The 230,686-nt window shown below is 35.6% G+C and carries 219 protein-coding genes, 3 tRNA genes and 1 pseudogene (1 of these 223 cut by a window edge); 117 read left to right on the top strand and 106 right to left on the bottom strand.

Going from position 1 to position 230,686, the window contains the following annotated elements; translation table 11 throughout:
* The 15 genes from BW932_RS06150 to BW932_RS06075 all read right to left on the bottom strand — a co-directional run.
* Positions 1–523, bottom strand: partial view of a helix-turn-helix domain-containing protein gene (locus tag BW932_RS06150; protein WP_076386461.1) — the start only. The gene continues 641 nt to the left of window position 1, outside the view; only the first 523 of its 1,164 coding nucleotides appear in the window; its start codon is at positions 521–523; the stop codon falls past the left edge of the window.
* 346 nt (positions 524–869) lie between these two features.
* Complete coding sequence (locus BW932_RS06145) at positions 870–3,245, bottom strand: T9SS type A sorting domain-containing protein (RefSeq protein WP_076386459.1); 2,376 nt, start codon at positions 3,243–3,245, stop codon at positions 870–872.
* Positions 3,246–3,431: 186 nt separating this feature from the next.
* On the bottom strand, positions 3,432–4,610 hold the full coding sequence (locus BW932_RS06140) for a serine hydrolase domain-containing protein (RefSeq protein ID WP_084566458.1): 1,179 nt from the start codon (positions 4,608–4,610) through the stop codon (positions 3,432–3,434).
* Between the two features lie 91 nt (positions 4,611–4,701).
* Positions 4,702–5,682, bottom strand: coding sequence for an NAD(P)-dependent alcohol dehydrogenase (locus BW932_RS06135; protein WP_076386455.1), 981 nt, complete (start codon positions 5,680–5,682; stop codon positions 4,702–4,704).
* A gap of 118 nt (positions 5,683–5,800) precedes the next feature.
* A complete protein-coding gene (locus BW932_RS06130; RefSeq protein ID WP_076386453.1) occupies positions 5,801–6,292 on the bottom strand; it encodes a hypothetical protein in 492 nt (163 codons plus the stop codon).
* A gap of 299 nt (positions 6,293–6,591) precedes the next feature.
* Positions 6,592–7,089, bottom strand: a complete 498-nt coding sequence (locus BW932_RS06125) for a hypothetical protein (protein WP_076386451.1) — start codon at positions 7,087–7,089, stop codon at positions 6,592–6,594.
* A 10-nt stretch (positions 7,090–7,099) separates the two neighbouring features.
* Entirely contained in the window at positions 7,100–7,498 is a 399-nt protein-coding gene (locus BW932_RS06120) for a hypothetical protein (RefSeq protein WP_076386449.1), read from the bottom strand.
* Between the two features lie 310 nt (positions 7,499–7,808).
* Positions 7,809–8,657, bottom strand: coding sequence for an alpha/beta hydrolase family esterase (locus tag BW932_RS06115; RefSeq protein WP_076386447.1), 849 nt, complete (start codon positions 8,655–8,657; stop codon positions 7,809–7,811).
* Positions 8,658–8,993: 336 nt separating this feature from the next.
* A complete protein-coding gene (locus tag BW932_RS06105; protein WP_076386443.1) occupies positions 8,994–9,356 on the bottom strand; it encodes an RNA polymerase sigma factor in 363 nt (120 codons plus the stop codon).
* 282 nt (positions 9,357–9,638) lie between these two features.
* The gene (locus tag BW932_RS06100) at positions 9,639–11,033 is read right to left on the bottom strand and encodes a SusD/RagB family nutrient-binding outer membrane lipoprotein (RefSeq protein ID WP_245820661.1); all 1,395 of its coding nucleotides are present in this window, start codon (positions 11,031–11,033) and stop codon (positions 9,639–9,641) included.
* A 49-nt stretch (positions 11,034–11,082) separates the two neighbouring features.
* Positions 11,083–14,109, bottom strand: a complete 3,027-nt coding sequence (locus BW932_RS06095) for a SusC/RagA family TonB-linked outer membrane protein (RefSeq protein WP_076386439.1) — start codon at positions 14,107–14,109, stop codon at positions 11,083–11,085.
* A 126-nt stretch (positions 14,110–14,235) separates the two neighbouring features.
* A complete protein-coding gene (locus BW932_RS06090; protein WP_076386437.1) occupies positions 14,236–14,931 on the bottom strand; it encodes a LytR/AlgR family response regulator transcription factor in 696 nt (231 codons plus the stop codon).
* Positions 14,932–14,933: 2 nt separating this feature from the next.
* Positions 14,934–15,977, bottom strand: a complete 1,044-nt coding sequence (locus tag BW932_RS06085) for a sensor histidine kinase (protein WP_076386435.1) — start codon at positions 15,975–15,977, stop codon at positions 14,934–14,936.
* Between the two features lie 64 nt (positions 15,978–16,041).
* Positions 16,042–16,443 carry a hypothetical protein gene (locus BW932_RS06080; RefSeq protein ID WP_076386433.1) on the bottom strand — a complete coding sequence of 134 codons (402 nt, stop codon included), beginning with the start codon at positions 16,441–16,443 and terminating at the stop codon, positions 16,042–16,044.
* Between the two features lie 404 nt (positions 16,444–16,847).
* A complete protein-coding gene (locus BW932_RS06075) occupies positions 16,848–19,073 on the bottom strand; it encodes a M1 family metallopeptidase (protein ID WP_076386431.1) in 2,226 nt (741 codons plus the stop codon).
* A 177-nt stretch (positions 19,074–19,250) separates the two neighbouring features.
* Between BW932_RS06075 and BW932_RS06070 the strand changes: the two genes are divergently transcribed.
* Positions 19,251–19,727 carry a hypothetical protein gene (locus tag BW932_RS06070; protein ID WP_076386429.1) on the top strand — a complete coding sequence of 159 codons (477 nt, stop codon included), beginning with the start codon at positions 19,251–19,253 and terminating at the stop codon, positions 19,725–19,727.
* Positions 19,728–19,796: 69 nt separating this feature from the next.
* On the opposite strand, the gene BW932_RS06065 is transcribed toward BW932_RS06070, so the two are convergent.
* The gene (locus BW932_RS06065) at positions 19,797–20,678 is read right to left on the bottom strand and encodes an SDR family oxidoreductase (protein ID WP_076386427.1); all 882 of its coding nucleotides are present in this window, start codon (positions 20,676–20,678) and stop codon (positions 19,797–19,799) included.
* Positions 20,679–21,725: 1,047 nt separating this feature from the next.
* On the opposite strand from BW932_RS06065, the gene BW932_RS06060 reads away from it, so the two are divergent.
* The 4 genes from BW932_RS06060 (at position 21,726) to BW932_RS06045 (ending at position 24,160) form a co-directional block, all read left to right on the top strand.
* Positions 21,726–22,037, top strand: coding sequence for a GIY-YIG nuclease family protein (locus BW932_RS06060; RefSeq protein WP_076386425.1), 312 nt, complete (start codon positions 21,726–21,728; stop codon positions 22,035–22,037).
* An 892-nt stretch (positions 22,038–22,929) separates the two neighbouring features.
* A complete protein-coding gene (locus BW932_RS06055) occupies positions 22,930–23,235 on the top strand; it encodes a hypothetical protein (protein ID WP_076386423.1) in 306 nt (101 codons plus the stop codon).
* 2 nt (positions 23,236–23,237) lie between these two features.
* Complete coding sequence (locus BW932_RS06050) at positions 23,238–23,801, top strand: hypothetical protein (RefSeq protein WP_076386420.1); 564 nt, start codon at positions 23,238–23,240, stop codon at positions 23,799–23,801.
* A gap of 38 nt (positions 23,802–23,839) precedes the next feature.
* Positions 23,840–24,160, top strand: a complete 321-nt coding sequence (locus BW932_RS06045; protein ID WP_076386418.1) for a hypothetical protein — start codon at positions 23,840–23,842, stop codon at positions 24,158–24,160.
* A 214-nt stretch (positions 24,161–24,374) separates the two neighbouring features.
* On the opposite strand, the gene BW932_RS06040 is transcribed toward BW932_RS06045, so the two are convergent.
* The 3 genes from BW932_RS06040 to BW932_RS06030 are packed head-to-tail and all read right to left on the bottom strand — an operon-like array spanning position 24,375 to position 29,328.
* A complete protein-coding gene (locus BW932_RS06040; RefSeq protein WP_076386417.1) occupies positions 24,375–27,302 on the bottom strand; it encodes a M16 family metallopeptidase in 2,928 nt (975 codons plus the stop codon).
* A 45-nt stretch (positions 27,303–27,347) separates the two neighbouring features.
* Entirely contained in the window at positions 27,348–27,983 is a 636-nt protein-coding gene (locus tag BW932_RS06035) for a lysoplasmalogenase (protein ID WP_076386562.1), read from the bottom strand.
* A gap of 7 nt (positions 27,984–27,990) precedes the next feature.
* Positions 27,991–29,328, bottom strand: a complete 1,338-nt coding sequence (locus BW932_RS06030; RefSeq protein ID WP_076386415.1) for a dihydroorotase — start codon at positions 29,326–29,328, stop codon at positions 27,991–27,993.
* 94 nt (positions 29,329–29,422) lie between these two features.
* Here BW932_RS06030 and BW932_RS06025 point away from each other — a divergent pair, with 94 nt between their 5' ends.
* The 9 genes from BW932_RS06025 to ribA all read left to right on the top strand — a co-directional run bounded on the left by BW932_RS06025 (position 29,423) and on the right by ribA (position 36,811).
* Complete coding sequence (locus BW932_RS06025) at positions 29,423–30,874, top strand: oligosaccharide flippase family protein (RefSeq protein ID WP_076386413.1); 1,452 nt, start codon at positions 29,423–29,425, stop codon at positions 30,872–30,874.
* A gap of 1 nt (position 30,875) precedes the next feature.
* Positions 30,876–31,313, top strand: coding sequence for a dUTP diphosphatase (dut, locus tag BW932_RS06020; protein WP_076386411.1), 438 nt, complete (start codon positions 30,876–30,878; stop codon positions 31,311–31,313).
* A 40-nt stretch (positions 31,314–31,353) separates the two neighbouring features.
* A complete protein-coding gene (locus BW932_RS06015) occupies positions 31,354–32,382 on the top strand; it encodes a sugar phosphate nucleotidyltransferase (protein WP_076386409.1) in 1,029 nt (342 codons plus the stop codon).
* 96 nt (positions 32,383–32,478) lie between these two features.
* Complete coding sequence (locus BW932_RS06010) at positions 32,479–33,273, top strand: DUF4292 domain-containing protein (RefSeq protein ID WP_076386407.1); 795 nt, start codon at positions 32,479–32,481, stop codon at positions 33,271–33,273.
* Positions 33,270–34,853, top strand: coding sequence for a peptidoglycan DD-metalloendopeptidase family protein (locus BW932_RS06005; protein WP_076386405.1), 1,584 nt, complete (start codon positions 33,270–33,272; stop codon positions 34,851–34,853). The genes BW932_RS06010 and BW932_RS06005 overlap by 4 nt, the downstream gene beginning before the upstream one ends.
* Before the next feature lie 33 nt (positions 34,854–34,886).
* Positions 34,887–35,114, top strand: coding sequence for a Sec-independent protein translocase subunit TatA/TatB (locus BW932_RS06000; protein ID WP_076386403.1), 228 nt, complete (start codon positions 34,887–34,889; stop codon positions 35,112–35,114).
* A gap of 11 nt (positions 35,115–35,125) precedes the next feature.
* Entirely contained in the window at positions 35,126–35,752 is a 627-nt protein-coding gene (locus tag BW932_RS05995) for a DUF4254 domain-containing protein (protein WP_076386401.1), read from the top strand.
* Positions 35,733–36,194, top strand: coding sequence for a hypothetical protein (locus BW932_RS05990; RefSeq protein ID WP_076386399.1), 462 nt, complete (start codon positions 35,733–35,735; stop codon positions 36,192–36,194). The genes BW932_RS05995 and BW932_RS05990 overlap by 20 nt, the downstream gene beginning before the upstream one ends.
* Positions 36,195–36,208: 14 nt before the next feature.
* Complete coding sequence (gene ribA / locus BW932_RS05985; protein ID WP_076386397.1) at positions 36,209–36,811, top strand: GTP cyclohydrolase II; 603 nt, start codon at positions 36,209–36,211, stop codon at positions 36,809–36,811.
* Positions 36,812–36,855: 44 nt separating this feature from the next.
* Here ribA and deoD read toward each other — a convergent pair whose 3' ends face one another.
* Together deoD and BW932_RS05975 are read right to left on the bottom strand one after the other, a co-directional pair.
* On the bottom strand, positions 36,856–37,563 hold the full coding sequence (deoD, locus tag BW932_RS05980) for a purine-nucleoside phosphorylase (protein ID WP_076386395.1): 708 nt from the start codon (positions 37,561–37,563) through the stop codon (positions 36,856–36,858).
* 147 nt (positions 37,564–37,710) lie between these two features.
* Positions 37,711–38,202: a hypothetical protein gene (locus tag BW932_RS05975; protein ID WP_076386393.1), complete on the bottom strand. Its 492-nt coding sequence runs from the start codon at positions 38,200–38,202 to the stop codon at positions 37,711–37,713.
* A gap of 113 nt (positions 38,203–38,315) precedes the next feature.
* Between BW932_RS05975 and BW932_RS05970 the strand changes: the two genes are divergently transcribed.
* From BW932_RS05970 to BW932_RS05955, 4 genes are all read left to right on the top strand, one after another.
* Positions 38,316–40,022 (top strand): glycoside hydrolase family 3 protein, encoded by a 1,707-nt coding sequence (locus BW932_RS05970; protein WP_076386391.1) that lies wholly within the window; start codon positions 38,316–38,318, stop codon positions 40,020–40,022.
* 276 nt (positions 40,023–40,298) lie between these two features.
* Positions 40,299–41,432, top strand: a complete 1,134-nt coding sequence (bshA, locus tag BW932_RS05965; protein WP_076386389.1) for an N-acetyl-alpha-D-glucosaminyl L-malate synthase BshA — start codon at positions 40,299–40,301, stop codon at positions 41,430–41,432.
* 61 nt (positions 41,433–41,493) lie between these two features.
* Complete coding sequence (locus BW932_RS05960) at positions 41,494–42,762, top strand: DUF2851 family protein (protein WP_076386387.1); 1,269 nt, start codon at positions 41,494–41,496, stop codon at positions 42,760–42,762.
* A gap of 88 nt (positions 42,763–42,850) precedes the next feature.
* Positions 42,851–44,539, top strand: a complete 1,689-nt coding sequence (locus BW932_RS05955; protein WP_076386385.1) for a putative transporter — start codon at positions 42,851–42,853, stop codon at positions 44,537–44,539.
* Between the two features lie 51 nt (positions 44,540–44,590).
* Here the strand turns inward: BW932_RS05955 and yajC are convergent, their stop codons facing one another.
* Genes yajC through nusB form a run of 3 tightly spaced genes read right to left on the bottom strand, consistent with a single transcriptional unit; the run spans position 44,591 to position 46,378 of the window.
* Positions 44,591–44,920, bottom strand: a complete 330-nt coding sequence (gene yajC / locus BW932_RS05950; RefSeq protein ID WP_076386384.1) for a preprotein translocase subunit YajC — start codon at positions 44,918–44,920, stop codon at positions 44,591–44,593.
* 23 nt (positions 44,921–44,943) lie between these two features.
* Positions 44,944–45,462, bottom strand: a complete 519-nt coding sequence (locus BW932_RS05945) for a DUF1573 domain-containing protein (protein WP_076386382.1) — start codon at positions 45,460–45,462, stop codon at positions 44,944–44,946.
* Between the two features lie 10 nt (positions 45,463–45,472).
* A complete protein-coding gene (gene nusB, locus BW932_RS05940; protein ID WP_076386380.1) occupies positions 45,473–46,378 on the bottom strand; it encodes a transcription antitermination factor NusB in 906 nt (301 codons plus the stop codon).
* 159 nt (positions 46,379–46,537) lie between these two features.
* Here nusB and BW932_RS05935 point away from each other — a divergent pair, with 159 nt between their 5' ends.
* Entirely contained in the window at positions 46,538–48,199 is a 1,662-nt protein-coding gene (locus tag BW932_RS05935) for an ABC transporter ATP-binding protein (RefSeq protein ID WP_076386378.1), read from the top strand.
* Positions 48,200–48,311: 112 nt separating this feature from the next.
* Positions 48,312–48,647 (top strand): DUF3276 family protein, encoded by a 336-nt coding sequence (locus tag BW932_RS05930; RefSeq protein ID WP_076386376.1) that lies wholly within the window; start codon positions 48,312–48,314, stop codon positions 48,645–48,647.
* A 120-nt stretch (positions 48,648–48,767) separates the two neighbouring features.
* Here BW932_RS05930 and BW932_RS05925 read toward each other — a convergent pair.
* The 19 genes from BW932_RS05925 to topA all read right to left on the bottom strand — a co-directional run bounded on the left by BW932_RS05925 (position 48,768) and on the right by topA (position 73,021).
* A tRNA-His gene (locus BW932_RS05925) sits at positions 48,768–48,841 on the bottom strand.
* A gap of 37 nt (positions 48,842–48,878) precedes the next feature.
* Complete coding sequence (bshB1, locus tag BW932_RS05920; RefSeq protein ID WP_076386374.1) at positions 48,879–49,598, bottom strand: bacillithiol biosynthesis deacetylase BshB1; 720 nt, start codon at positions 49,596–49,598, stop codon at positions 48,879–48,881.
* 204 nt (positions 49,599–49,802) lie between these two features.
* Positions 49,803–50,480 (bottom strand): hypothetical protein, encoded by a 678-nt coding sequence (locus tag BW932_RS05915; RefSeq protein WP_076386560.1) that lies wholly within the window; start codon positions 50,478–50,480, stop codon positions 49,803–49,805.
* Positions 50,477–51,340 carry a dTDP-4-dehydrorhamnose reductase gene (rfbD, locus tag BW932_RS05910; protein WP_076386372.1) on the bottom strand — a complete coding sequence of 288 codons (864 nt, stop codon included), beginning with the start codon at positions 51,338–51,340 and terminating at the stop codon, positions 50,477–50,479. The genes BW932_RS05915 and rfbD overlap by 4 nt, the downstream gene beginning before the upstream one ends.
* On the bottom strand, positions 51,340–51,828 hold the full coding sequence (locus BW932_RS05905) for an acyl-CoA thioesterase (RefSeq protein ID WP_076386370.1): 489 nt from the start codon (positions 51,826–51,828) through the stop codon (positions 51,340–51,342). The genes rfbD and BW932_RS05905 overlap by 1 nt, the downstream gene beginning before the upstream one ends.
* 62 nt (positions 51,829–51,890) lie before the next feature.
* Entirely contained in the window at positions 51,891–52,385 is a 495-nt protein-coding gene (locus tag BW932_RS05900; protein WP_076386368.1) for an OmpH family outer membrane protein, read from the bottom strand.
* Between the two features lie 33 nt (positions 52,386–52,418).
* Positions 52,419–53,063 (bottom strand): OmpH family outer membrane protein, encoded by a 645-nt coding sequence (locus BW932_RS05895; RefSeq protein WP_084566456.1) that lies wholly within the window; start codon positions 53,061–53,063, stop codon positions 52,419–52,421.
* 11 nt (positions 53,064–53,074) lie between these two features.
* Positions 53,075–55,612, bottom strand: coding sequence for a BamA/OMP85 family outer membrane protein (locus tag BW932_RS05890; protein ID WP_076386366.1), 2,538 nt, complete (start codon positions 55,610–55,612; stop codon positions 53,075–53,077).
* Positions 55,613–55,637: 25 nt separating this feature from the next.
* Positions 55,638–56,390, bottom strand: coding sequence for an isoprenyl transferase (locus BW932_RS05885; RefSeq protein WP_076386364.1), 753 nt, complete (start codon positions 56,388–56,390; stop codon positions 55,638–55,640).
* A 2-nt stretch (positions 56,391–56,392) separates the two neighbouring features.
* Positions 56,393–57,310, bottom strand: coding sequence for a type IX secretion system protein PorG (gene porG / locus BW932_RS05880; RefSeq protein ID WP_076386362.1), 918 nt, complete (start codon positions 57,308–57,310; stop codon positions 56,393–56,395).
* 157 nt (positions 57,311–57,467) lie between these two features.
* Positions 57,468–59,969 (bottom strand): exopolysaccharide transport family protein, encoded by a 2,502-nt coding sequence (locus BW932_RS05875; protein WP_076386360.1) that lies wholly within the window; start codon positions 59,967–59,969, stop codon positions 57,468–57,470.
* 1 nt (position 59,970) lies between these two features.
* Positions 59,971–60,822: a polysaccharide biosynthesis/export family protein gene (locus BW932_RS05870; protein ID WP_143745510.1), complete on the bottom strand. Its 852-nt coding sequence runs from the start codon at positions 60,820–60,822 to the stop codon at positions 59,971–59,973.
* A 37-nt stretch (positions 60,823–60,859) separates the two neighbouring features.
* Complete coding sequence (locus BW932_RS05865) at positions 60,860–61,978, bottom strand: glycosyltransferase family 4 protein (RefSeq protein WP_076386355.1); 1,119 nt, start codon at positions 61,976–61,978, stop codon at positions 60,860–60,862.
* A gap of 6 nt (positions 61,979–61,984) precedes the next feature.
* On the bottom strand, positions 61,985–63,115 hold the full coding sequence (locus BW932_RS05860; protein WP_076386353.1) for an EpsG family protein: 1,131 nt from the start codon (positions 63,113–63,115) through the stop codon (positions 61,985–61,987).
* A gap of 15 nt (positions 63,116–63,130) precedes the next feature.
* Positions 63,131–64,120 carry a glycosyltransferase family 2 protein gene (locus BW932_RS05855; protein WP_076386351.1) on the bottom strand — a complete coding sequence of 330 codons (990 nt, stop codon included), beginning with the start codon at positions 64,118–64,120 and terminating at the stop codon, positions 63,131–63,133.
* Between the two features lie 10 nt (positions 64,121–64,130).
* Positions 64,131–65,663, bottom strand: a complete 1,533-nt coding sequence (locus tag BW932_RS05850) for a hypothetical protein (RefSeq protein ID WP_076386349.1) — start codon at positions 65,661–65,663, stop codon at positions 64,131–64,133.
* 61 nt (positions 65,664–65,724) lie between these two features.
* Positions 65,725–66,801, bottom strand: a complete 1,077-nt coding sequence (locus tag BW932_RS05845) for an arginase family protein (RefSeq protein WP_076386347.1) — start codon at positions 66,799–66,801, stop codon at positions 65,725–65,727.
* Positions 66,802–66,901: 100 nt separating this feature from the next.
* A complete protein-coding gene (locus tag BW932_RS05840) occupies positions 66,902–70,018 on the bottom strand; it encodes a T9SS type A sorting domain-containing protein (protein ID WP_084566454.1) in 3,117 nt (1,038 codons plus the stop codon).
* Between the two features lie 444 nt (positions 70,019–70,462).
* Positions 70,463–73,021: a type I DNA topoisomerase gene (gene topA / locus BW932_RS05835; protein ID WP_076386343.1), complete on the bottom strand. Its 2,559-nt coding sequence runs from the start codon at positions 73,019–73,021 to the stop codon at positions 70,463–70,465.
* A 104-nt stretch (positions 73,022–73,125) separates the two neighbouring features.
* Between topA and BW932_RS05830 the strand changes: the two genes are divergently transcribed.
* The 7 genes from BW932_RS05830 (at position 73,126) to trpS (ending at position 79,887) form a co-directional block, all read left to right on the top strand.
* Positions 73,126–73,632 (top strand): DUF2062 domain-containing protein, encoded by a 507-nt coding sequence (locus BW932_RS05830; protein WP_076386341.1) that lies wholly within the window; start codon positions 73,126–73,128, stop codon positions 73,630–73,632.
* Positions 73,633–73,720: 88 nt separating this feature from the next.
* On the top strand, positions 73,721–77,215 hold the full coding sequence (gene ileS / locus BW932_RS05825; protein ID WP_076386339.1) for an isoleucine--tRNA ligase: 3,495 nt from the start codon (positions 73,721–73,723) through the stop codon (positions 77,213–77,215).
* A gap of 58 nt (positions 77,216–77,273) precedes the next feature.
* Positions 77,274–77,654, top strand: coding sequence for a TraR/DksA family transcriptional regulator (locus BW932_RS05820; protein ID WP_076386337.1), 381 nt, complete (start codon positions 77,274–77,276; stop codon positions 77,652–77,654).
* A 98-nt stretch (positions 77,655–77,752) separates the two neighbouring features.
* A complete protein-coding gene (locus BW932_RS05815; RefSeq protein WP_076386335.1) occupies positions 77,753–77,995 on the top strand; it encodes a DUF6576 domain-containing protein in 243 nt (80 codons plus the stop codon).
* A 5-nt stretch (positions 77,996–78,000) separates the two neighbouring features.
* Positions 78,001–78,198: a DUF2683 family protein gene (locus tag BW932_RS05810; RefSeq protein ID WP_076386333.1), complete on the top strand. Its 198-nt coding sequence runs from the start codon at positions 78,001–78,003 to the stop codon at positions 78,196–78,198.
* Positions 78,198–78,836: a lipoprotein signal peptidase gene (locus BW932_RS05805; protein WP_076386331.1), complete on the top strand. Its 639-nt coding sequence runs from the start codon at positions 78,198–78,200 to the stop codon at positions 78,834–78,836. Before BW932_RS05810 ends, BW932_RS05805 begins: the two co-directional genes overlap by 1 nt.
* Before the next feature lie 82 nt (positions 78,837–78,918).
* Entirely contained in the window at positions 78,919–79,887 is a 969-nt protein-coding gene (gene trpS / locus BW932_RS05800; RefSeq protein WP_076386329.1) for a tryptophan--tRNA ligase, read from the top strand.
* 187 nt (positions 79,888–80,074) lie between these two features.
* On the opposite strand, the gene BW932_RS05795 is transcribed toward trpS, so the two are convergent.
* The 6 genes from BW932_RS05795 to BW932_RS05775 all read right to left on the bottom strand — a co-directional run bounded on the left by BW932_RS05795 (position 80,075) and on the right by BW932_RS05775 (position 84,945).
* Positions 80,075–80,770 (bottom strand): YjjG family noncanonical pyrimidine nucleotidase, encoded by a 696-nt coding sequence (locus BW932_RS05795; protein ID WP_076386327.1) that lies wholly within the window; start codon positions 80,768–80,770, stop codon positions 80,075–80,077.
* A 26-nt stretch (positions 80,771–80,796) separates the two neighbouring features.
* The gene (locus tag BW932_RS14440) at positions 80,797–80,931 is read right to left on the bottom strand and encodes a hypothetical protein (protein WP_262493349.1); all 135 of its coding nucleotides are present in this window, start codon (positions 80,929–80,931) and stop codon (positions 80,797–80,799) included.
* Between the two features lie 45 nt (positions 80,932–80,976).
* Complete coding sequence (locus BW932_RS05790; protein WP_076386325.1) at positions 80,977–81,570, bottom strand: RNA polymerase sigma factor; 594 nt, start codon at positions 81,568–81,570, stop codon at positions 80,977–80,979.
* A gap of 179 nt (positions 81,571–81,749) precedes the next feature.
* Positions 81,750–82,238, bottom strand: a complete 489-nt coding sequence (locus tag BW932_RS05785) for a hypothetical protein (protein ID WP_076386323.1) — start codon at positions 82,236–82,238, stop codon at positions 81,750–81,752.
* An 81-nt stretch (positions 82,239–82,319) separates the two neighbouring features.
* Positions 82,320–83,600, bottom strand: a complete 1,281-nt coding sequence (gene metK, locus BW932_RS05780; RefSeq protein WP_076386321.1) for a methionine adenosyltransferase — start codon at positions 83,598–83,600, stop codon at positions 82,320–82,322.
* Between the two features lie 382 nt (positions 83,601–83,982).
* The gene (locus tag BW932_RS05775) at positions 83,983–84,945 is read right to left on the bottom strand and encodes a LysR substrate-binding domain-containing protein (protein ID WP_076386319.1); all 963 of its coding nucleotides are present in this window, start codon (positions 84,943–84,945) and stop codon (positions 83,983–83,985) included.
* 108 nt (positions 84,946–85,053) lie between these two features.
* Here BW932_RS05775 and BW932_RS05770 point away from each other — a divergent pair, with 108 nt between their 5' ends.
* The 6 genes from BW932_RS05770 to BW932_RS05745 all read left to right on the top strand — a co-directional run bounded on the left by BW932_RS05770 (position 85,054) and on the right by BW932_RS05745 (position 90,052).
* Complete coding sequence (locus BW932_RS05770) at positions 85,054–86,550, top strand: catalase (protein WP_076386317.1); 1,497 nt, start codon at positions 85,054–85,056, stop codon at positions 86,548–86,550.
* A 94-nt stretch (positions 86,551–86,644) separates the two neighbouring features.
* A complete protein-coding gene (locus BW932_RS05765; protein WP_076386315.1) occupies positions 86,645–87,412 on the top strand; it encodes an enoyl-CoA hydratase-related protein in 768 nt (255 codons plus the stop codon).
* 36 nt (positions 87,413–87,448) lie between these two features.
* Positions 87,449–87,874 (top strand): deoxycytidylate deaminase, encoded by a 426-nt coding sequence (locus BW932_RS05760; protein WP_076386313.1) that lies wholly within the window; start codon positions 87,449–87,451, stop codon positions 87,872–87,874.
* A 14-nt stretch (positions 87,875–87,888) separates the two neighbouring features.
* Positions 87,889–88,797 carry a site-specific tyrosine recombinase XerD gene (xerD, locus tag BW932_RS05755; protein WP_076386311.1) on the top strand — a complete coding sequence of 303 codons (909 nt, stop codon included), beginning with the start codon at positions 87,889–87,891 and terminating at the stop codon, positions 88,795–88,797.
* The gene (locus BW932_RS05750; RefSeq protein WP_076386309.1) at positions 88,794–89,306 is read left to right on the top strand and encodes an NUDIX hydrolase; all 513 of its coding nucleotides are present in this window, start codon (positions 88,794–88,796) and stop codon (positions 89,304–89,306) included. Before xerD ends, BW932_RS05750 begins: the two co-directional genes overlap by 4 nt.
* A 68-nt stretch (positions 89,307–89,374) precedes the next feature.
* Positions 89,375–90,052, top strand: coding sequence for an RluA family pseudouridine synthase (locus BW932_RS05745; protein ID WP_076386307.1), 678 nt, complete (start codon positions 89,375–89,377; stop codon positions 90,050–90,052).
* 77 nt (positions 90,053–90,129) lie between these two features.
* Here BW932_RS05745 and BW932_RS05740 read toward each other — a convergent pair whose 3' ends face one another.
* Positions 90,130–92,259: an outer membrane beta-barrel protein gene (locus BW932_RS05740; protein WP_076386305.1), complete on the bottom strand. Its 2,130-nt coding sequence runs from the start codon at positions 92,257–92,259 to the stop codon at positions 90,130–90,132.
* A gap of 109 nt (positions 92,260–92,368) precedes the next feature.
* Positions 92,369–94,645 (bottom strand): aconitate hydratase, encoded by a 2,277-nt coding sequence (locus BW932_RS05735; protein ID WP_076386303.1) that lies wholly within the window; start codon positions 94,643–94,645, stop codon positions 92,369–92,371.
* A gap of 139 nt (positions 94,646–94,784) precedes the next feature.
* Between BW932_RS05735 and BW932_RS05730 the strand changes: the two genes are divergently transcribed.
* The 11 genes from BW932_RS05730 (at position 94,785) to BW932_RS05680 (ending at position 105,280) form a co-directional block, all read left to right on the top strand.
* Positions 94,785–95,075, top strand: a complete 291-nt coding sequence (locus BW932_RS05730) for a CD225/dispanin family protein (RefSeq protein WP_076386301.1) — start codon at positions 94,785–94,787, stop codon at positions 95,073–95,075.
* Positions 95,075–95,455, top strand: a complete 381-nt coding sequence (locus BW932_RS05725; RefSeq protein ID WP_076386299.1) for a DUF2752 domain-containing protein — start codon at positions 95,075–95,077, stop codon at positions 95,453–95,455. The genes BW932_RS05730 and BW932_RS05725 overlap by 1 nt, the downstream gene beginning before the upstream one ends.
* A 118-nt stretch (positions 95,456–95,573) precedes the next feature.
* On the top strand, positions 95,574–96,251 hold the full coding sequence (locus tag BW932_RS05720) for a WG repeat-containing protein (RefSeq protein WP_143745508.1): 678 nt from the start codon (positions 95,574–95,576) through the stop codon (positions 96,249–96,251).
* Positions 96,252–96,474: 223 nt separating this feature from the next.
* Entirely contained in the window at positions 96,475–98,589 is a 2,115-nt protein-coding gene (locus tag BW932_RS05715) for a TonB-dependent receptor (RefSeq protein ID WP_076386295.1), read from the top strand.
* Between the two features lie 107 nt (positions 98,590–98,696).
* On the top strand, positions 98,697–99,368 hold the full coding sequence (locus BW932_RS05710; RefSeq protein WP_076386293.1) for a T9SS type A sorting domain-containing protein: 672 nt from the start codon (positions 98,697–98,699) through the stop codon (positions 99,366–99,368).
* 85 nt (positions 99,369–99,453) lie between these two features.
* Entirely contained in the window at positions 99,454–100,233 is a 780-nt protein-coding gene (locus BW932_RS05705; protein ID WP_076386291.1) for a hypothetical protein, read from the top strand.
* On the top strand, positions 100,200–100,715 hold the full coding sequence (locus BW932_RS05700) for an acyl-CoA thioesterase (RefSeq protein ID WP_076386289.1): 516 nt from the start codon (positions 100,200–100,202) through the stop codon (positions 100,713–100,715). The genes BW932_RS05705 and BW932_RS05700 overlap by 34 nt, the downstream gene beginning before the upstream one ends.
* A 92-nt stretch (positions 100,716–100,807) precedes the next feature.
* Positions 100,808–101,743 carry a 2-hydroxyacid dehydrogenase gene (locus tag BW932_RS05695; RefSeq protein ID WP_076386288.1) on the top strand — a complete coding sequence of 312 codons (936 nt, stop codon included), beginning with the start codon at positions 100,808–100,810 and terminating at the stop codon, positions 101,741–101,743.
* Between the two features lie 81 nt (positions 101,744–101,824).
* On the top strand, positions 101,825–103,105 hold the full coding sequence (locus BW932_RS05690) for a serine hydrolase domain-containing protein (protein WP_076386286.1): 1,281 nt from the start codon (positions 101,825–101,827) through the stop codon (positions 103,103–103,105).
* A gap of 28 nt (positions 103,106–103,133) precedes the next feature.
* Positions 103,134–104,825: an Ig-like domain-containing domain gene (locus BW932_RS05685; RefSeq protein ID WP_076386284.1), complete on the top strand. Its 1,692-nt coding sequence runs from the start codon at positions 103,134–103,136 to the stop codon at positions 104,823–104,825.
* Positions 104,822–105,280, top strand: coding sequence for a heme-binding domain-containing protein (locus tag BW932_RS05680; RefSeq protein ID WP_076386282.1), 459 nt, complete (start codon positions 104,822–104,824; stop codon positions 105,278–105,280). The genes BW932_RS05685 and BW932_RS05680 overlap by 4 nt, the downstream gene beginning before the upstream one ends.
* A gap of 66 nt (positions 105,281–105,346) precedes the next feature.
* On the opposite strand, the gene BW932_RS05675 is transcribed toward BW932_RS05680, so the two are convergent.
* The 4 genes from BW932_RS05675 to BW932_RS05660 all read right to left on the bottom strand — a co-directional run bounded on the left by BW932_RS05675 (position 105,347) and on the right by BW932_RS05660 (position 108,198).
* Positions 105,347–105,676 (bottom strand): hypothetical protein, encoded by a 330-nt coding sequence (locus BW932_RS05675; RefSeq protein WP_076386280.1) that lies wholly within the window; start codon positions 105,674–105,676, stop codon positions 105,347–105,349.
* A gap of 3 nt (positions 105,677–105,679) precedes the next feature.
* Positions 105,680–106,528 (bottom strand): carboxylesterase family protein, encoded by an 849-nt coding sequence (locus BW932_RS05670; protein ID WP_076386278.1) that lies wholly within the window; start codon positions 106,526–106,528, stop codon positions 105,680–105,682.
* Positions 106,509–107,324 (bottom strand): 3-methyl-2-oxobutanoate hydroxymethyltransferase, encoded by an 816-nt coding sequence (gene panB / locus BW932_RS05665; protein ID WP_076386276.1) that lies wholly within the window; start codon positions 107,322–107,324, stop codon positions 106,509–106,511. Before panB ends, BW932_RS05670 begins: the two co-directional genes overlap by 20 nt.
* A 160-nt stretch (positions 107,325–107,484) precedes the next feature.
* Complete coding sequence (locus BW932_RS05660; RefSeq protein WP_076386274.1) at positions 107,485–108,198, bottom strand: Crp/Fnr family transcriptional regulator; 714 nt, start codon at positions 108,196–108,198, stop codon at positions 107,485–107,487.
* A 90-nt stretch (positions 108,199–108,288) separates the two neighbouring features.
* On the opposite strand from BW932_RS05660, the gene BW932_RS05655 reads away from it, so the two are divergent.
* The 11 genes from BW932_RS05655 (at position 108,289) to BW932_RS05605 (ending at position 119,207) form a co-directional block, all read left to right on the top strand.
* Positions 108,289–110,679 carry a heavy metal translocating P-type ATPase gene (locus tag BW932_RS05655; protein ID WP_076386272.1) on the top strand — a complete coding sequence of 797 codons (2,391 nt, stop codon included), beginning with the start codon at positions 108,289–108,291 and terminating at the stop codon, positions 110,677–110,679.
* A gap of 114 nt (positions 110,680–110,793) precedes the next feature.
* Positions 110,794–110,997, top strand: a complete 204-nt coding sequence (gene ccoS, locus BW932_RS05650; protein WP_076386270.1) for a cbb3-type cytochrome oxidase assembly protein CcoS — start codon at positions 110,794–110,796, stop codon at positions 110,995–110,997.
* Positions 110,998–111,002: 5 nt separating this feature from the next.
* Positions 111,003–113,282 (top strand): cytochrome-c oxidase, cbb3-type subunit I, encoded by a 2,280-nt coding sequence (gene ccoN, locus BW932_RS05645; protein WP_076386268.1) that lies wholly within the window; start codon positions 111,003–111,005, stop codon positions 113,280–113,282.
* Between the two features lie 15 nt (positions 113,283–113,297).
* Positions 113,298–113,489: a cbb3-type cytochrome oxidase subunit 3 gene (locus tag BW932_RS05640; protein ID WP_076386266.1), complete on the top strand. Its 192-nt coding sequence runs from the start codon at positions 113,298–113,300 to the stop codon at positions 113,487–113,489.
* A gap of 21 nt (positions 113,490–113,510) precedes the next feature.
* Complete coding sequence (locus BW932_RS05635; RefSeq protein ID WP_076386264.1) at positions 113,511–114,389, top strand: c-type cytochrome; 879 nt, start codon at positions 113,511–113,513, stop codon at positions 114,387–114,389.
* Between the two features lie 94 nt (positions 114,390–114,483).
* The gene (ccoG, locus tag BW932_RS05630) at positions 114,484–115,935 is read left to right on the top strand and encodes a cytochrome c oxidase accessory protein CcoG (RefSeq protein WP_076386262.1); all 1,452 of its coding nucleotides are present in this window, start codon (positions 114,484–114,486) and stop codon (positions 115,933–115,935) included.
* A gap of 5 nt (positions 115,936–115,940) precedes the next feature.
* A complete protein-coding gene (locus BW932_RS05625; RefSeq protein WP_076386260.1) occupies positions 115,941–116,396 on the top strand; it encodes a FixH family protein in 456 nt (151 codons plus the stop codon).
* A complete protein-coding gene (locus BW932_RS05620; protein ID WP_076386255.1) occupies positions 116,387–117,130 on the top strand; it encodes a sulfite exporter TauE/SafE family protein in 744 nt (247 codons plus the stop codon). The genes BW932_RS05625 and BW932_RS05620 overlap by 10 nt, the downstream gene beginning before the upstream one ends.
* Before the next feature lie 25 nt (positions 117,131–117,155).
* A complete protein-coding gene (locus BW932_RS05615) occupies positions 117,156–117,770 on the top strand; it encodes a hypothetical protein (RefSeq protein WP_076386253.1) in 615 nt (204 codons plus the stop codon).
* Between the two features lie 107 nt (positions 117,771–117,877).
* A complete protein-coding gene (locus BW932_RS05610) occupies positions 117,878–118,666 on the top strand; it encodes a hypothetical protein (protein WP_076386251.1) in 789 nt (262 codons plus the stop codon).
* Positions 118,667–118,748: 82 nt separating this feature from the next.
* A complete protein-coding gene (locus BW932_RS05605) occupies positions 118,749–119,207 on the top strand; it encodes a hypothetical protein (protein WP_076386249.1) in 459 nt (152 codons plus the stop codon).
* A 58-nt stretch (positions 119,208–119,265) separates the two neighbouring features.
* Here BW932_RS05605 and serS read toward each other — a convergent pair whose 3' ends face one another.
* The 5 genes from serS to BW932_RS05580 form a co-directional block, all read right to left on the bottom strand.
* Positions 119,266–120,534, bottom strand: a complete 1,269-nt coding sequence (gene serS / locus BW932_RS05600; protein ID WP_076386247.1) for a serine--tRNA ligase — start codon at positions 120,532–120,534, stop codon at positions 119,266–119,268.
* A 76-nt stretch (positions 120,535–120,610) separates the two neighbouring features.
* A complete protein-coding gene (locus BW932_RS05595) occupies positions 120,611–121,108 on the bottom strand; it encodes a hypothetical protein (protein WP_076386245.1) in 498 nt (165 codons plus the stop codon).
* 15 nt (positions 121,109–121,123) lie between these two features.
* Positions 121,124–122,371, bottom strand: coding sequence for an oligosaccharide flippase family protein (locus BW932_RS05590; RefSeq protein ID WP_076386243.1), 1,248 nt, complete (start codon positions 122,369–122,371; stop codon positions 121,124–121,126).
* Between the two features lie 2 nt (positions 122,372–122,373).
* Complete coding sequence (locus BW932_RS05585) at positions 122,374–124,020, bottom strand: asparagine synthase-related protein (protein WP_076386241.1); 1,647 nt, start codon at positions 124,018–124,020, stop codon at positions 122,374–122,376.
* Entirely contained in the window at positions 124,017–125,141 is a 1,125-nt protein-coding gene (locus tag BW932_RS05580; RefSeq protein ID WP_076386239.1) for a glycosyltransferase, read from the bottom strand. Before BW932_RS05580 ends, BW932_RS05585 begins: the two co-directional genes overlap by 4 nt.
* 63 nt (positions 125,142–125,204) lie before the next feature.
* Here BW932_RS05580 and BW932_RS05575 point away from each other — a divergent pair, with 63 nt between their 5' ends.
* Positions 125,205–126,014, top strand: a complete 810-nt coding sequence (locus tag BW932_RS05575; RefSeq protein WP_076386237.1) for a class I SAM-dependent methyltransferase — start codon at positions 125,205–125,207, stop codon at positions 126,012–126,014.
* A 95-nt stretch (positions 126,015–126,109) separates the two neighbouring features.
* Here BW932_RS05575 and BW932_RS05570 read toward each other — a convergent pair whose 3' ends face one another.
* The 6 genes from BW932_RS05570 to BW932_RS05545 all read right to left on the bottom strand — a co-directional run bounded on the left by BW932_RS05570 (position 126,110) and on the right by BW932_RS05545 (position 132,636).
* Entirely contained in the window at positions 126,110–126,601 is a 492-nt protein-coding gene (locus BW932_RS05570; protein ID WP_076386235.1) for a hypothetical protein, read from the bottom strand.
* A 90-nt stretch (positions 126,602–126,691) separates the two neighbouring features.
* The gene (locus BW932_RS05565; protein WP_076386233.1) at positions 126,692–127,474 is read right to left on the bottom strand and encodes a (Fe-S)-binding protein; all 783 of its coding nucleotides are present in this window, start codon (positions 127,472–127,474) and stop codon (positions 126,692–126,694) included.
* 68 nt (positions 127,475–127,542) lie between these two features.
* Positions 127,543–128,001: a GNAT family N-acetyltransferase gene (locus BW932_RS05560; protein WP_076386230.1), complete on the bottom strand. Its 459-nt coding sequence runs from the start codon at positions 127,999–128,001 to the stop codon at positions 127,543–127,545.
* A 77-nt stretch (positions 128,002–128,078) separates the two neighbouring features.
* A complete protein-coding gene (locus tag BW932_RS05555) occupies positions 128,079–129,398 on the bottom strand; it encodes a (Fe-S)-binding protein (protein ID WP_076386228.1) in 1,320 nt (439 codons plus the stop codon).
* An 11-nt stretch (positions 129,399–129,409) separates the two neighbouring features.
* Positions 129,410–130,360, bottom strand: coding sequence for an MlaD family protein (locus BW932_RS05550; protein ID WP_076386227.1), 951 nt, complete (start codon positions 130,358–130,360; stop codon positions 129,410–129,412).
* Between the two features lie 122 nt (positions 130,361–130,482).
* On the bottom strand, positions 130,483–132,636 hold the full coding sequence (locus tag BW932_RS05545; RefSeq protein ID WP_076386225.1) for a SurA N-terminal domain-containing protein: 2,154 nt from the start codon (positions 132,634–132,636) through the stop codon (positions 130,483–130,485).
* A 236-nt stretch (positions 132,637–132,872) separates the two neighbouring features.
* Here BW932_RS05545 and lon point away from each other — a divergent pair, with 236 nt between their 5' ends.
* From lon to BW932_RS05530, 3 genes are all read left to right on the top strand, one after another.
* On the top strand, positions 132,873–135,278 hold the full coding sequence (lon, locus tag BW932_RS05540) for an endopeptidase La (protein WP_076386223.1): 2,406 nt from the start codon (positions 132,873–132,875) through the stop codon (positions 135,276–135,278).
* A gap of 69 nt (positions 135,279–135,347) precedes the next feature.
* Entirely contained in the window at positions 135,348–136,457 is a 1,110-nt protein-coding gene (locus BW932_RS05535; protein ID WP_076386221.1) for an AI-2E family transporter, read from the top strand.
* Between the two features lie 34 nt (positions 136,458–136,491).
* Positions 136,492–136,869: a DoxX family membrane protein gene (locus BW932_RS05530; protein WP_076386219.1), complete on the top strand. Its 378-nt coding sequence runs from the start codon at positions 136,492–136,494 to the stop codon at positions 136,867–136,869.
* 149 nt (positions 136,870–137,018) lie between these two features.
* On the opposite strand, the gene BW932_RS05525 is transcribed toward BW932_RS05530, so the two are convergent.
* The gene (locus tag BW932_RS05525) at positions 137,019–138,848 is read right to left on the bottom strand and encodes a DUF3857 domain-containing protein (RefSeq protein WP_084566453.1); all 1,830 of its coding nucleotides are present in this window, start codon (positions 138,846–138,848) and stop codon (positions 137,019–137,021) included.
* Between the two features lie 197 nt (positions 138,849–139,045).
* Here BW932_RS05525 and pgi point away from each other — a divergent pair, with 197 nt between their 5' ends.
* Genes pgi through BW932_RS05485 form a run of 7 tightly spaced genes read left to right on the top strand, consistent with a single transcriptional unit; the run spans position 139,046 to position 145,837 of the window.
* Positions 139,046–140,686, top strand: a complete 1,641-nt coding sequence (gene pgi / locus BW932_RS05515) for a glucose-6-phosphate isomerase (protein WP_076386195.1) — start codon at positions 139,046–139,048, stop codon at positions 140,684–140,686.
* A 19-nt stretch (positions 140,687–140,705) separates the two neighbouring features.
* Positions 140,706–141,590, top strand: a complete 885-nt coding sequence (locus BW932_RS05510; RefSeq protein WP_076386192.1) for a bifunctional 5,10-methylenetetrahydrofolate dehydrogenase/5,10-methenyltetrahydrofolate cyclohydrolase — start codon at positions 140,706–140,708, stop codon at positions 141,588–141,590.
* Positions 141,583–142,215, top strand: coding sequence for a 7-carboxy-7-deazaguanine synthase QueE (locus BW932_RS05505; protein WP_076386190.1), 633 nt, complete (start codon positions 141,583–141,585; stop codon positions 142,213–142,215). Before BW932_RS05510 ends, BW932_RS05505 begins: the two co-directional genes overlap by 8 nt.
* Positions 142,216–142,251: 36 nt before the next feature.
* Positions 142,252–143,619 (top strand): exopolysaccharide biosynthesis polyprenyl glycosylphosphotransferase, encoded by a 1,368-nt coding sequence (locus BW932_RS05500; RefSeq protein WP_076386188.1) that lies wholly within the window; start codon positions 142,252–142,254, stop codon positions 143,617–143,619.
* Positions 143,620–143,656: 37 nt separating this feature from the next.
* A complete protein-coding gene (locus BW932_RS05495) occupies positions 143,657–144,409 on the top strand; it encodes an MlaE family ABC transporter permease (protein ID WP_076386186.1) in 753 nt (250 codons plus the stop codon).
* On the top strand, positions 144,409–145,227 hold the full coding sequence (locus BW932_RS05490) for an ABC transporter ATP-binding protein (protein ID WP_076386184.1): 819 nt from the start codon (positions 144,409–144,411) through the stop codon (positions 145,225–145,227). Before BW932_RS05495 ends, BW932_RS05490 begins: the two co-directional genes overlap by 1 nt.
* Positions 145,211–145,837, top strand: coding sequence for an outer membrane beta-barrel protein (locus BW932_RS05485; protein ID WP_076386182.1), 627 nt, complete (start codon positions 145,211–145,213; stop codon positions 145,835–145,837). Before BW932_RS05490 ends, BW932_RS05485 begins: the two co-directional genes overlap by 17 nt.
* A 30-nt stretch (positions 145,838–145,867) precedes the next feature.
* Here the strand turns inward: BW932_RS05485 and BW932_RS05480 are convergent, their stop codons facing one another.
* The 3 genes from BW932_RS05480 to meaB all read right to left on the bottom strand — a co-directional run bounded on the left by BW932_RS05480 (position 145,868) and on the right by meaB (position 148,260).
* A complete protein-coding gene (locus tag BW932_RS05480) occupies positions 145,868–146,194 on the bottom strand; it encodes a LapA family protein (RefSeq protein ID WP_076386180.1) in 327 nt (108 codons plus the stop codon).
* A gap of 71 nt (positions 146,195–146,265) precedes the next feature.
* A complete protein-coding gene (locus BW932_RS05475) occupies positions 146,266–147,075 on the bottom strand; it encodes a M48 family metallopeptidase (protein ID WP_076386178.1) in 810 nt (269 codons plus the stop codon).
* Positions 147,076–147,276: 201 nt separating this feature from the next.
* A complete protein-coding gene (gene meaB / locus BW932_RS05470) occupies positions 147,277–148,260 on the bottom strand; it encodes a methylmalonyl Co-A mutase-associated GTPase MeaB (protein WP_076386176.1) in 984 nt (327 codons plus the stop codon).
* Between the two features lie 170 nt (positions 148,261–148,430).
* Here meaB and BW932_RS05465 point away from each other — a divergent pair, with 170 nt between their 5' ends.
* The 5 genes from BW932_RS05465 (at position 148,431) to BW932_RS05445 (ending at position 150,864) form a co-directional block, all read left to right on the top strand.
* The gene (locus BW932_RS05465) at positions 148,431–148,760 is read left to right on the top strand and encodes a cytochrome C (protein WP_245820654.1); all 330 of its coding nucleotides are present in this window, start codon (positions 148,431–148,433) and stop codon (positions 148,758–148,760) included.
* Between the two features lie 14 nt (positions 148,761–148,774).
* A complete protein-coding gene (locus tag BW932_RS05460) occupies positions 148,775–149,119 on the top strand; it encodes a tRNA-binding protein (RefSeq protein WP_076386174.1) in 345 nt (114 codons plus the stop codon).
* A 9-nt stretch (positions 149,120–149,128) separates the two neighbouring features.
* On the top strand, positions 149,129–149,677 hold the full coding sequence (locus tag BW932_RS05455) for a GNAT family N-acetyltransferase (protein ID WP_076386172.1): 549 nt from the start codon (positions 149,129–149,131) through the stop codon (positions 149,675–149,677).
* A 69-nt stretch (positions 149,678–149,746) separates the two neighbouring features.
* Positions 149,747–150,442, top strand: a complete 696-nt coding sequence (locus tag BW932_RS05450; RefSeq protein ID WP_076386170.1) for a ribonuclease H-like domain-containing protein — start codon at positions 149,747–149,749, stop codon at positions 150,440–150,442.
* Positions 150,443–150,537: 95 nt separating this feature from the next.
* Positions 150,538–150,864 carry an SUF system Fe-S cluster assembly protein gene (locus tag BW932_RS05445; protein ID WP_076386168.1) on the top strand — a complete coding sequence of 109 codons (327 nt, stop codon included), beginning with the start codon at positions 150,538–150,540 and terminating at the stop codon, positions 150,862–150,864.
* A gap of 47 nt (positions 150,865–150,911) precedes the next feature.
* Here the strand turns inward: BW932_RS05445 and BW932_RS05440 are convergent, their stop codons facing one another.
* Together BW932_RS05440 and BW932_RS05435 are read right to left on the bottom strand one after the other, a co-directional pair.
* Positions 150,912–151,316: an OsmC family protein gene (locus BW932_RS05440; protein ID WP_076386166.1), complete on the bottom strand. Its 405-nt coding sequence runs from the start codon at positions 151,314–151,316 to the stop codon at positions 150,912–150,914.
* Between the two features lie 143 nt (positions 151,317–151,459).
* A complete protein-coding gene (locus BW932_RS05435; protein ID WP_076386164.1) occupies positions 151,460–152,308 on the bottom strand; it encodes a hydroxymethylglutaryl-CoA lyase in 849 nt (282 codons plus the stop codon).
* A 173-nt stretch (positions 152,309–152,481) separates the two neighbouring features.
* Here BW932_RS05435 and pepT point away from each other — a divergent pair, with 173 nt between their 5' ends.
* Positions 152,482–153,741, top strand: a complete 1,260-nt coding sequence (gene pepT, locus BW932_RS05430) for a peptidase T (RefSeq protein ID WP_076386162.1) — start codon at positions 152,482–152,484, stop codon at positions 153,739–153,741.
* 281 nt (positions 153,742–154,022) lie between these two features.
* On the opposite strand, the gene BW932_RS05425 is transcribed toward pepT, so the two are convergent.
* The 3 genes from BW932_RS05425 to BW932_RS05415 form a co-directional block, all read right to left on the bottom strand.
* Positions 154,023–154,096: transfer RNA gene (locus BW932_RS05425), tRNA-Asn, on the bottom strand.
* Positions 154,097–154,184: 88 nt separating this feature from the next.
* On the bottom strand, positions 154,185–155,522 hold the full coding sequence (gene rseP / locus BW932_RS05420) for an RIP metalloprotease RseP (RefSeq protein WP_076386160.1): 1,338 nt from the start codon (positions 155,520–155,522) through the stop codon (positions 154,185–154,187).
* Positions 155,523–155,633: 111 nt separating this feature from the next.
* Positions 155,634–156,077, bottom strand: coding sequence for a DUF6646 family protein (locus BW932_RS05415; protein WP_076386158.1), 444 nt, complete (start codon positions 156,075–156,077; stop codon positions 155,634–155,636).
* Between the two features lie 126 nt (positions 156,078–156,203).
* Here BW932_RS05415 and BW932_RS05410 point away from each other — a divergent pair, with 126 nt between their 5' ends.
* Positions 156,204–156,962, top strand: coding sequence for an amidohydrolase (locus tag BW932_RS05410; RefSeq protein ID WP_076386156.1), 759 nt, complete (start codon positions 156,204–156,206; stop codon positions 156,960–156,962).
* 3 nt (positions 156,963–156,965) lie between these two features.
* On the opposite strand, the gene BW932_RS05405 is transcribed toward BW932_RS05410, so the two are convergent.
* From BW932_RS05405 to BW932_RS05360, 10 genes are all read right to left on the bottom strand, one after another.
* Positions 156,966–157,271 carry a thioredoxin family protein gene (locus BW932_RS05405; RefSeq protein ID WP_076386154.1) on the bottom strand — a complete coding sequence of 102 codons (306 nt, stop codon included), beginning with the start codon at positions 157,269–157,271 and terminating at the stop codon, positions 156,966–156,968.
* Positions 157,272–157,311: 40 nt separating this feature from the next.
* A complete protein-coding gene (locus BW932_RS05400) occupies positions 157,312–157,521 on the bottom strand; it encodes a hypothetical protein (RefSeq protein WP_076386152.1) in 210 nt (69 codons plus the stop codon).
* Positions 157,518–157,829 carry a rhodanese-like domain-containing protein gene (locus tag BW932_RS05395; RefSeq protein ID WP_076386150.1) on the bottom strand — a complete coding sequence of 104 codons (312 nt, stop codon included), beginning with the start codon at positions 157,827–157,829 and terminating at the stop codon, positions 157,518–157,520. The genes BW932_RS05400 and BW932_RS05395 overlap by 4 nt, the downstream gene beginning before the upstream one ends.
* An 8-nt stretch (positions 157,830–157,837) precedes the next feature.
* A complete protein-coding gene (locus tag BW932_RS05390) occupies positions 157,838–158,209 on the bottom strand; it encodes a rhodanese-like domain-containing protein (protein ID WP_084566452.1) in 372 nt (123 codons plus the stop codon).
* Positions 158,209–159,618: an MBL fold metallo-hydrolase gene (locus tag BW932_RS05385; RefSeq protein WP_076386148.1), complete on the bottom strand. Its 1,410-nt coding sequence runs from the start codon at positions 159,616–159,618 to the stop codon at positions 158,209–158,211. The genes BW932_RS05390 and BW932_RS05385 overlap by 1 nt, the downstream gene beginning before the upstream one ends.
* Positions 159,619–159,699: 81 nt before the next feature.
* Positions 159,700–160,065, bottom strand: coding sequence for a hypothetical protein (locus BW932_RS05380; RefSeq protein ID WP_076386146.1), 366 nt, complete (start codon positions 160,063–160,065; stop codon positions 159,700–159,702).
* A 215-nt stretch (positions 160,066–160,280) separates the two neighbouring features.
* Positions 160,281–160,724: a hypothetical protein gene (locus BW932_RS05375; protein ID WP_076386144.1), complete on the bottom strand. Its 444-nt coding sequence runs from the start codon at positions 160,722–160,724 to the stop codon at positions 160,281–160,283.
* 94 nt (positions 160,725–160,818) lie between these two features.
* Complete coding sequence (locus BW932_RS05370) at positions 160,819–162,810, bottom strand: TonB-dependent receptor plug domain-containing protein (RefSeq protein ID WP_076386554.1); 1,992 nt, start codon at positions 162,808–162,810, stop codon at positions 160,819–160,821.
* Between the two features lie 132 nt (positions 162,811–162,942).
* On the bottom strand, positions 162,943–163,809 hold the full coding sequence (locus BW932_RS05365; protein WP_076386142.1) for a hypothetical protein: 867 nt from the start codon (positions 163,807–163,809) through the stop codon (positions 162,943–162,945).
* 113 nt (positions 163,810–163,922) lie between these two features.
* Positions 163,923–164,339, bottom strand: a complete 417-nt coding sequence (locus BW932_RS05360; protein ID WP_076386140.1) for a hypothetical protein — start codon at positions 164,337–164,339, stop codon at positions 163,923–163,925.
* An 80-nt stretch (positions 164,340–164,419) separates the two neighbouring features.
* Between BW932_RS05360 and BW932_RS05355 the strand changes: the two genes are divergently transcribed.
* From BW932_RS05355 to BW932_RS05290, 14 genes are all read left to right on the top strand, one after another.
* Entirely contained in the window at positions 164,420–165,943 is a 1,524-nt protein-coding gene (locus tag BW932_RS05355; RefSeq protein ID WP_076386138.1) for a helicase HerA-like domain-containing protein, read from the top strand.
* Between the two features lie 52 nt (positions 165,944–165,995).
* Positions 165,996–167,222, top strand: a complete 1,227-nt coding sequence (locus tag BW932_RS05350) for a 3'-5' exonuclease (protein WP_076386136.1) — start codon at positions 165,996–165,998, stop codon at positions 167,220–167,222.
* A gap of 217 nt (positions 167,223–167,439) precedes the next feature.
* Positions 167,440–168,639, top strand: coding sequence for a diaminopimelate decarboxylase (lysA, locus tag BW932_RS05345; RefSeq protein ID WP_076386552.1), 1,200 nt, complete (start codon positions 167,440–167,442; stop codon positions 168,637–168,639).
* A 147-nt stretch (positions 168,640–168,786) separates the two neighbouring features.
* On the top strand, positions 168,787–169,269 hold the full coding sequence (locus BW932_RS05340; RefSeq protein WP_076386134.1) for a hypothetical protein: 483 nt from the start codon (positions 168,787–168,789) through the stop codon (positions 169,267–169,269).
* Positions 169,270–169,349: 80 nt separating this feature from the next.
* Positions 169,350–170,078 carry an energy transducer TonB gene (locus tag BW932_RS05335; protein WP_076386132.1) on the top strand — a complete coding sequence of 243 codons (729 nt, stop codon included), beginning with the start codon at positions 169,350–169,352 and terminating at the stop codon, positions 170,076–170,078.
* Positions 170,079–170,350: 272 nt separating this feature from the next.
* Positions 170,351–170,836, top strand: a complete 486-nt coding sequence (locus BW932_RS05330) for an energy transducer TonB (protein ID WP_159436420.1) — start codon at positions 170,351–170,353, stop codon at positions 170,834–170,836.
* A gap of 123 nt (positions 170,837–170,959) precedes the next feature.
* Complete coding sequence (gene miaB / locus BW932_RS05325; RefSeq protein WP_076386128.1) at positions 170,960–172,393, top strand: tRNA (N6-isopentenyl adenosine(37)-C2)-methylthiotransferase MiaB; 1,434 nt, start codon at positions 170,960–170,962, stop codon at positions 172,391–172,393.
* A 69-nt stretch (positions 172,394–172,462) separates the two neighbouring features.
* Positions 172,463–173,719: a S41 family peptidase gene (locus BW932_RS05320; RefSeq protein ID WP_143745507.1), complete on the top strand. Its 1,257-nt coding sequence runs from the start codon at positions 172,463–172,465 to the stop codon at positions 173,717–173,719.
* A gap of 1 nt (position 173,720) precedes the next feature.
* Positions 173,721–174,839, top strand: a complete 1,119-nt coding sequence (locus BW932_RS05315; RefSeq protein ID WP_076386124.1) for a PDDEXK nuclease domain-containing protein — start codon at positions 173,721–173,723, stop codon at positions 174,837–174,839.
* Between the two features lie 9 nt (positions 174,840–174,848).
* Entirely contained in the window at positions 174,849–175,352 is a 504-nt protein-coding gene (locus tag BW932_RS05310) for a hypothetical protein (protein ID WP_076386122.1), read from the top strand.
* On the top strand, positions 175,324–176,121 hold the full coding sequence (locus BW932_RS05305) for a tetratricopeptide repeat protein (RefSeq protein ID WP_076386120.1): 798 nt from the start codon (positions 175,324–175,326) through the stop codon (positions 176,119–176,121). The genes BW932_RS05310 and BW932_RS05305 overlap by 29 nt, the downstream gene beginning before the upstream one ends.
* Positions 176,122–176,367: 246 nt before the next feature.
* Complete coding sequence (locus BW932_RS05300) at positions 176,368–177,642, top strand: sigma-54 interaction domain-containing protein (protein ID WP_076386118.1); 1,275 nt, start codon at positions 176,368–176,370, stop codon at positions 177,640–177,642.
* Entirely contained in the window at positions 177,643–178,197 is a 555-nt protein-coding gene (locus BW932_RS05295; protein WP_084566451.1) for an LptE family protein, read from the top strand.
* A 1-nt stretch (position 178,198) separates the two neighbouring features.
* Positions 178,199–179,827 (top strand): hypothetical protein, encoded by a 1,629-nt coding sequence (locus BW932_RS05290; RefSeq protein ID WP_076386116.1) that lies wholly within the window; start codon positions 178,199–178,201, stop codon positions 179,825–179,827.
* Positions 179,828–179,844: 17 nt separating this feature from the next.
* Here BW932_RS05290 and BW932_RS05285 read toward each other — a convergent pair whose 3' ends face one another.
* The 4 genes from BW932_RS05285 to BW932_RS05270 all read right to left on the bottom strand — a co-directional run bounded on the left by BW932_RS05285 (position 179,845) and on the right by BW932_RS05270 (position 182,288).
* Positions 179,845–180,492, bottom strand: a complete 648-nt coding sequence (locus tag BW932_RS05285) for a DUF4126 domain-containing protein (protein WP_076386114.1) — start codon at positions 180,490–180,492, stop codon at positions 179,845–179,847.
* Between the two features lie 63 nt (positions 180,493–180,555).
* On the bottom strand, positions 180,556–180,936 hold the full coding sequence (rnpA, locus tag BW932_RS05280) for a ribonuclease P protein component (protein WP_076386112.1): 381 nt from the start codon (positions 180,934–180,936) through the stop codon (positions 180,556–180,558).
* Positions 180,929–181,657, bottom strand: coding sequence for a tRNA threonylcarbamoyladenosine dehydratase (locus BW932_RS05275; RefSeq protein ID WP_076386110.1), 729 nt, complete (start codon positions 181,655–181,657; stop codon positions 180,929–180,931). Before BW932_RS05275 ends, rnpA begins: the two co-directional genes overlap by 8 nt.
* A gap of 1 nt (position 181,658) precedes the next feature.
* On the bottom strand, positions 181,659–182,288 hold the full coding sequence (locus BW932_RS05270) for a TatD family hydrolase (RefSeq protein ID WP_076386108.1): 630 nt from the start codon (positions 182,286–182,288) through the stop codon (positions 181,659–181,661).
* A 91-nt stretch (positions 182,289–182,379) separates the two neighbouring features.
* Between BW932_RS05270 and BW932_RS05265 the strand changes: the two genes are divergently transcribed.
* The 6 genes from BW932_RS05265 (at position 182,380) to BW932_RS05240 (ending at position 188,519) form a co-directional block, all read left to right on the top strand.
* Entirely contained in the window at positions 182,380–183,006 is a 627-nt protein-coding gene (locus BW932_RS05265; protein ID WP_076386107.1) for a TetR/AcrR family transcriptional regulator, read from the top strand.
* A 147-nt stretch (positions 183,007–183,153) separates the two neighbouring features.
* Entirely contained in the window at positions 183,154–184,128 is a 975-nt protein-coding gene (locus BW932_RS05260; protein WP_076386105.1) for an outer membrane protein assembly factor BamD, read from the top strand.
* 41 nt (positions 184,129–184,169) lie between these two features.
* On the top strand, positions 184,170–184,493 hold the full coding sequence (locus tag BW932_RS05255; protein WP_076386103.1) for a DNA-directed RNA polymerase subunit omega: 324 nt from the start codon (positions 184,170–184,172) through the stop codon (positions 184,491–184,493).
* 151 nt (positions 184,494–184,644) lie between these two features.
* Positions 184,645–185,850, top strand: a complete 1,206-nt coding sequence (gene coaBC / locus BW932_RS05250; RefSeq protein ID WP_076386101.1) for a bifunctional phosphopantothenoylcysteine decarboxylase/phosphopantothenate--cysteine ligase CoaBC — start codon at positions 184,645–184,647, stop codon at positions 185,848–185,850.
* A 37-nt stretch (positions 185,851–185,887) separates the two neighbouring features.
* Positions 185,888–186,793: a type IX secretion system protein PorD gene (porD, locus tag BW932_RS05245; RefSeq protein WP_076386099.1), complete on the top strand. Its 906-nt coding sequence runs from the start codon at positions 185,888–185,890 to the stop codon at positions 186,791–186,793.
* 76 nt (positions 186,794–186,869) lie between these two features.
* The gene (locus tag BW932_RS05240; RefSeq protein ID WP_076386097.1) at positions 186,870–188,519 is read left to right on the top strand and encodes a DNA repair protein RecN; all 1,650 of its coding nucleotides are present in this window, start codon (positions 186,870–186,872) and stop codon (positions 188,517–188,519) included.
* A gap of 210 nt (positions 188,520–188,729) precedes the next feature.
* Here the strand turns inward: BW932_RS05240 and fumC are convergent, their stop codons facing one another.
* Positions 188,730–190,112 carry a class II fumarate hydratase gene (fumC, locus tag BW932_RS05235; protein WP_076386548.1) on the bottom strand — a complete coding sequence of 461 codons (1,383 nt, stop codon included), beginning with the start codon at positions 190,110–190,112 and terminating at the stop codon, positions 188,730–188,732.
* Positions 190,113–190,436: 324 nt separating this feature from the next.
* Here fumC and BW932_RS05230 point away from each other — a divergent pair, with 324 nt between their 5' ends.
* From BW932_RS05230 to BW932_RS05190, 8 genes are all read left to right on the top strand, one after another.
* Entirely contained in the window at positions 190,437–192,044 is a 1,608-nt protein-coding gene (locus BW932_RS05230) for a fumarate hydratase (RefSeq protein ID WP_076386095.1), read from the top strand.
* A 93-nt stretch (positions 192,045–192,137) separates the two neighbouring features.
* The gene (locus tag BW932_RS05225) at positions 192,138–192,422 is read left to right on the top strand and encodes a hypothetical protein (protein ID WP_185113911.1); all 285 of its coding nucleotides are present in this window, start codon (positions 192,138–192,140) and stop codon (positions 192,420–192,422) included.
* Between the two features lie 503 nt (positions 192,423–192,925).
* On the top strand, positions 192,926–194,011 hold the full coding sequence (gene prfA / locus BW932_RS05220) for a peptide chain release factor 1 (RefSeq protein WP_076386091.1): 1,086 nt from the start codon (positions 192,926–192,928) through the stop codon (positions 194,009–194,011).
* Positions 194,012–194,157: 146 nt separating this feature from the next.
* Positions 194,158–196,275, top strand: a complete 2,118-nt coding sequence (gene scpA / locus BW932_RS05215; RefSeq protein ID WP_076386089.1) for a methylmalonyl-CoA mutase — start codon at positions 194,158–194,160, stop codon at positions 196,273–196,275.
* A 6-nt stretch (positions 196,276–196,281) separates the two neighbouring features.
* Entirely contained in the window at positions 196,282–196,890 is a 609-nt protein-coding gene (locus BW932_RS05210) for a hypothetical protein (RefSeq protein ID WP_076386087.1), read from the top strand.
* Between the two features lie 592 nt (positions 196,891–197,482).
* The gene (locus BW932_RS05200; protein WP_076386083.1) at positions 197,483–198,874 is read left to right on the top strand and encodes an RtcB family protein; all 1,392 of its coding nucleotides are present in this window, start codon (positions 197,483–197,485) and stop codon (positions 198,872–198,874) included.
* Positions 198,875–198,956: 82 nt separating this feature from the next.
* Positions 198,957–199,655, top strand: coding sequence for a peptide chain release factor H (prfH, locus tag BW932_RS05195; protein ID WP_076386544.1), 699 nt, complete (start codon positions 198,957–198,959; stop codon positions 199,653–199,655).
* Positions 199,642–200,154 (top strand): tetratricopeptide repeat protein, encoded by a 513-nt coding sequence (locus BW932_RS05190; protein WP_076386546.1) that lies wholly within the window; start codon positions 199,642–199,644, stop codon positions 200,152–200,154. Before prfH ends, BW932_RS05190 begins: the two co-directional genes overlap by 14 nt.
* 12 nt (positions 200,155–200,166) lie before the next feature.
* Here BW932_RS05190 and BW932_RS05185 read toward each other — a convergent pair whose 3' ends face one another.
* The 8 genes from BW932_RS05185 to BW932_RS05150 all read right to left on the bottom strand — a co-directional run bounded on the left by BW932_RS05185 (position 200,167) and on the right by BW932_RS05150 (position 205,962).
* Positions 200,167–200,679, bottom strand: a complete 513-nt coding sequence (locus tag BW932_RS05185; protein WP_076386081.1) for a hypothetical protein — start codon at positions 200,677–200,679, stop codon at positions 200,167–200,169.
* Positions 200,680–200,923: 244 nt separating this feature from the next.
* A complete protein-coding gene (gene sufD, locus BW932_RS05180; protein ID WP_076386079.1) occupies positions 200,924–202,243 on the bottom strand; it encodes a Fe-S cluster assembly protein SufD in 1,320 nt (439 codons plus the stop codon).
* Positions 202,244–202,295: 52 nt separating this feature from the next.
* Entirely contained in the window at positions 202,296–202,700 is a 405-nt protein-coding gene (locus BW932_RS05175; RefSeq protein WP_076386077.1) for a four helix bundle protein, read from the bottom strand.
* Between the two features lie 30 nt (positions 202,701–202,730).
* Positions 202,731–203,474, bottom strand: a complete 744-nt coding sequence (gene sufC, locus BW932_RS05170) for a Fe-S cluster assembly ATPase SufC (RefSeq protein ID WP_076386075.1) — start codon at positions 203,472–203,474, stop codon at positions 202,731–202,733.
* A 46-nt stretch (positions 203,475–203,520) separates the two neighbouring features.
* Positions 203,521–203,910, bottom strand: coding sequence for a type II toxin-antitoxin system VapC family toxin (locus BW932_RS05165; protein WP_076386073.1), 390 nt, complete (start codon positions 203,908–203,910; stop codon positions 203,521–203,523).
* Complete coding sequence (locus BW932_RS05160; RefSeq protein WP_076386071.1) at positions 203,900–204,112, bottom strand: DUF2281 domain-containing protein; 213 nt, start codon at positions 204,110–204,112, stop codon at positions 203,900–203,902. The genes BW932_RS05165 and BW932_RS05160 overlap by 11 nt, the downstream gene beginning before the upstream one ends.
* A 30-nt stretch (positions 204,113–204,142) precedes the next feature.
* On the bottom strand, positions 204,143–205,600 hold the full coding sequence (gene sufB / locus BW932_RS05155; protein WP_076386069.1) for a Fe-S cluster assembly protein SufB: 1,458 nt from the start codon (positions 205,598–205,600) through the stop codon (positions 204,143–204,145).
* A 32-nt stretch (positions 205,601–205,632) separates the two neighbouring features.
* On the bottom strand, positions 205,633–205,962 hold the full coding sequence (locus tag BW932_RS05150; RefSeq protein ID WP_076386067.1) for a HesB/IscA family protein: 330 nt from the start codon (positions 205,960–205,962) through the stop codon (positions 205,633–205,635).
* A 147-nt stretch (positions 205,963–206,109) separates the two neighbouring features.
* Here BW932_RS05150 and BW932_RS05145 point away from each other — a divergent pair, with 147 nt between their 5' ends.
* A complete protein-coding gene (locus tag BW932_RS05145; protein ID WP_076386065.1) occupies positions 206,110–206,925 on the top strand; it encodes a GLPGLI family protein in 816 nt (271 codons plus the stop codon).
* 45 nt (positions 206,926–206,970) lie between these two features.
* Here the strand turns inward: BW932_RS05145 and BW932_RS05140 are convergent, their stop codons facing one another.
* Positions 206,971–207,732 (bottom strand): murein L,D-transpeptidase catalytic domain family protein, encoded by a 762-nt coding sequence (locus tag BW932_RS05140; RefSeq protein WP_076386063.1) that lies wholly within the window; start codon positions 207,730–207,732, stop codon positions 206,971–206,973.
* 583 nt (positions 207,733–208,315) lie between these two features.
* On the opposite strand from BW932_RS05140, the gene BW932_RS05130 reads away from it, so the two are divergent.
* Together BW932_RS05130 and BW932_RS05125 are read left to right on the top strand one after the other, a co-directional pair.
* Positions 208,316–210,982, top strand: a complete 2,667-nt coding sequence (locus tag BW932_RS05130; protein ID WP_084566449.1) for a TonB-dependent receptor domain-containing protein — start codon at positions 208,316–208,318, stop codon at positions 210,980–210,982.
* Between the two features lie 121 nt (positions 210,983–211,103).
* Positions 211,104–211,613: a hypothetical protein gene (locus tag BW932_RS05125; RefSeq protein ID WP_143745506.1), complete on the top strand. Its 510-nt coding sequence runs from the start codon at positions 211,104–211,106 to the stop codon at positions 211,611–211,613.
* 212 nt (positions 211,614–211,825) lie between these two features.
* On the opposite strand, the gene BW932_RS05115 is transcribed toward BW932_RS05125, so the two are convergent.
* Both BW932_RS05115 and msrB read right to left on the bottom strand, forming a co-directional pair.
* Positions 211,826–212,008 (bottom strand): CPXCG motif-containing cysteine-rich protein, encoded by a 183-nt coding sequence (locus BW932_RS05115; RefSeq protein ID WP_076386540.1) that lies wholly within the window; start codon positions 212,006–212,008, stop codon positions 211,826–211,828.
* A gap of 89 nt (positions 212,009–212,097) precedes the next feature.
* Positions 212,098–212,613, bottom strand: coding sequence for a peptide-methionine (R)-S-oxide reductase MsrB (msrB, locus tag BW932_RS05110; protein WP_076386538.1), 516 nt, complete (start codon positions 212,611–212,613; stop codon positions 212,098–212,100).
* Between the two features lie 234 nt (positions 212,614–212,847).
* On the opposite strand from msrB, the gene BW932_RS05105 reads away from it, so the two are divergent.
* Genes BW932_RS05105 through BW932_RS05095 form a run of 3 tightly spaced genes read left to right on the top strand, consistent with a single transcriptional unit; the run spans position 212,848 to position 214,689 of the window.
* Complete coding sequence (locus tag BW932_RS05105; protein ID WP_076386055.1) at positions 212,848–214,095, top strand: DUF445 domain-containing protein; 1,248 nt, start codon at positions 212,848–212,850, stop codon at positions 214,093–214,095.
* A gap of 50 nt (positions 214,096–214,145) precedes the next feature.
* Positions 214,146–214,388 carry a type II toxin-antitoxin system ParD family antitoxin gene (locus BW932_RS05100; protein ID WP_076386536.1) on the top strand — a complete coding sequence of 81 codons (243 nt, stop codon included), beginning with the start codon at positions 214,146–214,148 and terminating at the stop codon, positions 214,386–214,388.
* A gap of 1 nt (position 214,389) precedes the next feature.
* The gene (locus tag BW932_RS05095) at positions 214,390–214,689 is read left to right on the top strand and encodes a type II toxin-antitoxin system RelE/ParE family toxin (RefSeq protein ID WP_076386053.1); all 300 of its coding nucleotides are present in this window, start codon (positions 214,390–214,392) and stop codon (positions 214,687–214,689) included.
* A 7-nt stretch (positions 214,690–214,696) separates the two neighbouring features.
* Here BW932_RS05095 and BW932_RS05090 read toward each other — a convergent pair whose 3' ends face one another.
* Positions 214,697–215,704, bottom strand: a complete 1,008-nt coding sequence (locus BW932_RS05090; protein ID WP_076386051.1) for a quinone-dependent dihydroorotate dehydrogenase — start codon at positions 215,702–215,704, stop codon at positions 214,697–214,699.
* Positions 215,705–215,909: 205 nt separating this feature from the next.
* Between BW932_RS05090 and BW932_RS05085 the strand changes: the two genes are divergently transcribed.
* The 3 genes from BW932_RS05085 (at position 215,910) to BW932_RS05075 (ending at position 220,013) form a co-directional block, all read left to right on the top strand.
* Positions 215,910–217,451, top strand: a complete 1,542-nt coding sequence (locus BW932_RS05085) for a glycine--tRNA ligase (RefSeq protein ID WP_076386049.1) — start codon at positions 215,910–215,912, stop codon at positions 217,449–217,451.
* 104 nt (positions 217,452–217,555) lie between these two features.
* Positions 217,556–218,695: a serine hydrolase domain-containing protein gene (locus BW932_RS05080; protein WP_084566447.1), complete on the top strand. Its 1,140-nt coding sequence runs from the start codon at positions 217,556–217,558 to the stop codon at positions 218,693–218,695.
* Positions 218,696–218,792: 97 nt separating this feature from the next.
* A complete protein-coding gene (locus tag BW932_RS05075) occupies positions 218,793–220,013 on the top strand; it encodes an aminotransferase class V-fold PLP-dependent enzyme (RefSeq protein WP_076386047.1) in 1,221 nt (406 codons plus the stop codon).
* Between the two features lie 148 nt (positions 220,014–220,161).
* Here BW932_RS05075 and bcp read toward each other — a convergent pair.
* Positions 220,162–220,612: pseudogene (gene bcp, locus BW932_RS05070) on the bottom strand (thioredoxin-dependent thiol peroxidase).
* Positions 220,613–220,817: 205 nt separating this feature from the next.
* Between bcp and nth the strand changes: the two are divergent.
* Positions 220,818–221,435 (top strand): endonuclease III, encoded by a 618-nt coding sequence (gene nth / locus BW932_RS05065; protein ID WP_076386045.1) that lies wholly within the window; start codon positions 220,818–220,820, stop codon positions 221,433–221,435.
* Between the two features lie 34 nt (positions 221,436–221,469).
* Here the strand turns inward: nth and BW932_RS05060 are convergent, their stop codons facing one another.
* The 3 genes from BW932_RS05060 to BW932_RS05050 form a co-directional block, all read right to left on the bottom strand.
* Positions 221,470–221,823, bottom strand: coding sequence for a response regulator (locus BW932_RS05060; protein ID WP_076386043.1), 354 nt, complete (start codon positions 221,821–221,823; stop codon positions 221,470–221,472).
* A 2-nt stretch (positions 221,824–221,825) separates the two neighbouring features.
* A complete protein-coding gene (locus tag BW932_RS05055) occupies positions 221,826–224,078 on the bottom strand; it encodes a PAS domain-containing sensor histidine kinase (RefSeq protein WP_076386041.1) in 2,253 nt (750 codons plus the stop codon).
* A 212-nt stretch (positions 224,079–224,290) separates the two neighbouring features.
* Positions 224,291–226,084 carry a DUF885 domain-containing protein gene (locus tag BW932_RS05050; protein WP_076386039.1) on the bottom strand — a complete coding sequence of 598 codons (1,794 nt, stop codon included), beginning with the start codon at positions 226,082–226,084 and terminating at the stop codon, positions 224,291–224,293.
* A gap of 212 nt (positions 226,085–226,296) precedes the next feature.
* Here BW932_RS05050 and BW932_RS05045 point away from each other — a divergent pair, with 212 nt between their 5' ends.
* The 6 genes from BW932_RS05045 (at position 226,297) to BW932_RS05020 (ending at position 230,490) form a co-directional block, all read left to right on the top strand.
* Entirely contained in the window at positions 226,297–226,758 is a 462-nt protein-coding gene (locus BW932_RS05045) for a hypothetical protein (RefSeq protein WP_076386037.1), read from the top strand.
* Between the two features lie 93 nt (positions 226,759–226,851).
* The gene (locus tag BW932_RS05040; RefSeq protein ID WP_076386035.1) at positions 226,852–227,535 is read left to right on the top strand and encodes a MotA/TolQ/ExbB proton channel family protein; all 684 of its coding nucleotides are present in this window, start codon (positions 226,852–226,854) and stop codon (positions 227,533–227,535) included.
* Positions 227,536–227,633: 98 nt separating this feature from the next.
* On the top strand, positions 227,634–228,032 hold the full coding sequence (locus BW932_RS05035; protein WP_076386033.1) for an ExbD/TolR family protein: 399 nt from the start codon (positions 227,634–227,636) through the stop codon (positions 228,030–228,032).
* A 9-nt stretch (positions 228,033–228,041) separates the two neighbouring features.
* A complete protein-coding gene (locus BW932_RS05030; RefSeq protein WP_076386031.1) occupies positions 228,042–228,932 on the top strand; it encodes a ferric siderophore ABC transporter substrate-binding protein in 891 nt (296 codons plus the stop codon).
* Between the two features lie 192 nt (positions 228,933–229,124).
* A complete protein-coding gene (locus BW932_RS05025) occupies positions 229,125–230,363 on the top strand; it encodes a bifunctional folylpolyglutamate synthase/dihydrofolate synthase (protein WP_076386029.1) in 1,239 nt (412 codons plus the stop codon).
* Positions 230,364–230,415: 52 nt separating this feature from the next.
* Positions 230,416–230,490 (top strand) — tRNA-Val (locus tag BW932_RS05020).
* The last annotated feature ends 196 nt before the right edge of the window (positions 230,491–230,686 follow it).

The raw sequence follows: 230,686 nt of genomic DNA, 5'->3' as shown, positions 1-230,686 counted from the left end.
AATTAAAATTGATTCTTTCGGTATTTGAAAACTGATTGTTTATATTTTTTTTGTAGTCTAAAAGTTTTTTTGCCGACCACGGAATATAAACCATGCCCGAAATATAAATTGCCAGAAGTTTTATAAAGCCTTGCATCTCATATCCCCTTCCACCACTTCTGAGTATTTCGCTTCGGCTTTCAAAGGGTAAAAAATAAATATTGACAAAGAGGAAAAACACGATTGCAAAGGGAAAAACATGTAGTAAATCACTTTTTTTAAACGAATTAGTGGTGGTTTGATATTTTGTGTATAGAAGCAGAAGTGGTCCAATTAGCAGCGGAAAAGGCATCCCTAAAACAGTTAGAGACGGATAGATTAGGTGTTTATCCGAATAAACCAAGAAAAATGAAAACAAGGAAATGCCTGAAAAACAAAACCATAGAGCCAATACATAATCGGATAATCGCTTATCATTTTTCGAAAACAAGACAAATGAATGAAAAGCAGAAAGTATAATTCCAGTTAAAAAAAGATATTGCATGTTGCTGTTTTATGAAGTCAGGAGCTTTCGGTTGGTCTCCTTGCTATTTTTGATATCGGAGAAGATCCCAGGGTTATAAAATTTCTTACTGTTCGTCATGGTTTTTGGAATTTGATTTATTCAAAATCCTTCATATTTAGCAATTAACTGCTCATTCGTTTTTTTGCTGTTTGAAAGAGATTCTATGATCCGATCATTTTCAACTTTGGATTTATTCTGATTCAATTTTTTCTTTGCCCCGGTCTTTGTGACATGGATTTCAAATGCAATAATTCCCCTGATCGAATGCTGTGAATCTCTAAATAAATTTAATCAATCATCGTATTCTCAACTTTTACTTTTTATTTTATTTTTTAATTAAAGTAATGGTTTTCGCACCTTCTGAAGATTGCGTTTTTAAATGATAAACTCCTACCGCTAATTGGGATAGATCGATCGTCACATTTTTGGAATTTGTTTTAAAATCTTTAATTTTTTGCCCACTTGCATTGTACAAACTCATTTCATTAATTTTCATGGTCGCATTAATGAACACCAAGTCAGAACTTGGCACAGGGAAAAATTCTATCTGTTGCTTTTCAATCATACCAATTCCCAAGGTGATATTTACCGTCACCGTAACTGCAAAAACACCGCTGTAACATCCATTACTTAATGTTTTTGCGTAATAGCTTGCACCATCAGTTAATACTGTTCCTACCGGCAAAGCATTTGTGTTGGAATTGGCGTTTGCTAAGGATGCGTACCAAATAACATTTGTAGGATTTACAATAAGATCTTCTATCGTTGCATCATTACTGTTGGTAACATTAATAGTTTGATTACTTGCACCTGTTGGTGTTGGTGTAGAATTAACGGTAACTGTCAAGGTGGCTGTTTCTGCACATTGCCCAGTGGAAGGAGTAAAAGTATAGGTTTTAGTTTGCGTATTACTTAGAGCTGGAGCCCAGGTTCCGGTAATCCCATTATTTGATGTAGTGGGTAAAGATGCTAAAATCTCACCTGCACAAATTGGATTAACCGCGGTAAATGTCGGCGTTACTTTCGGAGTGATGTTTATGGTCACACTACCATTCATGGTAGAGGAACAACCACCGACCGTTCTGGTAGCAACTACGGTATAAGTTCCGGCGGCAGTTTGGTTTCCAAAGCCAATTGAAGCACCGTTTCCATTTAATGGAAAACCAACATTATTGGTGCCATTTTTTAACTGGTACATTACTCCAATTTCCGAGTTTAGCACATTGACTACGTGTCCGACACCGCCCGCGCAATAAGTCCCACCACCACTAAGGTTGTATGGAATAGGATTTATGCAGGGTACCTGATACTCATACGCGCCTAAATCCGGTTGACTGTCTCTTATATTTCCAACAATATCCAGAGTTGGAATCCCTGAACCTGTGATTCCACTATTTTTTGCCGGGCTTGAATTCTGTAATGTTAAACCATCATCGGCGGTTGCCCATTGATTATCTACTCCATCACCATCTGCTGCATTTACAAACAAAGGATTGCTATTCGAACTATTAACTAATACAGTATTTGTTATAGCTAAGGGATTTCCTGTCGCATCTCTAATGATACAGTTTATAAAAGTAGGTTGAAATCCAATTCTATTTTCCTGACTGTAAATTTCATCACGTCCAACTACAGGATTACTCGTCGGCGTATTGTTCCAAAACAAACAATTTTTAAATATTGCTTTAGAAAATCCCTGATAACCGACGCCCACAAATGATCCTGTATTATTTACAAAGCTACAATTGGTAACCGTTGATAAATTGGCATCACCTCCTCCAAATAATAAAGCCGCACCATTTTGAGCCGAATTGTTGTAAAAAACTGAATTTACAATATTAGCCGTTCCATCAATGACTAAGGCACCTCCTCTTGAAGAATCTAAAAAACCAGAACCGCCTGTATTATTAGAAAATACGGAATTAAGAATGGAACAACTGCCTCCATTAATTACCATTCCAGCGCCAAAAACGCCAAAACTTGAACCGCCCACAAGAAATGAATTGCTTTCAATTACACAATTTGTGAAGGAAGATGAACAACTATTGTTAAGAACTCCCGCTCCCACCGCATCATCATCAGTATTGGTACAATCTGCGCTATTCAAAGTTATTTTGCAATTGGCAAAACTTGTCGCGGAAAAAGTGTTAAAAATTCCACCGCCATGGTACCTCGGTAGTACGCGGGTTCCGACTGTTATTTTCGAAGTTGAGGGTGCAGTGGCGTATCCTTTGGTGATCGTAACTCCGTCTAAAACTGTAGCATTTGTTAAATTTACACTTATGACCACGTGATAAGCATTATCAGCTAAAACATTGGTCGTTCCCAAATCCCCACTCAAAATTGTTTGGTTAGTTTTCCAGTCTCTCTGGCTGAACAAGGTTTCCGTTCCTGCGAATCCACCATAAACTTTAACACCATTTTTAAGGGTAAAAGTTTTGTCTCGGTTATTTGCGGGTGCCGTGCTTCCAAATGGGTCGTGTGTCGGCAAATAAGTTCCGGCTTTTACCCAAACTGCATCTCCGCTAGATGCGTTATTAATGGCATTTTGCAGATCTTTTTTTGCAGTGGTCCAACTGGTACCTGCTCCCGAATTATCAGCTTTACTTGCATCAACGAAATAGATGTTTTGGGCCATCGCGGAAAATGGAAACAATAAAACAAGGAACATCCATTTCAATTTTAGTAATTTTTTTTTCATAATTTGAAGTTATTGGTTGGGTTCAATAGATCTTCAGCCGATTGTCTGGGATTCAAAAAACTATTTCTTATTTTATGTTGGTTGAATTTTATTTAATTAGTTTTATTTGGGTACTATTGTAATCTATCGGTTTCGTCTAATTCAATATATATTTTGCTTAATTTAGAAAGCCTTTCTGTAAATCACTTACTCTTTTTCCCGCAAGCCGTTTGCATATTTATACAGTTCCTCATAGATATCAAATGGCACTCCTTCATCATCGATAGAGGTGTTGATAAAGAGAACAACTCCAATTTCCTCAGTTAGATTCGATAGCATAAAAACCCTTACGCCAGGATCAGAACCATTATGACCAATACGGGTTGCGCCTAATTTGGTACTCCAAAAAATTCCCGAGTTTAGTTTTGAAAGATTTACATTTTCAGGTCTATTTGAAGCAGTAAATTGATATTCTTTCATCTTTTGAATGGATTCTTTTTGCAAAATTTCACCACTATTATATTTTCCATCATTTAAAATTGTTGTAAAATAATTAGCTAGATCAGAAACAGAAGTCCGAATTCCTCCTTCAGGATAAGTTGGAAAGGTATATAGTGGAATGCTCTTAAGCATATCTCCTTTCATTTCATATAATTTGGTATGATTTTCCACTTTTATTTCATCTAAAGACCACGCCGTGTTTTTCATTTTCAGAGGTTTAAAAATGATTTCTTTACCAAGCTCCTGCAGTTTTTTATCCATAACAACCTCCACAATATAACCTGCTAATGCAGCCGGTATATTAGAATATTGATAATAAGTACCCGGTTTATTATTTAAGAAGTTGTCCTGAGAATAATATTTCCCCTCAGGATCGAAATAGTTTTGTAAAAAACTGCCCAATTCCTCATCAGACTTGCCGCCGTAATTATAGGTATCTCCATAAAAAGGAGATCGATCTGCAAGACTGGAAGTGTGTGTAGCAAGATTCCGAAGCGTAATTTTTTCGTTTGGGAAATAAGGATTTATCACTTTGAAGGGTAGATAATTATTAATGTCGGTATCTAATGATAATTTCTTTTCTTCCACCGCTTTCATTAAACAGACTCCCGTAAAATTTTTGGCTGTGGAGCCAATATTCATGACGGTCTCGGTAGTAAAAGGTTTTTTATTTACTAAATCCGCATAACCATATCCTTTTTCCCAAACAATTTTTTTGTCAATGATTATTGCTGCTCCGACGCCAACTATTCCTGTTTCGCTCATTTTACTTTCTATAAAATGATCAATCGAAGATTTTTCTAGCATATTGTTAACAGTCTGTGCCCTATTATTAATGGAGCATGCAGTAATCAGAAACAGGCACAAAATTGCTGTAAATTTCATAATCTTTCTTTTTTAAAACAGTGTTTTTTACCGGAAAAGCTTCTAGCGTATCAAGTTGCTACGACTTGCAGTCTATTTTTTTTAAAAAATTTTAATCAGAGCGGGTTGAGCCATTCATCAGAATTATAACATTACCGGTTTTCATTCCTAAATCTACATAAGTGTGTGCATCTACAATTTGATCCAAATAAAAATACCGATCAATAACGGGACTGAACAGATCTTGCTCTACCAGATCTCTCAAATAAATAACGGTTTTCTGATCAATTTTTGGAATAGGAAAAAGCACTCTTTTTTTTCCCCGGAAAAATGTTTTCATTGCGAGAAATGCGTTTTCCCAATTCTTTCCTGGTTCTGTAGAAATGTAAATACCGTTCTCCTTCAACAATGCTTTGCTTTTACTAAAGTTGATTTTGCCCACCGTATCAAAAACAAAATCAAAACGCGTGGAAATGTCGAAGAGGTTTTCCTTTTGATAATCGATTACCGCGTTTGCACCAAGATCTTTAACCAATTGTACATTTCTGGTATTGCAGACCGCGGTTACTTCAGCACCTTTTGCTTTTAACAGTTGTACTGCTGCAGATCCAATCGCACCTGTTGCGCCATAAACTAACACATCGGCACCACTTCTCACTTTTGCGGCCCTAATAATATTGAGTGCGTAATGAGCACCTTCTAAAATTGCAGCAGATTTTACAACCGACAGGTTTTTCGGAATGGTGCTCACGGCCGCATCCTGAGAAATCTTGAGGTATTCTGCATGTCCACCAAAAGTGTTTTCATTAAATCCAAAAACCTCATCGCCCACTGAAAATCTGGACACTTTACCGCCTTTTTTTTCTACTGTTCCGGCAAATTCGCACCCTAAAATTTGACGCTTAGGCCGAAATAATCCATAAAAAAATCTAGTTACGAAATATTCAGCACTGCGAATACCGGTATCGGTACGGTTAATGGTAGAGGCGGAAATTTTAATTAAAATTTCTTTGTCTGAAGGTTCAGGTTTTCCAACTTTTTGTACAGAAACGACATACGGACCTCCATATTTTTTATAGATTGCTGCTTTCATATTTCGGGTAGTATAATGGTTGATGATTTTAGCGATTCATTTTGGAAATGATTATTTACTTAATGTACGGGTGCTAATTTTTACCAAAAATAACCTGCACCCACAAAAAGTTGGAAAATTAAAATTTGTATGTAATTCCTAATTTACCACCTGTAGTAGAATTTCCGCTTCCTCCTTCGAGATTTACACCAAATGTATCCGAAAAAAAGTATCGACCTCCTACCTGAAATCCAATTCCAAAACCACTATCTTCAGCAAGTAATTCGTAAGCAGAGTCCGTATTCCAGATGTAATAATTTGCACTCGCACCGGCATAAAAATCCCATTTACTAGGTATACTTAAAATTTTGTTAAAGTGATAATTACCATTCACCTGCAAACCAATAATGGAGCTTTTGAATCCTACCTGGCTGTAAGATCGATATGATCCTTCCACACCTACTGTTAAATCGGTAGCAATTCCATAATCCAGTCCCGCATAAACCGGAGTTCCCCACCCTGAGATTCCAAAACCTGCGTTAAATTGTGTGCCTCCTTTTTCCAAAGGAGCTTGAGCATTCATGAATCCAAATGTGATCATTGTTGCTACTGCTAAAAGTTGTTTTTTCATTGATTAGAAAATTTTTGAATTATGTTTTATTGTTATAATATTATTTACTAAAACCAGACTGAACCAGAAATTAATAATACTCCTAAATTGAATAGAACCTTTAATCCTCCTTCTTACTAAAATCAACTAACCTTTATCAAAAGAAAAAGTTAGTTGAAGTGCAATTAAGTTCTAAATCCAAGAACCTAATTTAAACATGAAAAAAAACACTATGAATAATAAATAAGGAAACCAATAAACTTTTTTCACAAAGGAGATAAGTTACATTTTAATAAATTACCCCTTTAGGGTGATGCTAATTAGTAAACACTAAAAGCAAACATTGCGTCTTTGGAGCCGAAAAAGTACTGTCCTGCCGTTAAGTTTTTAGCAACCAAATAATAAAAACCTTCTTTTATTTTCACAAGTTCGAAATCTATTTTCTGATAAGAAGTTGAGCTACTACCAATTTTCGCCTGTGAAGCAATAAAAACTCTTTTGTCTTTCCTGATTTCAAATTGAGCTAAATCGAAAACTGCAGATGCATCAGTTCCAGGTACAACTTTTACTATAAATTTCAATTCAGTTTGACGCGGAATTAAAACCTTAGAGGTAGCTCCTTCCAAAAAAAAACCAGCCTCTGCAGAGAAAAGTCCCTTCGCTTTAGCCATAGTATTATACTGTGATTTTTCAAGTTCAACCAGTTGTTTTTTATTCTGGTCAAAATAAGCTGGCTTATCATTAAACTCAGGTAATGGAATTTGAGCCTTTAAATTTGTAAGTGATAAAAACAGGATATATAAAAAAAATATTTTCATTGTCTCGATTTTAAGGAAATAAATGAACTAAAGCGCCCGTTCCAACATTAGTAAAAGTCTGAGTCTCTACTTGTTTATCATCGACAAAAATTTCCAGTTTTACATTTGTGTCTGGTAAACCTCCAAAACCCATAGATGCTGTGTCATATTGATTCACTGTTCTTGTGATTGATTTTGAAAATGGTAGCGTTGGATTAGTAACATTACTGACTCCGCCGGTTTCATTGTTGTATGAAATTAATTGTAAGGAAGTAGACTGGGGACTAGTAACTACGTAAGTGATTTTAACTTTTCTCGGATAAGCATTAGTTGGGCCATCATTAGTGTCATCATCTTTTCGGCAAGAAATTACCAAGAGTGAAAAAACAGTGACGAAAAGAATAATTGAAATTTTTTTAATTTTTTTCATAATTTAATTTTTTGAAAGATTATTTTTAAATATTATCTGAAATAAATGACGATGACTGTAACGAATCAAATTTTATATAGCCGAACCTTTTATTATTTAAGAGTGCAATTTCAATAATCTTTAAGTATGATGAAAATCTTATCTCTCAACTGCCTGATTTTGTCTACGAAAAGCATTAAGTACAAATAACTGCACTATTTTATTTAATATCTATATCAGAATAATGTAGAAAAATTCTATAGGAGAATAATTTTATACATCGATATTCATGAGAATTTTAATATTGTATTTTCAAAAAGATTTAGTGTAATTATTCTAGTCTTTCGAAAAAATTCCAAATATATTCGTTGATATTGATTTCTTTTGACGTTAATCCAATGGGCAATCCGATATTGAAATCATCCGCTCCAGGCCACGTGTGACCTCCATTAACCACCGTTAAAAGGGAGGTGTTGCCAGATGCTGATGTTAAAATATTCAGGCTGGTTTGATCTTTTTTATCTCGATCAATGGTGGTTATTGTATCTTCTAAAGCGTCATTATTTTTCCAAAATTTATAAGAATTCATCGCTGAAAAATATCCGCCATGTTTTCCAGCATAGTCTACCACTTTATCCTCCGTTCCGTGGATCATTAAAACTTTAACTGGCATAGGGTTTTTCTTGTAAATGGCCACCGAATCTGGCACTGAAGCACCAACGGTTGCAATGGCAGAAAGTCGATGGGGTAATTCTGCCGCAATCCGATGACAAAAAAAACCGCCGCGGGATAATCCGGTAGCATAAACTTTTTTAGGATTTATTTTATAATCTTTTTGGATTTGATTAAGTAAACTCTCAGTAAATCCAATATCATCAGTCCCCTCTTTGTACGACATCCCAAAACCAACGTTCCAATCTTCTTTTATCCCCCGTGGATAAACAACGATAAAACCGTATTTGTCTGCAATCCGGTTAAATCCAGTGTATAGCATTTGCTCCGCGGGTGTCATTCCACCGCCATGAAAATTGAAAACGACAGGATAACTTTTGCCAGGATCCAATTCCTTCGGGGTATAGATGATATATTTTCTTTTCACTTCCTTATGCAAAAGCGTTTTTGTCTGTGCAAGAGCAATCAGTTGAAAAAGTAAAAGCGATATAATGAGTAGATTTTTCATAACTAATTTTTTAAAAATTTTTTAAATTTGTCGACTTTAGAAATAATTTTTTCGTTATCAGATTTAATTTTTAAATGCAATTTAGGTTTGATAAAAAACCAGGGTATGCCATTGAAAAGTAGCATCATCACCAAAAAGAGCATAAAAAGTGAGTCTGATTTTAGCAATTTATCCAGAAACAATAAAAAGACAGCAATAGATAGCAAGGTGATGGAGATACTGTTTATTACAAGTTGTTTTACTGCTTTCCACATTTGATTTTCCCCCAAAGTCTCCATGAAATCAATATTATTGAGCAAATAATCTTTGTTCTGAATCTTTATTTTTGTCCAGGAATTATAAAGATGAAACAGGGATACAAAAAGCAGTGACCTTCTCCAACTCAAAGATGTATTTCTGAAGATTGGCGAAATTTTCCTCTAAATCCGGAACTTCTTTTGTTTCATGAAGAGAAAAATCATAATTGTAAACAGATTGTTTGCGATTTTCATTTTCAATCTGTCTTAAGCATTTATTTGTTGCAATTTTAAAGATCCAACCCGAAATATTATTCTGGTTTTTAAGATTTTTTAATTGCTCAAAAACCGTGATAAAGGTTTCTTGAGTGATATCTTTTGCCTGATGTACATCATTAAAATAACCCAGACACAGCCTGAATATTTTCGGAGAATAATGATGATATAAATTTTCGAAGTCCATTCTATAACTATAATACGCAAGGAGATGAAATGTTACAAATTTTTATCGATAACTATAAATTTAGGAAATTGAGATCTGCAATTCGCTCTCAATTTTATTTATAATTAAGAAAATAATTTTTATTGCGATGGATTAATTTTTTATTTTGATATTTATCATTTAAAATTTACGATATATTTTTATACAAAAAAACCGCCTCCATAAAAAGCGGTACAAAAAGCATAAAATTGTTGAAAAAATTTAACTTAATATAAAGTTAACTATGATTTTTGTTTTTAATAATTAAAATTTATCCCAAAATAATTTAGTTGTTAATTTATCGCCTCCAATTGCCGTTCCGGCGTTAGTATAATTCGTTCCGTTGGTTGAAGCTTCTAATGTTGGATACTGCAATCTTACAGGCACCTTTCCCTCTGCATTAGATATCGCGGTTAAGGGCGCAACCAAAACAGGATAATCGAGTCTTCTGTAAAAATTGTAAGAGACATTCGCCTGATTATACATCGCTACCCAGGCTTGTTGCCCGATGGATTTTTTCCAATTAACCGCATCAAAAGGATTTGCAGTCAAGTAATCATCTGCCTGAGCATTTGTCAGTCCCCATTCCAAAAACGAGGCGCTAACCGCTTTGTCATACAATGTTTTGGGATCACCACCCAAATTAAATCTGGCAGCAGCCTCGGCCAGATAAAAAGCTACTTCGGTATAAGTCAAAATATTTCCCGGTGTGGTAGATGTGTAAGCGAAAGTACCTGGTGCAGAAAAATCTTCAAAATTCCCGGGTTGTCCCACGACCTGTCCAATGTACGCACCATCCACATCATCAAAGAATTTAGTAACTCGATTATCATTAGTAGAATTCAAAAAATCTACAAGTGGTTTCGCTCCAAAAAAATCGTCTCTATTGTTAGCAAAGACATTTTCATATATAGGATTATAATTAGGTGAACTACTTAAATACTGAAATTTACAGCTGTCATCTAACGAAGTCATAACACCTCCAGAAATAGCGCTGGTTATGGTGGTTTTCGCTAAAGTAGGATTTACATCAGATAAGGATATTCCTAATTTCAGTAAGAGCGAATTTCCGAACTTTTTCCATTTTGATAAATCACCCTTATAATACACATCTCCACTTCCAAAACTCCCTCCATTAGTTATGTTGGCAATATCTGAATTTAATCTCGTGATCAGAGACGCATAAATATCTGCGGCATTATCGTATGCAGGCAATTGATATTGTGCATTATTTAATGCCTGCGAATAGGGTATATTTCCAAAAAGATCGACCATATTCTGATAAGTATAAACCATCATCATATCTATGATAGCCAATTGATTTTTTTTCTTCACTTCCCATCCACTTATTTCAGAGGCTGCAGGTTGATAAACATTAATTAAATCTTTAGCTTTTTGTAGATTGTTAAGAACATTAATGTAATTTAATCCCCATATATTATCTGAAACATTGCGATTGGTGAAGTTGTAGTTGCTTTCACTTACGTAAGTAACTTCCTGCCAATATTGCATAGTCAATCGAAAGTTATTTTCATTGACGTTAGGGGTATTCATATAATCACTCAGCTCTTTCTCGGCATAGGTTACAAGTGATTCAGGAATCGCTTCATAAGTTGCATGTTGATCAAGATTCACGTCATCTCTTGTGCAGGATAGCATAACAAATAAAATCGATGCAGTTATTATTCTATTTTTCATATTAAATCTTTTAAAAATTAGCTTTTAGATTAAAGGAAAAGTTTTTAGTGGAGGGCAACGGTCCAGATTGGTATCCTTGAATGTTACCAGAAGAAAGCCCAGCTTCTGGATCTGCAAAGGGTAAATTTTTATGAATAATCCATAAATTGCTGCCTGCAAATCCAACTGATAAACCTTTGATAAATCCATTTTGAAAGAATTTTTCATCAAATTTATAACTGATGGCTACCTCTCTAAGTTTCACAAAACTTGCATCGTAGACGTAAGCAGCAGTAGGAAAATCTGTTTCTAAAACCTGACTTGATTGAGATTTGTCTAAACGTATGGTGTTTGGAATGTAGTTGTTTGGGTTGTTCGGATCTACCATAACTCCAGGTAAAATAATTCCACCTCCATTTGCGAGCGTATTTCTGATTGGATTACCTAAATCATTAATTCCCACTGAGTCTGGATATAATCCGGTTCCATAACCATAATATTGATCCAAAGAAAAAATACTTCCTCCTTGCTTCATATCAATTAAAAAGGAAAAACTAAGATTTTTATAGGTAAAGGAGTTGGTAAGTCCTGCAAAATATTTTGCCTGAAAACTTCCTAGATTATTGTTATTGTCGGTAGTACTTAGATAAGATCCATTTTCGCCAACGACTTTGTTTCCACTGCTGTCATAAACAAAATCTGCACCCCACAACGTTCCATAATCTCCGTTTAATGGTGCATTTACACTTATTCCTCCCTGAAATGCTCCTATATTAATATTCTCAATTCCTTCTCTCAAGGCTGTGACTTTTGTATTAGGATTTGACCAGTTAAGTGCGAGATTCCAGCTGAAATTTTCGGTTCTTATCGGAGTAACGTTGATCGATACTTCAAAACCTTTTGTGGTGAGTTCACCCGTATTTTGAACTTTTGCACCTGACCCGTTTGCGAGAGAAATTGGTAGTGGCAAAATCTGATCAAAAGCGATGTTCCTAAACCAGGATACGTCAAAACCAAATCGGTTCTTAAAAAATTGCGCTTCAGCACCAACTTCTATATTTTTTAATTTTTGAGGAAGGAGTTCCGCATTTCGCAAAGTCGTACTGTAAGAATATACCGGAATATTTCCAAATGCAGTCTGAACATTGTATCTGTTTCTTAATTGATCAGCGGCAGTATCTGAACCAACTTCTGCATAAGCTCCTCTTAATTTTGCAAAACTTAACCAGTCTTGTTTAATTAAATTGGAGACCACCACACTTCCTGATAAAGATGGATAGTAGTACACTGATTTATCCGAAGGTAAAGAAGATGACTGATCTCTACGGAAAGTACCTTCTAAATAGTAAGTATTTTTATAACCCAAGGAAGCTTGAGTAAATGCACCGTAGATATATTTTGAAGTATCGGATATCAATGGTCTTGCAGGTGCAGATACAGAGTTGGAAATCGTGTAGAGTCCGGGAATATACAAACCTCCGGAAGTTGTCTGCGAAACGGAATAATTATTCTGAACATTGATGTTTCCACCCAATAACATTTGCAAACTGAAATCATTGTCAAAGTTTTTCTTATAAGTGGCAATTAAGTCGTAGTTTGTTTCAGTAAATTTTAGATTGGTCAAAGCATATCCCGAAGGTTGTTCTACTGTATTAAAACTAAAATTAGCGGGTACGGAACCGGTCGCTCGTCTTTCTTCCAGCGTCATATTGTACGTGTCAATCCCTGTTCTCGCGAGAATATTAAAGTTCTTTGAAACATCATAATTAAGACTGAAGTTCCCTGCGAAGCGGTCTCTACTGTCCGTCTGATAATTTTCATACCGCTGAAAATAGGGATTGTCCCAATATTGAGGAGCTAAATTCGTAACGCTTTTAATATTCCAGGTGTAATTCTTTTTAAAATTTTGATAAAGATATTTTTGATCTTTAAGGTCCACATTCGTAGCCCACCACTGCCGAAAATTACTCATGATATTATCACCATAACCGGTGGAATTTCTTCCTTTAGTATCTTGCGTGATATAATTGGCGAAAATATTAGCGGTTAACTTTTCGCTTAGTTTATAAGAGGCATTTCCTCCAAAATTATTTTTGATCAACGAAGCATTGGGCATAATGTCTGTCGCATTTGTATTCCCATAACTTAGTCTGAAAGTTGCTCTATCACTGCCGCCACTGAACGCTACATTATTAACGGTATTGAACCCTTTTTCAAAGAAACTGATAGGTCCATTTTTAGCCATAACCCAAGGCGCTTTTTTACCAAAATTGGCTGCACCTGGAATAAATGCATCATATTGCCACACCAGAAGATTGGGATCATAAGGTGCTCCATACGATGCATCATGTCCAAATATTGCTCGCGGAGCTCCTTGATAGGTGCCAAAGACATTTCCTAAATATCCTTGTCCATATTCTTTTTGATATTCTGGGAAGGTTTCCTTATCTACTACGGATACAGTGACCGAGCTGGAAAACTCAATTCCTATCCCCGCTTGATTTTTCTTCCCTTTTTTAGTGGTAATAATAATGGCACCATTTTGTGCCCTGGATCCATATAAAGCGGTTGCAGCAGCACCTTTTAATACGTTTACTGTCTCAATATCATTTGGATTAATGTCCGAAACAGGACTTCCATAGTCAAAACCTGTACCTGCGTTTTGCTGCGCGTTTGTATTAATATTTCGATTAATAATTGGAACGCCGTCTACCACAAAAAGAGCTTGATTATCGCCTAAAATAGATTTAAAACCGCGCGATACCGCATTGATAGAACCACCAAAATTAGTTGATTGCTTAATTTCCAGGCCTGCAACTTTTCCAGAGAGATTGTTCAGAAAATTGGTCGTTGGATTTTTTGTTATTTCTTCCCCTTTCACTTCTTGGGTAGAATAACCCAAAGATCTTTTTTCTCTTTTGATACCAAGAGCTGTGACCACAACTCCTTCAATATCCTGCGTTTTTACAGTATCAGATTTTAATTGTTGCCCCAAAAATAATTCTGGTGCCAAAAAAAACACAGCACTTGCGGTTAAGAGTTTGAACTGATTTTTCATTATTATTGATTTTTGTTAAAGAATTCTTATCAAAAATCAATATTTGCAAACACACGATGAAATATTATCTACATAAGCTTAAATATTATCTACGAATGAAACTCTATAATATTCAAAAAGGGTATTCTAGACAATGTTTACCAACTCTTTATAAGTCTTACCAATTGGTAATTTTTTACCATTAACAATAATATTTGCTGCACAAAATGCTTCGATCTTGTTATTAGCGATGATGTAGGATTTGTGTATTCTCTGAAATCGGGTCTTATCAAGTTGCTCACCGATTCTGCTGAGAGGTATTTTAACATCATACACGCCAACCTTGGTGTGAATCTTTACATATTCCCGAAGACTTTCAATGTAAAAAATATCATCTAAAAAGATCTTGGTCTTCTTCCTTTGAAAATTGACAAAAAGGTAATCACGATTTTCCATCTCAGAAAAAACTTCTTTTGCATTACGTGCATATCTAAATTTATTCAAAGATTCTAGAAATCGATCATAAGCGATGGGCTTTAAGAGGTAATCGATGATATTGAGATTGTAACCTTCTGAAGCATATTCATGGTATGCAGTTGTTACAATAACAGAGGGCGGATTTTTTATTCTTTTTAGAAAGTCAAAACCTTTTATCACAGGCAGATTCAAATCGAGAAACATTAAATCGACGTCTTGTGTAGACAATAAATTACTTGCATAAACTGCATCTGAGCATTTTCCAATTATTTGGAAATCATGATTTCTTAATAAAAAATTTTCTATAATCCCCGATGCAATAGGCTCATCTTCTACGATGATACATTTAAATTTTTGATCTCTCATAATTATTTATTATTAAAACAGATTTTAAGTTTTATTTCAAAAAATTTCTCATTTTCATGTATTTGGAGATTATGGTTTGGATAAAGTAGCTCTAATTGTCTTTTAATATTCTTCAATCCGATCTTGGTTGATTCTTTATTTGGATTCTCCTCTTTAGAATTTAAAACAGAATAGAATAAAATGTTATTTTGAACCGAAAGATAAATTTTAATAAAGGAATCAAATCTACTTTCGGAAACTCCGTGCTTGAAAGCGTTTTCCACAAAATGGAGCAAGATCAAGGGTGAAATACCCTGTAATTTATTATCTACTTCATGAGAAAATTCTACAGTCAATGAGTGATGTCTAATTTTATGGATATCGATGAAATCTTGAATGTTCTCAATTTCCTTATCAATAGGAACTTCATTTTTTGCAGAATCAAAAATATTATAACGCATGATCTTAGCAAGCTTCAGAATGATTTCAGAAGTCTGATCAGACTTAATAAGCGACAAACCATAAATATTATTTAACGTATTAAATAAAAAATGGGGGTTAATCTGCGTTTTAAGGAGACGAAGTTCGGCGTCGAGCTTTTGATTGGTAATTTCGCTAAGTTGATTTTTAATTTCGATTTTTTGCAAGGATTTTTCCGCTCCAAAAGCGAGTGCAATAACGAAAAGCAGATCCATAAACCCGTTAAAAAGACCGATAGAGACAAATCGTGCTTCTCCTTCAACCTGGTTATAGATAAATGGGTAAATAATATCATGCACATAAATCCTATGTAGCATAACACCACATAATATAACAAAAAGTACCGCAACAAATTTCTTTATAAAAAAATTAAAGTAATGCGAGGGGTGATCCACGAAATAAAGACAGATATAAACAACGGGTATCTTAACCACTAAATAGCCCAGTTCACCGTTCATAGCGTACCAAAATCTCTGAAGATCCGAAATCTTTGGAAACTGGTACTTTAACCACGCAAAATCTAAATAAATTTCTAACAAGGTATATAAAACCCAGAAAATGAGATGGTAAAGTATCTTGTCTTTCATAGGGCAAAACTCTATAATTTATAACTATAAAGTTATGATATATCTACGAACTACAATTAAAAGTCTACGAAATAGGTAACTCCTCTTTTTTCCGAAGACTAATTCCGTCTGGAAAAATGAACGTCAGAAAACAAAAAATAAGTAAAAAATTAAACTCCATTCCATTTCTTCCTCCTCCCACTACATACCAACCCTCTTGCCAATGGATCATAATAATTCCTGCAACTAAAATTATGATATTCAAAACCGAAATTGGAACGATAAATTTATTAAATAGTAGCGCAAAAATTGCCACAAGATGAATCACTTTAATTATTATCGCAAAAGGAACTCCCATGATTCCAAAACCCTGATTACCCAAATAATTCTGCCCAAATTGAATGACATCCATCGTGAAAAAAGAGGGAATCGAATGAAAGCCTAAAATTACAGCAACTGCAAACCGCAAAAAGAATGAATTTTTCATAATTGTATCTATTTAATCGTAATATTACAAATAATGATTACACAAATTCTACAACTGCATACGAACAACCATAAATAGTCTATAATTTAAAAACCTTAAAATTTGGAATTAAAATGAATTTTAAGGTAAAAGCGGAAAATGATATAGTCTCTATCTAATAGATTAGGAGCTATATTATGGATTATTTAAAGTGTTTTAGGGATATAAAGGTTTACAAATTAACTAAGAAATCGGTTTTCTGAACAAGAAATATTTAACATGCTCTATTCGGCTTTGCTTCTCAATACACTAAAAATGAGGAATAAAACTCGAGAATGACAGCATCCGCTGAGAAAAAAAAGTAGAAAAAAAAACTCCCTCAAAATGAATGAAGGAGTTTTCGATATAATCGTGTAGTCTTTTTTTTAATCTTTTGTAAACTCAAATTTTTTACCGCCTTGATTCAAGGTAAAGCCCTTTCGGTCTTTCGTAAACTGGAACTCCAGTCCTGCCATTTCGAAACCAAATTTACCCTCTCCTTCGTAAGCTAAAGGAATTTTCGGTTGTCCAGTTGCTTGCAACATTAACTGATCATTTTCTACCGTAGTGGTGACTTTTAAAGGAATCTGTTTGCTCGAGAAATTCCCGGTAAATTCTTTCAGATCGATCTTTTCTGCAACTGTAGTTCCTGTCATTTTAAAAGTATTATCGGAAACATTTGCATCCGGTAACGTTCCTTTTGGATCCAATTGAACAGAAACGATCTCCTTTTTAGTAGGAACTTCAAACGACCATTCAGAATTTCTTTTCCAGATTTCTACCGGAAGCTGAACATTTTCTGTGGTTCCGTCTTTGAACTTAATGTCCATATTGACAGGCATTGGTAATTGTCCGATATTTTCTACCTTGATAATGGCTCCTTTGGTAAAATCTCCATTTTTATAGGTAACTCCTTTTACAGCCTGATCGATTTTCCACTTGTTTATAAACCATCCTCTCCAAAACCAGCTTAGATCTTCACCTGCAACATTTTCCATGCTGTGGAAAAAATCTTCCGGAGTTGGATGTTTGAAAGCCCATCGCTTAATATATTCCCGAAACGCTTTATCAAAACGCTCCTCACCTAAAATATTATCACGCAGCATCTGTAAGCCAGCTCCCGGTTTGTAATAAGCCAGAAATCCTAAATTTCTTTCCTTCAAATTATCCGGAGCGGTTACAACAGGCTCCATTTGATCACTGTTAAAAGCAAAAGACATCTGTTGAAGTGATTTTGGTACGTAATATTCTCCTTTATTAAAATCTTTTTCGGAAATAGAATTGATAAAGGTATTGAACCCTTCATCCATCCAAGCAAACATTCTTTCATTGGAACCAACGATCATCGGAAACCAATTGTGTCCAAATTCGTGATCGGTAACTCCCCACAAATCTGCGCCTTTGGAATTCATGTGACAGAAAACAATACCGGGATACTCCATTCCACCTTCGTTTCCGGCTACGTTTACCGCAGTTGGATAGGTATATTCAAACCATCTTTTCGAATAATTTTCGATGGACGATTTGGTATATTCCGTGGATCTTCCCCACGCAGCATTTCCGTCACTTTCTACGGGATAGGCAGAAATAGCCAAGGATTTTTTACCACTCGGTAAGTTAATTTTCGCAGCATCCAAGATAAATGCAGAAGACGAAGCCCACGCAAAATCACGGGTGTTTTCAATCTTAAATTTCCACGTTTTTGTTGCGGAAGAAGTTTTTTCACCCGCATTTGCTTCTGCTGCAGAACGGATGATTACCGTTTTATCACTGTTTTTTGCAGCCTCCCATTTTTTAATTTGATCATTGGTGTAAACGTCTTTCGGATTCAATAATTCTCCGGAAGCCACCACATATTGATTCGCAGGAACGGTTAAGTTCGCAGTAATATTTCCATATTCTAAGAAAAATTCACCTGCTCCTAAGTAGGGCAAAGTGTTCCAACCCATGATGTCATCATACACGCACATTCTAGGAAACCACTGCGCCATGGTGAAGATTTTACCGTTTTTCGTCGGTTCTACTCCCATTCTGTCTGATCCATAATTGGGGGAAACGAATGAATAATTCACTACGAATTTAATTACACCACCTTTCGATTTTAATTCCTGTGGAAGATCGATCTGCATTCTGGTGTCCGTAATGGTATATTTCGGGGTGGTTTTCAGGTTTTTTCCGTTGGCGGAAATAATTTCTATTGATTTGATGGTATAACCTCCATCAAACGCCTGACCTTTCGCGCCATTTCTACTTCCACCCAATGGGATTACCGCATTTCCACGGGAATCTTTTTTAAATAAATTTTGATCCAATTGAAGCCACAGAAAGCCCAAATCATCAAAACTATTATTGGTGTAGGTAATTTCTGCAGAGCCGGAAATTTCATTTTTACCATCGTTCAACGTGGCATTCAAGACATAATCTGCACTGTTTTGCCAATAATGATGACCAGGTTGTCCACTTGCGGAGCGGGTTTCCGTTCCATTATTTTTATAAAAAAACGGCTTGAAAGCTTCGGTGTAACTGTACTTTGGCGCCTCGGTTTGTGCAGAAAAATGCACAGAAACGGCCATCGCAAAAGCAAACACCGGTTTGAAGATTTTGAAATTCATTAGATTATTTTAGTGATAAGTATCTTAGAAGGTTCACTTTGTTACAAAGGATACCTCATTACCAAAATTCATTTCTATTAAACCCCATTAAACCGATTACATTTTTAAATGTTTTTCAATGGAAATTAGAAATTATAATATTCTATTTAGTAGTACGTTACAATAAAAATAAATAGTATGAAAAATTTAAAAAAAGTACAGTTTGGTTTCCTAATCGCGGCCATATTTTGGATCACTTCTGTCATAAGCTGTAGCACACGAAGTGACGACGACTCAACGAGTCCTGTAAATACACCGAGCAGCGTCATTAATATTGTGAACAACGGAACCTGGAAAGTAACTTATTATTTTGAAAACAATCAAATAAAAACCAGTACGTTTAGTGGATATAATTTCACTTTTGGAGCAAATAATGTTTTGACAGCAAATAATGGAACCAATAATTATACAGGAACATGGTCCGTTACAGATAGCAACAGCAACGATGACAATCCGAGTGATTTACATTTCAATATAGGATTTACAACTCCTGCTCAATTTCAAGAATTAACAGACGATTGGGAAATTATTGAAAAATCTGCGACAGAAATAAAATTAAGAGATGTAAGTGGTGGAAATGGAGGTACAGACTTACTGACTTTTACGAAAAATTAAAACATTTTAGATAAGATTTATAAAAAACTTCAAGGTTGTAGAAACCTTGAAGTTTTTTTATGATTAATTTTAGGAATTCTTCTTTGCCCGAATCATCGCTTCCATTTGATCCCACATTTCCTGAGGAATCGCTTCGAGCATATTGAATTCTCCGGCGCCCTGTAACCATTCGCCACCATCGATGGTTACAACTTCGCCATTCATGTAAGCGGAATAATCGGAAACCAAATACGCGGCTAGATTCGCCAATTCCTGATGTTCTCCCACTCTTCTCAACGGCACTTTTTTGCGCATATCGAATTTTTCTGCCAAATCTCCGGGTAATAATCTTTCCCAAGCGCCTTTTGTAGGGAATGGTCCCGGTGCGATGGCATTGAAACGGATTCCATATTTTGCCCATTCTACGGCTAAACTTCTGGTCATTGCCAAAACTCCGGCTTTTGCACAAGCGGAAGGAACGACATACGCAGAACCTGTCCAAGCGTAAGTGGTGACAATATTTAAGACCGTTCCCGGAACTTTATGATCGATCCAGTATTTCCCGATGGATAAAGTACAGTTTTTCGTGCCTTTCAAAACGATATCCAAAATAGAATCAAAGGCAGAATGTGTCAATCTTTCGGTGGGCGAGATGAAATTTCCGGCAGCGTTATTCAGCAAAATATCAATTTGCCCGAATTCTTTTAGGGTCGCTTCTTTCATCGCTTCAACCTCATCCCAGTTTCTCACGTCGCACTGAACACACAAAACTTTTCCGCCGGTTTCTTCTTCCAGTTCTTTCGCGGTGCCTTGAAGTTTTTCAAGGTTTCTGGAGGTGATGACTACTTTCGCGCCTAACTGCAGGAAATATTTCGTCATGGCTTTTCCGAGGCCGCTTCCACCACCGGTTACGATGGCTACTTTATCTTTTAAGGCGTCTTCTTTGAGCATAGGTTGGGTGTATAAATTCATATTTTAATTTTGATTTAAATTTAAGATTAATTTATCGTCCTATGAAATTTTATAAAATGCAATGAATATTAAATCGAGATTCTAAGATTATTCCTATAAAATAATTCTTGATACTCTTCCTTCGTCAGAATGGCACACACTGTCATTCTAAGCGCAACGAAACGCAGCAGAAGTTCCTCTGTCATTCTGAACGCAACGGAGCGGAGTGAAGAATCTCATCTTGATTGGAGATTCTTCCTTCGTCAGAATGACAAGCGCAGGTGGAGCCAATATCATGGTTCGTAATCATAAGTGGTCTGTCATTCTGAACGCAGCGGAGCGGAGTGAAGAATCTCTTTTTGGTTTACAAGTCTTTTTCTGACAATTGTTGAGATTCTTCCTTCGTCAGAATGACATGCGCCGTCATTCCTAACAAAACGCAGCAGAAATTCCACTGTCATTCTGAACGCAGCGAAGCGGAGTGAAGAATCCCTTTTTGGTTTACAAGTCTTTTTCTGACAATTGTTGAGATTCTTCCTTCGTCAGAATGACATGCGTCGTCATTCCTAACAAAACGCAGCAGAATTTCCACTGTCATTCTGAACGCAGCGGAGCGGAGTGAAGAATCTCTTTTTGGTTTACAAATCTTTTTCTGACAATTGTTGAGATTCTTCCTTCGTCAGAATGACAAGCGCCGTCATTCCCAACAAAACGCAGCAGAAATTCCACTGTCATTCTGAACGCAGCGGAGCGGAGTGAAGAATCTCTTTATGATTGGAGATTCTTCCTTCGTCAGAATGACAAGCGTCGTCATTCCTAACGAAACCGAGCAAAAATTCCACTGTCATTCTGAACGCAGCGGAGCGGAGTGAAGAATCTCTTTTTGGTTTACAAGTCTTTTTCTGACAACTGTTGAGATTCTTCCTTCGTCAGAATGACAAGCGCAGGTGGAGCCAATATCATGGTTCGTAATCATAAGTGGTCTGTCATTCTGAACGCAGCGGAGCGGAGTGAAGAATCTTTAATTCCCACTTTTATTGTATTTTTATATTACAAAAAAGCACAAAGATGAAAACATTAGGTACTCATAATTATTACGTTTATATCTTAACAAATAAAATGAAAACGGTTTTATACACAGGTGTTACGAATGATTTGAAAGCCAGATTATATTGGCATCAAAATCCGGAAGCCATTTCTAAACATTTCACCGCAAAGTATAAATGTTTTTTTCTCCTCTATTATGAAAGTTTTCAAGATATTGAAACTGCAATCAGCAGAGAAAAGCAAATTAAAGGATGGACAAGAAAAAAGAAGGATGATTTAATTACTGGCTTCAATCAAACTTGGCGGTTTCTAAATAAAGACATTGAAGAATGATTTCGATTTAAAGTTTTTTTAGATTCTTCCTTCGTCAGAATGACATGCGTCGTCATTCCTAAGGAAACGCAGGAGAAATTGACTGTCATTCTGAACGCAGCGAAGCGGAGTGAAGAATCTCTTTTTGGTTTACAAGTCTTTTTCTGACAATTGTTGAGATTCTTCCTTCGTCAGAATGACATGCGCCGTCATTCCTAACAAAACGCAGCAGAAATTCCACTGTCATTCTTAACGCAGCGGAGCGGAGTGAAGAATCTCTTTTTGGTTTACAAGTCTTTTTCTAACAATTCTTGAGATTCTTCCTTCGTCAGAATGACATGCGCCGTCATTCCTAACAAAACCGAGCAAAAATTCCACTGTCATTCTGAACGCAGCGAAGCGGAGTGAAGAATCTCTTTATGATTGGAGATTCTTCCTTCGTCAGAATGACAGGGAGTTCCCACAAAAAAAACCACCCAATCAGGCGGTTTTTCTCGTAATATGAAAGATTAACTCAAGAATGACCTTTCGGTAAGTCCCGAAAACTTCAAGCAGAGGTGCGACAAGCTTTCGGGAACTTTGGCAGCACCGCCACTGTTTTGTGCTTAAAATAAGTTGCATCGGGATGCGCTTCTTCTCTTGTTGGCTTACCCAAAATTAGAAAAAATATTGCTGAATTGGTAAAATATTAACTAAAAGTTTTAATTGTTTTTAAAGATTTTTTGGGGATGGGGTGTATTTCGTAAAAGTTTATGGGTGAAATAGTTGGTTGGGGAGGAATTTTTGCTATTTTAGCGGGTGAATAAGTATGACAATTACATCTGAAGCCGACGGAAGTTGGAGGGATTTGTAAAAGTTTGTTGTACATAATACAAGTTAGCGATTAAAGTAAAACACATATAAAAACAAAACTATGGATCAAAGAATATTTCAAGAATTAAAAAAGAGTTCTGAATTAAAACTTACGCAATTAAATGCTGAATTTTCTAAAGTAATGGAAGATGATTTTAATGCAATCTTAGAAAACTCAGTAAATCGAATGCAAAGAGAAGGAAGAATAAGTTCTTCAGATATCGATAATGCAAAAAGAAATATTAATATCTATCTTGAACATTTAGCACAAAATAGAGAAAGACAATTCGGAGGAAGGGACATACTTCGCTACAAATCACTTAATGAATCAAAAAGTAGCATTTGTCCTCTATGGCCAATTTGTTAGTTATGGAAGATAAAGATATTAGGTTTAAAGCCTTTGATTTTGCTTCTGAAACTACAAAGCAACTAGTAACAATTGCAACTGGGATTATTGCATTAATGGTAACTTTTTCTAAAGATGTAATTGGCGAAAACTACACTTCAGAAAAAACACTATTATTTTGGACTTGGGGAATTTATATATTTTCGATTTTGTTTGGAGTATTAACTTTAATGGCTTTAACTGGAACCTTACAACCAAAAAACACCAAACAAAAAGACAAATCCAAAAATGAAGAAATTCAAAATTCAGAATCAAACGAAATTAAATGTTGCGAAAAAATCGATTTGAATATTAATAATTCCAACATTAGATTTTTTTCTTTTCTTCAAATTCTATTTTTTATTATTGCTTTAATTTTGACTACTGTGTTTGGATATAAATCTCTAACTAATGGTGAGATAAAAAATCAAGATTTAAAAAATAAAATTCCTATAATTAGAAAATCAATTTATAATAATGATTCAACAAAAATTTATATTGATACTTTATATCTCGATAAAAACTCCTCGCAAAGCACAAACCGTTAGCAGAAAATAATCTAAGAAAAACACAAAAATTTTTAAAAATGAATATTGAAAATCTTATTGAAGAACAGTCGAAATTTGAACCTTATTTAAAAGATACTGATTATACTTTTATTGGACCTGTTGACCAAAATCTCTTTGAACCTTTCATGAAAAACGCTAATTTAATCGCTCCAATAAAAGGATATAGTAGGAAAATAAAAGATTTCATGTCTGACAAAAGTGCGGTGTCTACAGCGCTTGCTTTGTTGCCAATTGGGACTGAATTAAGAATCTATGTAATAATCGATAAATCTGAAGACATTCTTTTCCACTCTACAATAGAAGAATATTGTGAGAGAATGAAGATTACCTATCCATAGGAAATGTCTCCCCACTTGGCGCTTTTTGTTCTAAGCTTTTTTAAAATAAACTCTCTACCAAACAATCACTGCGCCCCGACCTGAGTGGAGCTCTTTTTGCGAGGAGGCATGACGAACAAAAAGCGGGAACGGAGGGCGGAAATGTGCGCCCAAATAAAAATAAAAAAACTGCTCCAAATCACGGAGCAGTTTCTGTATCAATTATTTGTCAAGTTTAGTACCCGAACAATTCTTCTAAAGAAATCTTCTTCACTTCGCCCAGTTTTTCCAGATCTTTCATCGGAACTCTTTTTTCTGACGCTACGATTGCGTAAGTGTAAGGTTTTCCGGATAAATTAGCATCGTGGAAGGATTTCAAATCCTGCATTTTTACATTGTCTACAGAACTGTAAATCGTTTTGCGCGGATCTTCCGACAAACCTAATTCTTTCGCCGCCAGATAATTAAAGATGATATTGTCCTGCGTAATTCTTTCGGTTTGAATGTCTTTCTTCACCTGCGTTTTTGCGAGGTTTAAATTCTCTGACAGATCAGGCATTTTAGTCAACAATTCAGTCATCGCCGTAGTTGCATCATTGAATTTATCGGCCTGACTTCCCACATAACTCATCATATAATATTCCTGATCTTTTTTCTGCGGCTGCATGTAAACTCCGTAGGTAGAATACGCCAAAGCCTTACTCTCACGAATGGTTTGGAACACGATAGAACCCATTCCACCCCCAAAATAGTTGTTGAAAACTTTGACAATGGTGTTCTTTTTCGCATCGTATTGATCGGTGTTTCTGATCCAACGTGTTTCTGCCTGAACCATTTCGTAATCGGTAAATAAGACTTTGTTTTTGGTTTGCGGGATTTGTTTGAAAACTCTGGTAGAATCTGTGGTGACAAATTGCGCAGGAACCGGATGCATGGTTTTCAGTTTGCTGTCTAAATCTTTCATGGAAGCCGGACCGTAATAAATGACGGTTTGTTCGTACTTGTTGAGGTTTTTAATTCGGTCCACCAATTCTTTGGAAGTCGTAGCTTCTAACTGTGCATTGGTTAAAACATTGTTGAATTTATTTTTTTCGCCGTACAAAGCATAGCTTGTTAAGCCCTGCATAATGGCGCCTTTGTTGGCTTTTACATCTTTTCTTGCTTTTGCCAGTCTTTCTTTCAGACTTTTCAACGCAGCATCATCTGCTTTTACATTGAGCACCAGATCTTCATACAATTTCACGGCTGCATCAAAATTTTCCTGCAAACCTTCGATGGAAACGGTGGTGTATTCTTCGCCTGCAGCAACTGTAAAGTTACACGCGATCTTATAAAATGCTTTTGAAATTTCTTCGGCAGACATTTTATCTGTTCCTAAGAACTGAAGATATTGCGCGGCAAGTGGTTGTTTCAAATCATTTAAAGACCCCACTTTATAGCGGTATTTCAAACGGAAGATTTGATTTTCGGTATTCGGAACGTAAAGCACTTCTGCTTTTCCGAACATTGATTTCTGGATGTCTTTGTTGTAATCCAAAAACACGGGCATTGAAGGATTATTCGGCATTTCGCCTACCATTTTTACAAAAGCAGATTGTTTGTCGGCATTGGTTTCAACCGGCGTAATCGCAGGTTTTTCAATTTTTTGGGAAGCTGGAGATTCTCCTTTTCTTTTCAGAACGGCTACGTAATTTTCGCCTAAATATTTATTGGCAAAAGCGACGATATCTGCTTTAGAAATCTTGGATAAATCGTTTACATACGCCACCTGATCTCTCCAGTTTAATTCTGCAGTAAACGCATCCATCAAAGATCCGGCGCGATCACTATATGTTTCCGATTCGTAAATTTTCTTTTTCTTGATGTTGTTGATGATGGACGTAATTAATTCCTGATCGAAGTTTCCTTTTTTCAGATTGTCGATTTCGCCTAAGACCAAAGATTTTACGTCTTCTAAACTTTGACCATTCGTTGGAGCCGCACTAATGTACAAAACGCCGTAATCAATCAGGGTAAAAGTTTCTGCGGAAGCGCGCAATAATTTTTGTTTTTTCACGAGGTTCAAATCCATTAAACCTGCTTTACCATTGGTTAAAACCTGTCCAACTAAATCTGCGATCAAAACATCTTTGTCTTTATTTCCGGGTAATCTGAAACCCATCGTTAAGTTTTCTGCGTCCGGACCGGTAATTTGTTTCACAACAGGAGCGGAAATCGGAGTTTCCGGCTTGAAGGTATATTTTGCAACCGGTTTGTTTTTCATGTAAGAAAAAGCTTTGTCAACCTGCGCAATCACCATATCCGGATCGAAATCACCTGATAAAATCACGCCCATATTATTGGGAACATAATAATTGTTGAAATATTTTCGGATTTCTACTAAGGAAGGATTCTTCAAATGTTCAACGGTTCCAATTGTAGTTTGCTGTCCGTAATTATGATTTTTGAATAATTCTGCAAATAAAGTTTCGAAAACTTTGCTTCCGTCACTGTCTAAACTTCGGTTTTTTTCTTCGTAAACCGCTTCCAATTCCGTGTGGAAAATTCTTAAAATTGGATTACGGAATCTTTCTCCCTGAACGGCTAAATATTTATTCAAGGAACTGCTTGGAACATCGTCTGTATAAACTGTTTGCTCAAAACTGGTGAATGCATTTGTTCCTTGAGCTCCCATTGCAGCCATCATTTTATCATATTCATTCGCGATGGCAAACTTACTTGCAACTCCGGAAACGGAATCTATCTTTTTGTAAATCGCTTTTCTTTGAGCATCATCTTTGGTTTTATTATACGTTTCGTATAACGCGTCGATCTTGTCTAATTCGGGTTTTTCTTTTGACCAATCCAAAGAACCATATTTGTCGGTTCCTTTGAAAACCATGTGTTCCAGATAATGCGCTAAACCGGTATTGGTACGAGGATCGGTTTTGCTTCCGGCTTTCACCGCAACATACGCCTGAATTCTTGGGTCTTTTTTGGTTGGACTAAGAATAACGGTCAAGCCATTTTTCAAAGTGTAAAATCTGGCGCTCATCGGATCATTTGTTACGAATTTGTACGTGTAACCGTTTTTAGAGGCCTCTTTCCACTCAAATTTATTCTGTGCAAAAGTGTGCAGAGGTAAGAGCAACATGAAAATTGCCAGTGAGAGTTTTTTGAACATAAATTATTTATTTAAAGTATTAGACGAATATTTTTGAAAATTGTTTCAAGACCTTCCATTATTTTTAGATAAAAGCATTCCTCTTACCAAAAACCACTGCGCCAAAACGTAAGTTATCATCACCAATAAATTGAGAATCATTAAAGGTTTCACGAAAAGATTTACGGAAAGTAAAGTATCTGAAATGAGGAATAATAGAGCACCGATCATCAAATTTCTGTTGTGCGTTTTTAGAGCGTTATACATCATCACAGAAATTACAACCGCATAAATTAGGACCGGAATTTTCATTTCTTTTAAATAAGGAAAAAGAAAAACGAGTAAAATTGAGGCATAAAGACCAAGAATAATGGGCCAAAATTTCCAAATTTGATGTTGCGCTTTTTTCTTAAACGAAATAATATAAAATACATGCGCCAATAAAAAACTTCCTAATCCGGGCAGAAAACCCCATTTGAAAAGCAGAAATAAATCTCCGAAAAAACTGAACGCCAATCCCGCCAGAAAAAACTGATCCAACTGAGTTTTCGCAGATTTCACTTGGGAGAAATACAGTAAAATCAAAAGCGGAAGCAAAAGTGGTTTGGTAAAAAACCGCAATTCTGGTTGATTATTGAAAATGAAAAACAAATCAGTTGCAAAAACAATTACCAATAAAATCTGTAAAATTTTTGATCTCATAAAAGAATTATTTACGGCCAAAAAGCAATCTTTCACCATGTTTTTCCTCCGCAACTTTTCCATTATCAAAAGCTAAAAAACCATTCACGAAAGTGTGGGTGATTTTCGAATGAAATTCGGTTCCTTCGAACGGACTCCAACCGCATTTATACAAAATATTTTCTTTGGAAACGGTGTATTTTTCATTGAGATCAACCAAAACCAAATCTGCTTTGAACCCTTCCTTTATAAAACCACGTTTCTCAATCTGAAATAAAATTGCAGGATTATGACACATTTTCTCCACGATTTTTTCTAAAGAAATTTTTCCATTTTTAAAATTTTCGAGCATCACATTTAAAGCGTGTTGAACAAGCGGACCACCAGAAGGCGCTTTTAAATACTTCTGAGATTTTTCCTCTAAAGTATGCGGCGCATGATCGGTGGCGATGACATCAATTCGGTCCTCCAAAAGCGCTTCCCAAAGTCCGTCTTTATCTTTTTGCGTTTTCACGGCAGGATTCCATTTGATGAAATTTCCTTTGGTTTCGTAATCTTCATTCGTAAAAGTGAGGTGATGAACGCAAACTTCTGCGGTGATTTTTTTCTCTTTTAAAGGAATATCATTTCGGAACAATTCCATTTCCTTCGCGGTCGATAAATGGAAAATATGTAATCTTGCACCGGTTTTTTTCGCCAGTTCGATCGCTTTGGAAGAGGAAATATAACACGCTTCTTCGCTGCGAATTAAATGATGCGCAGTGACGGGAATTTCGTCGCCATATTGTTCTTTAAAGCTTTCGGTATTTTTTCGGATGGTCGCTTCATCTTCGCAATGAACAGCGATGAGCATTTTCGTACTGCTGAAAATCTTTTCTAACGTTTCGGGATTATCCACCAACATATTTCCTGTGGAAGAACCGAGAAACAGCTTTATTCCTGCGACATTTCGAGGATTGGTTTTTAAGACTTCTTCCAGATTATCATTCGTTCCGCCCATTAAAAAAGAATAATTGGCAAACGATTTTTCGGCAGCGATTTGATATTTTACTTCTAATAATTCTTGCGTCACTGCATTTGGAACCGTGTTCGGTTGTTCCATAAAACTCGTGATTCCGCCTGCAATTGCGGCTCTGGATTCACTTTCAATATTGCCTTTCCAGGTTAAACCCGGTTCCCGAAAATGAACTTGGTCATCAATGATTCCAGGAAGAAGATATTTTCCAGAAGCATTGATGATCTGATCCACATTTTCTTCAGAAATATTTTTTTCAATTTTTGAAATTAAATCATTTTCGATGAGCAAATCGCTTTCGAAAATTTGATTTTCATTGACGATCGTAGCATTTTTAAGGAGGATTTTCATAAGAGTCGGTTTCAAGGGTAAATTTAAGGTTTTATTTGAAGTTCAAAAATTGCGATTTAAAATTTTTTACATTTGCAAAAATTAATATTACCCATTGTATAAAAAATTATTAGGACAAACCGCTATTTATGGTTTAAGCACCGTGATAATCCGGTTGTTTCCCTTTATTATAAGTCCTTTCGTAACGCATGCTTTTGGACCGAAAGCTTTAGCACCGTTCATCGATTTTTATTCCGTTGCGGGAATTATTATTGTTTTGCTTTCCCACGGGATGGAAACTACATTTTTCCGTTTTGCAGAGAAAGAAGAAGACCATCAAAAATTGATTTCAACTGCGACTTTAAGTGTGGTAGGAGCTTCATTTTTGTTCATGTTTTTCTGTTTTATTTTTCGGCAGGATTTAGCGATTGCCTTTAAAACTCCAGATCAGATCAATCTTTTAACGATGATGTTGTTCGTTTTAGGATTAGACGGACTTTCCACAATGCCTTTTGTCATTTTAAGAAAAACAGGTCGGCCGAAAAAATTTGCCATGATTAAAATTATCAATGGCATTATTAATTTTTTATTAGTGGTTTTCTTCATTGTTATTCTCCCGAAGCTTGGAAGCAAAGGACTTTTCGGTTTCACCTATGATAAAAATTTCGGAATCGGATATGTTTTTGTGGCAAATCTGGTTGCGAGTGCCGTGACATTTTTGCTGCTTTTCCAGGAAATTAAAGCGGTTCGTATTGCAGCTTTCGACGGGAATCTCTGGAAAAAAATGATGGGATATTCATGGCCAATCACGATTGCAGGTTTAGCCGGAGTCATTAATGAAACCATGGATCGACAGTTTTTGAAATATCTTTTACCCGACGGAATTAATACCGAACAAATGGCGATTTATGGCGCAGTTTGCAAGATCGTGACATTTTTGACTTTGTTTCGGCAAGCATATCTTTTAGGAATTGAACCTTTCTTTTTCTCCCACGCAAAAAATGAAAATTCTGGGAAATCCTACGCGAAATTGATGGATATGTTTGTGATCGTTAACTGTATTATTTTGCTCGCTTTGTGCGTAAATCTAAATTGGTTGGCAAAACTTTATCTTTCTAATCCCGCTTATAATGAAGGAATCCCGATTGTTCCTATCGTTTTAATGGCTGCCGTTTTTTTGGGGATTTATTTAAATATGTCGGTGTGGTATAAACTTTCTGATAAAACCATTTTTGGAGCGTATCTTTCGGTTTTGGGAGCAGCGGTTACGATTGGGATTAATATTTATTTCATTCCTGTTTACGGATATTGGGCGTCAACATGGGCTACCTTTTTAAGTTATTTTTCCATGATGACTGTTTCCTATTTTCTGGGGCAATATTTTTATCCGGTTCCGTATCACATAAAAAAAATCCTGGGTTATCTTGGTTTAAGTTTTTCTCTTTCGGTACTATCATTTTACGTACTTGAAGGAAATTTAATAATCGGCAACCTATTATTATTAGTATTTTTGGCAATTGTCTTTTACTTTGAAAAAGATACCTTGCTGAAATTAAGAAAGCGTTAAAATGAACATTAAAATAATCAATAAATCAGAAAATCCACTCCCAAAATACCAAACCGAACTTTCGGCAGGGATGGATTTATCTGCGAATTTAACACAACCTGTCACTTTAAAATCCTTAGAAAGAAAATTAATTCCGACGGGATTATTTTTGGAACTTCCGGCAGGATTTGAAGCACAAATAAGACCCAGAAGTGGATTGGCAATAAAAAACGGTATTACGGTTTTAAATTCGCCCGGAACCATTGATGCAGATTATCGTGGGGAAATTGGGGTTATTTTAGTAAATTTGTCTAACGAAGAATTTACCGTTAATAATGGAGATCGAATCGCACAAATGGTGATTGCAAAATATGAAACCGCATCCTTTTTCGAAGTGGAAGAATTGACTGAAACAACTAGAGGAACTGGCGGATTTGGAAGTACCACCGTAAAAATTTAAATAAAAACTGCTGAACATTTTAGCATCTAAAAATACACGTATGAAAATTATTGTTCCAATGGCTGGAAGAGGATCCAGATTAAGACCACACACTTTAACCGTTCCTAAACCTTTAATCCCAATTGCCGGAAAACCAATTGTACAACGTTTGGTAGAAGACATTGCGAAAGTTGCCGGAGAAAAAATTGATGAAATTGCTTTTATTATCGGTGATTTCGGACCCGAAGTGGAGGCTTCTTTAATTAAAATTGCCGAAAAACTGGGCGCAAAAGGAACTGTTTACACCCAAGATGAGCCGCTCGGAACTGCTCATGCCATCAAATGCGCCGAAGCTTCAATGCAAGGCGATGTTGTAGTGGCTTTTGCAGATACGTTGTTTAAAGCAGATTTTATTTTAGATAAAAATTCTGATGGGGTGATTTGGGTGAAAAAAGTTGAGGATCCATCAGCATTTGGCGTGGTAAAATTAGACGATTACGGATTTATCACGGATTTTGTAGAAAAACCAAAAGAATTTGTGTCGGATTTGGCAATCATTGGAATTTACTATTTTAATTCTGCAGAGAAATTAATGAGTGAAATCAACCACATCATGGACAATGACATCAAATTTGGCGGCGAATATCAGCTGACAACAGCCTTGGAAAATCTACGCCAAAAAGGGGCGAAATTTTCTTTAGGAAAAGTAGATGATTGGATGGATTGTGGAAATAAAAACGCAACGGTAGAAACCAACGGGAAAGTTTTAGAATACGAAAGAGATAATCTTTCGCAATATCCAGCTTCTGCGAAAATTGAAAACTGTATGATTATTCCGCCGTGTTTTATCGGGGAAAATGTAGAAATTTACAATTCGAAAATTGGACCCGGAGTTTCCATCGGAAATAATACGAAAGTAATCAACTCTAATATTGACAATTCCCTCATTCAGGAAAACACCGTAATTGATCATGGGAATCTAAGCAACTCTATGATTGGGAATTCTGCCCAATATTTCGGAGTTTCTAGGGAGATTTCTTTGGGAGATTTCTCTGTTTTAGACTTTGTTTCGAATAAAAACAATCATTAAAAATTTAGAATTTAAAGCATATTCCCAAACCACACAAAATCTATTGTGTGGTTTGGCGTTAATATTGTAAAGGTGCTTGCAACCTAAAAAAATGAAATGAAAAATTATATTTTAATAGTGATGACCGCGGTTTTGTTACTTTCTTGTAAAGCCAAAACAGCCACCAATAATCCGATTGGTACTGATAATGCAATTGCTGCCAATGCAACTTTTTTTAATAAAATTAAAGAAAAATCAAACTTTCAGCAGCTTAAAATAAACTCACGCGTCAGTATTGAAAACGGAACTTTTATCCCAACTTTAGATGCTACTATTTATATTGAAAATGGCCAGAAAGTGTGGATGAATATGATTGCCATTTTTCTTAATGTTGGACGAGGAATTGCAACACCAGAAGGAATTAAAGGCTATGAAAAATGGAATAAAACCTATATCGAATCTGATTTTTCTTATCTCAATAAATTGTTGAATGTAAATTTCATTGATTACAGTTCTTTGCAAAACTTACTTTTGGGAAAAACGTTTATTCCCATTAATGAAAAAGATTTTTTGGTCACCAAAAATGCGCAAGGTTATCGCCTTATTTCCAGTAAAAATTTAACGTTTACAAACAACGGTCAAGTTTCAGAATATAGTGTTGCGATGGATTTTTCAAACGACTTTAATTTGATGCAAGTCAATTTAGTTGATAAAAATAAAACCAATGAGCTAGAAATCTCGTATTTGAATTGGACAGGCTTCGAGGAGATGATGCTACCTAAAAATGTTAAAATAATTATAAAAGGTACAAAAACTAGCCAAATTTTATTGGAAAACACGAGATTTGAAAGTTCGAAAATGGATACTCCATACTCCGTTCCCAATAATTATACGAAAACTGAAATTAGATGATTAGGAAATTAGGCTTTTTTGTAGGAATTTTTCTGTGCGGATTTTTTTTCTCTCAAAAGAAAGAAGAGCTTCAAAAACAAAATATTGAACTTAAAAAACAAATTGCATCGATCAATACAAACCTTGCAAAGACGCAAAAAGAATCAAAATTATCTGTAGCGTATTTGAATGAAGTAAACAAAAAAATACAGCTTAGAGAAAAAGTTTATACCAATACTCAAAAAGAAAAACGTTTAATAGAAGACGACATTTATCTACGTCAGTTAGAGATCAACCGCCAGAATAAGGAACTTGCAGTGCTTAGGAAAAATTATGCTGAAGTTTTAGTAAAAGCTTATAAAAATAAAGGCGTTCAGAATAAAGTGACCTTTATTTTATCTTCAAAAAATTTGGGAGAAGCATTAAGAAGAGTTCAGTATCTGAAAGATTACTCCGATTATCAGAATAAAAAAGCAACAGAGATTTCTGATGCCGCTGTGAAACTTCTTCAAAATGTAACTTTAAAACAAAAATCGGTAAATGATAAAGTGACGATTCTTTCAAATCAGCAAAAAGACTTAGTCACGATCGAAGCGGAAAGGAAACTAAAAGAAAATCTTCTTCAGGAATTTAAGAAAAACGAAGTACAGCTCACCGCAGAATTGAAGCAGAAACAAGGACAATCCAAAAAGCTGGAGGGTCAAATTCGATCAATAATCGCGGAAGAAATTAAGATTGCCAAAGCAAAAGAAGAGGCAAACAAAAAAGCAGAAGCAGAGAAAATGCGTTTGGCAAAAATAGCTGCAGAAAAAGAAAAAGCAAGAATTGATGCCGAAAACAAAGCGCGAATGGATGCTCTCGCTTTAGAGAAAAGAAAAGCAGACGAAGAAGCAAAAAGATTAAAGGATATTTCAGACAGAAAAGCTGCGGAAGAAGCAGAGCGAGCGAAAATAGCACTTTTAGCAGACTCTAAAAAGACAGAAGACGCGAAGAAAGCTGCTGATGCAGAAAAAGCGGAATCACGACGAGCGGAAGCTGCAAAAGACGCCGCAATCGCTGCAGCAAATGCAAAAGCAGCAGCAGAAAAAGCAACCACCGCAAGAGTTGCAGAAGCGAATCTTGTAAAGAAAAATGAAGATGCAAAAAAAGCTGCAGAAACTAAAACCATGACGAACTTCGGAGTAACAAGTGCCATTGGAAATAGTTTTGTTGCCAACCGCGGAAAAATGGGAATGCCTGTTTATGGAACAATTACCCACCGATTTGGAAGACAACCGCACCCAGTATTTAAAAACATTGTAGAAGAAAATAATGGTATTAAAATAGCCGTAAACAGAGGAACTGTAGCGAAATGTATAGCTCCAGGAACAGTTTCCCGAGTGGTTGTTTCTGGTGATGGAACCAAAATGGTTATGGTTAAACATGGAGACTATTTTACGGTTTATGCAAATCTTGCGAATACAATGGTTTCTGCCAATCAGCAAGTTGCAGCAGGAACGGCAATTGGAGGCGTAGGAGAAGACTTTGATGGGACGTTTACCTTGGACTTCCAAATTTGGAATGGTGGAACTCCTGTAGACCCTTTGGGATGGATCAATTAAAAAATATAAATTAACTTTGTAAAAAATATCAACATGCAAACACTTACGATATTAGCACTTTCTTGGCAACACTTATTAATTGTTGCAATCATTGTATTAATTCTTTTCGGTGGGAAAAAAATCCCAGAAATGATGAGAGGATTGGGATCAGGAATTAAAGAATTTAAAGATGCTGTAAAAGAGGAGGACAAAAAAACGTCAGAAGAAACCAATAGCACAGCCGGAACTCCAAAGAACAATAACTCAACACCGACGAACTAATTCTGACTTCTATGAGTATTACAAATACCGCCTGGGAAATTTTCAATCAGTCAATCAACGATTATCATGTGAAAGATAATGTAGATGAACCTGTAAAAAACCAATTTCCCAACGGAACTTTGGAACGAATTTTGTATGCCAAGAATTGGATTGATACCGTTCAATGGCATTTGGAAGATATTATTCGCGACACCAATATTGAGCCAAATGAAGCTCTGAAAATTAAGAGAAGAATCGATGCTTCAAATCAGGAAAGAACTGATATGGTTGAATTTATTGATAGTTGGTTTCTAGAAAAATACAAAAATATCACGCCAAATGATAATGCGAGATTAAACAGCGAAACTCCTGCATGGGCTTTCGACAGGCTGTCGATTTTGGCATTAAAAATTTATCACATGTCGCTTGAAGCTCATCGAGATTCTGCAAGCGATGAGCACAGAAATAATTGTTCGCAAAAACTAAATGTTTTATTAGAACAAAAGAAGGATCTTTCTGAAGCGATCACGCAATTGCTTGATGATATAGAGAACGGTAAAATTAAGATGAAAAGTTATAAACAGATGAAAATGTATAACGATGAAAGTCTTAATCCGATCCTTTATCAAAACCTGAAAAATGATCAAACTAAAATTTAGATATCTTTTATTTCTGCTTCTCCCTTTATCTTGTTCTACAGAAAAAATTAATCTTTCGCCAGTTGGAGACAACCTCTCTCAAACAAATGGCAAGACTTTAAAGTATTCTTTAGACCAACGCAAAAACCTTATTTTCTATTCATCAGAAATCACCAATTTAATTGCATCTTTTCCTAAATTAGGCAATGATGCAGTGAACAAAGAAGTTCTTAATTTGAAAAGTTGTTTAAAAGATTATATCGGTGCAATGGAAGAATCTAATAAAAATGCATTAGAAGATTCTCAAAAAAGATATGAAAAATCAAATAAGAAACTTCAAAATTTGCGAAAATATCTTAATAAGCAAGACGACGATGTTTTAAATAGATACTTGGTGAGAATTAAAACTAGTATGACCCTTTTAAATAGCAATATTTCACCTGATCAACAAACTGCCCAATAAAAATTTCTTTTTTTATGTTGAAAATTCAAGCGGAAGCAAACGTTCCTACTGACGATGGTAATTTCAGGATGATTGCCGTATCTGAAGACGTAAGTGATTGGATGCCGCATATGGCGATCATCGCCGAAAACACCAATTTCGAAGAACCTGTCAATGTTCGATTTCATTCAGAATGCATTACCGGTGAAGTATTTCATTCTAAAAAATGTGAATGCGGTCAACAATTAGATGCAGCGATGAAATACATGCATCAACATGGCGGAATAATCGTTTACCTTCGACAAGAAGGCCGAAATATTGGCATCATCAATAAGCTAAAAGCGTATGCACTTCAAGAAAAAGGTTTTGACACCGTAGAAGCTAATTTAAAATTAGGACTTCCTGCAGACGACAGAAATTTTTCAGTTGCCATCGATATTTTGAATATTCTGGAAGTAAAAAACATCAACCTTCTTACCAACAATCCCGAAAAAATGAAGGTGGTCGAAAATAGCAATATTCAATTAAATAAAAGAATTCCCTTGCAAATCGATTCAACAAACGAGAGTGAGTCTTATCTAAAAGTTAAAAAAGATTTCTTTGGTCACCTTTTGGAAAATTCAGAAGAAAAAAAATAACGCACTGATTACTCAATGCGTTATTTTTTCTCTAACTGAATCCTTTAGAATTTCAGTGCAGTTTCTAAAGCCAGTTCGATCATCGTTTTCAAAGCTTTTTCTCTTTGATCGGCAGAAATCTGTTCCCGCGTCGGAATAATATCTGAAACCGTAAGGATGGTCGCTGCATTTTTTTCCAAATATTGCGCATTTGCAAAAAGAGCAAAAGCTTCCATTTCTACCGCAGAGCAATTATATTTTGAAGCAATCTCGGGTAAACCTTCCTCTTTTCTGTAGAAAATATCACTCGTATGAATGTAAGTAGGCTTAATTTCCAAATCCAGACTTTTCGCAGTTTCATTAATCAAACCAAATGCACTTCCTTGGTGCGAAATCAAATCACCTTCAATTCCCCACGCAAATTTAGCATAGGTTGATTCGCTTGCCGAAAATTCTACATTAAGCAGATCAAAAAGCTTTAAATCAGTGGTATAAGCACCACAAGTACCGATTCTGATGATGGTATCGACCTCAAATTCGGTAAAAAGTTCGTAGGAGTAAATTCCAATACTTGGGATTCCCATTCCACTTGCTCCCACCGAGATTTCTTCCCCTTTATATTTTCCCGTGAAATAGTAAATATTTCTCGTTTGGCTTACAAGTTTTACTTCTTCCAAAAAATGATCGGCAATATATTTTGCGCGCAACGGATCTCCCGGTAGTAAAACAGTTTTTGCAATTTCTCCTTTTTTTGCAGCGATATGAACACTCATAATTGTAATTTTAATTGAATTTTAAATGTAAGGAATTCTTAACAAAGCAAAAATTTATACATGATGATTTTTGGCATTATCCACCAAAAAAAGCTCAATAGCGAACAATTGAGCTTTTTTTATAAAAATTAAATTCCCTAAAACTTATTATTTCCAGTCAGGAATGTTGTAAAATTTAATTACGCTTTGGTAATCGCTAAAATCAACTTGTGCATTTTTTCCTTTTGAAGCGGGAACTAAAACGATACGAAACCGTTGATTACTCAAATAGTTTGCGATAAAAGCTGCGTTTTGCAAAGAAAAATCAATTGTTCCACCGGCTTCGATGAGTACATCATTTTTAGTAAAATCGAAATCATAATCCAATTCTCCTTCAGTTAAAAACAATGTTCTTGGAATTTGTTGCCAAATTGGATTTCCGTTATCAACACCAGATTGTCGATAAACCAGAACCACATCGGTGCTGTTTATGCTTAAACCTTGCGAAACGGAATAAGAATTCCCTGGATTAAAATTTGCTGTAATATCGGCCATTTTGGGATACGTATCGGTTGCCACGACAGTTTCATCTCTATTGGTGCAACTTACCACGACAAGACCAAAAATTGCTAAAAGCAAATAAATAAAATATTTTTTCATTTCTAAAAGTATTTATAGATTAATTGTATGCTAAAGATTTCAAGATGTATGCCAATAAATTTTAAATCTAAAATTTAAAAATTGTATTTTTGTTTACCCTCATATATTAGATAATGAAAAACGTAAAAAGTCAAATCACTTTCCTAATTATTCTTCTTCTTTCTTTAAAAATCTCCGCACAATATCAACCAAAAAATCTCAGCAAAGAGGATTTGAAAAAAGCCAATGACTGGGTTCATAAAACTTACAATTCTCTTTCACAAGATCAAAAGCTCGGTCAGTTATTTATTATTGCACTGTACACCAACAAAGGCGAAGATTACATTAATAATGTAAGAAATATTGTAGTTAATGAGCAAATTGGTGGATTGATTTTGATGCAGGATGATGCCGCAAAAGAAATTAATTTAGTCAACGAATTTCAAACCAAATCCAAAGTTCCTTTGATGATCGGAATGGATGCGGAATGGGGCATTTTTCAAAGAATCGCGACTGCACATAAATTTCCGTGGGCGATGACTTTAGGAGCAATTCAGGATAAAAATCTCATCACAGAAATGGCAGCGAAAATAGCTGAAGACTGTAAAAGAATGGGCATCAACTGGGATTTTGCACCTGTTGTAGATGTAAATACCAATCCCGATAATCCCATTATCGGAAACAGAAGTTTTGGTTCGGAAGTTTCAAACGTGGTACATTCAGGACTCGCGTACTCGAACGGATTGCAGAATAATAATATTTTAGCAGCCATTAAACATTTCCCCGGTCATGGCGACACCAATACGGATTCTCATCTAGATCTGCCTGTAGTTTCTCATGATTTAAAAAGACTGACCGACATCGAACTTGCTCCTTTCAAAGCATTGATGGATAAAGGAATTGGTGGAGTGATGGTTGCACATTTGTATGTTCCAGCTTTGGAATCTCAAAAAGGAATTCCTGCCTCCATTTCAAAAAATATTATTACCGGAATTTTAAAAGAAAAATTCGGTTTCAAAGGTTTAATTATTACGGATGCTCTCAATATGGGCGCCGTTGCAAAACGCTATAAACCAGGAGAATTAGATGCACTTGCTTTCAAAGCTGGAAATGATATTATGCTTTTTTCCGATGGTGTGAAAGAAGGAAAAAGATTGATCCAATTAGCGATTGATAATAAGGAAATCTCCCAAAATCGTATTGAAGAAAGTGTGAAAAAAATTCTTTTGACCAAATATTATTTAGGTTTAACAAAATACGAAGCAAGAAATCCTGAAAATATTAATGCTGATCTGAACAATGATTCCCATAAAGTTTTAGTTCAAAATTTGTATTCGAATGCGTTCACTTTAATTAAAGATGAGAAAAAATTGCTTCCGCTCCATTGTAAAGAAACCTATTATTATGTTCCTTTGGAAGAAGCGCCGTATCAGACTTTTTTGGATCAATTAAATTTGAAGGCAACGGTTATTGTAAAAAAAGCTGCAGAAATTGGAACAATTCCCGCCAATTCAAAAGTGATTGTTGGTTTTCATAAAGATAATTCTACGGCTTACAAACCGTACAAAATTTCGGATGCAAGCAAGAAAGTTTTGGCAGATTTAAGTAAAAATCAACAAGTCATTTTGAATGTTTTTGGTTCTGCTTATGCTTTAAAGAATATTGATATTTCTAAAATTTCTACCGTTTCTGTTTCCTATGAAAACAATGATGATTCTATGACTGCGACGGCAAAAGCCTTCAATGGAGCAACCAGAATTTCGGGAAGATTGCCGGTTTTGGTCAATGAAAAATTAAAAGCCGGAATGGGAATAGATTTGAATTTTTTAACAGGCAAATAATGAAAGTTTTTTTTAATTCTTACCTTAAAATTGAAGATTGGATAAAATCTGAAAAGTAAATTTTATAAAAGTACATCGTTAAAAAAAATATTGAGAAAGAGAACCGAAATTTCTTTTAGCCCCGATTGAAGCGGCATCCTTTTTTTGACGAGGTACGAGGAGAAAAAAGATACAGCGGAAAGCGGGACCGACCTGAATGAGAAAACCGGTTTTTCTGCTCCTCCAAAAAAATAAAATAACAATTAAAAAAATAGCGAAATTTTCGCAATAAAAAATATGAAAATAGGAATTCTCTGTTACCCAACTTACGGTGGAAGTGGCATTGTTGCTACAGAATTGGGTATGGCGCTCGCAAACAAAGGCTACGAAGTACATTTTATTTCGTCAGCATTACCTGCAAGATTAGATATTACCAATCCCAATATTTTTTTTCATAAAGTAAACGTACAAACCTATCCACTTTTTCAATATCAACCTTATGATATTGCGCTTTCATCCATGATTTACCGCGTTGTCAATTTGTATAAACTCGATTTGCTTCACGCTCATTATGCGATTCCTTATGCTTATGCAGCCTTCACAGCGAAGCAAATGTTGAAAGAAGAAGGGAAAGATATTCCTTTGGTAACCACGCTTCACGGAACCGATATTACTTTGGTTGGGCAACATCCAAGTTACAAACATGCGGTGGAATTTTCGATCAACCAATCAGATACGATTACTTCTGTGTCTGAAAGTTTGAAAAAAGATACGCTTCAGTTCTTTCAGATCAAAAAAGAAATCCAAGTCATCACCAACTTTATCGATAACTCAGAATTCATAGGAAAATCAGACTGTCAAAGGAATCAGTTTGCTACTCCAGATGAAAAAATATTGATTCACGTTTCCAATCTTCGTCCCGTAAAACGAGTGGATGAAGTGCTCGAAATTTTCAAAAATGTTCAGAAAAAGATCAACTGCAAACTCATTATTATTGGTGAAGGTCCCGATATGGAGAAAGTCAATCAGTTTTTAGAGGAACATCCTGCTTTAATAAACAGAGTACGTTTACTAGGAAAAGTGAATGATTTGTACAAAATTCTGCAACTTTCTGATGTTTTCCTTTTGCCTTCCGAACAAGAAAGTTTTGGTTTGGCCGCGCTCGAAGCAATGGCTGCAGAAACTCCCGTTATCAGCTCAAATGCAGGTGGAATACCAGAAGTTAATATTCAGGGAGAAACCGGATTTTTGGCCGAGATTGGAAATGTAGAAGCGATGAGCAACTACACCATCAAATTACTCAGCGATGAAAAACTTCTGGCTCAAATGAAGAAAAATGCCAAAGAACAAGCGATGAAGTTCGATTTGAAAAATATCTTGCCGATTTATGAGAAAATGTACGATGATACCTTAAGTAATTTTAAAAAATAGTTCGTTCCACTCTTTCCTATTAAAAATTTGCTTCGTTACTTTGTAAGGTAAGTTTCTGGCAATGAACGAAAAGCTCCTTCAATATCTTTGGAATTTCAAAATTTTCAAAAGTTTTGACTTTAAAGATGTGTCGGGAAACAGCTTAGAAATACTCAATTTTGGCAAATGGAATTTTGATTCAGGACCCGATTTTTTGTTGGGAAAAATCAAAACTAACAATATCGTTTTAGCAGGGAATATTGAACTTCATGTAAAATCTTCAGATTATATTTTTCATCAGCACAGCGGAAACCCAGAGTTCGAAAATTTGATATTACATGCGGTTTTTATTCACGATGTTGAAATTGAAGAACTGAATAACAAAGGCATTCCGACCTTAGAACTGAAAGCTTATATTGATGAAAGTCTTCTTTGGAAATACGAGTCGCTATTAAAAGAAAACCAGTTTATTCCGTGTGCCAATTTATTTCAGCCCGCAAAAGTTCCATTCCATTTTTGGGAAGAATCTCTGCTGAAGAAATTAGATGAAAAATCCCTCGAGATTGAACAAGCTTTGGCTAGAAACAAAAACAACTATGAAGCAGTGCTATTTCAAACTTTAGCCTATTCTTTTGGATTAAAAGTGAATGCCTCGATTTTTCTACAGCTTGCCGAAAGTATCGATTATTCTATCATTAATAAAATCAGGCAAAATCAGATACAACTAGAAGCACTGTTTTTTGGAATGAGTAATTGGCTGGAAAACCCACAAGATGATCACGCCAAAATCTGGAAGCGCGAATTTGATTTTTTAAAAAACAAATATCAACTTTCTGACCTTCGATTCAATCCGAAATTTTCCAAACTTCGGCCACCGAATTTCCCTACTGTTCGGCTTTCCCAGTTTGCGTGCCTCTATCATGTAAATCAAAATTTATTTTCAAAATTAATCTTTGCTAAAAATATTGAGGAAATTTACTCCCTTTTCGAAAAAATAAAAGCCAGCGAATTTTGGAACAACCACTTCAATTTCGGGAAAATATCGCCGATTGAAGGCGAAAAATTCTTAACGAAAGATTTTGTAGACCTCATTTTAGTCAATGCAGTCTTACCGTTAAAATACACGTATCACAAAAATTCAGATGAAAACATTATCGATGAAATTCTAGATTTCTACAGAAAAATCGCTGCTGAAAAAAACACCATTGTGACTGGTTGGATCAATTTAAAAGTTAAGGTAGAAAATGCCCTTCAAAGCCAAGCAATCCTTTATCATCATAAGCATTACTGCGAGAAAAAGAACTGTTTAAATTGTGGCATTGGATTTCAATTATTGCAAAGCCACCAATAAAATAAAAATAATTCAATTCTGACAAAGTTCATTATAATTTCAACTGTTTTTGATCTTTTTAGGTTTAGTTTTGTATAAAAATTAAATAATGTTTGATTGGTTAAAAATGCTTCTGCTTCCTGTTGAGAATCCAACTGTTACAAATTCCCTTGTCGCCATCATGCTTGCAATAGCAACTGGCATTTTTTTCGGGAGGCTAAAACTAGGAAAAATCACGTTCGGCGTTTCGGCGGTGATGTTTACAGGATTATTATTGGGACATTTCGGGTACCGAATTCAACCCGGGATTTTAGATTTTATTAGAGATTTTGGTTTAATTCTTTTCGTATATGGAATTGGATTACAGGTTGGACCGTCCTTCTTTTCCTCCTTTAAGAATGATGGATTAAAATTTAATATTCTGGCCGTTTCTACGGTGCTTTTTGGCGGAGTTGTCACTTTAATCCTCTTTAAATTTACGGGTCTTAAAATAGAAAATTTGGTTGGAATCATGAGTGGCTCCGTTACCAATACTCCGGGTTTAGGTGCCGCAAAAAATACCATTGAAGAAATAAAAAATTCTTTTCCAAATAAAACCTTTGATGATCCAACCATTGGGTACGCAATTACCTATCCGCTTGGTGTTTTTGGTATTATCGGAACCATTATTTTCTCCAAGATCTTATTGAAAATTGATCCGGAGGAAGAAATGAAAAAATTTCGAAAAGCAAAACTTAACAGTGAATTGCCTTTGGTTCACAAAAAAATGCGCGTTACGAATCCTGCCTTTTTTGGGAAAACATTGCATCAGATTTTGAAAGAATTTGGCGGGGGAATTGTGATTTCAAGATTAAAACACAGTGGTAGTATTGCGGTGAAATCCCCTACTTTAGACCACGAATTGCGCGATCGAGATGTTTTAATGATTGTGGGAATCGAAAAAGATTTAGATGAATTTATTTCTCAAATAGGGCGACCTTCAACGGACCTTTTTATAGAATCTGATTCTGACCTTCACAAAAAAAATATTTTTGTGACCAAATCTTCTGTCCTTCATAAAAACCTTTCCGAACTCGATCTGTTTAATACCTATGATTTAAAAGTTACCCGAGTTTTTCGCGCAGGAAAAGAAATTTTACCCAGACCTTCTTTAGAATTATTTTATGGAGATAAATTAAGAGTCATCGGCTCCCAAGAAGCGATTGACGAGGTAGAAAAAATCATTGGAAACTCAGAGAAAAAATTATTAGAACCCGATTTCCTTTCTTTGTTTGCCGGCTTATTGTTAGGCGTTATTTTAGGATCTATTCCGATTGTAATCCCAAGTTTACCGGTACCCATTAAATTGGGATTTGCAGCTGGACCACTGATTGTAGCGCTTTTAATTTCAAGATATGGCGGGATTTCTTTTATACATTCCTACATTAATAATGGAGCCATCTATTTTATGAAAGACTTTGGGATTTGCCTCTTTTTTGCTGCAGTGGGAATCCATGCAGGAGACGGATTTTACGAGAATTTTGTCAAATACAACGGCTGGAACTGGTTGCTTTTCGGTTCTGCAATCACTTTTATTCCACTTATAGCAATGGTTATTGTGGGCAGGTTTATCCTGAAAATCAATTACCTGCAACTGGCAGGAATTATGAGCGGAAGCTACACCGATCCTGCTGCATTATCGTTTAGCACGAACTATTTAGATTCCGACATTCCGATTCAAAGTTATGCGCAGGTTTATCCTTTAGTTACGATCTTTAGGATATTCGTAGCGAGTTTACTGATATTGATTTTTTCATAAAAAAAAAGCAACCTCAAATGGGGTTGCTTTTTTTTTAGGTATTTAGAAATACTACTTTTTTTCCTCAATAGTTGCGTCGGGAAATCTTTGTTGAGTAAATTCTCTGGAGATTGCTGCTTTTTCAAATTTCAATTTTCCAGATAGCGTTTCAATGACAACTCCATCTTCTTGAATTTGAGCAATTCTTCCGTGCATTCCAGAAGTAGTAACTACTCTGCTGCCAACTTTCAATTCAGATTGAAAGTTTTTTTCCTGCTTCGATTTTTTCATCTGTGGGCGAATCATCAGAAAATAAAATCCGACAAACATTAAACCCATCATCAACATTGTTGGCATTAAGGAACTTTCGGGTGCTGCTGCTTGTAAAAATATTGCAATCATTATTGTTATTTAAAATTAAAATACTACGGTTGAATGTCTGCTGTAAAAGTAATCACCATCGGTGCTTTTTCTACGTTTGCGTAAATTTCTGCCTGTTTGCTAACCAATCCATCAAAATTTGATGAATCAAATTTCAAAGTGATTTTTCCTTTTTTTCCGGGCATAATTGGGTCTTTCGTATAATCTGGAACGGTACAGCCACAACCTGGTTTTACCTGAGAAATAATCAAAGGATTTTTCCCTGTATTGGTGATTTCGTACGTGTGTTCTTTGTGATCCCCTTTTTTGATCTTTCCGAATTCAAAACTTGATTCTGAAAGTGCAACGGTGGTTAAAGGTTTAGATTGTGCTTCACTTGCTCTATCATCTGCAGTAACAAGTGTTGCATCTTGCGTTGGAGCTTGTGCTTCAGTTGAAACTGAATCCGGCGCAGTTGCTGTAGTTTCTTCTTTTACGATTAACTGATCTGCAGATTGGTCTTTTTTGCAAGATACTAAACTTAAAGCGGCAACTAAAGGCACAATTTTAATTAAATTTTTCATAAATTTCTTATTAATTTCTGTTGATATCTTTGGTGTATTTATCTAAAATTCCGTTGATAAAGATATTGGAACGGTCTGTAGAAAAGACTTTTGAAATCTCGATATATTCATTAATAATTACTCTTCCCGGTGTTAATGGGAAATATTCAATTTCTGATATTGCGGCAATCAATATGATTTTATCGAGTAGGGAAATCCGATCCAAATCCCAGTTATCCAACATCGATCCGATTTTTTTTTCGGTTTCTTCAAAATGATTCAACGCGTCTTTTAGCAATCTCCCTGCAAATTCACGGTCTTCTTCATTTTTAATCATTTTGATTAAAGTGTGACTTGGTTCATCTTCTTTCAAGAAACCAATCGTTTTTTGCATCATGGAATTGGAGATGTGAAAATCATCGGCCCAACTCATTTCTTTTTCCTCGAGATGTTCATGAAAATCATCGTTCTCGGCAATGTATCTTAAAAATAATTTTCCGATAAATTTCTGATCTTCAATAAAAGAGTAACCTTCTTCTTTCATGAAATCCTGATACCTTTTTCCGGCAGTCATTCTTTGGAAAGTTTTCACCAATAATTCATCATTAATATCCCATTTCAGCTCCTGATGTTTGGAGGTAAAAGAAAGCCTTTCTGTGTTTTCTTCTAATTTCAACAAGATTTGATTATTGATAAATTTCTGATTCGGGTTTACATTTTCATCAGTTTTGATGTATTTATTCTTCCCGATTTCCATCTGCTTTTCTGCCAAAGCTTTCAAAGCTACGAGAAAATTAAGTTGATAAATGTAAAGATGATAGATTTTTTCGATTTCAGAAAACATGTTTTTCTCTAAAACATCGAATTTAATGGGGTTTTGGCAGTAAGAATATAACGATTCTACTACCTTTTCGCGGATTTGTCTTCTTCCTAACATTTCAAAGAACTTTTTGTGGCTGCAAAGATAACATTTTTTTGGAAACGAGTTTTGGTTTATAATGCCTCAATCGATAAATAAAACAAAATCAAATTTCAATTTATTACTTTTGTATCTTATTAATGCAGGGCGAATAAAGCTGAAAACCGCAAGAAAATTATGAACGCACTAAAAACGCTCAACCCCTATTTCTGGAAACATAGAATATTATTATTTTATGGATTCTTCTTCATTATCGCAAGTAATTTCTTCAACATTTTCAAGGTTCAATTTGTTGGAAAATCCGTAGATGAAATTTCAAATACCACCAATCTGGGTTTTAATAAGCAGGTTTTAATTTACGTTGGAATAATTGTGGGATCGTCTTTACTCACTGGTTTTTTCACCTTTATGATGCGACAAACCATCATCGTTGCATCTCGCAGAATTGAATACGAATTAAAAAATAAAATTTACAGCCACTACCAAGATTTATCGCTCACCGATTTTAAAAAAACCACGATCGGAGATTTAATGAACCGTTTGAGTGAAGATGTTGTAGCAGTTAGAATGTATCTCGGACCCGGTGTAATGTATGTAGCAAATCTCCTCATATTACTGCTCATTACCTGTATTTACATGTTGCGAACCGATGTTACCATGACAATCTGGTCGCTTTTACCTTTACCCATTCTTTCTTTTGGCATCTACAAAGTAAGTTCGATCATCAACAAGAAATCCAAAATAATGCAGAAAAGCCAGTCTGCAATTTCAACTTTCGTTCAAGATAGTTTCTCGGGAATTCGGGTGGTGAAATTTTTCGCAAAAGAAAAATACATAGAAAATAATTACGGCACCAAAGTAAAAGATTACCAAGACAAAGCTTTAGATCTTGCGAAAACGGAAGCGTATTTCTTTACCATCATTTTATTTGTGATCGGAATGCTGAATGTAGTTATTCTTTTTATTGGTGGACAAAAATACATGAGCAACGAACTTTCTGTCGGGAAAATTGCAGATTTCTTTCTTTACATCAATATCCTTATTTTTCCATTTTCGATGCTTGGTTGGGTAACTTCGGTTAACCAAAGAGCAGCTGCGTCGATGGCTAGAATTAACGAGTTTTTGGATATGAAAACCGATATTGTTAATACGAATCATGAAAATTATCCCATTAAAGGAGATATTGAATTTCGAAATGTTTCCTACGTTTACCCAAACACCGGAATTAAAGCGCTGGATAATCTCAGTTTTAAAATCGAAGCCGGAAAATCTCTTGCGATCATGGGAAAAACGGGAAGCGGAAAATCTACGATTGCGCTTTTGCTTTGCAGATTGATAGATCCTACAGAAGGGGAAATACTCATTGACGGTAAGAATTTGAAAGAACATAATCTGGTTAACTACCGGAAATTCATCGGATATATTCCACAGGAAAGTTTCCTTTTTTCAGATACCATCGAAAATAATATTGGATTTTCGATTGATCAACCTTCTCTAAAACTGGTGGAAGAATTTGCGATAAAAGCAGATGTTCATAAAAACATCGTGGAGTTCAAAGACCAATACAAAACCATGGTCGGAGAACGAGGTGTAATGCTTTCGGGTGGACAAAAGCAGAGGATTTGTATTGCAAGAGCGCTCATTAAAGAACCGAAGATTCTTATTTTTGATGATTCACTTTCGGCTTTAGACACAGAAACGGAAGAAAATATTCTGCAAAACATAGAAAACGAGATTCAGAAAAGCAGTTCAATTATCATCACTCACCGGGAAAGTAGTGCAAAACGCGCAGATAAAATATTGAATCTCAACAAAGTAGAAAATTCCGATTCCATGTAAATGTAGATTTGTTAGTGATTATTCTATTTTATTAATGAAAACATAAAAATATATTTTGAAATTAAAAGAAATCTTTTATATTTGTTAAACAAGATTTCAAAAAATAGTAAAAATGAGTGATTACAAGGACCGCAACGAAAACGAAATTTTCACGAAGGTTTTAAAAGCAGGGAGAAGAACTTACTTCTTTGATGTACGCGAAACAAAAGCAGGAGATTACTATCTTACCATTACCGAAAGTAAAAAGCATTTTGGCGATAATGGAGAAGCATCATTCGAAAAACACAAAATCTATCTTTACAAAGAAGATTTCAAAAGTTTTGAAGAAATGTTTAAAGATTCTACCGATTTTATAGTCAACGAAAAAGGTGAAGATGTAATTTCTGAAAAACACGACAAAGATTACAAATCGAAAACTTTTACCATCGAATCTGACGACGAAGTATAAATACTATAAAGCACTCTATCGGGTGCTTTTTTTATGTCATTTTCTCAAAAAAACAATTCTCCAACGACGAGAAACGAATAAATAAAAAAAACGCATTGATAATCAATGCGTTTTGCTTTGGGTGGATGATGGGTCTCGAACCCACGACCTTCGGTACCACAAACCGACGTTCTAACCAACTGAACTACAACCACCGTTTTCAGAAGTGCAAATATAAGATTTTCTGTAAAATTAACAAACTATTCCGTCAAAATTTTTAAATGCTAGCAATTTTTCTGTTGTGAAGCCCTCTGCAAAGGCTACACCAGAGAGTCTGCCTAAATCCTGAGCTCTATAAGTGAGGCTTTCCAGAAAATCCTTTGTCGCAATTGGCGTCATTGGTTCTGTGGAATTGGGATCATAAAACTGGGTTTTGTACGCAAGACACGCTTCAATTTTTTTCTCCATAAAGTCAGAAATATCAAATACGAAATCTGGGGTGACATTTTTCCATTGGATGTAGTGAAATATTTGTTTTGGTCGCCATGGTTTTTGATTTTCGCCCTCAGAAACGGTTTCAATCTTAACCAAACCTGAAAGAAAACACGCATCTGAAACCAATTTTGCAGCTTTTGCGTGATCAGGATGTCGATCATCGATGGCGTTTGCAAAAATAATTTCCGGTTGGTATTTGCGAATCATTTTTACGATTTGCATTTGGTATTCTTCTGAATTCAGTAGAAAACCGTCCTTCATTTTCAAATTTTCTCGCTTAGAAATCCCCAATATTTTGGAGGCTTCCGCTGCTTCTTCTGCTCTGGTAAAATTGGTACCACGTGTTCCGAGCTCTCCTTGCGTAAGATCGACGATGACTACCTTTTTTCCTTCGCTTATCAATTTGGCAATTGTTCCGCCGCAACCGAGCTCTATATCATCTGGATGAGCTCCGATGGCTAAAATATCTGTTTTCATAATTCAAAGATACAACATTGAGATTTTTGTGGGAGAATTTTCGTTGAGCGACAAACTGCCCTTCATTTTAGCCCCGATCGCAACGGCATCCTTTTTTGCCAACTGTCATTAAAGTTTTGAAGATTTTTTTTCTGGCAAAAAAGATAGAGTGAAGAGCGGGACGGGTTTTGATAAGAAGCAAAACTGTTGTTGCTCCTAAAAAAATTATTTCAATTCTTCGTAAATCGTGGTAAGAAACTGGCCATAAGACTGCTCTAAACGAGTGATATCACCAGATTTTAGATTGATTCCCGCAGTTCCAGAAGCATTTGAATTGACCGAAAACGCTGAGAATTGAAAAAACTGCATTGGCTGGTTTTCCTGCGCTGCAAGTTTAATGGTGGATCCTAAAAGTTTCTTCGTAGAAACAGTCATAATTTCGCCTGCCGAAAGGGTTTTCTTGATAAAAGTTCTAGGCTTGAACACGATATTGTCTTTGTTTACGGCAATCGCCTGTTTGGTGTATGGTGAAGCAATGAGATAAAAAACGTTGTTTTCTTTGGGAAAAGCATTTGCGGGAACATGGTAGAGATTGAGGCGGTAATGCGCTTCATCGAACTTCTGAACCAGACCATCAACCGTTTCAAAAGGTTGATACGAAAAGGCATTTGCACCGATTTCTTTGGCTTTTTTGTAGATCATGCCAAAAACTTTGACGTCGTCATCGGAAAAGCCCTGAACTTCGAGTTCCCCTAAATATTCGGCATTGCTGTTATTCGCATTGATTTTATAAAATATTTTTTCGGAATTCTGGTTGGATTTCACGACTTTGTTTAGAATTACGGTTTGACCAAAAAAGATTTGACCAAAAAATAAGACACTTAAACAGATTAATTTTTTCATGATTTCTGTAAGATTTGGATACATTCTTCGAGGGAGTTTTGCCAATATTTGGGTTCGATTTTGTAGACCTCTTCAATTTTATCTAAAGACATTGTACTACGTTTTGGGCGTTTTGCAGCTGTTGGGAATTCAGAAGTTGTGATGGGATTCAATTTAATTTTGGAGCCGGAGAAATCTGCTATTTTCTGGGCAAAATTAAACCAAGTAGTCTCCGGATAATTTGAAAAGTGGAAAATGCCGTAAGTTTTTGTTTCTTTTTCAACAATGTTCATTACCGCTTGTGCCAAATCATTCGCATTGGTTGGTTGACCAAATTGATCATCGACAATTCCCAATTCTTCTTTCACCTCAAACAAATGCAACATGGTTTTTACAAAATTTTTGTTGAATTCTGAATAAAGCCAGGAAGTTCGCAAGATGATTGTTTTTGGTTGAAGGTCCATCGCCAAGTCTTCACCTTTTTCTTTTGAAGCGCCATATACTCCTTGCGGATTGGTAAAATCGTCCTCAGAATAGGAAATATTGGTTTCGCCATCGAAAACATAGTCGGTGGAAATATGAATGAAAATGGTTTTGTTTTCTGCGCAAGCTTCCGCAAGATTTCCGACGCCATCTGCATTGACGGCAAAAGCCTTTTCAGATTCAGTTTCGGCTAGATCAACTGCAGTATAAGCTGAAGCATTGATGCAATAATCGGGTTTGAAATCATAAAAATAATCTGAAACCTGATCTCTATCAATGATATTTAGCGTTTGGGAGTCTGTAAAATCGAATTCAAAACGATCCTCATATTCGGGAGCTAATTTTCTAAAACAGTTGCCGAGTTGTCCGTTTCCGCCGATTATTAGTATTTTCTTCATTATTTCTGTGCTGCTTTATTGTGTTTTCTAAGATGGGCGACTCTGCTTTGAAAATCTTTTTCTTCTAAATTAATTAAAAATTTTCGGAATAGATTCTTTGTATCTTCTGGTTGCGAAGCAGATGCACGAGTTTTCATATCGAAATAGATGACAGTAAGCCACAAAACGCTGTGAATGGTTTTACCATCTTCACTTTTCATCAGGATTTCTACTTTTGAAAGGCGATCCCCAACTTCTATTGTTTTACTAGAAATAATAACTTTGGCATTATACCGCACTTCTTTAAGATAGGCGATTTCGTTTTGAACCGTGATCCAGGTACAGCCCGTTTTACGGGTATATTCTTCGTAGGTGAAACCGTAACCACTTTCGACATGATCTTCTCTTGCATTGAGCATGTAATCAAGATATTTCACATTGTTGAGATGACCAATTGGGTCGCAGTCGCTGAATCTTACTTTTACCTGGCTAGATATTTCTTGTTGCATTTTATAAAATTAAAAAAACCATCCCGAAAGGTCGAGATGGTTTTGTTTATAGTCGATATTTTTTAAAGACCTAATTCTTTTTTCACTAATGGAGTTGCATCTGGACCGCTTTTGTAAATTAAAGCAGTAGAATCGATAATGAAATCAAATCCGCTAGCTTTAGCAACTTTGTTCACTGCACCATTTAATTTTTCGATAATTGGTTTTACAGCAGCGTCTCTTCTTTGTGCTAAATCAGCTTGAGCAGTTTGTTGAAGAGCTTGCAAATTTTGTTGTTTTTTCTGCAATTCACCTTCTTTTGCCTGTCTTTGTGCTTCTGTCATTTTAGCGCCTTCTGCTTGGTATTGTTGAACTTCTTTTTGAAAAGCTTCCGCTTGTTTGTTCAACTCATCCCCTTTGGTTTTACTAAAAGTATCTAGATCAGTTGTCATTTTTTTAGTTTCTGGCATTGAAGCTAAGATTGCTTCATAATCAATAGAGGCAACTTTTTGAGCATTTGCAACTCCTACGGTTACAAACATCATTACTGCTGCAAATAATACACTTAATTTTTTCATAATTAGAGATAAATAATTTATTGTTTTTAAAATTTATTTTGCTTTTTTAGATTCGATACTTTCCATTTTTGTCGTACCTTCTTCTTTCATCATCTTCGCTTTTATTTCTCTTGAATCTTCGGAATTTCTATTGGGTCTGTTTGGTGACTCTGCCTTTTTAGATCCCGAATTTTTCAGAAGCAAATCTAATACTTTATCTGTGTAATCATATCTTTTTTCAAGAAAAATTACACTGATGTTATTGCTTTTATCAAGAATGATGCCTAAGCTGTTTTTCTCTGATACGGTCTTGATCGCGTTCCAAATCTGATCCTGAAAAGGTTTGGTTAAATTAGATCTCGCATTGTTAATTTCACCCAAAGAACCAAAACGGTTATTGATCATGGTTTTTATTTTTTTATCCAGATCATCAACTTCTTTTTGACGTTGCTTTAGTTGGTCGCCGACCAAAAGTACGCGTTCATTTTCCAAGAGCAATTTTTTCTTATCAAACTCTGATTGCAGGGTTTGAATTTCTGTTTGCCAACTTGCGATCTGAGCATTCAGTCGGTCTTCTGCATCTTTATACTGCGGAAGTTTGCTTAAAATATAATTGGTATCGACAACTCCTAACTTTTGGGCACTTAATAGTCCTGTAAAGAGTATGAAAAGCGCGGAAAATAATTTAAACTTTTTCATAGTAAATGTATTTATAAGGTCTGGTTCATCAGAAAGTGTGTTTTCGAACCTGAAGGAACTGTACCATTCAATGTTTTATCGAATCCGTAAGCGAAGTCAAATCCAATTAATCCGAAAGCTCCCATATAAACTCTAATTCCGAATCCTGCAGCACGTTTCAGCTGGAATGGGTTATAGGTACCAAAAGAATTCCAAGCATTTCCTCCCTCTAAGAAAGAAAGCGCATAAATTTTCGCCGTTTGATTCATTGAAATTGGATATCTCAGCTCCAATGCAAAACGGTTATAAACTGTAGCACCACCATAAGGCGTTACATCAGCTGCTTCACCACCAGTGGATGATGAGTTTTCGTACCCTCTTAATGGAACCAATTCTCGTCCGTCATATCTTCCACCAATTAGTCCTGTTCCTCCTACATAAAATCGTTCGAAAGGCGGCGCACCGAGATCTTTATTGTATCCATCAAGAAAGCCCATTTCGGCGGTGCTTCTAAGAACCAATTTACCAACAACTGTATTGTAAATATCGGCTTTTAATTTAATTTTATAAAACTCTAACAATTTATATTTTTCAACCGGTGTGATGTTTGAATAATCCTTTTTGTCAAAGAGGGAATAAGGCGGCGTGAATTTTACAGATGCTTCAATGTTTGAACCTTGCGTTGGGAAAATAGGGTCTAATCCTGCAGAGTTTCTGCTTAAACCTACATTGAAACTAAAGTTTTTCGCTGAACCGTTATATTCTGTGGTATTACCAAACTGGAATGGGTAGTTAGTGAAGTCATAACTTTGATACTGAATCCCAGTGTAAAGGGAGAAATAATCATCCGGCCATCTCAACAATCTGTTTAAACCCGCACTTGCAGAGAAAATATTTAATTTTTGAGTTGCTCCAAACTGATCGGTATATCGTACTAGAGATTGGTTCAAACTTACAGAAAGTGCGGTAGGTTTTTTCCCAAATAACCAAGGCTCTGTGAATGAAATCCCATAATTTTGAAAATACTGCCCTGCTTGAGCTTGAATAGAGAGAGTTTGCCCATCACCTTGAGGTACAGGTTTGAAATCCTTAAGTTTCAAAAAATTTCTAAGAGAGAAATTATTGAAAGTAAGTCCTAAAGTTCCGATGAATGATCCACCACCGTAACCTGCCTGAAGCTGAACCTGTGAAGATCCCTTTTCAACTAAAGTCCAGTGAACATCTACCGTATTATCTTGTGGGTTTGGTGTAATTTGTTGACCAACTTGTTGCGGATCAAAAAACTGCATTCCAGCTAAATCAAAATAGGTTCTTTTGATGTCGCTTTTTGCAAATAAACTTCCTGGTTTTGTTCGCAATGAACGAAGAATTACGTGGTCATGTGTTGTTGTATTTCCACTCCAAGTTACGCGGTTCCAAGTTGCTTTTTCACCTTCGTTAATTCTAATTTCCACATTGATGGAATCGCCCTCTACTGATTTTTCGATGGGAGTTACGTTGGAGAACAAATATCCATTGTTCATGTAAATAGATTTCAAATCGGAATCGTCTTCTTTACCTCCATCTTCGCCCACTTTCTTGTTGAATCCAACAGCATCGTAAATATCACCGGTTTTGTATCCTAGAATTTTCTGCAAATATTCTGTAGAGAACGCAGTGTTTCCTAGAAAACTGATGTCGCCGATATAATATTTTTTTCCTTCGCTTAATTTAACGTTGATTTCATAATGATTTTTAGGATTTCTCCAAACTGAATCAGATACGATTTTGGCATCACGGAAACCTAAAGAGCGGTAATAATTAACGAGGTTAACTTTATCGTCATCATATTTTTCTTCAATAAATTTCGAAGGCTTCAAGATTCCTTGGATTCCGAATCTCTTTTGCTTCGTTTCCTTGAAGGCTTTTTTGCGCAACTTCGCATCGGAAACACTTGTATTTCCTTCAAATTCGATATGACTAATTTTTACCTTCTTCCCTTTTTGAACATTAATCGTCCAGTCTACCAAATTCGGATCTTGTGCATTCACTTTATCCTGAATGGTAACTTTGGCATCGGCAAAACCTTTTTTTACGTATTCTTTAGGAATATTCGTTTTCAGGGTAGAAATTAAATTCTGAGTAATTTTGGTACCTGGTTTCAGACCATTATCCTTCGCAAGTTTTTCGCTTTTAGATTTGCCGATTCCTTTTCCGGTAAATTTCACTTCACCTAAATCTTTTAAATCTTGAAGGTTAAATCTCAAAACAATTTGATCACCTTCAATACTTTGAATGTACACTTCGACCTCTGAAAAAGATTGTGTTTCCCACAGTTTTTTAATCGCGTTGCTTATTTTTTGTCCCGGGATTTCTACGCTTTCATTTTTATTAAGACCTGTAAATCTTAAAATTTGAGCGGGGGTATATTTTTTTACACCATCTACAACAATGTCTTTTAGAATATAAGTTCCAGCTTCGCTTTGAGCATGAACAGGATTTTTTTCCGGGGTATTCTGTTCCGGGGTAATCTGACCATAGAAATGTGCCGAAGCCACAAACATGATGATGGGTAAGAATTTAAACTTCATTTTTTAACTTGCTAACTTTCTTTTTTTATATATTTTCGTCGAGCTGTTCACTGGTTTTGCCGAATCTTCTTTCTTTGTTTTGATAATCATCAATACATTTGAAAAAATCTTCTTTACCGAAATCGGGCCACAGAATTTCTAGAAATTGTAACTCTGAATATGCAATTTGCCAAAGAAGAAAATTACTGATTCGGACTTCGCCACTTGTTCTGATGAGCAAATCTACGGGTGGAAAATCTTTGGTGTATAAATGATTTTCAAAAACTTTCTCGGTGATTTGATCTTCTTGAAGCTCACCTGATTTTACTTTAGCGCTGATTTGTTTTACGGCATTTAGAATTTCATCCTGAGAACCATAACTTAAGGCTAAAATTAAATTTCCCCGTGTATTATTTTTGGTAATTTCAACCAGACGTAACATCTGATCTCTTACCAATTCGGGTAATTTAGCGATATCTCCGATGACGTGCATCCTTAAACCTTTGGAGAATATTTCTTCAGCTTCTAAAAGCAAAGTTTCCGAAATTAGACTCATCAAAGTGTTTACCTCATCATTTGGGCGATTCCAATTTTCGGAGGAAAAGGTATAGAGCGTAAGGTAAGGAATATTGATTTCGTTACAGGCATTTACCACTTCACGAACTGCTTTTATAGCATTTTTATGGCCAAAAGTACGTTTTTCGCCACGGGATTTTGCCCATCTTCCATTCCCATCCATAATGATGGCAACATGTTGCGGAAGTTGATCCAAATTTAATTTATCTTTTATCGACTGCATTTTTACTGTTCACAATAACAAGGTGGTCTTCCGAATGAGTAAGTAAGTCCTAGTGATACTGTATTTACCCAATCTTTTGAATTTGTGTTTCCGATCTGGCGATTTTTCAAGAATGCTTCTGCTCTTGCATCTGCAATTTCTTTGTAAGGGCTTTCTTGCAAAATGGAATTTGTAGTTCCGGCGACCACAATGTCTTTATTATAGGTTTGTTTTAAACTTTTTTCGTCAATTACGCTATAATCAATGGAGTCTGAAAAAGTTGGCCTAAACATCAACTCGCCAAATAGCGCCCAATTATAATTAAATTTATACTTCAAACCAACACCGAATGGGATCGCCATGGTAAATTGTTGCCCTTCAACATACGCAGGAGTACTTAAAAAATCAGCATTGCTTGTTGGTCTGATTGCATTGCCACTTGCATCTCTTCTAAAATCATTTTCGAGCGTAACTTTCGTGTCGTTCGCAAGCAAACCGCCGATTCCACCAAAAATGTATGGACTCAGAAGACTTTTCTGTTCATTATTAACAGGAAAGAAATTATATTCAAAAATTAAATTTGCTTCATAAATTGAATTGCTTCCTGAAAGTTTTCGGTTGCGCCTGTAATTTTCTTTTGCTAAAGCATCAATAAACTGCACATTGGTATACCCTAAATTTAACCGAACGGTTTGGTAAGGATTGAAATTCATTCGGTATAAAACTCCCGCATACAAAGGCACTCCATACACCGAAATATCGCTGAGAACTGGTTGCTGTAGAATATAATTGGTTCTACCAATATCACCTACCAAATTACTCATCCCGAACTGCACCCCGATTTCGTGGCGTTGTCCTTTGTAGGAACCCGAAATAAAAAGGATCGCGATCAGGGAATATAAAATATTCTTTTGCATGAAAAACTTGACGACTATTTTCATAAATAATTTTGCAAATATAAAACAATTTTAGTTTAAGGAAATTCTTAATTTTTAGTTAAATACCCTCAAAAAAGCATAATTTATTGAATTAAAAACGACAATTAAATGTTTTTATGATTTCACTAAAATATAAATCTCCATCGTGGGTGTTTTATATTTAAGAATTTCCGAAAAGCTTTCTTAATCTATTTCTTAATTTAATGAGGGTTGGCTCCCGATAATTTTTATCTTCATCAAAATATCCGTAACCGTACCCATATCCGTAACCATACCCATATCCGTAACCATATCCATAGCCTTTTTGAGTTTGGTAATCGTTATAAACTAAACCAAGATTTTGCACTTCATGTTTTTGATACTTTTCGGTAATCATCTTGAGCATATATTTCTCGGAATATTCATGTCTTACCACATAGATACTGGCATCTGCATATTTCATCAATTCAAATGAATCGGCAACCAAACCTACTGGCGGCGAATCGATAATAATAAAATCATAATGATTTTTCAATTCTGTAATGAATTCAACATTACGCTGACTCATCAAAAGCTCAGAAGGATTCGGTGGGATCGGACCAGAAGTCGCCACATCGAGATCAGCTATTCGCGTTTTGTTGATGATTTCTTCCATCTTCACTTCACCGGTGAGGTAATTTGAGATTCCGTATTTATTGTCGATTTTAAAATCTCCGAAAATTTTCGGCTTTCTTAAGTCCATTCCGAGTAAGATGGTTTTTTTACCACTCAATCCAAGAACCGATGCAATGTTGATCGATACGTAAGTTTTACCTTCGCCACCTACAGAAGAAGTTACAAGGATGACTTTTGATTGATTATTCTCTTTGTGCAAAAACCTCAAATTTGCTCGAATCCCCCTAAAAGCTTCAGAAATTGAAGACCGAGGCTGTTCGAGAACAGTTAGATTATTTTCATGGTTGTTTTTTCCGACAACACCTAGTAATGGAATTTTGGTAGCTTGAAGCAATTCTTTAATATTCCGAACCCTATTATCCATGGCTTCCGAAAGACCTAAAATTAAAAGTGGTAAAAGCAGTAAACCGCCAATAATTGTGTATTTGGTTTTATTTACATCTGGCGCAATGGGACCTTGTCCTAAATTTTTTGCATTATCGATAACGGTAATATCTGATTTATTGGTTGCTACGCGAATCTGCGTTTCATTTTGCTTGGTGAGCAAGGTGTTGTAAGTCGCTTCAATCATGTTATAACCTCGCTCTGCATCCAAGTATCGACGCTCTTTTTCGGGATAGGTTACCAAGTCTACACTTTCCCCTGCAATCTGTTGATCAATTTTAGATAGTTCATTGACGTAGTTGGTATAATAATTTTTGAGGGAGCCTGTTGAATTTCCTCTTGCTTCTCCGATCAATCTATTAATTTCGCGGATCGGTTCAGAATTGGGCGTATAGATCAGTGCAAGTTCTCTTCTCTTCAGAAAAAGTGCCTTTAGTTCCGAGACTGAAGCGTTAAACGTGCCATCTTCTATTCCTGCAGCATTCATACTGATCATGCGATCTAAGTTCTGCGACGCTAAAGTATTTTTTATATTATTTAAAGAATTTATTTTGGTGATGATTACGGCTTTTTTGCTCTCAAGATCTTTAATTCTTTGCAGGGCTTTTTCGTCGCGGTCTTTAATATCATATAAACCTTCTGTAATTTTCATGTGATTAAGAAGAGCGGCGCTAGAATCTAATTTTTTACGAATTTTTGCCAGATTCTCAAACAGGTAATCTTCGGTGTTTTTATCAACGGTATTTCTATCTATCAACCTTTTTTTCTGTAATTCATCAACGGAAGTATTTAAGAAATTCACTGTTCCGTTTAGGTTATAGCCACTTTTCGTAATAATCATAATCGAATTGATTTCTTTATCGAAATCTACTCCAATAGTTGCTACAAGACTGTTTACGGTTTGGTTAACAGTAGAGAGCGAAAAAATGATGTTTTCAAATTTAATCTGGCTCGGTTGCGGATTTTTGACCAATTTGAATTTAAGATTCGGGGAAACATACCATTCGTTAATAGAAACAACTTTATTGGCTGGTCTATTATAACGGGAAACGTTGCTAAAATTTTCTGTAACAAAAGAATACAGGGAGGTTGTTTCACCCTCTTCTGGTAAAACAATTTCGTAGCGGTCACCACCTTTCGGAATTAGCGTTATCGAATAATTGACCTGTTGAAGATGCGATTTGTCAATTTCTAAAAAAACAGGAGAATCATATTTGTCCAGATACGTTTGCTTGATGAAACCTTTGGTGGCGTAATTAACAAACAAATCGAGTTGTTTCACCAGATATTCATTATGCGAACGTGAAAGAAGCATTTTTTTCAAATAAATCCCATCTTGATTACCATTTTGACCCCAAATAAAATTAATGGATTGGTTCGGGGTAAAATAACTCGCTGTATTATTAGAAATGCTTAAGGACAAGTTGGAAGCATAGATTCGCTGTGCATAGTAGGTACTATAAACCCAAGAAATACCATATCCCAAAGCTGCCATTAAGACAAACCAATACCAAGATTTGATCACCCGACTTAAAAAGTGTTCAAAATCGAAAAGTGCAAAAGTACCTTCCTTTTCAGTTGTGTTGCTACCAGATCTTTCTAAATTTTCTTTTCCCGGAATCATCTTAGAGTCTTGTTAAAATTAAGTAAATTGAGATTGCGGTAGTGATGACCGAAACTCCGGTAGTTAGAGTCTGAATAGGATCTTTCCCTAATCCATTTAAGTTTTTGGATCGTGTATTCAGAAAAATTTCATCTCCATTTTGAACCCAATAATAGGGAGAGTTCATCACATCTTCCCGGGTTAGATCAATTTTTGCGATTTTTATACCTTCGGGTAATTTTCTGTGGATAACAATATTGGTACGATCTACTGTTCTATTCAATCCGCCGTTACTTGCAATTGCTTCTGTAAGAGTTAAGGTATTTTTATGCGCTTTCTTTTCGCCGCTTACCTCCACCGTTTCTACGTCGCCTAAAATATAATAGGTGATTCCATCGGTATTCAGACGAACTTCAGATTTTCCTTCCAAAAAATTTTCGTTCACCCGGGTTTGAATTTCCTGCGTGATCTCTTCAATGGTTCTTCCTTCCGCCTTTACAAAACCTATTCCCATGATATTGAGGTCGCCTTTAGAATCAACTTTTAGTCCACTGAAATAAAAATTAGAGCTCCCGCTTTGCGAACCCGTCCCAGATCCTGCGGAAGCACTTATAGCCGAAACTCCACTCGTGGAGGAAGAAGTATTGAGTGCGGAATAAAACTGTGCAGCATCACCTTTGGGAGTGGTAACAATATTCAGATTCAACATATCATTTTTGGTTACCTTGTAAGTTGGAATATTGTAAGGAATCAAGCCCTCTTCATTAATCACAAGATTTTCATTGGGCTGCATATATCGTACATCTTTGGTTGAAATGCAAGAATAAAGCAAAAATGGTAAAATAAAAAGAAGGAGAAGTTTATTAATTTTCATCAGTTAGAGGGTGTAATTTTACAAAAATAATAATAATTTAATTAGTTGTTTTTCTGGTTGCCAAAATAAATCGCGGTATATAAGCACCGATGAATCCTAGAACCATAATGATCAACAACAGTATATTCACATTAAGATGCCTAAAGTAATAAGCAACAGTAACAATGAAGACATAGTATAAAATAATATAAAAGGTAGATCGCCTGTGAGTTAAGCCTAAATTTAAAAGAGAATGATGGATATGGTTTTTATCAGCGACAAAAGGAGATTTACCTGCGGAGAGCCGGAGAATGAATACATGTAACGTATCTACAATCGGCAGAATAAGAATTGCCATCGTAATTGCGGGCGCCGCCTGAAGATAATATCTTGGCACATTGGGAAGTTTTTTATCAATAAAAATATCGATAAAACAAATCGCAGTAAATGCTAAGAGAAAACCTAGAATCATGGATCCTGTATCGCCCATAAATATTTTTGCTGAACGCTTATTCGATAAATTATAGTATAAAAAGCCCACAACCGAGCCAATAATTACTGCAGAAAGGATCACTAAAGGATAATTGTAAGCTCCCAGTCGAAAGTAACTGATGCCAAATAAAGCACTGCAGATAATCGAATAACCTCCCGCTAAACCGTCTATTCCATCAATTAAATTAAAAGCATTGATCAAGACAATAAAGGTAAATATACTGATGATCACACTAAAAAAATAGGAAAGTTCATAGATGCCAAAAAGACCGAAGAAACTTCTGATTCGGACGTCGGAGCCGATCACCATCAACGAGGTAACAATAATTTGGGCAAATAATTTTTTGTAAGCACGCATGACCACAATATCATCCATCACGCCGATATAAAGCAAAATCACCAAAGACGCGAACAAAAACTTATAAAGATCAAACAATTCAAACGCAAAAATAGAAGCACAAACCGACAAGGAATAGAAAATGGCAATTCCTCCTAAATTGGGAATTTTTCGAAGATGCGAACTTCGGGAACCAGGTTCATCCATCAAATTTTTCCGCCGCGAGATTTTCGCAATGGTTGGGATGGATAAAAAAGTCAATAAAAAGGAACACAGCATACCAAGCCCCAATTTCAGATAAAACTGTGGGATTCCTACGTTGGTAATAATCTCTTTAATTTCATTCATATTTCTTTACCATAGTGCATTATTATATCTTTCTGAGGTAAAACTGCCACGGTGACCATTGCCACTGCCAAAATAAAAAAACATTGCGACAAAATACGTCATAAATCCGAGATAGAGAATTTGTCGAGCTCTACCCTGTACCGCATATACTAGATTGCTAAGGCAGAACATGGTTACAAAAAACATATAAGCTCCCGGAAGGCGAACCGCAAAAATTTCATTCGACCGGAAAATATAAAATATAGCCAACCCAAACACCGATAGATTCCTCATGTACTCGTACCACCAAACCTCGTCACAACCCTTCTTATCATATTTTATTAAAATTACAATAAAAAATAATTTCACAATATCATTTAACCCTGTTGCAACTTCGTTCCCATAATAACGATCATTTAAATAACCCGTATAAGCTCCAGAAACATCATCTGGAGAAATGGTACTGAAGAAATTTCCACCTAAACGATAGATTTCGAATGGCGAAGCCAGTAATGAACCTACCAAAATCCAAAAAATTCTATTACTATTCAGAGGAATTTTTACAATCCAATAAGCAGGCAAGAATACGATTGCAGTTTTATGAAAACCCAATGCAATATACATACATAAAAGAAACATGAATAAATTCCGCTCCTTGATAAATTTAAAAGATGCCACACAAACCGCAATTCCCAAACCTTGCCGCATTTGTCCTGAATCTTCAAAAAACATAATGGGCATAAAGTAGAACAGTAGAGCTAAAGAGGGATAGGCAACATTTTTGTAAATCGTAGTAAATTTTAAAGATACCGTAATAAGAGCCATTACGAAAGTTACAATATAGAAAGGAAAACCAAAATCAAAAATAATTTTGTTGATCAAGACAAATATCCATTCGATTTCTTCCGTATTCGGCCGGAATAGGGCTTTATCTAAAACATCACCGTAAGTGGTATACAGAGCAAAACCAGAGAAAAGGGCTTTATACACAGGATAATCTGCACCTACATTCACACGAAAACCTACCGCGACAACAATCAAAATGGCTGCAACCCAAACAAATACACTTTGCTTTTTTTCTAATTTGAAAATTTCCCAGTAACTCGCCGCCGCAAGAAAGAGAAAAATCAAAATAAAAATAGGGTGCAGAATCGGCATCGGCAAAATTGTGTTTTAAACTAATTTTCTCAACAGTTTCTCCTGCCGGCAAAAATAGAGTAGATAATAAATTTTTTTTCGTAGCGGCAAAGATAACAGATAATTCTTTCCGAAGCGTTGATAAAAGAAGATTTCTACAACTGAAATCGCATTTTTACTAATGAATTTTTTTAACTCTTCCGACATTTTTACGTACAATTCATCGTCTTTTACAAAAGCCAGATAGGCCAGAAAAGTATAAACCCCTTCTAAAATCTGAAAATTCTTCCACTCCGAATTTTTATGAGAGTACACCGAATTTCTAAATGCAACTTCCACGTCGGTAACGGCTTTTAATATATCAAGTCCCTTTTCGGTATGTGTTTTTGTAATTGAATCGCTGCGTTCAAGATACTGATAATGATAGGTTTGAGTTTGGGCGATGATCTTAGACTCTAAAACCAATTGCGGAATCAGCTGAATATCTTCGAAATGAACTCCTCTTTTAAACCGCTTATTCTGAAATAATTTTTTGCTGAAAATTTTGTTACACGCGAAATAACTGATGTCTGAAAAGAGAGAAAAATTTTCTTCCAAATTCATTTTTTCTGCCATATTCGGAATTTGCGTGAGCTTTTGGGTAACCTTTCCGTTTTCATCTACTTTTTGCAAATTGCAGATGACGATTTCCGCAGCGTGTTTTTGCGCCAAATGATACATTTCATCAAACATATTTTCGGTGACATAGTCATCACTATCAACAAACCCAATAAATTCGCCTTTTGCTTGCTCTAAACCAAAATTCCGCGCATCACTCAACCCGCCATTTTCCTTAGTAAATGCTTTGATTTTTAAAGGAAATTGCACCTGAAATTCTTCGATTATTTTAGCCGATCCATCTGTACTACCATCATCAATCACCAAAATTTCAATTTCCTGCAAAGTTTGATTCACCAGAGAATCTAAACATTTTCTCAGGTATTTTTCAACATTATAAACCGGGACGATTATCGAAACTTTATCCATTCAACATTATTTATTTCACGATTTTATAAAGAAAATAATCTTTCCCGATCGGTCGTATTTTGTAAATCCATCTCAGAATTTTAGGTGCATTCTCGTGAATTTTTGAAATAGGATACGTTTTCTCTAGTTTGTAATGTTGATTAAAAGTAACCATATCTTCTGGTTTAATTTTATAAAAACTTCCAGAATCTCCAGGTTTTTTCGCGATGGTCAAAATATAATTGGGTCTAAATCTGTTCACCGAATTGATCCACCAAAAATTTTCATCTTTTAGCATTTCATCATTAATCCTTTTATCGACCAAACCAACCTCATCATAAGTATAAAGATTGGTATAAAACGGAATAATTCCGGCTGGTTCCAGGAGAATTGACTGGTTCATTCCCACCTTGTCATTCTTGATATCTGCAGCAATCTGCATTCTTTGACGCTCTTCCATATAACCAATGGTATAGGATTGAAGAAACTGAAAACTGTACAAACCAAAAGTGGCCAAAAATGCAATTGGAATTAAAATTTTTTGTTTTACCGGTAAAAACTGGAGGACATAATATAAGATCAACACAAACATAAAAACCCTCGGAAGCCAATAGTACCAATCGAAATAAGCTTTAAAATAAGAAAAAAGCGTAATTTTTAACAAAGCAAAAGACACCACTGCAATCAAAATAACTTTTGTTTTAAAAGAAAGGAGCGATCGCTCTTTTACAATTCTAAAGATACAATACAACAGAAATCCGAAAAATGCAATAAACAAGAGAAAGGTATAGATTGAATATTTCTTGATCAAACCACCGTAATACGCCCATTGGTAAAGGGAATGAACAAGACTGTCATTTTGGATCAAATTTTTATACGCTATTTTTTTTGCGGTAATGGTGTGATTCACCAACTCTCCGAAATACAAATAATTAAAGGAAACTACACTCACTACTCCCAAAATTCCCCCTATAATAAAAAGGGCATTGATTTTCCTTTTGATGATTAAATCAGCCCAAAAAAAGACTCCGAGGAAAATCACGGTATCAATTCTTGTCCAAAGCAGTAAAATTGGTAAGATCAAGTAAGCCCAGTTTTTACCTTTGAAAACACCGAAATAAATTAGGGCGTTGTAGAGGAAAAACAAAATACCATATTCCATTCCCAAAGCAGAAGCAGTGAGTGCTGGTGGAAGCATATTTAATAAAACAACAAAAAATCCGCGTTTTAAAATATCGTCTGGAAAAAGAATTTTCGCCAACCACAAAGAACCAACGGCAAAAAGAATTCCACTGAAAACAAGCAGTGGCACAATAAAATACTCCCCAAAAACAAGTTGAAAAAACGCCGTAATCAGAACATATAAATGCGTGGTAGACGCAGAAATTCTTTCTTCACCATTGAAACCGATCACGCCATAATTGATCAGATTTCTAGCAACACGCCACGTAATAAAGGAATCTTCCTGAATATTCTTCGTGAACAATAACGGCAACTTGATGATGGCCGTAATGATGATTAAAATAAAAAAGTTGCTGAAAATTTTAGATAAAACGCTTTTCATTCAGGTGTTTATGGCGTAAAAATAAGTATTTTAATTCAGAGGCAGAATGGGAAGAAAATTTTTAATTTTTTATCAACCGTGGGTTTAGAACACCGCGTATCGCTTCTTCATATTCAAATCTTGAACAAGGAATAAGGTTTGCCACCTTTTCATCTTCCCCAAAGTACCATAAATCAGTGAAAGTGTCGCGTTTGAAAGCAAACTGATCATCATCGATCAATACCCAAAAAGTTTCGTACAACCTTTCCACCGGATGCGATTTTTGAATATTGATGCCTTCGATCAGATGCCAAATGATTTGTGCCAAAAGTTGATGATTCAAAAGCGCTTCAGAATTTGCATTAAAGTTAAAAATCCCAACAGATTTCAAGTTTTCACTCAAGCCGATTTCTTTCATATACGCACAAATTTCCCGGTTATTTAAGCCATTGATTTGTGGATTTACAGAGAAACCATCGCCACGACTTTCGACCGCATCACAATTTAATGTTACCAAATCAGCCCGTCGGAAAAATGGTTCGGTACGTTCTGTGGAATTCATCATTTCTGCTAATCGAATAACATCGAAAGCGACTTCTTTCATAAGTTTAACCGAATCAACTTCATTGAGATGCTTCTGATAACCAAGATGATGATAGTTTTTGAGGCTGAATTCTTTGGAACTGAAAATTTTGGCAAGGAAATTCTTCTCGGTAATTTCTTCGCTATCATTCAACAAAGAAATAATATTCGAAATCTGAGTATAATTAATGTTTTTCTGATGAAAATTTAAAGCGGAAAAAAGCGAAAATGCCAAATCGTTGCTTCCTCCTACAATCACAGAAATCGAGTTTTTGTAATGACACATCGACAAAACCTCTTGTAAAATATAATGCGTATCCTGATGAGATTTGCCCGAAATCAAATCGCCCAAATCACAGATCGGCATCTCAAAATCGAGCCTTGAAAGCTGATAGAGTTCTTTTCGCACTTTTTTGAAATCAAGGATTTCTGCGCTGCCATTTTTCAAACCACGATAATCAGAACAGAAAACCAAGACGATTCCGTTTTCTGGGATTTCATTGGATAATAAAGTTCCAAGTTGCCATTTTTCGGTTTTAAGTGGTTTTGGCGGCAAGAGAATGTCTTCGATATTCATTGATTTTTATTGAACAGTTAGCGTAAAACGATTTTTAACAAAAGTAACAAAAAAAGCACAATCAAAACGATTGTGCTCTTTCATTATTCCGACTCGGAAATTATTGTTTGATCAATTTTTTGGTTACTGCCGCACCGTCTTTCATATTAATTTTCAACAAGTAAATTCCTTTTTGAATTGGAGAAGCGTTGACTCTTGCGTTCTCTACATTTCCTTTCAGCACCAATTTTCCACTTAAGTCATAAATTTCATAACTCATTGCATTAGAATTGCTGATAGAGAACTCCTCTTTAAAAGGATTCGGATAAATTTTCAATTCATTGTTTTCCGATTGTGTAACTAATTTTTCTGTAATTGACTGAATTATCACGGGTGGTTTATTTTTACTCACCGGTGTTCCAAGCAGTCTATTTTCGTCTTTTGCACAACGCACACTCATCGCTGCTTGTGGATAAACTCCTGTACCAGTTTGCATGGTGTTGCCCTGAAATTGCATTGCTAAAGCAAAACCAGTATGTAAATCCGCTAAAGAAGCAGTCCAAACGCCGGAACGTGTACCATCAATATTTTTTCCGCCCAATTCTCCTCGAATACCATCTTGTGGAAAAGATCCGATGTTAAAGTTGGTACTTTCAAATTTCCAGCCTTTGCTGCCGGTTGTAACTACAGTTCCACCGTAAAAATTTGCGACATTGTACCACTGATCCTGAATAACGCCCGCTTTACCATATGCATCATTTTGGTAACCATTGTACCACGGCGAATTTCCTTTGGATCCGGTATAAAGATTCGTGAAAGAAACATCCGGAACTCTCCAACCTTCCGGACAAGGATCATACGGTGATTTTTTGTCAGCGTGTCCCCATCGGTCATCAGCTTCTCCCCGATTATCCGAAACCCAGTCATTAATTTTAGTTAAATCGTTTGCATAATGATTGCCACCATCATATAACTCACCTGTACTATCTTTATAGACGAAGCTAAGCGGATTGTTAATGGTATAAATAATATTTTCCTGAACTTTCTTATGAGCGACCCCGTTCAACGAACCATACAATTCGTAGGGTTGAGTAAAGTGATCTGAGTAATATTCCATATCGATCTCTAAATTGTCGATCGGTTGTAAAAATTTCTTTCCTTGACGTAAACTGGTTCGTTGACCATTATAGACGAAAATATACCTGAAATTTCTATTGATAAAGTTGGGTAAAGGGTCTTTTCTGCCCCATTGATATTGAAGACCATTTGCAAAAATGGACTCCACGGAACTGCTTCGTGCACCCAAATTACGATCCATAAAAACAGTTTTCAGCGCGGGCAATTTACTGTTGGATGCATTGATAAAATTATACGAAACAGGGATTGGTGTTTCCGTAGTATAAGTAACGGTATTGATTGTGGGATCTTCTTCTGGCGCCCAAATATGCCAACTCCAAAGTGCATTTTCTGAAAGGTCCCCATTATGAAGTGAAATGACTGCGTTACCCTTTTGAGTAGGATTAATTTCTACATCGATAATAGACGATCTAGGATCGGTCGGATCTGCATTAAATGTAATTGAAGTAATTAATTTTGGATTTGTACTCCATAAAAGTTTTACCATTAAATCATCATATGGAAGCATACCCTGATCTGAAAGCAACTGGTTATAAACCGAAAATGCTTTATTTACAGGAATATACAAATGTTCTTGGTTTACGACAATATAAGAATTGGGATTTTCTAAACCATCAACATAATTTTCTTTCACACTATTAAAATACTCGGTTGCAAAATTTCCTATTTTTAATAGATTCGGATCTCTCATACACTTTACCGCATTTCCAGATCTTGTCGGATTGGTTTGATTGTTGTAAATCGCATGAAGTCCCACACTTGTATTGGTGCGCAAAGGATCTGAAATCATCGAGAACAATCGCGCTCCATCATAACCGAAAGTAGCGCTCCAAAGACCACCGTTGGCTGCATTATCTTGAAATGTTACTCCCACTGGAGCTGCAGGTGCCGCCGAATTGGGATAGTAAACATAACCGCCAGATATTGGCAACATTCCTAAATTTCTTGCGCCACCTTGTGCACTTGTAAAATCCATTCCTAAACCAGGATAAACTTTTATACCATTCAAACTTGGATTGACTGAAGTTGGAAAAAGTTGTCTGTTCGCCACCACAATATCATCATTATTCCAGTCGTTTTTTCCAAAAAAAGCCAAATTGTTATTTTGGGTTTCTCTTCCTTTGTATGAAGGAACGCGCCATCCGTTCGGACAAGGATCCAATTCGGATTTCAATTCATACGAGCGACTTTCATTTTTCAAAGTAGTACTAGAACTGTTGGCATTGCTGTTTCCACCTTTTGCATTATCTGACCACAAATCCCAAGTGATATAATTCGGACTTACTCCGGCTACTTTGTACCGGCTGCTTGAAAACCAGTTTCCTCCTGCGTCGGTATTGACGATGTAAGTAATAGGATTTTTAACGGAATATTGAATATTTTTCTCAATTTCATTAAAAGGTCTTACCTGAACAGGAATCGTGTTTACGGGATCAATCTGTTTATGTTTCAGCACACCCACTTCACCAGTAATTTCGTAGAAGTTAGAATCTTTGTAAACGAGCGGTGGAAAGGGATCTTTCCTTCCCCATTCATACATTAATCCTCCTGATTTTTGCCATTGATCATCGAGAAAACTTTTGCTTGTAGCACCCAGATTCCGATCCATGTATTGAATGCTTATGGGATTCAGATCAATATCTGTTTCCATTCCGTAATTGTAGTAGACTCCACTTCCGGGATTATCGGTTACCCAAATATGCCAACTCCAATATATTGTTCCATTTACTTTGAAGGCCACGACAGCATTTCCCTTTCCTCTTCCTTTATTTATTTCCACTACAATTTTTGAATTGCTTGGATCTGCTGCACCTTCAATTTGTACATTTTGAACCAGTCCTGGAACATCTTCCCAGTAAATTGATGCAGATTGCACTCCTGCAGGAATTGGTGTGGAAACACCATTCGATTTCAAATACTCGTATTTGGACCACATTTCGTAGGCTTTTTTTACGGGAATTTTGATCCCACCATAATTTTGAGAATTGGCAAGCCCGATATCGTAGATATAGCTGTTCGGGGCTTTGGCTCCAATGGGAGCTTGAGCGAAATAAAAATTAGCAAAAAAACATAAAACTAACAGTTGATACTTAATCATCATTAAAAAAAATTATAAATTAATATTATATTTTTTTTAACATCTTTTGTGTGCTTCCTTTTCCTTAAATCAAGTGTGTTTTGTGTTTGTTTTTTTTCTATTGTGTTGGGTCAAATGTAAAAATATATTTTGCATTACCAAACAATTCTTTTAAAATAATTCTGTTTAAATTTAATTCTCGCTTCTATTTTTGTTATGCAGAACGCCAAACTTTAATCAATAGGACTTTGTATCCGAATTGCTATTATAAAAAAACCTTTAAAACTAAAAATTAAAACCCAGCTGTTTAATTATTGTACAGCTAAATGGACTTATTTTCTATAGAATTGTTCCAAAAAGTTCAGTTTTAAATTCAAAAAAAAAGCAGATTCGAGATCTCGATGAAAAAAAAAATCTTCAAATGACAAAGCATCTGAAGATTCTAATTTATAATTGGAATTCGGTATTCTATTTCTTTTTGGCAACTGCTTTTTTTACTGGTGCTTTTTTAGCCACTGTTTTCTTTGCAGGTGCTTTTTTAGGTTTTTCCTTAAAGGCATTTTTATCCTGAGCAGTAATCCATTTTTTCACCTCCTCCAACGAAACATCACCAAGTTCTTCTGGTGTATATTTTTCATCTTTTGAATTTTTTGGGATTTTAAAAATATTTTTACCATGTTTAACAATTGGTCCCCATCTCGCATTTTCAATAGAAACTTTCTCTGTCTCCCAATGTTGGATATATCGGTTGGCTTCTTTTTCTAACTTCGCTTCAATCAATTCATTGATGTCACTTTGCGAAAGATTATCAAAATCATACCGTTTTGGTACATTAATGAAGATCGATTGATACTTGATAAAAGGACCAAATCTCCCCGTTCCTTTGGTTACCGGTTCTCCTTTGAAAGTCGCAATCGGCGCATCGGCAACTTTCTTTTCCATGATGATTTCTTCGGCTCTTTCCTGGGTGATAGAAAGTGGATCTTCTCCTCTTGGAATACTGATGAACGCTTCACCCCATTTCACGTAAGGTCCAAATCTCCCCACTCCGATCGTAACTGTTTGTCCTTCAAATTCTTTTAAATCAAAAGGTATTTTAAACAACTCTAAAGCCTCTTCTAAAGTAATGGTTGCAATATTTTGACTCGCCATCAAACTGGCGAAGATGGGTTTGTCTTCATCATCCTGCTCTCCAATCTGAACCATCGGTCCAAACCTTCCGATCCTTACCAAAACATTCTTACCGCTTTTAGGATCTACCCCTAGAATTCTTTCTCCATTTGCGCGATCAGCATTTTCTTCAACATCTGTAATTTTCGGGTGAAAATCTTTGTAAAAACCCTCTAAAACTTCTTTCCATTTTTCGCCACCATTTGCAATGTTGTCGAAATCTGCTTCTACTTTTGCAGTAAACCCATAATCAAGAATTTCTGCAAAATTTTGCGTTAAGAAATCATTCACCACTTCGCCGATATCGGTAGGAACAAATTTATTTTTATCGCCACCAAACTTCTCGGTCAACAGTTCTTTTTTCAATCCCGTTTTTCCCAAGGTCATCTTCATGATCTCTCTTTCCTGCGGAATAATTTCTTTTTTATCCACATACTCGCGATTCTGAATCGTTTGAATCGTCGGTGCATAAGTAGATGGTCTTCCGATACCAAGTTCTTCTAATTTCTTTACCAAACCAGCTTCGGTGTATCGAGCGGAAGGACGTGTGAATTTTTGTGTGGCTTCTATTTTTTTATAATCTAAAGCTTCACCAACAGAAACTTTCGGCAATAATTTTTCGTTGTTTTCTTCATCATCATCTTCTGCTTTTACAATTCCATACACCTTTAAAAAACCATCAAAAACGATCACTTCTCCTTGGGCTTCAAAATGGTGTGAAAGCTTATTATTTCCTATTTCAATAACCGTTTTTTCAATTTTAGCATTCGTCATTTGAGAAGCTAAAGTTCTTTTATAAATGAGTTGGTACAATTTATTCAACTGCGCATCACCAATACTTTTGACAGAAAAATCGGTTGGCCGAATCGCCTCGTGCGCTTCTTGTGCTGAAGCAGATTTCGTGGTATAATTTCTTGGATTAGAATAATTTTCTCCAAATTCTGATATAATCTGAGCTTTTGCGCCATTAATGGCTTCTTGCGAAAGGTTTACAGAGTCTGTTCTCATGTAAGTAATAAATCCTTCTTCATAAAGTCTTTGCGCAACTCTCATCGTTCCAGTCACTCCGTAACCAAGACGATTACTCGCTTCTTGCTGCAAAGTTGAAGTGGTAAAAGGTGCAGAAGCAGAACGAGAACCCGGTTTTGTTTCAACATTCAGCACTTTAAATTCTGTATCTTTAGAAAGTTCCAAAAACGCTTCAGCTTCCGTTTCTTTCACAAAATCTTTTTTGAGTTTTGCAGAAATTTCCTGACCGGTATTGTTTAAGAATATGCCTTCGACTTTGTAAGAAGATTTCGATTGAAAACCTCGAATTTCTAGTTCTCTCTCGACTACCAAGCGAACTGCAACAGATTGTACTCTTCCCGCAGAAAGACCAGTTTTCACCTTTTTCCAAAGAACAGGCGACATTTCAAAACCTACAATTCTATCGAGAATTCTTCGCGCTTGTTGCGCATCTACAAGATTTTGATCAATTTTTCTGGGATTTTCTATCGCTTTTAAAATAGCATTCTTCGTAATTTCATGAAAAACGATCCGTTTGGTATTATCGTCATTGAGTTTAAGCTCTTGCGACAAATGCCATGCAATAGCTTCCCCTTCACGGTCCTCATCGGAAGCAAGCCAAATCATTTCTGCTTTTTTTACTGCTGCTTTCAATTCGGTTACGAGTTTCTTTTTATCTGCAGAAACTTCATAATCGGGAGTGAAGGATTGAAGGTCGATTCCCATTCCTTTTTTGGGTAAATCGCGAATATGTCCGAAGCTCGATTTCACTTCGAAATCTTTCCCCAAATATTTTTGAATCGTTTTGGCTTTTGCCGGTGATTCTACGATCACTAAATTTTTTGACATCCTCGAAATTTTTGCAAAAGTAGAAGTTTTTTTTTAATAGTGGCTTTTTACAGAAATTTTACACCTTAATATGCTACAACTCTAAAATCTGAAAACGCTTATCTTTGACAAAAAAAAGAACCGATTTGCATAATTTCATTCAAAATACCATCCAAAGCCAGAAAGTATTCTACCGATATTTTCGTAAAAAAGGTTTTAAAAGATTCTTTAAACAAAATATTTTGGATAGTGAAGGAAGCAATGAGATCAAAGCAAAATCGATTGCACTGGGAGTTTTCGTAGGATTAACGCCACTTTGGGGATTTCATACCGTTGTCATTTTGTTTTTAGCGTCTGTTTTAAAACTCAACAAACTCTTGTCGTATATGGGAACTCATGTAAGTTTTCCGCTGTTTATTCCATTTATTATTTTTCTTTCAATGGTTGTTGGAGGACCTTTTGTAGGCGAACAAGCTCAGTTTACGTACGAAACTCTCGATTTGGAATTTGCCAAATCTCATCTTTTGCAATACGTAATCGGATCATCAATTTTAGCTGCGTCATCCAGTTTAGTCATTGGTTTTTCCACGTATTTTATTCTCGAAAATTTCAAACCATCACGATCAAAATAAGCTGGAATTTACCCTCTGAAATTTCCCGAAAATTCCTTATATTCGCAAACTTAATTAATTAGGATAAAACCTGTTAAACTGATTGAAAATGAAGAAGTTTACCGAATATAAAAATCTCGATTTAACCGCAGTTGCCCAAAACATCACCCAGTTTTGGACCGAAAACGAAACTTTTAAAAAATCCGTAGAAATCCGCGAGGGGAAACCGGAATATGTATTCTATGAAGGACCGCCTTCTGCCAACGGAATGCCCGGAATTCATCATGTGATGGCAAGAGCGCTGAAAGACATTTTCTGCCGCTACCAAACCCAACAAGGAAAACAGGTTTTTCGCAAAGCAGGATGGGATACTCACGGTTTACCTATAGAACTAGGTGTTGAGAAAGAATTAGGCATCACAAAAGAAGATATCGGAAAGAAAATTTCCGTTGAAGATTACAATCAAGCTTGTCGTAATGCTGTAATGCGTTATACCGATGTTTGGAATGATCTGACAGAAAAAATTGGATATTGGGTAGATTTGGAAGATCCATATATCACGTACGAACCCAAATATATGGAAACCGTTTGGTGGCTTCTGAAGCAATTATACACCAAAGATCTATTATACAAAGGCTACACCATTCAACCTTACTCTCCCGCTGCAGGAACCGGTTTGTCTTCCCACGAATTGAATCAGCCCGGAACCTATCGCGATGTTTCTGATACGACCGTAGTTGCGCAGTTTAAGGTTAAAAAACTTTCAGATTCTTTGAACGAGAAGCTGAATCATTTAACTCAAATCATTAATTTAGAAAATGAAACCTGCGGAGGTGTTAATCATTGGGCAGAATTTGATAAAGAGAGCCAAGAACCAAAAACCAAAAACCAAGAACCAATCTACATTTTGGCTTGGACGACCACTCCATGGACTTTACCTTCCAACACCGCTTTAGCAGTTGGTAGAGACATCGAATATGTTTTGGTGAAAACCTTTAACCAATATACTTTTGAACCTGTTCATATTATTTTGGCTAAAGTTCTTCTGGAGAAAAATTTTGGTAAAAAATACTTTGCTGCTACTGAAGAAGATTTCGCAAACTACAAAGCCGACGATAAAAACATCCCTTATCAAATCTTAAATGAATTTACCGGAGCAGATTTAGCCGGAGCAGAATACGAACAATTGATTCCGTGGTTTTTACCAGCGGAAAATCCTGAAAACGCTTTTAAAGTAATCATCGGAGATTTTGTGACGACTGAAGATGGAACCGGAATCGTTCACATTGCACCGACTTTTGGTGCAGATGATGCACGTGTAGCAAAAGAAAACGGAATTCCACCAATGTTGATCAAAGACGAAAACGACAACCTCGTTCCGCTAGTTGATTTGCAGGGAAAATTCTTGAAAGGAGAACATGTACCCGAACTTTTTGCCGGAAAATATATTAAAAACGAATATTACGAAACCGGAACTGCACCCGAAAAATCTTGGGATGTCGAATTGGCAATTCTTTTAAAAACAGAAAACAAAGCCTTTAAAGTAGAAAAATACGTTCACAGTTATCCGCATTGTTGGCGAACCGATAAACCCGTTTTGTATTATCCACTCGATTCTTGGTTTGTGAAAATGACCGCGGTAAAAGACCGTTTGGTAGCTTTAAACGAAACCATCAACTGGAAACCTAAATCTACAGGTGAAGGCAGATTTGCAAACTGGCTCGAAAACGTAAACGACTGGAATCTTTCGCGCTCCAGATATTGGGGAATTCCTTTGCCAATATGGCGTACAGAAGATTTGAAAGAAGAAATCATCATCGGTTCTGTAGAAGAACTAATGGCTGAAATTAAAAAATCTTTGGAAAAAGGTTTCATGACCCAAAATCCTTTTGAAGGTTTTGAAAGCGGAAACATGTCGAAAGAAAATTATGCAAAAATAGATCTGCATAAAAATATTGTAGATGAAATCATTTTGGTTTCACCTTCCGGAAAACCGATGAACAGAGAATCCGACTTGATTGACGTGTGGTTTGATTCTGGAGCAATGCCTTATGCGCAGTTGCACTATCCGTTCGAAAACAAAGAAATGATCGATGAAAGAAAGGCGTTTCCTGCAGATTTTATTGCAGAAGGTGTAGACCAAACCCGTGGTTGGTTTTATACGCTTCATGCGATTGGAACAGCGGTTTTCGATTCTGTAGCTTATAAAAATGTAATGTCGAATGGTTTAGTTTTGGATAAAAACGGCCAAAAAATGTCGAAACGACTTGGTAATGCAGTAGATCCGTTCACAACTTTGGACAAATATGGTCCCGATGCGACGCGTTGGTACATGATTTCGAACGCTAATCCTTGGGAAAATTTAAAATTCGATGTAGAAGGAATTGATGAAGTTCGCAGAAAATTCTTCGGAACACTTTACAACACCTATTCATTCTTCGTGCTTTACGCAAATGTTGATGGATTTAATTATTCAGAAAAAGAGGTCGAAAACCGACCGGAAATTGATCGCTGGGTTTTATCTGAACTGAATTTATTAGTAAAAGAGGTCACAGAATTTTACAATGATTACGAACCGACAAAAGTGGCAAGAGCCATCAATAATTTTGTCAATGATAACTTAAGCAACTGGTACGTAAGACTTTGCAGAAGGAGATTCTGGAAAGGCGATTATTCCGAGGATAAAATCTCTGCTTACCAAACCTTATATACCTGTCTTGAAACAATTGCAAAAATTGCAGCCCCAATTGCACCATTTTTTATGGATCAGTTGTACCAGGATTTGAATAAAAGTACGGGTAAAAATGCAGCAACATCCATTCATTTAACTGACTTCCCGAAAGCAGATGAACGTTTGATCGATCAGGATTTGGTAGAAAAAACGCATTTGGCGCAGCAAATTACCTCAATGGTATTTTCACTAAGAAAAAAAGAAAATATCCGAGTCCGGCAACCTTTGCAAAAAGTCATGATTCCTGTGATGGATGCAAAAATCGAACAACAGATTTTAGCCGTTTCGGATCTTATCAAACAGGAAGTAAACGTAAAAGAACTCGTTTTAATCAATGCGGATGAAGCTTCACATTTGATTGTGAAACAGATTAAACCCAATTTCAAAACTTTAGGAGCTCGACTCGGGAAAGACATGAAACTGGTTGCAGGTGAAATCACCAATTTTACCGCGGAACAGATTTCAACTTTAGAAAAAGACGGGAAAATGGAAATTCAGAGTTATGAAATTTCTTTAGCTGATGTCGAAATTTTCACCAAAGACATTCCAGGTTGGACCGTCGCAAATGAAGGAAAAATGACTGTGGCGTTAGATTTAACATTGACCAAAGAATTGAAAGCTGAAGGTGTAGCAAGAGAGTTTATCAACCGTATCCAAAATTTAAGAAAAGAAAAAGATTTTGAGTTAACTGATAGAATTTCAATTCAATTGGAAGAAAACTCACCCTTTGAAAAAGAAATCCTGAATAACACTACATATATTTCAGAAGAAGTATTGTCGGATCAAATAGAAATTGTAAATTCACTCGCAAATTTCGATGAAATTGAAATTGAAGAGCAGAAATTTAAAGTCAATATTAATAGAGCGAAATAGTTTGGAATAAAGAATTGAGTGTATTCTTTTTCCAAATAAAAAATTAAACACGAAAACTATGGCAGAAGAAAGACAAAGATACAGCGACAGCGATTTGAATGAATTTAAAGAACTAATTCAGGCAAAAATTTTAAAAGCAGAAAGAGATTTAATGCTCGTTCGCGAGAGTTTTATCAACGATCAAAATAACGGAACCGACGACACCTCTCCTACTTTCAAAGCGTTTGAAGAAGGAGCAGAAACTTTAAGCAAAGAACAAAACGCTATTTTAGCCGGAAGACAAGAGAAATTTCTACGCGAGCTGAAAAACGCCTTAATTCGTATTGAAAATAAAACATACGGAATTTGTAGAGTAACTGGTAAACTCATCGGAAAAGACCGTCTTAGAGCTGTTCCTCACGCGACATTAAGCATTGAGGCGAAAAATATGCAACGATAGAATCACTTCAGAAACAAAGTATAACGTACAAAGTATAGCGTGTTTTTTAACCAAGAACACCTTGTACTTTGTACTTTTTACATTAATAAAAATTCATCATGACACTTGTTTACGTTTTACTCGCCGTAGCAGTGATTTTCATCTATTTTTTCCGAAAAGACATTAAAGAAAAAATCATTCCCGACAAAGAAAAAAATTACACCATCGACGATCGGTATAACGCTGAGAAGAAAAAACGGGAAAAAGAAATTGATCATATCCTTAGCAAAATGGGTAAAAATGGAGTAAATGACCTTTCCTCAGCTGATCAAAAACGACTAGACGAACTCTCAAAAAAATAATTAAAATGGAAGCATTAATTGTACATCCTAAAAACCAAATGGAACTGAATGCCTTAAAAAGCGTGATGAAAGACATGGGAATACGGTACGAAAAATTTCACACCAGAGGAGCAAAAACTCAAAATTTTGAGCCAAGAACAACTCCCGTAAAAAAAGAAAAACCGCTAAAAACCTTTAAAGACAAACCAAAGACCAGGGAATAATGAAGAAAATAGCACTCATCACTTTAATCATTCTTTTCATCGACCAAGCCTCGAAATTTTATATCAAAACCCATTTTAATCTCGGCGAAAGCGTGCCTGTTTTTCCGGGTTTTAAATTGACTTTCGTAGAGAATCCAGGAATGGCGTATGGATTTCATTTTGGCGGTTTACTCGGGAAATACTTCCTTGTGATCGTACGAATTGCGCTCATCGGTTTTATGATTTATCTTTTCAGTAAATGGCTGAAAGAAGGGCAATCTAATTATCTGATCATTCCGATGGCGATCATTTTTGCCGGAGCAATCGGTAATTTGATCGATGGAATGTTCTACGGAATGCTTTTCGACAGCGGAACCGTGTACGACGAAAGCATCGAACGATGGATTGACTACGGTGGAATTTCTAAAGTGGTCGAGTTCGGCAGTGGTTATTCTACCTTTATGAAAGGTTGCGTCGTCGATATGCTGCATTTCCCTTTAGTAGACTGGAATGTTCCTGCAAGTTGGCCATTAATCGGCGGAAAACACATCGAGTTTTTTAAATATATTTTTAATGTTGCAGATTCCGCAATTACCGTTGGAGCCGCACTTCTTATTATTTTCAGAAAAAAAGCCTTTCCGAACGGATTTGATTTTTAATTGATTTACCCTAAAGAACTCTTTAATTATTTTGATAACCATCTCAATTTAAAAGAAATCATCACTTATCATTCATCACAAAATGTCTAGAATACTTACAGGAATACAAGCGACTGGAACGCCACACTTGGGAAATTTACTCGGCGCCATTATTCCCGCAATCGAACTTTCGAAAAAAGCAGAAAACGAATCATTTCTATTTATCGCAAACCTGCACTCTTTAACCTTGATTAAAGATGCAAAAATCCTTAAACAAAATACGTACGAAACTGCTGCTGCGTGGCTTGCTTGTGGTTTAGATCCTGAAAAAACTTTTTTCTACAGACAGAGCGACATCCCAGAAACCTGCGAACTTACGTGGTATCTGGATTGCTTTTTTCCTTTTCAAAGGTTAACATTGGCGCACTCGTTCAAAGACAAATCAGATCGTTTGCAGGATGTGAATGCGGGATTGTTTAATTATCCGATTTTGATGGCTGCAGATATTTTACTCTATAACGCCGAAATTGTACCGGTTGGGAAAGATCAGCTTCAACATTTAGAAATCACACGAGATGTGGCAGAAAAATTCAATCGTCAAATGGGCGAAGTTTTCGTGCTTCCAAGTGCTGAATTACAGGAAGAAACCAAGTATGTTCCCGGAACCGATGGACAGAAAATGAGCAAATCGAGGGGGAACATCATCAATATTTTCTTGCCCGAAAAGGAATTGAAAAAACAGATTATGGGAATTGAAACCGATTCTAAATCACTGGAAGAGCCCAAAGATCCTGAAACCGATAAAGTATTTGCTTTATACGAACTCATCGCTACAACTGCTGAAACCGAGACTTTCAGACAAAAATACTTGGCTGGAAACTTCGGATACGGACATGCAAAGACAGAACTGCTGAATTTAGTTTTGGCCCGTTTTGCGAATGAAAGAGAACTCTTTAATTATTACATGAACAATCTGCCGGAACTGGAAGAAAAGTTACAGCAAGGCGCTGCTAAAGCTAAAGTAATCGCGAAGGAAACTTTGGCGAAAGTTCGAGCAAGTTTGGGGGTATAATCTTCCCTTTTCCAATATCTTTCCTAAAAATAACACGTACCACTTCATGAAGTGGTACGTGTCGTTTTAGACCTTGATTCGTATCAAATAAAAAAAACGTCCTTATGTTTTTGCAAAAACGTAAGGACGTTTTGATGAAAACGTAAGGACGTTTTAAGTGAAACGTAAGGACGTTTTGTAACCTCGGCTATAAGAGGGTTTCCAGCTCCTTCAGTTTTTTAATGGTTTTCACGCCATCTGCTTCGAAATTATCATTAAAAACATCGAGGAAAACTACTTCTAAACCGCAAGCTTTTCCGCCTTCTACATCGGCGATCCAATCATCACCAATCATCATTGATTCTTCTGTTTTTGCACCGGCTTTCTTTAAAGCATATTCATAAACTTCGGGGTGTGGTTTCCGAATGTTGATTTCATCCGCACTCGTAATGGTTTGAAAATAATTCTTGATGCCAGAAAGTTCGCATTTTTTGTAGGTAACTTCCTTAAAACCGTTGGAAAGAATGTGGAGTTTGTACTTTTTATTAGAAAGATATTCCAGGATCTCAAACGCGCCTTCTACCAAATCATTATGGTTTAGAATTTCATCGAGAAAATTATTTTCGAAGGTTTGTGCAAGCTCGAAATCATCAATTCCGAAAAAGAGAAAAGAGTCGTAGAAGCGGTGTTTCCGAAGATAATCTTTATCAATCTCCCCATCTCGAATTTGTTCCCACAGTCTTTCGTTAATGGTAAAATATTCGGTGTGGAATTCTTCGAAGCCAAGTGGATATCGATCGCTTACTTGTTCTTTGTTAAAGATTTCTTTCAAAGTGAGATAGGCATTTCTGCGGTGATCCCAAAGCGTATTGTCGAGGTCAAAAAAAATGTGCTGAATTTTCATACAGCACAAATTTAATTAATTTAAGATTAGTTTTGGGAAACAATCTGATTTTTAGTTTTGGTTTTCAGAACAGCAATACTTTTGGAGTAGCTCAGGAGAAAATCGATTGTTTGTCTTTTTGGTTTCAAAAGGTTTTTATTTAAAGTGTCATTTTTTTTCATAGGCGGAACATTTATTTCCCTAAAAACGAAACTTTAATTTAATTATTATGAACGAGTTAAAATAATCTTATGTTCATCCATAATTTTTCGCAAATTGATCAGCGCATACCGCACTCTTCCCAGTGTGGTATTGATACTTGTATGGGTTTGATCTGCAATTTCCTTGAAACTTAAACCATCAAAAAAGCGCAAACTGATGACTTCTTGCTGATTTTCGGGCAAGAAAACCAACATTTTCATGAGGTCTTGCTGAATTTGCTGACTGATTAATCGTTCCTCGATGTTCTCTTCTTTTTCTGAAATTAAATCGAAAATCGAAAACTCGTCATTTTCATAAGTCGTTTCAGAAACTTTCACATGTTTCGATTTCAGCCGGAAATGGTCGATGATGAGGTTGTATGCAATGCGTTTTGCCCAAAGGATAAATTTGCCTTCTTCATTGTATCGCCCTTCTTTCAAAGTAACAATGATTTTCATAAAAGTATCTTGGAAAATATCGTTGGCCAAATCTTCATCCATTAACTTATAAAATATAAATGAAAAAAGATCTTTTTGGTGCCTCTTGATCAAAACGGGAAGCGTCTGTTCATTGCCGTTCCTGTATTCTGAGATCAACCAGCTATCGGTTTGTGTTGTCATAACTCACTTCTGTTTAATTCCCGATTAACACGCCAAATATTATATTCGGGATTTTGATTTCGGTTTGATTTAAAGAAGTATAGTTTTAATCGATAGTATCTTGCTTATTGTTGATGTGGTAAAAATAGTAAAAAAGTTAATACTCTGTTAAAATATTTCAACTATTTACAAAAACTTTCCTATTTTATTAAATCATTCAACAGAACTAGTGGTATGTTGAGTGTAAAATTGATATTGAGGCCTTTCAATTCTTTCCCATTGATTCCCTTTTTATCGAGAGAGAAAGCGTAACCTGCAGTTAAATCTAAAAGACCAAGTAAGTTTACACCGATTTTTGGAGCGGCATATTTGGTGGTTACTTCTGCTCCTGCCAAGAAATAATAGGAATGGTACAAATCTACATTTCTTTCAAAATTAATTAAAACATCTCCCTGTACTTTCGGCATGATCGCAAACTCACTGTTCGCATCGCCCATCAAACCGGAAGCTCCGATTCTGTAAATAACATCATCGGTTTTCAGAAATAGCAAACGACCGCCAATTTCACCGAAACTCTGGTTCTGATAAGCGTAACCGACATGAATCATTTTGTGCATGGTATATTGAGCTTTGACAAAACTTACGGAAAACATCATTATCAAAAGGCAGTAAAGAAGGATTTTCTTCATAGGGGAAATTTATTCGGTGTGTAAAGGTAAAAAAAACTGCTTTATCGTTTCTGATAAAGCAGTTTAAATATTGGAAGATGATTATAGTCCAAATTCTTTCTTAATGTCATCAACTTTATCTAATTTTTCCCAAGTGAAAAACTCTAAATCCTTGATCACTAAATCTGTCCCATCTGCTTTTCTGAAGGTTTTATCAGCAACATAAGGTTCTCTTCCCATGTGTCCATAAGAAGCAGTTTCTTGATAAATAGGATTTCTTAATTTCAAATTTTGCTCAATTGCATAAGGTCTCAAATCGAAAATCTTTTGAATTCTTTCTGCAATTTCGCCATCGTGTAAACCGAGTTTTGACGTTCCGTAAGTATTTACATATAAACCACAAGGTTTTGCAACACCAATCGCATAAGAAACCTGCACCAAAACCTCATCTGCAACTCCTGCTGCAACCAGATTTTTAGCGATATGACGAACTGCATAAGCAGCACTTCTATCTACTTTTGAAGGATCTTTTCCAGAGAAAGCACCACCACCGTGTGCTCCTTTACCACCGTAAGTATCTACGATAATTTTACGACCAGTTAAACCCGTATCTCCGTGTGGACCACCGATTACAAATTTTCCGGTTGGATTGATATGGTATTTTATTTTATCGTTGAAAAGATCTTGAATATCTTTCTTTTGATTGGCTTTCACTTTCGGAATCAAAATTTCAATGATGTCTTTCTCGATTTTTGCAGACATCGCTTCATCACTACCGAAGTCATCATGTTGCGTAGAAACTACAATAGAATCGATTCTTACAGGTTTATGATCATCAGAATATTCGATGGTAACTTGAGATTTTGCATCAGGACGAAGGTATTTGATTGCATTATTTTCTCTTCTTAAGATTGCTAGTTCTTTAAGAATCGTGTGTGCCAAATCCAATGCTAATGGCATGTAATTTTCAGTTTCGTTGGTCGCGTAACCAAACATCATTCCCTGATCTCCTGCTCCTTGATTGTTTGCTTTGGTTTCGAAATCGGTATTTTCTGAATTCCGGTCAACCCCTTGATTAATATCTGCAGACTGCTCGTGAATACAAGAAATCACCCCACAAGAATCACCATTAAACATGTATTCTCCTTTGGTATAACCAATTCCGTTGATTACTTTTCTGGCGATATCCTGTACATCAAGATAAGCGGTAGATTTTACTTCTCCTGCCAAAACTACTTGTCCGGTGGTTACTAATGTTTCACACGCAACTTTTGAATTGGGATCATTTGCTAGAAAATTATCGATGAGTGCATCGGAAATTTGATCAGCGATTTTATCCGGATGTCCTTCTGAAACAGATTCAGATGTAAATAGATAGGCCATATTTCTTTTGTTTTTTTTAAAAAATTTATTTTTAAAGGAAACGGAAGTGATTACAAAAGAAACTAAAATAGAAATTCTGTTTTAGCATTTTTTTGGGAGGTTGCAATCAGTTCAAAATTTTCCTCGTGAAGTATTCGAGTGCAAAACTATAAAAAGGAAATGGAATCTAAAAACATTTTGAAGTTTATTTAAATTCCATTTCCTTAATTATAAGAAGCTAAGTGCTTGTGTAGGTTTCAGTACAATTAATTTTCCCTAAAGTGGACCGCTGTTCTTTGCCTTCCTCTATTATGGAACAAAACATTAATTCAATTGGAAATATTTTAATTTTAAAGTTTCAATATTTTTGTCGGAACCGCCTTTAAAAAAAATTGAATCAGTTTTATTTAATGACTTGAGGGTTTACGTTGGCAAAAGATTCCGGGTCTTTATTGAAATTTAATTTTTGCTCAAGAGACTGTTTTACAAAAATTACAAATTCATCAATGATTTTTTGTTTATAAGTTGGCTTATAATAAATGATGCTTATTTCCCGATACGGAAATGGTTTCCTGAATCTTGCGACCTTATTTTTCTGCTCTTCAGATAATTGGATAATACCCAATTCCGGTAGAATGCTTATTCCGCCTACTTGATCAACCATTTGAACTAAGGTATTAATATTTGAAGCCGAAAACTCAAGATTACTCGGTTTCATAGAATTTTCTTTTAAATGGCAAATATTTTCAAATTGCGTTCGCAAACAATTCCCTTCTTCTAGTAGCCATACTTTATCAACATTAATTTCTTCCGGAATCACGAAAGTATCTTCTTTTTTACTCAAGGTATTTTCAGAAGAATACAACATCAGTTCTTCGTTAAAAAGATGATCGTGGTAAAATTCGTTCGCCGCATCATAAGGTGTTGAAATAATTCCCGCATCTAACTCTCCGGATTTTAGAGCTTTAATAATGCTTTCGGTGGTCATTTCCTTTACATTAAATTCAATTTTTGGGTTTTCCCTTAGAAAAGCAAAAATTTCGGTAGGCAAGATGAAACTAGACACGGTAGGAATAATTCCTAAATTAACTTTCCCCGCCAAAACATTATTAAGAAGACTCGCTTTATTGCGGAGTTCATTCACAGAATCGATGACTCTCTTGGCTTCTGTAATTAGTTCAAGTCCAATATCGGTAGTTCGAATGGGATGTGTGGTGCGGTCAAAAATTTTAACATCAAGTTCATCTTCAAATTTTTGTATCATCGCGCTCAGAGTGGGTTGCGTGATAAAACATGCTTGCGCCGCTTTACCAAAATGTTTATATTTATCAACTGCGATAAGATACTCTAGTTGCTGAATGTTCATATGATTTATTTTATCTATCACAAATGTACAACCTTATCCTCATTTATTAAATAATTACCGTGATTTCAGATTCGAAATTGTTAAATTTGTGTTTGAAAATTTAGAAAAATGGCTACTAAAAAACTCACTACCGATTCAGGAGCTCCCTATTTTGAACATCAAGACTCCCAAACGGTTGGTCCAAGAGGCCCCGTTTTGCTACAAGACTTTATCTTACAGGAAAATCTAGCACATTTTGTGAGAGAGCGAATTCCCGAAAGGATTGTGCACGCCAAAGGAAGTGGCGCGTACGGAAAATTCACCGTTACGCATGATATTTCAAAATATACCAAAGCAAAATTATTTTCCAAAGTTGGGAATGAGTGCAGAATGTTTGCAAGATTTTCAACCGTTGGAGGCGAAAAAGGCAGTGCAGATACAGAAAGAGATCCGCGCGGATTTGCATTAAAATTTTATACCGAAGACGGAAATTGGGATTTGGTAGGAAACAACACGCCTGTTTTTTTCATTAAAGATGCGAAGAAATTTCCCGATTTTATACATACCCAAAAAAGAATCCCCAAAACAAATCTGAAAAGCGCAACCATGAAGTGGGATTTTTGGAGTTTCAATCCAGAATCACTCCATCAGGTTTTAATTTTAATGTCGGATAGGGGAACACCTTATGGATACAGACATATGCACGGATTCGGATCGCACACTTTTTCGATGATTAATAATGATCATGAACGAGTTTGGGTTAAATTTCATTTTAAATCAAAACAAGGAATCAAAAATTTCACCGCAGAAGATGCCCAAAAGATGAGCGGTGAAAACCCAGATTTCGCGCAAGAAGATTTAGTAAACGCCATCGAAAACAATGAATTTCCGAAATGGACTTTGTTTATCCAGGTGATGACCGAAGAACAAGCGCAAGAATTCCGCTGGAATCCCTTTGATGTAACAAAAGTTTGGTTCCACGATGAATTCCCGCTCCTTGAAGTGGGCGAAATGGAACTGAACGAAATCCCAGATAATTTCTTTGCACACGTAGAACAGGCTACTTTTTCGCCGAGTAATTTGATCTCCGGAATCAGTTTTTCCCCTGATAAAATGCTGCAAGGAAGATTATTTTCCTATCCTGATGCGCACCGCTATAGAGTGGGTGTGAATTCACATTTGCTAGAGGTTAACCGATGTCCTTTCTCTGTTAATAATTATAAAAGAGATGGCGCAATGGCGAATTCATCAAATTATAAAGATGCTCCCAATTATTATCCCAATAGTTTTGATGAAATTAAAGCCGATTCTGACTACAAATTTTTAGAATACGATTTAGACAGTACAAGAGTTGCCCATTTTAACCGAAATGAAAATGACGATGATCATTATACGCAACCCGGATTGCTATACACCAAAGCAATGAATCAGGAGGATCGCGCTCATTTAATAAAAAACATCGTCGATTCGATGAACGATATTTCGGGACCTAAAAGAGAAGAAATTATCAACCGCCAACTTTGTCATTTCTTTCGCGCAAACATTGAATTAGGAATGAAAATCGCGATCGGTTTGCAAGTTAACATCGATGCAAATATGATGACACACACTAAAAGTCACGAGTAAAAAAGTACAAATTATTATTTAGCGCTTTAACGAGCGCATTTTTTTAGAAAAATTCACTAATTTGCATTTTATTAATAACAATTTTACAACACAAATGAATTACAATAATATTATTCTCGAAACAGAAGAAAGAACAGCTCTTATTACGATTAATCGACCTGAAAGTTTGAATGCTCTAAATTCTAAAACAATTCAAGAATTAAGCAGTGCTTTTGAAGAATTAGAAAACAACACCTCAATTAGAGCCATTATAATCACAGGAAGCGGAGAAAAATCCTTTATCGCAGGAGCCGACATTAAAGAATTTTCAGATTTTGGTACAAAAGCCGCAGAAGAGCTCTCACGAAACGGACAAAAAATATTATTCGATAAAATAGAAAACCTCAGCAAACCGGTCATCGCTGCAATAAACGGATTTTCCCTTGGTGGTGGTTTAGAATTAGCAATGGCATGTCATATTCGATACGCTTCGGAGAACGCAAAACTCGGTCTTCCAGAAGTAACTTTAGGTTTAATTCCAGGATATGGAGGAACTCAGAGATTACCAAAACTGGTCGGAAAAGGTTTGGCCAATGAAATGATATTTTCTGCCAAAATGATTTCTGCCCAAAAAGCGAAAGAAATCGGTCTTGTCAACGAAGTTTATAGCCTAGAAGAACTCCTGATGAAAACCAAGGAATTGGCAAGCCAAATTTCCAGAAATTCTCCAATGGGAATCTCAAAAGCAATTATTGCAGTTAACCAATCTGATAAAGAAACTGGATTTGAAACGGAAATAAAAGCGTTCGGCGAATTATTTGAAATGGAAGACAAAAAAGAAGGAGTACAAGCGTTTTTAGACAAACGTAAACCTTCTTTCTAAAAAAAATCTACTCACCAAACTATAAAAAAAACACCTTTGGAACCAACGAAATTTGACAAAGCATACTTGAAAATGGCTATCGAATGGTCTAAATTATCATATTGCGAAAGGAAAAAAGTTGGTGCATTAATCGTAAAAGATCGTATGATCATCTCCGATGGTTATAATGGAACTCCTTCTGGATTCGAAAACTGCTGTGAAGATGAAAACGGAAAAACACAATGGTTCGTTTTACATGCAGAAGCAAACGCAATTTTAAAATTGGCAGGTTCTGCGCAATCCGCAAGAGACGCCACGCTTTATCTTACACTTTCACCGTGCAAAGAATGCAGCAAACTCATTTTACAGGCCGGAATAAAAAAACTGGTTTACATAGATCATTACTCCGACAGTGACGGAATAGAATTTCTTAAAAATCACGGAATTAAAATTTTACGGATTCCCGACTATGAATTAAAATAAAACACACACAAATGATGACTTGGAACGAAAAAATTAATGACTTCGAAAATTTCTTACGATTCGAAAGGAATTTTTCTGAAAACACTTTAGATGCCTATTTAAGGGACATCAAAAAACTACGAGATTACGCCGAATTTGACCTCGAAAACACCGGACCTTTTGAAATAACTTACGAAAATATTCAAGAATATTTATTTCAACTCTCCAAGAAAAAATTCAGTGAGCGGTCACAAGCAAGATGGATCTCTTCTATTAAATCTTTTTTTAAATATTTGGTAGAAGACGAATTTCGTGCGGATAATCCGACCACTCTTTTAGAAGGCCCTAAACTAGGACTTTATCTTCCCGATACATTAAGTTTCGAAGATGTTAACCGAATTATTGCGGTGATTAATAACGATACTGATCTGGGACGCAGAAACCATTGTATGGTCGAAGTTTTATACGGTTGCGGTTTGCGCGTCTCGGAACTGATCGATCTGACAATTTCGAATATCAATTTTAAAGAATCTTACTTAAAAGTGGAAGGAAAAGGCGACAAATCCCGGTTCGTTCCTATGGCAAGCTTCACCTCAAAATTAATCAAAGATTATATTCGCGACATCCGATCAAAATATAAAATCAACAAAAAGTGTGAAGATATCTTATTTTTGAACAGTCGCGGCTCTGCAATGTCCCGGGTAATTGTATTTATTATTATCAAAGAATTAACCGAAAAAGCAGGCATCAACAAGAAAATTTCTCCACATACTTTCCGGCATTCTTTTGCAACCCATCTTTTACAAAACGGTGCAGATTTACGCTATATTCAAGAAATGTTGGGACATTCGAGCATCACAACAACTGAAATCTACACCCACCTGAAAAACGAAGAATTGCGCGATGTGATTTTAAATTTCCATCCCAGAAATAAAGCCGTATGAACGAATTGAATTTCTGCCCAAAATGTGGACACGAAACCTTAATTTGGGACCAAGAAAAAAAATGGTCTTGCTCCCAATGTAACTTTGTTTTGTACCATAATGTTGCGGGTGCAGTTGCAGTTTTAATTACCTTTAAAGATGAAATTCTTTTCACCCGAAGAAATCAGGATCCCAAAAAAGGAAAACTCGATTTAGCAGGAGGTTTCGTAGATCCTAAAGAAAGTGTTGAAGAAACCTGCGTTCGCGAGCTTTTCGAAGAAATGAAAATTAAAGTGGACCTTTCTAAGTTAAAATATCTCGCCGCTTTACCCAATACCTACGAATACAAAAATATCCTTTACAATACGCTAGATCTTTTTTACAAGTACGAAGTTTCTGAAAAATTCACCGTCGAAATGGAAATTTCTGAGATTTCTGAAACCGTGTGGATAAAAAAAGCAGACATCGATCTAAACGAAATCGCGTTTGACTCCCAACAAACGTTTTTAAAAAAATATCTCAGTTCCTAATAAAACTCTTCTGCGCCATTCGTAAACAGTCTTTTTTACCGTAAATTTGCGGTTCGTAATTTATCACCATGCAGGAACAAGTCGTTTTCGAAGATAATCATCTGTTAGTCATCAATAAAAAAGCCGGGCAACTTGTTCAGGGCGATAAAACTGGCGACGAATCTCTTCTCGATTCTCTGAAAAATTTCATTAAAATAAAGGATAAAAAACCCGGAAATGTATTTCTTGGTTTGGTTCACCGAATTGACAGACCTACTTCTGGACTTGTTATTTACGCTAAAACGTCCAAAGCTTTGACGCGTTTAACGCAAATGGTAAAAAACCGCGAAATCAAAAAAACGTATTGGGCGGTAGTTCCAAAAGTTGCCATTCCACCATCGCAACGGTTGGTTCATTACCTGAAAAAAAACGAAAAAAATAACAAAGCCACGGTTTTCCCGAAAGTTACAGACGGAGCGAAAGAATCGATTCTCAATTATGAAATCATCAAAACTTTAGATAATTTTCAACTCTTGGAAATCGATCTGGAAACTGGGCGTCATCATCAAATCCGGGCACAACTTTCAAAAATTGGTGTTCCGATCAAAGGTGATCTAAAATATGGTTCTCCGCGGTCAAATCCTGATGGTGGAATTCACCTTCATGCCAGAAAATTAGAATTTAAACATCCCGTTTCAAACGAAAATATAATACTTACCGCAAAAGTTCCGGAAAACGATCCGGTTTGGAACGCATGTGAAGATTAATTTTTTAACGAAAATTTTGACCTAAAAAAAATTACACACGAATAATGCGGAATTTTTTTTTGATCAATTATGGAATATTATTGCGCCGGAATTAAACCACCTTCTTCCTTTTTTTCTTTATCTAAAAGGTTTGGATCAATTTTCGCGTTTTTATTTTTCGTTGGGATTTTATAATTTAACGAGATTCCAAATCTTTGCGAATCATATTTACTCGAAAGATTAACATTTGGAATACTGGAAATGGAATGCAGCGCTGTCTCCTGCGTGTTGAAAACATCATCCGCAAAAAGCGAAACATTCAATCGATCACTCATGAATTTTTTGGAAATGGTAAGATTTAAAGAATTGCTGAATGGTTGATCTGCCACGAAATAATAGTAATTCCCTTTGGTGGTGAGATAATTATAATTGGCGACGAACTTGATGTCTTTCGGCAAAATAAGCTGCGCCATGAAATTGAAAACCCAGAATCCTTTCGTACTAATATCGGGTAATTGATGCAATTGATAGGCAGAATAAATATAAACAAAATTCAATTTGTCGGGATTCATATTAAACTTCAACAACTCTTTCATTGGTGTATTAAAAATCGCAAACGGAATCGGGAAACCGACATTAAAATTATGGATTTTTAATTGCGATACATTATCCTGAGAATTGATGATTACATCTCCTACCCTGCTGATTTTTTGTACCACCTGATTTTTCGCCACACTCAAATTATATCCTATAAAAACATAATCAACTGCGCTTAGTTTCGCTTCATAATTATCAAAGATCGTTGGTTCTAAATTAGGATTTCCGGCAGATTGGGAATTTGGTCCCTCAAAAGTGGTGTTATTCGGATTTAAAACGGAAACACTCGGTAAAGAAATTTTCTTATTATAATTGAGGGCAAAATAAACCTGCTTTGCGAAATTATACTGAACACTTGCATTCGGAAAAAATTTGAATTTTTTAAACACCGTAAGATCCTCATATCGGTTTTTGGAGTAATTAAAAGCGGTTCCAGAGATATCATAATCTTCAGCACGGGTTCCTAGAATAAAATCTACTTTTTTCAAAGTCGCCTGAAATTCTAAATAAACCGCCGCATTTAATTTTTGATAATCTAAATTCGTAAATTTAAAACTCGCTGTATTGTAATTTTGTTTTTCATAAAGTCCACCGAAACTTACTTTTCCATCATCTAAAATTTTCAATGGCTGCGAATAGTCAACCCGAAAATTAGAAACTTTCATCACCGAAGAATTGTCTAAAACATCCAGAGAAACATTCTCGTTTTGCTGATTAAACTGCGAATCAGCCTGTGAATAAGAAGCTTTGAAATCTAATTTCTTCCCTTTATCGCTGAATTTTTTCTGATAAGTTACCACCGCTTCATTTCGGTAATTTTCTGAATCCAAAAAGGAATTTTGAACATAAGAATTCCCACCGAACCTTCCGGAACTGAGGTTATAAACATCGCTGTCGTTTTTGTAAAAATCATAATTCAAAAGCAATCGATCTATTCCCAAGTCAATTGTAACAGCAGTTTTAGCAAAAATTCCGCGGTTAATTCGGTCAGAATTAATGAAGGCTAACTGATCCTGATTAGAATCCATTAAACTCTCCCGATAATTTTGACCCGCGTTGATTTGCCACCCAAAATATTTATTTCTTGCATTTAAGGTGATGGAATTATTGGTACGATTTCTCCATTTTTCTTCGTTCGTGAAAGTATAATTGCCTGCATAGGTCGCTGTTAAATAATTCTTCGCCGTTTTACTGGTAACAATATTCATGATTGCGCCACCAGAAGTTGCGGGGAATTCTGCGCCGGGTTGGGTGATGATTTCTATTTTTTCGATAGAATTTGCGGGCATTCCTTCCAAGAAAGAATTCAGTTCATTACTGGAAATATTCAGAGGTCTTCCGTCCATAAAAACGGCTAATTGTTTCCCTTGATAGAGCATTCCGGCAACATCAGAAGCGATTAAACCCGGAAGCTTTTTGATTCCTTCCATCACAGATCCGGAATTTAAATTCGGCTGTTCGGAGAAATCGAAAATGGTTCGATCTGCTTTTTGCTCAATGGCTTTTTTAACTTTGGTAATGGTTACGCCTTCAATATTTTTTTCTTTCGTTTCTGATGATGATTTTTCCTGGGAAAAGGAAATCTGGAAAAAAAATAAGGCTGCAACTGCAGGGAATAATTTTAGGGTCATAAATGATTTTCTATCGAATTAGACGATTTTTCGCGTGATTTGTTACATTACTTTCAATAAAAAAACCACCCAATATTTTGGGTGGTTTTGATCATATTGAAAAAATAAATTAAGCGTTTCTTGCGGCTTCGGCAGCGATCAAATTTAAGGCAGAACCTGCTTTAAACCAATCGATTTGCTGTGCATTGTAAGTATGGTTGGTTAAGATGGTATCAACTGTTCCATCAGCATGAACAAGCTCTAAAGTCAATTGTTTTCCTGGCGCAAATTGATCCAAATCTAAGAAATTAACCGAATCATCTTCTCTGAATTTATCATAGTCTGCTTCATTCGCGAAAGTCAATCCAAGCATACCTTGTTTTTTCAAATTCGTTTCGTGAATTCTGGCGAAAGATTTTACCAAAACTGCTTTCACACCAAGATGTCTCGGTTCCATTGCAGCGTGTTCTCTAGAGGAACCTTCACCGTAGTTTTGATCACCAACAACGATGGTAGGAATTCCGGCTGCTTTGTACGCTCTTGCTACTGCAGGAACTTCGCCATATTCTCCGGTTAGAAGATTTTTTACGGTATTGGTTTCCATGTTATAGGCATTGATTGCACCAATCAACATGTTGTTGGAAATATTATCCAAATGACCACGGTATTTCAACCAAGGTCCTGCCATAGAAATATGGTCGGTTGTACATTTTCCGAAAGCTTTAATTAAAACTTTCGCTCCTGTAATATTTTGCCCGTTCCAAGGTTGGAAAGGTTCTAATAATTGTAAGCGATCTGATGTAGGACTTACCTTAACCTGAACTGCAGAACCATCTTGTGAAGGTGCTTGATAACCGTTATCATCTACAGCGAAACCTCTTGGAGGCAATTCCATTCCGACAGGTTCATCAAGTTTAACTTGTTCTCCATTTTGATTGGTCAAAGTATCGGTGATTGGATTAAAATCTAATCTTCCTGAGATTGCAACTGCAGCAACCATTTCTGGGGAAGCTACAAATGCGTGCGTATTAGGATTTCCATCTGCTCTTTTCGCAAAGTTTCTGTTGAAAGAGTGAATAATCGAATTTTTCTCGCCTTTATCAGAACCTTCTCTGTCCCATTGTCCGATACATGGTCCACAAGCATTGGTAAAGATTCTAGCGGATTCAAATTTTCTAAAAGAATCTAAGAAACCGTCTCTTTCTGCCGTAAATTTCACTTGTTCAGACCCTGGGTTAATTCCTAAAATTGCTTTTGGTTTTACGCCTTTAGCAAACGCATCTTCTACAATAGAAGCAGCTCTGGATAAATCTTCGTAGGAAGAATTCGTACAAGATCCAATTAAAGCCCATTCAACTTCGATTGGCCATCCGTTTGCAACTGCTTTATCATGAAATTCTGCAACTGGAGTTGCTAAATCTGGGGTAAAAGGTCCATTTAAATGCGGAGTCAATTCATCCAAATTAATTTCAATAACCTGATCGAAATACAATTCCGGGTTTGCGTAAACCTCATCATCTCCTGTTAAATGTTCTGCAATCTGATCTGCAGCATCTACAACATCTTGTCTTCCGGTTGCGGCTAAGTATCTTCTCATGGAATCATCGTATCCAAAAGTTGAAGTGGTCGCTCCAATTTCTGCACCCATGTTACAGATTGTTCCTTTTCCTGTTGCAGAAAGTGATTTTGCACCTTCACCGAAATATTCAACAATGCAACCAGTTCCACCTTTAACGGTAAGAATTCCGGCAACTTTCAAAATAATATCTTTCGCGGCAGTCCAGCCGTTTAATTTTCCTGTTAATTTAATACCAATTAATTTTGGCATTTTTAATTCCCACGCCATTCCTGCCATTACATCTACAGCATCTGCACCACCAACTCCGATAGCAACCATTCCTAAACCGCCTGCATTTACGGTGTGAGAATCTGTTCCAATCATCATTCCACCTGGAAATGCATAATTTTCTAAAACAACTTGATGAATAATTCCAGCTCCTGGTTTCCAAAAACCAATTCCATATTTATCGCAAACAGAACTTAAGAAATTAAATACTTCTGAATTTTTATTGATTCCTTCTTGTAAATCTGATTCTGCACCAACTCTCGCCTGAATCAAGTGATCGGCATGAGCAGTTGAAGGAACAGCAACTTTTGATTTTCCGGCTTGCATAAATTGCAATAACGCCATTTGCGCAGTTGCATCCTGCATTGCTACTCTATCTGGAGCGAAATCTACATAAGAATTTCCTCTTTCATAAGATTGCGATGCACTACCTTCCCAAAGGTGGGTATAAAGAATCTTTTCTGATAAGGTAAGAGGCTTTCCTACTACTTCGCGCGCTTTCGCAACTCTCTCAGGGTAAAGCTCATACACTTTTTTAATCATATCAAGGTCAAACGTCATATCTGTATATTTTTAGTAAAAATTAAAGAATTTCAAAAATACAAAATTTTTGAATGAAATATTGGTTAAACTGATTTAGAATTAAAATAAATATAATGCTCGTCATCTATTTTTTACTATTTTTATCAAAAATATTTAAATGACCAACCAAGACTCAAACCTTAATTCAAATTCGATTCCGCCAAAAACATGGTTGGTAGAATCTATTTTAGTCACTATTTTCTGTTGTCAGATTTTGGGAATCATCAGTATCATTTATTCAGCTGGTGTAGAATCTAAATTTTACCGCGGCGATATTGCAGGAGCCGAAAGTTCATCTAAAACAGCAAAAACCTTAGTCATTATAAGTGTTGCATTTGGGATTTTTGCGGTTATTGCAGTAGGAATTATGGCAGTTTTAGGAGTTTTCGCCGGATATTATAACAGTTAATGATCATCAATAAAAAATATTACTCAACCTTACTTTTTGCCATCATTATCGGAAGTGGATTGGTTTTTTATTATGTCTTTAATCCCGAGTCAAATCGTTTTTTATTAAAATGTCCCTTTAAATTTACCACCGGATTCGATTGTCCAGGTTGTGGCAGTCAACGAGCGCTGCATGCTCTGCTTCATGGTGAATTCAGACAGGCATTTTCTTATAACCCTTTATTTATTATTGCGATTCCTTATGTTTTTATAGGGATCTTATTTGAATGGTTCGGTTTAAAATATTCCTTTCCTAAAATCCGTAAAGCACTTTTCGGAAAAACTGCAATATATATTATTGCGGTCGTGATTATTTTGTTCTTCGTTTTCCGGAATTTTTAAAATCTTATTTTTGAAGAAAATTTGTTAAGAGAATTTTATGAAGAATATTTTGATCATATTTATATTGATTTTTTCGGTTGCTTTATCGGGTCAGAAAAAGAGGATCTCGAAAAAATTTATGGTTAAAAAAGCGTTCGTTTCTAAACAATTGACTTTAAAAGCAAACCCAGATCTCATAAAAATTAATGATTCCGTTTCGGCTCTGATTCCTAAGAAAATCGAAGGCAAATTTGGCTTCATCAATCAGAAAGGAAAAGTACTCATCAAACCCGAATACAGCAATGTGGGATTTTTTGCAGAAGATTGCAATCTTTTGAATTCCCCCAATGAAAAAGTGAAAATTTATGGTTCAAATGAATATGCATCCGTTCGCATAAATGGTGAAGATTTCAGAATTGATATTGCAGGAAAACGCGTTTATCAATTCATAGACAGCGATTTAGGAAAATGCAAACCCGAATTTAAAACCCAACTTTTTCATGGCTACATTTTAGGAAAATACTACGGAATTATAGAAGATTCGAAATTTGAAAACGCCGCAGATTATCGCCAATTTACGATTTATCCGCAATATGATTACCTTCATATCTTGGAAGGCGATGACTTAAAAAACCCAATGATAATAGCTATTCGTGATAATAAATTCGGAATTATCGATGTGAACAACAAAACGATTATTCCTTTTCAATATTCGGATATCAAGAGAAATTACAGCTGGAAAATTGCGCGTCTGTTTGAAGTAACAGAAGACGGCACGAATTATTTCTATATCGACCTCAACAGTAGAAAATATTAGAAAAATTTGTTGTAATTTTGCTTCAGAATTATAAGGGGTGCTGTAATAAGCTGAGATTATACCCAATGAACCTGGAACAGGTAATGCTGTTTAGGGAAGTTTGTTAATGTACCAATTTAACAATGCATCAATTTACCAATGTTATTGTTAGATTGTAAAATGACCAAATTGTTACATTTTTTTAATCGCCCCTTTTATTCAATTAATCTTAAAAATTAAAAGAATGAAAGGATTTATTTTTTTTGGACTTATCGCAGGTCCATTTTATTTTGCGCAAAGCGTGCAAGATTCTGTAAAAATTCAGGAAATTGAAAGTATCAATTTCACCAAACGTTTACCGGTTTCCAAAGAAATCATCAACGTTGACAAAGATCTCAACCAAAAAAATCTCGGCCAGGATTTACCGATTTTATTGAAAAATCAGATTTCCGTAATTTCAACTTCAGATGCAGGAAACGGAGTTGGATACACCGGATTTAGAATTCGTGGTGTCAGTGGAAACGGCATCAATGTGATGATGAACGGCGTTCCGTACAACGATTCCGAAAGCCAGGGAACTTTCTTTGTTGATGTTCCCGATTTGGCAAGCTCTGCCTCTCAAATTATCATTCAGCGCGGTGTAGGAACTTCTACGAACGGAGTTTCCGCTTTCGGTGCGAGTGTAAATATTATTTCTAAAAATCCTGAAGAAAAATTTTATGTGAAATCGGACAACAGTTACGGCTCATTCAATACTTACAAATATTCTGCAGAAATTGGAACTGGAAAATTCTGGAACAATCGATTATCATTGATGGGAAGATACACCAAAATTCATTCTGACGGATATATTGACCGTGCTTTTTCCGATTTAGATTCCTACAATTTTTCAGCACTTTTTGAAGAAAACAAAACCAAAATCAGATTGCTGGCTTTTGGCGGTAAAGAAAAAACCTATCAAGCCTGGAACGCAATTGATAAGGCGACTTGGGAAACCAATCCTAGATTCAATTATTCCGGAGCGATCTATGATGCAAACTACGAAAATATTGTAGGTTTTTACGACAATGAAACCGATAATTACCGACAAAATCATTATCAGTTTTTATGGAATCAGAAATTTAATGAAAGCTGGAATTTAGAAACTACGGCACATTACACGAAAGGAAAAGGATACTATGAAAATTACAAGCAAGACGCGAAATTTTCAAAATACAATTTACCAGATTTATTCGTGAACAATCAAACGATCAAAAGAACAGATTTCATTCGAAAAAAATGGCTCGATAATGATTTCTATGGTGGAGTTTCTACGCTTTATGGAAAATTCAACAATCTAGATTTAAATTTCGGCGTTGTTGCAAATCAATATAAAGGAAAGCATTTTGGAAATGTGACCGGCGTTTTCTTCCCGCAGATTTTTGAAAGTGAATATTACCGAAACAATTCGGTTAAAAATGAATTTGCCGGATTTGCGAAATTCATCCTCGCAAAAAACCGGTTCGAATTCTTCGGAGATTTGCAGCTTCGAACGATTCATTACAAAACATCCATCGTAACGCAGGGCGATTTCGAAGGCGCAGATTTGGACCAAAATTGGCTCTTTTTCAATCCGAAAGCAGGAATTAATTACAAAATTCCAGCGGGAAAAATTTTCGTTTCTGCAGCCATTGCGCATCGGGAACCAAACCGCGATGATCTTTTCGCAAATCCAAAAACGGAAGCCGAAAAACTGTACGATTTCGAAGCAGGACTTGAAAAAACACTGGGAATTTTCTCGTTCACGACCAATTTATATTATATGAATTACGTGAATCAGCTGGTTTTGAATGGTAAGATTAATGACATCGGGGAATTTATCCGCGTCAATTCAGGAAAAAGCTACAGAGCTGGAATTGAAATTGGAGCTTTGGCAAAACTCTCAGAACAATGGAATCTTTCGGGAAATTTGACTTTAAGTAAAAATGAAAATATCGACTTTAAAAACGAAACGGCGACCGGAATTGAAAACCTTGGAAACAGAAACATTTCATTTTCTCCAGAAAGCATCGCTAATTTACTGGTGAATTATCGTCCATCGAAAGATTTCAGTTTTGGACTGCAAAATCAGTTTGTCGGTTCCCAATACTTAGATAATACCCAAAACGAAAACCTGAAATTATCTTCTTATTTCCTAGCGGATTTGAATGCAAAATATACGTTAACATTGAAAAAATTGGCTATTGATTTTAAACTTTTAGTAAATAATGTTCTCAATAAAAAATATGTGAATAATGGCTTTGTTTATGACAGTACACCTTATTACTTTTCACAAGCGGGAACCAATTTTCTCTTTGGAGTGAGTTTCGTAACAAAATAGCGCTACATCATTGTCTCATAGCGAGTTATTGAAAAATATTTTATAGAAATATTATTTTTGTATGATAAAATAAATTATTTTTGTAACCTAAATTTAAAACTAACATTATGAAAAAATTCTATTCTTTATTATTAGCATTATTTATTACAACTACTGCAACAGCTCAGTTGCAAACACAAATAACTAGTGCTGGTGTTTTTAAAATCACTTATGGCGCTGCAAACGATTATAGTTTTTATGATCCAGGTTTCGGAGTACCTACATTTTACGTACACTGTTTCGTAAATGCTGCAGATAATACCGCCGGAACTGCATTTGAAGATGCATGGAGCAACTCTACAGTAACCATGAATTGGGACACTACTGCAGGTGCTTATGTGGGAACTATCGATTTAAATTCTAAAACATTTACACAAACCAACGTAAAAATTCCTGTAGGAACAACAGTGAATAAGATTGGTATGGTTTTTAAAGATTTGCAAAGTGGTGCAACCAAGCAATCTACCGATTTTTATGCAAATGGACCAACAACAATCATTACTTTAGGAGTTTCTACTTCAGCAGTAAAAGCAAAATCCTCTATAATCAATGGTCAATTGCGCACTGCTTTAGCAGGGAATTTATCTCTAGAAATTTATGAAATGGGAGGAAAATTAGTAAGATCTTTGAAAGCAAATTCTAACGGGAATGCAATCGATTTGAATATTAATAAAAGCGGAATCTATTTATTGAAAATCACCAACGGCTCTGAAAGTGAAGTTGTGAAATTTGCAAAATAATTCGATATCAATTAAAATTAAAGACTGCTTTCACGGCAGTCTTTTTTTTGATTAAATCATACAAAAACCATAAATTTGTGGCCATATGAATTTCTCACAACTTCTTCTGGAATTTTTACAGAAACACGGCAGCGTTTCCCTTACCGGTTTCGGAATATTTTACTTAAAAAATATCAATGCGGTTGTAGATGAAGCAGGCAAAAGTATTTTACCACCTGGGAAAGAAGTCGCATTCCAAAATAAATCCGGTGAAAGAGAAATAGAATTCATTTCATTTCTTTCCGCTCAAAAAAATATTTCGGAGCTTGAAGCCGAAATTGAAATCAGAAAACGAGTTACTTCTTGGAACTCAACTTTAGAAAAAGAAGGAAAGCTTCTGCTAGAAAATCTCGGAACTTTTTTTCTTGCCGATCATCAAATCCATTTTAAGGGAACACGATCGGAAAATTTCTCCCCTGATTTCTATGGTTTAGAAGAAATTACGATTTCCGAGATTACGAACAAAAACACTCCATCAACAAACATCGCCGAAAAGAAATCATTCACTTTCAGCAAGTCCGTATATTGGGTTATTCCTTTGGTGATTAGTGTTTTAGCCTTAACTTATTTTGGGATTACACAACCAGAGAAAATCTTTGGCAAGAAATCTTTTAAAGATGGCTTCAATAAAAAAACGGTTCAGAAACTAAAAAAAGATTCCGTTAAAATAGACTCCGCCACTTTTTTGAATCCCAATTTGGATTCATCACTCACCGACACGCTGAAATCTTCAATCATCCCACAAAAAACAAGCTCCAAAAAATGGAGTTCCAAAAAACATATTAATTCTAAATGGAAAAAAGCAAAAAAGCCGCAGAATCGTTAACTGTTATGACCAATATCGTTTTACCAAACGAAACCAATTCTTTGCGAAATCTTTTTGGCGGCGAGTTGCTTGCAAAAATGGATCGTTGCGCTTCAATTTCTGCAGCAAGACACTGCGAAAGACGTGTTGTAACCGCTTCTGTAAATCACGTATCATTTAACTTTCCTATTCCAGAAGGAGGAATTGTTGTATTAGAAAGTAAAGTTTCACGCGCATTCTCCACCTCCATGGAAATTTATGTTGATGTTTGGTTAGATGATCCTATCAATCAGAAAAAAATTCATACCAACGAAGGAATTTATACGTTCGTTGCGGTAGATGAATTTAATAGACCGATTCCTATTCCGCAGATGGAACCTGAAACAGAAGAAGAACAAAAACGCTTTGAAGCTGCTTTGCGTAGAAAAGAATTGTCTTTAATCCTTTCTGGTAGAATGCTCGCTGCAGATTCTGTAGAATTGAAGAAATTATTTGGCAGTTAAGTAGAGATAAAAGACTTACAATCAATCGTCTAAATCTCTAAAATATAGTGTTTAATAATTGTTAGTACTCATTCTTTTAGAATTTAATTCATATGAAAATTCTCCTTCTCGATAAAAACCATCCCTTAATTACTGAACAACTATCGGCGAAAGGATTTCTGTTGGAAGAAGATTTCACGTCAACTTACGATGAAGTTTTAAAGAAAATAGAAACGTACGATGGCATTATTATCCGAAGCAGAATTCCCATTGATAAAAATTTCATTGAACACGCCAAAAATCTGAAATTCATTGCGAGAGTCGGAGCAGGCATGGAAAACATTGATGTTGAATTTGCGCATAAATCGGGCATAAAATTAATCAGTTCGCCGGAAGGAAACCGCGATTCTGTAGCGGAACATGTGGTTGGAATGCTTCTTATATTAATGAACCGACTTTTTATTGCCTCCACCGAAGTAAAAAATGGAATCTGGAAGAGAGAAGAGAACCGTGGCGACGAACTTTTAGGCAAAACTTTCGGAATTATAGGCTATGGAAACATGGGAAAAGCGGTTGCAAAAAGACTTTCCGGTTTTGGCGTATCTGTTATTTTTCATGACATTATTCCCAACCTTTCCGATGAATTTGCAACTCAGACCACCATGGAAACATTGTACAGAGATGCAGATATTCTGAGTTTACACCTACCATTATCCGCTGAAACGAACTATTTAATTGACGAAGAATTCATTTCAAAGATGAAAAAGGATTTCTACTTCATTAATACAGCGAGAGGAAAAAATGTTAAAACACAAGATCTGGTAAAAGCAATAAAATCAGGTAAAATAAAAGGTGCCGCTTTGGATGTTTTGGAATACGAAAAAGCATCTTTTGAAAATATAGAATCCGGGAACGAAGATTTACAATACCTTTTGCATTCTGAAAAAGCAATCTTAACCCCACATATCGCTGGTTGGACAGTACAAAGCAAGGAAAAACTGGCGCAAGTTATCGTGGATAAAATTTTATCAGACTTTTCAAAGTCTTAACAAATCTTTATGATTGCGGTCTTATAAAATCTTCCTTAAATCTCTTATATTGCGGAGATTTTTCAGTTCAAAAACCTTTAAATGAAATTTGTACAGCGCCTCATTTTTATTTTATTTTTTGGCTTCATATTGTTATCCTGCAAAAAAGACAACAATAAAAATGAAGACCCCAAAACTACCCTACCCAACTACAGCAACATCGATCTCGATCATATTTTTAAGCAAAAAGACAATCAGCTTGATAACCAAGATTCTATAGTCGCTACCATTGATCAGTATTATAAAAACATCTGGGAAAAAGGCGATTTGTGGGGAGGCTTTTTAGTTGCAAAAGGAGATAAAATTCTGTACGAAAATTACAGAGGTTTTGCACAAGACAACAATCAGGTTCCCATCAATGATACGGTTGCACTTCATGTAGCTTCTGTTTCTAAAACGCTTACTGCAATGGCAACCATGAAATTGATTGAAAGCGGGAAAATAAAACTGGAAGATCCATTAACCAAATATTTTCCGAAATTTCCGTACCCAAAAGTAACTGTTTTTACACTTTTGTCTCAAAGAAGTGGTTTGCCAAAATATGAATATCTCATCGAAAAAATCAAACCCGAACCGGCAGAATATCACAAGAAATACCTTAATAATCAAGATATTTTAAATCTGCTCATCCGCTACAAACCGGAACTTGCACGGGAAACCAACACTGGTTTTATGTATTGCAATACGAATTATGCTTTACTTTCACTTTTGATCGAAAAAGTCACAAAAACTACCTTTCCTGAGGCGATGAAACAGATCGTTTTTCGACCTTTGAAGATGAAAAACACCTACGTTTTCGAAGAAAAAGACACGCTCACCGCGGCTAAATCTTTCTTTCAACGGGGTCCAAAACTATATCCTTACGATCGGCTAGACTTAATTTATGGTGATAAAAATGTTTATACAACACCACGCGATCTCCTTAATTTTTCAAAAGCCATGTTCGCCAAAAATTTTCTACGAAGCGATGTACAGGAAAAAATCTTTGAACCGTACAGCAATGAAAAACCAGGAGTCAATAATTACGGAATTGGATTCCGAATGAAAATTTTTGACAATGGCGAAAAACTCACCTATCACAACGGATGGTGGCATGGAACAAATTCGGTTTTCGCACATTTATTAAAATCAAATGTTACCATTATCGCAATCGGAAATAAATATTCAGGCAGGGTTTATACCGCTTTGGCGCTATCTGGATTATTTGAAAATTTCCCCTACGAAACCGCTAAATTGCAAAAAGACATGAATGAAAATGACAGTCTATTGAACTCGCCCATAAAAACAGGCGCCAAAGAATCCAGTGATCCTTACAGCGAATAATTTTCTTAATTTTGTTTAAAATTCCTCAATGAAGAAAATTTTCTTTCTTTTAGTCCTCAGTTTTTTAATGGTTTGCTGTGCACGTGTTGGTTCACCTGTAGGCGGCGCAAAAGACACCATTGCGCCAATCGTTGTTTCAAGCAATATCGACTCGTCCAGAGTGAATGTTCCGAGAAACATCAAAGAGTTGCAAATTGATTTTGATGAATACATCACTTTGAAAGACATCAATAAACAACTGATCATTTCGCCGCCATTGAAGAAAATGAAAAAAATTCTTCCTTCAGGAATGGCGAACAAATATCTACTCATCAAGTGGGACGATACTTTGCAGGCAAATACCACTTACAATTTTAATTTCGGAAATGCTATTGTTGACAACAACGAAAACAATGCCCTGAAATATTACAATTTCGCTTTTTCAACCGGTGATAAAATCGATAATTTGTTCGTAAGTGGCGAGTTAAAAAGTTTAATTCCCGATACAAAAAATAAACCTGAGGAAATCAGTTCTGTAGTGGGTCTTTATCAGATTAAAGATTCCATGGATTATCGTCAGAAACCTTATTATATTACCAAAGCAGATCCTGATGGTTATTTTGAACTGAACTATCTATCTCCTGGCAAATATCGCCTTCTGGCTTTTGAAGACAGCAACTCGAATTCTGTTTACGATGCGGGGAAAGAAAAGGTTGGTTTTTTAAAAGATCAGATTGTTTTAGACAAAAGTATTTCTGGTTTAAAAATAAATTTGTTCCCTTCCAAAAAAGCGTTGAAATATGAAGAAATGAAGGAAGTTCCAGGCGGAATTTTGATGACTTTCGAAGGAAATCCCGATGTGGTGAAAGTGCTTTCGGTCAGCGAAAAACTTAAGAATTATAAAGTCACCCATTTGCCAAAATCAGATTCAATTAATATTTGGTTCAATGCCAAGGAACAAAATCTAGGAATCGATGCGAGCGACAATTTAAAATTCAGCTATGATGATGGCGTAAAAAAAGATACGGTTTCTGTTTTTTATCGCTACAACAAGAAAAATGAAATGTCGGTCACGAATAACAGTGGTAATTTATTAGCACCGAACGAGGATTTCGTTCTCACCTCGAATTATTTTGTAGATAAAATACAACCCGAAAAATGGACATTGGTTTCAGACAGCATTTCTCAGGAATTTACCGCGAAAATAAGGGAGAAAAATCCGTATCAAATTAAAATTACAAGCAACTTTAAAGAAGGAAAAAAATATTCGCTTACCGTACCTAAAGGAACTATTTCTTCCTTTTTTGAAAGCACCACGATCTCAAAACGTTTTGATTTTGAAACTGATAAATCCGAAAAGTATGGTTCGTTATTTTTAACCCTACAAAATGCGCCACGCGAAAACTTTTGGTTTCAGTTGGTTAATGAAAATGGTACTGTGATCTATTCCAAATATGGTAAAGATCCGCAAATAATCTTCAAATCCTTAAGACCTCAAAAATATCAACCAAGAATTTTAGTAGATAACAACGGAAATGGAATTTGGGATGCAGCAGATTTCAAAAATGCAATTATTGCAGAAGACGTGTTTATGTATGAGAAGAAAGTAGAAATACGACCGCTTTGGGAAATTCGGGAAACTTGGGATCTTCAAGCGACAGAAATTCTCCCAACAAAAAATATTTCCGAGGAGAAAATCCTTAGTCCAACAAAAACCGATTCACCTAAAAAACAAGAATGAAAATTTTCAAAAATATTCTCTACTGGTTCCTGATTGTAATTGCATTGATTCAATTCATTCCAGTTAACAGGGTAAATAAACCTGTAGATGAAAAAGTAAATTTCGTGAATGTTTTTGCGACGCCGGGAAATGTACAGCAAATTTTAAAAAAAGGGTGTTACGATTGTCACAGCAACGAAACTGTATATCCAGATTACGCGTATTTAGCGCCCATTTCCTGGTCGATAAAAAATCACATCAATGAGGGCAGAAAACATCTTAATTTCTCGGAATGGGGAACTTTCAATAAAGATCTGAAGAAAAATATGCTCGAAAACTCCGCGAAATCGGTGAAGGATTACTCGATGCCGATGACCGCTTATATCGCGAAACACCCGAAAGCAAATCTAACAAAAGCTGAACGGGTTTTACTGAGCGGTTATCTGGAAGAAATCTTGAAATCGGGAAAATTTTAGGCTTTCTTAAAAACTCAAAAAACTTCTAAGAAAACTTTTGACAACCGAAAAAAATCCCCCGTAATCTTATTGTCGCGAAACTTTCGGTCTATTAAAAATAGAGAGAATTACACCCGCAAAAAGTCCAATAGTTTTGATCATTCCAAATTGGGACTCTTTTGGCAAAAACGCACCGATTACGCACAAAGCTGCCGCTGCATACATTGGATATAACAAATTTTTGTTTCCTAAAGTGGGCGCTTGAAAAAAGAAGCTTACTCCGATTAAAATGTAAAATAATTTGTTGTAAAGCAAATCATTGATTTCAGGAGAAAAAAGGTTAAAAAAACCTACCACGAGACACAAAATTGCGCCGATTGAAAGGATGCCTTGAATGGTTTGGGTATTGGTATTCATTGTTTATTTTTTTTGATTAAAAAGCCATTTTGGTAGTGCATCTACGAGTTTCGCAGAGATGATATTATTATGATATTTATCTTTAAATTCCCAAAAAAGAACCTGTCCTTTGTCTTTCATTTCTTCGTAAAATTTCAAATTGCTTTGGGGATAATTATCGGCATCTAAACTTCCGTGAACCATCCAAATTGGGGTTTTTAGAAGGTTTTCATTATTATTGAATTGTGAAATTCCCGAAATATTAATCGCTGCGGCAAATAAATCAGGTCTTTTAGAAACCGCATTGGTGGTGGTGGAACCTCCCATCGAAAATCCCATAACATAAATTCGGGATCGATCGATATTTTCTGCACTTGCCAATGAATCAACGGATTTTAAAAGCAAATCAAGATATTCATTCGATTCGGAAACCTGAACTCCACGTGTTGTATCGAGATGATAATTGGAAGAACGACCAGGAAATTGAGGAGCGATAACAAACGCAGGAAATTTCTTTCTATTTTCCGGAAGCAGCCACATTTTAGACAAAACTCCCATTTGTGATCTGTTGTCGGAACCTATTGCGCCAGAACCGTGAAAAACTACGATAAGCGGATATTTTTTATTTAAATCTAATTTTTCTGGTCGTAAAATGCGATATTTTAAAGATTCATTTTCATTGCTAAATTGACCTTCCTTGAATTCGGAATATTCTAAACTTTTAATCAAGGAAATTTTAGCCAAACTTTGAGCGGAATCCTTAGAATCACGGATTTCTGTCTTTGTTCCAAACTGCGTTTTTCGAGAAACACAGGATTGAAAAAAACAAAAACCAATCAGCAAATAGAAAAACTTAATAACTTTCTTTTTCATTAGGGAAATCTACAGCTTTTACATCTTTCACAAACTGAGAAACCGCACCGGTAATTTCAGTGTATAGATCTAAATATCTTCTGAGAAATTTGGGCGAAAAACCCTGATTCATTCCCACCATATCGTGGTAAACCAAAACTTGACCGTCGCAATCTGGTCCCGCTCCAATTCCGATGGTTGGAATGGAAATACTTTCTGATACTTTTTTTGCCAATGCAGCCGGAATTTTTTCTAAAACCAAGGCGAAACATCCTAATTCCTCTAGTAATTTTGCGTCTTTCAATAATTTTTCTGCTTCTTCATCTTCTTTTGCACGAACTTTATACGTTCCGAACTGAAAAATAGATTGTGGCGTTAAACCCAAATGTCCCATCACAGGAATTCCCGCATTCACAATTTTTCTGATGGATTCTTCAACTTCACTTCCACCTTCTAATTTGATGGCATGTGCTTCCGATTCTTTCATAATTCTTACTGCAGATTCCAAAGCTTTTTCGGGATTAGACTGGTAACTTCCGAAAGGCAAATCGACCACTACCAAAGCTCGGTCAACTCCACGTACCACGCATTGTGCATGATAAATCATGTGATCAAGCGTAATGGGTAAAGTGGTTTCAAAACCAGCCATCACATTTGATGCAGAATCGCCTACCAAAATCGCATCTACTCCACCTGCATCAACCATTTTTGCCGTGGTAAAATCATACGCAGTGAGCATGGTTATTTTTTCTTTGTCGAATTTCATTTTTCGCAAAGTTTCGGTAGTAATTTTTTTTATTTCAGAATGTACAGACATAATTAAATGGGTTAATGTGAGAATTTGAAAATGTGAAATTTGGGTAATAAATGATAAAAAAGGAAATTTTAATATGCAATAAGTGCTGATTAAAATTAGATTCCTGAATGTTTAAGAAATCAAAAAAATAATCAAATTAATACATTTTCAAATTCACTCATCAATTGATAACGTGACCTAATTTTCTTAATTTCTCGTGATGAATAATTTTTATATTTCGTCCTTCAACTTCGATCAGTTCATCTTGCTTAAATTCAGAAATCAATCGAATTGCACTTTCTGTTGCAGTTCCGATGATGTTTGCGATTTCTTCTCTTGTTAAAGATATTTTAATAAATCCTTCGGGATCGGTTCCCAGTTTCTGTTCTAATAAGAGTAAAATTTCTGCCAATCTTTCGCGAACCGTTTTTTGTGCTAAAAAAGTAACCGTATTCGAAGATTCTCCCAATTCAAAAGCTATTTTCTGCAGCATGACAAAAGATAATTTAGGATATACTTCTAAAAGATGAAGAAAAAATTCAGAGGGTAAAAACAGTGCTTCCACCTCGGTCATCGCTTCTCCTTTTGCTTGAAAATTTTCTCCGCAAAGTAAAGAACGGTATCCAATCAAATCACCTTCTTTTATAAATCGCAAAATCTGCTCTTTTCCGTAAACGCCTTGTTTGGCTAGCTTTGTAGTCCCTTTTTTAATAAAATATACCCCTTTTGAATTGTCGCCATCCTCAAAAATGGTATCTCCTTTATGAAACTTAAGTATTTGTTTAACGGAATTATAATTTTGAAAATCTTCTGCTGAAAGCATTTCCATTAAAAAATCTTCATTAAAAATCTGCTTTAAATTTTCTTCAATTAAGTTTTGTTTTTCTACCGACATTATTTATGACATTTATCAGCAAAAATAGAGTTTTTAAAACCTTAACACAAATATATTTGTTATAATTTTGTGGGTTGAAATTAATAAAAAGTGTCAGAAAATTGTTTTCATTGCGGTCAGGAGATAGAAAAAGAGCGAATTTCTTTGGACAACAAAATATTTTGCTGTAACGGATGTAAATCGGTTTATGAAATCCTGAATATTAATGATTTAGGCAATTTTTATGAACTGAATAAACGGTCCGGAATCAGACCCAATGATGATAACATTTCCCAATTTGATTATCTCGACACCCAAGAAATTTTTGATAAAGTAACTGATTTTTCTGAAGGAAACACAAGTCTTGTCACTTTCAAAATTCCTGTCATTCACTGCTCATCTTGTATTTGGCTATTGGAGAGTTTGCATACTCTAAACCCAAACATCAATTATTCACAGGTGAACTTTACCCGGAAAAACGTTCAAATTTCATTCAATCACAATGAATTAAAATTAAGTGAACTTGCGAAATTTCTAAGCAACTTGGGTTACAAACCGGTAATCAATCTGGAAACTGCAGAAAAAAAGGAAGAGTTTTTAGATAAAACCTTGGTCATCAAATTGGCAATTGCAGGATTTGCATTCGGAAACGGTATGTTTTTTTCCTACCCGGAATATGCTGGAGAAGTAATGGGAACCACCGATTTCTGGATGGATAAATACAAACCACTTTTTCGTTTTTTAATGTTTTTGCTGGCAACACCCGTTGTATTTTATTCCGCCTCAGATTACTTTAAATCAGCTTGGTTTGGTCTAAAAAATAAGATTGTAAACATTGATGTTCCCATTGTCCTAGGAATTCTAATGCTCTATGGACGAAGTATTTACGAAACATTAACCAACTATGGAGCTGGCTATTTCGATACTTTGTGTGGGCTTTTATTTTTCATGCTTTTGGGGAAATTATTTCAGAAAAGAACCTACAGCGCGCTTTCTTATGACCGAGATTACAAATCCTTTTATCCGATTGCAGTCACAAAAGTAGATTTCAATGGAAAACAGGACAATATTTTACTTTCAGATTTAAAAATTGGCGACCGAATAATGGTTCGGAATCAGGAAATTATTCCTGTAGATGCAGTTTTAATTAATGGGGAAGGAAACATCGATAACAGTTTCATTACAGGTGAAAGTGCTTCGATCCCTAAAAAAGCAGGTGATAAAATTTTTGCCGGTGGAAAACAAATTGGTTCAGCTTTAGAATTAGAAGTCATCAAAACCGTGAATCAAAGTTACCTTACCCAACTTTGGAATAAGGAGGCTTTTAAAAAATACGAAACCGGTCTCGATAATTTGACCAATGAAATTTCAAAATATTTCACTTTCATTATTTTAGCAATCACATTAATTGCCGGAATTTATTGGGGAAGAATTGATTTCGAAAAAATGTTTCAAGTGGTCGCAGCGATTTTGATCATTGCCTGTCCTTGTGCATTGGCTTTGTCTGCACCTTTTACTTTCGGACATGTCATGCGGATTTTGGGTCGAAATAAATTTTATGTAAAAGACACTTTGACCATTGAGAAAATATCCAAAATTGACACTTTGGTTTTCGACAAAACGGGAACGATTACGCACAATAAAAAATCAAATATTAATTTTGAGGGCAATGATTTTTCAGATTTTGATTTAAAAAACATCAAGTCACTTTTAAAAAATTCAAACCATCCTTTATCAAAGGCTCTTTACAATTTTGTGGAAGTTGAGGACGAATATTTTCCCGTAGAAAACTTCAGGGAAATTCCAGGAAAAGGATATGAAGCCAATGTTCGCGGAACGAATTACAAAATTGGCTCCGCAAAGTTGATTGGGCAAAGATCTAAAAGCTTGGAAACCGCCGTATATATAAGCAGAAATGAGGAATTTTTAGGGAAATTTATTTTCAAGAATGAATATCGAGATGATTTGAAAACTTTATTTAAAAGTCTTTATGGTTATCAAATTCATATTTTAAGTGGTGACAACTCTTCGGAAGAAATTAAATTAAAAACCATGATTCCAAATGTGACGGAAATGGCTTTTAATCAAAGTCCAGAAGATAAACTGAACTACATAAAAAATTTACAAGATCACCAACACAAAGTTGCCATGTTTGGCGATGGTTTAAATGATGCGGGAGCTTTGAAACAAAGCAATGTTGGCATTGCGGTTGCAGATGACACGAACTCCTTTACGCCGTCGTCTGATGTAATCATGGCAGGAGTTAAATTAGTTGATTTTGAAAAATATTTGAAATTTTGTAAAGATGCGATGATGATTGTAAAAATAACCTTTGCAATTAGCTTTATGTACAATATAATCGGACTTGGTTTTGCCGTAACAGGACATATGTCGCCACTTTTTGCAGCGATATTAATGCCGATCAGTTCAATAAGCGTTGTTGCATTTACATCAGTTGCCACATGGTGGCGAAGCACTAAATATTTCAAAATCAACAGTTAAAAATGAATTACCCTAATTTAGAAATATTTTAAATTAACTTATTTTAACATTAAATGATGAAAATCATATTTTTTGAGTAAATTTGGATGAATTTTATAATAAATTTGCATTGCTATGGATATACTATATTTAATGATTTTCTGCAGCGTTTTATTAGCTGTCGTTTTTCTGATCATTTTTATAGTAAGCGCTAGAAATGGCCAATTTGATGATGATGAATCACCAGCAGTTCGAATACTTTTAGAATCAGAAATCGTAAAAAACAAAGGTGACAAAGAACAGAAATTAGATATACCTTCAGAAGAAAAAAGTGATTAATTTATATGGAAACTCAAAAATTTAGTTATGACAACAGCATTGTGCGAGCGTTTCTCTATGCAACCGTAGTCTTCGGGCTTGTCGGATTTTTGCTAGGACTAACTGCCGCTTTAATGCTATTTTATCCCGAACTTCCCGAATATTTCTTCGGAACAGACGATGCAACCATCGTAAGTTTGCGAAGCGGTAATTTGCAGGGGCTTATTAATACGCATGGTGCTTTCGGTTTTGGCCGGATTAGAATGTTGCATACCAGTGCAGTAATTTTTGCATTTGTTGGCAATGGTATGTTCGCGGGTATTTATTATTCTTTGCAAAGACTCCTAAAAACGAGAATGTACAGTGATGTGCTTTCTTGGATTCATTTCTGGGGATGGCAATTAATGATTGTTGCGGTAGTTATTACATTCCTAATGGGGATTAATACTTCTAAAGAATACGCAGAACATGAATGGCCTATTGATATTTTAATCACTGTTGTTTGGGTTATTTTCGGAATCAATATGATTGGTACCATATTAATCCGAAGAGTGCGACATTTATATGTAGCCATTTGGTTCTATTTAGGAACCTGGGTTGCTGTAGCGATGTTACACCTCATCAACAACTTAGAAGTACCTTTAACTTTCACCGGATGGAAATCTTATTCTGCTTATGCAGGAGTGAAAGATGCTTTGGTTCAATGGTGGTATGGTCACAATGCAGTAGCATTTTTCCTTACAACTCCTATACTTGGTTTGATGTATTATTTCTTACCTAAAGCTGCAGATCGGCCTGTATTTTCTTACAAATTATCAATTATTCACTTTTGGTCATTGATTTTTGTTTACATTTGGGCAGGACCTCACCATTTACAATACACCGCCGTTCCAGGTTGGGCGCAAGCATTGGCAACAGGATTTTCTATTATGTTGATTGCACCGTCTTGGGGAGGAATGCTAAACGGGCTTCTTACTTTAAGAGGGGCATGGGACAAAGTGAGAGAAAACCCTGTACTTAAATTCTTCGTGGTAGCAGTTACCTGTTATGGTATGGCAACTTTCGAAGGACCATTATTGGCAACAAAAACATTAAATAAAATTGGTCACTATACCGATTGGGTAATTGGTCACGTTCACGTTGGTGCTCTAGGTTGGAATGGATTCATAACCTTTGGTATGATTTATTACCTTCTTCCAATTATGTGGAGAACTAAACTTTGGTCTGTAAAATTAGCAAACTGGCACTTTTGGCTAGGTACATTAGGAATTATTTTCTATGCTGTTCCTTTATATATTGCCGGATTTACACAAGGACTAATGTGGAAACAATTTAATCCAGATGGTACCTTACTTTATAAAAACTGGTTAGATACTGTTACAGCGATTATTCCTTATTATCAAATGAGATTTGTAGGTGGTTTATTGTATATTTCCGGAGCAATCTTAATGTGTGTAAACGTAGTAGCAACAGTAAGAAGCGGATCTTTCCAAAAAAATGTTCCTGCAGAAGCACCAGCTTTGGCTGCGACAACGAAGAAAAGAAAAGAGGGAGAAGGACTACACCTTTGGTTAGAGAGAACTCCGATTCTTTTAACAGTACTTTCATTTATCGCAGTTGCTATTGGTGGATTTGTAGAAATCGTTCCAACCCTTACTATTAAAGATAACGTACCAACAATTGCAGCGGTTAAACCCTACTCTCCGCTTGAATTAGAAGGAAGAGACTTATACATCCGTGAAGGTTGTAATGCTTGTCACAGTCAAATGATTCGTCCTTTTAGAGATGAAGTAGTTCGATTTAATGGTAAAAATGGGCAATATTCAAAAGCTGGTGAATTTATTTATGACCGACCATTCTTGTGGGGCTCGAAAAGAACAGGACCAGATTTGCACCGAGAAGGCGGTAAAAACCCAAGTTCTTGGCATTACAAACACATGTTAAATCCTAGAGTAACTTCGGCCGGATCAATTATGCCAAGATACCCATGGCTAATTGCAAGAGATTTAGACAGAAGCCAAATGGTGGATAAAATCAAACTGATGAAAAATACGTTTGATGTTCCTTACACTCAAGCCCAAATCGATTCAGCTGACAGCTGGGCAGATAACCAGGCGAAGTTTATCGTAAAACAGATCTATTCTGAAGCTGCCGATGTGAAAGAAGCTTATGCTCAAAGAAAAGCACAAGAAGGTGCTAATTTCGTCCCTCTTGAGAAAAAAGAGATCGTAGCCTTGATTTCATATTTGCAAAGATTAGGAACCGATATTAAAACAACCGAAATTAAAACGGCAAGTACTAAATAAATTAAAATCAAAATTATGATTCCTCAAAATATAAAAGATATTCTAGCAAATGGCGAAAATGTTGGTTTGTACCAAACTTTCTCCATGATATTCTTTCTTATATTTTTTTTAGGAATCGTAATTTGGGTTTTTTCAAGGTCTAAGAAACATTATGACGAAGAAGCAAATGCTCCTTTAGAAGATGATATTGACGATAAAAACTTGTAATTTTATATAAAACTAAATAAAATGAAACAAAGATCCCCCGTTTACGTAACGATCGCTATTATACTGGTAATTCTTTTCATCATGTATTACATGTTTGTACAGAATTCCTCATTCCTGTCTTCACCTTATTTTTGGGGAACAGCAGTGATAAGTACAATTCTTGCCCTTATTCAAAATGCAATCGGTGACTTGATTGAAAATGAAAAATTCAAAAGTTTAACCGACGCTCAAAAGGCAGAATATCTTCAATCAAAAAAAATCCCATATTTCAAGGGATTGTATGAAAGTGCATTTAAAAAACAAACAGCAAGTACAGAACAGGATTTGCTAATCGACCACGGTTTCGATGGAATTATGGAATTAGACAATCAGTTACCAAAATGGTGGCTTGGTTTATTCTATTTCGGAGTTGCTTATTGTGCTGTTTATATGATTTCTTTCTTTTTGACCGATTTTGCGCATCAAGGCACAGAATATGATGCAGAATACAAAGCTCAAACTGCAAGCATCGCAGAATATGTAAAAAACACCCCTCCTCCAACTATAGACAATGCGGTTTATTCTCCGGATAATATTGCAGCGGGGCAGGAAGTTTTTAAAACAAACTGCGTTTCTTGTCACGGTGATGGCGGAAAAGGTGGAATTGGACCAAATCTTACCGATCAAGCATGGATCAATCAACCGGAAAAAACATTATTTAAAAATGTATTCCACATGGTTGAAAACGGAAGTCCAAATAATCCTACCATGCAAGCTTGGGGAAAAAATGGAGTTCTAACCGGTTTCGATATCCAAAATGTAGCAGCTTATGTTTATCATATCAATCAGGAACAAAATCCAATTACTCCAGCTCAAGGTGGTGCAGCTCCACAAGGAACACCAGCAAACTGGGAGAAATAAAATTTAAAAACAATATTACTTTGAAAACATAATTCGCTATTCGAGAAGATTCAAGAATACGAATTATGTTTTTTTTTATTAAATAGATGTAAAAATGGCCGAACAAGATAATGTATTCCGAGGAGGACAAGGACAAGTAATAGAACCAGAAAATTTCAGAGATTCCGTAGGAACAATGGACGATTCGGGGAAACGAGTTTGGGTTTTCCCACGAAAACCACATGGTAAGTTCACCAATTATAGAAATATTGTGGCTTATGTTCTACTTGCACTGTTTTTCGTAATTCCTTTCTTGAAAATTAATGGCAATCCGCTCCTTTTAATAAATATCGTTGAAAGACATTTCTTTATTTTCGGACAACCATTTTATCCACAAGATTTTTTCATTCTTGCTTTAGGTGCGATTACTTCTATTGTATTTGTTATTTTATTTACCGTCGTTTTTGGTAGAATTTTTTGCGGCTGGATTTGCCCTCAAACTATTTTCCTAGAAATGGTTTTCCGCAAAATCGATTATTTGATTGAAGGCGACCGTAACAAACAGATGAAACTAGACCGACAGGAATGGAATACTGAAAAAATATGGAAACGATCCTTAAAATGGTCAATATTCATTATTATTTCTTTAATCATCACACACTGGATGTTTATGTACATCGTAGGTTATCAGGAAGTCTTTACCATGATTAAGGAAGGTCCATTTAACAATTTCACCAGTTTTCTTGTCATGATTATTTTCACCGGCGCTTTTTATTTCACATTTGCGTGGTTCAGAGAGCAGGTTTGTACTTTGGTTTGTCCGTACGGGAGATTACAAGGCGTTTTGATTGATAAACAAACGATCAACGTTTATTATGATTTTAAAAGAGGAGAAAACCGATCTAAATGGAGAAAAGGAGAAGATCGAAAAGCCGAAGGAAAAGGAGACTGTATTGACTGTAACCAATGTGTTGTCGTTTGTCCCACCGGAATTGATATTCGTGACGGACAACAACTAGAATGTGTGAATTGTACCGCTTGCATCGATGCTTGTGATGAAGTAATGGTTAAAACCGGACTTCCTCCAGGACTCATCAGATATGCCACCGAAGATGAAATTGAAAAAGAAATTCCGTTCCAATTTACAACCAGAATGAAAGCCTATTCTTTTGTACTTGCATTAATGGTCGCATTTATGGGATTCCTAATGTACAACAGAGCCGATGTAGAAGCCAAATTTATCAAACCTGCAGGTTCCTCATTCTTCGTGCGCGACGCAAAAATAACCAATACGTACAGCTACACTTTTTTAAACAAAAGCAATAAAGATAAAATTATTACGATTAAAGTATTAGAACCGCAACACGCAGAAGTTTCCTTAAGCGAATCCAATAAAATAAAAATAAAGAAAGGCGACATCACCAAAGGAACCGTAAACATCAGTTTCCCGGTGAACGAAATCAAACTTTCAAAACAGAACATCAGCATCGGCGTGTATGATGATAAAGGGGAACTTTTAGATACTTTCAAAACGTATTTCGAAGGCCCATTCAAACTTCAATTTTAAAAACAATGTTCAAAAAATTTACTTGGGGACACGGGATTGTTCTTGCACTTGGCTCATTTATGGCTTTCATATTATTTATGATTTTAATTTTTCCAAACGGTCAGAAAAATGCCGAATTGGTGACCGACCATTATTATAGCGAAGAGCTGCAATATCAGGATGTCATCAACGCAAAAAAAAATGGAGATTTATTAGCCGAAAAACCGCTTTATTTACAAAATGATAAAGGCATTCAACTTACATTTCCAAAAAGCATTATCGTGGATCAATCAAAAGTAAATTTTGAGCTTTTCCGAACCAATGATGCCAATCTTGATGTAAAAAAAGAAGTGATCCTCGACGCACAACAGTCATTTCTGATTCCCGCCAAAGTAATCTCCAAAGGCGGCTATACTTTAAAACTTAAATGGAAATCTACTAATAAACCTTATCAACTCGACTACGACGTTCAATGGAATTAGCACTCATATTTTCCGCACTCGCTTTAGGTTTCGCTTCTGGTTTTCACTGCATCGGAATGTGCGGTCCTATCGCTTTATCATTGGGATTAACTAAAAAACAAGCCACCAATTATTACCTGCAAAATTTAACCTATCAATTCGGTAGAATCGTCACGTATTCCTTTTTAGGAGCAATTCTAGGAACCGTTGGAAAAGGATTTCAAATGGCTGGATTTCAACAATATTTAACCATCGGTGTCGGAATACTTTTAATAGTAATGGCTGTATTTTCCTTTGGCGGAAAAGATTTCGCTTCGAAGATCCCTTTTTTATCTCAATCTTTACTAAAGGTAAAAATGAATCTAGGAAAACTCTTACAAAAAGCAGATTACAGATCTCGATTTACTACCGGAATTCTTAATGGATTCCTACCGTGCGGAATGGTTTACATGGCTTTAACAGCAAGTTTAGCATCTGGGGGAATTTGGCAAAGTGCAACTTTTATGGCATTATTTGGTTTAGGAACTTTACCATTTATGTTTGCAATAGTGCTATTAGGAAATTTAATGACCACCGCATTCAGAATAAAAATTTTGAAATTTGTTCCCGTAATGATGATCGTTTTAGGCGGACTTTTCATTCTTCGTGGTTTAGAGATTGGGATTCCTTTTATTTCCCCGAAAAAAGAGGCTTTACAAGTTCACCACAATGATTCGAAAGATCATCAGGAAGGTAATCATGCTACGTGTCACTAAATTTTGTACATTAGAGTAAATTTAGATGATGAAATATCAATTTTTACTCTTTTTATTTTTATCTCTTTCCTTTTCTGCGCAAACGGCTGAATTTTCAAATGTAGAAACAAGAAAAGCAACCTTCGAATTTCATAAAATTAAAGGACCATCTTTAGGAACCGGTGTTGTGGGAATGCAAACGATCAAAGCATTTGCGATATTTATTGAACAAGAATCAACAGATCATTCTCCAGAAATTTTCAATAAAGTTCAATTTGAAGCCATGAATTTCGACGGAAAAAAATCCACAGTTTTTCTATGTATCTATGAAAACGAAAATGGTTTGCCCGGAAAAATTTTAGATCATGCAAAAATTATCCTCGAAATTCCTATTAAGAACAATAAAATAATTGCAGATCTTTCTTCATTAAAAATTAAAGTTCCCACGAATGGCTATTTTATTGGTTTTGAATGGATTCATTCCAAAAAAAATATCATCAACGGAACCCAAACCGATGGTCCAAAACCTTACAATCCAGCAATTTCTGGGATACAAATTGAAAAGCCGAATCTGTTCTTTTTCGATAGAAACTGGCAAAAAGATAACGAGCAACTTAGTTCATCTTTGAAAATAGATGTTGATTACCTACCGGAAAATTAGCCTTCAAAAAGTGCTTTAATACAACTTTTTCAAAGCTTTTATATCTTCTAAAAGTATCCCCCTAAAACTTGGTCTCTAAATTGAATTACTAACGAAAAAATTTAATAATGATCAAAAAATCTAGCCTTTGGCTGCTCCTAATAATTTTCGGTTTGCAGTCGTGTTCGGTCAATACCGAAACAACATACTACAAAGATTCGGCAACCAGCATGGAATCTAATATCCTTTTGGATAAAAGCATGCTCGGAATGTTGAGCATGATGGGAAATAAAACTGATGAAATTTCGAAATCTAAAGAACTCGGAAATCTATCTACCGATTGGAAAAGTTTATTTGATCTGCAAAAAGACGAAAAAATTACCTTGAATCAGGATTCAGCAAAAGTTCTGAAAAAAATGTTTATGAAAGTGAATAAAGACAAAGGTGAAATTTATGGCCTATCTTTAAAATACGACAAATTATTTCCTACAGAAATCACCAATCTCCTTTCCCAAAGCAAAGAATTAAAAAATCTACCGCTACAAAATATCGCGATTTGGAATGGAAAAACCTTGACCATTGATACCGAAAAATTTAACAACACTGAGTTTTTAAATGAAATTGCAAAAAATTCTGGCGACAAAAAACAATCAAATCCAGCTACCAAAAGTGATTCATTAGAAGTTTATGGCAAACAAATGGCGGAAGGAATGCTCGGAATGATGAAGATGATTAATATGAATTTCACAAGCACTTTGAAATTTCAAAAACCAATTATAAGCATCGTTGGAAAACATGATTTTGTAAAGCAAATTGATAAAAAAACCATTCAGATCACTGTTCGAAGCAACGATTTATTCGATGGCAGTAAAAATCTGGTGAATAAGGATAAACAAATTACCATCACTACCGAATAAGAAAATTAAAAGTAAATTTCTTGACGCGTTTCTTTAAGTTGGAAAAAATTTAGTAATTTTAATCAACTAATCATCAATAAAAATGTCGATAACCATTCATTTTGGCGGACAACTTGCGTCTTTGAAGGATTTAGACGCTTTGCTCTCATTTACTACTTATTATGCAGAAGAACATGATTGGTCTTTTTCTGCACTAAAAGAAGATTCCCAAACACAATTGCAGCCGTGGGAAAAAGGAATCAGTTTGCAAGCACACCCAGAGGTTGAACCTCTTCATATTTACTTTGATGATTCTCTTACTCTGTCCACTTTTTGTAAAACCCAATTTGGCGGAGTAGAAGCTCACCTTGAAATCATAGCCTTCTTGCATGCAATTGAAGATTTTTTTCAGGATTTTTGGGTAGAAGATGAAGGCGACTATTGGAAAACCAATGATCAGCTCCTCTTAAAAAGCAAAATAGATTTCGTCGCCCAAATCCTTGATGATATCGATAAATCTATCAAAGAGCAGAAAGACGAAAATAAATGGAAATATAATTAACAACCAAAAATCCACCGAAAATTTCCGGTGGATTTTGTTTTAAATGACAAGTGTCTTATTAGTTGATCAGATCAAATCTTGCGTATGCCGCAATTTTCGCAGGAATTTTTATCCCATTTTCTGTTTGATTATTCTCTAGTAACGCGGCCATAATTCTCGGTAAAGCCATTGCAGAACCATTTAAAGTATGAACCAACTGTGTTTTTCCGTCGCTTTTGTATCTGCATTTCAAACGGTTTGCTTGGAAGGTTTCGAAATTAGAAACTGAAGAAACTTCCAGCCATTTTTCTTGCGCAGCGCTCCAAACCTCAAAATCGTAAGTCATTGCAGATGCAAATCCTGTATCGCCTCCACACAATCTTAAAACACGGTAAGGAAGCTCAAGATCATTTAAAATTTCTTTGATATGATCTACCATTTCCTCTAAAACAGCGTAAGAATTTTCCGGTTTTTCTATTCGTACAATTTCTACTTTTTCAAATTGATGCAATCTGTTTAGACCACGAACATGAGCTCCGTAACTTCCCGCTTCTCTTCGATAACATTGGGAAAATGCAGTGTTTTTGATCGGCAAATCTTTTTCATCCAGCAAAACATCACGGTAAAGATTGGTTACAGGTACTTCTGCAGTGGGAATCAAATACAATTTATCTTCATTGATATAATACATTTGACCTTCTTTATCGGGCAATTGACCGGTTCCATACCCTGAAGCTTCGTTGGCAACATGCGGCGGATTAACCTCAAGATAACCTGCATCTCCATTTTTATCTAAAAAATATTGAACCAAAGCTCTTTGCAACCTCGCTCCTTTCCCAAAATAAACAGGAAATCCTGCACCCGCAATTTTAACACCGAGTTCAAAATCAATTAAATTGTATTTCTTCGCCAGTTCCCAATGTGGTATTGCACCTTCGCCTAAACCTTCAACATCGTGCGATTGATAAATAATTTCGTTTTCTTCAGCGGTCGTTCCAGCTTTTACCTTCTCGTAAGGAATATTCGGAATCTGATACAAAACTTCTAAAAGTTTCGATTCTGTCTCCTTTAATTTTTGCTGTAGATCCTGTGAATTTTCTTTGAAAATGGCGGTTTGCGATTTTGCAGCTTCAGCTTCCTCTTTTTTACCATCGCGCATCAAAAGACCAATTTCTTTGGAAATTCTATTCATTTCCGATAAATTCTGATCCAGTTCGAACTGCAATTTTTTTCTATCGTCATCCAAAGAGATGGCTTGATCAACCAAATCTACTTGTTTGAAACCTCGTTTTCCTAAACCTTCCAAAACGCGTTCTTTATTTTCGCGCAAAAAATTAACCTGTAACATATAAAGTCTTCTATTTAATATTCAAGCTCCAAGAATTGAAACTTCAAATGATGATCTGAATGTGCAAATTTAATGATTATTTCGTGATTTTCACGATATTGGGTTTCCCTTGAACTTTTGTAAATTTCAAAATATTATTATACCAAATCTTAGAAACCTCAAATAAGTCGGGTGTAGAAGTATAATGAATCACCATCAAATCTTTTCCCACGGAATTCGTACTGTCATTAATTTTCTTTGTTAAAAAAAGATTGATTCTCGACTCGTACGTTTTCGAACTTCCCGAAGAATCAACCGCAATTCTTTTTGCACCGGCAAGATATTCCATATAATTCAGCGTATCTGCATCTTTTGCGGTATTAAAACTAACCGGCGAATTGTCGGTGAGACCATTGATATCATTCCACCGAACCGTCGTGTAAGAACCCTTGATTTTGGTATTGAGCATATCTTGACCAGCAGAATCAATATAAATATTCAGCACCTGATCTATTTGTTGAACACTTCGATCATCATTTCTGCACGAAAGCAGCACAAAAAAAACAACCACCGCTAAAAAAAACAGATTTTTCATAGATGCAAAGATAATTTATTTTAAATCTTTTAAATAAAGCAAAAAAGAATACATCAACAATAATCCACCCAATGTCATGCTTAAACTTAAACTCATCGCCATTCCGATTACGCCAAATTTGGTAACGAGAAAAGCGGAAAAAAGCACCAACAAAAGCAGAGTCAGAAAAGAAACCAACGTGTTTACTTTCATCTTACCAACGGCGGAAAGCAGGTTGCCATAGAGATTTCTCAGCAGCATATTCAAACAGAAACCGCCTAATAATATGATAAAAACACTGGAATTATCGGAATATTTACCCGTAAAAAAGACTTCCAGGATTTCCGTTTTAAACCAAAAACCCACCATGAAAATAAGCAGCGAAACCGGAAGAAAAATTTTATAATAATTCGCGATGTAATCTTGTAAAAACCGTTTGTTTTTGAAATTTTTCGCCAAAACAGGAAAGTCACTTTGCATAAAAGTTAACGCCAAAAATGTAATATTTGCCGGAATTAAAATCGCAACTTTATAGTTCGCAACGGAAGTTTCATTCATCAGAAAACTAATCATCAAAACATCGGCTGAAAAAAGCGCATCAGAAAGCAAAGCGGTTCCTGAAGCGTGAAGTCCATAACTGAAAATTTCTTTTTTGCTAAAACTAAAGGATTCGGCAACCGAAACATAATGTTCTTTTTTGAACCAAAATAAAGCGAGAAATGGTGTAAAAGCAATGGCAATTAAATATCCCTTTAAACCAAAAAGATACGATAAGAGCAATAATAAACTGACGCCCAAAACATTCACCACATTCGTAATTCTGGCAAAACCTCGATTGTTGCCGAAAATTCTAAATTCAGACTGAATATGATTCAGAAAGTAGAAACCAACCAATCGAACTGCAAACAAGAGAAAAATGTAAAATATATCCTCATATCTTGTAATATAGAATAAACTTACAACCAGAAAAAGTACGCTGAGCAAAAGCTGGTAAAAAAACCCTTTCATCAAAAGGTATTTCGACAGGCTTTTCTTTTCATTATCATCGAAAGTTACAGAACCAAAACGAAGCAAACTTTGCTGGCTTCCAAATCCACTGAACGGCGCAAAAACCGCAAAAACAGAAGCCACAATACTCAGAATTCCAAATTCATTTTCGGGCAAAATTCGGATCACAAAAAGCGAACCTAGAAAAGCGCAAATTTTCGCAATCAACAACGAAAGGAAAACATGTTGTCCTTTGTTTTTAAAAAAATCACGAATGAAAATGCGCAAACTTTTCATCTTTAAAAATACAACTTGAAGATGGATAAAATATTAATCGCCTTCGATTTTAAAGAAAAACTGTTCGCCTCAAAAAGCGTGAAAACATCCTGCGTAAGCTCCGGATAATGTTCAAGCCGATGAATATTATCATCGAAATATTTTTGATAATACCGCTGAATTTCCAAATCATTATCAAAATAATACTGATACGGATACATGCTGGAATTTTGCGGAGTTTGCAGAATTTTCTTATTCAAAAGATTGAAACCGCGCTTCATCACTTTATCGCCAAAGGATGTTTTCCAGTTCGCATCGGGTTTCATCAAAGTTCGTTCCCATCGATATTGCGTAGCTTCTTTGCAATGCTTGTTGATCCATTCGATGTAGAAACGGTGATTAAATTTCCACTTTTCCGGTAGCGAAATCGCAAATTTCAGAAAATCTTTCGTCATAAAAGGCGAAGTTTGATAGCGTTGTTGCTGAAAAACCTGCGCTCCTAAAATGGTGCGATTGTAGGCCACGTTCCGCAACATAAATAATTCTTCGGTTTCGTATTTTTCCAGAATTTCATCTAAAGAGTTCTGAACTTTAGGAAAAAATTTTTGGTTATCAACAATTTTATAATACGTCGGTTTTTTCCTTTTCGCTTCACTGTTAAAGCCACCCAAAACGCCGTCACCAATCTGTCCGCTGTGAAAAAGCGCAAAATTTTGGTACTGCATTTTATCTAAAGCGTGCTGTATGTGGATTCCGCCGGTATAAAAAACCATTCCTTCTGAAATCTCCGTCAGTTCATCGATTTTATTTAAAAATTTTCCGCCATTCAAAGGAATAAACTCGTAATGAATATCAAAATCGTGAGCAATTTTTTCAGAAATCGTGTGATCGAAATATCCAGACTGCGAAAAACAAAAAGCATTTCCTGGTTTTTGATTGTTTTTGATGGCATACATCATTGCAACACGACTGTCTAAACCGCCGCTCAAAAGGGCGAGATGATCGGTGCCGAGTTCTGTATCTTTTTCATATTCCAACAAAACCGAATCGGTGAAAATTTCGTGAATTTGGTCGATTGCTCTATTTTTATCTCCTGAAAAAGCTGATGTTTCCGAAATGTTAAAATAGGCTAATTCCTTCCATTGCAAAGTGCTACAATCGATATCGAGGTAATTTCCATCCAACAGTTTTTTAACGTTTTGAATCGGCGTTTTATCTTCCGGTAAATTGGTAAAACACAACAACTGATAAATCGACTCTACATCAGGTTTCGTTGTAATTTCAGAATTTCTTAAGGTTTCATTGAGCCGAATGAGATTCGTATCAATAAAAATCTTATCCTCAAAACTGGTGTAGAAAACCCTTTGCGTCGAAGTAATATTAGTATAAACGAATAACTTATTTTGAATTTTATCAAAAATAAAACCGCGGTATTCTCCTTCAAATAAATGGATGATTTGCTCTTTTTTGATCAAATACAATTCCTGAATCAAGGTTTCAAAATCTTTTAAGGCAAACTCTTTCAGCAATTTATTCTTATTGAGCAAGACTCCTTCGAAGAGAAATTCAAACCGTTGATTTTTAATATAGAAACTATCATATTCCTCTTCTATAAAAGAACTGATCTCTGTATCTGAATGTGAAATGATGATTGAAAATCCCTTTTTCATTTTAAAATTTCCTTGTAAATTGCTGAAAATTGTTGTCCGATTGCTGCGACAGAAAAAGTCTCGTTTGCATATTTGACCAAAGTTAGCGGATCTTTTTCAAAAGTTGGTGACATCACCTCAATCATGGTTTTTTCGAGCAATTCCTCATCAACTGAGTCTAACAAAATTCCTGCATTCTCGGGAAAAAACTCTGCAATTCCACCAACATTGGTTGAGATTACATTGATCCCACTTCCGAAAGATTCTGCGATAACGCATGGTTGATTTTCATCATTGCTCAATAATATAAAACAATCCGATGATTTCATTCTTTCTGCAATTTCCTGAATGGTCTGTGTTCCGAAAATTTCGATTTTATCTTTAAATTCAGAATGTTCACGGATCTTCTCAAGCTCAGAAATATCACCATCACCACCAATTTTCAGGGATAAATCGTAACCTTTCTGTAAAAGTCTTAATGCCGTTTTCAAAATCTTATCAGAATTTTTTCGGGCGATTAAATTGGAAACATGAATAAAAGTAAATCTTTCATTGGGTTCTGATTTCGGCACAAAAAGATTCGTATTCACCACATTGGGAATCACTTTCATTGGAGTTTTTATGCCTAAATACTTTAAACCTGCCGCAAGATCATGAGAAACTGGCAGAATTATCGACGCATGATTGCCAATTAATTTCGCAATTTTTTTTATACTTGAAGGAGTTGTTTCCGAATTAATTTTACGCAAAGCAGTCCAATGTTCGGTAACGATAAACGGAATTTTAAATTTCTTTTTTAGATAAATGGCAAAAAGCAAATTGTTGTGCAAAACATTGGCATGAACAAGATCCGGTTTTTGTAATTTCTTGAATCCTCGTGAATAAGCGAGCATTCGCCGCCAGAAATTCAGAAGAGGATTGGGAGCGTTTCTGTAATAAACAATTAAAGTTCTGATCCCATTGATGACTTGGTCATCGAAAATGAATTTTTCTTTTTGATGGGTTACATTAATCGCATGCAAAACTTCTACACTATGAATCTGTGACACCGCTTCTGCATGACGCTGCACAAAATTACCGTTAGTTGGTTCAAGTTTATTGGGAAACCAAGAGGAAATAAAAAGGATGTTTTTTTTCTCCAAAACTCTATTTAAATAATATTATCTTTGTTTGATGACTTTTTGCTAATAAATCTTTGCTCACAAATGACCTCTAAAATTCAAAAATTATTTTCAGTTATTCAAATTATTCTAAAAAAACCCAGCTTAATTAATCTGATTAATGACAGCAACATTGTTTTTGAGGAAAGATTCAAACAAAAATACTCTAATTTTACCACTTTACCACAGATTGAAATCAAAGATTTGAATGATCAAATTGTAATCGATCATGTGGAGAGTTTCCTGTTAGATGGAAGTTCATTGATTACCGATCTGCAACTTCTCTCAACTTTAGCCAACCGAAAAACCGTCAATTCTTATTTTGAAATCGGAACATGGCGCGGTGAAAGTGTTTACAATGTCGCAAAATTCGTGGACGATTGCAGCACTCTGAATCTCTCTGAAGAGGAAATGCATGAATTAGGTTGGCCAGAAAAATACGCCGTACAACACGGAATTCTTTCCGGCAAAAACCCGAAAATCCTACACCTTTCCGGAAACACGAAAACTTTTGATTTTGCAGGTCTTCACAAAAAATATGATTTGGTCTTTATTGATGGCGATCACAGCTACGAAATGGTTTTGAATGACACCAAAAAAGTTTTCAAAAACCTTTTGCATGAAAACTCGATCGTTGTTTGGCATGATTACGCTTACAGCGCACAGAAAATTCGGTACGAAGTTTTCAAAGCAATTCTGGATGCGGTGGGCGACGAAAATCATCAATATCTTTATCATCCAAAAAATACGATGTGTGCTATTTTCACGAAAGCTCAACTCCCTACAACTGTATTTGATGAAATGGAGATTCCACAGAAAATATTCGAACTGAAAATTGATAGTAAAACATTTTAGATAAAGCAAAGTATTTCTTAAATCGTTCTTTATCATGATTAAAAAACCCTTTAAAAGTAGATTTTAAAGGGTTTTTTATTATGTAAAATGTCTTTTTAGTCGATATAAATTCCGGCCCAACTTCTTCTTAAAGGAAGCAAGAAATCACTTAAAAAAGCAACGTATGTATTTTTAGAAAAATCGAAAACTTCGATGTCTTTCGCGATCTCTCCAGATTTCAAGCCATTTTGGAAATCCTGCAATTTCATGGTTTTGATTTCACCATTTTCGACAAAAGTGGCTTTCATTCGGTCAAATAAACCAAGGTTGAATTCTGCCTCTATTTCGCGTATAACCTGTCCCAAAGCATCGATGGAACAGCCAGAAGCGGCTTCTTTTTCTTCATCAACACAAATGATAATAAATTGATTTTTTTCAATTTTAAAGGAGGAGGAAAGTGGTTTTCCGTGTGCAGCCCAAGTTGCGAGGAAATCATATAATTTTTCGGTGATGACTTTGCTTTCCTTTGGCGTAAAACTTCTCGACGCGGGATAAATAATTACGCGATAATCGTTGGTTTCTACTACGGTTGATTCTTCTATTTTCATATTTTTTAATTAGATTCAAGAGCCAAGACACAAGATTTAAGACGAAAATAATGAAATCTTGGTTCTTGAGTCTTGTATCTTGGTTCTATGTTACAAATCCTCTGCTTCTGCCAATAACTCAGCGATATCTTTTACGGTAACTTCTGCATTGTTGAAGTGCTTCACTCCATCTGTCATCATGGTGTTGCAGAAAGGACAACCTGTTGCGATGATATTGGGCTTCATGCTTAATGCTTCTTCCGTTCTTTCAATATTGATGTCCTTGTCTCCTTTTTCAGGTTCTTTAAACATTTGCGCTCCACCTGCACCACAACATAAACCGTTGGTTTTGCAACGTTTCATTTCTACCAATTCGGCATCTAACTTTTCTAAAAGTTGTCTTGGAGCTTCATATTCGCCATTTCCTCTACCGAGATAACAAGGATCATGGAAGGTGATTTTTTTCCCTTTGAACGTACCGCCTTCTATTTTCAGTCGGCCTTCTTCCATTAATTTTTTCAGGAACTGCGTATGATGCAATACTTCATAACTCCCGCCCAAACTTGGATATTCATTTTTAATAATATTGAAACAGTGTGGACACGCGGTTACGATTTTTTTCACGCCATACCCATTCATAATTTCAATGTTGGTATGCGCCATCATCTGGAAGACAAATTCGTTTCCGGCACGTTTTGCAGGATCACCGTTGCAAGATTCTTCCTGCCCCAAAACGGCGAATTCCACGCCAACTTTATGTAAAATTTTACACAATGCTTTCGTAATTTTCTTTGCTCTATCGTCGAAACTTCCCGCACATCCAACAAAAAATAAAACTTCGGGTGCTTTTCCTTCGGCAGCATATTCTGCCATTGTTTTTATAGTGAAATCCATATTATTAAAATTTGATAATTCGGCCAGGTGAAAATTTGGTAATTCTCAACTCACCAATTATTTGATCCTCAAATTAATTGTTTTTTCATTTTTATATTACATCTTGCATATTCTGAGTTCCCGACCGGAATTTCTATAAAACCAAATTTCTCATACAGATTAATTGCTGGTTTTAAACTCGTATTGGAATAAAGAATTAACTCTTCACCTCCCATTTTCTTGGCTTCATCAATACAGTGCTGCATTAGTAAGTTACCAAATCCTTTTCCTTGAACCGTTTCATCAACGGCCATTTTCGTAAATTCTAATTCGCCATATTCATTATACATTAAGGCAAAAGTTCCGATCGCTTTTCCATTTTCTACTGCAAAATAGATGTTCCCTCCTTTTTCTAAAATATATTTTTCTGGAAAAGACAATACTTCTAAATCGTAAGATTCTACAACAAAATATTTTTCTAACCAGGCAAAATTCAAATTTTTGAAATCTTCGGCGTATTTTGGTTGATATGAAATTATTTCCGGCATTTTTTTATAATGAAATCCATTTATTTAAATGTGTTGATTTGCTAATGTGTTGATGTGTTGATGGGGTAATTTTCAAATTAATTTTCTTTTGCCCAATTCAAGCGATCTGCTTGATTATACGCCCATGGAGCAGCGTTGTTTTCCACATTTGCCATCATCACATTCAATTCACTTGGTGCGGAAGATTGCTCCATCACAAGAAATCTGCGCATTTCTACAATAATCGAAAGGGGATCAATAAGCACCGGACAAGCTTCTACACAAGCGTTACAAGTGGTACATGCCCAAAGTTCTTCCCTTTGAATATGATCGTCTAATAATTTTTTACCATCATCTACAAACTTTCCGTTTTTATTGATGTTTTTGCCCACTTCTTCAATTCTATCACGAGTGTCCATCATAATTTTTCGGGGAGATAATTTCTTACCCGTAATATTTGCAGGACAAACTGCGGTACATCTTCCACACTCAGTACAAGAATAGGCATTGAGGAGTTGTACTTGATTCAAATCAAAGATATCACTTGCGCCAAATTTTTCAGGAACTTCATTGGGATCAACTTCTGGTGCTGCAGCGTAAGGATCTGCATTTGGATCCATCATTAACCTAATTTCTTTGGTAACGGAATCTAAATTATTAAACTGTCCTTTTGGCTTTAAATTGGAATACCACGTGTTTGGGAAAGCTAAAATAATATGCAAATGTTTTGAATAATAAAGGTAATTCATGAAGAAAAGAATACCAATAAAATGAAACCACCAAGCAGATTTTTCGATGAGATGTAAAGTTGACTCGCCTAAATTTTCAAAAAAGGGAAATAAATGTTTGGAAATCGGGAAATTACTGCTAAACTTTTGGGTGTCTGTAAAATAATCCGCTCCATTCATCGTAAAAAAAGCGAGCATCAAAGCAAATTCAATAATCAAAATCCAGTTGGCATCATTTTTTGGCCACCCGAAAAGTTCTTTCATATTGAGTCGCTTCACACCATAAAAATTTCTTCTGATGAAAAATAAAACGACTGCAATTAGAACTAAAAGGGCAAAAATTTCTAAAATTGAGGTGAAAACAGCGTAAAAAGATGCGCCGAAAACATCAATAAGGATTCGGTGGGTTCCGAAAATTCCATCAATGATAATTTCTATTAATTCAACATTAATAATGACGAAACCTACATACACTAAAATGTGCAAAAACCCTGCAATTGGGCGTTTTACCATTTTGCTTTGACCCAAAGCGACTTTGCCCATGGTTTTCCAACGCACTGCAGATTGATCTGAGCGGTCTATTTTTTTACCGAGTTTGATGTTACGGTAGATTTCTTTGGTACTTTTAAAAAAAAGGCCAAACCCTACAATCAGGGCGATAAGAAAAATAATATTGTCAATATACTGCATACTGAAAAGGTTTAGTCTTTCGTATTTTTCCCAAAAACCGAAAAATTCAGATATCGCTTCGGATTGGTTTTCAGGTCTTGAATTAATTTATTGAGATTGTCGGATGCAGTGTTTAAATTATTATACAACTGCTCGTCTTTGGTCAATTTCCCGAGACTTCCTTCTCCATTTTGAACACCAGAAATTACACTGTTCAATTTATCTGAGGTAACGCTCAACTTTTCGATGGTATTATTGAGTGACTTCACATCAACTTGTTCAGCAACTTTTCCGTATTTATCGATGGCAGATTTTGCACTAATTGTTGCAAGATTAGCATTATCGAGCACTTTCTGAATTTTCGGATCGGAGTTCGCCAACAAAGCATTGGTCTGTCTGGAAGTTCCTTCAAATGATGCAACGGTTTTGTTCAGATTAATGAGAAGCGCTTTTATCTCCGCTTTATTTTGATCATTCAAAATTTCATTAGCATTTGTGGTCAAAGAATCCACTCTTCTGAGAACAACTTGAAGCTGATCTTTTACCGGACCCACCTGCGAAGAAATGTTATTCATCAAAGAAAGCGTAAATGCACCTTTCAAAGTATCGCCATCTTTCGCCATCGGATTCCCATAAGCAAGGTTAATTCTCATCTGTTTTCCCGACATTAATCCTGGTTCAAAAATTTCTAAAGTAGACCGTTTTGAAAACTCAAAATCATCATCTACCGTTACTTTAACTACGAAATGAATTTTGCCATCAGCTTCAGTTTGAGGAATAATTTTATCAACCTGCCCAACTTTTAACCCATTGATAGAAACTGGATTAGAAGCGGAAAGACCTTCCACATTATCAAACTTTGCATAAAAAATATTATCGGTGGTAAAGAGACTTTTGCCCTTCATAAATTGAAACAGAATTACGAATCCAATGATCGCCAAAAGCGCGATTAATCCTGCTTTTATTTCTTTTGTGAATTTCACTTTTTTCTAATTTTTAATCAACAAATATAATACATTTAAAATAAAAACAATCGGATTATGTTTATTCACGGACCAAAAAAAAGCGACTTGTAAAAGACGCTTTATATAGGATGATGTTTCAATTATTGCTGTTGTGATGCATTATTGTAAACTTCGATTCGGTAATCTTTGATATCGGCATTATCTTGAAGACTTTTTAGCAATGACTGGCCGAACTGTTGAGAATTCTGTCCTGCAATCGCTTGTGTAATCTGTTTGATATCTCCTGGTTGTTTATTGATTGTTTCAGATTTTTTCACCAAAACATAAACTCCTGTCATTCCTTCAACAGGATTAGAAAGTTTTCCTTTTGCAACACCAAATGCAGCACCTGCAACACGTGGCTCCATTGCTCCGGCAATTTGAGGATTCAACATATTTGCTTGCGCAGATTGTTTTGTAGAACCGAATAATTTCGCGATTTGGTCTAAACTCGTAGCTTTTGCCGCAGAAATTTTATCTGAAATTTGTTTTGCCAAAATTTTGTTTTTAACAAGTGGTTCTACTTGTTCTCTTACTGCTTCAGGATCAGCTGTTCCTGCATCTTGAACTCCATTAAGGAAGGCCACAACACGGTCACCTGTTCCGTCTACAGTGAAAATATCAGTATCTCCTTTATTTCTCTTTTTGTTAAAAGCCCATGCGATAATTTCTTCATCTTTATCCGTTCCTAAACCTGGTAATTGCCCTTGGAAACGACCAACTTCTTTTGGATTTAAGAAAATATAACTGTTCTTTTTCGCAACGTTTGAAAAATCATTAAACGTTTTTCCCTGAACCTGCTGAATAAATTTAGTTGCTTTTGTGTAAATCTCGTTTTCAGTTTTATCAGAAGGCTTAATAGCTTTCACTAAATTCGCTACTTTATAGCTCATGGATCCAGATTTTTTCTCCTCAATGTTGATGATATGATATCCGAATTGGGTTTCAACAACTGCGGTTGCTCCTTTTGCATTGTCAGCAAGGAACTTCAAATATTCTGGTACAAATGGAGTTGCTGGTGTTGTCCAACCCACGCTTCCACCTTGTGCAGCGGAACCTGGATCTGATGAATATTTCAAAAATTCTGTAAACTTCGCAGGATTAGCTTTCAAAATCACACCGATTGAATCTGCTAATTTTTTAGCCTGTTCTTTGGTTCGTGTTTCATTTGCACCCGCTTGATTTCCTTTGTATGAAACTAAAATATGGCGCGAAAGCGTAGAATCTGAAGGTTTTTTATCTAATAATTTAGTAACCACATAGAAATTCTGCTCTTTATAAGGACCAAAAGTAGTTCCGACACTTGCCGCAGCTACTTTATCTTTTACAGCCAAAGGTAATTGTGCCGCCGGAAAATACTGTGGATTAAAAGGCATATCAGAATTTAATGCAACGAACATGGAATCATTCGTCGTATTTTGAAAGTTTTCCTTTCCACCACTTACGTCACTTCCTTGCGTGAATAATTTGTTGATTTCTTTTTCAGCCAATTGATCATCTTCAGTACTTGGAGCTGCAGGGAAATATACCAAACCGACATTTCTACTTGCGTCTCTTTTGTACATCACGGGATGTTTCTTAATATAATCTTCTAAATCCTGAGTGGTAACTTTTACAGGATTTTTTTGAGCATAAGCATTGTAATCAACTTTTACATAATCGATATCCGCCACTTGATCTCTTTGCTTCATCATTTCCTCAGCTTCTTTTTTGCCTACGGTAATTCCTGTAGATACATTCGCAAAAAGCTGTCTCGCCATCATTCTGTACTCAATTGATTTTTTAGTTTTCAACCAATTATTGTACATTTCTACGTTTCCGCTTTTTTGAAGCTCGTCGATTTGTTTTTTAATTTCTTGGACTTTGAAATTTCCTTTCGCATCAAAATTTTCTTTGTTTTGCGCAAACATCGGATCGAACTGGAGTTGATTCCAGAACATATCGTCGGTTAAAGTAAGTCCCATTTTTTCAAACTGCTGCTTGATAAGTTTTGACTGAACTACCAATTGCCATGCTTGTTCTTCTAATCCTTTTGTAGGTTGACCTTTTTGTTGCGCCTGTTGTTGAAGCATAAAAAGCTGATCATCATAATCTTCTTTTGTAATTTCATCACCATTCACTTTACCGTAAACCCCTGGTTTTGCACCAAATAATTTTTCTAAACTATCCGGATTTACCACAAACGCTAACATCGCAATTGCGATAATTCCCATCAAAAGCCACGGTCTGTTTCTAATCTCTCCTAAAACTGCCATTTTTTGTATAATTTTATCAGTTTGCGAAAATACACATTTTTAGGAGATTGAGAAAAATTTTCAAGGTTTAAAAACGATTTATTTCTCGATAATGGAAAATTTGTCTAAATTTTCTGTTGGCATAGTGCTTGTGAAATTAAATGGAACTTTTTATTAAAGGCACTTTTAACAAGAATCATCTCATTTTGATGGTTAACTAATTAAAATGAATGACAATTTGTCATTCCAAGAATATTATGACAGATTTTGAAGAAATTTCATTCGATGAAATTATGGAAGATAGTTTCAGCATTCTAGCAGAAGAAATAAATATTTCAGACATTATGGATGTTTCTGAAAACAAAGAGCAAAAAGTATTTCCTATTTTGCCAGTAAGAAATTTGGTGATGTTTCCAAAAGTGGTTATTCCTATAACCGCAGGAAGAGAAATGTCGATTCAGCTTTTAGAAGAAGCGCAAAGAAACAATGAATTTATCGGGATTTTAAGCCAAAACAATTCAGCCATTGAAAATCCCACTCAAAAAGATCTTTATCAGACAGGAACTTTGGCGAAGATTATCAAAATCATTAAACTTCCTGAAGGCAATGTAACGGCGATCACTAAAGGTTTTCAAAGGTTTAAAATAAAAACTTTTACCGCTACAAAACCTTATTTTAAAGCGGAAATTACGAAACTGAAAGATGTTGTTTCCAAAAAAACCGAGGAGTACAATGCATTATTAGAAAACATTAAAGATCTAGCGGTAAAAATCATTGATTTGGATCCAAACATTCCAAATGCTGCTAATTTCGCCATCAAAAACATGAGCGATCCGGAAGATCTGCTTAATTTCATCTGTACCAATGCTAATTTCACTTCTGGTGATAAACAGAAATTGTTGGAAGAAAAAAGTCTCCTCAATCGCGCGCAGAAATGTTATGAACTGATGCACGACGATTTCAGAAAACTGGAATTGCGAAATCAAATTCATCAAAAAACCAATAAAGAATTAGACAAAAGCCAAAGAGAATATTTCCTGAATCAGCAGATGAGAACCATTCAGGATGAATTGGGAGGTGGTCCGGAATCTGATGTAGAAGAACTTTTAGAAAAAGCAAAAAAGATCAATTGGAGTGAGGAAGTTGAAGAACATTTCAAAAAAGTAATCAACCGACTGCAACGTCAAAATCCAAACTCTCCGGATTATAATGTTCAAAGAAATTATCTCGACTTTTTTACTGATTTACCGTGGGAAAAATTTTCAAAAGATGTTTTCGACATTCAAAAAGCTGAAAAAGTTTTGGATAAAGCTCATTTTGGTTTAGAAGACATTAAGAAAAGAATTTTGGAACACATGGCGGTTCTGAAATTGAAAAATAATATGAAATCCCCAATTTTATGTTTGGTTGGTCCTCCCGGAGTTGGAAAAACTTCTTTAGGAAAATCAATTGCAGATGCTTTGGGAAGAAAATATGTGCGTGTTTCTTTGGGTGGACTTCACGATGAATCTGAAATCCGTGGACATCGAAAAACCTATATTGGTGCAATGGCGGGAAGAATTCTGCAATCCATCAAGAAATCAGGAACTTCAAATCCTGTGATTGTATTAGATGAAATCGATAAAATCGGCACAGGAATTCATGGTGATCCAAGTTCTGCTTTGTTAGAAGTTTTAGATCCAGAACAAAATCACGCGTTCTATGATAATTTCTTAGAACTGGGTTATGATTTGTCGAAAGTCATGTTTATTGCAACAGCAAATTCCCTTTCAACCGTTCAAAGACCACTTCTTGACCGAATGGAAATTATCGAAATTGCGGGTTATACTTTAGAAGAAAAAGTAGAAATCGCAAAACGCCATCTCATTAAAAAACAACAGGAAGAAAATGGTTTGGATGCTAAATCTTTCAAACTCGGAAATCCAGAACTGAAACATATTGTTGATGCGCACACTTCGGAAAGCGGCGTTCGTGGACTAGAAAAGCAAATTGCTGCAGTAGCTCGATGGATCGCTTTGCAAACTGCCATGGAAAAAGCCTACGATCCGAAAATTACGGTTGAGAAAATTGATGAAATTTTAGGCGTTCCAAGAATGAAGAGTTTATCTGAAATCACCGGTGTTCCAGGAGTTGTAACCGGTTTAGCTTGGACCCAAGTTGGTGGAGACATTTTGTTTATCGAAAGTATTTTGAGCGAAGGAAAAGGAAATCTGACGATGACCGGAAACCTCGGAAATGTGATGAAGGAATCAGCAACGATTGCGCTTGAATATATTAAAGCCAAACATAATGAACTCGGGATTTCTTCTGAAGACATTCAAAAAAACAACATTCACGTTCACGTTCCTGAAGGTGCGACACCAAAAGACGGACCTTCAGCCGGAATTGCAATGTTAACTTCCATTGTGTCGAGTTTTAAAAACAAAAAAGTAAAAGAGCATCTCGCCATGACCGGAGAAATTACACTGAGAGGAAAAGTACTTCCTGTAGGCGGAATCAAAGAAAAACTACTCGCTGCAGCAAGAGCCGGAATTAAAGAAATCATTCTGTGTGAAGCCAATCGAAAAGATGTTGAAGAAATCAAGAAAGACTATCTTAAAAATCTGAAGGTCAATTATGTAAGTCGAATGAGCGAAGTAATTGATCTCGCGATTGAAAAATAACACCAAGAAACGTTTCAATATTTGAAACGTTTTTTTTTGCCAAAAAATAATTTATTGTTACTTTGTTTCATGAAAGAAATTAAACTTCCTTTTGTGCTTAGACTTGCCTTAATTTTGGTGAGTATTTTGGCAATTGGGTATTTAGCAAAAATCGGGAAAGGAGTTTTGGCTCCCCTTTTCTTCTCTTTTTTAATGGCATTGTTGTTTCTGCCCTTTGCAAATTTTCTAGAGAGAAAAGCGAAATTTTCGCGTACCATTTCTACATTTTCCTCTTTACTGGTGATGTTGACATTTCTATCCGGACTCATTTACTTTTTTACGGTACAACTTGGCGACTTTGCGAATGATTTTCCAACCTTGAAATCACAGGTGTTCACATCTTTCGAGCAGTTGCAGGTTTGGGTTTCTCACAACTTTCACGTGAACTTTACGAAACAGATGAGTTACATCAATCAGGCATTGGAAAAAGTACTGTCTTCAACCGCATTGATCTTGGGTTTCACATTTTCGATGTTTTCATCTACGATGGCATTTTTTGTTTTCAGTGCCTTATTTTTTATTTTTCTATTGAATTACCGCCGTATTTTATATGGTTTTATCATTTCTGTCTTTCACGAAAGACATTTTTATAAAGTAAACGACGCGATCCTGGAAATTCAAAAAATAATTAAGATTTATATTTCGGGTCTTCTCATTCAAATTCTTATTGTAAGCATTTTAACGAGTATTCTCCTTTCTATATTAGGAGTGAAATATGCAATTTTACTGGGAGTTCTAACAGGACTTCTCAATGTTATTCCTTATGTAGGGGTTTTAATTGCAGGTTTAATGGCTTGTTTGATATCCTTTGCAACTGGTGGAAATCACACCTTTTTTGTTTTGCTAGGATACATTGTCATTCACATAATCGATGCGAACATTGTTTTACCATTGGTTGTAGGTTCCAAGGTAAAAATCAATGCATTATTTACTTTTATTGGACTTTTAATAGGAGAAGAATTGTGGGGAATTTCGGGAATGTTTTTGAGTATTCCTTTTTTAGCGATTCTGAAAATTATATTTGAAAGAATTGAAGGTTTAGAACCGTGGGGAAAACTTTTGGGTGAAGAAAGCAAGATGAATAAAATCCGCAGGAAATACAAAATCACAAAGAAAATTACTTTAGAAGAGAAAGAGTAATTTATTATATTTGGTTCTTTTAAAATCTAAGTCTATGAAAATCCTAAAAACTATCCTTTTCACGCTATTCGGCTTGATGTTTATCAACGCTGGTCTCGACAAATTTTTTCATTATATGCCAACACCGGAGCTTCCTGAAGAAACCAAAAAAGTTTTTGCAGCATTGATGGTTATTCCCTGGATCTTGCCATTAGTAGGAGTCATCGAATTTATTGGCGGATTATTGGCGATTTTTTCCAAAACTAGAACATTGGGAGCAATGGTACTTTTACCTGTAATGGTAGGGATTTTGGCCCAAAACTTCACTGTGGATCCAAGTGGTGCAGGAATCGGAATTTCAGTAGTTCTGCTGGTAATTTTATTTTGGATTTTGTTTGACAATGCACATAAGTTGAAAGAAATTTTCAGGTAGCAATTATTTATTTAATAATGATACAACCACGCTGATTTTTTAGTCCAAAGGATTTACAGCGGTTTGTTACCAATAATTTCAGACCGAGTTATAAACGTTCGTCAAATTATTTTCTAAAATCTTCAGTGTTATACCATACTGAAGATTTTTTATTTAACCTTTTTAGCAACCGCAACTTCAGAAAAAACAGCAGATAACTGGCTGGTAAAATTCTGATATTCCTGAATTTCACCAGTCTCAAAAACGGTTTTATTGATAAGCAAAGACCAAGTTAAAAGTGGTTCACCATCTTTCAATTCAACTTGTTGCAAATATTGTAATGCTCCATTAAAAGCCGATATTTTTCGGTTAAAATTAGTGCTTTCAAGATGATAGTTTTCCGGAAGTTTGGTATTCAATATTACTGTTGTCAAAAAAGGAAAATCTATCTCGATCGGATAATCTCTATCTTTTTCTACCAATATCGTCGCTAGAGTTTTGGTTAAAGGATTTTCGATTACAAAAAAAGAATTGGCAGGATTTTCAAACGATATTGTTTGGTTGTTCACTTGCCATTCGTCGGGTTCCTTCTTCGTATTTTCATTGGTTTGAATTCCGCGAAAAACATTAAAAATCTGTGGTTTAAAATCACCTGAATTAAAATATCCTGTACTTCTATTTGTCACTTGAACCTGCGAATTTTCATCCTCAATTGTTAAATTCTGCTGGGAAATAAATTCAGAAAGCGGCGGCGAAACAACGGTAAAAACATCGCCCGTTTCTTCCAGTCCTAAAACAATGTAATTGTAATGATTTAAAGATAAAAAGCGCAGATTATCTGGCTGTGAAGTAGCAGCATCGATCATTAATTTTTCTCCATTATCAATTTCAACAATATTCACGAGCGTTTGTAATTTTGAAAATGTGGGATAAGCAACAATAATTCTACCATTCGACCGAAGACTATTGACGGCTATTTCTGATTGTATATTTTTTACTTTCAAAATCTCTTCTAAAACAATATTAAAATCAGCAGTGTTTCCTGTTTTCTTTTTTAAAAATTCCGAAGCAAGGTTAAATGACTGCACAGCGGTATGGCGATTCCACTGGTAATGATCCCGTAAATAACGAACAGTGTTTCTGAGGGTTTCTAATTTTGTAGAACCATTCCTGATGCTATTGGCAATTTCTTTAAAATCAGCACCTTTTTTACTTTTCTGAATATCATTATTGATCAATTTTCTGAATCCATTCCATGTGTTTTCGGAATAATAACTACCGTAATACAACCTTGCAGAAGTATACTGATACATCAGTTTTTCCCTGTAATCATCTGGATTATAGACGTTTTTAATTACATTGTCACTTGGAATATTCAACAATTCCCACCGCTTATTATTCTTCTTTCCACCGTATTTTCGGTTGAGCTGTTTTCCTTTTAAGATGGTTTTATAATCAGCCGTTGTCGCTAAATTTAGAAACAGTTGCGACGAAATCGTGGGAATTGAGTTTTGAAAACGCCACGGCGAAGCATAAAGATTACTGGTGCGAAGAATTTTCACTTTATATTCGATAATAGAACCAATACGAACATTAGGAAAAGCAAATGCAATTTCCTCTTCATCCCCATTTCTACTGATGATAATGTCTTTTTTATCCAGCGGTGTGATGATCGCTGTTCCGTTCACAAAATTAACAGTGTGCGCGTCCTGAATAACCACTTTATCATTCAAAACACCAGGATGATAACTCCATTTCTTCTGAGCGTGATCAAATCCGTCTACAGATAAAATTTTTGTTCTGTCGTACTCGAGAAGTTCGTAACCACTTTCTGTAATTTTCAAATGACCAATTTCTCCCAACTTTACAGCTTCTGCTCCTGACTCAAAAGACACATCGGTCATTTCGATCTCTTTTTGCGAAAATTTCCCCCATTCCATATTTTGGCAAAATGTTACATTCCCGATGAAGAGCAATAATAATTGTAAAAATAATTTCATAAAAATCGAATTTGAGAGAATGTAACGTTTCAATTAAAGATAAAATGAATTTGTATTCCGATAACTCATTACATATCCAAACAAAAATAATCATTTCTTCTTGGCCACAAAGTTTTCCATCCATCCATTTTTCCGTAAATTTGTAGCGGTTTTAAAAAAAAGAAAGATTTAAAATCTGTAATTCAAAAATTTCTAAGATGTTACCCAAAATAAATCCTACCCAAACAGAAGCGTGGAAAGCACTTAACACTCATTTTGCGCAAAATGATTTCGAGCTTCGATCGCTTTTTCAGTACAATCCCGAACGTTTTAATCAATTTTCAGTTCAAAGAGAAGAGTATCTTTTTGATTATTCCAAAAATTTAATTGATGCAAAAACATTTGAACTATTACAAAATCTAGCCGAAGAAAGTAAATTGAAATCGGCGATTGATGCCATGTTTTCTGGTGAAAAAATCAATGAAACTGAAGGTAGAGCCGTTTTACATACCGCTTTAAGAGATTTTTCTGATCAAGAAATTTTGGTTGATGGCGAAAATATTAAACCCGGAATTAAACGAGTTCTAAACCAGATGAAAACATTCTCCGAGAAAATTATTTCTGGGGAACACAAAGGATTTTCGGGCAAAGAAATTACCGATGTTGTAAATATCGGAATTGGCGGTTCAGATTTGGGACCAGTGATGGTTTGTTCGGCTTTAAAGCACTTTAAAACCAGACTCAATGTTCATTTCGTTTCAAATGTCGATGGAAATCACATCGCAGAAGTTTTGAAAAATTTAAATCCTGAAACGACCCTTTTCATCATCGCTTCAAAAACATTTACTACTCAAGAAACAATGACCAACGCAGATTCTGCAAAAGCATGGTTTTTGAAAAGTGGAAAACAAGAAGAAGTCGCAAAACATTTCGTGGCGCTTTCTACGAATACCAATGCAGTGAAAATTTTCGGAATTGCAGAAGAAAATATTTTTGAATTCTGGGATTGGGTCGGTGGAAGATATTCTTTGTGGAGCGCGATCGGCTTAAGCATCGTACTTTCCGTTGGTTATGAAAATTTTGAACAATTATTGAAAGGAGCAAATGAAAGCGACATTCATTTTCAAACCGCTGATTTTAAAGAAAATGTTCCAGTTATAATGGGTTTAATGGGAATTTGGTACCGCAACTTTTTTGATGCGGGAACGTATGCAATCCTTCCCTATTCTCAATATTTAGACCGTTTTGCAGCCTATTTGCAACAAGGCGATATGGAAAGCAATGGAAAATGTGTAGACAGAAATGGAAATTTTGTAGAATATGAAACGGGACCAGTTATTTGGGGAGAACCTGGAACTAACGGTCAACACGCATTTTATCAATTGATTCATCAAGGAACAGAATTAATTCCGGCTGATTTTATTGCATACGTGAAATCTTGCAACGAAGTTTCTGATCATCAGGAAAAATTGATGGCCAACTTTTTTGCACAAACAGAAGCTTTGGCTTTTGGAAAAACGGAAGAAGAAGCAAGAGCAGAACTGGTAAAATCTGGCATTTCAGAAGACGAAATAAACAGATTGGTCAATTACAAAGTCTTCCACGGAAATACGCCAACAAACTCTTTGTTATTCAATACCTTAACTCCTTTTTCATTAGGACAATTGATCGCAATGTACGAGCATAAAATATTCGTGCAAGGAGTTATTTGGAATGTTTTCAGTTTTGATCAATTTGGGGTGGAATTAGGAAAAGTTTTAGCAGGAAAAATCTTGGCAGAATTAGAAAATTCTGAGAAAATTACTTCTCACGACTCTTCTACAAATGGCTTAATGAATTATTTTAAGGATAGAAAGTAAATCTAAAAGTATAAGTATAATGGCAAAAATTCTCGATGGACTGAAAGTTTCCAAAGAAATCAAGAAAGAAATTCGCGCAGATGTTGATAAAATCGTCGCTGGAAAAAGAAGACCTCCACATTTGGTGGCAATCTTGGTCGGAAGCAACGGCGCAAGTATGACTTACGTGAACAACAAAATTAAAGATTGTAAAGAAGTAGGTTTTAAATCATCATTGATCAAATTTTCGAGTACGGTTTCAGAAGCTGAACTTTTAGAAACGATTTCTGAGCTCAATAAAGACAAAGATGTAGATGGTTTCATCGTGCAATTGCCTTTGCCAAAGCAAATTGATCAGGAGAAAATCATTATGGCAATCGATCCTAGAAAAGATGTAGATGGTTTTCACCCAGAAAATTTCGGGAAAATGGCGCTGGAAATGGATACTTTTCTACCCGCAACTCCGTTTGGAATTCTAACTTTATTAGAAAGATATCAAATCGATACCAAAGGAAAACACTGTGTAATCATAGGAAGAAGCAGAATTGTAGGAAAACCGATGAGTATTTTGATGGGACGAAAAGATTTTCCGGGAAATTCTACTGTCACTTTAACCCATTCTTATACACCTCATATTGAGGATTTTACCAAAAATGCAGATATTGTAATTACTGCTCTTGGTGATCCCAATTTCTTGAAAGGTGAAATGATCAAAAAAGGCGCGGTAGTAATCGACGTGGGAATTACAAGAGTAGAAGACAACACCGAAAAAGGCTACACTTTAACAGGAGATGTCGATTTTGAAAGTTGCAAGGAAATTGCATCTGCGATCACACCTGTTCCGGGCGGAGTTGGACCAATGACGAGAGCAATGTTGATGAAAAACACAATTTTAGCCTACAAAACTTCAGTATATAATGACTAAAGAAGAAGAAAATATTTTATTAAAAGAAGGTAAAATGCTCCCCGTGATGGAGCATTTTTACACGATTCAAGGCGAAGGAGCGCATACCGGAAAAGCTGCTTATTTTATTCGATTAGGCGGTTGCGACGTCGGTTGTCATTGGTGTGATGTGAAAGAAAGTTGGGATCCAAATCTTCATCCTTTGCTTTCTACGCAGGAAATTGCAGAAACAGCCGCGAAACATTGCAAAACCATCGTTTTAACAGGTGGAGAACCTTTGATGTGGAATTTAGATTTTTTAACTTCCAAACTAAAAGAGTTGGGTTGCGAAATTCATATCGAAACTTCCGGTGCCTATGAAATGAGTGGAACACTTGATTGGATAACGCTTTCTCCTAAAAAAACAGGTCTACCAAAACCCTCTATTTATTCCAAAGCGAGCGAATTGAAAATGATTATTTTTAACAATAATGATTTCAAATTTGCGGAAGAACAAGCAGCCAAAGTTTCAGAAAACTGCAAATTGTACCTCCAAAGTGAATGGAGCAAAAGAGAAGAGATTTATCCTAAAATCACCGATTTTATCTTAGCAAATCCGAAATGGCAAGCTTCAGTACAGACTCACAAATATTTGAATATTCCGTAATTTATCTTACTTTTACTCTTCTTATAATTCGGTTTTATGCAAAAAATTCGATATTCTAGATATTTTAAAGTCACTATTATTTTGCTTGACGTTTTTGTCATTGCCTCAGTATTTCTGTTTTTTTTCCTCAGAAATAATGACTTTAATGATGACGGAGAAATTTGGGAGCAAAATTTATTGTCTTTAATTCTTCTTACTCTGTTTTGGATTTTACTCAGTGGTAGAACCAAATTATACAGCATTGCACGGAATCTCACGTACACTATTTATCTGGAAAGGCTTATCACGCACATTTTTTTATTTATTTTCGGTGTGATTTTATTAGCCAAAGTAAGCAATAATGATTTTTTAAAACAGGATCGTTTCCTGATTGCAATTTTCTTATTCTTAATGCTTTTTCTCATCAAATCATTGGTGTTTTTTGCCTTAAAATATCTTCGAACTTTAGGGATTAATTATCGAAATATCATGTTCTTGCATGAAGATTCCTCTACAGAATTGCTCAAGAATATTTTAACAGAGAGAAAAGATTATGGATTCAAGATTTTCGAATATCCCACCGAAGAAAAATTTAACGCAGAAAATTTAAAAAAATTTTGGAAAGATCACGGAATTCACACCATGTATCTTTCAGCGCTCCGTTTTGAACAAGACGAAGAAAAAGACATCTATAAATTAGCGGAGACGAATAAAGTTCGAATTTCATTAGTTCCAAGCATCGCAAAAAATAATTTTTTCCGGTACGATTTAGGATATATTGAAATGCAGCCCGTTTTGGTTCGGTCGAAATTTCCTTTAGATTATTTGACCAATATCACGATGAAAAGAACGGTGGATATCATTCTATCGACTTTTATTTTGCTATTTATCTGTTCCTGGCTTTTCCCTTTGATTGCAATTTTGATTAAGCTCGACAATCCTGGATCGATCTTTTTTTTACAGAAAAGATATGGGTATCACGACAAAGTATTTAGCTGCTACAAATTTCGTACGATGTACGTAAACGATGATTGCACCAAACAGACAACGACAGCAAATGATAAACGAATTACCAAAATAGGCAGATTTCTCAGAAAAACAAGTTTAGATGAAATGCCTCAGTTTTTAAATGTATTAAAAGGCGAAATGTCTGTAGTTGGACCAAGACCACACATGCTCTTGGTTGATGATTTTTATAAATTAAAAATTGGCCGATATTCCATACGAAGTTTAGTAAAACCTGGCATTACTGGATTAGCACAAGTAAATGGACTGCGTGGAGATTCGGGTGATCGTGATATTCAAATGCAAAAAAGAATTTTGGCGGATGCTTTTTACGTTAAAAATTGGAGTCTAAGTCTTGATTTTATTATCATTTTAAAAACAGTGTTTTTAGTTATTAATGGTGATAAAAATGCCAATTAAAAAAAATCAGAAAAAATAAAAACACTAATTTAGCAGAATGTTAAAAAGATTTTTGAGTGAGATAGGAGCATACTTCCTTTTATTATCTAAAACGCTGATCAGGCCGCAGAAAGCCTCCATATTTGGAAAACTTTTTATGCGGGAAGTTTATGATTTGGGCGTTAATTCTTTTGGATTAGTGCTTTTTACTTCCACTTTTGTTGGTGCAGTGGTCGCCATACAAATGTTTAATAATTTCAGTGCATCTTCTTTTCCCGTTCCCAATTCCTTTGTAGGCTATGCAACAAAAGTGGTATTGATTCTAGAATTTGCTCCTACCATTATTTCGGTTATTCTTGCCGGAAAAGTAGGCTCTTACATCGCATCAAGCATTGGAACAATGAGGGTTACCGAACAAATTGACGCACTGGATATCATGGGAGTCAATTCTCCGAACTTTTTAATTCTCCCGAAAATTGCGGCCAGTATTATTTTTAATCCTTTGCTAATCGCAATCAGTATCGTTTTCGGTATTTGGGGCGGTTATCTTGCCGGGATCGCAACAGGAAGTTGGAGTAAAGCAGATTATATTACCGGAGTTCAAATGTATATGCCACAGCATTTTATTTGGTATGCTTTTCTGAAAACTGCAGTGTTTGCGTTTTTAATCGCAACTATTCCTGCTTATTTCGGATATAATGTTAAAGGTGGTTCACTAGAAGTAGGACGTGCAAGTACTCAAGCAGTAGTTTGGACGATCGTTTCCATCATTATCACGAACTTACTATTAACTCAAATGTTCCTAAGCTAATGATTGAAATTAAAGACCTTAAAAAAAGTTTTGATGGCGTAGAAGTTCTAAAAGGAATCAGTACCAATTTTGAAACGGGAAAAGTAAACCTTATCATCGGGCAAAGTGGTTCCGGAAAAACTGTATTTTTAAAGAGTTTGTTGAATGTTTATCAACCAACCTCCGGGGAAATCCTTTTTGATGGTAGAGACATCAATAAAATGGGGAGAGAAGACAAGCAACAACTTCGATCAGAAATCGGTACCGTTTTCCAGGGAAGTGCACTATTCGACTCGATGACGGTGGAAGAAAACATTACGTTCCCTTTAGATATGTTTACCAACTTGTCGTTTCGGGAAAAGAAAAGACGTGCTTTTGAGGTGATTGGTCGTGTTCATTTGGAAAAAGCCAACAGAAAATTTCCTTCAGAAATCTCGGGTGGAATGCAAAAAAGAGTTGCCATTGCACGAGCAATTGTAAACAACCCCAAATATTTGTTTTGTGATGAGCCGAATTCGGGGCTCGATCCTTATACCTCCAATATTATTGATGATTTGCTGTTAGAAATTACCAAAGAGTACAACACAACCACCATCATCAATTCACACGATATGAATTCGGTAATGACCATCGGCGAGAAAATAATTTATCTGCGCCAAGGAATTAAAGAATGGGAAGGTAATAAAGACATTCTCATCAATGCCGGCAATAAAAACCTCATCGATTTCGTTTATTCATCAGAGTTGTTTAAGGAATTACGGGAATACTTCCTGGAAACCAACAAGACATCCATTGAAAATATCATAACAAAACCCCAGTCAAATGAAGAAAATCCTTAGTATCGTTTTACTTTCCAGCGCAGTTTGTGCTTCTGCCCAACTGTCGTTTGCAGCCAAAGCAAACGTTCTAATCCCGACAAGTTCTGCAACATGGGAAAATTTAAAAACAGCAGTTTCGCAAAATGGTAAAAACATCATTGGTTTCAACGCCGGTTTATCGATGAAAGTAAATTTACCAACTGCCATCTTTGTAATGCCAGAAATTTATTACACCAATTTCAGCAATGAATTTACGGTATCGAATGATATGAACAATAGCGAGACTACCATTAAAGCTAAAACAAGTAGAATTGACATTCCTGTTTTACTTGGTTACAATCTGTTAGGAAATACATTGAGCGCTTATGTGGGACCAGTGGGAAGTTTTAATCTTTCAAAAGATGAAAATTACGACAGTTTCGCCCAAAAAGTAAATTCCAAAGAATTTTCGGTAGGCTATCAAATCGGTGTACAGAGTGAAATCTCGAAATTGATTTTATCTGCAAAATATGAAGGTGCTTTTTCGAGCGATCAGCGGAAATTCATCAATACTGTCGCAGGATCTACCCAGGAAATTAATTATGATAACCGGGCAAGTACTTTTATGTTAGGTTTGGGTTACAAATTCTAACGAAAAATGTTCATAAAATAATCCTCAGAATTAATAGTTCTGAGGATTTTTGTTTTCGTCGGTTAGATAGGTGGTTCCCGTTTGTTGCTTAGCCAATTCTGCGGCTTGCTTTTCGAGATCTTCTTTTTCTTTTTTAAGTTGTTTCAGTTCCCGTTTTTTCTGCTCTTCACGTACCGCAGAACCTTTACTTACATAACCCACAATTCCGCCAATAATAAGCCCAATACCAATTCCCGCAAGAATTCCCATTAAAGTCATGGGCTCAAAAAGTTTTACAGCAGAAAACTGAGGCTGTAAATAATACAGGAGAAACGCTAATCCTAAAAGGAGAAAACCAATAAATGTTAAATTTTTCATAGTGGTTTATTTAAAAAAACCTTCCCAAATTTAAGAATTTATCGGGAAGGTTGTGTTTGATAATTGAGGTGTTATATTTTAGCTCCAGATGCTTTATAATATTGCAAAGCTTTTGCCATGTGCGCATCTAAGTCTGCTCTTCTGGTGTCAGGATTTGGGTGAGTAGAAAAAAATTCTGGTTGTTTACTTCCTGAAGAACCCGCTTCCATTCTTTGCCAAAAAGGTTGTGCTTCTCTTGGATCATAACCCGCCATTGACATTAAGTAAAGTCCCATCTCATCTGCTTCAAGCTCTTGGTTTCGCCCATATTTCAACAAGGCAACCTGTGCTCCAATCGGATAAACTTGCTGAAAAATTGATGCCATTTGTCCGTTTGAAATCGTACTTCCCAAAATCGCACCACCATATTGCGCAATCATCGACTGAGAAATTCTCTCGTTTCCGTGACCTGCAAGTGCATGTGAAATTTCATGCCCCAATACGACCGCCAAACCAGTATCTGTTTTCGTAATCGGCAAGATTCCCGTATAAACGGCTACTTTTCCACCCGGCATACACCATGCATTTATTTGTTTATCATCAATAAGGTTAAATTCCCATTGATAATTGGCCAAATCTCCCTCTCTTCCGATGTTTTTGTAATAATTATTGGCTGCGTTTTTAATTCGCAAACCTACATTTTGAATACTTCTTGAGGCTGTAGTTCCCGAGATAACTTTAGATTGAGACAAAGTTTGTCTGTATTGTTGCAATGCCATTGCAGAAATTTCTTGATTATTGGCGAGCTGTAGTGATTTTCTACCAGTAACTGGATTCGTAGTACAAGCGACCATTGCAAAAGCTATTGCAAAAGATCCTAATAATTGAGTAAATGTTTTCATATTAAATATATTACAATTTGTATTCTTAAATCAATTTTTATTCCAATTCACATAAACCGTTGCTAACAGGACAATCTCTGTATGGTCTCAAGAAAAAAAAAGAAAAATTGATCTCAAATTCTGATGACTGGTTTGATGATGATTTTGCTGAATGATTGTGGTTCCCCACTTTACATCTTGGTAGCAAAGACTCAAAGATAATTACTTATTCAATAACCTATCCACAAATAATTTTGCTTCGGTACTTGGATTGGATTTCAGTTCAGACGCATTTTTTTTGTGGAGTTCATAAAAATTTTCTACTGCTTTTTCTTCTTTTGTTTTCTGAAGGATATATTCTTGAACCCAGTATTCGTAGCGTTTTTCTGCCTGAAGTTGACGGATTTTCCCGAAGGTTTTATTGTGAATTTTCAAAGTGACAAATTCCTCAATCTTTCCATAAACCTCTTCTAAACCCTCTTTTTTTAGCGCAGAACCAAGCAACACAGGAACGGTCCATTTGTTTTCTTTTGCAGGCATAAAATGAAGCGCTCTCTTTAATTCAACTTTGGTATTTTTCGCTTTAATGAGGTTTTTTTCATCTACCTTATTAATGAAAATCACATCTACCATTTCCATGATTCCTCGTTTAATTCCTTGAAGTTCGTCGCCACCACCAATAATTTTTAAAAACAAAAAAACATCGGTGATATCTGAAACCAGGGTTTCACTTTGCCCCACTCCAACAGTTTCAATTAAGATACAATCGTAACCGGCTGCTTCACAAACCATCATCGTCTCAAAAGTCGTATTGGCTACACCGCCCAAAAAACCTGAAGTTGGCGAAGGTCGAATAAAAGCGTTTTCTTCCTTTGCAAGCTCTTCCATTCGAGTTTTATCACCCAAAATCGATCCTTTATTAAAAGAAGAACTCGGGTCTATTGCTAACACGGCGACTTTCTTCCCTTTTCCGATAAGCAGTTTTCCGAAATTTTCTATAAAAGTCGATTTTCCTGCACCTGGAACTCCCGTAACTCCAATTCGTATTGAGTTGCCAGTAAGTGGCATTATTTCCTTGAGCAAATCTTCGGCTTGTTTGCGATGTTCTGGTTTTTTACTTTCTACTAAGGTGATGGCTTTACCAATCAGGCGTTTGTCACCTGATTTTATTCCGACTATCAATTCATGCGTAGAAATATTTTCCATAAACTCAAAAATACAAATGTTTTTCTTAAGTCTGTTCAATTCGACCTCATCAATTCAATTTTTAGCATATTAAGTACAAAATATACCGCTGTAATTTTGAAAATACCACAATCAAAAACATTTATAAGGAGAAATTTGTTTATTTTTGAATAGAACAAAATATAAAATCTATGAAACCAATACTTCTTCATAAAAGCGACAATGCCTTTATTCCAATGAAAACCGTGTTAGTTGGTGCAATCTCAACAATTGCAATATTAACTTCTTGCACGACAAAACCTGCGGTGGTAGAAGGTACTAAAACCAATTCAGTAAAAAGGATTGCGCTAGGAAAAACAATTTATGATAATTCCTGCGGAAAATGCCACGATTTACCAAATCCCACGGATCATTCCGCACAAGATTGGGTTGGAATCATGAACTCTATGGCGCCAAAAGCTAGACTCAACGATGATCAACATGCAATGGTTTATGATTATATCGTTTCTGTAAAAAAATAAATTTTTGATTTCAAATGCAGATAAAACCAGAAATATCTTGGCTGGATTTTGAAAAAATTGACATGAGAAGCGGCACAATTGTTTCCGTTTCAGATTTTCCGGAGGCAAAAAAGCCCTCATATAAAGTCGAGATCGATTTCGGCGATTTCGGGATCAAAAAATCTTCGGCACAGATCACAAATTTATATACCAAAGAAGAACTTTTGGGAAAACAGATTGTAGCAGTCATCAATTTTCCTAAAAAACAAATCGCCAATTTTCTGAGCGAATGTCTGATTCTCGGTATCTATGGAGAACTAAAAGAAGTTACGCTCTTGACTCCCACAAATACAGTGAAAAATGGGTTTCAGGTTGGATAGACTTTACGTATGAAATATCTTTTAACGGATCAGGAAACTGAAAGATTACAATTCAGGAAACTCGAAATTAGGGATTTTGAGGTTTGGCAAGAACTATTTTTTGATGAAACCACCAAAAAAATGTTGGGAATGCAAGCATTCAAAACGTCGAAAGAATGTTGTGAGAAATGGTTTGAGTGGACTTTTCATCGGTACAAGAATAATTTAGGCGGACAAAATATTTTATTGGAAAAATCCACTGGAAAAATCATTGGACAAGCTGGATTATTGGTTCGCGAGGTGAATGGAAATCAGGAAATAGAAATTGCATATTCTATTCTTCGCGACCATCGGCGAAATGGTTTTGCGTTGGAAGCGATAAGAAAATGTAAAGATTTCGCTTTTGAAAATAACTTTCACGAAAGATTAATTTCTATGATAATTCCCGAAAATATAAATTCAAAAAAAACTGCAGAAAAAAACGGATTACAATATAAAGAGCAAATATATGATAATCATCAGAAGTTTGATATTTATGAAATTACAAAAGAAATCTGGCGAAAGTCAATAGCAATCTAATTTTGCACCTCAAAAAGTATCGTAACGCAAACAGTTCACTTTTCATTTTCTTCCTAAAATGCACCAAATATGCTTCAAACTATTCCCATAGAAAAAGTCCTTTTTCTCGATATCGAAACGGTTCCGCAAGTTGGAAATTGGCAACATTTGGATGAACCGACGCAAAATCTTTGGGACAAAAAAACACGTTTACAAAGAAAAGACGATTTCACTGCTGAAGAATTCTACAAAGAAAGAGGCGGAATTATGGCAGAATTCGGTAAAATTATCTGTATTTCTGTGGGAATCATAGAAAAAAGCGAGAAAATCATCATTAAGAGTTTTTATGGAGATGACGAAAAACAACTTTTAGAAGAATTTGGAGAAATTTTTAACCGCCCAAAACTTCGCGATGTTATTCTCTGCGCACATAACGGAAAAGAATTCGATTTTCCTTGGATTGCACGACGCTTTCTCATCAATGGAATGCATCCACCAAAACCATTTCAGTTATTTGGCAAAAAACCTTGGGAAATTCAGCATCTCGATACGATGGAATTGTGGAAATTCGGTGATTACAAATCGTATGTTTCCTTAGAATTATTGGCTCATGTTTTCGGAATTCCTACGCCGAAAGATGATATCGACGGTTCAATGGTCGCATCAATTTATTATATAGAAAAAGACTTATTTAGAATAGTTCAATATTGTGAAAAAGATGTCTTAACTTTGGCAAACGTTTTTCGGCGCATGCGGCAGGAAAATCTATTGCAAAAAAGCGACTAGAAAAATTAATTTCAGTTTAAAAATTTAAAGGATCATATTGCTTGCAAAGCAGTATTCATCAAGAAATTTAAGATGGCAATCTTCAATATTTAATTATGGCATATACAGACGAACAAATTGCTGACATCGGCGAAAACATTATAAAATCCTTAAAAACCGTTTACGATCCCGAAATTCCTGTTGATATTTATGAGCTCGGTTTAATTTACGACGTACAAATCTCTGATGAAGGTGCGGTGAAAGTAATTATGACGTTGACTACTCCAAACTGTCCGGTTGCAGAAAGTTTACCCGCCGAAGTTCGCGAAAAAGTTTCTGAAACTGAAGGCGTAAAAGAGGTTGATTTGGAACTCACTTTCGAACCTTCTTGGAACAAAGACATGATGAGCGAAGAAGCTCGTTTTGAATTAGGGATGATCTAAAAAATAAATGCCGGTTAATCCCGGCATTTTTATTTCAGCTGAATTATTTATCCTACATAATCAAACAGTACCGTTTTCTGTATATCAGGATGAAGTGATAATGCAACAGGACAGTTTAATGCGGTTTCTTCGATAAATTTCTTTTCCTCATCGGTAAATTTTCCTGGAATTCTCACGATACAAAATATAGTACCAATTCTCTTCGGTTCTGGATGCGTCGATTTTTTTAGTTCGCAAGTTGCACCGGTAATATCAATTCCTCGATGTTTACCCAAAACAGCTACAGCCATCAACATTGATTGACCAAAAGAAATTCCAAAAATATCTGAAGGCGAGAAAAGTTCAGATGTTCCACCTTCCCGCAAAGGTGCGCAAGTAATAATTTCTGCACCAGATTTTTCATGTTGAGAAACAATTTTAAAATCTCCTAAATAAGTAATTGTTGATGTCATAGTTTTGTGTTTATTGATTGTTAAAGATAACAATTAAAATCATTAAAAAAATAAGGTATTTTCGCTCAAAAATTACACTTAAATTTATATTTCTGTAAAAAAAATCCAGAAAATGCGATAAATAAAAGGTAGAGATTGTTTTCTTAAAAATGAAAAATATCCTTTGCGCGATTATAAGAACTTTCGAAATTGAGTAGATTTAGAGAATGGTCAATTTTTTCGACCGCCATGAAATTGATTACCTGTTCTGTAGGCATATTTCCCACCAAATCATCTTTCGCCATCGGACAACCACCAATTCCTTTGATGGCAGAATCGAATCTGCGACAACCGTTGTCATAAGCAGCTTTCAGTTTTTTATAAGAATCTTCGTAGCGGTTATGAAAATGAGCACCGAAATCAATGTTTGGATATTGGGAAGGAAGTTTAGCAAATAAAAGTTCAATTTGCTCTAAAGTACCTGTTCCGGTGGTATCAGAAAGCAAAACGTTTTTGATGCCGATCTCACTGAATCTTTTTGCCCAGAAATCAACATCTTCCCACTTCCACATTTCACCATAAGGATTGCCAAATGCCATCGAAAAATAAACATTTAAAAGTCTTCCGTCGGATGCTAAAACCTCGCTGATTTTCTGAATTTCACTGAAGGCTTCTTCCTGACTTCTATTTGTATTTCTGTGTTGAAAAGTCTCCGAGATTGAGAACGGAAACCCTAAAATATCGACTTGATCATGTTTCAAAGCTTTTTCGGCTCCACGTAAATTGGCAACAATTACCGATAATTTGGTGGTAGAAATACCTTTGTCAATTTCATCAATTACTTGTCCCGAATCTGCCATTTGAGGAATCGATTTTGGGGAAACAAAACTGCCGCAATCCAGTACATCAAAACCAACTGCCATCAATGAATTAATATAATCAATTTTCTTGGAGGTAGGAATAAATTCACCCCAACCTTGCATCGCATCTCTTGAACATTCAGTTAAAAACATTATAATTTTGGCTTTCTCAAATATAACAAAACTTTAAAAAAAAGAATAAAATATTTAATCAATTGGCAGTCATTGTTTTAAGCAATAAATACTGACGAATGTTTCAAAATTATTTCCGAAATCGTTGCCTTATCCTCAACGTAAAATTTTAACTTTGTTAAAAATACTACTTTATGATTACCATAGATTTCAATCTCGACTGGAAACTAAAATTACAAAACCGCTTTATCAATTATGTGAAAATATATTCTACAAGCGATCCCGAAAGTGATACTACACCTTCTACACCGCAGCAATGGGATATCGCTCAATATATTTTCGAAGAGTTGAAAACCCTTGGTTTGAGCGATGTTTCGATGGATGAAAACGGATATATTTACGCCTATGTTCCTTCCAATTTAGAAAATGACACCGAACCTGTAGTTGGATTTATATCGCATTATGACACTTCTCCCGATTTTAATGGGAAAGATGTAAAACCTCAAATCTGGGACGATTATGACGGAAAAGATTTGGTTTTGAATGCCGAAACTGGATTCACGCTGTCTCCTTCAAAATTTGAAACCTTGAAAGAATACATCGGGAAAACTTTAATTACAACCGACGGAACAAGCTTATTAGGAGCAGATGATAAAGCAGGAATTGCAGAAATAGTAACCGCTGCAGAATTTTTGTTGGCACATCCCGAAATTAAACATGGGAGAATTGCCATCGGTTTTACACCAGATGAAGAAATAGGAAGAGGTGCGCACAAATTCAACGTTGAAAAATTCGGCGCAGAATGGGCATATACAATGGATGGAAGTGAAGTGGGAGAATTGGAGTATGAAAATTTCAACGCAGCCGGTGCAGTGGTACAAATTCATGGTTTAAGCGTACATCCTGGTTATGCATTTGGGAAAATGGTCAACGCCAGTTTATTGGCAGCAGAATTCATCAAAATGCTTCCAGAAAATGAAACCCCTTCGACAACCCGAAATTTCGAAGGATTTTATCATTTGACCGATTTAAAATCGGATGTTTCTGAAGCGAAGATTCAATATATCATCCGCGATCACGACAACGAGAAATTTGAGGCAAGAAAAAAATTCATTACGGATCAAGTGGCAGCATTCAATAAAAAATTTGGTGAAGGAACTGCAGAAATTGAAATCAAAGAACAGTACCGCAATATGAAGCAGCAATTTGAAGGCAAAATGCATATTATAGATATTGCTGAGCAAGCTCTGAAAGACGCGAATATTGAACCTAAAATAAAGGCCATTCGTGGCGGAACCGATGGTGCGCAACTTTCTTATATGGGATTACCGTGTCCGAATATTTTTGCGGGCGGTATGAACTTCCACGGACCTTATGAATATGTATGTTTAGAATCGATGGAGAAAGCGGTGAAAGTGATTGTCAATATCGCGAAAGCAGTGAAGAAAAGATAAAATACAACGAAGTTTTATGGGAAGCCATCACTTTAAAGTGGTGGCTTTTTTTGGCTAAAAATCCTGATTAAAATAAGGGTATACCTCTAATTATTCTACGATCCAACCAGGGAACAATGGCATTGTTTCTTTAATGATAAAAATAAAACCTCTAAAAGCCTGAAATAAGCATTTTAAAATCCCCAAAAAACGATGCAAAGGATTGTTTAGACGAAAGTTATTTCTACAATCACATTAATTATGAAAACAAAAAAAACCACCACATTTCTGTGATGGTTTTGCTCCTCTTCTTGGGCTCGAACCAAGGACCCTCTGATTAACAGTCAGATGCTCTAACCAACTGAGCTAAAGAGGAGTGTTGCTCTTTGCGCTAAGCGTTTGCAAATATAAAAACTTTTTTAGTTTTGCCAAAACTTTTTGAGAAACTTTTTTAAATTTTTTTTCTAAAATTTACCAGTAATCCACTTAACAATGTCATTTCCAAAGATTAAGACCATTAATCCAAGTAAGAAAATAACTCCAATCATTTGCGCATTCTCCAGAACTTTTTGCGGAACCGGCTTTCCGGTAATCATTTCCCACAAAGTAAAGACAACATGACCTCCATCTAAACCCGGAATCGGAATTAGATTTAGGAACGCCAACCAAACAGAAAACATCGCTGTAAAACTCCAGAAAAATTCCCAATTGATCTCTTTTGGCATTTGCTTGATAATTCCGATAGGACCAGAAACTTTCTTGTAACCTTGCGTTTTGGTGTTAAAAACAATTTTAAATTGTTTGATTTGCATTGTTAAAACATCCACTGTTCTTGTTAAACCTCTTGGAATAGCTTCTAACAATGAATATTGCTTCGTTACTTGCGTTTTTTCAAACTCCTTTTGCGCTACGGAAGTATTTGGTGAAAACCCGACTTTCCCTTTGTCATCAACTTTAACATCGATTTTCTCACGCACATTATTTCTTTCAACATCTAAAATAATGTTTTGATTCTTATAATGAGAAAGTTCAGCACCCAGTTCGTCAAAAAATTGAATGGGTTTTCCATTGATCCCTACAATTTTATCACCTTTCAATAAACCGGCAGCTTTTGCAGTACCACTTGGAGTCAGACTGTCGATAATTGCAGGAAAACGCGGACCAAAATACAATTTGGCCTCATTATCGGCTAAAACTGCAGCAACGCCATCTTCATTAACAGGAAAGGTAATTTCGCTTCCGTTTCTAGAAACAGTTACCTGATCTGCGAAAAGCATGTTAATGGTAGAAACCTCCATTCTTTCTGCAGGTTTACCATCAATTTTCAGGATTTTATCCCCACTTTGAAGACCCATTTTTTTACCGGACTCCGAAACCGATACTCCATTTTCAAATTTAGAAAGGTCGTGGTAGGTTTCTCCTTTAAAATAACTTAATGAAGAATAAATCAACCAAGCTAAGAAAAAGTTCACTGTAACACCACCCATCATGATGATTAATCGTTGCCAAGCTGGTTTACTGCGGAATTCCCACGGTTGTGCAGGCTGTTTTAGTTGCTCTGTATCCATGCTTTCATCAACCATTCCGGCAATTTTCACATAGCCACCGAAAGGCAGCCAACCAATTCCGTATTCGGTATCACCAATTTTTTTCTTTGCGATAGAAAACCAGGGATCAAAAAATAGATAGAATTTTTCCACCTTCGTTTTAAAAAGTTTCGCTGGGATGAAATGCCCTAATTCATGTAGAATTACTAGGATAGAAATGCTCAATATAAATTGAAATAACTGTATTAATGTCATTGATTGCTGTTAAATTATTTTACGATGTGCGAAGATACAAATTATCAAAAGCATGTGAAATAAAAAAGGTTCTCAAAACGAGAACCTTTTTGGTCTTTATTTTACTAAATGTTACAAATTGAATGAAACACCCAAACTCCCGTTGTTTCCTGCTTCAAGATAAACACCAACATTATTGTTGAAGAAATATCTTACTCCTAAATGCGCACCGAAATAAGTTCCGCTTTTACCCAAGAGACCCAAGTCAACGCCTGGATAAATATCCCATTGCGAAGGAAGTCCTAATGGATCCTGTAAGTGAAAATTGAGTCGGCCAAATACGCCAAAGTCATCATTTTCATATTTGTCGTTACTATGATCAAAAAAGAAATTTGCACCCGCTCCTACAGAAATAATTTTTGATAAACCGTAGTCGTAAGTTCCCGTTATACCGGTTCCATAACCCCATCCGTTAAATCCAACCTGGATTTTTTGGTCACCTTTTCCTTGCCACGCTTGAGCAAAACTAAGCTGTGCCGCGAACAATAAAGAGAATGCTAAAATTAACTTTTTCATAATGTTTAAATATTTAATATTTTTAATACTAAAAGATGGCAATCAAAAACAAGACCATATTGGGATTTTTTAACATTTTTAACCAAAAATTTGTATATTTAATCCCAATTTTAGAAATATTTTAAAATGAAAGACTTGAAAATAAGCGGTTTAAACTTCGACATTGTCTGGAAAGATAAAAAAGAAAATTTTCGGAGAATTGAAGAACTTTTGGGAAACACACCAACAGATCTTTTTGTTTTACCAGAAATGTTTACGACTGGCTTTTATATGAACCCAGAAGAAATCGCGGATCGGCAAAATGAAACTTTAGACTGGATGAAAAGTTTCGCAAAAAAAACAGATACTGCCATTTGCGGAAGTGCTTCAGTTTATGAAAACAATCACTTTTTTAACCGTTTCTATTTTGTGCTTCCAGATGGGAGTTACGATCAATACGACAAAAGACATTTGTTTTCTTTCACAGGTGAAGACAAGAAATATTCTGCGGGAACAGAGCGCGTCATCGTAAATTACAAAGGTTGGCGAATTTTATTACAGGTTTGTTACGATTTGCGATTCCCAGTTTTTGCTAGAAATAATGATGATTACGACGCTATTTTATATGTTGCAAATTGGCCAGAAATGAGAATTGATGCCTGGAAAACCTTATTGAAGGCGAGAGCAATTGAAAACCAAGCTTATGTTTTTGGATTAAACAGAATTGGAACCGACGGAAACCGACTTCATTATCCTGAAAGTTCATATTGCTTTTTCCCAGATGGAAATATCCTTTCAGAAGTCACAAACAATATTGTGAAAACTGAATTTAATACCAAAAAACTCAAAGAATTTCGCGAAACTTTTCAATTCCTGAATGACAGAGATTCTTTTGAAATAAAATAGCCTTTAAGTTTTAGAAAAATCTTGTAACAGATTCGTTAAAGTATTCACATCATGTACACCACTTTCTTTCCAAAGTAACTGACTGTTTTTAAATACTGCTAAAGTCGGAACCCCGCGAACTCCGTATTCTGCAGCAATCGCTGGATACTGATCTACATCAATTTTGATGATTCTTGCCAAGTCGCCAATATTTTCTTTTACGGTATTCAAAACAGAAGACTGCACTTTGCACGGACCGCACCAAGTGGCAAAAAAATCGATTAAAACTGGCCTTTCTGAATTAATTAATTCTTGAAATTTTTGAGACATAATTAAAAAATAAGAGATTAAACATTACAAAACTAAAGATTTAGTTTTTAACTTCCGAATCCTCTTCTGAAAAGGGAACATTGCAATTTCCGGCAGCACATCCAAATCTAAAAAGAGCCATCGCAATAAAATAAAGTCCAAACGGAATCATCCACCAAGACCGATCATTAAGCGCAATCAATACAAAGAAAAGGCCACCCATGAAGTAAAGCGCTCTTCTTAAGTCCCAATTTTTCAGCAAGGCTTTCATTTGTTTAATTTATTTTCAAGGCTGCTCCAACCACCTCCATTGTAAGCTTCGAAACCATTTTGTTGGAGCAACGATTTTGCCGAAGCACTTCTCATTCCGCTTGCACAACAAGTAATAATCGGTTTTTTCAAATCTAATTTTTTCATCTCAGCTGCAAGATGTTGCAAAGGGATATTTTTAGAATTTCTAATGTTTCCGTTGCTGAATTCACTCGGGGTTCGAACATCGATAATTTGCGCGCCGTTTTTCATCAGTTCTTTATAATCAACTGAATTTTTGGCAAAAATATTTTTAATAAAATCAAACATCTTCTATTTTATTTTTCGTTTTGTATGGCTTCAACATTATCTAAAGATTTACCAAAATAGACATTTTCAACCCCATTTTTTCTTAGAATTTCTACGGCTTGTTCAGCCTGAATGCCGCGGTTACAGAAAAGAACTGTGGTTTTTTGGTTTTTGAAAAAACTGATATTATCTTCAATTTTAGCCAAAGGAATATTGACTGCGCCTTTTGCAGTCTTTTCACTGAATTCTTCTGGGATTCGTACATCTACTAAAGTCGTAATCGGATTTTTTACGATTTCTTTGAAATTGGCCGGATTAATCGTTTCTGCATGAGATTTTGTGGCACATGAAAAAAATACTGCAGCAAGAACTCCTAGATATAAAAAAATATTAAATTTCATTATTTTAAAATTTTACTTTGGCACATGAAAGTGCTTTTCGGAACAGTTGTTTCTTTAATTTTATTGAATCCACCTTCAATTTCACTAAAATTTCTGATTCCACGGGAATTTAAAATGCTCGCTGCAATCATGCTTCTATATCCTCCTGCACAATGCAAGAAGAAATGTTCGTTTTTATCGATCAAGTTTGCCCATTCATTAATATTCGATAATGGTCTTTCAAATGCCTCATTTACATGTTCAGCTTCGTACTCACTTTCCTTTCTTACATCAAATACGATTGAATTTTCGTTGTACTGTTTTTGAAATTCTTCTGGTGAGATTCTGTTTACGGTATCTATTTCTTTTTCGGAATTTTTCCAGGAATCAAAACCTCCTTCCAAAAATCCCAAAACCTCATCAAACCCAACGCGGGAAAGTCTTGTGATCACTTCTTCTTCAGTTCCCAAATCTGCAACCAACACGATCGGTTGCTTTACATCAACAATCATCGCTCCGACCCAAGGTGCGAAATCACCTTTCAAACCTATGTTAATTGAATTTGGAATAAATCCTTTGTGAAAATCTGTAGCGTTTCTTGTATCTAAAATCAATGCTCCTGCGTGTTCGACGAGTTCTTCAACATTGTCTGGAGATAGAGGCTTGTTTCCATGTTTCATGACCTCATCAAAACTGGGAATTCCGCCTTTATTCATCGCTACATTCATCCCGAAATATTTCGGTGGAGGCAAAAGTCCGTCTAAAACCTCACGAGCAAATGATTCTTTATTTGGTTGATTCAATGCATAATTGGTTTTTTTCTGATTTCCCAACGAATCCACTGTTTCCTTCTGCATATTTTTCCCACATGCAGAACCGGCTCCATGAGCTGGGTAAACGATAATATCGTCTGCAAGTGGCATAATTTTACTTTGTAAACTTTCGTAGAGCAAACCAGCCAATTCTTCCTGTGTCATTTGCGCTGATTTTTGCGCCAAATCGGGTCTTCCAACATCGCCTAAAAATAAGGTATCACCAGAAAAAATGGCAGTTTCTTTTCCCTCTTCATCAATTAAAAGAAAGGTAGAACTTTCCATGGTGTGACCAGGAGTGTGAAGTACTTTAATTTTAATTTTTCCAATGTCGAAAATCTGATTGTCTTTTGCAATAATCGCTTCAAACTCGGGGTTCGCTGTAGGTCCGAAAACGATTTCAGCGCCGGTTTTCTTTGATAAATCGACATGTCCAGAGACGAAATCTGCATGAAAGTGCGTTTCGAAAATATATTTAAGTTTCACCTGATCCTTTTCTAACCGAGCCAAATAAGGTTGCGTTTCCCGAAGCGGATCAATAATTACCGCCTCATTTTCGGAGACAATGTAATATGCTCCTTGCGCGAGACATCCTGTATATATTTGTTCTATCTTCATTTTTTATCTTTTATAAATGTTTTCAAATTTTACATTTCAATTTGGTCCTTGCAAAATTAGTCATTTATGAATTGTCTGCTTCTATTTATATTCTGATGCGTTTCCTGCTTTATCAGTCAACTTGCCTCCTTTTCCTTCCTGTGTCATTTCCCACATATAATTCTCATTAGAAAAGATAGGATTTCCTGCTGGATTACTGGTTTTCGCAGAAAGTTTTTCTTCATTTTTACCCGCTTTCTGAATTTTTACAGCTACGGCATCGCCTTGCGCAAAGTAGGTAACGCTTATTTCTTCACCCTTGCTGTTTTTCATTTTCAAAGGTTCCTGAACTTGGCTGATTTCTGTGGATGGAGTTTTGCTGCCCGCAGAACTTGAAGAATTTTGTTCGCTTTTGGAACAAGAACTCAAAAAAAGTAATGCGATAATCGCGATATATAAGTTTTTCATAATAAAAAAGTTGTTTTAAAAATATTTCGTTACATGCATTAAAAACAAAGAAATTCATAAAAAGATTTGCTTTAAATACCTCCTAAACTACCAATACAGCACCATACGAAGCCGATAACGACCGCAGAAAAGCATTGTAATATCCTGACAAAATTAATCCTTTAAACCGAGTATCAAAGAGAATGTGACAACGAATCACGAAGTCTTATTTAAGATTAACTGAAAGTCAGAATTTTCAAAGTATCATTTCCTACTGTTAGAGAATCGCCGAGATTTTTACCTTTGATTTCGAGGAAAACCGGCGCCTGTTCTGAAAAGGAAATAAGTTCTTTATCATCCACTTGAATAACGGGCACAGAAAGACCAATAAAAAGAAAATTTTTATCGGTTTCTATTAAACATCCCTTCTCGATTTCTGTGTGCACAACCTCTCTTTCCTTTTCTAAAAATCGAAGGATCTGTTGCGCTTCAGCCATCATTTTTTCGAACAGAAGCTGCATATCTTTTGCGACAGACTGATTGGAGAAATCCTCCGGATCGTGGGTGCTTTCTTCATCAATCTCTGACGCTGCTTTATAGTGCTCTACAGACTGCTGCAAACTTTCGATAACTTTCATCTGTTCTCTTATAATTCTGCCGATAAGATCTTTCCTGTTCATTGTACTTTCGTTTGGTTGCTAACAAATTTACTGAAAACTTACTGGATTTCTATTTTTTAAAACCCAATATTTAGCATAAAAACATCCCAAGATATCACCAATTAAAACTTAAATTCAAGAAGAAATTTCTACCGGGTCTTGGAATTTTATTCCAGTCAGAAAAAGTGGTATAAAACCGGTCGAATATATTTTCTACCCCTATTTTTGCGAGGATTTTACTGTTATTCATTTTGAAAAGATATCCTAAACTCGCATTTATTTCAAGGTAATCTGGAGTTGCAGATTCGCCGTACTTTTCGGCAAAATCTTGATATTTGGCGTTCCCATGTACCGCCAATTCACTGGAAAATTTATTTTTTTCAAATTTTAATGAAGATTGATAACTGAAAGGACTCATAAAAGGAAGATTCTGATTCTGATTGTCTTTTCCACGGGTGTAAACAAATTGTGCAGACCATTTCAAAAGTTCAGCAATTTGCAATTCGGTTGATAAACTCACGTTGAAAATGGTCGCATTATCTAGCGCGGTATAATTTTTCACTCCATTTGCACCGATGGTCATTGGAACAAGATTCTCTAAAATTTCCCCCACAATATAATTGGAGAGGTAAAAATAAGAGGAAGAAACCTTCGCGTTGAACTTTTCTAGTTTCATTCCCAAAAAAGCGTTTGCTTCCACAGAAGATTCATTTTTTAAATATGGATTTCCGATATAATCATATTTCTCGAAACTATTAAACAGATAAAACCCGTAACCTTCAGAAACAGATGGCGCTCGATCACCATATCCTAAACCGAAACCTGCCTGAAATACATTTGAATTAAACTCATAATTCACTGCAAAACTTTTTAGAACCCTGGATTTTTCTGGCTTCATTTCTGGATAAAAAATCTGCAGACTGTTTAGACCAAACTCACTTTCGATTTTATTTTGATGTATCGCTGCTGAAACAGATAATTTTAAACTGGAATGTTGATTAAAATTAATTTGATCTTCCACGTAAACTCCCTGATTGAGCGTTCTCACATCGGGCCAAGTGAGCATAAACATTAATTTTTCACTTCGATCGGTAGGATACATGGTCATTTCTGCAGAAGATTTATTGTAAAAACCATTTACATTAAGCAAAAAATGATGTTGATTGTAATCAGCTTTTAGGTGAGAATAATATCCGAAAGTTTTGCTCCAACCCGGCATATCCATATGAATAGGAACATTGGGTCTTTTTGTATCATCCATTCGGTGCATAATGGTGTTGAAATAAACTTTGGTTTCCCAGCTTTTAAAGAAATCGCTTTTGGACAAAATTTGAAATTTCAAGGAGGTGATCAATGCCTCTGCAATCGATACATCCATTGGTAATGCAGGATAACCTACATCGGTAGCTTTATCGTAAATCACTGCGGCTTCTAAAAGTTTATTTTCGCCCAACTTCACCCCAGAAATTCCCGAAACATTAATTTTTTTAAATTGAGAAAAAGGGATTTCGACATTTTTTCCTGCTTTATAATTGTCGGCATCACGCATCATAAAATTAAAATCGGTGTAGAATTTTTCTGATTTAAAGTTTGTTCCGGCACCAAAAATTTTTTGATTGTTTACCGTTTCAAAACCGCTGTTGACATTAAAATTCCATTTCGTGTGACCGAACATCATTTTGTTTCTCTTCAAATCCAGAGCTCCACCAATGGTATTTCCGTGGCAGGAACCTTCCTGACCAGAAACAATCGTTGCTTCTTTGAGATTCGAAACTTCGATATAAGAAGTCACAGGATCCATTTTGTCGGTACAGGCTCCGAAAATTCGCATTCCGTCGATGGTGACCAAAGTTCTTTCTGTCGGCATACTGTTGATGAGAGGTTCCCAAGCGTATGCACCTCTTTTGATCATATCGACTTTCGATGATTTCTGCAAATATTCATCGATGGATCCTAAAGGTTTATTTTCTTTGCTCGAAATTTTCGTAGTTCCGATGACAATAACTTCTTGAATATGTTGAGCGGTGATCGAATCTTTTAATCTTTCCTGCGCATTCAAATTAAAAAACAGAAGGATAAGAAAACTCATGAAGATCATTCGTTTCATTGTAAAGAATTTTGGGTGTTGAGGTTGCATTAACCTTCCAATAAAAGATTAATTGCAACTGAAAAGAGAGAAAATCAAAGCTCAATCAAGGATAAACGTTCAATGAGCTTTGAATAGGAATTGGACCGAAATTTAGAAATCGATTTCGAAAAATAAACTGCTTGCGAGATTGGTTGCCGTAACTTCTTGGCCGCCTAAAACAGTTCCGTCTGCTTTCGCCAGCTGAAGATTTATTTTCCAATAACCAGTCATGGTTAAAGAAAGTTTCCCATTGTATAGTTTGCCCGTCGCAGCTTGTGTTGCATGAACATTATTGGGTGAACTGTGATTGCCCATTCCCGGCATTCTTGGATCCACTTTTACGGTGTAACCATCAACAACCGGAAATGTCATCATATCCTGCATTTTCCAAACCCCTAAAGTCATCTCATTAATGGCAACTTTCGGAGATTTCGGCTCGATGTACGCAACCACATATCTTACATTATCGCTTCCCAAAAATGAATTGACTGTTTTTTTATTTTCAACAGGAACATTAATTAAAGTAGTTGCAGTGTAAGAGGTTCCGCCGATGGTATAATCTATTTTCAGATCCCAATATTCGGTGTCGTTTCCAGGCATTTGGAAAACGATATATCCAGAATACAAAGAGCCATCTGATGTTACTTTCTCAACCGCAGATTTCGGGCAAGAATGCGTCATCATTGTCATGTGCATCAACGGAGTCCAAGCGATGGTCGCATTTTTTTCATATTGATTGGTCGATTTATTTTTCAATCTCAATTTAAGATCATTGTATCCCAAATTGGTTGATCCCGATTTCGAATACAATTCAATAATGTGGGTATCGTTACTGATTTCTTTAATTTTAGTCAACCCTTCAATTTCAGTATTCGGATTAGTGGGTGATATTGGTTCATCGCCCTCTGAAGTTCTACATGATACGATTGCGAAAGCCATTGCCAAAAAGGCAAATAGAATTTTGAATGAAAATTTCATTGTTTTTTATTTTAAATGTTAACTTGAAAATTAATCCTCAATCTTTGGATAAAAGATGAAGGTATCGCTTCAATTTCAAGAAGAAAAAGAAGAAATTGCACTGAAGAATCAAGTTAAATTTGGGGCGGATTCGGAACAATATCCAAGAAAACCTCAGAAATATTCTGAGCGTAATACGAATAAGCGGAAGAATCAAAATCTAAAGAACCATGCGGTTTCAGGGAAAACGCTGCAGGCTCAGAAGGAAGAATATTAAATTCAAAAGAATACTTTACTAAACTAAAAGGATTAGAAGTTTTTTCGCTTTCCTTTTTCATTTGGCATTTTCCATGGCAATCCATTTCGGGTTTCGACTTGTTGATACAATGGATTTCATAAAACTTGCGGTTGATCTGATAATCAATCATAAACAACGAGTTTTGGAAACTTGCTGTAAAAATAATCGTGGACAATATGATAGATAAAATGGCCTTCATTTGATTTTTCAAAATTAAGACTAATTTATCTGAATTGAAAATGACTTTCGTCATTAAATTTTAAAATTATTTTGGTCATAAAATTAATAATCCTGCAATATTATTTATCTTTAACGCCTTAAACGATTTACACCATGGCAGATAAAACGAAATTTATTCAGGAGCTTTCTACAAAATACACCCCAAAAGGCGACTTCATCACCATAGGAAAAGCAATGCTTGACGGCGAAGTGGTTACAGAAGTTGATGTTACCATTCCCCTGAAAACCATTAACCGACACGGATTAATAGCCGGAGCAACCGGAACAGGAAAAACTAAAACGCTGCAGGTTTTCGCAGAGCAATTGTCGCACAAAGGAATTCCTTCTTTGGTTCTCGATATCAAGGGAGATTTTTCTGGGATTGCGAAACCAGGTGCAGAAAATGCGATCATTTCCGAAAGATATACCAAAACAAAACTACCCTACGAACCACAGGCTTTTCCTGTAGAATTGATGTCGATTTCCGGAGAAAAAGGGGTGAAATTGAGAGCAACCGTTACAGAATTTGGTCCTATTTTACTGTCGAAAATTTTAGATTTAAATGATACGCAGCAAAGTATTATTTCAATCGTTTTTAAATATTGTGATGACAAAGGTTTACCGCTCATCGATTTGGATGACTTGAAGAAAGTTTTGCAGTATGTCACCGATAATGCACAAGGAAAGGCAGATTTGGCCAACAATTACGGTTCAATCGCACCTGCTTCTCTCGGAGCAATTCTCCGCTCGATTGTTGCTCTTGAACAAGAAGGAGCTGCACAATTATTTGGGGAACCTAGTTTCGATGTTACCGATTTATTGAAACAAAGAGACGGAAAAGGCGTAGTAAATATTCTAAGAGTTGCCAACATTCAAAGTAAACCGCAATTGTTTTCCACCTTTATGCTTTCGCTATTTGCAGAGATTTATATGACTTTTCCGGAAGAAGGAGATGCTGGTAAACCCAAATTGGTTCTATTTATTGATGAAGCGCATTTGATCTTTAATGAAGCAAGCAAAACTTTATTAAACCAAATTGAAACCATGGTAAAACTAATTCGCTCAAAAGGAGTAGGAATATATTTTATCACACAAATTCCTGGTGATGTACCCGAAAATGTCTTATCACAGTTGGGTTTAAAAATTCAGCATGCGTTGCGCGGATTTACCGCAAAAGACCGAAAAGAAATTTCGAAAGCCGTAGAAAATTATCCAACCACCGAATATTACAAAGCCAATGAGCTTATTCAAAATCTAGGGATTGGGGAAGCTTTTTTCACAGCTTTGGATGAAAAAGGAATTCCAACACCTTTGGTTCACACCTATTTAATTTCCCCAGAATCAAGAATGGATGTTTTAAGTGACGCTGAAGTTGAAGATTTAACGAGCAGTTCTGCAATGGTTGAGAAATACGAACAGCCGATGAACAAAGATTCAGCGTATGAAATGTTGACCAACAGAATGGAACAAGCAGTTCAAAATGCGGAACCCGCAGCAAAACCAAAACCTGTAAAAGAAGAACCCGGCATTTTCGAAAACGTAATGAAATCGAGAGCAGGACGAACTTTTACTACCACATTGGCAAGAGAAGGCGCCAAATTTGTATTGGGAATGTTTGGTTTGGGCAGAAGAAAATAAAGGTATAAATATCATTTGTGCCCATGAAGATGGTTAGATAGAAAAAGAAAAAATGTATTCAGTAATAGATATCGAAAGCAACGGAGCCGGTTTCAGGAAAGAAAACATCATTGAAATTGCAATATACAAGTATGATGGTCATGAAATCGTAGATCAGTTTATTACTTTGGTGAACCCAGAAAGTGAGATCACTCCCTTTGTTCAGCGACTAACCAACATTTCGCAAAAAATGGTGAAATCTGCACCCCGTTTTCATGAAATTGCAAAAAGAATTGTCGAGATAACCCAAAACACCACTTTGGTCGGTCACAATATAGAATTTGATTACAGAATGCTTCGCCAGGAATTTAAAAGATTGGGGTACGAATTCAAAATTAATACAATCGACACCATTCCATTAGCAAAAAAACTCATTCCCGAAGCAGAAAGTTACTCCTTAGGAAAACTCGTGAAATCTTTGGGAATTCCTTTGATCGATCAGCACCGCGCTTCTGGAGACGCACGAGCAACTTTAGAACTTTTTAAACTATTGATGTTCAAGGACAAAGACTCCGAAATCATCCAACAACATCACGAAGAAATCAACGCAAAAACGTACCTGAACAAAATAAAATACTTGACGCAGGATTTGCCTTTTGAACGGGGAATTATCTATTTTCAAAACGCAGAAGGAAAAATTATTTTCTTTGATTTTGTTGATGATTTAAGCAAATTTGCCAAAACCCTTTTTAACTCAAAATCAAAGCGTCATAAACAAATACAAGATGAAGTAGAGCATATTCACTACGATTTAACAGGAAGTGATATTCTGGCAAAACTCATCATTACGACAAAAGGATTGCAAAAACGCGATAATTTTCAGTTCGGATTGTATTATAAAAACGAAAAATATTATGCCGAGAGAATCAGCAATTTAAAAGAAGAGAAACCATTGCTTCGGTTTAAGTCTTTTACACAAGGATTAAAAGCAGTAAGCTTTATAGAAACCCAATCGCAGTTTAAAGATGTTGAAGAATTAAAAAAAGTCATTCATTTAAACGACAGAAATGAACTTTGGCTTTCTGCTGGAAGAACACTTGGCGAGAAATCATTTTTAATCTTTCAAAAAGGAAAATTAACCGCTTTTGGATTTTATGAACTTTACTCGCAACTTAATTCCTGGGAAAAACTTTCAAAATTACAGATCGATCTAAAGTCCTTCCCACAGGACTTGCAGAACGATTTACAACTCGCATTATTAAGAAGCGATTTCGAAATAATTCCGCTTCCTGAAAAATAATTGGCGTAGAATTAAATAAAAAAAATTACTTTTGACAAAAATTTAGAAAAAAATACAAAAATGATTACCGCTAAATCCATTAAAAAAATCGTTGCTAAGGGAAAAAAGTTTTTCTCTAAGGAAATTTCTGTGGATTAAAGAGCTGTAATTTTTGATACTAATATTCAAGCAAGCTCATTTCGGGCTTGCTTTTTTTAATTTTTAAATGAATAATAAAATGACCGATAAAGATTTACTGAAAATTGCCGAACAATTTGGCACTCCGACTTATGTGTATGATGCAGAATCCATTAAAACACAGTACGAAAAACTGACTTCTTCTTTTCACAAAAGCACCCGTTTTTTTTACGCCTGCAAAGCACTTTCTAATATTAATATTTTAAAGTTCATCAATAAATTGGGTGGAAGTTTAGATTGTGTTTCCATAAATGAAGTAAAATTAGGAATCAGAGCCGGTTTTGAGGCAAAAAGAATACTTTTCACACCAAATTGTGTTGATTTAGCTGAAATAGAAGAAGCGATGTCTTTGAAAGTTCACATCAACATCGATAATATCTCGATTCTGGAGCAGTTTGGAAATAAGTTCGGAAATTCCTACCCGATTTTTGTGAGAATTAATCCGCATATTTTTGCGGGCGGAAATTATAAAATATCTACTGGTCATATTGATTCTAAATTTGGAATTTCAATCCACCAACTTCGTCATATCGAACGCGTGATGAATACTACAAACATCAATGTTGAAGGACTTCACATGCATACCGGAAGTGAAATTAAAGATCCCGATGTTTTTCTTCAAGGCTTAGAAATTATGTTTGAATTGGCAGAAAAATTTCCCAACTTGAAATATCTCGATATGGGAAGCGGTTTCAAAGTTCCTTATCAGGAAGGCGATATCGAAACAGATGTAAAAGTCTTGGGTAAAAAAGTGGAGAAAGCCGTCTCAGATTTCTCGAAAACTTCGGGGAAAAAATTCGAACTTTGGTTTGAACCTGGTAAATTTTTGGTAAGCGGAAGTGGTCATTTTTTAGTGAAAACCAATGTCATCAAACAAACTACAGCCACCGTTTTCGCAGGAATCAATTCTGGTTTCAACCATTTGATCCGTCCCATGTTCTATGATTCCTATCATATTATCGAAAATCTTTCTAATCCAAAAGGCAAAGAAAGAATTTACACCGTGGTCGGAAATATTTGCGAAACCGACACTTTTGCGTGGGACAGAAAATTAAATGAGGTTCACGAAGGCGATATTTTGGTCTTCAGAAACGCAGGAGCGTATGGTTTTGAAATGAGTTCCAACTTCAATTCGAGATTAAAACCGGCAGAAGTTCTATTTCTCGACGGAAAAGCGCATTTGATTCGTAAACGAGATGAATTTGAAGATTTACTAAGAAACCAAATTGAGGTTTTGTAATATCTGCATCAGAAAATAACCAACCAATAGAATTGCGATTTTACTAAACGTGAATCTTGTTCTGGCCATTCTGAGCATGATTTAAAACAGAAAAAAACTTCCTTATTGCCTTTAAAAAATCGGTAACTTTATTTAAAATTATTGACAATGAAAAATATTGTTTTCTTTTTAATTTTTGCTTTCAGTTTTAGCAACGCACAATATGTAATTGAAGATAACGACATTTCGGAAAACGTAAAGGAATTCGGAAAACAATCGGTTTCATATGATTTAAACTATCCTATGGAATTCTACCGTTTACAATGTGACAATGCAGTGTATGCACAATTTCCGGGAGGCGAAAATGCTTTCAAGCAAAAGCTTTTCTTCTACATGAAAAGCGATATTGAAAGTAGTTTCTATTCGGTGAACGGTACTTTCGAACTCATCATTTTCCTTAATAAATCTGGGAATATGCAAAGTTTTATGCTCAACCCAGAAGTACAAAACAGCTATTTATTGAAACGCGATGTAGAAACGGCATTGCGAAAAATGAACCTCAAATTCACTCCTGCAACCTGCAACGGAACGCCTATCGAGTCAAAAATTCGACAGAAAATAAACTTCCGAACGGATAATTTTGATATTTAAAATCATCACCTAAAAACTTTGTAGCATTTACAAAGTTTTTTTTATATTTAAAAAAAATTAGAAATATCAAGACCTCGATCATGACAAAAATATATTTTTTGCTTTTTCTTTTTCCGTTAATGATTTCTGCACAAATCCTTTCGCAGTATCCTAACAATCAATCGCCTTATATTGGTGGTTATGAAGCGTATTATAAAGACCTCCATGATATTATTGTGGAAGAAAATTTGAAGCCTTGTACCAATAAATCGGAATTTTATCAGTTTTCTGTTCTCGTCAAAACCGACTCAACGATAAGTTTTATTAAAGACAGCAATCTGGATTATTTTTCCAAAAACAAATGCGCTGCAGAACTCGCGCGAACCGCAGCAAAATACCAATCAAAATGGAACCCTGCAACTGTTGACGGAATTAAACAACCCGCTGTTGCCACTTTTATGATTTTTCCCGATGATTTGTTTCAGAACGATAAAATTACGTATTCACCTACAATGACCTATCCAAGGTACGGAGGTTTCGAAAAAAATCACCTGGACTATTTTAGAAAACAGCTCTTGGTAAATGTTGATGTAAGAAGATTCGGCTGGAATGATCTTTTCACCGTGGAAGCTGAGTTTATCATCACCAAAGAAGGCAAAATGAAAGACATTATTCTCACCAAGAAAACTGGCTTGGAAGAATTTGACAGAATGATATTTTACGCCTTCAAAGACATGAGAAAAACTTGGAAACCCGCAACAGTAAACGGACAACCAATTGATTTTCGGTTCAAATATCAACTGACGGCAATCACCGATCCTGCTGATTAATCATTATTTCTTTGTCTCAAGTATCGAGATTTAAAATCGCTCTTTTTATGAAAATCCACTTTTTATTCTTTTGTTTTATTTCGGCGTTCTGCAATGCACAAAATCAGTATCCTTTTTTTCCGAAAGACCAACATTGTTATCTTGGTTCGTTTCCAGAATTTTATAAAGATTTTCATCAAATTCTTAATGAAAACAAGCTAAAGCCTTGCGAAAATAAAAAAGAATTTTTCACTGCATCTGTCTTAATAAAAACAGATAATACAGCTGAAATTTTGGAGAACAAAACTTCCCAAGAAAACAAATGTTCTTTTGAACTTTCAAAAGAGGTTATGAAACACATGGATAAATGGATTCCTGCAAAAATTGATGGAAAAGAAACTGCTACAATTGCAAGAATCTTAATTTATATGGATGATCTTTTTGAAAATTATAAAAATGGATATACTATTAATAATGTAATGACAAAATCGGACTTTGATGTTCAAGAATTTCGTAGTGAGGTGGTAAAAAAAGTTGATATGGATGATTTTACTTTTAAAGGAAAAGGAAATTTAAAAATTAAAACAAAATTTGCTATTAACGAACAGGGAGAACTAGACGAACTTGAAATGATAGAAAGTTCTGGTTTAAAAGAATTTGATGAAATGATCTTGAGAGCTATAAAACGAACTTTAAAAAACCGTAAATGGACGCCAGCAAAAATTCATGATGTCCCAATCAAATCAACTTTTATTCTTCCTTTCTCTATAAAAATATAATTTACAGACATCTTAAATTTAATTTCCTGCCATTCTGTCACAAAAATTCTTATCTTTGCATGCAAAACTTTTTAGAATTTGAAATATTTAAAATTCAAAATCTAAAATTTAAAATTTCTAACAGTGCAAGAAAAATATATCGACGAAACGAAACAAGGCGAAGCTTTCGCCATCGCAGAAAAACCGACTAATTCTAAAAAACTCTTTTTAGAAAGCTACGGTTGTCAAATGAACTTTTCAGATTCTGAGATCGTGGCTTCCATTCTGAATGAGCAAGGCTATAACACGACTCAAATTGTAGAAGAAGCGGATTTGATTCTTCTCAACACCTGCTCGATCCGCGAAAAAGCAGAACAAACCGTAAGAATGCGTCTTTCTCAGTTCAAAAATTTAAAGAAAGACAAACCCAACTTAACCGTTGGTGTTTTAGGTTGTATGGCGGAACGTTTGAAAACCAAATTTTTAGAGGAAGAACAACTCGTAGATTTGGTCGTTGGTCCCGATGCTTACAGAGATTTACCGAATCTATTAAAAGAAACCGATGACGGTAGAGATGCGATCAACGTTATTCTTTCCAAAGAAGAAACGTACGCAGACATTAATCCGGTTCGTCTCGGCGGAAACGGCGTTACAGCTTTCGTTACCATCACTCGTGGTTGCGATAATATGTGTACTTTTTGCGTAGTTCCGTTTACAAGAGGTCGTGAAAGAAGTCGAGATCCACACTCAATCATCGAGGAATGTAAAGATCTTTGGAATAATGGTTACAAAGAAATTACACTTTTGGGACAAAACGTAGATTCCTACCTTTGGTATGGAGGTGGACCGAAAAAAGATTTTGCAAAAGCATCTGAAATGCAAAAACTCACCGCAGTCAATTTTGCTCAATTACTTGATATGGTAGCAGTTGCGATTCCAAAAATGCGCATTCGTTTTTCTACAAATAATCCGCACGAAATGACTGAAGAGGTTTTCCGGATGATTGCAAAACACGATAATATTTGCAAATATGTACATCTTCCTGTGCAAAGTGGAAGCGACCGGATTCTTCAGTTAATGAACCGACAGCATAACCGACAGGAATATTTAGACCTCATCAAAAAAGGAAAAGAAATCGTTCCAGAAATCTCATTTTCACAAGATATGATTATCGGATTTTGCACAGAAACCGAAGAAGATCATCAGCAAACGATGAGTTTAATGCGGGAAGTCGAATACGACTATGGCTACATGTTTTCTTATTCTGAGCGACCAGGAACGCCGGCTCACAAAAAAATGGAAGATGATATTTCCGCCGAAGTTAAACAAAGAAGATTAGCGGAAGTAATCGCATTACAAGGCGAACTTTCCCGAAAAAGAATGCAAGGTTATGTGGGAAGAACCCACGAAGTTTTAATTGAAGGAACCTCGCGCAAAAACGAAAACCAGTGGAAAGGAAGAAATTCCCAAAATGCAGTTTGCGTTTTCGATAAATTAGAAGGACAGAAATTAGGCGACATTGTGTCTGTTTTTGTTCACGGAAATACGCAGGGAACGCTTTTGGGGGAAACGGTTTAGTACTTTAACAAAGTTTTTACGAAGGAAAAATATCTTTGTCAAAGTTTAAAAAATTTTAATATAATTTTTATGAAACGAATAATCCTTTTCATATTTTTATTCTTTTCAATTTCATTTTTTTTCGGGCAAATGAATCCTGAAAAATGGAAAGAAGACATTAATTTTTTGAGAGAAAATTTATCAAAAAAACATTACAATCTTTTCTTTAAAAGAGATAAAGTGTTATTTGATAGAGATTTAGATAATCTTATTTCGCAATCGGGCAAATTTTCTGATCTAGAAATCGCATTAAAATTACAGCAAATTATTGCAAAACAAGGAGATTCTCATACTAATGCAGATTATGGAAAATTGATGATTAGTAATACAAAACTTCCTATTAAAACTTATTGGTTTGCTGATGGATTGTATGTCATTAAAACCACAAAAGAGTATGAAGATTTATTAGGTAAAAAAATTATTTCTATTAATAATTATTCTCTGAAACAATTTTCTGATAGCCTTTCTACAATTTTCGTCCGAGAAAATCAAGCAATTGTAAAAAAGACAATTCCAAATCTTATTGTTCAAACTCAACTTTTAAAGTTTTTTGGATTCGAAAAAAATCAAAAATATACCCTTCAATGTTCAGACAATCACAACATTAAAGAAAAAGAACTCATTCCTGAGAATTTTCTCAAAACAAGTCAAATTTCTGTAAAACCAAAAAACATTTCATTTCTATGGAAAAACGAAAATAAATACTTCACAGGAAATTATTTTTTAAAAGATAAAACATACTACATACTTTATAATAAATGTGTAAGTAAAGAGTCTCCAAGCATTTTTACAGGAAAACCAGAAGCAGAAAAGCTACCTTCCTTTTTAGAATTTCAAGATAAGATTTTAGAAGATTTGAAAAATTTAAAAATCGAGAAAGTTATTTTTGATATGAGATTAAACGGTGGAGGAAGTTCACCACAAGGAACAAAACTTATTAATGAAATTTTAAAACTTCCCGAAATTAATAAAAAGGGGAAACTATTTGTAATTACTGGTAGAAATACTTTTTCTTCGGCAATTATTAATACTATGGATTTTAAAAATTCTAATGCGATTTTTGTGGGAGAAGAAACTGCTGGAAAACCCAATCATTTTGGAGAAGTTAGAGGTTTTACGCTTCCAAATTCTGGAATAGAAATTTCATATTCAACCAAATATTTTAATCAATATAAAAATGATGATTCTACGATAAAACCAGATTTTATGATAGAAGAATCTTTTGAAAATTTTATGAATGGCATTGACCCCGTTTTTGAATTTGTGAAAAATTACAAAAAAACATAAAATGAATAATCTACAATCTTTAGAATTATTTCAAAATATTTCTGCATTATTAGAAAATGCCAGAAAAAGAGTTGCAGTTGCTGTAAACCAAGCGATGGTTCTTACGTATTTTGAAATCGGGAGAATGATTGTAGAAGACGAACAAAATGGCGAAAACAGAGCAGAATACGGAAAAGAGCTATTAAAAGATTTGTCTTTGCATCTAACAGAAAGATTCGGAAGAGGCTTCTCTGTTGAAAATTTAGATAGAATGAGGTTTTTTTATAAAACTTATTCTGAACAGAATTCGTCAACAGTGTTGACGAATTCTAAAAACCAAATTTCGTCAACAGTGTCTACGGAATTACAAAATACAGAAAAACAAATCGTTGAAAAAAAACAGACGCTATCTGATCTTTTTAAAATTTCACAAACACCGCCTGTTAATTTCAATCTCTCTTGGTCGCATTATCTTAAATTAATGAGAATAAAAGACCAAAACGAAAGAAAGTTCTACGAAATTGAAAGTTTCAAAAACAATTGGAGTTTACGAGAATTACAACGCCAATACGATTCTGCATTGTACTCAAGACTGTCTTTAAGTAAAAATAAAGAAGAAATTCTTCAACTTTCCGAAAAGGGACAAATTTTGGAGAAACCAAAAGATTTAATCAAAGATCCTTATATTTTAGAATTTCTCGGTTTGCCCGAAAAATCAAACTATTCTGAAAACGATTTAGAAAGCGGTTTAATTGATAAATTAGAGCATTTTCTTTTGGAATTAGGAACGGGTTTTACCTTTGTAGCAAGACAAAACCGAATTACGTTTGATGAAAAACACTTCAAAATAGATTTGGTTTTTTACAACAGAATTCTGAAATGTTTTGTTTTAATTGATCTGAAAATCGGAGAATTAAAACATCAAGATATTGGACAAATGCAAATGTATGTGAATTATTATGACCGAGAAGTTCGTTTGGAAGACGAAAATAAAACCATCGGAATCATTCTTTCCCAAGACGAAAGCGAATCTTTGGTAAAATACACGTTACCAGAAGATAACGAACAGATTTTTGCAAGCAAATATTTAACGATTTTGCCAAGCAAAGAAGATTTTATTAAAATTTTAGAAGAGCATTAAAAAAACAGGATGACAAAATTTTTATATTTATTATTTATTTTACCTCTATTTTTCTCTTGCCAAAGCGAAAAAACCATCAGTAAATATCCTGCTCATGTTGGAGACATTCAGTTTGATGAAAAAGTAGATGATGCTAATTTTAAAAAATGTTTTGTAAATCCTTTTTCATTTCAATATTATAATTTCGATGGATTTCAGTATAAAGGAGAAAAATTAGAAATAGAAAAAAAATTAGAAAGACTAAATTTAAAAAGTGACAAAAATCCAAATGGATACATTACCATTCGTTTTATAGTGAATTGCGAAGGAAAACCAGGAATGTACAGAATTCAGCAAATGAATGAAAATTATAAAGCAACAGTGTTTGACAAAACATTTACTAATCAGCTTCTAGAATTCACCAAAAGTTTAAATGAATGGATTCCGAAAGAATATTTAGGAATAAAAATAAATTATTATCAATATTTAACCTTTAAAATAAAAGATGGAAAAATTTCCGAAATACTTCCTTAGCATCTTTATTCTGGTTATTTATACCAATTTGCAGGCACAAGTAAATTGTAATTCAATTGAAGGCGAAAACTGCAAAAAAGCATGTGAAATTTTTAATCACGATTCTGGTTCTCAAGGATCGCAACAATCTCAAGAAAATCTTGACAAAGCGATCGTCTTATGTCCTAGTTTTTCTGATGCCTACATGGAAAAATCTGTTCCTTATTTAAAAAGAGGCGACTTTGTAACTTGGAAAAAGCTCATCGACAAAGCAGTAGAACTAGATCCCGCAAATCAGCTCGGATATAGAGGTTGGTGCAAACTTCAGTTTCTGAGAGATTATGAAGGTGCAATTGAAGATTTTGATCAATTAGAAAAATACAGACCTGAAAATTTGGGCTATTCTAAAAACGGAAACTATAATTTATATGTCGCAAAAGCGATTTGTTATAGTGCTTTGAACCAAAAAGAAAAAGCCATTAAGATTTTGGAAAATCTTTTTAAGACTAAAAATTACAATTTTGGACTTTACGATTATTACCAACTTGGAGTTACTTATTTTGAATTAACTCAATACGACAAAGCCTTAGAAAACTTCGAGAAACAAAGCAAAATTTATGACTTTGCAGAAAATATTTATTTTAAAAGTAAAGTTGCAAAAATTAGAAATAAGGATTATTTGGATTTAAAGAATTTGGCTTTAAATACTTATGATGAAGGAAAGTATATGAAAGATGCTTACACGCATCATTTTAACAAAGTGTACAGAACACAAATCGCAGAACTGTAAACTTTTAGTGCATCAAAAAAATATTTTTTACCTCAAAAGCGACAAAAGAAATGATTTGAAAAAGAATATCAAAAAGTTGCAAAACGTAAACAATTTATTTTGCATTCTTTTGATTTAACTTATGATGCAATTAAAACTTTTGATTCCTTTGCGGTTAAAAAAGATTTTGAACTAAAACTTTTTCAATTTTAATAACACAATTTTTCAGAATTAATAACTTTTAAACCTGAAACTTTAAACCAAATTATGACAGACTTACAATCCATAAAAACACGCTTCGGAATTATCGGAAATTATCCGGTGCTCAATCGTGCATTGCAAAAAGCAATTCAGGTCGCGCCAACCGATATTTCGGTTTTGGTAATGGGCGAAAGTGGTGTGGGAAAAGAATTTATTCCTAAAATAATCCACGGTGAATCCCGCAGAAAACATCAACCGTATATTGTAGTGAACTGTGGCGCAATACCGGAAGGAACCATTGATTCAGAACTTTTCGGCCACGAAAAAGGCGCTTTTACCGGCGCAACCTCCACGAGAAAAGGATATTTTGAAGTGGCCGATGGTGGTACCATTTTTCTTGATGAAGTGGGCGAATTGCCTTTGCAAACTCAGGTTCGTTTACTACGAGTTTTAGAAAGCGGCGAGTTTATGAAAGTCGGCTCCTCGCAAATTCAAAAAACAAATGTGAGAATTGTAGCAGCAACCAACGTAAATATGTTGAATGCAATCAATGACGGAAGATTTCGCGAAGATTTATATTACAGACTAAATACGGTACAAATCGACATGCCCGCTTTGCGCGAAAGAAAAGGCGATATTCACTTGCTTTTTAGAAAATTTGCGATCGATTTTGCCGAAAAATACAGAATGCCAGAAATGGTTTTGACCAATGATGCCATTAATTATTTAGAAAATTACCCTTTCCCGGGAAATGTGCGCCAGCTTCGAAATTTGGTAGAACAAATGACCGTTGTGGAACAAGATAGAACCGTAAACTCTGTGAAATTAGGGGAATACATTCCGATGCAGACTCAACTCCCTGCAGTGATTCAGAAAGGAGGCGGAATGTCTTCGTCTGACTTTAATTCTGAAAGAGAAATCATGTACAAGATTCTTTTCGACATGAGAAATGACCTTAATGATTTAAAATCCTTAACTTCGGAATTGATAAAAAATCGGGAAAACAGTGATTTTAGCCATCAGGAAAAAAATCTCATTAACCGCGTATTCACCCCAGAAAATCAAGCGCCGAATCCTGGTTCGATGCTCTATTTTGAAAACCAAAACCAATATCAAAACCCCACAATTATTACAGAAACCAGTGATAATTACGACGAAGTAGAAGATATTGAAATTGAAGAGACAAAACCCGACTCTCTTTCCCTTCAAAATAACGAAAGAGAATTGATTGTAAAAGCCTTAGAAAAACACAAAGGCAGAAGAAACAAAGCCGCCGATGAACTGGGAATATCTCAAAGAACGCTCTACAGAAAAATAAAACAATATAATTTAGAAGAATAAATGAAACTTCAATATTCAAAATTCATCATTCAAAATTTGAACAGATTAAAAATCTTTTCACTTTTTTCTTGCTTCTTTTTTCTAACAAATTGTTACAGTTTTACAGGATCTTCTTTGAGTCCAGAAACGAAAACTATCCAGATTAAAGATTTTCCCAATAATTCTGCGCTGATGAACCCTAGTCTTGCGCAACAATTTTCTACGGATATTCAAAATAGATTTCTGCAAAGAACCACTTTGAAAGGCTCTACAGAAAAACCAGATATTTTAATCGAAGGTGAAATTACCGATTATACCATCACACCAACTACCATTTCCACCGCAGTAAATGCTCCCGGCGGAAATATTCAGGCGGCACAAAATAAATTAACCATCACTGTAAAAGTGCATTACGAAAACAAAATAGAGCCTGATAAAAGCTTCGACAAAACGTACTCGGACGAAGCCGTTTTTAGCAGCGATCTAGACATTAACACCATCGAAACAACACAGGTGAAAGTGGTGAACGAGAGAATCATCAATAAAATTTTTAATGATATTGTAGCTAACTGGTAAAATGAACGCAAGAATTTTAGAATTAATCAACAACCCCGAAATCATTCAAAATCAAGATTTAGATTTGCTCAACGGTGAGTTAAAGAAACATCCTTATTTACAGAATATTCGAGCAATACACTTGTTGGGAACCCACAAATTTGAGAGCGAAAATTACCAGAAAGAACTTTCTGTAACTGCCGCATATACCACTGATAAAAAGATTCTTTATCAATTTATCAATAAAAAAACACCGCTCAATCCGCTCATAGAGGAAGTTGAAAAGGAACCAGCCGAACCTGAGTTCCAAGAAGAGTTGTCGGTACCAAAACCTTATAATGAGGTAACCATTGTTGAAAAACCCACTGCAAAACCTGTTTTTGTTGAAGGCAATCTCAACCGAATCTTATTTGAAGGAGAGGAAGATTTTCTGGAAAGAGAAAATGATACGATAGACATTCAATCTACCATAGAATCAGGAAAAATAGTCACTGAAAATCTCAGTATAAAGAAAGAAAAAATTCCTGATCAGATCGAAGAACCTGCATTAACAGAAACAGAAGATGCAGAAAATTTCGCACCTGAAACCGTAGTCAATGAACCTGTGATTTCCGTGGAGGAACCTGTAATAGAAGATTTATCTACAATAAGTTTTCATGGTTCGGAAGAATTTCTACCTGATGTTCAAATTAAGACAACAAATTTTGAAGAAAAATACACCGCGCCAGAACCGCAATGGAGTAAACAGGAATTAGAAATGCAGCGTCTAATTGCAGACGTTGAAGCAAAAGTGAAAGCTTCAAAAAAAGAAAAAGTATCTGAAACAGAACCAATTCACAACCATGACCTCAATTTTTCTGAAAACCAAAAACTAGACGCTGATTCTACACCTAAAGAAATGACTCCGGTAAAAGCAGTAGAAACTTCATCAGATCTTGAGATACAAGAGGAAGTAAAATCAGACGAGAAAGCATTAATGGAAGAAAAAACTAGTGAAGTTGCTATTGAAAAAGAAGAACTTGTTTGGAAACCCATGCAGTTTTCGGGAAATACTCCAGATTCATTACTGAATCAAAAAAATCAGGGAAAAGCCGAAGAAAAAAGTGCAATTGTAAAAAACAGTACTGAAGAAAAAATACAACCTGAATTAAAAGTTGAAGAGGAGGAATCTGAAGAAAGACCGGTGTTAAATGTTTCATTTTTAACTCAAAAAGTTTCATCAATCGCGCCTGTAAAACTGGAAAATGAGGGAGAAGAAATTCAAAAAACAGAACCAATAATCCAAGACAGCAATATCCCTACCTTCATCAATACTTGGCAAACTTGGTTAAAAATTGAGCGAAAAGAAGAAATAACAGAGGAAAATCCTATTATTTCCAAAGAAGAAATTAAAAACACGGTTATTGAAAAATTCATCGAGAAAGAGCCGAAAATTTCTAAACTCAAAGATGAATCTGATTTTGTAGTGAAAGAAAAAGGATCAAATATTTCACACTTGATGACAGAAACTTTAGCCAATCTTTATGTAGAACAGAAACTCTACGCGAAGGCTATTAAAGCTTATGAAACGTTAGCAGAAAAACATCCGCATAAAGAAGAAATATTCAAAGATAAAATCAACGAAATAAAGGAACTGCGAAAAAACCCATAAACCTGCTCGGATTCTATTTACTCTAAATGTTTTCGGTCAATAGCTTCCACCGAAATCGTTTTTGTATTTTTATCAGTATTAAAATTCCGGAATTTTCGCAAAAGTTTTCGTCCAAAAACAAATACGGCGATAAGTAAAAGAACCGCGACAACAAAGGCAATTACGGGAGTGGCAAGTGCTAAGAATGACATCAAGCCAGCTCCTGCGGTTTCAGTAGTTGCGACGACTGAATTTCCAAATCCACCTGTAGTAGCTGTAGAAGCAGCGCGGGTTCCGGCAAACCCCGAACTGATCGCAGCAGCAGTTCCTCCTCCTGCAATTAATGCTAAAGCCCACTGAGGAAAAGTACCAAGTTCTGTAAATTGACTCGCAAACATCACCGAACCTGCAACGGTTGCCAAAGGAATCGAAATGGTATCTAAAAGATGATCAACAAAAGGAATGTAGTAAGCCAAAATTTCAACAATCATGGCGATTCCAGTTGCAATAAGTGTTGGTAAACCAGACAGCCATTGAAAATTTTCATTTTGTGGAATCCATCCCATGTAAGATGCCAAACTTACGGCAAACATGGGTAAAAAAATTCTAAAACCTGTTGCAGCAGCCAATCCTATACCGATAAACGCACTGATCAAGTAAGGCAAAAAAGGAATATTGTCTAACATTTGAGATAAGTTTTAAGTTCTTTGAATTCCAAATTTACAAAAACGGAATAGGATTTTGCCATTTTATTTTATTGATTCACAAAGCTTTAAAAAATTTTTCTCCACGACACTAAAATGGGCGGGTTTTTCTGTAGAAACCCAGAAAAGCATCGACAAAGAATTGGCTCCAAATTTTTCTACAAAAAGATCCTTATTGAGCCGATAACATTCCCGCAAGAGTCTTTTAATTCTATTGCGGTGAACTGCTTTTTTAAAATGTCTTTTAGAAACCGAAACCCCCACTTTCTGTTGCAAAAAAGAGAAGTCATCATGAGGTTTTTTATCTAAATTAAGAGTGATAATCCTCAAATTGTCACAAGTTTTCCATTTGCCTTTTTCAAAAAGCAAACCGATTTCTTTTTTATGTTTCAATTTCTCCTCTTTCGGAAGTTTGAAATCACTCATCTTTTTCGATTAAAAAATTAATAACTTCTGCAGCCGCGTACAGCCCAAAAATAGCAGGAATATAACTTATCGTCCCGTAATAAGATCTCTTATAATTTGCTCCATCAGTCATTTCTAAACTTTCTTCTTTTTGAATTTCGTTCGAAAAAACACAACGAATTCCTTTGTCAATTTTCTCTTTTTTAAGTCGTTTTCGAACTTGTTTTGCGAGGAAACAATTGTAGGTTTTACTGATATCGCGCACCATCACTTTTGCCGGATTTATTTTTCCGCCTGCACCCATGCAGCTTACAATTTTTATTTTTCTTCTCTTTGCCATTAGCAACAATGTTACCTTTGGCGTCACACTGTCGATACAGTCTAAAATATAATTAAATTCTTGAGAATCAATAACTTCTTCCATCTTTTCTGGGCTAAGAAATTCGTTGATTTTAACTAATTCTAATTTAGGATTGATATCTAAAAGTCGATCTGCCACAACTTCTACTTTCGACTTTCCGATCGTGGAATGAAGCGCAGGAAGTTGTCGATTAATATTGGTAATATCTACAGTATCGCCATCAACAATCGTCATTTTACCAACCCCAGATCTTGCCAAAAATTCTGCTGCGAAAGATCCAACACCACCCAAACCAACAATGAGCAGATTCGCATTCTGAAGTTTTTCAATGCCGTTTTCCTTAATGAGAAGCTCTGTTCTTTCAAGCCAATTTTTCTGCATTTTATATTGAAATTTGTATATTTTGAAGATTCTGTTTTACTATTTTCAGCAATTCCTCCGGTTCAATGTTTTTTAGTGAAGCCACTTTTTGGTACAATTCAACAATTTGAAAGTCGGCGGAATCAGTCTCCAAAAACAATCGATCCAGTGGAAATTCTTTTAAAAATTCCTGCAAATTTACATTATACAAAACTGATTTTCCAAAACTTAAATAGAAATCGTTTTTTAGTAAATCATCACCAATGGTTTTTCTTTTATTAAAACCGTGCACAATCATCGGAACTTTAGACAATTTTCGAAAATGAATTAAGCGTGAAAACCTTCGTACGCAATGAATAATTAAAGGTTTTTTTATTTCGTTCGCAAGGTAAACCTGCCTTTCAAAAACTTCTTCCTGGAGTTTTTCTTCAACATCAACCAAACCATCCAATCCGCATTCTCCAATTGCAACACAATTACTTAGCTTAGAAATTTCCTTTAACCAAAGAAATTCATCTTCCACAGCAAGAGAAATTGAATGAGGATGAATTCCTGCTGAAAAAATACTTTCTGGCAATTCATCATTAAATTTTAAATTAAAAATACCACATTCCTTCTCGAAATTGTGGTGGTGAAAATCAAAAAAATTCATTCTCAAAAATACCGAAAAATGTAACCATTTGATAAAATAGGAACTTAAATTTTGTTAAAAATTTTGTTAACTTTACTCGAAATAAAACACGATGAAGAAGAAATTTTCAGAAAAACAGATTCATATTTTGGATGTGGCTGAGAAATTAATTGCAAAAAAAGGATTTGAAGGAACATCAATCCGTGACATTTCTACCGAGGCCAAAATTAATGTGGCCATGATTTCCTACTACTTTGGCTCCAAGGAAAAAATGATGTCGTATCTCTACCGATACCGCGTTCAGAAAACGAGAGAAAGTTTTGCGGAATTCGCCGAAATCATCAAAGAAGGAAAACCAGAAATGCAGATGAAGGAATTGGTAAAATATGTAGTGAATCAGTTATTTAAATACAATTATTTTCACGGTTTCGTAACACAGGAACTTCGCCATACCGAACATTTAAAAGACGATTTACTAGAATTCTATACGACTTTCACCAATAAAATAGATGATGTTATTAAAAAAGGAGTTGCCACTGGAGTTTTCACCAATGCTCCAAAACCAGAAGATGTACTGACCTTGATCGTAGGATCTTCCCTTTTTGTCATCCGAAACAAAAATTTTTACGAATTATACGTTTCGGGTAAGGAAGAAAATTATTTGCTGGAAGCAGAAAAAAAAATCCAAGCAAATCTTTTGATCACCGTTTTTTCCGTAATTGGTTATCAAGCCTACTAAAAAAGCTGCTTTTTTTGAAATCATCAATATTTACCGTTAAAATATTAGTTAAATAATCATAAAAGAAAATCTATTGATAAAAAAATGATATTTTTGCAAACTTAACCGCAGAAATCATTTAAAATTATTTTCTGCTATAATAGATTTATGAAAAAACATTTGATAGTACTTCTTGCCTTTTTCGCAATGACTGCTTGTAACAGACAGCAAGGTTTAGCGATGAAAAGCGCAGATAAAGATTTTATCCTGAAAGTTGCCAACGAAAAATTCGAAAAGAAAAAATGGACCGATGCATTAGCTCTTTACGAAAGATTATCTAATTTGGTTGCAGGAACCGATGATGCACCCAATGTAGTGTACAATTCGGCATACGCAAACTATTACGATAAAAACTATAAATTGGCAGGACATCAGTTCAAAAATTTCGCTGTTACTTTCCCGCAGGATAAAAGAGCAGAAGATGCTTCGTACATGTCTGCACTATGTTTTTATGAAGGTTCAATGGATTATAATCTCGATCAAACCAATACGGATTTGGCGATCAACGAACTTCAAAATTTCCTTAACGCGTACCCAAATTCGGAAAAATCTAAAAACATCAATGAACTCATCGATGAACTGACTTATAAATTAGAATTCAAAGCGTACGAAAACGCAAAACAATACTACAAAATTGCAGATTATAAAGCTGCAAATGTCGCTTTCGACAATGTTTTAAATGATTTTCCAAGCACCAAACTGCGTTCAAAAATCTATGACTACATTTTGAAATCTAGATATGAACTTGCCTTGAACTCCGTCTACGATTTGAAAAAGGATCGTATTGAAAATGCTTTATCCTTTGCAAAACAAGCTGAACGCGAAATGCCAAACACCGATATTGCAAAAACAGCATCGGATTTAAAAACAAAATTGCTGAAAGCAAAAGAAGATTTCTTGGTTTTAGAGAAAAAAGTTGATGAACGTAAAAAAGAGCTTTTTGATAAACAAAAAACTGAAGAAGCGCGAATTAATGCAGAGAAAGATCTGAAAAACGCAGAAAAAAATAGCGAGCAGATCAAACGAGATAGTGCAGCTCAAGCAACACCATCTCCTGCTGCGACTTTCAAAATCCAAAAATAACCCGTATATTTGCAAACTTATTAAATAATAATTACCTGAAAATGAGCGTAAAAGATTCTAAAGCCGAATTAAGTACAATAACTTACGACAAAGATAAAATCGAAGAAAAAGTGGGCTCTATCTATGAAGCCATCGTAATTATGGGGAAAAGAGCGGAGCAGATTAATGCAGAAATTCGCACCGAACTCCACAGTAAATTAGATGAATTTGCTGTGCATAATTCAACCCTAGAAGAAGTTTTCGAAAACAGAGAACAAATAGAAATCTCCAAACATTACGAAAAACTTCCGAAACCTACTTCCATCGCAATCAGAGAATGGTTAGATGGTGATATCTATTTTAGAAACACAGACGAAAGAAACTAAAATTTTGGTTTTTTCGAAACACGATAAAAGTCACAAAAGATTTATGCTTTTGTGACTTTTGTTTTCTCTGAACTCAAAATCGGTTGCATTTAGTCTTCTATTCTATTTCTAAAAAATTAAGTAAATTCGTTTCTCCATAAAGGGTATCACAATGAACATTCAAGGAAAAAAAATTCTCATCTGCGTTTCTGGCGGAATTGCCGCTTACAAAATCAATTACCTGATCCGGAATTTGATTAAAAAAGGAGCGGAAGTTCAAATTTTAATGACGCCTTCAGCTGAACATTTTGTGTCAAAACTGACGCTTTCTACCCTTTCAAAAAAACCAGTTTTTTCTGAATTTTATTCTGAAAATGGAACCTGGAATAATCATGTTGAATTTGCACTTTGGGCAGATTTAATCGTAGTTGCTCCTTGTACTGCAAATACTTTGTCTAAAATGGTTCATGGGATTTGCGACAATTTAGTCATCGCCACTTATCTATCGGCAAAATGCCCAATTTTTATTGTCCCTGCGATGGATTTGGATATGTATCAACATCCTTCTACCCGACAAAATTTAGAAATGGCTGAAGATTTCGGGCATTTTATCATTCCCGCAGAAGACGGCGAATTAGCAAGCGGATTATCCGGACAAGGTCGAATGGCAGAACCTGAAACGATCGCCGAAAAAATAGAAGCATTTTTTAATGCAGCATCCCAACCAAAAAGTTGGACCGGAAAAACAGTTTTAATTACAGCCGGACCAACTTATGAAGCGCTCGATCCTGTAAGGTTTATCGGAAATCATTCTTCCGGAAAAATGGGTTTTTCCTTAGCAGAAGCCGCCGCAAATCGTGGTGCAAAAGTAATTTTGATTTCTGGGCCAAGTTCGCAAACAACGAATCACCAAAACATAGAAATTCATCATGTGATTTCTGCTAAAGAAATGTTCGCCGAAGTTTTCAAATATTACGAAAATTGTGATATCGCGATTGCAAGTGCAGCAGTTGCAGATTATGCTCCGAAAGAAGTTGCCTTGGAAAAAATCAAAAAAAATGACGAATCCTTAACAATCGAATTGGTTAAAAATCCAGATATTCTCAAAACAATGGGCGAAAGAAAAAACCATCAATTTCTTGTAGGATTTGCTCTCGAAACTCAACATGAAGAAGAAAACGCAAAAACAAAACTGGAGAAGAAAAACCTGGATATGATTGTTCTCAATTCCTTGCGAGACACAGGAGCTGGCTTCAAAAGCGATACCAACAAAATTAAAATTATTACCAAAACCGAAGTAAAAGAATTTAATTTAAAATCTAAAAATGAGGTTGCTGAAGATATTTTAAACTTCGCTGAAGAACAGATTCTAAAATAATATCCCTAAATTTCCGTTTTCAAATTTTACATGGAACATGAAGAAACTTTTTACAATATTCCTCCTTATTTTTACTTTTCAACTAAGCTTCTCTCAAGAGCTTTTGGCAAATGTTCAAATCAACGCGCAGCAACTCGGTGGAAGCAATACGCAGGTTTATAAAACGCTAGAAAAAAACCTACGGGATTTCATCAACAATACAAGTTGGACCGGAAAAAAACTACAGAATTTAGAAAAAATCAAGTGCAATTTTTCGATTATTATCACTGAAAAAACAGGGAACAGCAGCTTTAAATCAAGCATTGTTGTACAGGCAGTTCGACCGGTTTTCAACACAGCCTATGAAACGCCACTTTTAAACCTAAACGACAACAAATTTTCATTCGATTACACAGAAAATGAAAATCTCGTTTTCAATGAAAGACAATTTTCTGGTAAGAATTTAATTGATGTCATTAGTTTTTATGTTTATACCATTTTGGGTTACGATGGCGACAGCTTCAAAGTAAAAGGAGGACAACCGTGGTTCGAAAAAGCACAGAAAATTTTAAACAATTCTCAAAATCAAAATTTCGAAGGATGGTCTTTAATCGAAGGACCTAAAACAAGAGCCGCTTTAGTCGATAACATTTTGAAACCGGAACAAAACACGCTCCGAAGCCTCTATTACACCTATCATCGTGCAGGTTTAGACAATCTCGGAAAAGCTGATCAGTCAGCAGGAAAAAAAATTATTGCAGATGCCGTTTTACAACTGAAAGAGTACGAAAATAATTTTCAGATGAATTATCCTGTGAATGTATTTATCGATACCAAAAAACAGGAAATTTTCGACATTTTCAACATCGGGAACAACGCCAATGTCAACATGGCTGATTTGAAATCCTTGCTGATCATTTTATCTCCAAAGGATATCGATGGCAAATGGAATAAGTGGAAATAGATTGATTTCTGTTTAAAAATCTTAAATTTACAGTTCGGAATTCAATTCGCAATTTCGTAACTGATTTTTTCAAAATATGCTTTCAAGAATTTTTATTCAAAATTTTGCGCTCATTGATTCCCTCGAAATTACTTTGAACAAAGGTTTACAGGTAATTACGGGAGAAACCGGTGCGGGAAAATCGATTATCCTCGGAGCGCTGCGTTTAATTTTGGGTGAAAGAGCCGATGTAAAATCCATTCAAAGTTCTGAAACTAAAAGTGTCGTTGAAGCCGAATTTATAGTGAATGATCATTTTAAAAGTTTCTTTGAGGAAAATGATTTGGATTTCGACATCAATACCGTTATTCGCAGAGAAATTTTGCCAACAGGAAAATCCCGTGCATTTATAAATGATGTTCCTGTAACTTTGGAAACCCTCAAAATTCTTTCTTTAAAATTAATTGATATTCATTCCCAATTTGAAACTTCTAATCTTTTTGATGAGGAATATCAATTCAAAATGATCGATGGACTTTCTAAAAATAAAACACTCATTTTTAATTATCAGGAAGATTTTTTCGCCTATAAAAAATTGGTAAAAGAACTTGCGGATTATAAAATTCAACTTTCTGAAGGGAATAAAGAAAATGATTACAAAAATTTTTTACTGGAAGAATTAACCGAATTAAACTTGGATGAATTTGATTTAGAAGACATTCAAAATCAATTGAGCAGACAGGAAAATTCAGAAACCATTGTAGAAAATCTTTCATTGATCTTCACAAAAATGGATCAGGAAGAAATTGGTGTTTTAGATTCTCTGCTGGATATTAAAAATAAACTCGCCAAAGTTGCCGCTTTGTCCCATCAATACTCAAAACTTAACCAAAGATTTGAAGAAAATTTCGTCGAATTAAAAGATCTTGTTTTCGATCTGCAAAATGAAGCCGAAAACATGGAAACCAATCCAGAAACGCTTGTGGATTTAACGGTGCAACTTAATAAAATGAATGCCTTATTTCTGAAGCATAAAGTGAATTCTGTGGCGGAATTAATTGAAATGCGGGATCAGCTAGAGCGTGAACAAACAGGTTTTGCAGATTTGGAAAATGTGATTTCGAAACTGGAGAAAAAAATTGAAACCGCTTCTGAAAAATTAGAAAAAACCGCGGCAATTCTCTCTGAAAACAGAAAAAAATCAATTCCAAATTTCGTTAAAAAAACAGAACAATTGCTTCATCAGTTAGGACTAGAAAAAGCTAAAATTGAAATCCAGTTAACTCATCTAGAAAATCTCACAGCATTCGGGAAAGAACATATTCAATTATTGTTTCAGGCGAATTCTGGCTTTCCTTTGAAACCGATACAAACTGCAATTTCTGGTGGAGAACGCTCGAGAGTAATGCTTTCGATTAAAAAACTGATGGCTGAAAATGCCGAACTTCCTACCTTAATTTTAGACGAAATCGACACCGGAGTTTCCGGAAAAGTCGCTGAAGAAATGGGAAATGTGATGAAGGAAATGTCGGAAAACATGCAACTCATCGTCATTACGCATCTTGCACAAGTTGCAGCAAAAGGAAATAACAATTACAAGGTGCTGAAAAGAGAAATTTCTGGCAAAACGCAATCCACGATTATTCCCTTGGATCAGGAAGAAAAACTGCAGGAAATCGCACAATTGCTTTCTGGAAGCAAGATTACCGATGCTGCAATTTCTCAGGCAAAAGAGTTGATGAAATAATATTTTATCAATTTTTAAATCTTATACTTAATTGATTTTCAGCAATTTATTTTAAAACAAACTTTAAAAATGATAAAGTTTTGATCATCGCAATTAGTTTGGGATGATCAATTTCTTCATTTTTATATCAAAAAAAACTCTGGAAATTCCCAAAGTTTTTTACACTGAACAAAAGTCTTTCCTCTTTTATCTATCCTCTATTCGTCTGTTCTAAACCATATCTTCCGGCTTCACCCACTCATCGAATTGTGCAGCGGTTAAAAGTCCGAGATTCACCGCTTCTTCTTTCAGAGTCGTCCCATTTTTATGGGCCGTTTTTGCAATTTTTGCGGCGTTTTCATAGCCGATATGTGTATTCAAAGCCGTAACCAACATTAATGATTTCTCCACCAATTCTTTAATTCGAGGTTCATTGGGTTCAATTCCAATTGCACAATGATCATTAAAAGAAATACACGCATCACCCAAAAGTTGCGCAGATTGCAAAAAATTATAAGCCATTACTGGTTTAAAAACATTGAGTTCAAAATTTCCCTGTGTTCCTGCAAAAGAAATCGTGGTGTCATTTCCTAAAACCTGCGCGCAAACCATCGTCATTGCTTCATTTTGGGTCGGATTTACTTTTCCCGGCATGATGGAAGAACCTGGTTCATTTTCCGGAATATGAATTTCCCCAATTCCAGAACGTGGTCCAGAAGCCAAAAACCGAATGTCCTGCGCAATTTTATAAAGCGAAACCGCCAATTGTTTCAGCGCACCGTGAGTTTCTACAATTGCGTCGTGTGCGGCTAAAGCTTCAAATTTATTGGGTGCCGTTTCAAACGGAAGTCCCGTAAATTCAGAAATATATTTTGCCACCAAAACATCGTACCCTTTCGGCGTATTCAAACCCGTTCCAACCGCAGTTCCGCCCAATGCAATTTCCTGCAAATGATCCAAAGTGTTGCCAATTGCTTTCATCGCGTAATCCAATTGCGCCACATAACCAGAAAATTCCTGACCCAAAGTAAGCGGCGTTGCATCCATTAAATGCGTTCTTCCAATTTTTACAATAGATTTAAAATTTTCTGCCTTTTCGTGCAAAGTATTCCTCAATTTTTCCACGGAAGGCAAAGTATGTTCTACGACTTTTTTGTACGCCGCAATATGCATCGCAGTCGGGAAAGTATCATTCGAACTTTGCGATTTGTTCACATCGTCATTCGGATGAATCTCCGATTTTTCGCCCAAAATTCCGCCATTATTCACGTGCGCTTTATTGGAAATCACTTCATTCACATTCATATTCGACTGCGTTCCAGAACCGGTTTGCCAAATCACCAACGGAAATTGATCATTCAGCTTACCTTCTAAAATTTCATCACAAACCTTTGCAATCATATCGCGTTTTTCATTGGACAAAACACCCAAATCTGCGTTGGTAAAAGCTGCAGCTTTCTTTAAATAAGCAAAAGCTTCAATAATTTCATGCGGCATAGAACTTTCCGGACCAATTTTAAAATTATTTCGGGAACGTTCGGTTTGTGCGCCCCAAAATTTATCGGCAGGAACCTGCACATCGCCCATCGTGTCTTTTTCTGTTCTGTAATTCATTGTTTTATTTTTTAGGAGCAACAAATTTTTCGCATTGCTCGAAGATTCGTACCCGCTTTCCGCTCTATCTTTTTTGTTATTGCGAACAAAGTGAAGCAATCTGTTGAAATTTTCCGCAATCGCAATAACAAAAAAGGATGCCGCTGCAATCGGGGCTAAAAGTTCAGTTCGTTTTTCTTACCGCCGAAGAATTCTATTCTATAAAATTAATCAATTCTACCCAAATCTAAAATTCTAAACCATAATAAATTTCAATCAAAATCAATCATAAATTTAAGGAGCACGCCAAAAATTATCTATTTTTGTACTCTCAAAAATCAACCTATGGAATTTCATTATCAAGAACCTTACCCAATTCTAAAAGACGAGACCCAATATAAAAAATTGAGTTCCGAATACGTAAAAACAGAAATGTTAGGTGGTCGGGAAATTTTAACCATCGATCCAAAAGCCTTGGAACTTTTAGCAGAAAATGCTTTAGCCGACGTTTCCTTCATGCTGCGTTCTTCTCATCTTCAGAAATTAAAAAACATCATCGAAGATCCGGAAGCAACTGATAATGACCGTTTTGTTGCTTATAATTTATTGCAAAATGCAGCCGTTGCCATCGAAGGAGCGCTTCCTTCTTGCCAAGATACCGGAACCGCAATTTGTGTCGCAAAAAAAGGAGAAAACGTTTACACAGGCTCAACAGATGCAGAATGGATCTCCAAAGGAATTTACAACACCTACCAAAAAAGAAATTTAAGATATTCCCAAATCGTTCCTTTAACCATGTTCGAGGAAAAAAATTCGGGCTCCAATCTTCCGGCGCAAATTGATATTTATGCGGAAACAGGAAACGAGTATAAATTTTTATTTTTAGCAAAAGGAGGCGGTTCTGCCAACAAAACGTTCCTTTATCAGAAAACAAAATCTTTGCTGAACGAAAATTCTTTAGACACTTTCGTGCGAGAACGAATTATGGATTTGGGAACTGCAGCTTGTCCTCCTTATCACTTGGCGATTGTGATTGGCGGAACTTCTGCCGAAGCTAATTTAGCAGCGGTGAAAAAAGCGAGCGCAGGATATTACGATCATCTTCCAACTGAAGGAAATATGGGTGGACAAGCTTTTCGGGATTTAGAATGGGAGAAACGCGTTCAGAAAATTTGCCAGGAAAGTTCCATCGGAGCGCAATTTGGCGGGAAATATTTAACCCACGATGTTCGAGTAATTCGTCTTCCGCGTCATGCAGCAAGTTGTCCGGTTGGAATGGGAGTTTCCTGTTCTGCCGATCGAAACATCAAAGGAAAAATCACCAAAGATGGAATCTTTTTAGAACAATTAGAAACCAATCCAAAACAGTTTTTACCTTTAACACCACCACATTTAGAAGAAGCTGTAACCATCGATTTGAACAAACCGATGCCGGAAATTCTAGCGGAACTATCAAAATATCCGATTAAAACGCGATTAAGCCTCAACGGAACTTTAATTGTAGCGAGAGATATTGCCCACGCAAAAATCAAAGAATTGCTCGACACCGGAAAACCAATGCCGGAATATTTCAAAAACCATCCCATTTATTACGCAGGTCCCGCAAAAACGCCAACTGGAATGGCTTCCGGAAGTTTCGGACCCACTACTGCAGGAAGAATGGATGTTTATGTGGACGAATTTCAATCTCATGGCGGAAGTATGATTATGCTCGCCAAAGGAAATAGAAGCAAAGATGTAACAAACGCTTGTCACAAATATGGTGGGTTTTACTTAGGATCGATTGGTGGACCTGCAGCAGTTTTAGCGAAAGAAAACATCACTTCTGTAGAAGTAGTTGATTTCGAAGAACTTGGCATGGAAGCTGTTCGTAAAATCGAAATCAAAAATTTTCCCGCTTTCATTATTTCAGATGATAAAGGAAATGATTTCTTCGAATCGATTGCCCATTAAAAATTTAAAATCAGTTTAAATAACAAAAATCACCGGTAAATCTTTTGCAGCAAGCAAAATTTATCCTATTTTTGCCTAAAATCTATTACAATGATGATGTTATCAGCATTCTGGCCTTTCTACCAATTCCTTTGGATCGTATATTTCGTATGCATGTTCCTCATTGGTTTTTGGTGTATTTTTATGTTTTTCGGGTACGTAATTCCAATTTGGTTAACCTCTGGATTAATGGAATATTTAGGTAAAACTAAACCTTTCGATCCAGAAGACGTTCGCAGAAAAACATTGGCAGAACAAGAGGGGGTTGAATTAATTTTCAGTGATCCAAAAGGTCACGGTCCATTTCTTCACAGCCACGACAGTCACGGTCATCACTAGTTGATGTCATTGCTTTCCCACCTTAATTCCGGGAAAAGCAATCGCAAAGCAAAATCATATATACAGATCAGTTTCTAATTTTTTAGGAACTGATTTTTTTTTAGGAGCAAGAAGTCCCGATAGCTATCGGGGTCGCTTCATACCAATCTCCACCGGCTTTCCACTATATCTTTTTTTCGTCGTTCCTCCTCTAAAAAGGATGCCGTTTCAATCCGGGCTAAAAGACCATTCATCTTGTTTTAGACATTTTTTTTAGTGGTTTGGTGATTGAATGTTTTTTGAGTGTTTGTGTATTTGAGTATTCGAGTGTTTGAGTGTTTGAGAAATAGAGATTGCTGAATTTTGAATTGACAAGTTCAAACCCAGAAATCGAAACCCAAAACTCGGACTCTTTGACTTGACTCTTCAACTCAATCACTCTTCCACTCAAAAACTCAACAGACTCTTCCCCTCTTCCTAACTTCCCATCTTTTCCCTATCTTTGCAACCACAAAAATTCAGAAATGTCAAAGTCACTTATACCCAAACTCGAAGCCATTAAACAACGCTACAATGAAGTAGCAGACTTAATTATTCAACCCGATATTATTTCTGATCAGAAAAAATATTCCGTTTTAAATAAAGAATACAGCGATTTGGGGAAAATTGTTGCCGTTTTCGATCAATACACCCAAGCTTTAAAAACGATAGAAGAATCCGACGAAATAATTGCGGACGGTTCTGATAAAGAATTTGTAGAAATGGCAAAAGTTGAAAAATACGAAGCCATGGATAAAATTCCAGGGTTGGAAGATGAATTAAAAGTCCTTTTAATCCCGAAAGATCCAACCGATGATAAAAACGTAATTGTAGAACTTCGCGCCGGAACTGGTGGTGATGAAGCCGCGATTTTTGTGGAAGATGTTTACCGAGCGTATGCAATGTACTTCAAAACAAAAGGCTGGAAACACGAAATTACCGATGCCAACGAAGCTTCAAAAGGTTACAAAGAATTAATTTTAAAAATAGAAGGCGACGGTGTTTACGGAATTATGAAATTCGAATCCGGCGTTCACCGCGTTCAGCGTGTTCCAGAAACCGAATCTCAAGGACGGGTTCACACTTCTGCGATCACCATTGCAGTTCTTCCGGAAGCTGAAGAAATCGATTTTGAACTCAATCCTGCCGATATCGAAATGCAAACTTCCCGATCCGGCGGTGCAGGTGGACAAAACGTAAATAAAGTAGAAACAAAAGTGCAGTTAACTCACAAACCTTCAGGAATGGTGGTTGTTTGTCAACAGGCGCGTTCTCAGTTGGCAAACCGTGAATTGGCGATGGAAATGCTTCGAACCAAATTATACGACATTGAAGTTCAAAAATCAGTCGGAGATATTGCAGCACAAAGAAAATCAATGGTTTCAACCGGCGACCGTTCTGCAAAAATAAAAACCTATAATTATCCGCAAGGAAGAGTTACCGATCACCGTGTGAACAAATCCATGTACAATTTGGATGCTTACATGAATGGCGATTTACAGGAAATGATAGATGCCGTAATTATGGCAGAAAATGCAGAGAAAATGAAAGGCGAGGAAGAGAATTATTAAACCTTGAAGGTTTGATTTTATTTGCTTTAACTCAATTTCAAAATTTTATTACTCAACCCTTTCAGCCTTTTAAAGGCTGAAAGGGTTTTTTAATTGAAATAACTTTTCAAAAATACGTAACTTTACTTCCTCTAAAGCCAAGAACAATGCGTCACAAAATCAAAAACACTCATCCTGACTTTTCCCTAAAATCGGAAGCCACTCTTCCCTATTTTTTTGAAAAAGATGGTTTGGAAATGAAATCTTCTTACACCGAAAACGATTCCAAAACTTTAACGGAAAAGCAATATTCTGCCGGGATTGCGCCCTATTTACGCGGACCATATTCTACGATGTACGTTCAAAAACCTTGGACCATTCGCCAGTACGCAGGATTTTCTACGGCCGAAGAATCCAATGCTTTTTACAGGAGAAATTTAAAAGCCGGACAAAAAGGATTGTCGGTTGCTTTCGATTTGGCAACACATCGTGGTTACGATTCTGATCATCCGAGAGTTCAGGGAGACGTCGGAAAAGCTGGAGTTGCCATCGATTCCATCGAGGATATGAAAATTTTATTCAATGAAATTCCGCTGGATGAAATCTCGGTTTCCATGACGATGAATGGTGCGGTTTTGCCGATTTTGGCTTTTTATATTGTCGCAGCCGAAGAACAAGGGGTTTCTCAGGAAAAATTGTCGGGAACAATTCAAAATGATATTTTGAAAGAGTTCATGGTGAGAAACACCTACATTTATCCACCAACTCCTTCCATGAAAATCATCGCCGATATTTTTGAATATACGGCTCAAAATATTCCTAAATTTAATTCGATTTCCATTTCCGGATATCACATGCAGGAAGCTGGAGCGACGCCAGTTTTAGAAATGGCGTATACTTTAGCGGACGGTTTAGAATATGTGCGAACAGGAATAAAAGCCGGTATGAAAGTCGATGATTTTGCGCCTCGCTTATCCTTTTTTTGGGCAGTAGGAATGAACCACTTTATGGAAATTGCAAAAATGCGTGCCGCCCGTTTTATCTGGGCAGATTTGTTACAGCAATTTAATCCTCAAAATCAAAAATCTTTAGCTTTAAGAACGCATTCTCAAACTTCAGGTTGGAGCTTAACAGAGCAGGAACCTTTTAATAATATTACCAGAACCGCGATCGAAGCATTATCGGCTGCATTAGGCGGGACACAGTCTTTGCACACGAATGCACTCGATGAAGCCATCGCTTTACCAACCGATTATTCCGCAAAAATCGCAAGAAATACCCAAATTATTTTACAACAGGAAAGTGGAATTTGCGATATTGTAGATCCAATGGGTGGAAGTCATTTGGTGGAAAGTCTGACTCAAAAAATGATCGAGGAAGCCATGAAATTCATCGAAGAAGTGGAAAAAGAAGGCGGAATGACAAAAGCCATCGAAGCCGGAATTCCGAAAATGAGAATTGAAGAAGCCGCCGCAAAAAAACAAGCGAAAATCGACAGTGGCGAAGAATTTATCATCGGTGTTAATTCTTTTCAATCGACTCAAAAACAAATGGAATTGGAGATTTTAGATATTGATAATTCCGAAGTTCGAAGAAAACAGATCGAAAGATTAGATCACATTAAAAATACCCGAAACAGCGAATCTGCAACAGAAATTTTAACTCAATTAAAAGAAGCAGCAAAATCCGGTGAAGGAAATCTCCTCCAAATTTGCATCGAAGCCGCTCGAAGAAGAGTTACTTTGGGAGAAATGAGCGACGCAATGGAAGAAAGTTTCGGACGGTACAAAGCCAATATCAGAACCATACAAGGAGTTTACGCCATGAATGCAAGCAAAAATGAATATTTCGGAAAAGCACTTTTACTCGCCGAAAAATTTGAAGAAAATGAAGGACGAAGACCCAGAATCATGGTCGTGAAAATGGGACAAGATGGTCATGATCGCGGCGCAAAAGTAGTCGCCACCGCGTTCGCAGATATGGGATTTGACGTAGATGTTGCGCCATTGTTTCAAACTCCGGCAGAAGTTGCGAAACAGGCCGTAGAAAATGATATCCATATTTTGGGCGTGTCTTCATTGGCAGCGGGACATAAATATCTCGTTCCAGAAGTGGTTTCAGAATTAAAAAAACTCGGTGCAGAAGACATTACGATTGTTGTTGGCGGCGTAATTCCAAAACAGGATTATGAATTTTTATACGAAAATGGCGCAGATTTCATTTTCGGACCAGGAACAAATTTACCGAAATCTGCGTGTGAGATTTTGGAGAAAATGCTTGCTTAGTAACTTATGAAAAATATATCTTGTTTTCTTTTTCTCATTTTTCTTTTTTCTTGTCGAGAGAAAGATGAAAATTTAGATTTAAAATATGAAGTTTTGAATCAATTGATAAAAGAAGATTCACAAAAAAAAACAGATTTAATATATTTATATAAAACTTCTTCAGCAACAAATTTTAATATTTTAAATTTAGATAAAGAAAAAATTGACGAATTTACAATTATACCGAATGTTTTAGAATTAAAAAGTGATTCAATATTTTCATCACAAGATATTGAGTATTTAATCTCACAAACAGTGCCTTACGATTCGAAAGTGTTTGATCTGGATAAAGAAAAAATCATTGGAAAATATGATATTATTAAAGAATCAGATTTATTTGAACTTAAAAGCAATTATAATGGTGCTAAAGATTATTGGATAAAATTCAATGACAAATTTGGTAAAAAATGTCTTAGAAATTATTCTGAACCAATTTTTAACCTTAGAAAAGATGTATGTATTGTGCAGATTTCTGAATCATGCGGACCATTATGGGGCGGCGGTTACACTGGGATTTTCAAAAAATTGAATGGGATTTGGGTACAAATTGGAACTCAAGATCATTGGATAAGTTGAAAACAAGTTTTTATTTTTAATTCGCAGAAAAAAAACTCAAAATTTTGTCATTCCAAAAAAAATAATATATTTGCACTCGAAAATCATCACTAACCAACAAAAAAACAACGAAGCAATGTTCAAATTCATTCAGTTTTCAGCAGTAGGATTGCCACTTTTGGCGATGCGGCTTCGTGGTATGGTTTTTTCTTAGAACAACAGTATAATGAAATATCAAAACCCGAAGTCATCAGATTTCGGGTTTTTTCTTGCGATTATTTCAACCTCAATATTTCCCCGAAATCAAATTTTTTAGGAGCTATTTCCCGCTTTCCGCTGTATCTTTTTTCGCCTTCGCTTTTTTCAAGCCATCGCAAAAAAAAGGATGCCGCTGCAAAACGAGGAACGAGTTTCGACGATTCAAATAAAACAATAAAGAATTTGAGTCAATCGGGGCTAAAGATAACGCTCTGTCATTCTGAAAGTAGCAAAGCGGATTGAAGAATCTAAACATATGAAAATGAGATTCTTCCTTCGTCAGAATGACAAAACAGCTAAAATATTTGATGTGAGAAAGTCTACCATCTCACATCTATTATCTAAAATCTAAAAAATGGGAAATTTAAAACTCAAAGGAAAAGACCTGTTAAAACTGGGTTATCCAAATAATCAGAGCATCAACATCGCTTTAGAAGTGATGAAAAGAAATTATGCCACCAAAAATATACATCACGTGAAATCAATATTAAAAGAAATAGTAATCAATCCACAGGATTTTGAAAAAGATCTGACTTTCGGGCAGATTGCAGAAGCGTTACTGACTTCAAATAAAACAGAAAGAAGAATGCTTCAATCAAATCGCGCTCCTTTTGAAATTTTCGGAAACGATATTTCAGAGGAAGCAAAAAACCAATTATACACCGCGTTGAAACTTCCAATTTCGGTTCAAGGCGCTTTAATGCCCGATGCTCACAGCGGTTACGGACTTCCAATCGGTGGAGTTCTCGCCGTAGAAAATGCCGTAATTCCGTATGGAGTCGGAATGGATATCGGCTGCAGAATGAGTTTAAGCATTCTGGATACGCCCATTTCTTACCTCGATGGCGCAAAAGACAAATATGAAAAAGCTTTGGTAGAAAACACCAAATTCGGGATGAGCGAAGTTCACAAGTCGGTTTTTGATCATGAAATTTTCGATCGGGAAACCTTTAATTTAATTCCTATTTTAAAAAGATTGAAAGGAAAAGCCATCAAACAACTGGGAAGTTCCGGTGGTGGAAATCACTTTGTAGAATTTGGCGAAGTAGAAATCACGGAAGAAGACCAACAAATTGGACTTCCAAAAGGTAAATATCTGGGAATCCTTTCTCACAGCGGATCACGTGGATTTGGAGCAGAAATCGCGCAATATTACTCCAGAGTGGCGACCGAACAATGTCCGTTGCCAAAAGAAGCGCAAAATTTTGCTTGGCTGGATCTGGATTCTCATCTCGGTTTGGAATATTGGACGGCGATGAATCTTGCCGGAGATTACGCAAAAGCCTGTCATGACGACATTCACCGAAGATTGGTAAAAGCAATTGGTGGTCGTGTAAAAGCCAGAATAGAAAACCATCACAACTTCGCGTGGAAAGAAATTCACAACGGAAAAGAAGTGATTGTTCACCGAAAAGGCGCAACTCCGGCAAGCGAAAATGAATTGGGAATAATTCCGGGTTCTATGACGGCAAAAGGTTTTATCGTTCGCGGAAAAGGAAATCCGGAATCGTTGAACTCGGCTTCACACGGCGCTGGAAGACGACATTCCAGAGGTGCGTGCAGAAATTTATTTACGCAGAATGACATCAAAAAAGAATTAATATTAAAAAATGTGACCCTCATTGGCGGAAGTAACGAAGAAGCACCGATGGCGTACAAAAACATCAATGAAGTGATGAATGCACAAAGCAATTTGGTCGATATTCTGGGAACTTTTCAACCGAGAATTGTGCGAATGGACAAATAATTTGGTTGATTGTTAATGGTTTTTGGTTGAGGAATTCCAACTGACAACGATCAACAGTCAACCATCAAAACAAATTAAAAAAATGGACAAAATAATACAAATTTCTTCCGGTAAAGGACCTTTGGAATGCCAGTTTGTGGCAGCAAAAGTGCTGAAGGTTTTCCTGGAAGAAGCCAAAGAAAATGCGATCGAATATGAAATTATTCATCGGGAAAAAGGAGATGAAAATCTCACTTTGAAATCTGCAACCATACTTTTAAAAGGAAAAAAAATAGAGAATTTCCTCAAAAATTGGTTGGGAAGTATTTGCTGGATCGGGAAAAGTACCTTTCGAAAAAACCATCAAAGAAGCAATTGGTTTATTGGAATTTTTGAACTCGAAAATCTGGAAAAAACGGAATTTAATCCAAAAGATATTCAATTTCAAACCGCGAGAAGTCAGGGAAGTGGCGGACAAAACGTGAACAAAGTAAGTACCGCAGTTCGCGCAACCCATTTACCAACGAAATTTTCGGTATTTGTACAAGACACCCGATCTCAATTGGAAAATAAGAAAATTTCCATCAAAAGATTGGAAGAAAAAGTACAGGAAATGGATCTTCAAAAAATGGAAAAACAAATGCAGGAAACCTGGAAAAACCAAACCGAAGTTCAACGCGGAAATCCGACAAGAACTTTTAAAGGAACAGATTTCAAGAAAAATGAACCAGACTTAACCTTTAAAAAGAAAAGAAACAGTCTGAAAAATGACCTCAAAAATTACAAAAATGAACTTAACTAAAAACAAATATTACTTCGAGGCATTGGATTTTTATCCCTACAATTTGCCGGATTGTTTGGAAGCGTTGAACTACGCTCTTTCCTACGATTCGGAAGATGCAGATGCATTGTGTTTGATGGGAAGAATCCACTCCGAAGTGTTGAAAAATTACGAAAAGGCAAAAGAATTTTTTGAAGAAGCGATGATGTTCGATGTTTCGAATGTGAACACGCCACAATATTATATCGCATGTCTGATCGAAAATGAAGATTTTGCAGAAGCAGAAAAATTGATCACCTATGCTTTAAAAATCAAAGGAATGGAGAAATCAACTTTGGACTTTTATCGAGCAATGATCTCCGAAAGACGGGGAAGTTTGAAAAATGCTTTACACTTTTTAAAGGAAGCTGAAAAATTCTGTTTTACCCAATGCAGCTTGGATTTGGTGCAAGAACGAAGAAAATTTATAAAGGCGAAAATGCCAATGAAAACAAGCAAAAACAAGAAGGAAACCAAATAAGGTTTCCTTTTTTTAGATAGAAAGCGACTGGATTAAAAACTCGACTTCTTTTTTCTTTTCAGCATATTTCTGTTGCAATTCAGAGTTTTCGCCCATCCTTTTGTAATATTCCAATGCTTTTTCACCGAAGAATTTTTTATGAAAATCTGAAACTTCGGGAACGAGCGGAAATTCTCTATGAAAAAGCATTTCTGAGTATGCCTGAAATTCTCTTTCGTTTTTGTCTTCTACTAAGGTTTCCGGGGCTTTTTGGCGAACATGAAACATTTCGTGAGCGACCATGTTTGCTACCAAATTCAGATCAAAATCGAAAAGATTTCGGGGAATCATGACCATTTGTTTTTCACCGAGTTGACCATCGGTTGTGAGCAACATTTTGTTGGGTTCTAATTCTGCGCGAAAACCAAATCCCGCGAAGTTTTCATTTTCCAGTCCGAATGATTCGATAAGAAAATGAGCAGCTTCAAAGATTTGATTGTTTTCCTGGAAAATGCTCAGTTGATTTTGTATGTTTGATAGATTCATATTCGAAGTTTTATTATCCAAATAAATGTAAGAAAATAATTGCTACCTATTGTGTTTTGGCTAAAGCTAATTTCTTGGTTTACACAAAAAAACAGGCTTAAAGCCCGCTTTTATATCTGGTTTTGTTGAAAAAACCCCAATTTTATTTACATTCCCAATTGCGACCCGGCTTAAGCGGAAATCCTTTTTTGTGGAGCAAGGCGGAACAAAAAAGATTGGGAGCGGAAGACGGAAATTTGTCGCCCTAAAAAATCTCTTCAAAGGAAATATCTACTTCTAATTTTTCTGCAATAAGTTTCGAAATTTTCACTTTTAGTGGTTCGATATCAATGTTTTCCATGGCGTCATTTGCAAAGGCGAAAAGCAACATTCCCATCGCTTTTTGTTTGGAAATTCCACGTGCACGAAGGTAAAACAGCGCATCTTCATTCAATTGTCCAACTGTACAACCGTGAGAACATTTCACATCATCTGCAAAAATTTCGAGCTGTGGTTTGGTGTCAATCGACGCACCTTCATCGAGCAAAATATTGTTATTTTGTTGATAAGCATTGGTTTTTTGAGCAATTTTATCCACGAAAACTTTACCGTTGAAAACTCCGTGGGATTTTCCTTTGTAAATTCCTTTGTAGTTTTGGTAACTCTCGCAATGTGGCGTTTTGTGATGAACTGCGGTGTGATGATCGACCAACTGTTCATCATTGATAATGGTGATTCCGTTCATAAAAGAGTTGATATTCTCGCCGTTATGAATGAAATCTAAATTATTTCTCACCAATTTTCCACCAAAAGAAAAGGTGTTCACGGTGGTTAAACTATCGCGTTCCTGTTTCGCAAAAGTGTGATCAATTAGGTAAGAACTGTTGCTGTCGTTCTGGATTTTATGCCAATCTGCTTTTGCATTTTGATGCGTAAAGATCTCGGTTACCGAATTGGTAAGGACAAAAGTTTCATCAAAATTATGGTGACTTTCAATGACTTCAATTTTGGAACCTTCTTCTGCGATGAGCAAATTTCGGGTGTTATAAATGGTATTTTCGTCCTGATTTTGAGAGATATAGAAAACGTGAATCGGTTTTTCGATGACCACATTTTTTGGAACTTTCAAGAAAAATCCCATTTTGCAATACGCCGTATTCAAATTGGTGAAGGCTAAATTTTCATCCACAATTTTATTGAAATACTGATCGAAAACATCTTTGTGTTTTGGGTCATTTAGGGCAAAATTGAACGATAACAATTCTACATTTTCAATAGAAATTTTTGATAATTCTTTATGAAGTTGTCCATTCACAAAAACAATCCAGTCGAAATGTTCTTCGCCTAAATGCAGTTCTGCGATTTGTTCTTTTGAAATATGATGTGCTTCTTTCGGGAAGAAATTATAATTCTTCTCTGTGATTTCTCTTAAGTTCGTGTATTTATATTCTTCGTCTTTTTTAGTTGGAAAGCCTTTTTCTTCAAATTTTTGAAGGGAACATTTTCTTTGTTCATCGAGGAAACGATGGCTCAAATTTTCTAAAAAAGTTGCGTGGTTGGTTTGTATATTTTCTAATAAAGCCATTATTTATATTTGATATTTGAAATTTGATATCCGAAATTTTTATGCTCAGACATCATTCATTTTCTTTATTCCTATTAAATTTATTGCCTTTGTGTTCTGAGTTTTTCAGATAATTGATAAATCCTGACAGCATTTTCGAAATATTGATTGCATCATCTTTAAGAGTTAAAAAAGTACTTTCATCAAGATAATTTCGATCAAATGCTCTAATTAATTGAGAGCGAACTTCACCTACTGAACCTTTCGACATGGTAAGAAAATTTACAAATTCTTTGTTACCCTCTCTTTCCAAACCTTCAGCAATATTATCCATCACAGAAGCAGAAGATCGATCGATTTGATTTTGATCATGTTTTTGAAATTTATTATTTTTAAGACAATACTTGTCGATATTTTGACAAAGAATTCTTGATTTTTGCCAAATCTCTAAATCTTCGAAGTTTTTTATCGTTGACATAATATCAAATTTCAAACATCAAATTTCAAATTAATTAAGCAGCCAATCGTATCCTTTATCTTCTAATTCTAAAGCGAGTGATTTATCACCGGTTTTGATGATTTTTCCGTCTGCTAAAACATGAACAAAATCTGGCTGAATATAGTCTAAAAGTCTTTGGTAATGCGTGATCAACAAAACTGCATTTCCTTCATTTCGGAAAGAATTCACACCGTCTGCAACAATTCTCAATGCATCGATATCTAATCCAGAATCGGTTTCATCTAGAATTGCCAATTTAGGATCGAGCATCATCATCTGGAAAATTTCGTTTCGTTTTTTCTCCCCTCCAGAAAATCCTTGGTTCAACGAACGGTTAAGGAAATCTCTTTTGATGCTGAGTTTTTCGGAGTTTTCTTTCACCAAAGCCAACATTTCTTTTGCCGGCATATTTTCTAAACCTTTTGCTTTTCGGTTTTCGTTGATGGCTGCTTTGATGAAGTTGGTTACGGTAACTCCAGGAATTTCTACCGGATATTGAAACGAAAGGAAAATTCCTTGGTGCGCTCTTTCTTCCGGCGCATCTTCGATGATGTCTTTTCCTTCGAAAAGAATTTCTCCGGCCGTAACTTCGTATTCTTCTTTACCCGCAACGATTGAAGCGAGTGTTGATTTTCCGGCTCCGTTTGGTCCCATGATCGCATGAACTTCGCCTGGATTTATTTGAAGGTTAATCCCTTTTAAAATTTCTGTGCCATCTTCGATTTTGGCGTGTAGGTTATTGATTTGTAACATAATAGTATGCTTCGGTTACAGGTTTCAAGTTCTGAAACTTTATATTTTATTGTTTTAAATTAATGATTTTCAAGCCCTTAATCAATGTAAAATGTTGATCATTTGTGACTAAGGATTTATTGTTTTCAATAGCTATTGCAGCAATCCAAATATCATTTTCTGGAATTGGTTTACCTTCTTGCTTTAGCTGTGATTTAATAGAAGCATAAATTTTAGCCGTTTCGTTTGTTGAATTAATAATAGAAACTTCTTTAATAAAACTCTTGATCTGTTCAAAATGCTTCTCTTTTTTTGAAGAATTTTCAGCACCATAAAACAATTCTCCAATTACTATTACCGGAATTTCGAAATCGAAGTTATTCAAAAATGAAATGGTCTTTTCATCTCCTCGAAACCAATCAATGATAATGTTTGTATCTAACAAATTACCACTCATTGTCTATATTTTCTGTTCCTTTTTTAATAATATTTTCAAATTCTTTTGATTCTTCTTTAGACCAAATTCCAGAAAAAGACTCTATTGTTTTTGTTGATTTTTTATTTTTCTTAGATAACAAAAAATCAATAAAATCATTTACCTCTTCCTTTAAAGAATTAGGCAGAATTTTTATTTTATTAATTAAAATTGTATTTTCCATTTCTAAAATTTTTCTAAAATTACAAAAAAACTAACCAACACTTCCTTCCAAAGATATTTCTAATAATTTCTGTGCTTCGATGGCGAATTCCATCGGTAATTTATTTAAAACTTCTTTTCCGAAACCATTTACGATCAAGGCAATTGCTTTTTCGGTGCTGATTCCTCTTTGGTTGCAATAGAAAATCTGATCTTCTCCGATTTTTGAAGTAGTGGCTTCATGTTCCAATTGTGCAGTTGGATCTTTGATTTCTATGTAGGGAAAAGTGTGTGCACCACATTCATTACCCATCAATAAAGAATCACATTGTGAAAAGTTTCGCGCTCCTTTTGCAGAAGGCATTACTTTTACCAAACCACGGTAAGAATTATTGGATTTTCCGGCGGAGATCCCTTTAGAAATAATGGTTGATTTTGTATTTTTCCCGATGTGAATCATTTTCGTTCCCGTATCCGCATATTGATGATGATTGGTTACGGCGATGGAATAAAATTCTCCCACCGAATTGTCTCCTTTCAAAATACAGCTTGGATATTTCCAGGTTACGGACGAACCGGTCTCAACCTGAGTCCAGGAAATTTTTGCATTTTTCTCACAAATTCCGCGTTTTGTTACGAAATTGAAAACTCCACCCTTTCCTTCAGCGTCTCCAGGATACCAATTCTGAACGGTTGAATATTTAATTTCTGCATCATCCATGGCGAAAAGTTCTACCACAGCTGCGTGCAATTGATTTTCATCTCTTGCAGGAGCAGTACAACCTTCGAGGTAAGAAACATAACTTCCTTCATCTGCGATGAGTAAAGTTCTTTCAAATTGCCCACTTCCAGATTGGTTGATTCTAAAGTAGGTTGAAAGTTCCATCGGACATTTTATGCCTTTTGGAATATAACAGAAACTCCCGTCTGAAAAAACCGCTGAATTTAAAGCGGCATAATAATTATCGCCTCTGGGAACGACTTTCCCGATATATTTGCGAACCAATTCCGGATAATCCCGAATCGCTTCGGAAATTGCGCAGAAAATAATTCCTTTTTCTTTTAATGTTTTTTGGAAGGTGGTTTTTACTGAAACTGAGTCAATTACGATATCCATTGCAACGCCGGATAATCTTTTTTGCTCCTCGATATTGATGCCGAGTTTTGCAAAAGTTTTCAGTAATTCCGGATCCACTTCATCTAAACTGGCGAGTTCCGGTTTTACTTTTGGTGCTGCATAATACCGAATTGCCTGAAAATCTGGCTTTTCATATTTCACATTTGCCCACTCCGGTTCTTCCATTTTTTGCCAAATACGGAACGATTCCAAGCGCCATTCGGTCATCCATTCTGGTTCTTCTTTTTTCGCAGAAATCATTTTCACAACTTCTTCATTCAAGCCAATTGGGAAATCGTCGTACTCAATATCCGTTGTAAAACCGTATTCGTACTTTTTATTTTCCAGATCGACTCTTAGATCGTCTTCAGTATATTTTGTAACAGTTGCCATAAATTTTAAATTTTACACATTACTCTTTTCGATTAAAGAGAAAAACTTTCTCCACAACCGCAAGTTCTGTTTGCATTCGGATTATTAAAAACGAAACCTTTCCCGTTCAAACCTCCAGAGAATTCTAAAATTGTTCCTGCTAAATAGAGGATGGATTTTTTATCGATAACGATTTTAATTCCATTGTCCTCAAAAACCTGATCGGAATCTGTTTTTTCATTATCAAATTTCAGAACATATTCTAAACCAGAACATCCGCCGCTTTTAACGCCGACTCTTATAAAATCTTCAAAAGGTTTGAAACCGTCTTCAGTCATTAACTGAATGGCTTTTTCTTTTGCGTGATCGCTTACTTTTATCATTGTTTTTATTTAGAATGAATTTAGATTGCAAAATTACTAATAATATCATGAAAATCAAATTTGTAGCTGTATATTTATCTATCTGCTTTATAGACGAAGAATTTAACTTTTTTCCCCATTAAGAATCAATACCTTAAATCAACTTTTATGAAAAAAATCAGTATTTTATTGTTGGGTCTAGCTTCTCAACTGTTTTTTGCTCAAGCGACCCGTTTCTTGTATCAGGTTTCGATGAAAATAGATTCTACCAATCGAAATGACGTAAAAACTGAGAATGCCTATTTGGATATCAATCCCGAAAAATCAATTTTTTACGGTGCAAATAGAGTAAAACGAGATTCTATCTTGGGAAGAGCGCGCCAAACCGGAAGTTTTAATTTTGATCGAACCCAAATGCAAAATCTGCGTTCAAATATTGATTTCACAATTGAAAAAAATAGCAAAACTGGTGTTAAAACCGTTCAGACACGAATTGCGAGAGAGCAATATTCCTACGATGAAGATCGTCCAATGGATTGGAAAATCCTCCCAGAAACTGCAAAAATCGGAGAATACAAAACCCAAAAAGCAGAAACAAATTTTGCAGGAAGAACTTGGTACGCTTGGTTTACAACAGAAATTCCGTTTCAAGATGGACCTTACAAGTTTTCGGGTCTTCCAGGTTTGATTATAAAAGTAGAAGATTCTAAAGGCGATTACTCATTTGATCTAAAGGAAACTAAAAAGATAGCAGAAGTGCAGACTTTTAACCTCACCGGTAATTTGATAAAACTTAAAAGAAAAGATTTTGAGAAGCAAAATGCGTTGTTCAAAAAAGATCCAGTCTCATTTATGCAAGCTTCGATGAGTTCTGGGCGAGGAAACGGACCCATGCGTAACACCGATCCCAATCAACGAAAACAAATGGAAGAACGCCTGAAAGACGAAGCAAAGAAAAACAACAACCCCATAGAACTTCAATAAATAACAGAATAATCCCGGTTGCGAATCGCTGACCGGGATTTTTTATCAGCTATTATCGTCGGTTTTCAGCCATTTCGAACTCGACAAATATTGATGGTCTGGATAATAAATAAAAAGACAATTTTTTCCTTTAATGGTATTGATAATCGGCTCTGCCAATTCTCTTGGAACTGCGGGACAACCCCAACTTCGCCCAATTCGATGTTGAGTTCTAGCAAAGTTTTCATTTACATAATCCGCACCATGCATTACGATTGCTCGCTTCAAGGCTGCATCATTGTACCCAGAATCCATTCCTAATAATTTCAGCGAATACCCATTATTTCCTTGATAAGTACCTTCTGTAATATAAAAACCGAGGCTGGTTTGATAAGAACTTTCTGTATTCGAAAATTTTTGAGCAAATTCTTCTCCTGTATTTTTTCCGTGCGCAACCAATGAATTAAAAAGAACTTGCTTTTGAGCGACATCAATGACCCAAAGTCTCTTTTCTACTGAAGATAAAGAGAAATCACAAACCGTCAATAAGTGTGATTTTAAAGGCAATTCACCCGCTTTTTTTAACTTTTCAAAACCTAAATAGGCTTTATAAAATACTTCAAAATTGAGTTTATTGAAATTTTCAAAACCAATGGATTTGTAAAGTTCTTCCGCAAGAATTGCCGAGGATTTCTTTTCTATTTTTGATTTTAATTTTGTGGGTTCAACTTTTACATATTTTTCAGTGTTATTGGTTTTCAGTTCAGGTTTGTAAAAAGACGTGGAAACTAAAAAAACAGATATTAATGTTAAAAAGAATTTATTCATTCGATATTATGTTAAATGATTTTGGTGCGGCAAAAATACAATTAATTCGTTATCAACTGATTGAATCCCCATTTTTTAACTTTATTTAGGAATAATTAACATCCTTTTTATTAAAAAAATTTTAGTAATTTTGCAAAAGAATGTCGAGAACTTTTAAAATATTTTTTATTGTTTTGGGATTAGGAATTTTTATCCTTCCCAAACAGATGATTTATGCTCAAAGTTCTACGGAATGTTGCGAACAAAATTCTCCTAAAAATGAATGTTGTAAAAAAGAAAAAACTTCTTCTTGCCATTCTACCTCATCAAAAAACAAGTCTGAAAAAAATAATTGTGGAGATGACTGCAACAAGTGTCATTCTTGTTCTGTTCATTTTGTAATGAATTATCTTACCCCAGAATTTAATTCGGTTTTAAAACCGCATTTTTCAGATAAAAAAACAAATTCGGATTACTCCAATCCCTACTTTTCTTTTTCATTTCAAAACATTTGGCAACCGCCAAAAATAAGTTAATACCTTAAATAACAGCCAAAAGAATGTTCTTTTGGCAATACTTACTGTCATTAAACTTATGTAAAAAAATGAAAATTTTATTTAAAAGTCTTGTACTTTCTATTCTATTAACGAGCTCTTTTCTATTTGCACAAAGCATTTCAAAAGCAACTTTCTTGGTTAAAGGTGATTGTTCGATGTGTAAAGAAAGAATAGAAACCACCGCTAAAAAATCTGGTGCTAAAACAGCAAGCTGGAATGCTGATTCTCAAAAACTGGAAATGGAATTTGATTCCACAAAAGTTTCCGCAGATCAAATTTTAAAAAACATTGCAGAAGCTGGTCACGACAACGAAAAATACAAAGCAGATAATTCTGTTTACGAAAAATTACCGCCTTGTTGTCATTACGAAAGAGAACCTTCATTCCTGAAAAAAACAATTTCAGAACAACCCATTATAAAAGAAAATCAATTTTTTGTTCGTGGTAACTGCAGTTCTTGTAAAGCCAGAATAGAAAAAGCCGCCGAAATTGCTGGTGCAGATTCTTCAGTTTGGGATGCTGAAACGCAAATTGTAACATTAAATTTTAATCCAGCAAAAACCTCTGCCGATGTAATTCTGAAAAAAATTGCAGAAGTTGGTCACGACAATGAAAAATATCTTGCGCAAGAGGATGTTTACAAAAATCTACCCAGTTGTTGTCTTTACGACCGAACTTTACCTTTTGGGGTGAAAAGTGATTTGGTTCATTCAGACGAAAATCCCACGCCAAAAAACGATATTTCTTCCAACCAAGATCAACATGAAAAATCAATTGAGGAAGTTCGCGTCACCAAATTATTAGATCCAACTGCTTTGAATAAAAAAGAAGTTGGTTTAACCTTTAATATCAACAGCAAAGAATTATTAAAAGCGGCGTGTTGCAATTTATCTGAAAGTTTTGAAACCAACGCAACCGTCGATGTTTCCTTTACCAATGCAGTAACAGGAACGAAACAATTGAAAATGCTCGGGTTGGATCAAAAATACACCGCATTAACCAAAGAACTTTTGCCTTCCATTCGTGGTTTGGCGTCACCTTTTGGTTTAAATTTAATTCCAGGAAGATGGATTGGCGGAATTCAGTTAACAAAAGGTGGAAGTACCGTTGTGAATGGCTACGAAAGCATTACCGGACAAATCAATACAGAACTCTTAAAAACTGGTGAAAAACCAGAAACAGCGCTCAATGTTTTTGCAGATGTCAACGGAAGATTTGAAACCAACATGACTTCTACCTCAAATTTAAACGACCATTGGACTCAATCGGTTTTATTGCACGGAAATGCGACTTTAGGAAAAACAGATTCCAATAATGATGGCTTTCTGGATCAACCAACAGGAAATCAAATAAACGCAGCTTATTTATTGAATTATAACGACTTAGAACACTCTGGATTAGGTTCACATTTCGGAATTAGTTTTGTAAAAGATGAGCGATTTGGTGGACAAACCGATTTTGATAAAAAAATAGATCAGACTCAACAAAGCGCGTATGGAGTTGGAATTAATCTTTCCCGCTTTGAAATTTGGAATAAAATCGGCTATATTTTCAAAGATAAACCTTACCAAAGCATTGGTTGGATGAATCAGTTTACCACTTATCAACAAGATAGCTTTTTTGGGCCGAGAAATTACTTCGGGAATCAAAATACCTTTTATTCCAATTTAATATTTGAAAGTATTATTGGAAATACGAATAACAAATTCAAAACCGGCGCCAGTTTTTTATACGACAAATATGATGAGGATTATCTGACTGAAAATTACAAACGAACAGAAACCGTTCCTGGATTATTTTTCGAATACACTTTAACAGGCGTGAAATACACTTTGGTTGCAGGAGCCAGAACAGATTTTCACAATTTGGCAGGAACACAATTCACACCAAGAGTTAATTTTAAATATGATCTTTCACCCAAAACGATTCTTCGGCTTTCTGCAGGAAGAGGTTTTCGAACAGCCAATGTTTTTGCCGAAAGTCAGCAATATTTCGGATCTAACAGACAAATTGAAATTTTAGGAAACGGCGGTAAAATTTATGGTTTAAAACCAGAAATCGCCTGGAATTATGGCGCAAGTTTGCAACAGGAATTCAAATTATTTAATCGAAAAGCAAGTTTGGTCGCAGACTTTTTCAGAACTGATTTTCAGGATCAGGTTTTGGCAGATTTAGATATTTCTCCTCAAAAATTGATTTTCTATAACCTAAATGGAAAATCTTTCGCCAACAGTTTTCAAACCCAATTGGATGTAATTCCTCTGAAAAATTTAGAATTGCGATTGGCTTACAAATATTATGATGTTGAAGCCGACTTCATGGGTGGACAAAGACAAATTCCATTTATGGCAAAAAACAGAGGATTTTTCAATGCGTCTTATTCTACCGAAAAAACAGCGAAAGATGCTTTCTGGAGTTTTGATTCTACCCTTCAACTCATTGGTCAACAAAAACTTCCGAATCTAAATTCTAATCCTACAGAATACCAGTTACCGGAATATTCGAAAAGTTACGTAACGCTTAATGCCCAGATTGCAAGAAACTTTAATAAAAACATTCGCGCTTATGTCGGTGGTGAAAATCTCACAGGATCCATGCAAAATAATCCGATTATTGATGCGCAAAATCCTTTCGGGAATTATTTCGATGCGGGAATGGTTTACGCTCCGATCATGGGTGCAAATATATATGTAGGTCTTGATTTTAAGTTTTAATAAAATTCCTTACTTTTGAAAAAATAGAAAATATGAAATCGCCATGATTGGTTTGGAAACACAAATACCCATGAAGATAAGCGATTGCATATGACAAATAAAAAACAATAAAAATCTACATATGAAAAGTTTACCTTTAATAATAATTTCGGCAGCGCTTCTAATGTCTTGCGAAAAAAAGCAAACGAATACGGTGGAAAACCAAAAAACTGCAGGTTCTGATTCTGTTCAAGTTGAAGTGAGCAATGATAAAATACCAACTGCGGAAACAGTTGAAGTTATTCCTTCAAATGCTGTCGCAGCCAAACCGAATGAACCTCAAACAGTAAAATCTCCAGCAAAACCAGCGTTAAATCCTGCTCATGGACAACCATTTCACCGTTGCGATATTGCTGTAGGAGCGCCGATTGACAGTGCGCCTCAAAAAGCTCCTGCGCCACAAATTACTGCTCCGCAAACACAAGCCAATAATCCCAATTTTAATACGAATCCGATTTCACCGTCAATGCCAAATCCTGCTCCAACAGCCGTTTCAGTGCCACAAGCAACAGGACCGAAACCCGCGCTAAATCCCGCTCACGGTGAACCTCATCATCGATGTGACTTGCAGGTAGGAGCTCCATTATCGTAAATAATATTCAATTTTGACCTAAAAAAATGCAGCTTAAATGGCTGCATTTTTTTGTTATCGCATCTGGTCCACCTCGCAAAATCAGGAAACTCATTGATGAGATCGGAACCGTAAATAAAAATATACTTAAAGATTTATTTGATTTTCTGCACAGAAAAATAGGAACTTTTAATTTCCAAAATTCTTTAAACTTGGTCCTTTTTTAAGAAATTTTATTGCTCAATATCTCGCGCTTCAAATCCGATCAGTTCTTCCCTATCAAAAATCACCTGCAATTCTATAGGATTGCAGCAAACTTCGCAGTCTTCGATGTAGGTTTGATTAGAAATAGACGGATCCAAAAGAGCGGAAATTTCTTCCCAACAATAGGGACAAGTATAAAAATGTTCTAACATGCTCAAAGAATTAATGGTTGAACTTATTTGCTTCATAAAAATTACCCAATGAAAATTGACAGTGAGCAATTTTTATTTTAAAAGAATTGTTATTTTTCAGCTGTTTTAGCATCCGGTTGGAAATCCAAACTTACAGAATTCATACAAAAACGGGTTCCAGTTGGAGGTGGTCCGTCATTGAAAACGTGTCCTAAATGCGAATCACATCTTTTACATAGAACTTCTGTACGTTCCATTCCGTAGGTGGAATCTCTTTTGTAAGAAACGCCTTCTTTATCGGCTTCGAAAAAACTTGGCCAACCGCAAGTTGAAGAAAATTTAGAATCTGAACGGAACAAATGATTTCCGCAAACAACGCAGTAATATTCTCCCAATTCATCAAACTGATTGTATTTACCGGTTCCAGGTCTTTCTGTATCAGCTTCGCGCGCCACTGCATAAACTTCGGGATCCAGTATTTTTTTCCATTCCGAATTCGGAACATTGAGTTTTGTACGGTCAGTTCGGGAGTAATAGGGATTTTCTTTTTTTGAACTTGAATTTTCCATTGAGCTTGAATTTTTAATAGCGTTAGATTTGACGGGTTGTTTTACTTGGGAACACATCTGCATAGAGAGGCAGAAAAGTACTAAAATAAATGGTTTCATACATTTTAATTTAAATGGTATCTCAGAAATTGTATTACAGAAAAATTGGAGTTCAATTTTCACCTTTAAAGAGGTAAAATACAAAATAAAATACGATTTTTAGCAACAAAAGGTTTGCCATGTTCCTGCAATTTACCTTTTACTTTTTTGTAATTTAACAGCCACAAAAATTTCACGCTCAATATTTACCAGATGACCGACGAAGAAAAAAAAATTCAGCTACGGAATTATAAAATGTTTGCCACCGGACTTTTTGTTTTAATGGCAGTTATATTCGTAGTGATGACGATTTTAGAAAAGAAAAATCCTGCGCATTGGATCGGTTATATCCGTGCGTTTTCCGAAGCTGCGATGGTCGGAGCTTTGGCTGATTGGTTTGCAGTGACGGCACTTTTTCATTATCCGCTTGGAATCAGAATTCCACACACCAATTTAATTGAAAACAGCAAAGAGAGAATTGGCGATAATCTGGGGAATTTCGTGGTAGAAAATTTTCTCTCTCCACAAAATATTCGTCCGTACATTCAAAAACTTAAAATCTCCAATTTCGTGGGAGATTGGTTGTCGAAAGAGCGGAATCAGGAAAATTTAATGAAAGAATTATCCAATATCGTTTTAAACATTCTGAATAAACTGGATGATACGGAAGTTGTGAATTTCATAGGCAAAAAGGCAAAAGAAATGACCGATGATGTGAAAATTAACGAGATTATCGGCAACGGACTGGATTATGTTTTAGACAAAAATGACCATCAGAGATTCATCACCAATCTTTCCAAACAGATCAAAGAATATGTTTTGAATAACCAGAAAATGGTGAAAGAGCGCGTAAAAAGTGAAAGTTTTTTCTTAATTCCGAAATTTGTAGATGACGGAATTGCGGAGAAAATTACGAAAGGACTTTCCAATTATTTTGAAGAAGTAGAATTAGACGAAAACCATTCATTACGAGCAGAAATTACACAGAAATTATATGAGTTTTCAAAGGAAATTCAAACCGAAGAAAAATGGGTTGAAGAATTTCGGACTATTAAAAATGACTTTTTGAAAGAAGAAAAAATTCAGCAATATTCTACAGACATTTGGAATTCCATCAAAAAATCATTGTCGAAAGAGTTAGAAGAAGAACATTCAGCCTTGAAAAATTACCTCCGAAAAAATCTTGCGGAACTCTCTGAGAATTTAAAAACCGACGAGAAATTTCAAAATAAAATTGATAATTGGGTTCGCGTAACAGCTTATAAATATATTCTCAAAAACACGCATCAATTCGGCGCTTTAATCAGTTCTACGGTTGGAAACTGGGAAGGAAAAGAACTTTCCGAAAAATTGGAATTAGAAGTTGGGAAAGATTTGCAATTTATCCGCGTAAACGGAACGATTGTCGGTGGTTTTGTGGGATTGATTATTTATACGGTGACAGAATTTTTCATAAAGTAAAGTTGCTCGAATTACCAAAAATTGGTAACTTTGATTTTAAATCTAAAATTATGGGTCGAAATACCTCAGTATCTTTAGGAGATTATTTTGAAAATTTTGTTGATGGAAGCATCTCGGAAGGTCGATATAAGAATGCCAGTGAAGTAATTCGAGCTGGTTTACGCCTTTTGGAAGAAGAAGAGCAAAAAATAAAAATCTTGAAAACTGCGATTAAAGAAGGAATTGATAGTGGCATTTCTGAAAATTTCGATGCCAAGAAACACCTCGCTTTTTTGAAAGCCAATAAAAAATAAAATGGGAGAATATTCCCTCACCAATAAGGCAATTACCGATTTATCCGAAATTTGGGATTACAGTTGCGCACAATTTTCAGAAAACCAAGCCGATCTCTATTATCTTGATTTAATTTCCTACTGCGAAATACTTGCAGAAAACCCTACGATCGGCAAAAAATATGACGAACTTGATTTGGGGATTTTAGGATTTGTTGCAAAAAAACACCTCATTTTTTATAAAATTTTATATCCAAATGAAATTTTGATCATTAGAATCTTAAGTGGAAATGTAGATTTGAAAAATAGATTTCGGGAATAAAATTACGTTATAAATTCTCCAGTAACTTTACATTAATCTCCCTAATCAATTCCGGTCCTTCGTATATAAAACCCGTATAAAGCTGCACCAAACTTGCGCCTGCTTCGAGTTTTTCTAAGGCATCTTCTGCTGAATGAATTCCACCCACACCGATGATTGGGAATGCTTTTCCACTTTTTTCGGAGAGAAATCGGATGACTTCTGTGGAACGTTTGGTTAATGGTTTTCCGGAAAGTCCACCTGTTTCTTTTTTATTTTCTGAACTTAAATTTTCCCGCGAAAGTGTGGTATTTGTAGCAATGACACCCGCAATTTTCGTCTCTTTTATGATATCAATAATATCTAAAAGCTGATCATCACTTAAATCCGGTGCTATTTTTAAAAGAATAGGTTTCGGTTTTTCTTTTTTTGAATTGATTTCCTGTAAAGTTCCCAACAATTTGGTTAAAGGTTCTTTATCCTGAAGTTCCCGAAGATTTGGTGTGTTTGGAGAACTTACATTCACCACAAAATAATCCACATGATCGAATAATTTTTCAAAACAGATGATATAATCATTGACTGCATCTTCGTTCGGCGTGACTTTATTTTTACCAATATTTCCACCGATGAGCACATTTTTATTTTTCTTCAAACGTTCTACCGCTGCATCTACTCCACCATTGTTGAAACCCATTCGGTTGATAATTGCGGAATCTTCTTTCAGGCGGAACAGTCTTTTTTTCGGATTTCCGTCTTGTGCTTTTGGGGTTAATGTTCCTATTTCTACAAATCCAAATCCCAGATCAGAAAGTTCGTGGAACATTTTCGCATCTTTATCAAAACCGGCAGCTAAACCAACTGGATTTTTAAATTTTAAACCAAAAACTTCACGCTCCAATCTTTTGTCTTCAATGGGTTTTGGAAGGAAAATTTTTGTTAAAAAAGGAAATTTCTTGAGAACTGAAAAAGTAAAATAATGAACTTCTTCGGGATCAAATTTGAAAAGAATCGGACGAATAAAGGATTTGTACATCGGAGAAAAGTTTGACAAATTTAATGAATTATAACGAGATTTTTATTTCAAAACTAAATTTCATAGCCCTGATTGACGCGGCATCCTTTTGTGTGACGGTCGGAACGAAGAGGAGACCGACACACAAAAGATATAGCGGAAAGCAGGTTCCCGGCTCCTAAAAAATAGAATAAATTTCCCTATTTTTGCATAAATTCTAAAAAAGATGGCTAAACAGGAAGATGTTTTCAAAAAATTGATCTCACACGCGAAAGAATATGGTTTTATTTTTCCTTCAAGTGAAATTTACGACGGTCTTTCCGCGATTTACGATTACGGACAAAATGGGGCGGAACTGAAAAACAACATCAAACAATATTGGTGGAAAGCAATGGTGCAGCTGAATGACAATATTGTCGGCATCGATTCTGCAATTTTTATGCATCCCACTATTTGGAAAGCTTCCGGTCACGTCGATGCTTTTAATGATCCTTTGATCGATAATAAAGATTCGAAAAAACGTTTCAGAGCCGATGTTTTAATTGAAGATTACTGCGCCAAATTAGAAGAAAAAGCCCAAAAAGAAATAGAAAAAGCGGCCAAAAGATTTGGTGATGCTTTCGATAAAAATGAATTTGAAAACACGAATCCACGCGTTCTAGAATATCGAGAAAAGCAAAAAACGATCCTTTCGAGAATGGCACAATCTCTTGAAAAAGAAGATCTTGCCGATGTAAAAGCTTTGATTGAAGAACTGGAAATCGCTGATCCAGACACTGGTTCTAAAAACTGGACCGATGTTCGACAGTTCAATTTGATGTTCGGAACAAAACTCGGAGCTTCTGCAGATACTGCAACCGATTTATATTTGCGACCAGAAACAGCGCAGGGAATTTTTGTGAACTTTTTAAATGTTCAGAAAACTTCGCGTCAGAAATTACCATTCGGAATTGCGCAAATCGGAAAAGCCTTTAGAAATGAGATTGTTGCGAGACAGTTTATTTTCAGAATGAGAGAATTTGAACAAATGGAAATGCAGTATTTTGTCCCACCCGGAACAGAATTAGGATTTTATGAAACCTGGAAAGAAAAACGTTTGAATTGGCATTTGGCTTTAGGTTTAGGTGCAGAAAATTATAAATTTCACGATCACGAAAAACTGGCGCATTACGCAAATGCTGCGGCAGATATTGAATTTAAATTCCCATTTGGATTTAAAGAACTGGAAGGAATTCACTCCAGAACCGATTTTGATTTAAGCGCGCACGAAAAACATTCTGGTAGAAAATTACAGTATTTCGATGCGGAAAGAAATGAAAATTACGTTCCTTATGTCGTAGAAACTTCGGTTGGATTAGACCGTTTATTTTTGGCAATTTTCTCTAACTCTTTGAAAGATGAAGTTTTAGAAGACGGTTCCGAAAGAACAGTTCTTTCGCTTCCTCCAGCTTTGGCGCCTGTAAAAGCAGCAATTTTACCATTAATGAAAAAAGATGGTTTAGGAGAATATGGCGAGAAAATCTTCAATGATTTGAAATACGATTTCAACATGATTTATGAAGATAAAGACAGCATCGGAAAAAGATACAGAAGACAAGATGCAATCGGAACACCTTTCTGCATCACGATTGACCACGATTCTTTAACCGACAATACCGTAACTTTGAGAGACAGAGACACGATGAAACAAGAGCGAGTTGCTGTTGCAGATTTGAGAAGAATTATCGACGAAAAAACAAATTTCCGCAATTTACTTTCGAAGATTTAAGATTGCAAAAAAAATATTTACTGAAAAGTTCTGGAGCAATCCGGGACTATTTTATTTGAAGGAATTTCCATTAATAATTCTAAATTTGTAGGAAACAGTTTAGCATGATAGAAAAAACTTTGAAAGGACTATTAGTTGGAATGGCTGCACTCATTGCGTTGGCTTATATGTTTGGATATGATTATTTATTCAATGGCATTCGAGAAACTTATCTGCGTGGAGAAACAGGTTCTACAATAGACGACGGATCTTATTTCAAGTCTCATACGATTGCAAAAGGAAATTCAATTCCGTGGGTTAAAGATTCTTCGTACAATAAAAAACCTCTACCTAAAACTTTAGTCGAGGATTTGAAACTTTCAAAAACCGCTTCTTTTGTCATCATTAAAAACGGAAAATTGCTTCATGAACAATATTGGGATGGCTTTAATGAGCAATCGAAAACCAATTCCTTTTCTATGGCAAAAGGTGTAACGGTGATGTTGCTCGGAAAAGCTCTTGAAGAAAAAAAAATACTAAGTTTAAGTCAAAAATATTCGGATTTCTTTGGAAATTATGCGAATGTTGAATTGGGAAATCATTTAACAATCGGTGATTTAGCCAAAATGGAAGCGGGTTTAAACTGGACAGAAGATTACAAAAATCCCTTCCTTCAAAATGCAAAAGCCTATTATGGAAAATCTTTGGAAGAAGCGGTTTTCCTTCGAGGTTTCAAAGATGAACCAGGAAGTAAATTTGAATACCAAAGTGGTGCGACGCAACTATTAGGTTTTGCGCTAAGAAAGTCGATGAACAAAACCCTTTCCGAATATGCATCAGAAAAATTCTGGAAACCTCTCGGAATGGAACAAAACGCTAATTGGAGCACCGATGATTTCAAGATGGAAAAAACTTTTTGCTGCATTCATTCCAACTCGCGGGATTTTGCAAAATTGGGACAACTTATCCTAAATGATGGAAAGGTTGGAGATTTACAAATCCTTAATTCTAAATTCATTGATGAAATGCGAACTCCGACCTCACTATCAAAAGGTGCTTATGGAATGGGAATTTGGATCAATAATGACGCTGCCAACAAACATTACTATTTCTGGGGATTATACGGACAATACATTATCGTCATTCCAGAAAAAAACATCGTCATTGTACGGACCGGAACGTTCAAAGATCAGCCAACAGATGAAAAAGGAAGACCAAAACAAGTTGCGTTTTTAGTAAATGAAGTGGTAGAAAACTTTAAATAAACTTCTTAAATCGTCTTTTTCTATTTTTCTAAATGTCTATTTATACAGATTATTCAATTTAAATTTCCGTAAATTTGAAGCATTCTAAATAAGTAACATGTTCGATCTTCAAAATATTCGCGATCAGTTTCCTATTCTTTCCCAAAAAGTCAATGGCAAAGATTTGGTCTATTTCGATAATGCCGCAACTTCCCAAAAACCGCTTTCGGTTTTAAATTCTTGGCAAAAATATTACACGGAAATCAATGCTAATGTTCATCGTGGGATTCACACATTGAGCCAATTAGCGACTGAAGAAATGGAACTTTCGCGCCGGAAAATTCAGAAATTCATTAATGCAAAAAATGATTTCGAAGTTATTTTCACGAAAGGAACCACGGAAGGAATTAACCTCATCGCTTATTCCCTCACGAATTTAATTAAGGAAAATGATGAGATTATTATTTCCTATTTAGAACATCACTCGAATATTGTTCCGTGGCAAATGTTGTGCGAACGAACCGGCGCAAAACTGAAAGTGATTCCGATGGATGAAAACGGAATTTTGCAACTAGATTTTTTAGATGAAAATTTAAGCGAAAAGACGAAAATAGTTTCTTTAAATCAGGTTTCAAACGCTTTAGGAGTGATCAATCCGATCGAGGAAATTATTGCGAAAACGCGTGCGAATTCTAATGCGATGATTGTCATTGACGGTGCTCAATCTGTTCCGCATTTTAAGATCGATGTTCAAAAAATGGATTGCGATTTTTTCGTTTTTTCCGGGCATAAAATGTACGCTCCGATGGGAACCGGAATTTTGTACGGAAAAGAAGAAATTTTAAGAACAATTCATCCTTTTCATGGTGGTGGAGAAATGATTGCGACCTGCTCTTTCGAAAAAACAACCTACGCCGATCTGCCTTTTAAATTTGAAGCCGGAACGCCAAATGTGGGTGGAAATATTGCTTTGGGAGCTGCTGTAGATTTCATGGAAAGTATTGGTCACTCAACCATTCAAGCGCACGAAAAAGCTTTGCTGGATTATGCTCAGAAGAAATTATTGGAAATTGAAGGCCTGAAAATTTATGGTGAAAAAGCAAACCGAACCGGTGTTGCTTCCTTTAATTTAGAAGGAATTGGGATCGCTTCTGATGTGGGAATGATTCTCGATAAACTCGGAATTGCTGTGAGAACGGGTCATCATTGTACGCAACCGATCATGGAATTTTTCAATATTGCGGGAACTGTTCGCGCAAGTTTTGCGGTGTATAATACGTTTGAAGAAATTGATATTTTGGTGGAAGGCGTGAAAAAAGCGCAGCGAATGCTGAGTTAACCGCACCTTTTTTACCGCAAAAGGGGCAAAAGTTCAATTTTAAAAATGCAAAAAAGCCTGCAAAAGCGAATAATTTTACTTTTGCAGGCTTTGAAAATCTAAAAATTCACAATTTGCTTTTGTTTCTTTTGCGGTGAAAAATGTACACTTAATTTTCTAAAATTTGACGTGCCGCTTCTTTCGTTTTTTACCTTTTCGATTACTCTGATGCAAATTCCTTTTTCATCGAAAATAAAAGTGGTTCTCACGATGCCCATGAATTCTTTTCCCATGAATTTTTTCAGTTGCCACACTCCGAATTTTTCTACAATATCTTTGTTTTCATCAGCAATTAAAGGATACTGAAATCCGAATTTTTCATGAAACTTTTTTTGTGCTTTCACTGGATCAGCCGAAATTCCGACCAATTGATAGCCTTCTTTTTTTAAGGTTTCCAAGTTATCGTTAATATCGCACGCTTCTGCGGTACAACCTGGAGTATTTGCCTTTGGATAAAAGAAAACAACGAGTTTTTTTCCAATGAAATCTTTAGAATTTACGGTTTCGCCGTCTTGATTTAGACTTTGAAATTCTGGTAATTGATCGCCAACTTGCAACATAATGTTTGATTTTTTTTAAATTATTACAATTAAATCGTTCTATTTTTAACACATTAGTTCATCAAAAAAACCTTCATTGAGTTCACTTTAGGACACATTAGTCCTGAAACGCAAATATTTTTTGCAACTTTGTGTACATTTATGCTTTAGAACTTTTATAATTCTTAAGTGAAGAATGTGTTAAAAATTCAAATTTAACTTTAAAATGACGAAAAAGCAAAAAGCCCAAATTATCATAGATGAACTGGAGAAATTATATCCAGAAGTTCCCGTTCCACTCGATCATTCAGATCCTTTTACGCTTTTGGTTGCGGTTGCACTTTCTGCCCAAACTACAGATAAGAAAGTGAATCAGATTTCCCCCAAATTATTTGAAGTTGCAGGAAATCCCTTTACAATGAAAGATCTGGAAGTGGAGGAAATCAAATTTTTAATCAAAGAAATCGGTTTAGCCAACACAAAAGCTAAGAATCTGAAAAGAATGGCAGAACTCCTTGTAGAAAGGCACAACGGAATTATTCCTCAAACTTATGAAGAGCTGGAAGCACTTCCTGGAATTGGGCATAAAACGGCTTCTGTGGTGATGAGTCAGGCTTTTGGATTTCCGGCTTTTCCTGTAGATACGCATATTCACCGCTTGATGACGCAGTGGAAATTAACGTCAGGAAAAAATGTGGTGGAAACTGAAAATGACGCGAAAAAACTTTTCCCGAAAGATGCGTGGAACAAACTGCATTTACAAATCATCTTCTATGGCAGAGAATATTCGCCTGCAAGAGGGAATAAGGAAAATGATTATCTTACAAAAATGGTACTGGAGTAATTGGTCCGTTTGAACTTAAAAAAAATGATTGAATTTACTTTAAAAGATTTTCAACTTTAGTAACCAAGTCATCAATTTCGAATGGTTTTGTTAAAAAATCGTCTACACCCGCTTTCTCACTTAGTTTTTTAGCGTCGGGATGAGCAGACATCATTATAATTTTGATGTGTTGAGTCTCTGCATTTTCTTTAATTTCTCTTGTTAAAGTGCGACCATCATATCCAGACATGAGTAAATCGGTGATGATGAGCTTGGGTTGAGTTTGTTTAATAATTTCGCTAAACTGCAGCGGATTGAAGCATGACTCTACATTGTAACCCTCTGACAATAAAATACTTTCAATCAGCTGACAAATATCTTTATTATCATCGACAATTAAAATTTCCATAACTATTTGCTGTTTTTATTTTTTCCCAAAGGTAGGAAGAAACTGAATCTACTTCCCTGCTCTTTTTTACTTATTACGGTGATTTTTCCATCATGTCTATCCAAAATATCTTTCACGATAAAGAGTCCGATTCCAAATCCGGGAAATGTTTCTTCATCATCACCAGAAACACGATAGAAACGCTCGAAAATTTTGTTTAATTCCTCATGATCCATTCCTATTCCAAAATCTTCTACGGATACAACTGCATATTCTTCCTCGACAAACAGCTCTACATTCACCATTTTTGAAGTTGGGGAATATTTAATAGCGTTGGTCAAAAGATTATTTAAAACTTGGGTAATTCGATCTTTATCTGCGTAGACTTCAATATCTGTAGGATGTTTCAGTTCAAAATTAATATGATGGCTTTGTTCCGAAGCTTTTATATCTTCTATGGTTTCGGTGACCAAACCTAGGAGGGAAAATTCTTTTTTATTTAATGGCAGATTTCCGGCTTCCATACGAGAAATATCCAAAAGATCACCGATTAAAACATTGAGTTTATTGACTTGATTTTCAATGGTATTTAAAGAATTTACCAAAAATTTATCCTCAGAATCTCCCCGCATTTTTTTAAGCAATTGTACATAGCCTTTTATCGTGGTGACAGGAGTTTTCAGTTCATGGTTTGCCATTTTGATGAAATCATTTTTCTGCTTTTCCTGGCGCTTCATGTCATCAATGTCTGTACTGGTTCCGACCCATTTTTTCACATTTCCTGCTTCGTCTAAGTCGGGGAAAGCACGGCTCAAAAACCATCGATACTCATTATCTTTATTGCGAAAGCGATGTTCAAAAAAGAACGGTTTTTTGGTGCGGATACTTTTAGCCCAAAGACGTATGTTTTCTTGCTGTTCATCGGGATGTACAATTTCTAACCAGCCATCTCCATCTAGAAAATCGTTATAATTCTTACCCGAATAATCCATGGTGGCTTTATTAAAATAAGTGAGTTGCCCATCTTTTTCTCCAATCCAAACAATTTGTGGAATTGCATCGGCCAAAAAGCGGTATTTTTTCTCACTTTCTCTGATGTTTTTTTCGTAATTTTTGTTTTCAGTAATATCTCGAATAGTTCCAGAAATGTAGGCTTTTCGCCCATCTATTGGTTCCAGAAGTTTCCCGTAGATTTCGATCCATTTTTGCGTACCGTCGCGAAGTACAATCTTCGTTTGATAGAAAAGATCTCCGGTCTGTTTTGCCGCCTTGAGTGCATCGAGTCTTAATTGGACAAAATTTTTGTGAATATGTTTTTCAAAAACTTCCGAACTTATTGTTTCTGTTTGCGAATCATAACCCAAAATTTCTAAAAACCGCGGTGAAAAATTATATTTATGCTGGGTTTCATAATCCATATCAAACCTTCCCAATTTACTAGCAACCATTGCGGTATTGAGTTGATGATGGCTTTGTTGCAAAAGAATCTCACTTGTTTTTCTCTGCGTAATATCTTGCATAACACCGACCATTCTGCTCGGTATTCCGTCATGCTCGAAAAAAACTTTACCGTTGGTTGAGATCCATTTTTCATTCTGAACCTTATCAATAAGTCGCGCTTCATATTGATAAACTCCTGTTTGCAAAGCCTTTTCGAATGCTTTTTCTACGATATTGATACGGTCTTCTTCGCAAAGATGATCTCGCATTTGCTGATGAGAAATCTGCTCTCCTTCATTGTACCCAAAAATTTTTGATAAATAGGAGGAATGAATGATGTCAAAAGTTTTCAGATTAAGATCCCAAGTTGCGGTATGGGAACTTTCTGTGGCAAGACGCAGCCGTTCCTCGTCATTTTTAATTTTATTTCTGGTCGTAATCAAATCTGTAACCTCGATTACAACAGATGCAAAATATTGAAATTCACCACTTTCGGTATAAATCGGTTGATAAACAAAATTAAAAAAAACGTCCTGCAACAATCCTTTTCTTTCCAATTTTATATTTTGCTCAGGTGCATAAAATGGAACTTTGGTGTTTTTTACATTTTCGAAAATAGAAAGCAGATTAGTTTCCGTTTCTGGGAAAATATCAAAAATTCTTTTCCCCAAAATTTCATGGTTTTCCTTTTGAACAATTTTCAGCCAAGCTTCATTTGCAAATTCGAAAACGTAATCCTCGTTGATTAACGAAAAACCAAATGGTGTTTTTTGCAACACATTTTCTAGAACATTTTCTTTATTTTGAAAAAGAGAAAGCAATCCATTTTCGCTCATCGTAGCATAATTTTTTTTAACAAGGTAAAAATACTTAATTAATTTAGTTTTTTAACATAACATTTACCGTTTTTCGGAAATACCAATATTCCTCAATTTATAATTTTAGAAGACTAATTAGAAGATCTTTTCAAAAATCCTTGCTTTTGAATCACAGCAAATCCGCTGAGTAACTCACCGGATTCGCTTGCTGTATTCTTTAAAATAATAATTTATTGTCGTTTTGCCCAGTTTTCCATTTTGCGATCCAAAACATCCAGTGGAAGGCAACCTTGATTTAAAACTTCATCATGAAACTTCGCTAATTTGAATTTCGACCCCAAATTTTTCTGATAAAGATCTCTCAGTTCTCTAATTTTCAAGGCACCAATTTTATAAGAAAGCGCTTGTCCTGGAGTTGCCATATATCTTTCTACTTCTGCTGTTGCACCCTGTTCATCATAGGAAATGTTTTTCAAAAAGTAGGCAATTGCTTCTTCTCTGTTCATCTTCCCCGTATGCAATCCTGTATCTACAACCAGTCGAACAGCACGCAACATCTGATCGCTCAAGTAACCCATTTTCTGATAAGGATCGGTATAAAGACCTAATTCTGGACCGAGTGTTTCGCAATAGTGCGCCCAACCTTCGCCGTACGCTCCGAACCAGCCGAAACGCATAAATTTCGGAAGTTGCACGTTTTCTTGTTGCAGGGAAATTTGGTAATGGTGACCGGGAATTGCTTCATGCAAAAAGAGAGATTCCATTCCGGAGGTCACATTAAATTTGGTAGGATCGGGAAGCGGAATGTAAAATATCCCTGGTCTTTTTCCATCGGGAGTTCCCGGCACATATTCTGCACTTGCGGTATTTTCGCGAAATTTTTCCGTTTGCCGAATTTCGAAGGGTGTTTTTGGCGTCACCTTAAACATCGTTTTCAGTTTCGGGGTAATCTTGGTTAAAACAGCATTGAAAACCTTGATAACTTCCACATCGGTTTTATAAGGCATTGCTTTTGGATCTGATTTTAAATGGATCAAAAACTCCTCTAATGAACCACTGAAACCCACTTGTTGCTTTACTTTTTCCATTTCACTTCGAAGCATTGCAACTTGTTCCAAACCAATTTGATTGATTTCATTGGGTGTTTTTGTGGTTGTAGTCCAGCTTTTTGCAAAGTAGGCATAAATGTCGTTTCCTTTTGGCAATCCATTAATTCCGTCTGTAGTTCTTGCTTTCGGTAAATACTCTGTTTGTAAGAAATTGCCCATTTTGGTATAAGACGGAATGATTATTTTGGTAATCATGGTCTTAAATTCTTTCGTGAATTTTTCTCTTTGAGCAGCGGTGAAATTTTTCGGAAAATTATTGATCGGTCCGTAAAAAATATTTTTACTAAAATCTGAACTTGTAATTTCTTCAGCGTTCATCTGTGTCACCATTTTTACAACCAGTTTTTTGGGCAAAACATATTGGTTTGTAATTCCTTCTCTGAAATTTTCGATGGCTGCATCCATCCAAGCAGGAAAGTTTTCAGTTCTCTTTAACCAATCACTGTAATCTTTTTCCGTTTTGAAGGGTTGATTTCCTTGTCCACTTCCAAGCAACGGAAAATCGAGAGGAAGCCCGCTAAATTGCGTGAAAGGAATGTATTCTGGGTGATAAGCGTACCGTTCAATTTTATCTTTCAAGGTATAGTCCAAAACATCATATACCGTTTTATCCTGATCACTTAATGATTTGTAATCAACTTTTTTAAGTTGGTTTTGCACAGAATTATAAAAGGTGATTTCGCCCGAAATAAAATCTTTATCAATGTTAATGGGTAATTGATCATTGTATCTCTCATCACCTTGAGCGGTTGCATCGAGGGGATATAATTTTAAATACTGTTCGTAATAATTAGCCGTAATTGAATCTAAATCAACGGGAGTTACTTTGGTAATCGGGGAATCAGACTTTTTGCAGGAAATCATACTTGCAATGATGAGAAATCCAAAAAGCTTTTTACAAAACAGTTTTTTCATGCGTATATTTTGAGGAAGCTAATTTAAATTATTTTGAGTTAAGTATAAATGAAATTTATATTTCCAACGCAGATCGTGGGGAAACATGATTGAAGGTGCATTTTTTAATCTCCCTTTTTTAAAAATGCAGTAAAACACTTTGCACAATCAATCAATTTTTTATCTTTGTTGAATCAGTTCAAAACAAATTACTTAACTATTTTTCTTAAAAGATGAAAGGGATTTTAAAAATCTACCACCCTGAAGAAACCCTTAAATATCACATCAAAAGCAGTTACTGCAAAGCGGTTTACAGCAACAAAAAACATTTTCTAGACGTCGAAATTATCACCGATGATTCTTTAGACCATGTTGATGATGATTCTTTACAATACAATTTCCCTCAACTGTCAATGAATATTATCGAGTTCCCGATTGATGAAGAGGAACTTGATGGTAAAAACTTCGAAATAATCGACAGTTCCGATGATATCTATACCGAAGTTGATCTTTTCGATAATGAAGATGCGTATCTCTACGAAAGCGAACTTGTTTTTGATAGAAATGCGGAAGGTGAGCTTCAGCTCCTTTGGAAAGGAACAATTGATGATTTCTACACCGGTTCGGAGACGCCAATTCCCTTCAAAATGAAATGTCATTTCAAACCCGACGTTATTGAAGTAGAGGAAGATTAACCTGCCAAATTTCATTACCTAGCCGAAAAATACCTTAAAATCTATACTATTAAGGTGATTTTGCCGTTCAATTTTAAATAAAATTTATAATCAATGTTTTTACAAACAGCAGCTCAAGTCGTAACCCCCGAAACTCAGGAGCAAGTTTTCTCTTTCTGGAAGATTATGTTTCATGGTAATGTTTTTGCCAATATCGTAATGATTACGGTACTTGTACTAGGTATTTTCTCCCTTTATATATTTTTAGAAAGGCTTTTTTACATCAATCGAATGTTGAAAATAAATGATGCAAATTTGATGAATAACATTCAGGATTTGCTAAACCAAGGCCGAGTAGAAGCAGCCGTAGATTATTGCGTAAGACAAAATACGCCGGAAGCACGCATTCTCGAAAAAGGCATCACAAGAATCGGAAGACCTATTTCTGATATTGTAAGTGCAATGGAAAGCCAAGGTCAAATTGAAGTTTCCAAACTCGAAAAAAACCTAAATCTTTTGGCTGCCGTACCAAGTTTAGCACCGATGCTTGGACTTTTAGGAACGGTAATCGGATTGATTATGGCTTTCTTCAGCATGTCGAATGCGGAAGGTTCGTTTTCACCAAAAATTCTTTCGGAAGGTATTTATACAGCATTGGGACAAACAGCCACTGGTTTGGCTGTGGCAATTCCCGCCAACTTTTTTTACAATTTACTCTTAACGAGAATTGATAAATTTATGTTGAAAGTTCAGCATCTTTCGACTGATTTCTTAGACATCATCAACAAACCATCATAAACGAACTGTATAATCCTCATCAGCAAAATATGTTTTTTGATAAAATATTGATGAAGATGGCGATTGCACAAAACCCGTAAAATCATAGAAATCTCCTTATGAAACTTAAACGAAGAAATAAAGCAAATCCCGAGTTCAGCCTTGCTGCAATGGTTGATGTTATTTTGTTGCTCCTCATATTTTTTATGGTGACTTCTGCTGCTGCAAACCAAAGTGCAATTGACGTAAAACTGCCGAAAGTAGAAATCGAAAACCCAAATATTCCCAGCCAAGTTACGGTAACCATCAAAGCAGACGGCTCGTATTTTGTAGATGATGTTTTGGTAAAAAAAGAAACGTTGGAATCGGTGATCGTTACTAAATTGCAAAACTCGAAAACACCTTCTTTCACGATTCGGGCAGATGAAAATTCTTATCACAAAGACGTCGTTTTTGCGATGGAAATTGCCGAAAAACACCAATTCAATATTGCAATTGCAACCACTAAAGTAGATTAATCGTTAAAAATGAACGACCACCGCATCAATAGCCGGGAAGAAAATAAGGACAAACTGAAAAGTGGTATTCTGACCGCGATTATTTGGTCTCTACTTCTGCTGTTTGTTTTTGTTTACAAATTCACCGAAAAAATTCCCGATAAAAAAGAAGTGGTGACGCAAATGCTCATTAATTTTGGCGATAACAGAAACGGAAATGGCGCAGAGGAACCCGCAAACCAAGAAGGAAGTTTAGCCTCAAAAGCAAATCCCAGCGTTGTAGAAACGCCCGCTGAACCGGAATCTAAAACAAAAATTACAGAAAAATCACCCGATGTCTCTCCGATAAAAAAAGAAACGCCGAAAGAAAAAATCATCACCGGAACAGATTCTAAAAACCTCGTGAAAACAAGCGAAAAATCCGATAAAAACACCAAAACTTCCACTGCTTCCACCACTTCAAAATCTGCGTCGAAAACCTCCACCTCCAAAGCAACCACACCAAATTCGAAAACAGGAACCGGAGACGGAAAAGGAACAGCAGCAATCGGAAATTTAATTAAAGGAAGAGGCACCAAAAAAGGAACTCAAGGAACAAACGGCACCACCGGAAACGCCGGAGATCCTCTAGGAGGCGACAGCAATGGCGACAGCAAAATCGGCATTGACCGCAAATTAATTGGCTTTATCCCAGGAACAATGGGTCGTGGCGGCGCACAACCCACTCATAACTGTTCTGCAAGTGGCACGATCAGCATTTCCTACACGGTCGATAAAGCCGGAAATGTGATTTCAGCTCGCCGATTGGGAGGTATTTCCGATCCGTGCGTTTCTACAAATTCAGTGTCGTGGGTTAAAAAATATGTAAAGGCTGAGAAAGCAAGCTCTTCATCCACAGGTGTTTATAAAATAACTTTCTAGGATACACCCTTTTTTCGGGGCGCACATTTCCTGCTTTCACTACTCGCTTTTTTATCATTTTTCAAAGAAAAAAATGATAAAAAGAGCTCAAACATGCCGTTCAATCAGGGGCGCAATTCAGGCGTCGTAACCAAACTAAAATTAATCCATCAGTTTTTTTTCTATTCCAAAAACTTTTGAGAATTTTGTACCATGACCAATCAGGAATATCAAAAAGAGGTAGAATGGCTTTTTAACCAAGCTCCCAATTACCAAATTGACGGAAAAAAAGCGTACAAACCAGGACTCGAAAACATCACCACACTCTGTACATTTTTCGGTAATCCCCAAAATCATTTAAAAACCATCCACATTGGTGGTACGAACGGAAAAGGTTCTACAAGCAATATGCTTGCTTCGGTTTTACAGGAAGCCGGCTACAAAGTTGGCCTGTACAACTCACCGCACCTCATCGACTTTTCAGAGCGGATAAAAATCAACGGCGTGAATTGCGAAAAGGAATTTATATATGGCTTTATTCAAAAATTAAAAAACCTACCTGCAGCAATAACCCCTTCTTTTTTTGAGTTCACCACCATCATGGCGTTTGAATATTTTAAACAAAAAGAAGTTGATTTCGCAATTATAGAAGTTGGTTTAGGCGGAAGGTTAGATGCAACCAATATCATCAATCCGATGATTTCTGCAATCACCAACATTGCTTTGGATCACCAAGATATTCTAGGAAACACCCTCGAAGAAATTGCGCGAGAAAAAGCAGGAATTATCAAAAATAGCGTTCCCTTAATCTCAGGCGAAGAGAATGATCTTGTAACCCAAATATTTAAAATAAAAACAGCTGAACTACAGTCAGAATTTATTGATGCGACCTCCGTTCAAACTACGTTTACTTCCGATTTAAAAGGAAATTATCAGACTAAAAATATTAAAGTGGTCTTGGCGATTATCAGGCAATTACAAAAAGAGGAGGTTATGATTTCTACGAAAAACATCGAGCAAGGTCTTTTGAACGTTCAAAAAAACACGAATTTCATTGGCCGTTGGTATGAATTTTCAGCGGACCCCTTAACAATTTGTGACACGGCGCATAATCAAGCAGGGTTAAAAGAGGTTTTTGCGCAACTTAATTCAATTCCAAAATTCAAACATATCATCTTGGGTTTTGTGAATGATAAAAAAATCGATGAAATTTTACAAATTCTTCCCACCGATTCTACTTACTATTTTGCGAAACCTAATAACAATCGCGGTCGTCACCCAACAGATTATGAACAATTATTAAAAAAATCAAAAATAAATTATAAAATTTTTGATCAGGTTAATGACGCCTATCTTTCTGCAAAACAGCTTGTTAAAAAAGAAGAAATGATTTTTATTGGTGGAAGCAACTTTGTAGTAGGAGATTTTTTGGAAAAAAATTTGGAGAATTAGAAAATTTTTGTACATTTGCCGAACCAAAATTTGAGAAATCAAAAACGGTATCGGGCTCTTAGCTCAGTTGGTTCAGAGCATCTGGTTTACACCCAGAGGGTCGGGGGTTCGAATCCCTCAGGGCCCACAAAAACTTCTCAAGAAATTGAGGAGTTTTTTTTATTTTAAGCCAAGTTGAAAACAAGATTAATATTCAAATTGAATCAATATCAAAACTTAGGGACTAAGGGATCAGTACCAAAACTTGTGTTTAAGCAAAAATGTTTTGTAGTCTGAATAGAAAAAACGCCCGATCCCTAACTCCTCTGAAGTTGCTTCTAAAT

Origin of the sequence: Kaistella chaponensis (genome assembly GCF_900156725.1) — a bacterium.
Taxonomy (GTDB): domain Bacteria; phylum Bacteroidota; class Bacteroidia; order Flavobacteriales; family Weeksellaceae; genus Kaistella; species Kaistella chaponensis.
This window is presented reverse-complemented; position numbering and strand designations above follow the sequence as displayed.

What these genes read in the sequence shown, in the direction of transcription:
- BW932_RS05970 (WP_076386391.1), top strand. Translation starts at nt 38,316, where the DNA reads ATGAAAAACGTAAAAAGTCAAATCACTTTCCTAATTATTCTTCTTCTT.
- BW932_RS06045 (WP_076386418.1), top strand. Translation starts at nt 23,840, where the DNA reads ATGAATATTGAAAATCTTATTGAAGAACAGTCGAAATTTGAACCTTAT.
- BW932_RS06125 (WP_076386451.1), bottom strand. Translation starts at nt 7,089, where the DNA reads ATGAAAATATTTTTTTTATATATCCTGTTTTTATCACTTACAAATTTA.
- BW932_RS05375 (WP_076386144.1), bottom strand. Translation starts at nt 160,724, where the DNA reads ATGAACAGGAAAGATCTTATCGGCAGAATTATAAGAGAACAGATGAAA.
- BW932_RS05460 (WP_076386174.1), top strand. Translation starts at nt 148,775, where the DNA reads ATGCAGATAAAACCAGAAATATCTTGGCTGGATTTTGAAAAAATTGAC.
- BW932_RS05365 (WP_076386142.1), bottom strand. Translation starts at nt 163,809, where the DNA reads ATGAAATTTTCATTCAAAATTCTATTTGCCTTTTTGGCAATGGCTTTC.
- BW932_RS05075 (WP_076386047.1), top strand. Translation starts at nt 218,793, where the DNA reads ATGTTCGATCTTCAAAATATTCGCGATCAGTTTCCTATTCTTTCCCAA.
- BW932_RS06115 (WP_076386447.1), bottom strand. Translation starts at nt 8,657, where the DNA reads ATGAAAAATCTACTCATTATATCGCTTTTACTTTTTCAACTGATTGCT.
- BW932_RS05080 (WP_084566447.1), top strand. Translation starts at nt 217,556, where the DNA reads ATGATAGAAAAAACTTTGAAAGGACTATTAGTTGGAATGGCTGCACTC.
- BW932_RS05945 (WP_076386382.1), bottom strand. Translation starts at nt 45,462, where the DNA reads ATGAAAAATTTAATTAAAATTGTGCCTTTAGTTGCCGCTTTAAGTTTA.
- meaB (WP_076386176.1), bottom strand. Translation starts at nt 148,260, where the DNA reads ATGGAAAATATTTCTACGCATGAATTGATAGTCGGAATAAAATCAGGT.
- BW932_RS06080 (WP_076386433.1), bottom strand. Translation starts at nt 16,443, where the DNA reads ATGAAAAATTCATTCTTTTTGCGGTTTGCAGTTGCTGTAATTTTAGGC.
- BW932_RS05635 (WP_076386264.1), top strand. Translation starts at nt 113,511, where the DNA reads ATGAAACAAAGATCCCCCGTTTACGTAACGATCGCTATTATACTGGTA.
- BW932_RS06030 (WP_076386415.1), bottom strand. Translation starts at nt 29,328, where the DNA reads ATGAAAATCCTCCTTAAAAATGCTACGATCGTCAATGAAAATCAAATT.
- BW932_RS05465 (WP_245820654.1), top strand. Translation starts at nt 148,431, where the DNA reads ATGAAACCAATACTTCTTCATAAAAGCGACAATGCCTTTATTCCAATG.
- BW932_RS05915 (WP_076386560.1), bottom strand. Translation starts at nt 50,480, where the DNA reads ATGAAAAAATTAATCTGTTTAAGTGTCTTATTTTTTGGTCAAATCTTT.
- BW932_RS05805 (WP_076386331.1), top strand. Translation starts at nt 78,198, where the DNA reads ATGAAGAAAATAGCACTCATCACTTTAATCATTCTTTTCATCGACCAA.
- BW932_RS05295 (WP_084566451.1), top strand. Translation starts at nt 177,643, where the DNA reads ATGAAACTTCAATATTCAAAATTCATCATTCAAAATTTGAACAGATTA.
- BW932_RS05570 (WP_076386235.1), bottom strand. Translation starts at nt 126,601, where the DNA reads ATGAAAATAGAAGAATCAACCGTAGTAGAAACCAACGATTATCGCGTA.
- BW932_RS05620 (WP_076386255.1), top strand. Translation starts at nt 116,387, where the DNA reads ATGGAATTAGCACTCATATTTTCCGCACTCGCTTTAGGTTTCGCTTCT.
- ribA (WP_076386397.1), top strand. Translation starts at nt 36,209, where the DNA reads ATGTTGAAAATTCAAGCGGAAGCAAACGTTCCTACTGACGATGGTAAT.
- bshB1 (WP_076386374.1), bottom strand. Translation starts at nt 49,598, where the DNA reads ATGAAAACAGATATTTTAGCCATCGGAGCTCATCCAGATGATATAGAG.
- BW932_RS06035 (WP_076386562.1), bottom strand. Translation starts at nt 27,983, where the DNA reads ATGAGATCAAAAATTTTACAGATTTTATTGGTAATTGTTTTTGCAACT.
- BW932_RS05765 (WP_076386315.1), top strand. Translation starts at nt 86,645, where the DNA reads ATGAATTACAATAATATTATTCTCGAAACAGAAGAAAGAACAGCTCTT.
- BW932_RS05505 (WP_076386190.1), top strand. Translation starts at nt 141,583, where the DNA reads ATGACTAAAGAAGAAGAAAATATTTTATTAAAAGAAGGTAAAATGCTC.
- BW932_RS05860 (WP_076386353.1), bottom strand. Translation starts at nt 63,115, where the DNA reads ATGCCGATTCTGCACCCTATTTTTATTTTGATTTTTCTCTTTCTTGCG.
- BW932_RS05670 (WP_076386278.1), bottom strand. Translation starts at nt 106,528, where the DNA reads ATGAAAAAGAAAGTTATTAAGTTTTTCTATTTGCTGATTGGTTTTTGT.
- BW932_RS05115 (WP_076386540.1), bottom strand. Translation starts at nt 212,008, where the DNA reads ATGTTAGAACATTTTTATACTTGTCCCTATTGTTGGGAAGAAATTTCC.
- BW932_RS06085 (WP_076386435.1), bottom strand. Translation starts at nt 15,977, where the DNA reads ATGAAAGACAAGATACTTTACCATCTCATTTTCTGGGTTTTATATACC.
- BW932_RS05560 (WP_076386230.1), bottom strand. Translation starts at nt 128,001, where the DNA reads ATGCCGGAAATAATTTCATATCAACCAAAATACGCCGAAGATTTCAAA.
- BW932_RS05300 (WP_076386118.1), top strand. Translation starts at nt 176,368, where the DNA reads ATGACAGACTTACAATCCATAAAAACACGCTTCGGAATTATCGGAAAT.
- BW932_RS05040 (WP_076386035.1), top strand. Translation starts at nt 226,852, where the DNA reads ATGTTTTTACAAACAGCAGCTCAAGTCGTAACCCCCGAAACTCAGGAG.
- BW932_RS05385 (WP_076386148.1), bottom strand. Translation starts at nt 159,618, where the DNA reads ATGAAGATAGAACAAATATATACAGGATGTCTCGCGCAAGGAGCATAT.
- BW932_RS05750 (WP_076386309.1), top strand. Translation starts at nt 88,794, where the DNA reads ATGAACGAATTGAATTTCTGCCCAAAATGTGGACACGAAACCTTAATT.
- BW932_RS05405 (WP_076386154.1), bottom strand. Translation starts at nt 157,271, where the DNA reads ATGTCTCAAAAATTTCAAGAATTAATTAATTCAGAAAGGCCAGTTTTA.
- BW932_RS05870 (WP_143745510.1), bottom strand. Translation starts at nt 60,822, where the DNA reads ATGAAAATTAATAAACTTCTCCTTCTTTTTATTTTACCATTTTTGCTT.
- BW932_RS05990 (WP_076386399.1), top strand. Translation starts at nt 35,733, where the DNA reads ATGATCAAACTAAAATTTAGATATCTTTTATTTCTGCTTCTCCCTTTA.
- BW932_RS05200 (WP_076386083.1), top strand. Translation starts at nt 197,483, where the DNA reads ATGGGAAATTTAAAACTCAAAGGAAAAGACCTGTTAAAACTGGGTTAT.
- BW932_RS05900 (WP_076386368.1), bottom strand. Translation starts at nt 52,385, where the DNA reads ATGAAAAAATTAAGTGTATTATTTGCAGCAGTAATGATGTTTGTAACC.
- BW932_RS05255 (WP_076386103.1), top strand. Translation starts at nt 184,170, where the DNA reads ATGAGCGTAAAAGATTCTAAAGCCGAATTAAGTACAATAACTTACGAC.
- BW932_RS05500 (WP_076386188.1), top strand. Translation starts at nt 142,252, where the DNA reads ATGCAAAAAATTCGATATTCTAGATATTTTAAAGTCACTATTATTTTG.
- BW932_RS06095 (WP_076386439.1), bottom strand. Translation starts at nt 14,109, where the DNA reads ATGAAAAATCAGTTCAAACTCTTAACCGCAAGTGCTGTGTTTTTTTTG.
- BW932_RS05320 (WP_143745507.1), top strand. Translation starts at nt 172,463, where the DNA reads ATGAAACGAATAATCCTTTTCATATTTTTATTCTTTTCAATTTCATTT.
- deoD (WP_076386395.1), bottom strand. Translation starts at nt 37,563, where the DNA reads ATGAGTGTTCATATCGCTGCAAAAAAAGGAGAAATTGCAAAAACTGTT.
- BW932_RS05210 (WP_076386087.1), top strand. Translation starts at nt 196,282, where the DNA reads ATGAAAAATATATCTTGTTTTCTTTTTCTCATTTTTCTTTTTTCTTGT.
- BW932_RS06075 (WP_076386431.1), bottom strand. Translation starts at nt 19,073, where the DNA reads ATGAATTTCAAAATCTTCAAACCGGTGTTTGCTTTTGCGATGGCCGTT.
- BW932_RS05545 (WP_076386225.1), bottom strand. Translation starts at nt 132,636, where the DNA reads ATGGCAGTTTTAGGAGAGATTAGAAACAGACCGTGGCTTTTGATGGGA.
- metK (WP_076386321.1), bottom strand. Translation starts at nt 83,600, where the DNA reads ATGGCCTATCTATTTACATCTGAATCTGTTTCAGAAGGACATCCGGAT.
- ccoG (WP_076386262.1), top strand. Translation starts at nt 114,484, where the DNA reads ATGGCCGAACAAGATAATGTATTCCGAGGAGGACAAGGACAAGTAATA.
- BW932_RS06005 (WP_076386405.1), top strand. Translation starts at nt 33,270, where the DNA reads ATGATTAGGAAATTAGGCTTTTTTGTAGGAATTTTTCTGTGCGGATTT.
- BW932_RS05050 (WP_076386039.1), bottom strand. Translation starts at nt 226,084, where the DNA reads ATGAAAAAACTGTTTTGTAAAAAGCTTTTTGGATTTCTCATCATTGCA.
- BW932_RS05850 (WP_076386349.1), bottom strand. Translation starts at nt 65,663, where the DNA reads ATGAAAAGCGTTTTATCTAAAATTTTCAGCAACTTTTTTATTTTAATC.
- bshA (WP_076386389.1), top strand. Translation starts at nt 40,299, where the DNA reads ATGAAAATAGGAATTCTCTGTTACCCAACTTACGGTGGAAGTGGCATT.
- BW932_RS05960 (WP_076386387.1), top strand. Translation starts at nt 41,494, where the DNA reads ATGAACGAAAAGCTCCTTCAATATCTTTGGAATTTCAAAATTTTCAAA.
- BW932_RS06120 (WP_076386449.1), bottom strand. Translation starts at nt 7,498, where the DNA reads ATGAAAAAAATTAAAAAAATTTCAATTATTCTTTTCGTCACTGTTTTT.
- prfH (WP_076386544.1), top strand. Translation starts at nt 198,957, where the DNA reads ATGGACAAAATAATACAAATTTCTTCCGGTAAAGGACCTTTGGAATGC.
- BW932_RS06055 (WP_076386423.1), top strand. Translation starts at nt 22,930, where the DNA reads ATGGATCAAAGAATATTTCAAGAATTAAAAAAGAGTTCTGAATTAAAA.
- BW932_RS05585 (WP_076386241.1), bottom strand. Translation starts at nt 124,020, where the DNA reads ATGAAAAAGGGATTTTCAATCATCATTTCACATTCAGATACAGAGATC.
- BW932_RS05510 (WP_076386192.1), top strand. Translation starts at nt 140,706, where the DNA reads ATGGCAAAAATTCTCGATGGACTGAAAGTTTCCAAAGAAATCAAGAAA.
- BW932_RS05685 (WP_076386284.1), top strand. Translation starts at nt 103,134, where the DNA reads ATGAAGAAAATTTTCTTTCTTTTAGTCCTCAGTTTTTTAATGGTTTGC.
- BW932_RS05150 (WP_076386067.1), bottom strand. Translation starts at nt 205,962, where the DNA reads ATGATAAAAGTAAGCGATCACGCAAAAGAAAAAGCCATTCAGTTAATG.
- lysA (WP_076386552.1), top strand. Translation starts at nt 167,440, where the DNA reads ATGACCGATAAAGATTTACTGAAAATTGCCGAACAATTTGGCACTCCG.
- BW932_RS05310 (WP_076386122.1), top strand. Translation starts at nt 174,849, where the DNA reads ATGACAAAATTTTTATATTTATTATTTATTTTACCTCTATTTTTCTCT.
- BW932_RS05705 (WP_076386291.1), top strand. Translation starts at nt 99,454, where the DNA reads ATGAATTTCTCACAACTTCTTCTGGAATTTTTACAGAAACACGGCAGC.
- BW932_RS05480 (WP_076386180.1), bottom strand. Translation starts at nt 146,194, where the DNA reads ATGAAAAATTTAACATTTATTGGTTTTCTCCTTTTAGGATTAGCGTTT.
- BW932_RS05730 (WP_076386301.1), top strand. Translation starts at nt 94,785, where the DNA reads ATGACCAACCAAGACTCAAACCTTAATTCAAATTCGATTCCGCCAAAA.
- rseP (WP_076386160.1), bottom strand. Translation starts at nt 155,522, where the DNA reads ATGACATTAATACAGTTATTTCAATTTATATTGAGCATTTCTATCCTA.
- BW932_RS05795 (WP_076386327.1), bottom strand. Translation starts at nt 80,770, where the DNA reads ATGAAAATTCAGCACATTTTTTTTGACCTCGACAATACGCTTTGGGAT.
- xerD (WP_076386311.1), top strand. Translation starts at nt 87,889, where the DNA reads ATGACTTGGAACGAAAAAATTAATGACTTCGAAAATTTCTTACGATTC.
- BW932_RS05390 (WP_084566452.1), bottom strand. Translation starts at nt 158,209, where the DNA reads ATGAAATTTAATATTTTTTTATATCTAGGAGTTCTTGCTGCAGTATTT.
- BW932_RS05455 (WP_076386172.1), top strand. Translation starts at nt 149,129, where the DNA reads ATGAAATATCTTTTAACGGATCAGGAAACTGAAAGATTACAATTCAGG.
- BW932_RS05185 (WP_076386081.1), bottom strand. Translation starts at nt 200,679, where the DNA reads ATGAATCTATCAAACATACAAAATCAACTGAGCATTTTCCAGGAAAAC.
- BW932_RS05095 (WP_076386053.1), top strand. Translation starts at nt 214,390, where the DNA reads ATGGGAGAATATTCCCTCACCAATAAGGCAATTACCGATTTATCCGAA.
- BW932_RS05700 (WP_076386289.1), top strand. Translation starts at nt 100,200, where the DNA reads ATGGAAAAAAGCAAAAAAGCCGCAGAATCGTTAACTGTTATGACCAAT.
- BW932_RS05030 (WP_076386031.1), top strand. Translation starts at nt 228,042, where the DNA reads ATGAACGACCACCGCATCAATAGCCGGGAAGAAAATAAGGACAAACTG.
- BW932_RS05285 (WP_076386114.1), bottom strand. Translation starts at nt 180,492, where the DNA reads ATGTTAGACAATATTCCTTTTTTGCCTTACTTGATCAGTGCGTTTATC.
- BW932_RS05690 (WP_076386286.1), top strand. Translation starts at nt 101,825, where the DNA reads ATGAAATTTGTACAGCGCCTCATTTTTATTTTATTTTTTGGCTTCATA.
- BW932_RS06050 (WP_076386420.1), top strand. Translation starts at nt 23,238, where the DNA reads ATGGAAGATAAAGATATTAGGTTTAAAGCCTTTGATTTTGCTTCTGAA.
- BW932_RS05995 (WP_076386401.1), top strand. Translation starts at nt 35,126, where the DNA reads ATGAGTATTACAAATACCGCCTGGGAAATTTTCAATCAGTCAATCAAC.
- BW932_RS05315 (WP_076386124.1), top strand. Translation starts at nt 173,721, where the DNA reads ATGAATAATCTACAATCTTTAGAATTATTTCAAAATATTTCTGCATTA.
- panB (WP_076386276.1), bottom strand. Translation starts at nt 107,324, where the DNA reads ATGTCTGTACATTCTGAAATAAAAAAAATTACTACCGAAACTTTGCGA.
- BW932_RS06100 (WP_245820661.1), bottom strand. Translation starts at nt 11,033, where the DNA reads ATGCTATCCTGCACAAGAGATGACGTGAATCTTGATCAACATGCAACT.
- BW932_RS05130 (WP_084566449.1), top strand. Translation starts at nt 208,316, where the DNA reads ATGAAAATTTTATTTAAAAGTCTTGTACTTTCTATTCTATTAACGAGC.
- BW932_RS05535 (WP_076386221.1), top strand. Translation starts at nt 135,348, where the DNA reads ATGAAAGAAATTAAACTTCCTTTTGTGCTTAGACTTGCCTTAATTTTG.
- BW932_RS05885 (WP_076386364.1), bottom strand. Translation starts at nt 56,390, where the DNA reads ATGCAGTCGATAAAAGATAAATTAAATTTGGATCAACTTCCGCAACAT.
- BW932_RS05640 (WP_076386266.1), top strand. Translation starts at nt 113,298, where the DNA reads ATGATTCCTCAAAATATAAAAGATATTCTAGCAAATGGCGAAAATGTT.
- BW932_RS05025 (WP_076386029.1), top strand. Translation starts at nt 229,125, where the DNA reads ATGACCAATCAGGAATATCAAAAAGAGGTAGAATGGCTTTTTAACCAA.
- coaBC (WP_076386101.1), top strand. Translation starts at nt 184,645, where the DNA reads ATGAACATTCAAGGAAAAAAAATTCTCATCTGCGTTTCTGGCGGAATT.
- BW932_RS05440 (WP_076386166.1), bottom strand. Translation starts at nt 151,316, where the DNA reads ATGACATCAACAATTACTTATTTAGGAGATTTTAAAATTGTTTCTCAA.
- BW932_RS05490 (WP_076386184.1), top strand. Translation starts at nt 144,409, where the DNA reads ATGATTGAAATTAAAGACCTTAAAAAAAGTTTTGATGGCGTAGAAGTT.
- BW932_RS05875 (WP_076386360.1), bottom strand. Translation starts at nt 59,969, where the DNA reads ATGATTCCGGGAAAAGAAAATTTAGAAAGATCTGGTAGCAACACAACT.
- dut (WP_076386411.1), top strand. Translation starts at nt 30,876, where the DNA reads ATGAACATTAAAATAATCAATAAATCAGAAAATCCACTCCCAAAATAC.
- BW932_RS05590 (WP_076386243.1), bottom strand. Translation starts at nt 122,371, where the DNA reads ATGAAAAGTTTGCGCATTTTCATTCGTGATTTTTTTAAAAACAAAGGA.
- ccoN (WP_076386268.1), top strand. Translation starts at nt 111,003, where the DNA reads ATGGAAACTCAAAAATTTAGTTATGACAACAGCATTGTGCGAGCGTTT.
- BW932_RS06090 (WP_076386437.1), bottom strand. Translation starts at nt 14,931, where the DNA reads ATGAGAGATCAAAAATTTAAATGTATCATCGTAGAAGATGAGCCTATT.
- BW932_RS06105 (WP_076386443.1), bottom strand. Translation starts at nt 9,356, where the DNA reads ATGGACTTCGAAAATTTATATCATCATTATTCTCCGAAAATATTCAGG.
- BW932_RS05605 (WP_076386249.1), top strand. Translation starts at nt 118,749, where the DNA reads ATGTCGATAACCATTCATTTTGGCGGACAACTTGCGTCTTTGAAGGAT.
- BW932_RS05380 (WP_076386146.1), bottom strand. Translation starts at nt 160,065, where the DNA reads ATGAAAAACTTATATATCGCGATTATCGCATTACTTTTTTTGAGTTCT.
- BW932_RS05735 (WP_076386303.1), bottom strand. Translation starts at nt 94,645, where the DNA reads ATGACGTTTGACCTTGATATGATTAAAAAAGTGTATGAGCTTTACCCT.
- BW932_RS05890 (WP_076386366.1), bottom strand. Translation starts at nt 55,612, where the DNA reads ATGAAGTTTAAATTCTTACCCATCATCATGTTTGTGGCTTCGGCACAT.
- BW932_RS06065 (WP_076386427.1), bottom strand. Translation starts at nt 20,678, where the DNA reads ATGAATTTATACACCCAACCTATGCTCAAAGAAGACGCCTTAAAAGAT.
- BW932_RS05230 (WP_076386095.1), top strand. Translation starts at nt 190,437, where the DNA reads ATGGAATTTCATTATCAAGAACCTTACCCAATTCTAAAAGACGAGACC.
- porD (WP_076386099.1), top strand. Translation starts at nt 185,888, where the DNA reads ATGAAGAAACTTTTTACAATATTCCTCCTTATTTTTACTTTTCAACTA.
- BW932_RS05350 (WP_076386136.1), top strand. Translation starts at nt 165,996, where the DNA reads ATGTATTCAGTAATAGATATCGAAAGCAACGGAGCCGGTTTCAGGAAA.
- BW932_RS05485 (WP_076386182.1), top strand. Translation starts at nt 145,211, where the DNA reads ATGAAGAAAATCCTTAGTATCGTTTTACTTTCCAGCGCAGTTTGTGCT.
- BW932_RS05565 (WP_076386233.1), bottom strand. Translation starts at nt 127,474, where the DNA reads ATGGATTTCACTATAAAAACAATGGCAGAATATGCTGCCGAAGGAAAA.
- BW932_RS05840 (WP_084566454.1), bottom strand. Translation starts at nt 70,018, where the DNA reads ATGATGATTAAGTATCAACTGTTAGTTTTATGTTTTTTTGCTAATTTT.
- BW932_RS05270 (WP_076386108.1), bottom strand. Translation starts at nt 182,288, where the DNA reads ATGAATTTTTTTGATTTTCACCACCACAATTTCGAGAAGGAATGTGGT.
- BW932_RS05055 (WP_076386041.1), bottom strand. Translation starts at nt 224,078, where the DNA reads ATGAGCGAAAATGGATTGCTTTCTCTTTTTCAAAATAAAGAAAATGTT.
- pgi (WP_076386195.1), top strand. Translation starts at nt 139,046, where the DNA reads ATGTTACCCAAAATAAATCCTACCCAAACAGAAGCGTGGAAAGCACTT.
- BW932_RS05675 (WP_076386280.1), bottom strand. Translation starts at nt 105,676, where the DNA reads ATGAATACCAATACCCAAACCATTCAAGGCATCCTTTCAATCGGCGCA.
- ccoS (WP_076386270.1), top strand. Translation starts at nt 110,794, where the DNA reads ATGGATATACTATATTTAATGATTTTCTGCAGCGTTTTATTAGCTGTC.
- BW932_RS05355 (WP_076386138.1), top strand. Translation starts at nt 164,420, where the DNA reads ATGGCAGATAAAACGAAATTTATTCAGGAGCTTTCTACAAAATACACC.
- BW932_RS05695 (WP_076386288.1), top strand. Translation starts at nt 100,808, where the DNA reads ATGAAAATTCTCCTTCTCGATAAAAACCATCCCTTAATTACTGAACAA.
- BW932_RS05710 (WP_076386293.1), top strand. Translation starts at nt 98,697, where the DNA reads ATGAAAAAATTCTATTCTTTATTATTAGCATTATTTATTACAACTACT.
- BW932_RS05395 (WP_076386150.1), bottom strand. Translation starts at nt 157,829, where the DNA reads ATGTTTGATTTTATTAAAAATATTTTTGCCAAAAATTCAGTTGATTAT.
- BW932_RS05845 (WP_076386347.1), bottom strand. Translation starts at nt 66,801, where the DNA reads ATGAATATCGAAGACATTCTCTTGCCGCCAAAACCACTTAAAACCGAA.
- BW932_RS05045 (WP_076386037.1), top strand. Translation starts at nt 226,297, where the DNA reads ATGAAAGGGATTTTAAAAATCTACCACCCTGAAGAAACCCTTAAATAT.
- BW932_RS05895 (WP_084566456.1), bottom strand. Translation starts at nt 53,063, where the DNA reads ATGAAAAAGTTTAAATTATTTTCCGCGCTTTTCATACTCTTTACAGGA.
- BW932_RS06060 (WP_076386425.1), top strand. Translation starts at nt 21,726, where the DNA reads ATGAAAACATTAGGTACTCATAATTATTACGTTTATATCTTAACAAAT.
- BW932_RS05145 (WP_076386065.1), top strand. Translation starts at nt 206,110, where the DNA reads ATGAAAAAAATCAGTATTTTATTGTTGGGTCTAGCTTCTCAACTGTTT.
- BW932_RS06130 (WP_076386453.1), bottom strand. Translation starts at nt 6,292, where the DNA reads ATGAAAAAACAACTTTTAGCAGTAGCAACAATGATCACATTTGGATTC.
- BW932_RS05815 (WP_076386335.1), top strand. Translation starts at nt 77,753, where the DNA reads ATGACACTTGTTTACGTTTTACTCGCCGTAGCAGTGATTTTCATCTAT.
- BW932_RS05160 (WP_076386071.1), bottom strand. Translation starts at nt 204,112, where the DNA reads ATGGAAAATACAATTTTAATTAATAAAATAAAAATTCTGCCTAATTCT.
- BW932_RS05530 (WP_076386219.1), top strand. Translation starts at nt 136,492, where the DNA reads ATGAAAATCCTAAAAACTATCCTTTTCACGCTATTCGGCTTGATGTTT.
- BW932_RS05340 (WP_076386134.1), top strand. Translation starts at nt 168,787, where the DNA reads ATGAAAAATATTGTTTTCTTTTTAATTTTTGCTTTCAGTTTTAGCAAC.
- BW932_RS05625 (WP_076386260.1), top strand. Translation starts at nt 115,941, where the DNA reads ATGTTCAAAAAATTTACTTGGGGACACGGGATTGTTCTTGCACTTGGC.
- scpA (WP_076386089.1), top strand. Translation starts at nt 194,158, where the DNA reads ATGCGTCACAAAATCAAAAACACTCATCCTGACTTTTCCCTAAAATCG.
- BW932_RS05165 (WP_076386073.1), bottom strand. Translation starts at nt 203,910, where the DNA reads ATGAGTGGTAATTTGTTAGATACAAACATTATCATTGATTGGTTTCGA.
- BW932_RS06040 (WP_076386417.1), bottom strand. Translation starts at nt 27,302, where the DNA reads ATGTTCAAAAAACTCTCACTGGCAATTTTCATGTTGCTCTTACCTCTG.
- sufB (WP_076386069.1), bottom strand. Translation starts at nt 205,600, where the DNA reads ATGGCAACTGTTACAAAATATACTGAAGACGATCTAAGAGTCGATCTG.
- trpS (WP_076386329.1), top strand. Translation starts at nt 78,919, where the DNA reads ATGTCTAGAATACTTACAGGAATACAAGCGACTGGAACGCCACACTTG.
- BW932_RS14440 (WP_262493349.1), bottom strand. Translation starts at nt 80,931, where the DNA reads ATGAAAAAAAATGACACTTTAAATAAAAACCTTTTGAAACCAAAAAGA.
- BW932_RS05175 (WP_076386077.1), bottom strand. Translation starts at nt 202,700, where the DNA reads ATGTCAACGATAAAAAACTTCGAAGATTTAGAGATTTGGCAAAAATCA.
- ileS (WP_076386339.1), top strand. Translation starts at nt 73,721, where the DNA reads ATGAAGAAGTTTACCGAATATAAAAATCTCGATTTAACCGCAGTTGCC.
- BW932_RS05275 (WP_076386110.1), bottom strand. Translation starts at nt 181,657, where the DNA reads ATGCAGAAAAATTGGCTTGAAAGAACAGAGCTTCTCATTAAGGAAAAC.
- BW932_RS05450 (WP_076386170.1), top strand. Translation starts at nt 149,747, where the DNA reads ATGCTTCAAACTATTCCCATAGAAAAAGTCCTTTTTCTCGATATCGAA.
- BW932_RS05725 (WP_076386299.1), top strand. Translation starts at nt 95,075, where the DNA reads ATGATCATCAATAAAAAATATTACTCAACCTTACTTTTTGCCATCATT.
- BW932_RS06135 (WP_076386455.1), bottom strand. Translation starts at nt 5,682, where the DNA reads ATGAAAGCAGCAATCTATAAAAAATATGGAGGTCCGTATGTCGTTTCT.
- yajC (WP_076386384.1), bottom strand. Translation starts at nt 44,920, where the DNA reads ATGATTGCAATATTTTTACAAGCAGCAGCACCCGAAAGTTCCTTAATG.
- BW932_RS06000 (WP_076386403.1), top strand. Translation starts at nt 34,887, where the DNA reads ATGCAAACACTTACGATATTAGCACTTTCTTGGCAACACTTATTAATT.
- BW932_RS05085 (WP_076386049.1), top strand. Translation starts at nt 215,910, where the DNA reads ATGGCTAAACAGGAAGATGTTTTCAAAAAATTGATCTCACACGCGAAA.
- BW932_RS05525 (WP_084566453.1), bottom strand. Translation starts at nt 138,848, where the DNA reads ATGAAATTATTTTTACAATTATTATTGCTCTTCATCGGGAATGTAACA.
- BW932_RS05820 (WP_076386337.1), top strand. Translation starts at nt 77,274, where the DNA reads ATGGCAGAAGAAAGACAAAGATACAGCGACAGCGATTTGAATGAATTT.
- BW932_RS05745 (WP_076386307.1), top strand. Translation starts at nt 89,375, where the DNA reads ATGCAGGAACAAGTCGTTTTCGAAGATAATCATCTGTTAGTCATCAAT.
- rnpA (WP_076386112.1), bottom strand. Translation starts at nt 180,936, where the DNA reads ATGAGTGATTTCAAACTTCCGAAAGAGGAGAAATTGAAACATAAAAAA.
- BW932_RS06140 (WP_084566458.1), bottom strand. Translation starts at nt 4,610, where the DNA reads ATGAAATTTACAGCAATTTTGTGCCTGTTTCTGATTACTGCATGCTCC.
- lon (WP_076386223.1), top strand. Translation starts at nt 132,873, where the DNA reads ATGACAGATTTTGAAGAAATTTCATTCGATGAAATTATGGAAGATAGT.
- sufD (WP_076386079.1), bottom strand. Translation starts at nt 202,243, where the DNA reads ATGGCTTTATTAGAAAATATACAAACCAACCACGCAACTTTTTTAGAA.
- BW932_RS05400 (WP_076386152.1), bottom strand. Translation starts at nt 157,521, where the DNA reads ATGAAAGCCTTGCTGAAAAATTGGGACTTAAGAAGAGCGCTTTACTTC.
- BW932_RS05410 (WP_076386156.1), top strand. Translation starts at nt 156,204, where the DNA reads ATGAAAGACTTGAAAATAAGCGGTTTAAACTTCGACATTGTCTGGAAA.
- BW932_RS05495 (WP_076386186.1), top strand. Translation starts at nt 143,657, where the DNA reads ATGTTAAAAAGATTTTTGAGTGAGATAGGAGCATACTTCCTTTTATTA.
- BW932_RS05790 (WP_076386325.1), bottom strand. Translation starts at nt 81,570, where the DNA reads ATGACAACACAAACCGATAGCTGGTTGATCTCAGAATACAGGAACGGC.
- BW932_RS05740 (WP_076386305.1), bottom strand. Translation starts at nt 92,259, where the DNA reads ATGACCCTAAAATTATTCCCTGCAGTTGCAGCCTTATTTTTTTTCCAG.
- nusB (WP_076386380.1), bottom strand. Translation starts at nt 46,378, where the DNA reads ATGTTAGGAAGAAGACAAATCCGCGAAAAGGTAGTAGAATCGTTATAT.
- BW932_RS05265 (WP_076386107.1), top strand. Translation starts at nt 182,380, where the DNA reads ATGAAGAAGAAATTTTCAGAAAAACAGATTCATATTTTGGATGTGGCT.
- BW932_RS05785 (WP_076386323.1), bottom strand. Translation starts at nt 82,238, where the DNA reads ATGAAGAAAATCCTTCTTTACTGCCTTTTGATAATGATGTTTTCCGTA.
- BW932_RS05360 (WP_076386140.1), bottom strand. Translation starts at nt 164,339, where the DNA reads ATGACGAAAGTCATTTTCAATTCAGATAAATTAGTCTTAATTTTGAAA.
- BW932_RS05575 (WP_076386237.1), top strand. Translation starts at nt 125,205, where the DNA reads ATGACCTCTAAAATTCAAAAATTATTTTCAGTTATTCAAATTATTCTA.
- BW932_RS05905 (WP_076386370.1), bottom strand. Translation starts at nt 51,828, where the DNA reads ATGCAACAAGAAATATCTAGCCAGGTAAAAGTAAGATTCAGCGACTGC.
- BW932_RS05555 (WP_076386228.1), bottom strand. Translation starts at nt 129,398, where the DNA reads ATGCAGTATATTGACAATATTATTTTTCTTATCGCCCTGATTGTAGGG.
- BW932_RS05595 (WP_076386245.1), bottom strand. Translation starts at nt 121,108, where the DNA reads ATGAAAAATCTGTTTTTTTTAGCGGTGGTTGTTTTTTTTGTGCTGCTT.
- rfbD (WP_076386372.1), bottom strand. Translation starts at nt 51,340, where the DNA reads ATGAAGAAAATACTAATAATCGGCGGAAACGGACAACTCGGCAACTGT.
- fumC (WP_076386548.1), bottom strand. Translation starts at nt 190,112, where the DNA reads ATGAATTACAGAACAGAAAAAGACACGATGGGCGATGTGCAGGTTCCT.
- BW932_RS05810 (WP_076386333.1), top strand. Translation starts at nt 78,001, where the DNA reads ATGGAAGCATTAATTGTACATCCTAAAAACCAAATGGAACTGAATGCC.
- BW932_RS05855 (WP_076386351.1), bottom strand. Translation starts at nt 64,120, where the DNA reads ATGGATAAAGTTTCGATAATCGTCCCGGTTTATAATGTTGAAAAATAC.
- prfA (WP_076386091.1), top strand. Translation starts at nt 192,926, where the DNA reads ATGTCAAAGTCACTTATACCCAAACTCGAAGCCATTAAACAACGCTAC.
- BW932_RS05775 (WP_076386319.1), bottom strand. Translation starts at nt 84,945, where the DNA reads ATGAACATTCAGCAACTAGAGTATCTTATCGCAGTTGATAAATATAAA.
- BW932_RS05415 (WP_076386158.1), bottom strand. Translation starts at nt 156,077, where the DNA reads ATGAAAAAGTTAATTTTAGCATTCTCTTTATTGTTCGCGGCACAGCTT.
- BW932_RS05090 (WP_076386051.1), bottom strand. Translation starts at nt 215,704, where the DNA reads ATGTACAAATCCTTTATTCGTCCGATTCTTTTCAAATTTGATCCCGAA.
- pepT (WP_076386162.1), top strand. Translation starts at nt 152,482, where the DNA reads ATGATTACCATAGATTTCAATCTCGACTGGAAACTAAAATTACAAAAC.
- BW932_RS05720 (WP_143745508.1), top strand. Translation starts at nt 95,574, where the DNA reads ATGGTTAAAAAAGCGTTCGTTTCTAAACAATTGACTTTAAAAGCAAAC.
- BW932_RS05370 (WP_076386554.1), bottom strand. Translation starts at nt 162,810, where the DNA reads ATGAAACGAATGATCTTCATGAGTTTTCTTATCCTTCTGTTTTTTAAT.
- BW932_RS05615 (WP_076386253.1), top strand. Translation starts at nt 117,156, where the DNA reads ATGATGAAATATCAATTTTTACTCTTTTTATTTTTATCTCTTTCCTTT.
- BW932_RS05930 (WP_076386376.1), top strand. Translation starts at nt 48,312, where the DNA reads ATGAGTGATTACAAGGACCGCAACGAAAACGAAATTTTCACGAAGGTT.
- BW932_RS05305 (WP_076386120.1), top strand. Translation starts at nt 175,324, where the DNA reads ATGGAAAAATTTCCGAAATACTTCCTTAGCATCTTTATTCTGGTTATT.
- BW932_RS06070 (WP_076386429.1), top strand. Translation starts at nt 19,251, where the DNA reads ATGAAAAATTTAAAAAAAGTACAGTTTGGTTTCCTAATCGCGGCCATA.
- BW932_RS05100 (WP_076386536.1), top strand. Translation starts at nt 214,146, where the DNA reads ATGGGTCGAAATACCTCAGTATCTTTAGGAGATTATTTTGAAAATTTT.
- porG (WP_076386362.1), bottom strand. Translation starts at nt 57,310, where the DNA reads ATGAAAATAGTCGTCAAGTTTTTCATGCAAAAGAATATTTTATATTCC.
- BW932_RS05955 (WP_076386385.1), top strand. Translation starts at nt 42,851, where the DNA reads ATGTTTGATTGGTTAAAAATGCTTCTGCTTCCTGTTGAGAATCCAACT.
- BW932_RS05865 (WP_076386355.1), bottom strand. Translation starts at nt 61,978, where the DNA reads ATGAATGAAATTAAAGAGATTATTACCAACGTAGGAATCCCACAGTTT.
- BW932_RS05035 (WP_076386033.1), top strand. Translation starts at nt 227,634, where the DNA reads ATGAAACTTAAACGAAGAAATAAAGCAAATCCCGAGTTCAGCCTTGCT.
- BW932_RS05935 (WP_076386378.1), top strand. Translation starts at nt 46,538, where the DNA reads ATGAACGCACTAAAAACGCTCAACCCCTATTTCTGGAAACATAGAATA.
- BW932_RS05260 (WP_076386105.1), top strand. Translation starts at nt 183,154, where the DNA reads ATGAAAAAACATTTGATAGTACTTCTTGCCTTTTTCGCAATGACTGCT.
- BW932_RS06010 (WP_076386407.1), top strand. Translation starts at nt 32,479, where the DNA reads ATGAAAAATTATATTTTAATAGTGATGACCGCGGTTTTGTTACTTTCT.
- msrB (WP_076386538.1), bottom strand. Translation starts at nt 212,613, where the DNA reads ATGTGTTCCCAAGTAAAACAACCCGTCAAATCTAACGCTATTAAAAAT.
- BW932_RS05335 (WP_076386132.1), top strand. Translation starts at nt 169,350, where the DNA reads ATGACAAAAATATATTTTTTGCTTTTTCTTTTTCCGTTAATGATTTCT.
- BW932_RS06015 (WP_076386409.1), top strand. Translation starts at nt 31,354, where the DNA reads ATGAAAATTATTGTTCCAATGGCTGGAAGAGGATCCAGATTAAGACCA.
- BW932_RS05290 (WP_076386116.1), top strand. Translation starts at nt 178,199, where the DNA reads ATGAACGCAAGAATTTTAGAATTAATCAACAACCCCGAAATCATTCAA.
- BW932_RS05715 (WP_076386295.1), top strand. Translation starts at nt 96,475, where the DNA reads ATGAAAGGATTTATTTTTTTTGGACTTATCGCAGGTCCATTTTATTTT.
- BW932_RS05225 (WP_185113911.1), top strand. Translation starts at nt 192,138, where the DNA reads ATGATGTTATCAGCATTCTGGCCTTTCTACCAATTCCTTTGGATCGTA.
- serS (WP_076386247.1), bottom strand. Translation starts at nt 120,534, where the DNA reads ATGTTACAGGTTAATTTTTTGCGCGAAAATAAAGAACGCGTTTTGGAA.
- BW932_RS05190 (WP_076386546.1), top strand. Translation starts at nt 199,642, where the DNA reads ATGAACTTAACTAAAAACAAATATTACTTCGAGGCATTGGATTTTTAT.
- BW932_RS05140 (WP_076386063.1), bottom strand. Translation starts at nt 207,732, where the DNA reads ATGAATAAATTCTTTTTAACATTAATATCTGTTTTTTTAGTTTCCACG.
- BW932_RS05445 (WP_076386168.1), top strand. Translation starts at nt 150,538, where the DNA reads ATGGCATATACAGACGAACAAATTGCTGACATCGGCGAAAACATTATA.
- BW932_RS06145 (WP_076386459.1), bottom strand. Translation starts at nt 3,245, where the DNA reads ATGAAAAAAAAATTACTAAAATTGAAATGGATGTTCCTTGTTTTATTG.
- BW932_RS05240 (WP_076386097.1), top strand. Translation starts at nt 186,870, where the DNA reads ATGCTTTCAAGAATTTTTATTCAAAATTTTGCGCTCATTGATTCCCTC.
- BW932_RS05610 (WP_076386251.1), top strand. Translation starts at nt 117,878, where the DNA reads ATGATCAAAAAATCTAGCCTTTGGCTGCTCCTAATAATTTTCGGTTTG.
- BW932_RS05975 (WP_076386393.1), bottom strand. Translation starts at nt 38,202, where the DNA reads ATGAAAAAATATTTTATTTATTTGCTTTTAGCAATTTTTGGTCTTGTC.
- sufC (WP_076386075.1), bottom strand. Translation starts at nt 203,474, where the DNA reads ATGTTACAAATCAATAACCTACACGCCAAAATCGAAGATGGCACAGAA.
- BW932_RS05435 (WP_076386164.1), bottom strand. Translation starts at nt 152,308, where the DNA reads ATGTTTTTAACTGAATGTTCAAGAGATGCGATGCAAGGTTGGGGTGAA.
- nth (WP_076386045.1), top strand. Translation starts at nt 220,818, where the DNA reads ATGACGAAAAAGCAAAAAGCCCAAATTATCATAGATGAACTGGAGAAA.
- BW932_RS05770 (WP_076386317.1), top strand. Translation starts at nt 85,054, where the DNA reads ATGGCTACTAAAAAACTCACTACCGATTCAGGAGCTCCCTATTTTGAA.
- BW932_RS05660 (WP_076386274.1), bottom strand. Translation starts at nt 108,198, where the DNA reads ATGTCGGTAGAAAAACAAAACTTAATTGAAGAAAATTTAAAGCAGATT.
- topA (WP_076386343.1), bottom strand. Translation starts at nt 73,021, where the DNA reads ATGTCAAAAAATTTAGTGATCGTAGAATCACCGGCAAAAGCCAAAACG.
- BW932_RS05680 (WP_076386282.1), top strand. Translation starts at nt 104,822, where the DNA reads ATGAAAATTTTCAAAAATATTCTCTACTGGTTCCTGATTGTAATTGCA.
- BW932_RS05475 (WP_076386178.1), bottom strand. Translation starts at nt 147,075, where the DNA reads ATGAAAACATTTACTCAATTATTAGGATCTTTTGCAATAGCTTTTGCA.
- BW932_RS05125 (WP_143745506.1), top strand. Translation starts at nt 211,104, where the DNA reads ATGAAAAGTTTACCTTTAATAATAATTTCGGCAGCGCTTCTAATGTCT.
- BW932_RS05060 (WP_076386043.1), bottom strand. Translation starts at nt 221,823, where the DNA reads ATGGAAATTTTAATTGTCGATGATAATAAAGATATTTGTCAGCTGATT.
- BW932_RS05105 (WP_076386055.1), top strand. Translation starts at nt 212,848, where the DNA reads ATGACCGACGAAGAAAAAAAAATTCAGCTACGGAATTATAAAATGTTT.